Raw genomic sequence first — 180507 nt, forward strand, 5'->3', positions numbered from 1 at the left:
GCGCGGCGCGTCAGGACGGTTGCCGCGTTTCACCGCCGTCACCGTGGCATGTTCATCAATCACTACCTCCTCCAGCCCCAGAGCGCGTAGTTCGTCCGCCAGCAGGGCGGCCATAGCATGCTGACTCGGCGTGCTGGGAAGCGTGGTGGATTTGGCATCGCTCTGACTGCTGACAGCGAGGTAACGGAAAAAACGTTCGGTGAGTTGCGACTCAAGTTTGTCTGTCATCACTATTCCTTATTAGTCAGCCACCGGCGGGGTTCGCTATGGTGCCGATTCGTGCTATCAATGAAGCATCTGAATGATTCATTTAGATATTGTGATCACCGGAAGTCAATACCAAGCGAGGACGATAATGAAAATCAAGATAGCCACCTTAGCGCTTGTTACGGCTGGGATAGCGCTGGCCGGCAGCGTTAACGCCAAAACCCTGGTCTACTGTTCGGAAGGATCACCGGAGAACTTTAACCCGCAGCTTTATACCTCCGGGACCAGCGTTGACGCCAGTGCGGTGCCGGTGTTTAACCGGCTGGTGGACTTTACGCCCGGCACCACTAACCTGGTGCCCAGCCTCGCGGAAAGCTGGGAGATCAGCCCGGATGGCGCGGTTTACACTTTCCATCTGCGGCAAAATGTGAAATTTCAGAGCAACAAAGCGTTCAAACCCAGCCGCGACTTCAATGCCGATGATGTAATTTTCTCATTTATGCGCCAGATGGACCCCAAAAATCCCTATCACCACGTTTCTGGCGGCACCTATTCCAACTTTGAAAGCCTTGAGCTTTCCACGCTGATTAAAAGCATTGATCGGGTGGATGACCATACCGTGCGCTTTACGCTCGGCCATCCGGAAGCACCGTTCCTTGCCGATCTTGCGTGGTATTTTGCCTCAATCCATTCGGCTGAATATGCTGACGCCATGCTGAAAGCGGGAACGCCGGAGAAGGTCGATATGAACCCGATTGGCACCGGCCCGTTTGAGCTGGTGCAGTACCAGAAAGATTCCCGCATCCTCTATAAAGCGTTCCCGCACTACTGGCAGGGCAAAGCGAAGCTCGATCGCCTGGTATTCAGCATCACGCCAGATGCCTCCGTGCGCTATGCCAAACTGGAGAAGAACGAGTGTCAGGTGATGCCATTCCCCAATCCCGCCGATCTGGAAAAGATGCGCGCCAACCCGGATATCACACTGGAACAGAAGGCGGGTCTGAACACCGGTTTCCTGGCGTTTAATACCACCAAAGCGCCCACCGACAACGTCAAAGTGCGACAGGCGCTGGCGATGGCAATCAACAAACCGGCGATCATCGAGGCGATTTTTAAAGGCACCGGCACGGTCGCAAAAAATATCCTGCCGCCTGGCGTCTGGAGTGCGGACAAAGATCTGAAAGATTACGACTACGACCCGGAGCAGGCCAAAGCGTTGCTGCAACAGGCGGGCGTGAAACCCGGCACCGAAATTGCGCTCTGGGCAATGCCGGTTCAGCGGCCTTACAACCCGAATGCGCGCCGCATGGCGGAGATGATTCAGTCGGACTGGGCCAAAGTCGGCATCAAAGCCAGTATCGTCAGCTATGAGTGGGGCGAATATCTGAAACGGGTACGCAGCGGTGAACATCAGGCGGCGCTGATGGGCTGGACGACTGCTACTGGCGATCCGGATAACTTCTTTGGCCCGCTCTACAGTTGTACGTCTGCACAGGGCGGTTCGAACGCCTCAAAATGGTGTTATCAGCCGTTCGAGAAGTTAATCACCGAAGCCCGCGCCGAGCCGGATCAGGGCAAACGCACTGCGCTCTATCTGCAGGCGCAGCAGATAATGCATGACCAGATGCCTGCAGTAATGATTGCGCACTCCACCCTCTTTGAGCCAGTACGAAAATCGGTCAGCGGTTATCAGGTCGATCCCTTTGGCAAGCACATCTTCTATCAGGTTGATATTAAGCAGTAAGCGGTTGCTGCGAGTCCCAAAGGCCCAGACTTCAGTGAGCCTGGATGATTGCTGCCCAGCTGAAAGGGGTTTGATTCTTGCCGCAACGGATAAGCTTAACGCAATGGGAATCCGGTCTGAAGAGGAACGCGTCCCGCGCCAGGGATAAAAACGCCGGAAGCGGGTTTAAACTGATGCTGCAGCACGATCGCCGCCCAGCTACTTTTAAGCCCGCGGGTGAGCACTACGCGCAGCATCACTTTAAGCGATAGCTTGAACAATTGCCTGGCGCATTGAAAGCCCGTTTCTGTCAGGCAGGGAGAACTGAAATGAGCAATAAAACAACTGTTGGCATTGATGTCTCAACGTATGCTTCAGATGTTTGCATCGATACCAGGGAGCAACTGATACATCAGGAGAGTTCCGCTTCCGGCATCATTCAGTTGCTCAAGGAACTCAAAGAACTGACGCGCAGGCAGATTCCGGCACGGGTTGACGTGTGCACGTAGGACAGAGACAGCGGGCAACTTCGCGGTAAGAGGGCTATCTGGGACGGCAGGTCAGGTCTGCGCGCAATACGGCCTGCACCAGAAAGTTTATTACGATAGTTAATGCTATGTTCCGTGATCAAAAGGAGTGGGTATACAGCTAACCAGTTGATTCAGGACTCTGGATGAAACACATGGCAGGCCTCCGGATTAAATCTGAACGAGGTAATGGTCCACTTCGTGCCAGAAGCGGACGTTGAAACCTAATCATCAGCTAAGAAACTCAAGGTAACACTATTATCTGAACATTAACCCCATTCCGCTCTGAGTACATAGTAGTGTTAACAACCTGTTTTATATGAATTTGATGAAGTTGCTTATTATTTGTGTTAAATAAAAAATAATGTATAAAAATGGAATGAGAGCGATGAAAATTAATGAAATGCCGGCTTGTTTTTTGCAACATGAACTGTTTTATCTGACAGCCCCAGAACTGAGCCGCTCAGAAGAAATGCAAAGTAAACTAAACGAATTTAGTTCGTTTCATCATGAGTTCTTACTGTGGTCTCCTGGCTTTCATTCCCTTGCTTCTGTTCAGAAGAACATACTGGATTCGGCTGATAACTTTCTGAATGACACAGATGAATATAAATTTTTTATTATTGACCGCAAATCAGATGACCTCTTAGGCTGTATAAGCCTGTTCATCAGGAACCGCACTATTCCTTACATCGAGATCGGCTACTGGCTTGCCACAGATGCAATGGGCAAAGGCATAATGCCTGAAGCATGCAAGTTGGTTACAAAAATGGCCTCAGAATATTTTAACGCTAAAAGAATCGAAATTCGCACTGCTGGACGTAACGTGCGTAGTCAGTCTGTTGCATTGAAGTGTGGGTTCAGACTCGAAGCCAAATTAGCTTATGAGCGACTGGACAGTGCGGGAATGATTGACGATACCTTTATTTATAGATACAGCAGCTAATTTTCCGGCCTGACCGCGTTTGGCACGGCGGCACAACATGAAGGTATTGTTGAGCAGGCTGAAGAAATATTCAGCCAACTCAGGAAAATTGTCAGCCTGGAAGAGATTGATTTTTCAGCACTAATCAAAGTCACTATATTCATCACTTGTTTTGAGGAGCTGAACGCGCTACGCGAAGTACTTTACCGAAATTACGGTGATCACTTGCCAGCCAGCTCGCTCATAGAAGTCAGCCGCCTTTTCTCACCTGACCTCTCGATAGAAATCGAGGCCATATTCGGCCTTTGATTCATTGCTCATAGCCGGATAGCGACAACTGTTCGGCTCTAACGCCATTTTATCAAACCCTCTCTGACACCTAACATTCTCTTCTCGCGCATAACAGACATCTCCCGTATACAACAACTGCACTTCTATTGACCCGCCTTCTTAGTGGACTTCAAACACAACTGCTCACCTGTTGATCCATCTCCGTCAGCCGCAGCTGCAAAAACTGCAGGAACAGCGTCAGTGCCACGTTGCGCTGGCGGCCCGATACCGTCTGAAGCTGCAGGGTGCGCTGACTCAGCTGATCTACCCCCATCGAGCGCAACACCAGATTTTGCGTAGCGCGTTCGAACAGAAGGGTAAATGCGCTGCAAATGGTCATTGCCTGCGGGGTATGCAGCAAAAAGTGGTAGAGCGTGGCGAAATAGTCGCAGGTCAGCACAGGCTCGACCATACAATTGTTCATCTGGCAGGAGAGGTCGAACAGCTGCCGCACGGTAGTGTGCTGACCCGGCAGCGCCAGCGGCCAGGGATGCAGATCGCCCAGAGTCACCTTACGTGACGCCAGCGGATGCGATTGATGCATTGCCAGTAAAACTGGCGCCGGCCATGAACCGAGCACTTCAACACTGCGCTCCGGTTGCAGACTGAACTGCAGCGCCACATCGCATTCGCCAGCCCGAACACACGCCGCCACGCCCTGTGAGTGCGTCACGTTAAGCGCAAACAGTACACCGGGATTGGCCCGGCGAAATTCCGCCAGCAGGCCGGGCAGCAGACTGAACGCCATTCCGTCGGTGCAGGCGATACGGATCAGGCTACGCCGCACCGCGTTAAGTCCCTTGATCTCTGCCAGCGCATACTCCATATCGAGCTGACTCTTGCGCACGTGATGCGCAAATATCTCACCCGCCTCGTTCAATACCATGCCACGCGCATGCCGCTCAAACAGTGGCACGCCAACCTGCGTCTCCAGTCGCTGAATCTGGCGACTGATTGCCGAGACGGCGACAAAAAGTTGTTCACTGGCGGCGCTCAGCGATCCGCACTCGACTACCGCCAGGAAATAACGGACTTCGCTGCTTAACATGGAGACTCCGGCAAAACGCATCATAAAAGGGCAGTCACGCCTTGCCTTAAAAGCAAAGGTCACTCGATAAATTGATAATTGTGGCAAAGAGAGAAGTTTGTCAAAGATAAAGCACGATAAAAATAACAGACAGGCCAAACATGACAGAGCAACAGGCAGTTGACCAGGCGATGCACTATTTCGATAGCGGTGAGTTTCAGCAGCTGCTCGCAAGACGAATTGCCTGCGTGACCGAAAGCCAGCACGCCAGCAGGCAGGCGGAGCTGGACCACTATCTGCAGCGGGAGATTGGCCCGCAGTTGGTGGCAATGGGGTTTACGCTGCACCCCTTTGAGAATCCACAGCCCGGTAGCCCGCCGTTTCTGATCGCCATTCGCATTGAGGATCTTTCGAAACCGACGCTGCTCTGCTACGGCCATGGCGATGTGGTATTCGGTGACGATGAAAACTGGCGCGAAGGTTTGTCTCCGTGGCAACTGAAGGCAGAGGGCGATTGCCTGTATGGTCGCGGCAGCGCAGACAACAAAGGCCAGCACTGCATCAATCTCGCGGCACTGGAGCAGGTGTGGCAGGCACGGGGTGGATCGTTGGGTTTTAACTGCAAAATCCTGTTTGAAATGGGCGAAGAGATCAGTTCACCGGGGTTAGCGGAGATCTGTCAGCAGCAGCAGGCGCTGTTACAGGCCGATCTCTTTATCGCCTCCGATGGCCCACGCCTGAACGCGCTGCGGCCGACACTGTTCCTGGGTTCGCGTGGCGCGGCGAATTTTCGTCTGACCATCAGGGCGCGCGACAACGCTTATCACTCCGGCAACTGGGGCGGACTGCTGAGCAATCCTGGCACCCAGCTGGCTAGTGCGATCGCCTGCCTGGTAAATGCACAGGGCGTTTTGCAGGTCGCCGCGCTGAAACCGGACTCCCTGACTGACACCGTGCGCGCCATCCTCAGTGATATCGAGGTAGGGGGGATGCCGGGCGATCCGGTGCTGGCCGACGGCTGGGGCGAGCCTGGCCTGACGGCTGCAGAGCGTCTCTACGGCTGGAACACGCTGGAAGTGCTGGCTTTTGAAACCGGTAATCCGGCACGACCAATGAACGCCATTCCAGGCAGAGCCACGGCGGTATGCCAGCTGCGTTTTGTGGTCGGCACCGACTGGGAAAATCTGGTGCGGCATGTGGAACATCATCTGCATCAACACGGCTTCGATAACGTCAGCGTGGAGTTTCTGCGCGGTTCACCCGCGACGCGGCTCGATCCCCAGGATCCATTGGTCGCCTGGGCGCTGGCTACGCTGGCACGCAGCAGCGGTAAAAAACCAGCACTGTTGCCAAATCTCGGCGGGTCACTGCCTAACGAGGTGTTTGCCGACATCCTTGGCCTGCCGACACTGTGGGTGCCCCATTCCTATCCCGCCTGCGGCCAGCATGGTGTTAACGAACATATGCTCATCTCCCTTGCACGCGAAGGGCTGGCGATCATGACCCGGCTTTTCTGGCAATTGGGAGAAGAGGGTGAACAGCTGATGACGCGCCACCATCAGTGGCGGAGGGGTGAACAATGAGCAGCATCGTGCAAAGTCCCCCGCAGGTGAAACCAGGCCTGCACAAAACGCTGTTCGCCACCTGCATCGGTAACGCACTGGAGTGGTTCGACATTGCGGTCTATGGCTTTTTCGCCAGTTATATCGCGCACGTCTTCTTTCCGGTCAGCGATCCGTCGGTGTCGCTGCTGCTGACCTTTGGCAGCTTCGGCATCTCTTTCCTGATCCGGCCGCTGGGCGCCATTGTGCTGGGCAATTATGCCGATCGTCATGGGCGTAAAAAGGCACTGCTGCTGTCGATTAATCTGATGATGCTGGGCGGAGCGATCATAACTTTTATGCCGGGATACGCCACCATGGGACTGGCGGCACCGCTGCTGATTATCCTGGCGCGTCTGATTCAGGGTTTCTCGGCCGGGGGCGAGTTTGGCAGTTCGACCGCCTTTCTGGTGGAGCACTTTCCCGAGCGCAAAGCCTTTATTGCCAGCTGGCAGTTCGCGACCCAGGGCGCCAGTACCCTGATGGCTTCGGCATTCGGGCTGGGTCTGACCCACTGGCTGAGCGAAAGTGACATTCAGGCGTGGGGCTGGCGTATCCCGTTTGCCTTTGGCCTGCTTATCGGGCCACTGGGGATCTACATTCGCCGTCATGTGCAGGAACCCGCCAGCTTTGCTTCGCAGGAGAAGGAAGCCGCACCGCTAAAAACTCTGTTCGGACGACAGAAAGCCCTGATCACTCTGGCAGTGGGAGTGATGGTGATCTCGACCGCAGTAAACTACATGCTCAACTACATACCCACCTACGCCACCAAAACGCTGCACCTGCCGGGATCGGTCGCCTTCACCGCCACGCTGATAGCGGGGATAATTCTGACAGTGGTGACGCCCATCATGGGATTGTGGGCGGAGCGAATCGGCCGGTTGCCGCTGATGTGGGGATCGCTGTTACTATTGATGGCGACTATCTATCCCGCTTTCAAAGGGATGGTCGATCACACCACACCCACCACGCTGATCCTGCTGGTGGCCTGGATGGCGTTGCTGAAGTCAGTCTATTTCTCCACGGTGCCGTCGGTGATGGCCGATCTTTTCCCGGCGACCACGCGTGCCAGCGGCATGGCGATCAGTTACAACGTGGCCGTGACGGTATTTGGCGGATTTGCACCGCTGATTTGCAGCATGCTGATTGCCGCCACAGGCAGCAGTCTGGCACCAGGCTACTACCTGATGGCAGTGGCGGTGCTGAGTGGCCTGGCGCTGCTGTGCTGCAGTAAGCGGGTGGCATAACATACTGGACTGGAGCGTTAGCCCTTTCAGACTACTGAGATATTTAAATCAGGATCCTGAAACAACGAACAAGCTCATCGCGCACAAAACGGGGTGAGAGGCGGATAGTGTCCCGCACCATGGGCCAAAAACGGCGCGAGCGTTTTAAACAACGCAAAGCGTTGGCCCGGTTACGGGCGCACCTCCGGATGAGGTGCGTAATCGCGCGGGCCGAGCATTTCAGAGATGACGGCTTTTGCGTCTTTCCGATCTGACCCCGTTCCCTGCGCAGGTTCCGATCTCACCGCGAAACGAAACAGAACGCGTCATGAATCACAGCGGGCCGGTAAACCGACCCGTATTTTCAACTGAACTGCAGGTAGGCGACATGCGTCTGCAGATACTCTTCCAGACCATGTTTACCATCAGCACCCCCAACCCCCGATTTACGCCACCCGGCATGAAAGCCCTGCATCGCCTCGAAGTTTTCACGGTTAACATAGGTTTCGCCGAACTTCAGCTTACGCAGCGCGGTCATAGTGGTGTTGAGGTTCCGGGTATAAATTGAGGAGGTCAACCCATACTCGCAGTCGTTGGCCAGGGTAATCGCTTCATCCAGTGTTTTAAATGTCATCACCGGCAGCACTGGACCAAAAATCTCCTCCTGCATGATGGCCATCTCCTGACGCACATCCGTTAGCAGCGTGGGTTCAAAGAAGAAGCCTTTCTGTCCGGCGCGCTTACCGCCCAGCAACACTTTTGCCCCTGCAGCGACGGCATCTGCCACTTTCTGCTCGACCCGATCCCGTGCGGCGGCATTAATCAGCGGCCCCATATCAATATCGCTTTGTTCGGCCGGATCGCCAAAGGTCACCTGCTGAAAGGCGGCGGTCAGCGCATGGATAAAACGCGCGTAAATACCCTCCTGCACATAGACCCGTTCCACGCAGTTACAGACCTGACCACTGTTGATCATCCGTGAACCGATAATTGCTCGCACCGTCAGTTCGAGATCGGCATCATCCATCACAATGGCGGGGGCTTTGCCGCCCAGTTCCAGCGACACTTTGGTGACATTTCCAGCGGCGGCCTGCATGGTGGCGATACCTGCGCCGACGCTGCCGGTCAGGCTTACCATCCCGACTTTTGGGTTGGCCGCCAGCTCCTGTCCCACTTCAGGCCCCAGGCCATAGACAATGTTGATGACGCCAGCAGGCAGACTCAGCTGTTGAAGGATGTCGGCAAAAATTGCTGCATTGTTTGGCGTCAGCTCACTGGGTTTGATCACGATGGTGTTACCGGTGATCAGGGCAGGTGCCGCTTTGCGGGCAATCAGGAAGAAGGGGAAATTCCACGGCAAAATTCCGGTGGTGACGCCAATCGCCTTTTTAAACAAGAAGATATTTTCGTTGGGGCGGTCACTGTTGATGATCTCACCTTCATAACGCCGCGCCCACTCGGCCATGTAATCGAGGTAGTCGGCGGTGAACAGCACTTCGGTCTTAGCCAGCTTCTGGGTTTTTCCGCCCTCTGCCACAATGGTTGTCGTCAGATCCGGTTCGCGTTGGCGAATGGCACTGGCGATTTTGTGTAGCCAGACGCCACGCTCGACCGCAGGCAGCGCTTCCCATTCCGGCTGAGCCGCTTCTGCGGCGCTGATGGCAACGCTGGCATCCTGACGACTGCCTTGGGGAATACGTGACAGCAATGCCTCAGTGGCCGGATTGATCACTTCAATCCACTTGTCACCCCGATGGGCGACAAACTCCCCATTAATATAATGTTGATGATGTGTTGTCATTCACTTAACTCTCCGCTATCGATACGTTGCAGTAATGTGATGGAAGGGTGAAACAGATCGCGCAGGGCTACCTTTCGCTGATTGCCAGCCCGCGAGTCCTGCTGGCAGCCAATCACAAATATCGGTGAGCTTTGCGGCAAAAACGTCAATCTGTTGTAAATTTAAAGAAGTGAGGTTGAGAAAAAGGGGGTAAATCATGGCAAACGGATGGGCGTCAGAAGGCGCAGTACAGGAACAGATTGATAGCACCGTTAACGACGGAATTGAGCGGGTAAGACAATCGATTGGACAGGGCGAAAGCGCCACCGAATGTGAACTCTGTGGCGAACCGATTCCGGAAGCGCGTCGTCAGGCGCTAAAAGGAGTGCATTACTGCGTGTCGTGTCAGGAAAAAATCGATAAACAGCAGCAGACCAGCAGCTTATATAATCGTCGGGGCAGTAAAGACAGTCAGCTGCGCTGACCCTCAGGAGCCTGGCATCGCCAGGCCGCTGCCAATAAACCATGCCAGAAAGCCCACGCCCGCCACGATGATGGCGATCGGAAACAGAATTCCAATTCTCATATTCTACCTGCTGCAAACAGCGATTCGGGCCGCGATCTTATCATGAGATTTGGAGGACTGCGCGGTGGGTTTTCAGCAGGGTAAAAAGCTGAAACTGCGTTGCATCATTCTCCTCGCGCAACACCTCGCCTTTCTTATAGAGAATATGATGCACATGGCCGAGCTGACGCCAGACCACAATCGCTGAGGCGATCAGGGCGCAATGCTGCTCCGCCTGCACACACTCAATGGTGGCATAGTGCGTTTCATCCAGGCCATTCACAAACACTTTTATCGCATCTGCGGGTAAGATCGCCCGGATATCATCCAGCATCACCCGGCTGACTGACCGCGAAAGAAACAGCGTTAACCACTTCGTTGTCATTCTAATCCCTGATCCGTTCAATTTTCCCCAGTTTATACGGCCTTGCCCTCAGTAATAAAAGGCTTCTTTGCAGATTTGCCACCCTATCCGCGTTAATGACTGTCAGCTCAAAATTCTGCTGCGCCACACAGCAGAACGGTAAAAAACACCCAATAATAAGATACTTAACTTGTTTATTGTCCAGTTTATGACAACTGCGAAAGTGTGATCCCTGACGGGAATAACGGGTAAATATTGCCACTCCACTGCGGCTTCCGGCATTTATCCGAAGGCCGAGGATTTCCTGCAAAACGTAGACTGCCTGCTGAGCGGAAACAGACAGGTTTCCGACAGGCCTCAACCTAACCGGGGAATAACAATGAACAGTGCCATTATTGCGGGTATCTTCTGGCATTTTGTCGGCGCTGCCAGCGCCGCATGTTTCTACGCGCCTTTTAAACAGGTCAAAAGATGGTCATGGGAAACCATGTGGTCAATTGGTGGCCTGATGTCATGGCTGATCCTGCCGTGGGCGGTAAGTGCCATTTTACTGCCAGACTTTACGGCCTATTACAGCAGCTTCACGCTGTCGCAGCTGACACCGGTCTTTCTGTTTGGCGCGATGTGGGGCATAGGCAATATCAACTACGGCCTGACCATGCGTTATCTCGGCATGTCGATGGGAATCGGTATCGCGATTGGCATTACCCTGGTGGTTGGCACGCTGATGACGCCGCTTTTGCAGGGGCGTTTTAGTGAGCTGTTCGCCTCGGCGGGTGGCCGGTTAACTCTGCTGGGCGTGCTGGTGGCGCTGATTGGCGTTGGGATTGTCTCCCGTGCCGGGCTGTTAAAAGAGCGGGCGCTGGGGATTAACGCAGAAGAGTTCAATCTCAGGAAAGGACTGGTGCTGGCGGTGATGTGCGGCATCTTCTCGGCCGGTATGTCCTTCGCTATGGATGCGGCTAAACCGATGCATCAGGCCGCAGCCGATCTCGGAATCGATCCACTCTATGTGGCTTTGCCCAGCTACGTCATTATTATGGGCGGCGGGGCGCTGGTCAATCTGGCTTTCTGTTTCTATCGGCTGGCCACCCGACCAGAGCTGTCGTTGCGTAAAGACTTCTCCGTCGCGAAGCCGTTGCTGATTGCCAATACTGCCTTTGCGGTGCTCGGCGGCACGATGTGGTATCTCCAGTTCTTTTTCTATGCCTGGGGACATGCCAGAATCCCGGCGCAGTATGATTATGTCAGCTGGATGCTGCACATGAGTCTTTACGTCTTATGTGGTGGTCTGGTGGGTCTGCTGATGAAAGAATGGAAGTCAGCAGGGCGTCGCCCGGTCAGCGTGTTATCGATCGGCTGTGTGGTGATTATTATTGCCGCCAATATTGTGGGTCTTGGCATGGCGGCTTGATCTCGCCTACCACACATCATCTCTAAGTTTAACGGGCCTGCTATGCAGGCCCGTTTTATCAGGACTCAGCACTTTTCAACGCCTGTCGTGGAGAGATAAATCGCTGGCGCCAGGCGCTGGGCGTTAAACCGGTGTCACGGGTGAAGACTACCGAAAAATAGTTGCTGTCATCAAAGCCGCAGCGGGCAGCGACCTCACTAATCAGACAATCCTGGGTGCGCAGCAGATATTTTGCCTGACAGAGCTGTAGCTGTCGCAGGTAATGACTGATAGTCATCCCGGTCTGCTGACGGAAAAGCTGCCGCAGCGCCCGTTCGCTGAGCTGGTTATGCTGACAAAACGCTGCAAGATCAAAGGGGCGGGCAATCGCCCCCTGCAATGCCGACATCAGCAGATCGAGCTGTTCGCCCTCCGGCAACGCCCATGGGCGATCGGCAGCGTAGCCGTGTCGGCGCAGAATCAGCGCCAGTTGTAAAAACAGCGCCTCTGAGAGCTGAACTGACAGCGGATCGCTTTTGCGGCTTTCACGCTCCAGCTGGCTGATCACGCCCCGGGCCAGTGCCATCCCTCGCGTGGTCAGCCGCCAGTAGCCGGGGGCATCCAGGCCCTGTTGCGGCAGCAGCTGATTCCAGTCAAGGGCAAGACCAAAGCGGTCACGACAATAAAGGATGTTATCCAGCACCAGATCGTTGACGCTGTCGTAGCTATGGCAGTCACTGTCGCGGATATAAAAAACGTCGCCGCAGGTGACAAGCCAGGGGCGATCATTGAGGACGTGCAGGCCGTTACCGCGCCAGACAATCACGATTTCACTGAACTCGTGTCGGTGCGGCGGGAAAGAGGGTTGAGGCATCCTTTCGGCAACCGCCACGGGGAGATTAGTGGCGGGAAAATAGTCATCCCGACTGAGTATCAACGTCATGATTGACTCCTTTACATCATCTGCTGGCGCTCCGCACGTGGTGCGCAGCCAAATTCGCGCCTGAACAGGGTAGAGAAATGATTGCTGTCACCAAATCCACACTGGAAAGCGATATCAGTAATTCGCATATCACTGTGACGCAGCAGATGACGGGCCTGCAACAGCCGCAAACGGTTCAGATAGCGCTGCGGCGTGCTGCCAGTTTGCTGCTTCATTTGCCGATGCAGGGTACGCAGCGACAGGGAGAAGCGATCAGCCAGCTCATCCCAGACAATCTCATCACTGTAATGTTCCCCCAGCCAGTCGAGCAGGCGATGCAGCCGCGCCTCCTGATCCTGACTCTGTCCGTCAATGCACGCTTCACGCAACAGCACCAGTAATTGTAAGAACATCTGTTCCTGATGCGCCTGCTTCTCCAGCGACCAGGCATCATCATGCTGCATCTGCGATGCCACACTCAGCGCCTGAGCCATCACTTTGTGATTGATGCGCCAGTGGGAGGTATATTGCCCATCCTGACCACAGGGCAGTAAAGCCTGTAGCCCGGAGAGAAAGCGAAATGCGCCGGGGCTGCGATAGAGCACATTAGTCAGGCAGAGGTTGTCGGTCTGCTCATAGAGATGACGGTCATGATCGCGCACAAAGCAGACGCAACCGGCGCACAGCGTTTGGGGCTGGCCATTGAACACATGAATGCCGGAACCTTGCTCAACCAGCACAATCTCATGAAAATCATGATGATGTTCAGGAAAGGCTGCCTGCGGTATGCGGGGTTCAATGGCTATCGTGTAATCGCCTTCAGGAAAGAAATCCGCACTGTACAATATGGTCATCGTCATCTCTCGCTGCTTAACAAAACCGTAACGCAGTCTAATCAGCACGCCCTAACCTTACCTTGAATTTTCAGCCTGACTCAGCAGGAATCATGCTGATTTTTCAAGAAATCCCCAGCAGTTAACAGATTTGCGGCAGGGGTCACATCCTCCTCCCTGTCGCCTCTGTGATCTCTCTCACGAAGTTCTTTGCAAGTCTGCCAGGACTCATCCGCCGCTGGCACTCCGGGAAAGGTCTTTAATCGGCAGGATTTTTACTCTGTGACCACTCAATCACAGGGAAATATCGCCATGACCAGGAGAAATATTGTTGCTATCGATCTCGGCGCATCCAGCGGACGGGTCATGCTTGCCCGCTGGGATGCCGCGCAGCGTCAGCTCGCGCTGCGTGAGGTCCGGCGCTTTGAAAATAAGCGCCAGCGTCGTGGCGGTTATGACTGTTGGGATCTTGCGACGCTGGAGCGGGAAATACGCAGCGGGCTGGCTCAGCTAGATGAAGAGGGGATCGTGCCTGACAGTATCGGTATCGACACCTGGGGCGTTGATATGGTGCTGCTGGATGCTCAGGGCAAGCAGGTAGGTGAGGCGGTCAGCTACCGCGATGCGCGCACCCACGGCCTGATGGAACAGGCGCAGCATGAACTGAGCCGCAGTGCTATCTACGCCCGAACCGGTATTCAGTTTCTTCCGTTCAATACGCTCTATCAACTGCGTGCCCTGCAGCAGCAGCCTGACTGGCAGGCCCGTGTGGCGCATGCGCTGATGATTCCCGACTACCTGCATTACCGCCTGACTGGCAACCTCAATTGGGAATACACCAACGCAACCACCACACAAATGCTCAATATTCACAGCGGCGAGTGGGATCGTGATTTGCTTACCTGGGCGGGCGCTAATGTGCAGTGGTTTGGTCAGCCGAAGCCGCCAGGCAATACCGTCGGCCACTGGGTTAATGGCGCGGGCATTCCGGTTCCAGTGATCGCCGTCGCCACCCACGACACCGCCAGCGCGGTTCTGGCGACGCCATTGATGCAGAGCGATGCCGCCTATCTCAGCTCCGGAACCTGGTCGCTGATGGGCTTTGAAAGTCTGAAGCCCTATGCCTGCGACGCCGCGCTGCGCGCCAACATCACCAATGAGGGCGGCGCAGAAGGCTACCGCGTATTAAAAAACATCATGGGCTTATGGCTGCTGCAGCGCATTTGCGGCGAACTGCAGATAGACGATCTCAGCGCATTGATTGATCAGACGGCCCGCCAGCCCGCCTGTGTTTCACTGATCAGCCCCAATGATGCGCGCTTCATCAATCCCGACAGTATGGTGAACGAGATTCAGAACGCCTGCGCAGAGCAGGGAATGCCGGTGCCACAATCTGCTGCCGCGCTGGCTCGCTGCATATTTGACAGCCTGGCACTGCTCTACCGTGAAGTGATCCATGAGCTGGCAGAACTGCGAGGCAAGCCATTCAGCCAGTTGCACGTGGTGGGGGGAGGCAGTCAGAACCGTTTTCTTAACCAACTCTGTGCCGATGCCTGCCAGATACCGGTGCTGGCCGGTCCGGTTGAAGCCTCTACGCTGGGTAACGTCGGTTGTCAGCTTATTGCGCTCGGCGAACTGACCGATGTGGCTGATTTCCGCTGCTGCGTCATCAACAACTTCCCTCTGGAAAAATTCGAACCGCAAACTCACCGCGTCTTCAGTGTCAGTCAGGCACGCTTCGCGATGCTGAGTCAACCCGCTAAGGAACCCGCTTATGACTAAGCAGATTGAACAGGCTTTTGAACTGGCTAAACAACGTTACGCTGACAATGGGGTTGATGTTGAACAGGCCATCCGCCAGCTGGATAGTATCCCGGTCTCGATGCACTGCTGGCAGGGGGATGATGTCCGGGGATTTGAGAACCCGCAGGGCGCATTGACTGGCGGCATTCAGGCGACCGGGAACTATCCGGGGCGGGCACGGAATGCCCGTGAATTACGCAGTGATATCGATAAGGCGATGTCTATGATCCCCGGCGCAAAACGTCTGAACCTGCACGCAATCTATCTGGAAAGCGACCAGCCGGTGGAGCGGGATGCCATTGAACCTGCTCATTTTGCCAACTGGGTGGCATGGGCCAAAGAACAGAATGTAGGACTGGATTTTAATCCTAGCTGCTTCTCGCATCCAATGAGCGCCGACGGTTTTACACTGGCGCACAGTGATAAAACCGTACGACAGTTCTGGATCGATCACTGCAAAGCGAGTCGCCGCATCTCCGCCTCGTTTGGTGAGCAGCTTGGTACGCCGTCAGTGATGAACATCTGGGTGCCGGACGGCATGAAAGATATTACCGTTGATCGGCTGGCTCCGCGTCAGCGTCTGCTGAGCGCGCTGGATGAGATCATTTCAGAAAAGCTCAACCCGCAGCATCATATTGATGCGGTAGAGAGCAAGCTGTTTGGTATCGGTGCAGAGAGTTACACCGTTGGCTCTAATGAGTTTTATCTCGGGTATGCTGCCAGCCGCCAGACGGCACTGACCCTGGATGCAGGCCATTTCCATCCCACCGAAGTGATCTCCGACAAAATTTCTGCCGCAATGCTCTACGTGCCGCGCCTGCTGCTGCACGTCAGCCGTCCGGTACGCTGGGACAGCGACCACGTGGTGCTGCTGGATGATGAAACCCAGGCGATCGCCAGTGAGATCGTTCGCCATCAGTTGTTCGATAAAGTGCATATCGGGCTCGACTTCTTCGACGCTTCTATCAACCGGGTTGCCGCCTGGGTAATCGGCACCCGGAACACTAAAAAAGCGCTGCTGCGTGCCTTGCTGGAGCCAACCGACCGTTTGCGGCAAGTCGAGAACGACGGTGATTACACCGCGCGGCTTACTCTGCTTGAAGAGCAAAAATCACTGCCGTGGCAAGCGGTATGGGAAGCCTGGTGCCTGCGTCATGACGTCCCGGCTGACGCAAGCTGGTTAGGCGATGTCCGTCATTATGAAAAACAGATTTTGAGCCAACGTTAAGGATTTGATTATGCAAAACATTCTTTCTTCCGGGTTTGTTAAGGGAATGGTCAAAGCGACCAGCGACATGTGGCTGAAAGGCTGGGACGAACGTAACGGCGGAAATGTCAGCCTGCGTCTGCTGGAGGAGGAGGTAAAACCCTTTATTGCCGATTTCTACAGGGAGCCGCGCTGTATTGAGCTGACCCAATCTGCTCCGGCACTGGCGAACGACTGGTTTCTGGTGACCGGGTCAGGGAAATTCATGCGTAACGTCCAGCTTGATCCGGCGGACTGTCTGGCACTGCTTCAGGTCGATGACAAAGGTCTTTCTTATAAAATTCACTGGGGACTGTCGAATGGCGGTTTGCCCACCTCTGAGCTGGCATCACACTTTCAGTCTCACGCGGTGCGTAAAGCGGTCAGTAAAGGTGCAGACCGGGTGATCATGCACTGTCACGCCACCAACTTTATGGCCTTAAGCTATGTGGTTGAGATGGATTCCGCCCGCTTTACTCGCCTGCTGTGGGAAGGCAGCACTGAATGTCTGGTGGTGTTCCCGGAGGGTGTGGGTGTGTTGCCCTGGATGGTACCCGGCACTGATGAAATAGGCACCGCGACAGCCAGACAGATGCAGTCACACACCCTGGTAATGTGGCCATTCCACGGCGTCTTCGGTACGGGGCCGACGCTTGATGAGACTTTTGGTCTGATAGACACGGCAGAGAAATCGTCAGAAGTGATTGTCAAAGTGCTGTCAATGGGGGGTATTCGCCAGAGTATCACCACAGAACAGCTGGTCGCACTGGGTAAGCGCTTCGGCGTCAGGCCATGGCAGCCCGCTCTGGATGCAGGTCCCGCGTATGTTGCGTAAAGCCTTTGTGATGCAGGTCAATCCTTATTGCCATGCGGAGTATGAGCGTCGCCACTCACCGATCTGGCCTGAACTGGCAGAAACCCTGAAAGCGCACGGCGCGCACAACTATGCTATCTGGCTGGACACCGAGCGGCATCTGCTGTTCGCCAGCGTTGAGATTGAATCTGAAGAGCGCTGGAACGCAGTAGCGGAAACGGAAGTGTGTCAGCGCTGGTGGGCCTTAATGAAAGATCTGATGCCGTCGAATGCGGATAACAGTCCCATCAGTCAGCCGTTAAAACCGGTGTTCTTTTTGAGTTAGGGTAAACAGGGCGGCAGTGCCGCCCTGATGTTTTTAACATTTGACCTGACACAAGCCGGTCAGGGTCGGCCACATCCCCATCAGCGTATCAATAATGCTGTCCAGATCGTCACGCTCAACGCCTTCGCGCGCGCGCACTGACATGCCCTGCAGCATACAGCCGAGATAACGAGACAGCGCGGCAATGTTCACTGACGCACTCAGTTCACCACGAAGCTGACGCGCCAGCAGAAAATCCCTCAACACATGCTCCTGCGACTGATGCTGCTGTTGCAGCATGGTGGCAATTTCTGATGATGCCGCCGACAGGGCGGTTGAGGTGCAGATAAAGAAACAGCCGCCGGGAGAGTCGCGTTCGGTAAAGCAGGCTGCGGTCGCGCGGAAATAGCCTTCAATAGACTGATCCACCGGTAACTGGTCATCGCTCAATGCCGCTTCACGCCATGCGCTGAACGTCTCCACATAGCGCTCCATCGCCGCGCGAAACAACCCCTCTTTGTTAACAAACTCTGCGTAAAGAGTTGGCGCTTTTGCACCCGTTGCGGCCACCAGATCCGCCAGAGAAGTGCCCTCGTAGCCGTGTGTCCAGAACAGGTTCAGTGCCTTATCTAACGCGGCTTCGCGGTCGAACATTTTAGGTCGGCCGCGGCATTTCTTTACATCGCACTTCTGAACCTGACTCATACATCCTCACTGACAGTAAAACATTCCATTAAATTACCGATCATTATAATAATGTGCAAGATTCGCTATGGATATCCCCGTATGGGGTTGCCATTTTGTGCGCCAGCGCATTGTTACAGCCCTTAGGGTTAAGTCAGATAAAGGGATGAAGTCGATAATCACGCCACTTCGAGAATAAGATATCGATCATTAAATAAATATTGGCGACGCGTCACATCAGGGTCTATATTTTTTTAGTGATCGATAATCAAATAGCAAAAACCTATTCCAGACCCACCGATTTTCATTACGGAATATAGAGAGAATCTTATGAAAAACATCAAAATCACCCTGGCCGCAGTGGCACTGACTACCCTGGCGTTTGGTGTATCTGCGGCTGACCTGGTGACCAGCGAGCCGGTCGATCAGCAACCCGTTGGCACCCTCTCTGTACTGGGCGGCACCAATCTGACTTCCGTTGAAGCACGCTTAAGTGCCAAAGCCGATGAAGCTGGGGCGAAATCGTTTCGAATCACCTCAACCAGCGGGCAAAACAAACTGCATGGCACGGCTGTCATTTATCAGTAATGGCTATTTTTCAGCAGAAACATGAGAAGGGGTTCGTTATGAAAAGTATTAATCTGATGGCGGCGGCGGCTGTGCTAAGCGGCCTCTCATTCGCCAGCGCAGCAGCCCAGCAGGTCAGCAGCACACCGCTGGATCAGCAAAAAATCGGCGTCATCAACGCAACGGGCAGTACGAGTCTGATTTCGCTGGAGCAGCAACTGTCGGAAAAGGCCAGTGATATAGGGGCAAAGTCTTTCCGCATCACTTCGACCTCTGGCAGCAACAACCTGCATGGCACGACCATTCTCTATAAATAACCCTAAAAAGGCTCCAGATAGACCCGCTCATCTGAAGCTTTTTTTTATTCATTACTGCCTAACTTTTCTATCCATTACTGCGTAACTGGGGATAACGACGGAAGATATAAACACACCAGAGCAACGCGACCAGACCAATCATCCCGCCGACATTCCCGACTTCCGCCATGCTCAGATGCAGACTGACCTGATTACCCAGCAGCGCACCCGCGCCGATACCGATATTATAAATTCCCGACATCAGAGACATCGCCACATCAGTGGCATCGGGTGCCAGTGACAGCACCCGCACCTGCATACCCAGCCCGATCATCATCATTGCCATTCCCCAGACAACGCACAGCGTTGAAATAGCTGCAGGGCGAACGGCAGCAAAAATGAGGAGTCCCATACAAAGCGTAACCAGCGCAATGGCGGCAATCAGCAGCCCCGAGGGGAATCTATTGCCAAGGGTACTGAACAATACGCTGCCCACAATGCCCGCGGTGCCAAACAGCAAAAGTAGCAGAGTCGTGAAATTGCCACTGGAATGCGCCACGCTCTGCATAAAAGGCTCGATATAGCTGTAGGCGGTGTAATGTGCCGTAACTACCAGCGTTACCAATAGATACATGCTGACCAGCGCTGGACGGCGAAACAGCATCGGCACACTGCTCAGTGAGCCTGTATGTTCACTCGGCAGACGTGGCAGGATCCGCACCAGCATAATCATCAGCACCAGTGCCGAAAGGCCAATCGCGCCGAAGGTAGTGCGCCAGCCAAGATACTGACCGACCACACGGCCAATCGGCACGCCCAGTACCATCGCCAGCGCGGTACCTGTCGCCAGCATGCTCAGCGCCTGTGTTTTCTTGCCAGCCGGAGCAACACGAATAGCCAGCGAGGCGGTGATCGACCAGAACACCGCGTGAGACAGGGCGATGCCAACGCGTGACACCATCAGAGACTGGAAATCCCAGGCGACAGTTGAAAGTCCGTGGCTGACGATAAAGATCAGGAACAGCACACCCAGCAGCAGTCGTCGCTCAATATTGCGGGTCAGCAACATCAGCGGCAGTGAGAGCAGCGCGACCACCCAGGCGTAGATGGTCAGCATGATCCCGACATCAGCCGTCTGCATTGAAAAGTCAGCAGCGATATCGGATAACAAGCCAACCGGCACAAATTCGGTGGTATTAAAGACAAAGGCGGCGATGGCCAGCAATACTACGCGTAGCCAGGCAGTTTTACGTGAAACAGTCGTTGGTTGCATGAGGAGTCAAGTCAGTCAGGACAGCGAATTCGGATGTGGCAGAAACATCCAGCGAAAGTGACTTGCGTCACAAATTACTGACCATTGTAGTGAATAAAGCGAGAAGAGAAACCTTATAAACACCTTTTAATGCTGAATTTTTTTTATCGCCCTGTCACAGGGCGATAGCCAGAGGTTATTAACCGCGACGTCGTGCGGGCATCATTCGCAACAGAGTATTGTCTTTTAGCAGATAGTGATGGAACAGGGCAGCAGCAGCATGCAGTCCGATCAGCCAGTAACCCAGTGGTGCCAGGGTTTCATGCCAGCCAATCAGCCTGTCCGCCAGATCAAAGTTGGGTTCAGACGCGACCGGCATGCTGATGCCAAACAACCACCATTCCCGACCTTTAAGGTAGCGCGATGTCAGACCGAGGATCGGCAGGATGATAAACAGGGCATAGAGCAGGGTATGAGTCAGATGCGCCAGACCGGTTTGCCAGCGCGGCGCAGCAGGGATAATCGGCGGTGTGCGATGCCGTGTGCGTAAAAACAGGCGGGCGAGCATCAAAACCAGAATGGTCGAGCCGGCGCTGAAGTGGGTAATAATCATGGCATAACCTTGCCAGGATCCGCGCTGCGCAAAGCCGCGCAGTTCAATGGTGGCGTAGGCCGTCGCCACCATTAAAAGGGTAAGCCAGTGGAGGGTTATCTGTGAGCGCGCAAACTTTTCCCGCATCATGTATTCCATCAAGAAGAATCAGGAAGGTCAACATAACGCAAAACAGCGTAAATACTTAACAAATTAGCGCAGCGGGAAAAGTTTTCATCCATCGCCGTACCGACCGGATTAACGCGAGGCGGGGGTATGCTTCAGGGCCACGCTAAGCTGATAGGGTTGCTGATCGGCTTTATTAAGTGGACAGCAGTTCTCACAGCCGATTGCACCTGTATAATATTTTTTTGCCTGCAGAATGGCGGCATTTACGTGGTAAAAACTGCCCAAAAAGAGCCTGTTATCCATGTCGGGAAGATGGGTGCAGCCTGCAGCATGAACCACATGATTATTGTTGTATCCTGATTGTTTATTGACGTAGTAATAGACCGCCACAGGTGTTCCTTGTTGCCGTGTTAAAAGGCAAAGCGAATGAATTATTCCAATAAAAACGATTATAGCGTTAAACGCGCATTCTGTTTGCTGTGGATCTGAAGGGAATGTTCAGTGTGATAAGCCGCCATGCCTGGCAGAGAAGTCCAGGCATGGCAAAAGAGACGGTTGTCAGAGCTTTTTGCAGTGCAGATGCCAGGCAACCAGCAACGCTATTATCAGTAAGGCGCTGATAAACAACGTAATCCCACTCCAGCCAAAATTGTGCCAGAACAAACCACCCAGCGTACCCGCTACGCTGGAACCCACGTAGTAGCTGAATAGATAGAGGGAAGAGGCCTGACCGCGCGCCCGGCGTGCCCGGGGGCCTATCCAGCCGCTGGCTACTGCATGGGCGGCAAAAAAACCGGCAGTGAACAGCATCATCCCAGGCAGAATAAGCCAAAGAGAGTTGAAGGCGGTGACCAGTAAACCCAGCAGCATGATGGCGGTTGCGCCCAGCATCACCGGTCCACGACCCAAACGGCTGGTCAGCGCACCCGCTTTGGGAGAGCTCCAGGAGCCCGTGAGGTAGACCACCGATAACAGCCCGACTACGGCCTGACTGAGATGCCAGGGCGCATCCAGTAGTCGGTAGCCAATGTAATTAAACAGGGTGACAAAGGCCCCCATCAGCAGAAATCCTTCGGCAAACAGCCAGGGCAGGCCCGGATCTCGCCAGTGCAGCTTGAAGTTAATCAGCAGATTACGTGGACGCAGCGTAAGGGGCCGGAAATGACGCGATTCAGGCAGAATCCTCCAGAACAATAGCGCCGAAGCCAGTGAAAAACAGCCGATCACCGCCACGGCGATACGCCATGAAAAAAGGTCAGTCAGTACGCCGCTCAGCAGACGACCGCTCATCCCGCCAATTGAGTTACCGCTGATATACAGCCCCATTGAAAAGGCGACGACCCTTACATCCATCTCCTCGCTGAGATAGGTCATGCCGACTGCCGCAACGCCGCTGAGGGACAGTCCCATCAGCGCCCGCATAATCAGAATGCCGTGCCAACTGGTCATGGTGGCCGAGATCAGCGTGCAGATGGCGGCAAGCATCAGGGCTGTCACCATCACCGATTTACGCCCGATGGCATCAGATAGCGGCCCGGTTACCAGCAGGCCCAGCGCCATCAGGCCGGTAGAAATGGAGAGCGACAGGCTGCTGGTCGCCGGAGAAACATCAAACTGTTGGGACAACACCGGTAGAATAGGCTGGACGCAATAGAGCAGGGCAAACGTCGCCAGCCCGGCTGAGAAAAGCGCCAGCGTCACACGCATAAACTGTGGCGTTCCCCGCCTTATAAAGCCTGAAGCAGCAACTGACCCTGGCGGCGCAGATACCGCTTTTTCATCCACAGTTGCTTGTATTGAGCGACTCACACTTCTTCCTCAAGTTCAGAAAATCCGTGGTCAGCTTAGGAGAACAGCATTATGATGTCTAATATATTAATAATCTCAAATGAGATGTTTAAGATATGAATATCGAGCTGCGTCACCTGCGCTACTTCGTTGCGGTGGCAGAAGAATTACATTTTGGGCGAGCGGCCCAGCGTCTGAACATTTCCCAGCCGCCGCTCAGCCAGCAGATTATGCAACTGGAAGCGGAAACCGGGGCAAAGCTATTCAATCGCACTAATCGCAGCGTGCAGCTTACCGCTGCCGGACAGCAACTGCTGTGTGATGCCCGTGCAATTCTGTTGCAGGTTGAGCAGGCAGCCGATCGTGCAGCCCGGCTGCATCGCGGCGAAGAGGGAGAGTTGCGAATCGGCTTTACCTCATCGGCTCCGTTTACCGCTGTGGTCTCTGATGCACTGTTCCGGTTTCGTCAGCGCTGGCCGCAGGTGCATATTCAGATGCAGGAGATTAATACCCGCCAGCAATTGGCACCCTTACACGATGGACGGCTTGATCTCGGTGTGATGCGCAACACGCCGCTGCCCACCCATCTGCGTCATCAGCTGCTGCTGAGTGAGCCGCTTTACGCCGTAGTGCATAAGGCGCATCCACTGGCTCACGCCGAGAAAATCTCTGTGACTGCCCTGGCGGCTGAACCCTTTGTCTTTTTCGATCCTCAGTGCGGAACCGCGCTCTATAGCGATATTCTGGCACTGCTGCATCGTTACCACATCAAACCCTATATCACCCAGGAAGTCGGTGAAGCGATGACCATACTGGGGCTGGTGGCAACCGGCTTGGGTGTCTCAATTCTACCCGCCTCATTTCGCCAGGCGCGGCTGGCAAATCTGGTGTGGCTGCCGTTAACGGAAAAAGATGCCATTTCAGAGCTATGGCTGGTCTGGTCAGCCGGACGTGAAATGAATGCGCAGATGGAGAATATGATGGCGTTGCTGCGGAATAACCGGCCCTGAGCTGCGCACATCACTGCAGCAATATGTGCGATAAATCACACTTTTAATCAAATATTTGACGCTATCGACTAATCTGCCTCACCATGGCGCATGTTTATTTAGAAGCGCGAAAATAAGCGGGAGCAGGGTTGTGAATCCGGACAGTCAACCTGGCCACATTGACCAGATCAAGCAAACCAATGCAGGTGTCGTTTATCGGCTAATTGACCGTTACGGTCCCATTTCGCGTATCGAACTTTCCCGCCGTGCCCAGCTTGCCCCGGCCAGCATTACCAAAATCGTGCGTGAAATGCTGGACGCGCATCTGGTGCAGGAGACTGAGTTTCAGGATCCCGGCAGCCGTGGCCGCCCGGCCATCGGCCTGATACTGGATACCGACGCCTGGCACTATCTGGCTATTCGCCTGCATCGCGGCGCCATGACTTTTACACTGCGCGATCTCAGCAGCCGGGAGCTGGTGGAAGAGAGTCTGCCGCTACCTGATGAGTCTGTTCAGCCGTTACTCACTGCGCTCATTGAACAGGTTGATGCCTTCTTTATTCGTCATCAGAACAAGCTGGAACGTCTCACCGCTATCGCCATTACTTTGCCTGGGCTGATCAACGCCGCTTCGGGTGTAGTGCATCGGCTGCCGGGTTATCAGGTACGCGATATGCCGCTCGGCGATGCGCTGGCGACGCGAACTGGCTTACCGGTGTTTGTGCAGCACGACATTTCAGCCTGGACGCTGGCCGAGTCGCTGTTTGGTGCCTCGCGTGGGGCACAGGATGTGATTCAGATTGTGATTGATGAAACCGTGGGTGCTGGAGTCATTAGTGGTGGTCAGCTTCTGCACAAAAGTGGCCGAGCGTTGGTCGAGATTGGCCATACCCAGATCGACCCTTATGGCCAGCAGTGCTACTGCGGTAATCATGGCTGTCTTGAAACCGTGGCCAGCATTGGCAGTCTGCTGGCGCTGGCGGCTCAGCGTCTGCCTGCTCAACCTGACAGCCTGCTTAATAACCAACCGCTGACACTGGAGTCGTTGTGCGCGGCCGCACAGTCAGGCGACCGTCTGGCGCGCGACACCATTGCAAGCGTCGGTCATCACGTTGGACGCATTCTGGCAATGATGGTCAATATCTTCAATCCACAACATATTCTTATAGGTTCCCCCCTTAATGCTGCGGCTGATGTGCTGTTTCCGGCGGTGAGCAACACCATTTTGCAGCAATCATTACCCGCCTACAGCGCGACTATTCAGCTGGCACCCGCTGAATTTAGTGAGCCGGGAACGCTGGCCGGCGCAGCGCTGATTAAAGACGCTCTCTATAACGGAGATCTGTTAGTGAAGTTGTTGCAAGGTTAAGCAGGCTTAATCTTGCGCTAACGCAATCCGTTCTCATCCTCCATTCCTTAAAATGCCGTTTCGCAGCAAGGTTAATCATCGATTAACCGCAATGGTTCGAGAGGAGAAGTTGAGTGAACAGACTATTTGTTACCGGCACCGACACCGCAGTGGGCAAAACGGTGGTATCACGCGCCCTGTTACAAAGTTTTATCCAGACCCGCCTCAGTGCCGTCGGGTACAAGCCCGTCGCGCGCTGCGCGATCAAAACCGCTGACGGCCTGCGTAACAAAGATGCACAGGTTCTGCAAAGCGCTTCATCCATCGATTTACCCTATCAGGCGATCAATCCTCTGGTCTTTCAGGAAGAAGAGATCTGCACTCATCCGAGCCAGATCATCGATTATGCGTTACTGACCCAAGGCTTAAACAGCCTGACGCAGCAGGCCGATCGCGTGGTCGTAGAAGGAACCGGCGGCTGGCGAAGCCTGATGAACGATGGACGTCCGCTCTCCTGCTGGGTCGTTGAGCAGCAACTGCCGGTGGTACTGGTGGTCGGCATACAGTCGGGCTGCATCAGTCACGCCCTATTGACGGCAGAAGCGATAGCGCTGGATGGACTGCCGCTGGTCGGCTGGGTAGCTAACCGCATCAATCCGGGCCTGGCGCAATACAGCGACATTATTGAGATCCTGCGCGAAAAGATTGGTGCGCCGCTGCTGGGTGAATTGCCTTATCTGCCGCGCGCCGAACAGCGCGATCTCACGCCCTGGATCGATATTTCCTTGCTGGAGCAGAACAATCTGCACGCTGTGAGTGCAAAGATCGCCTGATTATGGAACAAACCAAATCATATGAGTCGGTGGTGAGCCTAAAGTTTCAGGCTTATTGCCGGCTGTGTGCAACTTTTTTCGTTGAGAATTGAGTGACCTGACGTGGATTAAGCAAAATCGTGTCGTCATGGCGCAGAAAATGCATTTACTCCGCTTATTACACAGAGCTGGAGCACCCACCATGTCGCACTCGCAAGAAAAAGGTCTGTTATATGGGCTTGAAGCCCGCATTGGCCCCGTCCCAGCGTTTTTCGCCGCGCTGCAACATCTGTTGGCCAGCGTGGTGGGGATTATCACGCCACCGCTGATTATTGGTTCAGTGCTGGGATTGCAGGCCTATATTCCTTATCTGATCAGCATGTCGTTGTTCGTCTCCGGCTTAGGCACTTTTATGCAGGCCAGACGCTTGTATGGCGTTGGTGCGGGCATGATCTGCCTGCAGGGTACCAGCTTCGCGTTTCTGGGTGTAATTCTCTCAGGCGGCCTGATGGTGAAAGGGCGCGGTGGCTCCCCGGAAGAGATCATGGCGATGCTGTTTGGCTGTAATGTGGTGGCGGCACTGATTCCGATTTTGATTAGCCGCTGCGTTGGCTCGCTGCGCAACGTGTTGACGCCGGTGGTGACCGGCACAGTGATTACCCTGATTGGCCTCAGTTTGATCAAAGTCAGCATCACTGACTGGGCTGGCGGACATAACGCCACGGATTTTGGGTCGCCGGGGAATCTGGCGTTGGGCGCGCTGACACTGCTGGTGATCGTGGCACTAAACCGTTCGCGCAACCGCTGGGCGCGGCTGGTGGCGGTGGTGGCCGGCATAGCAGTGGGATGCGTTGCGGCGGCCTTAACCGGTCATCTGCAACTTAACATCGCGCCGGAGAGCAGCAGGCTCGTGCTGCCTGCTTTCTTCCGGTTTGGTTTTGCTTTCGACTGGACCATTTTTCTGCCCATCGCATTGGTGTCAGTGATCGCGGTGATTGAAGCGGTCGGTGATCTCACAGCCAACTGCCTGATTTCACAGCAGCCGATCACCGGCAAGTCGTTTCAGCAGCGTCTGCAGGGCGGCATTGTTGCGGATGGCCTGAGTTGCGTGCTGGCCGCGGTCTGCTCCGCCTTTCCCAACACCACGTTTGCGCAGAACAATGGCGTTATCCAGATGACCGGGGTCGCCAGCCGGTATGTCGGTATGTTGCTGGGAATGATGCTGGCGCTGCTGGGGCTATTTCCCTTTATTGGCGCCCTCCTGCAGCAGATCCCGCCGCCGGTACTGGGCGGGGCGACAGTCGTGATGTTCGGCAGCGTGGTGGCCGCAGGCATCAGGGTGATGACTCAGACGCCGCTGGGCCGCCGTGAGATGCTGATTGTGGCCATCGCCTTTGGTATTGGTTTGGGTGTGGAAGCGGTGCCGGATGTGCTGAAGCAGTTCCCCCCGCTGATTAACAGTATATTTGGTCATGCGGTGACGACGGGTGGCATTCTGGCGATTGTGCTGAACCTGGTGCTGCCAGATGAGGCGCCTGCGGTGGAAGAGGTTAAGGCAGAGACGCTGACTGAGAGCTAAAAGCAGAAAATCGCAAAAGGGTCGATGCAGCTCAGACCGACGGCTCAGAAATTAAAAGCGATGGCAGCATACGCCTGTTGCACAGCATTGGTCAGGGATGCCCTGCGCTGAACACGTCATGCGTGGCGTCTTTAACGTCTTTGCGGAGGGCGTATGCTCCCTGAGCCACAACGTTCTTTACAGACAAAAGGGCCATGGCGGCCCTTTTGTCTGACGAGATTACGGATTAAGACGACGACGGGTACGACCCGAGCTGAGGTAATCCGCGATATAATCCTGCGAAATTTCCCCGCTGTAGCGACCCTCTTCATCCACAATCGGCATCCAGACCGTGTTGTGTTCATAAAGTTTTGATAATACCACCCGCAGGTTCTCCTCCGCTTTACCGGTGACCTTAAAGGTGTGCAGTCGCTCTTCACAGCGGCCACTGACGTTACGTGCCTCGCGACGTTTGACGAAGCCCAGCGGTTTGCCATCCTCATCGACCACCGTAATCGACCGCATATCGTTTTCATCCATGGTGCCAAAGGCTTCCTCCAGCGGAGTGGAACGACGCACGGTGATGGTCGGCTGCTGATCGGTCACGTCACCCGCCTGCACCAGCAACAGGCGCTTCAGCGTGCGGTCCTGACCGACAAAGGAGCCGACAAACTCATTGGCAGGGGTTGCCAGCAGTTCATCCGGGCTGGCGCACTGCACGATTTTACCCTGACCAAACACCGCGATGCGGTCGCCGAGCTTCAGCGCTTCATCGATGTCGTGGCTTACCAGCATCACGGTTTTCTTCAGCTGACGCTGCATGTCGAGAAACTCGTTCTGGATCACTTCACGGTTAATCGGGTCGACGGCACCAAATGGCTCATCCATCAGCAGCACCGGGGGATCAGCCGCCAGCGCACGAATCACCCCGATACGCTGCTGCTGACCGCCAGACATCTCTCGCGGATAGCGATGCAGGAATTTAGTGGGATCCAGCGCGACCATGCTCATCAGTTCAGTGGCCCGCTCGTGGCACTGCTTTTTATTCCAGCCCAGCATGCGCGGCACTACAGTAATGTTCTCTTCAATGGTCATGTTGGGAAACAGACCAATCTGCTGGATAACATAGCCAATGTTGCGGCGCAGGGTGGTGGTGTCCTGCGTACTGGTATCTTCACCATTAATCAGGATCCGGCCACTGGTAGCGGGGATCAGACGGTTGATCATTTTCAGCGTAGTGGTTTTTCCGCAGCCCGATGGCCCCAGCAGCACGCACATCTCACCGGCTGGCACATGCAGGCTGACATTATCGACGGCTTTATTGGTCGTGCCGTTTTTCTGGGTAAAGGTTTTCGTCAGGTTTTCCAGCGTAATCATTATCGAATTCCCTTTGGAGTCAGCGCCTGCTGCAAACGGTGCAGCAGCCAGTCAAGAAAAATAGCCAGCAGACAGATCATCAATGCCCCGGCAATCAACATACGAATATCACTGCCGCTGATACCTTCCAGCAGCAACTGGCCCAGACCGCCCGCGCCAATCACGGCCGCAATCGCCATCACGCCAACGTTCATCACCACGGCAGTACGGATGCCGCCGAAAATAACCGGGAGCGCCATCGGAATTTCCACCCAGCGAAGACGCTGCCAGAAGGTCATGCCGATACCACGACCCGCTTCCCGCAGACCGTCCGGCAGATTCTCCAGCGCAGTGTGGGTGTTGCGTACAATCGGCAGCAGCGAATAGAGGAACACGGCGGTAATCGCTGGCAGCGCGCCAATGCCCTGGCCGATCAGTGAAAACAGCGGGATCATCAGACCAAACAGCGCAATAGTCGGAATGGTCAGCACCACAGTCGCGATACCGAGAATAGGCGCTGCCAGCCATCTTACGCGCACAATAAGAATGCCAAGCGGCACGCCAATGACAATTGCAAGGCCGACCGCGACCAGCACCAGCCAGCTGTGCTGCCAGCTCAGGGTCAGCAGTGAGCTCCAGTTATCCATGATGTAGTGAAGAGTATCCACAGTGCCTCCTTACAGCATGTTTTTGGATTGAAGGAAATCATGCGCCACTTTTTCCGGTGACTGATGATCGATATCGACCCGCTTGTTCAGCTCGGTAATCGCCTCATCGGTGATCTGTGCCGAAAGCTGATTCAGCGCGCTATCCAGTCCCGGATGGCTCGCCAGCACATCCTGACGCACAACCGGCGTCACGTTGTAGCTCGGGAAGAAGTGCTTATCATCCTCCAATACTTTCAGGTCGAAGCCCTTAACCCGGCCATCGGTGGTGTAGATCAGACCGGTATCCACGAATCCGTCGCGAATCGCGTTATAGACCAGACCCGGGTCCATCTGACGAATCTGCGGACGATCCAGCGCCAGGTTGTAGGCTTTCTGCAACGGCTTCATACCATCGGAACGGCCGGAGAACTCCAGATCCAGACCCAATCGCCAGTTATGATCCGGGTCGGTTTTGCGCACCTGCTCAATCTTCGCAACCAGCTGCGACATCGTGCTGATGCCCTCTTTTTCAGCCCGTTCACGGGTCATAGCAAAGGCGTAGGTGTTGTTCATTGGTGCCGGGTTAAGCCAGACCAGCCCCAGTTTTGCATCCAGCTTTTTCACCGTGTCATACGCCTGCTGTGAAGACATCGGCTGGCTGACATGGTTAAAGATGATTAATGAGGTGCCGGTATATTCCCAGACCATATCAATCTGCTTATTCAGTAGCGCATTACGGCCAATAGTAGTGGCGATATTGCGTTTAGGAACCACTTCAAAGCCTTTCTTTTGCAGCCAGAGCACCGTCATGGCTGACAGGATATGCTGCTCGGTAAAACTCTTGGTCGCCATCACCAGTGGGGCAGCCGCCTGTGCCGTCTGGCTTAGCAGCAGCGTCGCGGTTAGCGCGACAACGCTTTTCTTAATCCAGTGCGTTAGCATTGCAAAGCTCCTTGTTGTCAGGCCGCAGCGTGCGGACTCAGAATGCGGCCCAGCGCGGCCAGCATCATATCCAGTACCAACGCCACCAGTGCGGTAGCAACAGCGCCGAGGATCAGCGTAGGGAAGTCATTCAGATAGATACCTGGGAAAATCAGCTCGCCAAAGCTGCTGGCACCAATCAGGAAGGCCAGTGGGGCGGTACCGACATTGATCGCGGTAGCAATGCGCACGCCAGCGAGGATTACCGGCATGGCGTTGGGCAGTTCAACCTGACGCAGACGTTGCCATTTGGTCATGCCGATGCCATTAGCGGCCTCAAGCAGGGACGGAGGAACAGCACTCAGGCCGGAGAAAGTATTGCGGACGATCGGCAGCAGCGATGCCAGAAACAGCGCAATCAGAGCCGGACGGTCACCAATCCCAATAATAACCATCGCCAGGGCCAACACCGCCAGCGGTGGCAGGGTGTTACCGACATTGAAAATCTGCATCACGTACTCGGCCCAGCGACGTGCAAACGGGCGACTGAGGAGGATGCCGCTGGGAATACCCACCAGCATCGCGAACAGCATTGACCAGAAGACTAAGAAGAGGTGTTGTTGCCCGAGCCAGAGCAGATCGACTTTACGTGCGACCAGCTGATCCCAGCCAAGGCCCCCGATCAGCACCGCGATCACCACGACCACTGCAAGCAGTGCCAGACTGGCGCGTCGGGCCAGTGAAGCATTTTGCATAGGAGAATCTCCCTGATAACGATTTCAATTGTTATAACAACCCTAAACAGCTCGACAGATACGGCAAAAGTTGCCACCGCGCCCAAAACCGAAACTGCAATAAAATGTAGATAAAATGACCGTTTATCCACTCTTTTTCGGTGAATACCGAATAAGATAGTGTAATGCTATAACAGCCCTCTACCTGACATGCCAGCTTTTGAGCCGTAAATCAGGCAGATAGAAACAGGTTAAAAGGGTGTTAAAGCCGCGTAGCCGCTGGGCTAATGCGATAATAAAAAAAATTCATCGACTTTTGGTGACGCTGTCACATATGGCGCAGGAAATGCGCACGCCCGGGAAACTGCTTTGGCTGTTTTTCAGCTAGCCTTGCAAATAAAAAAAGGAACCCTATGACTGAAAGCGCACAACTCCAGACCGGGCATCGCCACTGGATCTTAATTGCCTGCATGCTGGCGATGTTTATGGCGGCCATTGAAGTCACTATTGTGGCTACTGCGATGCCCACCATCATTGCTGACCTTGGCGGTTTTTCGCAGTTTGGCTGGGTTTTCTCCATCTACCTGCTGACCCAGGCGGTTAGCGTGCCGCTCTATGGGCGGCTGGCGGATATCGTTGGTCGCAAAACGATGTTTTTTGTCGGCACCTCCATTTTCCTGATGGGATCGGTGCTGTGTGGTTTTGCACATACCATGACGTGGCTGATTCTGTTTCGGGCGTTTCAGGGCCTGGGGGCGGGTGCGATTATGCCGCTGAGCGCTACTATCGTGGCGGATATCTATTCGCCGCGCGAACGCGCCAGCGTGCAGGGCTGGCTCTCCAGTGTCTGGGGCGTAGCGGCGATAGTGGGACCCCTCACCGGGGCCTGGCTGGTGCAGCACTTTAGCTGGTCGGTGATTTTCTGGGTCAATCTGCCGATAGGCCTGATCAGCATGCTGATGCTGGCGCGCTGGTTACCGGCGCACCAACAACAGGAGACATCGCAGCCGCTAAACCTGGCGGGCAGCGGCTGGTTGATGTTATGCGTGGCGGCTTTGCTGATTGCGCTGTTGCAGGCGGAGCAATTGGGCGTCTGGCTGGTGCCATTTGTGCTCTTCTCATTGTTCGCCGGCTGGCAGCTCAAACGCCATGAGCAGCATGCCGCGGCACCGCTGTTTCCGCTGGTAATCTGGCGCAGCCGGCTTATCGTGGCGGGCAATGCAGGTAACCTGATTATCGGGGCGGCCATGATGGGCATTAGCGCGTTTTTGCCCACCTGGATTCAGGGGATCAGCGGCGGTTCGCCGTTACAGGCGGGTAGTGTGCTGGCGATGATGTCGATTGGCTGGCCGCTGGCCAGCACCCTGAGCGGCAGACTGATGCTGCACACCTCGTACCGCTTCACTGCCCAGCTTGGGGCGCTGCTGCTGGTAACCGGCAGCGCTTGGCTGCTGCTGTTACAGCCCGCAAGCTCACTCTATCAGGCGGGCTTCACGGCGTTTCTAATCGGTACCGGCATGGGGATGACCAGCACGACCTTCCTGGTCTCAGTGCAAAATCAGGCGGACTACCAGATTCGCGGCATCTGTACTGCCTCAATCATGTTCAGCCGGATGATCGGTTCAGCGGTGGGGACAGCGATCATGGGTGCGGTGTTGAATCTTAATCTCCAGTGGCGCCTGCCACAGGTCCAGGATCCGGTACAGCAAATTATGTCCGAACCCAGTCGCCAGCAGTTGCAGCCGGGCATCCTGCAGCAGCTGACAGAGGCGATTGCCGCATCACTGCACTGGGTGTTCGTGGTATCACTGGTTATTGCGCTGTTTGCGCTGGGTGTGGCATGGATGATGCCGCGTCAACGGCCGGAACAGGCGGAATAGCAGGCAGGGCGACAGAGTGTCGCCCTGATTTGAAAAGCACTACTGTGCAGGCGCATCCTGCGAACTGCCGGCACTGGCGGGGACGCTGGCTTCATCGTCACGACCTGTGCGCTTATAGACAATCTTTTGCGTGTCGTTCTCACAATGTCCGACGACCTGACCGCCTGCCTGATCAACCTGATCGTTGGCGACGATATCGAGACTAAAACCCGATTCGGGCACACCATTCTGAATAATTTTCTGGCTGATCTCGGTTTTTACCGATTCACAGGATGCCTGTGCCATCAACGGCAGAGTCATTAACGCCGCAGTTAACAAAACCCTCTGTAGCTTCATCACGTCTTCCTTATGTTAGTCGTCCGTCATTACTATAGCTCAAATTTACGGCGCTACCGGGCGACCTGAACGGCGATCCAGGCAACGCAGGGTGTTGGGTTCCCAGTAGGCATTGAGATTGAGGCTCTGCTCGCACTTATCGCGGGTATCAAAGGCGCGGTCGGTTTTATCAAACTCTTTTTCAACGCGGCTGTTCACTTTGTTGCGCAGCATCCGCGTGTCGTTCCATTGTTCTTTATCCTGGCGCGCCGCTTCGTTGCCCAGTGCGGTGCTGCCATCTTCAATGATCAGTCGATTCGTATTCGCAGTGACAGTGAATGCCGCAGTCGAAAGCAGAACGATCAGCACAGCAGGGATTAATTTTTTCATAACAATATCCTTTAGTTAACGCAAACATCGCCATCCGGGACGGCTGGTGCAGCGGGTTTGCTTAGCGCCTATCCCATCAGGTGTAAGGGTTGCAGGCAGTCTGGACTCTGACAGCGCGGAACAACCGGCACGTACACGTCGTTCGTGCGGCTTATGAGCACTGCCCAGGTCAGACTGACAAATAAAATAGCCTAATGGTAAAGGGTCTTAGTATATCATCGCCGTTTCTTTGCTCACCAGCCGTGAGTCGTTTGTTTACGTTCAGGAGAGATAAGGGTGCTGATTAAAACCGCCTTGCTGTTTTTTATTACCGCGCTGGCGGAGATCACCGGCTGCTTTCTGCCGTGGTTGTGGCTGAAAAAAGGCGGCTCAGCCTGGCTGTTACTGCCTGCAGCGGCGAGTCTGGCGCTGTTTGTCTGGCTCCTGACTCTGCATCCGGCTGCCAGCGGACGGGTCTATGCCGCCTACGGTGGCGTCTATGTGCTCACCGCGTTGCTCTGGTTACGGGTGGTGGATGGCGTGAAGTTAAGCGCGTGGGACTGGAGCGGGGCACTGATTGCTTTCAGCGGCATGCTGATCATTGTACTGGGCTGGGGTCGCGGATAACGCCAGCCAGGGGCTGGCGCTGCAGCGGTTTAAGGTTTATGCACTTTCAGGCCCGCCAGCGTCTGGCTGACCGGCATCATCTCCAGGCTATTGATGTTGACATGCTTAGGCAGAGTGGCGACCCAGTAGACCGCTTCTGTAACATCTTCCGGCGTTAAGGCGGTTGCGCCTTCATAGACCTGACCCGCTTTGTCATCATCACCTTTAAAACGCACATTGGAAAACTCGGTGCCACCGACCAGACCGGGTTCAATGTCGGTCACGCGCAGCGCGGTGCCGTGCAGGTCGGTACGCAGATTAAGGCTGAACTGGCGAACAAAGGCTTTGGTGGCACCATATACGTTACCACCGGCATAAGGCCAGCTACCGGCAATTGAGCCGATATTGATGATATGACCCACATCACGTTCCACCATCTGTGGCAGCAGGGCGCGGGTCATATAGACCAGGCCTTTAGTATTGGTGTCGATCATATTTTCCCAGTCTTCAACATTGGCCTTGTGCGCAGGCTCTACACCCAGCGCCAGACCCGCGTTGTTAACCAGCACATCGATATTGCGCCACTCCGCCGGTAACTTCGCCACCGCCTCTTCAATCGTGGCGCGGTTACGCACATCAAGCTGCACCGTATACAGGTTCTCACCCAGCTCTTCTTTCAGCGCTTTTAAACGTTCGGCACGGCGTCCGCTGGCAATGACTTTGTGACCATTCTCAATAAAGCGGCGGGTAATGCTTTGACCAAAACCCGCCGTCGCGCCGGTAACAAAAATAATCATCTCACTGTTCCTTATGCCATTTTAAAGTCGATGGCTTCACCATAGCATTTCATTTCCGCTTCTGCGCGTGGAAAAGTCGTCAGGGCTGTAAACGGATTTTACCGGGCACACTGTGCCGTTTCAGGGCAGGTTGCACCTTAAAAGGGCAGTTTTGCAGCCGACAGGCGATACTCAAGACATTCCGCCCGCGCGATATCGTATAGCAACCGTTTGCATCTATTCCGCAAACGGTTGCTACGTCATTTGTAGCCCTATTTGTTGCGCAACTCCCGACTTTAACCCTATTTGATTGATATTAAATGAATTTTGTCTATTTCAGTTCTGGCACGCAGGTTGCAGGGTTATTAAAGAGAGAACCCTCTGCAGACACTGAATCGCGCTTTCAGAAAGGACATTATCATGCTATCAGCAACCGACACGGCGATACGCGCCAGCTTCTTTGACTTTACTGGCGTAGTGGATCATCCCGATGACCTGACCGGGCAGGCCCGCTATTTGCAGGACGGCGTGTTGCGGCTGCGTGAGGGACGCGTCGTGGGGCTGGATAGCTGGGAGAACAGCGAGGCGATGCTGGCGGGTCAGCCTGTTACTGATTTACGCGGCAAAGTGATCGTGCCTGGCTTTGTCGATACGCACATTCACTATCCGCAGACAGAGATGATTGGCGCATTTGGCGAACAGTTGCTGGAGTGGCTTAATCACTACACTTTCCCGGTTGAAGCGCAATATCACTGCCCCGATCATGCTGCACGCATGTCTGCTTTTTTCCTGCATCAGCTGCTCTCCAACGGCACCACCAGTGCGCTGGTGTTCGGTACCGTCCATCCTCAATCGGTCGACGCACTGTTCTGCGCCGCCGAAGCCCTGAACATGCGGCTGATTGTCGGGAAAGTGATGATGGACCGCAATGCGCCGGATAACCTCACCGAAACCCCGGAACAGAGCTACCAGCAGACGCGGGCGCTGATTGAGCGCTGGCATAAGCGTGGACGGTTAAACTACGCCCTGACGCCGCGCTTTGCACCGACCTCAACCCCACAGTTGCTGGAAAAGGTGCAGCAGCTGCGTCAGGAATTCCCGGATGCCTGGCTGCACACTCATCTCAGCGAAAACCCGCAGGAGGTCGCCTGGGTCAAAGAACTGTTCCCGGAGCGTGATGGCTATCTGGACGTGTATCACCATTACCACCTGACCGGCCGTCGCAGCGTTTTTGCTCACTGCCTGCATCTTGAAGAGAGCGAATGGCAATGTTTGCACGATACTGATTCATCCATTGCCTTCTGTCCCACCTCAAACCTGTTTCTCGGCAGCGGTCTGTTTAATCTGAAACGCAGCTGGCAGCAGGGTGTGAAAGTGGGGATCGGCACCGATGTCGGTGCAGGCACGACCTTTAATATGCTGCAGACCCTGGGCGAAGCTTACAAGGTGGGCCAGTTGCAGCACTACCGGCTCAGTGCTGCCGAAGCTTTTTATCACGCCACGCTGGGCGGGGCGCGTGCGCTGGATCTCGATCATGCCATCGGTAATTTCAACGTCGGTAAAGAGGCGGATTTTGTGGTGCTCGACCCGGCTGTGTCTGCCCTGCAGCAGTTACGCATCGGCAACAGCAAAGATATCTGGGAAAAACTGTTTGTATTAATGACGCTGGGCGACGACCGCAATATTGCCCAGACCTGGGTAGCCGGTCGTCCGGTCTGGCAGCGCGACACACAGGAGCAAGCCGCATGATCCAGTTTCTGTTAAACAACCAGCTGGTCAGCGAAACGGCGCTCGACCCCAATCTCACCGTGCTCAACTACCTGCGCACCCGGCAGCAGCGCCCTGGCACCAAAGAAGGCTGTGCCTCAGGTGACTGCGGTGCCTGCAGCGTCACTCTGGGCAAAGCCGTCGAAGGAAAGATGCAGTATGAGACGATCAACAGTTGCCTGACACTGGTCTCTTCTTTACAGGGCAAACAGCTGATTACGGTTGAGGATTTGCGTCATGGCCGCGCGCTGCATCCGGCGCAGCAGGCGATGGTCGACTGCCACGGTTCGCAATGCGGATTCTGCACGCCAGGCTTTGTGATGTCGCTGTTCAGCCTGCGAAAAAATGCCGCGTGCTGGGATCGCCATCAGGCCGAAGCCGCACTGGCGGGCAACCTTTGCCGCTGTACGGGCTACCGGCCAATTATGGCTGCCGCCGAACAGCTCCTCTCACAGCCGGTGACAGACCAGTTTGATCACAGCGCCGCGGTCATCGTGCAGCGGCTTGAAGCGCTGTCAGATCCTGAGATGCAGGCATTAAGCGGGGAGAATCGCCGCTGTTTTCTGCCGAAAACCCCGTCCCAACTGGCGGAGATCTACCTGGCGTATCCCGATGCGATGCTGATTGCCGGTGGCACCGATCTCAGCCTGCAGATTACCCAGCAGCATAAAAGGATACCGCTATTGATTGCCCTGGAGCAGGTTGCCGCGCTCAAAGTTTGTAGCGAATTCGATGATCACTACCTGCTGGGAGCAGGTGCATCGCTGCAGCAGGTCAGCGAGTTTCTTGCCAGCCGCATTCCCGGCGTCAGTGAGATGCTGCAGCGCTTTGCCTCACTGCAAATCCGTCTGCAGGGCACCCTGGGCGGCAATATTGCCAATGCGTCGCCGATTGGGGATGCCTCGCCGATGCTTTTGGCCCTTGATGCCAGCCTGTTGCTGCAGCGCGGTGAGCAGCTGCGCAGTCTGCCACTCGACCACTTTTTTACCGGCTACCGGCAAACCCGGCTGGAAAAAGGGGAGTTTATTCGCGCCATCCGCATTGATAAGGTGACGGTGTCACCCGATTTCGTCGCCTGGAAGGTCTCTAAACGACTGGATGATGATATCTCAGCGGTGTTCGCGGCCTTTAACCTCAGCATTGACCAGGGCGTGATCAGCGTCGCCCGCATCGCATTTGGCGGTATGGCTGCCACACCGCAGCGCGCCAGTCACGCTGAGCAGGCGCTCATCGGCCAGCCACTGAATGCCGTGACGGTGTCACGTGCAGCGGCGGCACTGGCTGCAGATTTCCAGCCGCTGTCCGATTTCCGCGCCAGCAGTGACTACCGTCTGCAGGTGGCGCAAAACCTGTTGCGTCGTTTCTGGCATCGCCACAACGGCGAAATAACCTGTATCGAGGTGGCCCGTTATGTCTCATAACCGTCCTGAACTTAATGATGAAGTGATCAAGGCACAGTATGCCGCTGAATTACAGAGCGGCGTAAGCCGCAGTAACCGCCATGAGAGCGCTGAAAAACATGTCTCCGGAGAAGCGCGTTTCATCGACGATAAGCCGGCGCTGCCGGGTCTGCTTCATCTCTGTCCGCATCTGAGCGAGCACGCTCATGCGCGCATCCTGCGTATTGATGTCCAGCCGTGCTACGCAGTGCCCGGCGTAGTCAGTGTCTTAACCTGGCAGGATGTGCCGGGCATCAATGATGTCGGGCCGCTTGAGCCGGGCGATCCGCTGCTGGCCCAAGATAAGGTGGAATATCTGGGACAGATCATCATCGCGGTGGCGGCGGATTCACCCGATGCCGCGCGTCTTGGCGCTGCCGCCGCGGTGATTGACTATGAGGTGCTGGAACCGCTGCTGGATGTAGAACAGGCGCTGGCGCAGGGCAGCTTTGTTCAGGACCCTCATATTCATCAGCGTGGTGATGTGGACGCGGCACTGGCGCGTGCGCCGCATCGGGTCAGCGGATCATTTCATATCGGTGGTCAGGAGCATTTCTATCTGGAAACGCAGACGGCAATGGTCATTCCTGGCGAAGACCAGCAACTACAGGTCTTCTCCTCAACCCAGAACCCCACTGAAGTGCAGAAGCTGGTGGCTGAAGTAATGGGTATCAGCCTGAATCAGGTGACGATTGATATGCGCCGGATGGGCGGTGGCTTTGGTGGCAAAGAGACGCAGGCGGCCGGTGTCGCCTGTCTCTGCGCCATTGTGGCGCGTCAGACCGGTCGGGCGGCGAAGATGCGGCTTTCACGCCGCGACGATATGCGCGTCACCGGCAAGCGTCATCCATTCTTTGTGCGCTATGACGCGGGCGTTGAAGAGGATGGGCGTCTGTGCGGCATCAAAATCGATCTGGCCGGTAACTGCGGTTACTCGCTGGATCTCAGCGGATCGATTGTCGATCGTGCCATGTTCCACGCGGATAACGCCTATTACCTTGGGGATGCACGGGTGACCGGCTATCGCTGCCGCACCAACACCGCCTCGAACACCGCCTATCGGGGTTTTGGCGGGCCGCAGGGCATGGTGGCGATTGAACAGATCATGGATCACATCGCGCGCGACCGTGGACTGGATCCGCTGACGTTGCGCAAGCGTAATTACTATGGCAAGCAGGAGCGCAACATCACCCATTACCACCAGCAGGTGGAGGATAATCTGCTGGATGAGATCACTGAGCAACTGGAACAGAGCAGCAACTATCAGGTGCGCCGCGCAGAGATTAAGGCGTTTAACACCCGCAGTCCGTTACTGAAACGCGGTCTGGCGCTGACGCCGGTGAAATTTGGCATCTCCTTTACCTCCAGCTTTCTCAATCAGGCGGGGGCGCTGATCCTGATCTACACCGACGGCACGGTACAGCTTAACCACGGCGGCACCGAGATGGGCCAGGGACTGAACACCAAGGTGATTCAGATTGTTGCCGAGGTGCTGCAGATTGAGGTTGATAAGATTCAGGTCACCGCTACCGACACCGGCAAAGTGCCCAACACCTCGCCAACGGCAGCCTCCAGCGGGGCTGATCTCAACGGCAAAGCGGCGCAGAATGCCGCTGAAATCCTGCGCGACAGAATGACCGCCATGCTCTGCGAGTTGCACCAGTGCGACGCGGCGGCGGTGAGCTTTCGCAACGGGGTGGTGCGCGCCGGGGATAAACATTACACCTTCGCCGAGGTGGCGAAGCTGGCGTGGCTGAATCAGGTGCCGCTCTCGGCCACCGGCTACTACCGCGTGCCCGGCATTCATTACGACCGCCTGGCGGGCCGTGGCAAGCCGTTCTACTACTTTGCCTATGGGGCTGCCTGCTGCGAAGTGGTGATTGATACCCTAACCGGCGAATCCCGCCTGCTGCGCGCTGACATCCTGCATGACGTCGGAGCGTCGCTGAATCCGGCCATCGATATCGGCCAGGTTGAAGGGGGCTTTGTACAGGGCGTCGGCTGGCTCACCTGTGAAGAGCTGGTGTGGAGTGATAAAGGCCAGCTGCTGACCGATGGTCCGGCGAGTTATAAAATTCCTGCCATCAGCGACGTCCCGGCGGACCTGCGGGTCACGCTGGTGGAGAACCGCAAAAACCCTAAAGACACGGTGTTTCACTCCAAGGCCGTTGGCGAACCGCCGTTTATGCTGGGCATCGCCGCCTGGTGTGCGCTTCAGGATGCGGTCGCCAGCGTCGCCGATTACCGGCAGCACCCGCTGCTGGATGCGCCCGCCACGCCGGAGCGCATCTTCTGGGGCGTTCAGCGCCTGACGGGAGCCGATGATGATTTATCATGACTGGATCGGCGTACTGTATCAGCTGCGAGAAAAACGTCAGAGTTGCGTTTTAATCACCGTGCTTAATGAGCATGGTTCGGTGCCGCGTGACAGCGGCAGCAAAATGGTGGTGACGCAGCAGGAAAGTTATCTCACCATCGGTGGCGGTCATCTGGAGTTTCAGTGTATCGCCCAGGCCAGGGCGATGCTGCAGAGTGGGGCGACTGCGCCACACACCGAGGATTTCAGCCTTGGCGCGCGGCTTGGGCAGTGCTGTGGCGGCAAAACCACGCTGCTGTTTGAGCTGCTGCTACAGGCACAGCCTGAAATCTACCTGTTTGGTGCGGGCCATGTCGGACAGGCGCTGGTTAACCTGCTGGCGACGTTACCCTGTCACATAAACTGGATCGATAGCCGACCGGCGCAGTTCAGCCATGTTCCCGCTGGCGTGGTGACACTGCAGCCGGAAGACCCTATTGATTGCGTGGCGCAGGCACCCGCGGGCAGCTACTTCATTATTATGACTCATCATCATCCGCTCGACTTCGCACTATGCGAGGCGGTGCTGAAACGCGGTGATTTTCGCTATGCCGGGGTGATTGGCTCAGAGACTAAAAATCAGCGCTTCCGCTACCGGCTGGCGGGCAAGGGCGTGGCGAGCGAACCGCTGGCGCGGCTGCGCTGTCCGATTGGTCTGCCGGACGTCAAAGGCAAGTTGCCAGCCGAGATTGCGGTGGCGATTGCCGGTGAAATTATCAGCGTTTATCAGCAGCATGTCGCCTGAGTTGCGCTTTCGTGACAACCTGTCAGGATAAGACTTTGCGATGCCCATCAGGAGCGAACCATGAACGCCCGACAGAATCCCTTCTTTAGCGTCAGCACACTGCCTTACCAGACACCTCCTTTTGACCAGATTGAGGAGCAGGATTTCCTGCCCGCGCTGCAGGCGGGCATTGAGGAGAAGCGCCAGGAAATCGAGGCGATCGCCCTGAACAGCGAAGCACCCACCTTTCTCAACACTTATGAAGCGCTGGAGAAAAGCGGACAGCTGCTCAACCGGGTGAATCTGGTCTTCAGCGCCATGACCTCGGCACATACCAGCCCCTATCTGCAGCAGGTGGAGGAGGAGGTCGCCCCTCAGCTTACCGCGCTCAACGATGACATCATGCTTAACCGCCCGCTGTTTTCACGGCTCGATGCCGTCTACCTGCAGCGCACGAAACTGGATGCCGAATCAAAACGACTGGTTGAGGTGATCTGGCAGCGTTTCCAGCTGGCGGGCGCCAATCTGCCGGAGGCGCAGAAACAGCAGCTTAAAGCACTGAATCAGGAAGCGGCGCGCCTCAGTACCCGTTTTACCAACAGACTGCTGGCCGCCACTAAAGCGGGCGGGCTGGTGGTCGATGATCTGCAGAAGCTGGCGGGACTGTCACCGGCCGACCTGGCGGTGGCGCAGGCGGAAGCGCGTGCGCGCGGTCTGGAAAAGCGCTGGCTGCTGGCGCTGCAGAACACCACGCAGCAACCGGCGCTGCAAAGCCTCGCCGATCGCGGAACCCGAGAAGCGCTGTTTCAGGCGGGTATCACCCGAACTGAAAAAGGCGATGAGAACGACACCCGCGAGGGGGTATTACGGCTGGCGCAGGTCAGGGCGGAGCAGGCGCGGTTGCTGGGTTTTGCCAGCTATGCCGAGTGGAAACTGCAGGATCAGATGGCAAAAACGCCCGGTGCGGCGCTGGCGTTTATGCGTAACATCGTCCCTGCCGCGCGCACCCGTGCCGAACGTGAAGCAGCGGCCATCCAGCAGACCATCGATCAGCAGCAGGGCGATTTTACCCTGCAGGCCTGGGACTGGCGTTTTTATGCTGAACAGGTGCGGCGCGCCCGTTACGATCTGGATGAGAGCCAGATTAAGCCCTACTTTGAACTTAATTCGGTCTTGCAGAATGGGGTGTTCTGGGCGGCGGCGCAGCTCTATGGCATCCGTTTTACCCCGCGACAGGACCTGCCGGTTTACCATCCCGACGTCCAGGTCTTTGAGATTTTCGATGCCGATGAGACCCCGCTGGCGCTGTTTTACACTGACTTCTTTAAGCGTGACAGCAAGGGCGGCGGTGCATGGATGAGTAACTTCGTCAACCAGTCAACACTGCTCGACAGCAAACCGGTGATCTACAACGTCTGTAACTACCCAAAACCGCCGGCGGGTGAACCGGCATTGCTGAGCTGGGACGATGTCATCACAATGTTTCACGAGTTCGGGCACACGCTGCACGGCCTGTTTGCCAGCCAGCGTTATCCGAGCCTGTCGGGAACAGAAACCCCGCGCGATTTTGTCGAGTTTCCCTCACAGATCAATGAGCACTGGGCCAGTGAACCGGCGGTGTTCCGCAACTATGCCCGTCATTATCAGACTCAGGAGCCAATGCCCGCAGATCTGCATGAAAAGATCGTACAAGCCGCGACATTCAACAAAGGCTATGAGATGAGCGAGCTGCTGGCTGCCGCGCTGCTGGATCTGCACTGGCACAGCCTTAACAGTGATTCCGCCCCGCAAAGCGTGGAAGGATTCGAGCAGCAGGCGCTGCAGAGCGACAATCTGGCCCTGACGGCGGTGCCGCCGCGCTATCGCTCCAGCTATTTTCAGCACATATGGGGGGGTGGCTACGCCGCGGGTTATTACGCCTATATCTGGACACAGATGCTCGCCGACGATGGCTATCAGTGGTTTGTGGAGCAAGGCGGACTGACGCGTGAGAATGGCGACATCTTCCGGCAGCACATCCTGTCGCGTGGCAACAGCAGCGATCTTAAAACGCTGTATGAAAGCTGGCGGGGCGCACCCCCTCAGCTGGAGCCAATGCTGAAAAATCGCGGTCTGGCGGATTCATAACACCACGGGCTGTCAAGCGGTAGCGCGCTGATAGCCCGGCCTTATTCGTTTTAACCCAACGGGCCGCCTTCAATGGTTTCGCACATACCGGCCAGCACCCGTTCACCGGTTTCGTTTTTCAGGGAGTGATACCATTCTGCTGTAATCGCCGGATCGCGCGCATGGGTGACGTCACAGCGTTTGCGCGCTTTCAGCACCAGATCTTTTACCCGTTCAACCCGTCGTGCCTGATAGCGTAACAGCGCATCTTCAATGCCCAGCGAATGGGAAGCCAGCGTTGAGGCCAGTACCACAGCATCTTCCATCGCCGCACAGCCGCCCTGACCGATGTCTGGCGTGGTGCTGTGGGCCGCATCGCCAAGCAAGGCAACGCGACCTTTGACAAATCGGCTGAAAGGTTCGATGTCGTGGATCTCAACCCGATTGGTGCTATCGGGATTAATTGCTGCGATCAGCTGCTGCACCGGCTCCGCCCAGCCCTGGAAATAGCCAACTAAGTCCGCTTTCACTGTGCTGCGATCCTGCGGCAGTCCCTTTGGCAGCGGCACATCAAAGAAGAAGTAAAACCGATTGCCGCTGACCGGCATCAGCGACACCCGTTTGCCGTCACCGACAAAAGTGGTCCACTGATTGGCGGGCGCAATACGCTCATCAATGGTAACCAGACCATTCCAGTTAACGTAACCGGCGTAGCGTCGCTCCAGCTTCTGCTCCAGCACATATTCGCGGATCACCGAATGCGTACCATCAGCGGCAATCAGGAAATCCCCGGTGGCCTGACTGTTGTCGGAGAAGGTAGCAATAACGCCGTTCCCGGTCTGTTCGACCTGGATTACCCGCTTACCAAACTGCACTCGTTCACGCCCAAAAGTATCAATCAGCATCGCCTGCAGTTCAGCCCGCGCCACCGGACAGGGATATTCGCCAACCTGCTGCACCAGCGGTGCCATGCTGAAGCGGGTCAGGGGCGCACCGGTTGCGCCGTCGTGATAGGCCATATACGCCATATTACCGCCCAGCTTACGCAGTGCGGTCTTCATTCCCAGTGCATTGAGGCATTTCACACCGTTGGGCCAGATGGAAATCGCCGCGCCAACCGGTTTCATCGCGTGTACCGCTTCAAAGACATCAACCTCAATTCCGGCTTTTTCCAGCGCAATGGCGCTGGTCATTCCGCCAATACCGCCACCAATCACGATTGCTTTCATAATACTCTCCTCTCTGCATGCCTTTTTAACTGCAACTTTTGTACCAGAGAGAGAGTTACCCGCGGAATTATTATAATAGTACTCAAATTCAGTGGGTTAATATATCCGTAAGGACGCCTTGTCTGCGTCTTCCTCACAGTCGGATGCACTTAAATGTGGCAAACCAGGGGACCAAAAGCGTGCGCGTATGCGCGGGCTGTATCATTTGTTTCATCACCAGGGAAGCAGGGACAATTATCCGCAAGTGGGACGCATGGACCAGGTTCCCGCGCTGCCAGCATTATTACATTAAAAATTATAAACTATATTACCGCTCCGCTTTAATGGCGCTCCTGATAAATAATTAAACATTTACATAACAATTGGTGTATCTATTGCTGTTAAATAACCCCTGAATTCAGTAGTGAGTTGCCCTGACACAGTTCAACATAGTTGTTAATAAATAATGCATATTCATATTCCGAAACAAATGTGACGGTTTTTGCAGCGTGAGAAATCATTAGTAAAACCGGAAAATTCGTGTCCGGACGGGCTTTTAGGATATTGCTCAAATATATTGATAGCGAACACGTGATATAGATCTCTCCAGATACAAGGACTCTGGAAGGTAAACATGAAAATAGGAATCACGAATAACCATTATCCGGAGCAACGTAATATCTTAGTTAATCCGGATAATGAATATATCAATCTGAAAAAGAGCAATCTGTTCTATTTTATTAACCCGTTACGAACCCGATTGCTCAAAAAAAATAAAACCTTTGTCTTTCAGCCTGTGCCTTTTTCAGGGGCATCGCGGGCTGACATTCTGCATCTGTTCAATGAAGTCGCGATTACCCCTCAGAAGTGGATCGCGTCATTTGAAACTGAGCTGCCGCGTGTGTTGCCGGTTGCTGGCGTTGCCAAGCAGGATAACCCCGAACTAAAGCGCTTAATTCCCCATCTGCTAAAAGAGAACTGCCTGGGGCTAATTGCTATCTCGGACGCCACACTGAATATTCAGATGAAGCTGTTCAAGCCGGATGTCGCTCAGCAAATCCGCCGCAAAACCCTGGTGCTGCATCCGCCACAAAAGCTGTTTGTTCAGCATAAAACGCCGCGTCAGCCCGGTATTCTGAAACTGATATTTGCCGGGAACGAATTTTATCGCAAAGGCGGGGCTGAAGTGGTGCTGGCGATCAGCGAGCTGATTGAAGAGCGCAGGCTGGAGGAATCGCAGCTGGATGTGCAGTTGATTGGCGATCTCACCAAGCGTCACAATGTTGCTCACCGCCAGTTCCAGGATGATGAAGCTTTCTGGGGCGGCATTGAGAACCGCATCAAACGCTATCGCTGCTTTACGCATCATTCGCGGATGGACAATGGCGCACTGATGCAGCTGTTTCGCCAGAGTGATGCCGGATTGTTACCGACCTGGCAGGAGACTTATGGTTTCTCGGTGCTGGAGATGCAGGCTAACGGCTGTCCGGTCATCACCAGCAACGTTCGCGCCTTGCCGGAGATTAATCCCGCCAGCGCGGGCTGGGTGATTGCGAGTCCGCTGAACGCCGATCGTGAATACAGCGTTAACTCGCCAGAGCAGAAGGCGCAGCTGCGTCAGTCGCTGGTGGCGGGGCTAAAATCGACGCTGCTCGCCATCATCGACCATCCTGAAATGCTGCAGGAGAAAGGTGAGGCGGCGATTCTGCGCATCAAAGATCAGCATGATACTCAGCGTTACATTGCCCGGCTCAATGATATCTACAGCCGTGGCGTGGCTAATGCCACTCAACATCCCCCTGTTGTCTCAATTTGACTAAATTTCTCTGACGGGGTGCGCCAGACTAGCCATACTAAGGGCTGCGTACCACTGGAGAACTCTTATGAAAATTATCCTCACGCTGCTGCTGTCCGGATTACTGGGCAGCAGCGCCTTCGCTCAGCCCGCACCGCTTTTCCCGGCCCGCGCCCCCCTGGCACAGCTGACGCCCGTCGCGGCCCGCTGTGATCTCTCCGCCTGTCAGACGAACTGCTACGTTGAACGCTCCCATTGCAACACCCGGGACAGCGGAGCCTGCAGTTCAGAGGCTCAAATATGCGTTCAGGCCTGTGCCAGCCAATGTAAATAACCCGACTCAGTGAAGAAACCCATAGTTACCAATGAAAAAGTCTTTGTTTTACCTTGCATTATTGTCTCTTTCTGCCCGTTGTGTTGCCGCCGATCTCTCCTCACAGCAGGTCACCTCTCTGGTTCAGGCCGCGATTGAACCGCTGATGGCGCAGCAGGCGATCCCGGGCATGTCGGTGGCGGTACTTTACAAAGGCCGGACGCAGTTTGTGAACTTCGGCGAGGCCGATCTTGAGTCACGCCGCCGGGTCACGGAAAACACGCTGTTTGAGCTGGGTTCGGTGAGTAAAATCTTTACCGGCACTCTGGCCGGGATCATGGTCCGCAATGGCGAAATACGGCTGAACGATCCGGTGCAGAAGTACTGGCCGGAGCTGAAAGGTGAGCAGTGGCGTCCGGTGCGGATGCTGCATCTGGCGACCTATACCGCGGGCGGGCTGCCGCTGCAACTGCCGGAAGAGGTTACCGATCAGGTTTCGCTGCTGAAATTTTATCAGGCGTGGCAGCCACAGGCTGCGCCAGGCACGCTGCGCCAGTACTCTAACGCCAGTATCGGCCTGTTTGGATCGCTGATGGTGAAGGGCGATTATGAGCAGGCGATGGAGCGAAATGTGTTTCAGCCATTGCGCCTGACGCGCACCTATCTCACCGTGCCGCCGTCAATGATGCTGAATTACGCCTGGGGCTATAAAAATGGCCAGCCGATCCGGGTCTCACCCGGCATGCTGGATGCAGAAGCCTATGGTATCAAATCAACCGCACGCGATATGCTTACCTTTATGCAGGCGAATGTGGATCCTAACCGTTTATCCTCGGGCAATGCTGTACTGCGGAATGCCATCCGCACCGCACAGTCGCGCTACTTCAAAGTCGGTAGCCTGTTTCAGGGGCTGGGCTGGGAGATCTACGACTGGCCCGTCACAGCCGACACGCTGATCGGCGACAATGACAATGGTGTTGCGCTGCAACCGCGTCCGGCGTCTCAGTTGAACCCTGCCGGGCCGTCGCAGAGCGCGAGCTGGGTGCATAAAACCGGTGCCACTAACGGATTTGGTGCCTATATCGCCTTTATTCCTCAAAAGAACAGCGGCATCGTGATGCTCGCCAACAAGAATTACCCCAATCCACTGCGTATAAAGGCAGCGTGGCAGATTCTGCAGGCTTTACAGCAGGGGCAACTTTGAGTAACACACGTTGCTCTGTTGCTGCGCACCAGGGGAAGGCTGGCACCTTCTGTTCATCTGCGCTAAAATTGAAATCAAATGAACAGGAGGGCTGTTATGTCCATCGCCATTTATACACCCGCTCAGCATCGTCGCAACACTACGCTGCTGCATGCCCTTAATCTGCCGGAAACCCTGCCCGATGCGCACCAGCGTATCGCGGTGGGTTTCAGCAGCGGCGTGCTGAAACGCACCGCATCGCTCTCCACCTTTGACGAGGGCTGGTTGTGCCGTCTGGCGGGCATCGATCGCACTACCTACAATCGCAAAGTTAAAGACCCTCAGCAGACTTTTTCACCCGATCAGAGCGGCCGGATCTATATGCTAATCCGCGTCCTTTCTGCCGCCAGTAAACTGTTTCGCGACGACAGGCCGCGTCTGGTTCAGTGGCTGGAAACCCCCGCCAAAGCGCTGGGCGGTAAGAAACCGGCGGAGATGACCACCACGGTGGCGGGTGCGGAGGCGGTGATCAACCTGATTGGCCAGCTTGAGCATGGCGTGATCACCTGATGGCGATCCCTTTCTTTCGTCTGGTGAAAAGTGAGTATGCGATGACCGCCTTTGATGGTTTTGGTGCCCGCACTTACGGCGGGCGCTGGAACTCAGTGGGAATGGTCTGTGTCTATATGGGATCGAGCCGGGCGCTCTGTGTACTGGAGGCGCTGGTTCATCTTACCGTTCAGGATGTGTCACACGACTACGCCATGCTGTCGATTAGCGTGCCGGAATCGCTGATTACCGAACTCTCGCTGGAGGCGTTACCCGGCGACTGGCAGGCCGATCCTGCGCCCTCTTCGACGCGGCAGATCGGTGATGACTGGCTGGCCAGCCCGGACAACGGGCTGGTGCTGAAAGTGCCGAGCACGCTGACCGGTGAATGGAATGCGCTGTTAAATCCCCGTCATCCGGCGGCGGCTGGCATCATCAGTGAAGTGGTGGTGGAGCCGTTTTTTTTCGATCCGCGCTTTCGATTACAGTAGGGTGATCATTCGCCACTTTCCCCACCGCATCTCATCACGCCGACGCCGACGCCTGCGATGTAGATATCGCCTGCGCCGCGCAGATCAGCGCCAGATGGCTCAGTCCCTGCGGCATATTGCCACGCCAGCTCTGACTACGGACATCATACATCTCATTGAAAATATCGACGTTACCCTGACCGTCCAGTGTAGCCAGAATCTCCTGCATCGCTTGTTCAGCCTGGTCTGGCTCACCCATTTCCGCCCAGGCTTCCACCAGCCAGAAGGCACAGGCAAGGAAGGTACTCTCTTCATTTCTGACTCCGCTGTAGCGGTAGAGCATGGCGCTGCCGTCACCCAGTTTTTGACGGATTGCGCGACAGGTCGAGAGCATCCGCTGAGGATTGACCGCTTTACCGTATCTGTGAACCAGCGCCAGCGACGCGTCAAGGCGATCGTCACTGCCGGCGTAAAAAAGATACGCCTGCTGTTCTTCCGACCAGCAGTGCGACTCAATCCAGTCCCGGATACGATCTCGTTCCCGCTGCCAGCGCCCCAGCCAGGTGGGTTCGATATGCTGGCTTTCTGCCAGCGCCACAGCCCGATCCAGCGCCATCCAGCAGGCCATTTTGGATTGGGTATAGTGCTGCAGCTCCGGCAGTTCCCAGATGCCACAATCTTTCTGCCGCCAGTGATCGGCGCAGCAGTTCGCCAGTTCGCCCAGCATGCGCGAAGTGGTGATATCCAGCACATGTCCCGCCTCAATAAACCGCTGCGCTGTTACCAGCATGTCGCCATACATACTGAGCTGCAACTGGTCGCGGGCATTATTGCCGACTCGCACCGGCTGAGAGTTCATATAGCCGCTCAGTGACGGATAACGCTCTGCGGGTACGTCATCGCCATTGAGGGCATAGCAGGCGCGCAGCCTGACGCCGTGGCGCATGATTGTCTGTGACAGCCAGGAAAAGGCCGCTTTGCAATCTTCCAGCGCCCCGATATAGACGAACGCTTTAATAATCAGGCAGGCGTCGCGCACCCAGGCGTAGCGGTAGTCATAATTTTTCTCGCCGCCAATCCCCTCCGGCAAGGAGGTGGTCGCAGCAGCAGCCAGCGCGCCAGTCGGGGAGTACCAGAGAAACTTCAGCGACAGGGCAGAACGCTTCACCAGCGCCGGATAGCGACCGGCATAACTCAGGGTTTCTACCCAACGGGTCCAGCCGGTGTGGCTGGTTTCAATCCGCTGATCGATAGCCTCCAGCGGCGGCACCGCCAGCGGTTCTTTTTCGGTAACCAGCAGTGCGCAGAGTGAACGGGAACCGGCAGCGGTGCGTAGCGTGGCACAAACCTGCTCGTCATCCCGCAGTGTGATCTCAATATCTTCGCTGGTGCGGAACATCGCCATGATGTCGGCGATATGAAATACCTTGCCTTTCTCATTGTCGGCTACCCACGGTGAACGGGTTTCGGCTGCGGTACCGAAGCGCAGGGTAATCGCTAATTCTACTTCACCGCTGACGCCCTCAATGCGGCGCGCCAGTTCGCACCAGGGGAGACGGCCCGCCAGCGTACTGTTTATTGATTCGGTCAGTAGTACGGCACCGCTGTCGGTGTCGAAGCGGGTTTCCAGCACGTTGCTGTTGTCACGGTAGCGGCGCGAGACCTGATAAGGTGCGCGCGGGGCGATCTGAAAGTAGCCACCGAGTCCGGCGTCAAGCAGGCGATCAAACAACGGTTTCGCGTCGAGATTGGGCGCGCACCACCAGTCAATAGAACCATCCGGCGCAATCAGCGCCACTGAGCGGCCTTCACCGATGGCGGCATAATCGCCAGGACCGGCAAAGCCATCTTCTCTGACCGGCGAATGAAAGACCTTGTTTTTCATGATCTGCTTCCTTGTTTCACGGTTACGATCGTTGCCTGAGAGGACAAATGCGGGACAAAAAAATGGCCGCGTTATGCGGCCACCAAAGGAAGATTACAGCGTGCCGGTGCCGCCATCGGAGCACCAGACCTGACCGGAGGAGTAGCTGCTCTCAGTTGAGGCCAGGGTAACGTAGAGCGGGGCGATCTCAACCGGCTGACCCGGACGGCCCAATGGTGAGTCGGCACCAAATTGCTTCACTTTCTCCATCGGCTGTCCGCCGCTGGACTGCAGCACGGTCCAGTAAGGGCCGGGTGCGACTGCATTGACCCGGATACCGTCGCCACCCAACTGCTTAGCCAGAGACTTGGTAAAGGCGACAATAGCCGCTTTGGTCTGCGCATAATCAAGCAGAATGTCGCTGGGTTTAAACGCCTGTACGGACGAAGTATTAATAATAGAAGCACCGCGTGGCAGATATTCCAGCGCCGCTTTGGTGATCCAGAACATTGCATAAACGTTGGTTTTAAACGTCGCGTCAAAATCTTCAGTACTCAATGTACGGATGGACTCATTAAACTGCTGACGACCGGCGTTATTAACCAGAATATCCAGTCCGCCTAATTTTTCGGCTGCTTCTTTAACCAGCTGCTGACAGAATTCTTCAGAACGAATGTCACCAGGAATAGCAAAAACTTTGCGGCCTTCCGCTTCAATGACTTTAATCACTTCATCGGCGTCGGGCTGTTCTTCGGGCAGGTAGTTGATCACCACATCTGCGCCTTCACGAGCATAAGCGATAGCCACCGCGCGGCCAATACCGGAGTCACCGCCAGTGATCAGCGCCTTGCGACCGGTCAGTCGGCCTGTGCCGCGGTAGCTGGTTTCACCGTGATCGGGAACCGGGATCATTTTGCTGGCCAGGCCCGGCGCCTGTTGTGGCTGGTCCTCAAAAGGAGGCTTAGGAAATTGATCCAGATCGAGCGTCTTGTTAGTGGGTGTAGCCATTGTATGCTCCTTGAACAGAGTTTTCTGAGACATTAAGCCTGGCACAAATGTGATATTTGTCACATCTGACTGCTGATTCATTGAGCAGGCAAAACCAGAGTGAATTAATAATGCAGATAAAGCGTAGACAGGAAATCGGCATTATGTGCCGTAGCGTCCGAATATTTTTCGGGGCAAGGAGCGGCTAATAAAAGCGAAGCGTAAAATCTGTTGTGAATTATTTCAGCACATAAATCATGTCGGCAGAAAATATAAAAGGGCGGTTAACCGCCGTAAATCACACCCTGCCAGATACCTCTACCGGATATAGCGTGGGTGCATTGATGCTGGCCTGAGTCGCCGCAGGTCGGGTCGTGGGGTACGACGAATCCTATCTGCACGCCTGGAATTGGCTGGCGGGTTACTGCCTGGTGAAAGAGACGGGCGGCTGGTACCACCCGTTTAACACCGAAGGCGCTCGCATCACCAGAGGTGCGCTGGTCCTGGCCGTGGCAATCGGAGCCGAAGCGGATCTGCGCCGCATTGCCGGGTTACAACGACCCTGTATCCGTGACCCTGTCACGCTGACTGCACTGCGGTCAGCGTGATTCCTTTGGCCTTAGCGTTTTGGTCAGATAATGACGTTGCATACCGGTTTGCGGAAAATCGGGCAGGGACATCTGCGGCTGATAACCCAGCTTCTGATAAAACGGCAGAGCCTGAAAGCTGAAGGTATCCACCAGCGCATAGAAACATCCCATCTTTCCCGCCTCCTGCTCTGCGGCTTCCAGCAGTGCGCTGCCCAGACCACTGGCACGTAATGTTTCGTCTACCCAGAGATAATCGATACAGAGCCAGTTTCCTTTGCGTGCGGCGATCAGTCCCCCGCGCAACGTTCCCTGTTCGTCTCTGTGAGAAACCGACAGCGGTCCCCAATTATCGCGGCTGATAAATTGCCGGTTGTAAGCTCCCAGTCCTGTCAGCAGTTCATCCCGATCGTCGTCGTTGACCTGATGGGTAAGGGTAAATGTGCTCATCCTCGTCCTCTTGAAAGCGTGGTTCCTGATTATCCCCCGCAGAGGATAATTGCATGGATATCCTTTATAGGGTATAAATTAATTATTATCCCCTTTGGGGGATAAACGTCAATTTATACCCTATCGGGGATAAATCGTCTGCGCTATGCTTACAGCCTGTGATGCAGAAGGAGTCACCCCATGATATATAGCCCGCTTCAGCTGGCAAACCGGCTAAAGCTTATCCGCCAGCGCAATGGCTGGACCCAAAGCGAGCTGGCGAAAAAGGTGGGCCTGAAACAGGCCACCATCTCTCACTTTGAAAATGCCCCTGACAGCACCTCGCTGGCAACGCTGTTTAAGCTGTTACAGTCGCTGGAACTGAGTCTGGAAGTCCTGGAGAAAGAGGAGGCCAGTGCGCCTCAGTTGCATGATGAGGATGCGTGGTAATGCAAAGGCTGATTGCGTGGATGAACGGCGAGCGGGTGGGCGTGCTCACCCGGCAGCGAAACGGCGCTCATGAGTTTCAGTATGATACCGGCTGGCTGAGTAATCCGCTCTCCAGGCCGCTGTCACTCTCTATGCCATTGCAGGTAAAGGCGATCACCTCACACGCTGTGATTAATTTCTTCGATAATCTGTTGCCAGATAGCCCGTTGATTCGTGACAGAATTGTGGCGCGTTACCAGATTAAATCCCGTCAGCCGTTTGATCTGTTGCAGGAAGTGGGACGTGACAGCGTCGGCGCGACTATGCTGTTGCCACCCGATATGCCGCTGCCCGCACTACAGGCCCGCTATGAGGTGCTGGATGAACCCCGGCTCGAAAGCGTGCTGTCGGCCTATCAGTCAGATATCCCGCTGGGGATGCTGCGGGAAGAGACCGATTTCCGTATCTCGGTCGCGGGGGCGCAGGAGAAAACCGCGCTGCTGCTGACCGAATCGGGCTGGAGTATTCCCGCCGGAGCAACGCCCACCTCACATATCATTAAGCTGCCGATTGGCGAGATTAAACAGCCGGCCGCGACGCTGGATATGCGAGAAAGCGTGGAGAATGAGTATCTCTGTCTGGCGCTGGCCCGCGCATTGGGTATCGACGTGCCGCAGGCAACGATTATCCGTGCCGGACAGATGCGCGCCCTGGCCGTAGAACGTTTTGACCGCCGCTGGTCACGCGATAAAACCCGGCTGATTCGCCTGCCGCAGGAGGATTTCTGTCAGGTGCTGGGGCTGCCCTCGTCAACCAAATATGAGTCGGATGGCGGGCCGGGCATTGCGGAGATCATGCAGATACTGATGGGATCGAGCAACGCCATCGAAGATCGCTACCGCTTTATGATGTTCCAGGTGTTTCAGTGGCTGATTGGCGCAACCGACGGTCACGCCAAGAACTTCTCACTGTTTATTGAGCGCGGCGGCAGTTATCGACTGACTCCCTTTTATGATGTGATCTCCGCTTACCCGGTACTGGGCGGCACCGGTCTGAACAAACGCGCGTTGAAACTGGCGATGGGGCTGCGCGCCACTAAGGGGAAGAAGACCGAGATCGACAAAATCTTCCCGCGCCACTTTATCGCCACGGCAAAAAGCGTCAATTTTGATCCTGACAGCCTGCAGCAGATCTTCGACGTCTTTATCCGGGCGTTTCCTCAGGCTGTGGTCTCGGTGCGCGATGCGCTACCGGCCGACTTTCCGCAGCACATCGCCGACGCCATTTTCAGCCATTCACTGATTATGCTGGAGCGGTTGCGCCATAAAGAGTAAGGGCGGTGATGAGCGGGCAATATCCTGAAAACGACACAATAGGCGTGACTCCACTGTATAGCTAAAACCTCGTCAGCTATGCTTATTTGACAGGCTTAACAAGGGAGTAAGGGTATGAAGTGTCCGGGATGTGAAGGAGAGGCGTTTGTTTATGCCACGCGAGACGTCAGTCTTAATACGGGAAATCCGGATGACGTGGTGGCAGATGTGAAGGGCGATCACTGTATCCGCTGTGGTGCGGTGATCATGAATGCCGGAACGGCGGCGTTGTATCCTGAAAAGGCTGAAGCGCTGGAGAATGCAGGCGTGCCCATCAAATGACATAGTGAGCCCGCACATCGCGGGCTTTTCTTTTTACACTCACGTTTATTCACTCACCGTTTTATTAAGTCTTTAAAACGGGCCTGATTATCCTCCAGCCAGGAAGTTAGGCGCACAACTCAATGCAGAAGGGCAGCCAAACACGGTGGTGACGATTGCCGCGACGGGTGAACGTTTTGCCCACGCCCGGCTCTATCCTTCTGATAAACGGATTGCGATGGGCGACAAGCTCTCTCTTACCACCGGCTATAAAGGAGGGCTGACCAGCCGATCCGCTTACGTAGTCAGAGAAGCTTCTGAGTTACAGTGTAACGTTGTGGATTGGCTGACCCGTCTGGCGATCCCCTATTATCACGCGGTAGTAAGCTGGCTGGAGCAATTGCGGATCGGGATCACCGGCGGCGAACTCTATTCACTTATCGAAACGGTACTGCCCAAAACGCAATATGGCTGGCATCTTAATCCAGGGCATCTGGTCGCAGACGAAGAGTGGCTAAGCTCGCCTATCTATCCCGATTCAGCGGTGAGTCTGAAAAGCGGTATGCTGCTGCAGATCGATATCATCCCGTCATTGCCAGGTTATGGTGGCTGCAGTATCGAGGATACGGTCGGGCTAGCCGACGCAGCATTGCGTGATGAACTGGCGCGTTGTTTTCCTGATGTCTGGCAGCGTATGACTCAACGCAAAGCGTACCTGACAGAGGTGCTGAAGATCCGATTACCAGAAGAGGTGATTCTGCTCTCAAACACGGTAGGGTATTTGCGCCCTTTCTTACTGGATAAGCGCCGTGCGCTGGTGCGCCAGTAGGGTCTTAACCGGCCGCATCAGGCCGGTAATAATTTGTAAAATTTAACTGAGAGTAAAAGGCAGACGCATCTGTCAGGATACGCGCCTCAGAAAGTTCCTGGTTGCTATCATTTGATGAAATGGTTTACCAAAAACGCGGTTTTGTTTGCCTGCAAAACTTCCCTTGCCGCGTTTATCGCACTCTCTGTGGCGCTCATTCTTAACTTTGAGAAACCGGCCTGGGCGCTGACCACCGTGTTCGTTACCTCACAACTCTATGCTGCATCGACTGTCTCGAAATCGCTATTTCGTCTGGTAGGCACGCTGCTGGGTGGCATCTTTATTCTGCTGATCTACCCTGAAACGGTGCAGTCACCCGTGCTGTTCAGCCTGTGCGTGTCGCTGTGGGTGACGGTTTGCCTCTGGCTCTCTCTGCATGACCGCACGCCAAAGAGCTATATCTTTATGCTGGCCGGTTACAGTGCGGCGATTATGGGCTTCCCCGACGTGGAGTCACCGTCGGCGATTATTAACACGGTGATTTCGCGTATTGAAGAGATCACACTGGGCATCCTCTGCAGCACACTGGTTCACCGACTGGTGTTTCCGGTGCCGATGCACCATCTGCTGGAGCAGAGCGTTAATCTCTGGTTTCAGAACGCGCGCAAATTATGTGATGAACTGATCAGCGGTATGGCAAAGAACAAATCGCTGGAGCGGGAAGATATCCTGATTCAGATGGCAGGTTATCCACTGAATGTTGAAACGCTGTTAACTCACTGCGTCTATGAAGGCGAGGCAGCGCGAAATGTCATCCGTCTGGTCAGCGTGCAGTATCAGCATCTGAGCTATCTGCTGCCGACTCTGACCGCGATTGAGTCACGGCTTGGGGTACTGGCCGAGCTGAATATTCGTTTTCCGCCGTGCGTCACCGACGTGTTTCAGCAGTTTCTGTTGTGGCTGCATCATGATCGAATTAAGGATATTGCCGGGCTGCGTGAAGCGATTGCTGCCAGTCAGACCACCCTGGAACGTGAGTGGCAGTCAGGGTTGCTGGCAACCGAAGAGAGCCTGCTATTGATTGGCCTGATGGAGCGGCTGGCTAACGTTGTGCGCATTGCGGATGCCTATGAGAATGTCAGTGCGCGCGCAGGGGATCTCTATAGCCACGGCGATGGGGCGGCAATCCGCAATATCCGGGAACATCGGCATATCGACAAAGGTCTGCTAAGGTTGTCTGCGCTGACGGCTTTTCTGGCGACGTTTCTCTCCAGCCTGTTCTGGATTGGTAGCGGCTGGGCTGATGGAGCAAATGCGCCTTTAATGGCGGCGATCATTAGCTCATTTTTTGCCGGTGTCGATTCCCCGGTGACGCCGATGAAACTGTTCGTGAAAGGGGTGATGGTTGCGCTGGTCGTCAGCCTGTTTTATATCGCTTTCCTAATCCCACAGGCTAATACCTTACAGGCGCTGATGATCTGTCTGCTACCGGGTCTGATGCTGCTGAGTCTGGTGATTGCCAATCCGGCGACCAATATGGTGGGACTCAGTGTAGCCATTCAAATCCCCGGTTTTATCGGCTTAAGCCATCACTATGTCCCGAATCTGATTGTTACACTGAATGCGGCAATCTCCTCGATGGTGGGGATTATGTTTGCGGTGGTGCTGACGGCGCTGATCCGCAATAAACGACCGTCATGGATTGCCCGAAGAGCGGTGCAACGGGGGCTGCGCGATCTATTAGGATTTATCAAAATGGTGGAGCGCAATTCCGCCACGCTGCTGTCACGCCAGCAATTTATTGCGCGGATGCTCGACAGGGTGAATATCATTCTGCCGCGTAAACGGCTCGATCCGGTGCCGGATATCGTGGTGGGCGGGTATCTGATTACGGAAACCTGGCTGGGTGCCAACTGTTATGACTTTTACGCGCGTTATCATGAGGTGCTGGAGAGTCATCAGATCGATAGCGGTCAGATGTTTCACGAGCTTGCGCTCTATCTGAAGCGCAAGATGAAGTCGCTGCAGTCAGTGCCACATCAGGACTTGCTGGATGAGTTGGACTTGTTACTGCTGGGGCTGGAGCCACTTGCCCGACAGGAGAGTGCAGTGGTCGCGCCCTTAATCCATCTGTTTAATATTCGGGTGTCACTGTTTCCGCATCAGCGCTGGCCGGAGTAAAGCGGCGGGTGGCTTAAAGAAAAAGATCGCCCATAAGAGGAGATAAAACGTGATTTAGTTACATCATACATTTTATTTTCAATTAATTAATGGTCAGGCACCGTGCCTGTATATCAATTCTGATAAGAAAAAAGATAACTGCACGGAAAAGGCCGGACAGGTGCAGAACAGAGATGACATAAAGGACATAGTGCCGATTTAAAATCAGAGTGATGGATACATATTTGTTGCCCGCCATGCTCAGGTGAAATCGTTTATAGATGCAGGTCATACGCCGCACCTGAAGCCAGCAAGAAGAGCAGGGGACGCATATCTCAGTGCAGGCAGAGAGGAGGGTTCAGCTTTTTGCCGGCGACTGAAGCTGATAAATCCACGCACCGAGCTGCTGATTATCTTCAGTAAAAACCTGAACCTCGACGCGATCATAGCCATCTTCAAACGCATCCAGCATCGGCCAGTGGGCATCCAGCTGGTCTGAAACAAACAGATAACCCGGCACATTGGGACCTTGCTCATCCAGAACGATGCCTGGAAAATCGGTCGCTGCGCCCCAGCCACGCTCATAGAAGGTGCCGTTCACCGAACCGGCCAGCCATTCTCCGCCAATGTTTTCCAGAATATGGGCATTCTCGCGGCCCGGACAGAGCGTGCCATATACAAATAAGCGTTTCATTTTCTCTCATCCAGAAAACTGTCGAAGCCAGCAACTTTAACGTGCCTGAAACGCCTTGTCTTGCAGAACTGCGACGTTATCGATGGCTTCAGCCAGCTTACGGGTCAAATTCTGTGGAAAGTGGCCACACCTATTGCGCAGCACATTCACGTAGGGACGCCTGAAGACTGGCGTAAAAGGGCGCTTTAGTGTGATCTGCACCTGTTCGTTTGCGCTTTACGGTCAGATTACTGAAAGGTGGTGGTGTAATTAACCGGAATGCCCTGGTCATTGATCACCGCATAATTCACAGAATCTCCGGATTTCAGCGTGGTGCGACTCTCAATCTGCAGATCAGAGTATGGGGCGAGAATAATATCTTTTATCGATTGCTGACCTTTGGGATTCACCGTCATGCTCATGAACCAGGGAGTAGGGTTGGTTAGCGTGATTTTATCTCCCCTGGCTGCGAAACGGAGCTTTTCCGGATCCGTAGTCTGCGGGGCGTTAAGTCCCGCAGGCCGGATAAAGATTTTCATCCGGATCCTCAGTGGTAACACTACCTTACGCGCAGCCGCGTTTAGCTCTTTTTTCAGCGCCGGTATCTGGTAAATATTTAACCAGTAAAGGCTCTCTTTGTCCGCGGGCAGCGCCTGCCGTGAGGTAAGCATCAGACGCAGTGAACGCATTTCACCCGGATACATTTTGACAACCGGCGGTATGACAATAACGGGCGTGATACTGGCATCGGGAGAAAGGGTCAGGTCACCATCGTCTGTCCAAAGTTGCAAAAAAGTTTCGTTTTGGCCGCTATTAATAACATTAATCGACTGGGTCAGATCTGACTGATTAAAAACAACCCGCGTTTTATCCACATTCACCACCGCCCACACGCTGAATGAGAGCAGGACGCCAGATAACACGAAGATGTTACTGAAAACTGACCACAACCTGTAACTGCGCATTGACTGTTCCTGCTGTAATAGTTTGCCCGCTGAGCGCTTCAAGAGAAGCAGTGAAATCGCCACTGTAAATATCAGCGCCTCCTGAGGAGATTTGCGACGTTAAATCTTTGTAGGCATACCAGCCACGGCTGTTGCCCGTGCCTGTCGATGTTCTGTCAGGGAGTAAATTGAGCGCCATATTATGGCTGTCATAAATCTTTATACCGACGCCGGAGGCGGCAGGGCTGCTGCCATAGTGGGTATCCAGCAGCCAGGTTAACCCGCCGCCAGCGGTGGTTAGCCCAAGATTCCTTGCCTGCGTCACCGCATTTGACTGATTAACCAGAAAGCCCATGGCAACATTTGCTGACGTGGTTGTAGAGGTAGTGGTGCTGGAGATTGCGCCGGCCTCACACTGGATAGTGATATTAAAAGGAGCCTGACTTTTCCCACCCTCGGCAAGGGTATTGACGCTGACGGTGGGCAACAGCACCACCGAAGGGTAATCCTGGACTTCGCACAGCGCGCCACGCACATAGGTGACATTGGAATAAGTGCTCCAGGCCGCGGGCCAGTTACGGTAAAAACCATACCAGTTAGAGAGGCTGTCCTGGCCCACCTTGAGATTATTGGTATCCAGCCCTGGCCCTTTAAAAGCAAGATATCCGCGAGGTTGTGTCCAGATATCTACATAGCGATTGCTGTTGCTAGCGTAATAGCGGGTAGAGTCTATTTTAAACATTTCATATAACACATTGCTAAATGCACTGGCCGGAATATAGATATAAGTGCCATCGGAATACCAGTCATTGGCCGTGAGTTGTCGGGCTTTCCAGTATCGGCTGTAATATTCGCCAGTTGTCAGATTGGTCAACCTTACGGCGACATTGGCGGCCACATCGTAATAAGCGCCATCTACTTCAGACGTAATATATTGCCCGGCATAGGGACTGTCGCCATTGGTAGCGTACATTTCATACAAACTGTCTGCATCTGCCACGGCGCAGCGGTAAAGAATCTGGTTAGCCGAGTAGGAAACATTGCTTGCGGATGTCAGAAAGCTACCCACAGAACTGGCCAGCAGGGTGCCGGAGGGCTGAAAGGTCTTCCCGGTATTGATACTGATTACTGAAGGCAGGCCCACATTACCTGAGCAGGTATCACAGGCACCCGTCCAGTTGGCGGCGGTATAACCTGCCGCAATCGCGCTCTGAGAAAGAGAGGAGGTGGCGGTGACGACGCTGCAATTGGCCCAGGCGGTTGTATTAAGCAGCAATAAAAAAAAAGACAGCCGTAATTTTTTGATTCTCACACTATTAACCCTTGCGGCAGATGGCATCCAGGCGAACAATATTTTCATTCACCCGACCGGTTATTTGATAATTAACAAAGCAGGTTTTATTGCCTTTATATTGCCAGTTGACTTTTAAGGTACCAGAGTCATGCGGAACCCGTGCATATAACTGGCCACCCTGGCCGACAATGCCTATTACGGTATTATCAGCATCACGAACTTCAGTACCCATTGGCGGAATATTATCATCTTCATTCTTCAGCGCGATCAACACCGCCTTACCTTGTAAGGTGGCGAAATGAATACGCGTAACAGAGCCAGCATAGGGCACAACGCGCTGACTGCCGCCGCTTAATTCAGCATCAGCATTCATATAACGTGTATCCAGGCTGACGGTATTAGCCTGATAAGGGGTCAGTGAGGGCAGAATGGCATAGCCGGACGGATTAATAACGGCACCTTGTCCATTGCGCACACTGGCTCCCTGAGCGCCTTCTGCATGGACAAGTGCAAAGGTGTCGCTGGTATAAGGTCCGGCAGTGATGCCGCCAGGATGGATTAGCACCGTACCAGAAAGCCCTAATCCTGCCTGGCGATAATTATCACCCTGGCCATAATTAGCACGGACCCCGCCCATGCGCGTATTCTGCTGAACATTTCCGCCGAACGAGGCACGGTAACTGCCGCTATTTTGCGTCTGTTCGGCTCCCCCATACAGAGACCAGGAGAGCCGGTTATTTTCGCCCGACGAACCGGTCAGGGAGAGAGTAGAATTACGTGTTTCTTTAGACTGGTTGTAGTTATAGGCCACTGACGCCGCGTTATTACCCCAGTTCAGCGGAACCGAGACATTCAAAGCAACGGTATTTTCGGTGTACTTTTCCCGCCTGGTGTTATCACTGTCGTCCAGACTCACACCGAAACGATCATAATTCCAGGTTGTGCGCTGTCGGCCAACGTTGAGACTGTAACTGATGTTTTTCCAGCTATTGTTATAACCAAGCTGAAGCTGAGTAATACGTGACCGGTTATTGTAGAAATCCGCTGTGCTGGCGCTCAGGCTAATTAAGCCATAATCCTCCATCGACTGACTCAGGGTCACAGAAAAATTATTGCGCTGATGCAATGTATCCGAATAGTAATTGATGCCATTATCCTGCTGGCGCCGGACACCCAGCACATCCTGCAGGTCGCGATAACCGCTGGTTGAATAACGATAGGCAGCCAGCACAAGGTTGGTTCCGGTCGCAAAGGTTTTGCTATAGCTCAACTCGGCGCGCCATCCCCTGGCATTTCTGTTTTGATCGACCCTGGCATCGGAAAAGGTGGTGTTCAATCCTACCGCACCCGCCTGAGAGGTCCAGACACCGCCAAGCAGCCAGGCCTGATAGTCCTCTGCCAGCCGCGATCCCGCTGTAGCAGTCACTCGGTTACTAATACCACGCTGCAAAAGCCCTTCGAAGAAAGTGTTATTAACGGAGTAATACTGCCGCACCCGACCTAACGCAACAGAGTAATGCCAGTTTCCCGGTCTGACCGAGTCAGGAACAGAAGCATAGGGAACGGTAAACGATGACGTTTTTCCATTCGCTTCAACGATCTCAACATCCAGATCGCCCTGGCTGCGGGTATTGTACAAATCATTAATAACATAGGGGCCAGGCGCGACATTCGTTTCATAAATAACGCGATTCAGCTGCCTGACAATAACCCTGGCACTCGATGAAGCGACGCCGCGAATTTCTGGCGCATACCCACGTCGGCTCTGCGGACGCATCCTTTCATCGGTGGTGAGTTTGATACCGTTATACGCGAGACTCCCAAACTGGGAGCTTTCCGTATAACTGTCGCCTAAGGTCAGCTGGCTATTCAGCGATTCAACAGGGCGCTGAAGCCAGGTTCTGACCGTCATATACCGAACGTCACTGCCGGTGACATTGTTGTCAATAAACCGCAAATTGCCCTGATGCCGCAGTTGCCATTTATCAATATTGGTACCAGCCGTCATACCACTCCAGAGATACTGGTATTGGTAACCGGATGCGGTATTCTTCGTCCAGTTGTAATTGGTGTTATGCCGGATGAAGAGAGCCATTATCCCCGGGTCCCATTCAGCAACGGGGATATTTCCGCGTGGCAAATGAATTAATTCTGCATCCGGAATAGTTAATTGCAGCCGCAGTGAAGCCTGATCGAATTGCCAGCGTGCCGATGACGACCAGTGACCTAAAGGCTGACAGCCATCGCTGGCTGTGGATTTTTTTAGCGACTTAAGATGCAATGATTCAGCCACCGCTGGGGAAAGACAGGGTTCTATCGGCCGACTTTTCTCTTCTGGCAAAAAGGTGAGGGTGACGCCACTTTTAACCAGCTTATTGTTGACATAGATATCGACATAATAGTTGCCGGGTGCGATATTTTGCTGATTAAACTGATCGATATTCTGACCAAAAGTGGAACCTTTAAACAGCGAAGGATCAAAATAGTACTCCTCCGCGAATCCATACGTTGAAAGAGTGAATGATGCACAGAGAGGTAAAAAAAAGAGGTGAATATTACCTGGCTGCAATCGGATAGTTTTCACTGACTTTTGCCCCCTGGTCATTCATCGCTGAAAGAGAAACTGTACTGTTAACGGATAAAGGTTGAATAGCGGCTTTGCATCTGACTGTTTTTATCGAAAAGGGCGCAATCATATCTGCATCACAGGCTATTTGTTTTCCTGCTGTTTTTATTGCAACGTCAGTAAGTGAGAGGTACCTGGGCTGAGTGTTGTTGATCTCAATTCCCTCTTTTTTCATCGTTATCTTTATCCCGTCGAAAATATTATCTGGCTGACTAATCCCTTTTGGCCGATAAAATATTTTCATCCGGTTACGCAACATTAAAACCATACTGTTACGGCCTGACTCATCCTGAATATTGGCAGGTGGAATTTGCAGAGAGTTAAACCAAAAAACTGTCTCACGATCCTGTGGTAATGCGGTCTCAGGCATGAACCTGATTCGTAAAACCTGGCCAGTGAGAGGCTGAATCCGAAACAGCGGTGGCGTGACAATAAAAGGCGCGTCGCTATCTTCGCCCGGTTGCGAATCCATATTGCCGTTATCAAACCAGGTCTGAATGACGTAGGGGATTTTATCGTTGTTTTTTAACTGGACATCGACGGAGACCGCGTTACCCGGATAAATTATACGGCTACCAAGAATAGTGACGCTCGCCTGGACTTTATCCGAAATAAGCATCATCAAAAAAATCATTATTACAAATTTTAATGGGAAAAACATAATGCGCGAAGTCATATCGGATATCTCAAGCGTGGCGTGCGTATCCGGATGGCCAGATACGCACGGAAAAGATTACTGGTAAGTCACGGCATATTGCAGTGATGCGGTTACCGTACCCGCAGTAGGTGTGCCTGCTGCGTAATAACGGGCAGAGTAGGTGGCAGAGCCTGAGGTTTCACCCGCCTGAAGGGTCATATCGCCGCTGCCGGTGTAACCACTGGTCAGATCGATGACCGCATCTTTCGGGTCGAGGATTTGTACTTCCACATTATTTGCTGTGCCGGTGTTCGATAAGTTACCGGCGGCACTGACGTTATTCCCCACAAATACCGTAGAGATTTTCGTGGTCTTAGTGCTGTCACCGGTACAGCCACTCACGCCCACGGTGAAGGTGGTATCACCCGCAGTCGCACCAGACGTTGCAAGGTCCGACGTACTCACCGTTGGCAACAGAACGACAGGAGAAGCATTATTACCGTTTACCGACACTGAACAGGTCTCAGAGGTCACTTCACCCTGAAAATTGATGGTGTTATCTGAGGCTGCAAATACGCTGCCTGACCCCAGCGCAAAACTGATTAAAACAGCAAGATTGAGCGATCGGGTTTTCATCTTCATTTAATACTCCTTTATCTTCTTTATGCGGAAAACAACTGATTGAGGCTGATGCCCATTTTCCGGCGAATAGCATCTTTGATGTTATAAACGCGCTTTTTTTCAACACCCATCTCTCTGGCTATAATTGTCAGTGAAAGCCCATTCATCGCCAGATCAAGGAACTGAACTTCATCCTGTTTGAGTGGATTAACTCTTTTACTGTTTTCAGCTTTCAGGCCAAAATAGCAGCCATTAATTTGTCTGCTTGTCTCTTCCAGAGACTGGTCTGCACAAATCACGGTTTGTATGCGGATATCCTCTTTTTGCCAGTACGTCGCAAGCGGTTCCATAAAGCGATCGCTGACGATAACCAGCATCAATCCAGTATTTTTTAAATATTCAATCCAGTTGCTGTTGGTAAAATACCTGACATTCCCCCGGGAGAAGTCAACGAAAATGCATCCTCTGCAAAAGATACTTTCATATTTTCCAGCCACCATACTAAGCAGGGATGAGGAGAAAAAATGATTCCCTCCAGGCCAGGTGGTGATTTTTTGCAATGGACATCGGTTATAAATGTCTGATGCGCGATGGGTGAGATCACAGCCATATTTGCAGGTGGCGCAGCGAATTTCCTCTCTGGTTATCTTTTTCATCATATTTAATGTCGTTGCGAGAGTTGTGGTTATTTTATCGATAAAAAACCGCGCATTTCAAGGCGATGAAAATTATCTGCTATTTACTGCATTCAGATTTTTCTTAAGTGGTGTCCTCCATGTCTGAGAGTAGGATTGGTTGAAAATTCGGGACACAAAAGGATGCCAATCCATCAGCGACGCTGAGAGACCAGGAGTTTTTTACGTCCGTTAGGAATATTTCGCAAATAAGGCTACTTTGATCAATAAAAATTCCGCACTCAAAGCTAAATATGCGTTAATTTTAATCAGTGCCCATTTTTGTATATTTCAACCTACGAACTGGTGTGGGTGAATAAATGCTAACTGCGTTTTTTTTGCGCTTACTCCTTATTTCATCACGATGAAATTACCATTAAATCTGAGAAATAAAAAAAGGGGGATATTTAAGGCTAACAATCTCTTTTGGTTAAGAAAAATCCTAGTAACAAATATGTTAATTGACGCGCATGTTATAAATATTGATCTAAATCAGTTATTTAGCGAACGGAAACATAACTGTTTTTTACTATGTCATTAAAGTAAAAGAGATCTATAGTTATTTTCTAAAGGGGGATCAATTATTCAGGTTTTGTATAAAAAAATGATTTTTACTGCGTGAAGATTTACGTTTCTATTTTCTGATACATCGAAATTAAACGTGAAAATCTTGATTAGGGGTCAGGGTTCCAGGCTTGAGCATTATTGCGCCACGGTAATAACGCGCAGTGCGAGTATCGAGCATGGATTGGGCTGACCAAACAGTGGAAAGTTGACACTGGTTTTCTTCATCATTGCGGGACTTACTGGACAGGTAACGGAGTGAACAAAAAGTAGTTAGCTGTGGGTGCGCTTACGGCGATAGTGTTGTTAGGGGTGCAGACATCAAAATAACAAGAGAAAGAGAGTATGCGGAGACGCTTCTGCAGCATTTCTATGACAGCCAAACCCTGGTGACGGCGGTAATTTTTGCGTAGCGGCGTCATTGTCTGAGTGCAAAATGCATTTGATTAGGTGAAATCGGTAAACGGTCAGAGTGCGCAAAGCCTCTTACCGGTTGCAGAAGGTTAAACCGTCGTCAGGCTGCAAATCTCTGGCAGCAAATTTGTTGGTGAAGATAGCGCGTGACATCGCTGAAGAACATCTCCAGCGGAGAAAGCCAGTCTGAAGAGCGCAGCATGACATTCAGTCGCGGGTTGGAATACGCGGCACGAAAAGGGTCAGGAAGATGTCGTGATCGCATTTGACAGAGTTTGCTGCAATGTGGGAAACCGGCATAATCAACAGCAAATGGAGAACCGACCTGATGATAGACCGTCAGAATCCCGGGCAGCACGAATATGCGCATAATGTATATTATGTTAAATTGAATGTCTGATTGGCCATTTCCTTCTTGCTCTCTTGTTCCCTGCCATGCTGTTAATCTTATTCATCCTGAATCGCTCTTGCTGCTGGCAGCGTGTTAAACCGTCTTCGTGTCTTGCCTCTTGCCTGCAAACCTCCGTTATCAATTTACAATTGATAGGCTTGAACGCATCCACTACATGATGATCCTCGCAGCCGATAAATAACCTCCCCGCGGCTGAATGTCGCGGAGGTTGTAAACTCAGGACGTCATCGCGTTTTTTCGAGTCCAGAACAACACCAGAACCCGCTGTGACGATTGCCGCGGCCATACTAAGAACGCGTCTCCACCCGCGTGCAGTGCATTCACTCTCTGCGCACTGATTTGCCTCTGGCTGTGGCGGATATCATGCATGACGTAGTGGGTAACGGGGTTACGCCATTACGCCATATCAAGGCGGTTAAGAGTCGTTACCGCTCTGCCAGCCCTTCACGACATGAGTGAGAGCCGGCCTGGCATGAAACCTTTATTTACTGACAAGCAATTGCGGCTCAGAAGCCAGGTTAATGTCTGCAGTGAAACTGCATGATGTAACTAAGTCCGCAGCATCTCTCTTCTCAGAAATTTCACATTTCCTGCGAGTCAATATCTCTTTGGCCTCAGGCCCTTTATTCTTTCTGCACTGTCACTCGACCCCAAACAGTCAATAAAGGAAACATTGATGAAAACTTCATATGCTTTGATAGCAACATTACTGATGACTGCAGGCACGTCAGCTTTCGCAGCCCAGTCTGCTGTTGTCAAAAACCCACTAAGCGTACACGTTCTTAACCTGCAAACTGGCCAGCCAACGGCAGGCATTGAAGTTGAACTGGATCAAAAGCAGCAGGATAACTGGGTGAAACTGGCGTCTGGCGTCACTGATAACAATGGTCGAATCAGCGCCCTGTTCCCGCAGGAGAAAGCGGCCAGCACCGGCAGCTACCGCGTGGTGTTCAAAACCGGTGACTTCTATAAAAAGGAAAACCAGAAAACCTTCTTCCCCGAGATCCCGGTTGAGTTCAACATGGACGCTAACGGTGAGCACTACCATATCCCATTGCTGCTGAGCCCGTTTGGTTACTCAACTTATCGCGGCAACTGATCTGGTCCGCCTGATCCGGCGCTTAGGTGCCGGATTTCCCCCTCTCCCGCAGCGTGCGCCGGAAAACATTCCACCAGCCCGTCAATAAGCATCCGTCACCGTTACGTCACATGTCGGTTTTGCGGATGGACCTGATGGGTACACGATCCCACTGCAGTCATTATCATTACCCATTCCCTGGATTCCCGGTTCAGCCCGAGGCGCGCAGCCACACTCCTCTGCCTTACTCCTTCGCGTATCATCCCCTGTTGCACAGCAGCCCGCCAGGTTGCTCTCTTCTGCGTCCGGCACGCCGTCATAAAATGTCACGTTGCATTCGCCCCGGTCTCGCCAATCCCCCGCTATAGTTATTGCCAGTCACATCAGTCATAAAACCATGGAGATAACATGAGCCAACTTTTTTCCACTGTCTCGCTGGGCGACCTTCCGCTGGATAACCGCATTGTGATTGCACCAATGTGCCAGTACTCCGCTGAAGCGGGCAATGCGACTGCCTGGCACCGGATTCATCTTGGCCAACTGGCCTTTTCCGGGGCAGGCCTGATGATTATTGAAGCCACTGCCGTAGAGGATATTGGCCGTATCTCTCCCGGCGATCTCGGCTTATGGAATGATGACAATGAAGCCGCGTTGAAAACGGTTCTGGAGGATGTGCGTCGCTATTCGTCTATTCCGATTGGTATTCAACTGGGACATGCGGGCCGCAAAGCATCGTGTGCCGTACCCTGGGAAGGCGGTCAGCAGATTGCGTCTGATGCCGGTGGCTGGCAAACCGTGGCCCCGTCGGCGCTAAGCTACACTGCGGATGAAGTTAAACCAGTTGCCATGAGCATTAACGATCTGGCGCGGGTGAAACAGGCCTTTGTGGAGAGCGCCCTGCGTGCGGCGCGACTGGGTATCGCGCTTATTGAAGTGCATGCCGCACACGGCTATCTGCTACATCAGTTCCTTTCACCGCTGTCGAATAAGCGCAATGATGAATATGGCGGTTCGCTGGAAAACCGTATGCGCTTCCCGCTGGACGTTTTTAAAGCCGTCCGCGAAGCCGTGCCCGCTTCGCTGCCGGTGGGTGTGCGCATTTCAGCCACTGACTGGGTCGAAGGCGGTTGGGAAATTAAGCAGTCAATCGCCTTCTCCCGGGAGCTGGAAGCGCTGAACTGCGCTTACATTCATGTCTCAAGTGGCGGCCTGTCGGAAGATCAGAAAATCAGCGTCGGCCCAAATTATCAGGTGCCCTTCGCCCGTGATATTCGTGAGCAGGTGTCAATTCCGGTGATCGCGGTCGGTTTGATCACGGAACCGCAACAGGCAGAAGATTTGCTGCTGCAGGGCGAAGCGGACCTGGTGGCCCTGGCGCGCGGCATTCTTTATGATCCGCGCTGGCCATGGCACGCAGCCGCCGCGCTGGATGGCAAAGTGCAGGTTCCGCCGCAGTATCTGCGCTCTGAACCGCACGACGTTAAAGGCATTCTGACGCAGGATCAGTAAGGCTTAACGGGCAGGCCGCATGCATGGCGGGCTGCCCTGTTAATGATAACGTCATTATAAAATGGTTTTCAGTCGTAGAGGCTGCAGCATCATGATGGTTGTGGCATCCACAATCTCACCCTGGTGAATCGCCTGTCACGCCTGATCAAAATCGATCTCCAGCCCCTCGATATTCTCGCCCTTTTCTGGCTATCCCGTCGGCCGATCATCTGCAGGTGGAGAGGAATGATTGGCGCTGAGCCAGCAGGCTATGACGATCATCTGCAATCGTAGCAGGCTTGCAGCGCAAGATGCGGGCCGGTCAGCGGTCGCTGCGTATCGGGAAATTGCTGTGCTACCGGGGTCATTGAACTTTGTGCCAGTGCCACCGCCACAGCTCCCTGCTGATAAGCCTGCTCAGCCGCCGCCACAATCAGCGCAAAATAGCGCGCCGCGTCACCCGCTTTGAACGCAGCCCATGCCCCTTCCACCAGCTCGACCTCCACCTGACTGCCGGGCTGACAAAAGAGTTCTCGCGTCGCCGCCAGTGTCGATTCTGCCGCACAGAGTGCTATCGCCGGACCCACCTGACGCTGCAGCGCCCTCGCCAGCATGCCGTCGGTACGCATGACCCGATCCTGCACACTGAAATCATCAGCAACCGGTGCCAGCGTCGAACAGGTGATTAATACGGCATCAAACTGTGGCAGTAGCACGCTAATCAATTGTGCGATACGACGGCGTAACTCAGCCGTCATTCCCCCGCTGCATTCCGCTTCAGTCAGCAGCGCAGGCATCACCAGGTGATTCAGTGGCGCATTGTCGCGCGCCAGTGTGGTGGCGGCCTCATCAAATATCGCGATATTACTGGCCGCAGTGTGGAAGCAAAGAATATTCAGGGTGAGCTCCGGTTTATCAAAAAGTATGGTCAGCATGTGGGTTGCCAAACGGCATGATGAATAACAACACGATAACCGTCGGTATCCGTAAATGTCACGCCCCGTTGATCCCCGTAAGGATTAAATGAAGGAACCCGCTGGAATCCTGCGTCATGCATAGAGGCACAACAGGCCTGGTCAGGCTGTTGGGGAATTCAGAGCACCAGCAAATCATCATGTGATGGCAATGGCCTGATGGGATGGATTTGACCGAGCGTGAATTCGAGATGCCAGCCCAGCTCTTCAGCGCCGGGCATCACGCCACTAAACCCCCGATGGTCAGTTAGCTCACCGAGTTTATGCAACCCCAGCCCGTGGCAATAGATCTGACTGCTTTGCGTGAGGTCAGTGACTGGCCGGGCGATACGCAGATGCTGCATATTCAGGGTTCTCTCCTCACAGTTCACTGATATCTATCACCGTTCCCTGTGTTTACCATGACGCTGGATGCGGAACAGATTTTCTGGCCACTTACACCGCCTGCCCGGTTTTTTGCAAGCGGATGTGACTATCAGTCAACCTGAACCCGTGCCGGCAAGCGCACGGCAACCGCTGTGCTACCGCAGTTAGCACGCTGTCCCCTGTTATCCGGGCAAACAGCTTACCGCTCACAGCGCTAAACGTCTTCCCGCCGCTGTCATCTACACTTTCCCGGTATTCATACGGCGATGCCCAGTGCATTGCCCGGCTATAAAAGGAAGACACTATGACTGAACAAGCAACCCAGAACCACGCCTGGTTACTGGCTTCTCGCCCACACGGTGAGCCGACCAAAGAGAATTTTCGCCATGTGGCGCAGCCCGTCCCGGAAATCAAAGAGGGTGAAGTGCTGCTGAAAACCCTCTACCTTTCGCTCGACCCCTACATGCGTGGCCGGATGGATGACGGTAAATCTTACGCCGCACCTGCAGAGCTGGACCAGCCAATGGTGGGCGGCACTGTCTGTCAGGTCGCCGCCTCAAAAAATAGCGATTTTAAGATTGGTGACTGGGTACTGGCGCAGAGCGGCTGGCAGGAATATGCGGTCTCCCAGGGCAAAGAAATTACGAAGCTGGGCAACGATCTGCCGCACCCATCATGGGCGCTGGGCATTCTCGGTATGCCAGGTTTTACCGCCTATATGGGTCTGATGGATATCGGTCAGCCGAAAGCGGGTGAAACCCTGGTGGTCGCCGCAGCAACCGGTCCGGTGGGCGCAACGGTCGGTCAGTTAGGTAAGCAAAAAGGCTGTCGCGTGGTTGCGGTCGCGGGCGGTGAAGAAAAATGCCAGTACGCGGTTGATACACTGGGCTTTGATGCCTGTCTTAATCACCACAGCGCCGATTTTGAAGAGCAGCTGAAAAACGCCTGCCCGGATGGCATCGATATTTATTTCGAGAACGTCGGAGGTAAAGTGTTTGATGCGGTATTCCCGCTGCTTAACACCGCCGCGCGCGTGCCGGTCTGTGGTCTGGTTTCGGCTTACAGCCAGCGTGAGCTGCCCGCTGGCCCGGACAGAACGTCACTGATGATGGCGGGTATTCTCAAACGCCGTATCCGCATGCAAGGCTTTATCATCTTCCAGGATTATGGCGACCGTTACCCTGAGTTCCTGGAGGCGATGCTTCCGCTGGTTGAGAGCAAAAAAATCCACTACCGCGAGCACATGATCGAAGGATTAGAAAATGCGCCCCAGGCGTTTATCGATATGCTGAATGGCAAAAACTTTGGTAAAACCGTGGTGAACGTCGGCGCCTGACGATGTAAGCGTGCCGCGTCGCTGACGTGGCACGCCTCTCATCAGTGCGGCTGCCGGGAGACGTGTTCGGCAGCCGCGCGGTTTGCGGCACTGACCGCCTCTCCCAACGTTGCCCCGATACTCAGGCGCTGACACAATACGCCGACAAAACAATCCCCTGCACCGTGGGTGCTGACCAGAGTCACCTTCTGCGCCGCCAGCGTGTGGGTCACTCCTGCCTCGCTGTAAGCCACACCATGTTCACCGGCGGTAACGACCACTCTGGCAAACCGGCTGGCCAGCGATTCTGCCGCTGCGCGCGCCGACGTCAGATCCTGCACGTTAACCCCGCACATATCGCGCGCTTCTATAGCGTTCACCACCAGCAGATCGATACAGCGTTCAAACACCCCCGATAACGGCCGGGCGGGCGCGGCATTGACGCAGACCACTATCCCTCGCTGCTGCGCCGCCTGAGCCGCACAGAGATTCACCGCTTCCGGGACTTCGTTTTGCAGCACCAGCAGCGACACATCCTGCCAGAAGCACGGCTGTTCAAAGATCTCCAGCGGGATCTGCTGATTGGCATTAGAAACCACCACCGCGCCGTAATCCCCTTCGGCATCGGTAATCGCTACGCTCATCCCGGAAGGAAGCGTACTGATCACGCTGACGGCACTGCATTCGACGCCGGCCTGTTGCAGATGATCCAGCAGAAATTGCCCCTGCTGATCGCGACCTACTGAACCGGCAAAGCGCACCGCTGCGCCGGCGCGGGCCGCAGCGACCGCCTGATTACCGCCCTTGCCACCGAACTTATAGTGACAGGCGCTGCCCATCACCGTTTCGCCTTTTTCTGGACGATGGGGAGCGTCCAGCATAATGTCGTAGTGAAGACTGCCGGTGACTGCAATTTTGCTCATAGCTAGAATTCCCGCAAATCCTGAACCGCATGCTGGGTTTTCATCAGGTTTTTCTCCGCCCGCTTCAGATCTTTCTTGGCGATAGCGACAAACAACGCATCCAGAATATTGAGCTGGGCGATGCGTGACGCGGCGTTTTCACCCAACAGATGCGATCCCTGAGAGGTTGAATTGAGGACCACATGCGCACTCTGCGCGATCGGTGATTCTGCGTAGTTGGTAATGGCGATAACCTTCGCGCCATTCCTTCCCGCCAGTTTCACCGGATCGTTCACGGCACGCGTAGCACCCGAATGGCTGATGACGATAACCACATCGTCATCAGATAACACGGCGGCTGACATCAGCATGATGTGGGCGTCGTCATAGGCGGTCGACTTGATGCCAATCTTCAGCATCTTATGTGACAGGTCCCGCGCCACGGCAGCAGAACCGCCCACGGCGTAGAGATCGATATGACGCGCTTTAAAGATGATGTCCGCCGCACGATTGAATTCAGAGACATCCAGAATCGATAAGGTCTCTTCGATCGCCTGGATAGAAGTTCTGAATACTTTCGCCAGCAACTGCTCCGACGAATCATCCGGCTCAATTTCCGCATGCAGCCCCGCCACTTCAGACTGGTTGTAATAGATCAGACCACTTCTGAAATGCCTGAAGCCGGTGAAGTTAAGTTTTTTGGTAATCTTAACGATCATCGCTTCAGAGACGTTGTTCTCCCGCGCAATCTCCTTTAATGATGACTGCTGGGTCATGTCGGTTCGGGCAATTATCGCCTCAGCCACCCGACGTTCCAACGGCGTCAGCTGGGGCAAACGCATACGAATCTGAGCACCAATGGCTCGTGGATCTTGCTTCATTACTTGCCTCGGGTCGCCCGGTCAATCAACATCGCTATGATAATAATAAGGCCGGTAGCGAGCAATTGGTAAAAGGCCTGAATGTTCAGTAAGGTCAAGCCATTACGTAAGGCCCCGAGAATAACCACGCCAATCAGCGTCCCGAATATGCTGCCCTTACCGCCCATTAACGATGCACCGCCGATGGCCGCTGCCGCGATAGCATCCAGCTCCCACAGGTTGCCGATAGTCGGTTCAGCAGCACCCAGACGACCAATCAGAATCAGCGAGGCCAGGGAGGCCAGTAAGCCTGAAAAGATGTAGACCGTGACTTTGGTGCGCTTCACCGGCACGCCCGCGACCCGCGCCGCCTCTTCGTTGCCGCCAATCGCCAGGATATATTCACCCAGCGGGGTCTTGTTCATCACGGTCCACAGCAGCAGCGCAATCACGGCCACAATCACAATCGGTGTCGGGATACCAAAAAGCGTACTGTTAATCAGGCTGCGAAACGTCAGTGGAATACCGAAGATGGGATTGCCGCCGGTGTAGATCAGCGCGATTGCCCGGAACAGCGACAGGCCGCCCAGCGTGACAATAAACGGCTGCAGTCCGGCATAGGCAATTAGCGTACCGCTGAACAGCCCGCATATCGCGCCGACACCCAGCGTCGCAAGGATCGCCAGCGGCACCGGCACGCCCGACGCCATCAGGGTTGCACCTAATACCGCAGAGAGCGCCGCCGTGGGTCCGACCGAAAGGTCAATCCCGCCGGAAATAATCACCAGCGTCATGCCCAGTGCTATCAGGGCATTAATTGAGGACTGCTGCAGAATATTCAACAGATTAGGCAGGGTGAAAAAAACCGGCGACAGAAACGAAAATGTCACCACGATAATCAGTAAGCCAATCAGGGTACCGGCATCACGCAGATTAAATTTCAGTCGCAGCGCGGGTCGGGTACCCGGCCCGGTGGATGTCTGAGTCGTCATAGTTATAACCTTAAATAGTGTCAGGTAAGCGTTCAGGCGGTCTGGTCGATATCTTTAATGGCATAACGGGCAATGTTCTCTTCGGTGATCGCGCTGCCGGATAACTCTTTGGTTATTCGTCCCTCGCGCATCACCAGCACCCGGTCAGAGATACGCATAATCTCGGTCATCTCTGACGACACCACGACAATGGCTTTACCCGCCTGAGCCAGTTTTTCAATCAGGTGATAGATTTCAGACTTGGCGCCAATGTCGATGCCGCGCGTCGGTTCATCAAACAGAAACACATTGGCATCCGCCGCAACCCAGCGGCCAATAATGACTTTTTGCTGATTGCCGCCGCTCAGCGTACCGATGGTTTTCTCAATGTCGAGTGGGCGCAGTTTCAGGTCGCCCATGACCTTCAGCGCCTCGCGGTCCAGCCGGGCCTGGTTCATCAGCCCCGCCGACGTGAAGCGGTGCATCGACGGCAGCGCCATATTCATCTTCACCGCCCGCTCTTTGATAATGCCCTCTTTTTTGCGGTCTTCCGGCACCAGGCCAATACCCGCTTTGATCGCCGCGCGCACGTTGTGGTTCTTTACCGCTGTGCCGTTGACGCTCACCGTGCCACGGGTGCGCCTGTCGATCCCGGCAATCAGCTTCAGCAGTTCAGTGCGTCCTGCGCCGACCAGCCCGGCAATCCCCAACACCTCGCCAGCCCGTACGCTAAAGCTGGCGGCCACGACCTCATTGCCACGCGTCAAATCATCCACCCGTAGCACTTCGCGATCGCTGACAAACGCCTGGTGGTCAAGCTTGTCGATCTTCCGTCCGACCATTTTGGCGACGATGCTCTCCTCATCCTCATCACAGATGTTGACCACCCCAACCTGCTTTCCGTCACGCATAATGGTGGCGCGGTCACAGACCCGGAAAATCTCGTTCATCTTGTGAGACACGTAGATCAGCGAGACACCCGTCGATTTCAGATCGCTAATCAGCTCTGCCAACCGGTCAAATTCGCGTGGCGTCAGGCTGGAGGTGGGCTCATCCATAGCGATGATTTTGGCGTCGTCCAGCAGCGCCCGGGCAATTTCCACAATCTGCTGCTGCGACACCTTGAGGTTTCTGATCGGTGTGCTGGGATCGATACTGGGATCCAGCGTTTTCAGGATCAGGGTAGCCCGCGCCAGCTGGGCTTTTTTATCCACCCAGTAGCCCCCAGCGCGGGTCATCGGGCGACCCAAAAACATGTTCTGCGCCACGGAAAGCTCAGGAACGTGCTGCAACTCCTGGTGGATCATCGCGATCCCGGCCTGACGAGCGCTGAGCGGACTGCGGATTTGCACCCGACTTCCGTTGACGTTAATCTCCCCGCTGTCAGGACTGCGAACGCCTGAGAGGATATTCAGCAGCGTCGACTTACCCGCACCGTTTTCCCCAATCAACGCGTGGACCTCGCCGGGCCGCACCGAAAAATCGACATCCTGCAGCGCGGCGGCGTTACCGTAACTTTTGCTGATGCCACGCATCATTAAGCGAAACTGTTCCATACCCGCTCCGACTGACTTATTGCTGAGCCAGCAGCTGACGCAACCGGTTGTTGTCTTTGGTTGAGAACGCGTCGACATTCTCTTTGATGATCAGCGCCTGTGGCGTCGAGACAACGCGCGACAGCTTCTGTCCGTTGATCAGACGGATCATGACGTCCATCGCCACTTCTCCGGTCAGTACCGGGAAGCTGTCAACCGTGCCGGTAAGCTCACCGCGCTTAATTGAGGCATAGGCATCAGATATGCCGTCGGTGCCAAAGATTGCCACCTGTGACGCTTTGTTCTGTGCCCGCACCGCTTCTACTACGCCCAGCGCCATGGTGTCGTTGTTGGCGTAAAAGCCGATCAGATCGGGATGCTGCTGCAGAATAGTCGACGCGGCGTTAAAGGCCTGCTCACGACTCCAGTTAGCGGGCACGCTGGCCACGATGGTAAACTTACCGGCGCTGTCCAGCGTCTCTTTAAAGCCACGGGTACGCTGGCCGGCGGCATAAACGCCTGGCTGCCCTTCAATCACCGCCACTTTACCGCCCTGCGGATGGTGCTGAATAAACCACTTAGCCACCCGCACGCCATTATCTTTCTGGACGTTACCGACGTAGTAGCGCGCATTCGGCATTACCGCATCGTTGACGTTCACCACCGGGATATTTTTACTGCTGGCACTCTCCAGCGCAGGCTCCAGGTTGATGTCGGTCTGCGGCGAGACCAGCAGACCGTTAAAGCCCTGCGAGATAAGGGTTTCCGCAATCGACAGCTGACCAAGCTGGTCGTCTTCATTGGCCGCCGCCTGATAAGCGACAGTGAAGCCATATTTTTTCGCCGTGTTCTGGTAGCCCTGGCCGAGTGAGCGCCAGTATTCGTTGGTCAGGGTTTTCGATACCCCGCCAATCTTCAGCGCCTTATCGACTTTTGGCAGTGCGCCATATTTGCTGTCGAGCTGGGTCCAGTCAGTGCGATCTGGTTCAGTGTCTGACTGCAGCGGGGGCAGTTCTGCCGCATAGAGGGTGCTGCAGAGCAGGGAGGAAGCGATAACGGCGAGCAGGTGTTTTTTCATTTTTTATTCTCAGCGTGTTAGGTAGCGTTTTTTTGTTATGTAGGGTGTCGCGGTTATTACGCCAGCATGATGTCATTGATGATCTGCTGGGAGGCAACCGCATCCTGACGCTCGATGGCCGCCAGTAATGCCGCGTTGTCGTGCAACTGCTCGCACAGCTTCAGCAGCCGGGTCACGGTCGCGATATTGCTTTCTGCTTCACGGATCGGGTCAAGACCACTGGCATCCGGGAAGGTATCGAAGTAGTAGGCACCGCTGTAGCCATCACGCTGCATCTGCCAGAGGAACTCCAGCGTGGCGCGCGGGTTAACCGAGCCGACCATCAGGCCGTCATCACGCTTGCCCCAGCCGTCATTCAGGTCCAGCCCCAGCAGCCGTGAGCGACGCGCCACCATTGCGGCGGCATAGGCCGGAATCTCATTGGCAAACAGGACATGAGCAAAATCCAGGGTAATCCCCAGGTTGGCGCAGCCTGCCTCTTCTACGGCCAGCAGACAGGTGGTGGCGTTAGGAAAGATGCTGTAGGCGCGTGGCTCATTGGGTTTATATTCGATGCTGACATCGACATCCGGGGCATACTCCGCCACTTCACGCACGGCGCTGACCGCATCCTCCCAGATCTTCTTATAGTCCGCCTGGAAGCAGTAATCGAAACCGTCCTGCCCCATCCACAGCGTCATCAGCCGCGAACCAAATTCCCGACCCGCGTCGATACCCCGTTTGGTCAGATCAATCGCTTCGCGACGCACTTTCGCGTCGGGATGGGTGAACGCGCCGATTTTGAATTGCGGTGCGTCCCAGCGCATCTGCATGCCGTTGACGGCCAGACCCGCATCGTTGATCGCCTGGCGCAGTGTGGGGATATCGCTGGTGAGATGCTGCGGAAAGTTGAGATCGAGATGCGTTAAGCCTTTTACCTTGCCTGCACGGGCAATCATCTGTAGCACAGAGGGCTTGCCCTGCTGATCGGGCCAGTAGAGGTGCGCCCCCGAGGCGAAAGAGTTAAGACGGGTAGCAAATTTCAGTTCCGACATGTGCATCATTCCTTCAGAGTGCGTGTTGTGAAGTACTTTTCATATTCACAGTTAATTGTGAAGTTATATATTAATCTACGCCTCGCGGCTTAATGCGCAAGTCAGTCAGGCAGGTAAATGATTAAACTGGGAGAGCTGTCACGAAATAGTTTCAGGGGGATATCAGAAGGCATGCGAGTAAAGACGGAAAAATTGATAATAAAAACAAAAGGCTGCATCACAAAATCGGGAGTGAAGTCTGGCAGGCTAAAAGGTGAAAAAAGCTGAGCACCGGGGAGACGCTCAGCGGGTCAGGATAACGTCAGACGGAAAGCAACCACGCTGTCACCCGCCGTGGTGCCGAGCAAGCCGTGACTACCCGCCGCAATCACGACGTATTGCTTACCCTCTTTACCCAGAAACGTGGAGGGCGGGGCCTGCCCGCGCTCAGTTCAGTCTGCCACACTCGGTTCCTTTTCCCGTTTACGTTTATCAATGCATACTGCTGAGTGAACAAACCCCGTAGGCAGATGCGACGTATCATCAGCAAAGTTTGCAATGCGCTGGCGCAATGCCACAGATTGAGATGGCTAAGGTGGAAGCGGTAACGGAATCCGTGGTCATCCCGCTGCCCTACATCAGTACGCCCCATCATAATGCCGCCTGAGACTCACCTTCGGCAGGCAGCAACTGCACTGTATTGATGCGCAGGCGAATAATTAGCGGGTTAATTTAACCCGGCTTCGGTGGCTCAGCGGCCCGCACTCTTTTCCGGCCCACGGTTTGCCGGAAGAACGCCCTTTCCGGCATCAATTTTGCTTCTGCTCTCCTGAGACACTTAATCAGGAGACGTGAGATGACACCCAGCCGTTACCGTTACACTATTTTTTCACTGCTGTTCCTGACAGCCCTGATCAACTACATCGATCGCGGCGCCCTGTCGTTTGCGGCCAACGCCATTGCGACGGAGTACCACTTCAGCAACGTCCAGCTCGGTGCAGTACTGGGTTACTTTGGCTTTGGCTATCTGTTTGGTTCGCTGTGTGGCGGCTTTCTAGCCGATCGTATCGGCACGAAAAAAGTCTGGCTACTGGCAGGTGTGCTCTGGTCGCTGCTGGAGATCGCCACCGCCTGGGCGGGAGAGTTAGGCATGGCGCTGTTTGGCGGCTCCGCCATTATGGGCTTTGCGGCACTGCGAATACTGTTTGGCTTTTCTGAAGGCCCGGCCTATGCGCTGATGAATAAAGCGATTGCGCACTGGGCACCCGACAACGAGCGTGGCTTTGCGCTGGGTATCGGCCTGCTGTCTACTCAGGTTGGTGCGCTGCTGACCGCCCCGATTGCGGTTGGCCTGCTGCTGCTGACGAATGACTGGCGCATGATGTTTATCCTGCTCGGTGTGTTCTCCCTGCTGGCGATGGCACTGTTTGCCCGCACCTTCAGCGACAGCCCTGAAAAGAGTCCCCACACCAGCGCGGCTGAAAGCGCACTGATCCAGAGCGGTCAGCGCCGCAGCGCAGGCGACAGCCTCCCCCTGCCCTGGTGGCGCTTCTTTACCAGCCGCACGCTGGTCTGCAACGCGCTGGGCTACTTCTCCTTTCTCTACATCACCTTTACTCTGGTCACCTGGATGCCGAAATATCTGCAGGATAATTTCCATTACGACCTGCATTCGCTATGGTATGTCGCGATGATCCCCTGGAGCGGTGCCTGTATCACGGTGCTGCTCGGCGGCCGTATTGCCGATGCCCTGCTGGCCCGCTTTGGCAACCTGCGGCTGGGGCGCAATCTGTTTGCGGCGGTCACGCTGTGCGGCACCGCCTGCTGCTTTATGGCGATCCCCTGCGTGCAGTCGGCCGCCGGGATTATTGCGCTGATGACCCTGGGCAATGCGCTGAATGCGCTGGTGAATAATGTTTACTGGTCGGTAGTGATTGATGTCACCCCCAAAGCGTCAGTCGGCACCTACAGCGGCATGACGCTGGCGATTGCGAATCTGGCGGCGATTATCTCGCCAATGCTCTGCGGCTGGCTGGCGGAATATTACGGTTATAATGCGATGTTTACCGTCACCGCACTGATCGCCTTCGGCAGTATGCTGGCGATGACGCTGCTGCAGCCGGAGAAGCCGCTGGTGGCAGAGAGGCAGTCCGGCGCAGCGGACGTTTCTGCTGCCTGATAAGGGTCAGCCGCCTCTGCATGTCACAACCTATGCTGCGATCGGGTGGGTCCGCAGATCGGGTGGGTCCGCAGATAGTCAGGCTCCGGTTCACCCTGCCCGCGCATAAACGCCGCCCTTAAGGCGGCTTTATCTGTCATTCAGACGGGCAAATTATCTGTTCAGGTTTGCCACGGCGGTCCCACCGGCTGGCGACAAGCCATAACATTGCCGTCACAACCCAGCCAATGACCCATGAGACATCATTACCGGCAAAAATCCAGGTCAGCGAGCCATGGTGCAACGGGTTGTCGATAAAAGGCAGTTGCACCATTATCCCCAGAAAATAGACCGCCATTCCTGCAAGGTTCCAGCGGCCATAGCGTCCGTCTGGCTGCGAAAGTGCGGGGATATCAACTCTGCCTTTCGTGATCAGATAGAAATCGGTAAGGCTAATGGCGCTCCAGGGCACAAAGAACGCCAGCAGAAACAGCAGGAAGTGGGTAAAGGATTTCAGAAAGGCTGGTTCACTGAGCAGAGCAATGACGCAGGACAGCGTCACCATCAGTACGACAAACAAAATTCGCCCGCGCCGACTCAGCGCGGTTTGCTGACGGAAGCCAGAAACGAGGATTGTCAGTGACATAAAACTGCCGTAAGCATTCAGCGTGGTAAACGTAATTTTCCCAAAGCAGATAGCAAAATAAATCACCATAGCCATGGTCGTCGTGCTGCCGAGACCGACAATGTAACCGACCTCATTGCCTGCAAACGCCTTTCCGGCAATGGCAGCGACAATCACCCCCAGCGTCATGGACGCCTGCGTGCCAAGCACGGTGCCGAAAAAGACCGAACTGAACAGTTTCTTCGCAGAGACATCTGCCGGCAGATAGCGCGAATAGTCCGAGACATACGGACAGAAGGCAATTTGCCATGACGAAGAAAGCGAGACAGCCAACAGAAAATTTGCGGGTGTAAAATGCTGATTCTGCCATACCGCAGATAAATCCTGCGTGGAGAACAGCGTAATGAACAGATAGGCAAAGGCTAAAATACCTATAACGCTCGCCAGCTTCCCCAACTGATGGATCACGCGATAGCCCAGCACTGCAATAACCACAATGAGGGCGCTGAACATAATCATCCCGGCGGCAGTGCTGACAGGGATAAGTTTAGCCAGCGCTTGCCCCGCTAATACCGTACCGCTGGCTGAAAATCCCACATACATCATGCACACCAGCACCAGCGGAATGACGGCACCAAACACGCCAAACTGCATACGACTGGTGATCATTTGCGGTAATCCGAGTCGCGGGCCCTGGATAGCATGCAGAGACATGATCCCTGCTCCTGATATCTGCCCCACCAGTAAACCGATAAGCGACCACACCACATCGCCACCCAGTACCACGGCCAGTGCACCCGTGACAATCGCCGTAATTTGCAGATTGCCCCCAAACCAGAGCGTAAACTGACTAAAGGGATGACCATGACGTTCGCGCAATGGGATGTAATCAATAGAACGGGTTTCTACCAGGCGCTGTTTCTCTGCGCCTGGATACGCTGGAACGGATGACTTAACCGACATAGAGTCCTCGCTGAAACAGTGAGAGAGGCATTAAACAAAAATAGGGTTTGTCAATGCCACGGTTGAGAGTACATGTCTATACATTTAGTCATGGTGTCACGCACCTCAGGAAGTTACAAGACAACCTGTCATTGGAAAATGTGATGACATGGACAGGCCTGTAATGACAAGTGACAACACATGATCGGGCTGTATGAAAGCCTGTTTTCAGGGAATGATGGCGGACTGTTTGACGGGTTGCGTTGTAAAAGGCATTTATTTTGTACAATCGTCGCCAAATCTGACAACAGCGATGACCGGGGATGACGGATGGATTGTTCGATGTCGCCATGCTGAAAATTGGGCAGATTTGCCAGCAGTTTCTCCCGCGCCAGCTCCACCAGGCAATGCGCTGCAGGCGGGCGGCGATAGCGGGCGTAAACCGCACCCGCAGTGGCCGGGCCGGGACACCGTACATCACGCTGTAGGGCGCGACGTTTTTCGTCACCACCGCGCCCGCTGCCAGCACCGCACCATCACCATCACCATCACCAAGGGTGACGGAGGGCAGCACAATCACGCCGTGACCGATCCAGACATCATTTCCTCTCACCACCCGATCGGCGCGGCGGGCAGCCAGGAAGTCCTGTTCGCGCCGCGCCTTGCGATGGTATTACTCCGGGCAGGCGGTAAAGCGATGCTGTGAAGCGCGGTCTATAGGATGATGAGGCGCACCGATACGCACCGGATTGGCGATGGCGCAGAAACGCCCTATCCGGGTGTCGGCCAGGCAGCAGTGCTCGCCGACACAGGAGAAGTCACCCAACTCGCTGTATTCCAGCGTGCTGTGCGCCAGAATCTCACACTGCTGACCCACGATGGTCTCCCGCACCTTCACACTCTCATCAATCCAGGTGTGCGCTAAACGGGCGGGCATAACGGCGGCAATGAACATAAAACACCCGGTCCGGATAAGCAATGCCCCGGCGGCGTGCTTTGGCCGCCCCATCTTACCCGCCTTTAATGACAGAGAATTGACACAGAAAAAAGGCGGAGTGGTTAGCTCCGCCTTGTTTCAAGTTCCGGTTAACCTGCGTGACCGGTCAGTTGCATAAGGGCAACGATGATCTGCAAGATGACCCGGATAAGATCCAGAATCAGCTTAGTCAGTTCCATCACTTTCCTTCTCCTTTTACAGGAGCGCGCTGTTCGGCAACCAGGGCTTTGACTCTACCCGCCGGGCGCCTAAGCACATCTTTGTGGAGAGGGCTGAGCGGCACTCACGGTTAAAGCCACAGGCCAGCACCACCTGATACCTGCCGGGATTTTAAAACCGTGCCCCTGGGAGCGGCCAGTCGACCATGAGGCGATACCCAACACTCAACACCTGTATAAACATACAGCATTTTGCCGAAACTTGAAATCCTTAGCCGCACATTTTACAATCCCGTTTGTGGAGAGTGCTGAGCACCTCGTTCGCAGTGCGGTTACCAGCCGGGCGACGAACAAAAAATAAAGGATTTGGCGAGATGCCAAATCCTTTTTTTATGCCTGCTTTTCTGCTGTACGTTTTCCTGCATTAATCCGCGCAGAACTTATCGGGCCGTACTAATACGCCAGATGGTATTGCCCGCATCGTCAGCAATCAGCACGCCGCCCTGCTTGTCGCTGGCCAGACCCACCGGCAAACCACGCACCTGCTTTTCGTCGTTCGTCAGGAAGCCCGAAACCACCGTCTGCGGCTGACCCACCGGCTTGCCGTTTTCGAATTTCACCCACACAACTTTATAGCCATTCAGCGGCGTACGGTTCCAGCTGCCATGTTCGCTGATAAACGCACCGCCGCGGTATTGCGGCATGTTGTCGGCACCGTAAAACAGCAGGCCCAGCGGGGCGACATGCGAACTCAGGGCATAATCAGGTTTGATCGCCTTCTCCACCAGGTCGGGACGCTGCGGTTCGGCGCGGGTATCAACATGCTGACCAAAGTAGCTGTAGGGCCAGCCATAGAAGCCTTTGTCCTGCACCGAGGTCATGTAGTCAGGCACCAGATCGGAGCCGATTTCATCACGCTCATTGACGACGGCCCACAGCTTGCCGCTCTGCGGTTCCCACTGTAAGCCAGTCGGATTGCGCAGTCCGCTGGCGTAGATACGGCTGGCACCACTGGCCGCGTCCACTTCCAGCACCGCGGCACGGCGATACTCTGCGCCAATGCCGTTCTCGGTGACGTTACTGTTTGAGCCAACACCCACATAGAGCTTACTGCCATCGGGGCTGGCTAGCAGCGATTTGGTCCAGTGGTGGTTAATCGGCCCGCCCGGCAGTTCCGTCACCTCCTCAGGCGCGGTGCGAATCTCCGTCTCCCCTTCGCGGTACGGGAATTTTACCAGGCTGTCAGCATTCGCCACGTAGAGCGTGTTTCCGATCAGCTGCATGCCAAACGGCGAATGCAGATTCTCAATAAAGCGGTGCTGCTCCCATTTGCCATTGACGTTGCGCAGCAGCGTTATCCGGTTGCCACCTGCGCCGCCCTTGCCTGAGGCTTTCTGCACAATGCCCATAATCAGCTGTTTTGGCCGGGTGGTGGGTTTAGGAGGGCCGTTGGATTCAGCCACCAGCACATCGTTATTCGGCAGCACGTAAACCTGGCGTGGATGCTGAAGATTGTCGGCGATCTTTTCAATCTTCAGCCCGTCAGCCACTTTTGGCATTTCGCCCGCTTTCCAGGGCGTACCTTCCGGCACCTGCATCGGCGGCATAAAGAAGTTCTTCGCCTGTGGCAGTTCGGGATTGGGCCCAATCTGCTTTTGCGGGTCAACCAGCGCGCCATCATCACAGCCTGCCAGCAGAGCTGTCAGGGTAAGCGCGATCAGCGTTTTATGCAGTATCTTCATGGTGGCTCCTCCTTAAGCGCTACGCTGACGTAACGCAAGTTGCACATTCGCCAGCAGCAGCAGCGCTACGACCAGCGTCGAAAGCGTCACGCCCAGCGGGATCACTGCGGCGGCATCACGACTGTGAATAAACGCATTGACGATAGCGATCACAATAGCCACCAGCCAGAGCCAGAAATGGCCCTTTTCCGCGCTGTCACTGCCGCGAAACAGATAAACCAGCGCGATGAGTCGCGGCACAATGGCCAGGATCAGTCCCAGGGCAATCAGCCAGCCTGCGGCATCAGTCCAGAACAGCACAAAGGTCTGGCTATAGAGAATATCGAACAGCCAGGCCGCGACAAAAAAGCCCAGCGGCACCGGCTCCAGCAGAGCGTACAGCGTCACGGCAAACGCCGATCTTCCCAGAGTATTGCGCATGTTTCTCTCCATTTTTAATGTGAATGCGGAACCGGTCAGACGTCGAGTTGCTAAGTGCAACCGACCCCGCGCCTGTAAATATTAGTAAATCTGAAGAGAACGAGAGGGTTTATTCAGGAGGAATTGCAAATCAGGCGGATGACGTCCCTGTCATCGCCGGTCAGTCAGGGTTTCTCAGCGGGTAACGTGACCCAGTACCCTGGCTGGTAAGGCAGCGGCAGGAACTTCTGGTGGAACGCGCGGAAGGTGGCATCCGGATCAAGATCGGCAAACAGATCGGGATGCAACCATTTCGCCAGCGCCTGAATCGCCACAAACTGATACGGGCTGTCGTAGAACTGATGCCAGATGGCGTGGACGTTGCCGTTGTGCGCCACCGGCAGGGTTTTAAAAGCATCGCGCCTCATCAGCGCCTTAAGACGCGCCGTCGCTTCGGTGACATTCGCACCCGGACCGACGCCGACCCATTTGCCCACAGTGTTGTAGTTCTTCCAGTTTGCGCCCGTCACCACGACCACATCCGGCTGGCTGGCGATGATCTGCTCCGGGTTAACGGTGCCGAAGGTGCCAGGAATCAGATCTCGGGCAATATTGCGCCCGCCCGAGATCTCCACCATCTGACCAAAGTTCTCATTGCCGAACGACATGCAGCATTCGTCACTGTAACCGCCTGCGCGGTCGATCATCACTTTCGGACGGTAGCCGGTGAAGTTCTTCAGGCGTGAGGTGACAAGGTCAATCTGTTGCTGGCGGAAGGTGACAATCTCCTGAGCACGCGCTGGTTTGTTCACCAGTTCGCCCATGATCCGGATACTTTTCTCCGCGTTCACCATCGGGGCTTCGCGGAAATCGATAAACACCACCGGCACACCCACAGCCTGCAGCTTTTCAATCAGCTTGCCTTCATCGGTGGCGGCTTTGGATTCCAGATTCATCAGCACCAGATCGGGCTTCAGGGTTAACGCCTGCTCGACGTTGAAGGTGCCATCTTTCGCGCCGCCGAAGGTCGGTAATTTTTTAATTTCCGGATAGCGCTTCTCATAAGCCTGATAACCGTCCCAGTCCGCTTTCGGAAAGTCATCACGCCAGCCAATCACCCGGCTGAACGGGGCGTCGGTATCAAATGCCGCCAGCAGATAGATCTGACGGCCTTCACCCAGAATGATGCGCTTTGCCTCCTGCGGCACCTCGACCTGACGCCCTGCGACATCGGTAATCATTTTGGCCGAAGCCGTCCCGGCCAGCGTGAGCAGCCCCAGTGCTAAAAACCAAATTTTCATTGTTTAAACCCACACAAATGATAATGAGAACTATTAATGTAAAGCGGCGTTACTATCACCTAAAACAGCAGTCAGGGGAAGTTACCGGTTAAAAGTTTCTTAAAGCGGCGTTCAACAGGCTCAGTGGGATTAAAGATAACGCCAGCTTAGAGAAAAATCGCAGCGTGTCGCTGCTCACAAAACGGTCAGCTTTCGTGAGTATGCTCACAACAGCCTGGGCAGTTGCACACATATTAGCCGTTAATCGTATCGCTTTGGCTAATGCGTTAATGAATTGTGAACGCTAAATTTAAAATGAAACAGCGTTTTAATAATCCATCAGTACAGCCTGCCACAGGAGCCTAACCGTGAAGATCAGCGCCATTGATGTCATCCTTTTTACCTATCCCACCCAGCGGTGCGCCGACAGTGCCGGCCACGGCCATCCCGGCCCGGAAACTGATGCGCAGATGGCGCTACTGACTCTGACCAGCGAGGATGGCGACTGCGGTTACGCCTTTGCTCCGCCCGAAGTGGTGCGCTCCCACGTGGTTAACGCCTTTTTCCGCAAGGTGCTGATCGGTCAGAACGCCTTTGACCGGGAACGTCTGTGGCAAGACCTGGCGCACTGGCAGCGCGGCAGTGCCCACCAGCTCACCGAGCGGGCGCTCTCCGCTATAGAGCAGGCGCTGTGGGATCTGATTGGTCGCAAGCTTAAACAGCCAGTGCACAAACTGCTGGGCGGTTATCGCGAGAAGATCCCGGCTTACGGCAGCACCATGTGTGGCGACGAGCTGAGCGGTGGATTATCAACGCCGGATGAGTATGCACAGTTCGCGGAAAAGCTGGTGGCGCGGGGGTATCAGGCGATCAAGCTGCACACCTGGATGCCGCCGGTCTCCTTTGCGCCCAGCCCGGCCATGGATATCAAAGCCTGTGCTGCAGTGCGCGAGGCGGTTGGCCCGGATATCGCGCTGATGCTGGATGGCTATCACTGGTACAGCCGCAGTGACGCGCTGACCATCGGTAAAGCGCTGGAAAAGCTTAATTTCACCTGGTTCGAGGAGCCAATGGAGGAAGAGAGCATGGCCTCTTATGCCTGGCTGGCGGACAACCTCGCTATCGACGTGCTTGGCCCGGAGAGCCTGGGTGGCAAACATCACAGTCGCGCCGACTGGGTCCGTGCCGGAGCCTGCGACATTCTGCGTGCCGGAGCCAATGGCGTGGGCGGCATCTCCGCCACCCTCAAAGTGGCCAATCTGGCTGAGGCCTTTGGCATGGATTGCGAAGTTCACGGCAACGGCGCGGCCAGCCTGGCGGTAGTCGGGGCGATTCGTCACTGCCGCTGGTATGAGCGCGGCCTGCTGCATCCCTTCCTGGATTATGAGACGCCGCCCGCTTACCTTAACAGCCTGGTTGACCCGATGGACGATCAGGGCTTCGTCACCCTGCCCACCCGAAGCGGACTGGGTGAGGATATCAACTTCAGTTGGATTGAGACCCACACGCTGAACCGCTGGTAAATAAGTACGGCTAACAATAATAACCCCGTTACCGCGAAGCCCAGACGGAGCGGTAAACGGGAAAAACCTCTGACCTGCTGGACTTTACCTATGACCCTGACACAACGATGTGGCGCCTGGCTGATCACGCTGCTGGTGCTGACGGGCAGCACGTCAATCCAGGCGCAGACCCCGGATGACCAGCTAATCGTCGGCATGAATATGAACAACCTGCTCACCCTGGATCCGGCCGCCATGACCGGCAACGAGGTGGTCGGCATTGTGGTAAATCTCTATGACGGCCTGGTCGAGCTGAACCCGCAGCAGCTTACCGAGGTGCGCCCGGCACTGGCGGAACGCTGGTCAGTCAGTCAGGACAACCGCACCCTGACCTTCTACCTGCGTGACAACGTCAGGTTTCACTCAGGAAATCCGCTCACCAGCGTCGATGCGGTCTGGTCAATGCGCCGCGTGCTGCATCTGAACCTGGCGCAGGCGTCGGTGTGGAAATCTTATGGCTTCAGCCGTGACAACGTTGACCAGATGATCACCGCCCCCGACGACCGCACGCTGGTCATCACCCTGCCCAAGCCTAACGATCCACAACTGGTGATCTACTCGCTGGCCGCGCTGGGCTGCATGGTGGTACTGGACCGCAAAACGGTGCAACAGCATGAGGTCGATGGCGACTGGGGCAACCGCTGGCTCACCACCCATGAAGCGGGGTCCGGCCCGTTCCGGCTGGATGTCTGGCAGGCGAAAGAGGTGCTGCGCATGAATCGTGCAGCAGATTACTGGCGCGGCGCGGCAAAGATGTCACGGGTGGTGTTCCGCCATCTGCAGGAGTCTCAGACCCTGCGGCTGATGATGGAGAAAGGCGATCTGGATATCGCCAGTAACATGGCGATCCCCGACGAGCGCGCCCTGCGTCACGATCCCGACCTCACCCTCGACGCGGTGAGAAAAGGGACGATCTACTACCTGGCGATGAGCATGAAAGATCCGCATTTCGACAATATCAACGTGCGTGAGGCCGTCCGCTACCTGGTCGATTATCAGGGCATCAATAACAGTCTGATGATCGGCTACGGCGAACTGCATCAGCGCCCGATTCAGGCTGGCATGCCCGCCACGCTGCCCGATCCCGGTTACCGGCTCGATGTGCCGCGTGCCCGTGCCTTGCTGGCTGCAGCGGGTTACCCGGATGGCTTTGACACCACACTGCGGGTGCTGGCCGATCAGCCGTTTCTGAATATCGCCATCGCGGTGCAGTCGACGCTGCTTCAGGGCGGGATCCGCGCAAAGATCATTACCGGCACCGGCAATCAGATTTATGGTGCAATGCGCGATCGCCAGTTCAGTCTGCTGGTCGGACGCGGCGGCAGTGGCGTGGAGCCGCATCCCCACTCCAGCCTGCGGGCGCTGGTTTACAACCCGAACAATGCGGACAGCGCCCGGCTGACCAACTTCCAGGGCTGGCGCACCGGTTTCTACGACGCACAGCTCAACAGCATGATCGACCAGGCGCTGGTGCAGCGTGACAAAACCCGCCAGCAGCAGGCTTATTTCGCCATCCAGCAACGCTATGACCAGTTGGTTCCTGCGCTGATGCCGCTGTCACAAATGCTCGATTCCGTGGTGGTCAATAACCGGGTACAGGCTTATCAGCCGCATCCCTCAGCGACCACCTTCCTGCGCGATGTCTGGAAGATCCCTCAAGCCCAGGCGGGAGGCACACCATGACGCTTACCCTGACCCGAAATCAGTGCCGCCGCATCAGCCATCGCGCTGTGCAGGTGTTGATTACCCTATTCGGCCTGTTGTTGCTGACCTTTTTTATTGGCCGGGTGATGCCGCTGGATCCGGTTTTGGCAATTGTGGGCCCTGACGCCGATCAGGCCACCTATCAGCACGTTTACCACCAGCTCGGCTTTGATAAACCGCTGTGGATGCAGTTTGGCCTCTACCTGAATGCGCTGCTGCAGGGTGATCTCGGCCATGCGCTGCTCACCGGTCAGCCGGTAGTGCATGACATTCTGCGCGTCTTCCCGGCCACCGTCGAACTGGCTACGCTGGCGATTGTGATTGGCGCGGGTCTGGGCGTCCCGCTGGGTGTGCTGGCAGCGGCGCGTCGCAACAGTGTCATCGACTATCTGCTGCGGATGCTCAGCCTGGCCGGTTACTCCACGCCCATCTTCTGGGTCGGCATGATGGGCCTGCTGCTGTTTTATGCCCATCTCGGCTGGGTCGGCGGCGCAGGCCGGCTGGACTTCAGTCTGGATGGCCTCGTACCGCGTCGCACCGGTTTTATGCTGATTGACGCCCTGCTGGCGGCCAATAGCCAGGTGTTCTGGAATGCGCTGAATCATCTGGTGCTGCCCGCGTCATTGCTCGGCGTTCACTCCATGGCGTATATCAGCCGCATGACACGCAGCTTTATGCTCGCGCAGCTGTCGCAGGAGTTCATTCTGACCGCGCGGGTCAAGGGCCTGACCGAATGGCAGGTGATCTGGCAGCACGCCTTCCGCAATATTTTGGTGCAGCTGCTGACCGTGGTAGCGCTGGCCTATGGCTCACTGCTGGAGGGCGCTGTGCTGATTGAGACTGTCTTCTCCTGGCCAGGCTTTGGTTCCTACCTCACCGGCAGCCTGATGCTGGGGGATGTGAATGCGGTGATGGGCTGTGTGCTGGTGGTGGGTCTGATTTTTGTGCTGCTTAACCTGATCTCCGACCTGCTCTATCAGGTATTCGATCCGAGGACCAAAGTATGACTCTCTCCTTTGACACTGCCTCTGTCAGTCATTCCCGCGAGCGACTGGCTCGCTGTCAGCGGTTTGCTGCCCGCTGCGGCTATTTCCTCTGGCGCATGGCCTGTCATCCCCTGACCGCGACTGGCGGCGGCATTGTGCTGCTGCTCTGCATCGTGGCGCTGTTTGCGCCCTGGATCGCACCTTATCACCCGCTGATTCAGGATCTCGACAACGCCTTAACACCACCCGGCGCGGCCCACTGGTTTGGCACCGACGAGTTTGGCCGGGATATCTTCAGCCGTCTGATCTGGGGGGCGCGCATCACGCTCTACATTGTGCTGCTGGTATCGGTCACCGTCGGGCCACTCGGCCTGCTGCTGGGCATTACCGCTGGCTATTTCGGCGGCAAAGTCGACGGCGTGCTGATGCGCGTCACCGATATCTTTATCTCTTTTCCCAGTCTGGTGCTGGCGCTGGCCTTTGTTGCCGCGCTGGGACCAGGTCTGGAGCATGTCGTGATCGCGATTACCCTCACCGCCTGGCCGCCCATTGCCCGGCTGGCGCGCGCCGAAACGCTGTCGCTGCGTCAGGCGGACTTTATCTCCGCGGTGCGCTTACAGGGCGCATCACCGCTGCGGGTACTCTGGAAGCACATTATTCCGCTCTGCCTGCCGTCGGTGATTATCCGCATCACCATGAACATGGCGGGCATTATTCTCACCGCCGCCGGGCTGGGCTTTCTTGGGCTGGGCGCACAGCCGCCCGATCCGGAATGGGGCGCGATGATCGCCAGCGGCCGCACTTACATGCTGGAGTGCTGGTGGGTGGTCACCGTGCCCGGTCTGGCGATCCTGATTAACAGTCTGGCATTTAACTTCTTAGGAGATGGCCTACGTGACCTGCTCGATCCCCGCAGTGAGTAACGCCTTGCCGTTGCTCGACGTGCGCGATTTGCACGTGAACTTTGTTAACGGACGCCAGATTACCCCGGCGGTGCGCGGCGTCTCCTTTCAGCTCGGTCAGGAGAAGCTGGCGATTGTCGGTGAGTCCGGTTCCGGTAAATCGACCGTAGGCCGCGCCCTGCTGCAACTGCATCCGGCTAAGGCGCGTATCGAGGCGAGCCGGATGCAGTTTAGCGATATCGACCTGCTGCACGCCAGCCCGGCTCAGATGCGGACGATTCGTGGCAAACGCATCTCAATGATTATGCAGGACCCGAAATATTCACTGAACCCGGTGATCCGGGTTGGCGAGCAGATCGCCGAAGCCTGGCGCAGCCACCATCGCGGCCAGAAATCGGTGGCGCGTCAGCGGGCGCTGGCAATGCTGGAGGTGGTGCAGATCCGCGACCCTGAACGGGTCTATCAACGCTATCCCCATGAGATCTCCGGCGGTCAGGGGCAGCGCGTGATGATCGCCATGATGCTGATCACCGAACCGGAACTGGTGATTGCCGATGAGCCGACCTCTGCACTGGATGTCTCGGTTCGCCTGCACGTGCTGGCGCTGCTGGATGATCTGGTAAAAGCGCAGGGGCTGGGACTGATTTTTATCAGTCACGATATCCATCTGGTGCGCAGTTTCTGTGACCGGGTGCTGGTGATGTATGCCGGGCGCGTGGTGGAGTCGCTGGCTGCCAGTGAACTTGACCGCGCACAGCATCCCTACACCCAGGGACTGCTGGCAGCACTGCCCGACCTTGATCGGCGGCGCACGCGCCTGCCGGTGTTACAACGTCACGCCAGCTGGCTAACTGACTAAGGAGTTACGATGATTGAGGTGAAAAATCTCAACCTGAGTTTTGGTGAAGAGGGTCGCGGTAAACAGGTGCTGTTCGACGTCAGTCTGCAGGTTAAACAGGGAGAGATTTTCGGGCTGGTCGGTGAGTCGGGATCGGGCAAAACCACGGTACTGAAGTGTCTGGCAGGCCTGATTAATCACTGGCAGGGCGAGCTGATGATTGTTGGCCAGCCACTGGCGCACCGCATCGATCGGGCGCGCTGTCGGCAGGTGCAGATGGTGTTTCAGGATCCCTATGGCTCACTCCACCCGCGCCACACACTGGGCGATATCCTTGAAGAGCCATTACAGATTCAGGGTATCGGGCAGCGACAGCAGCGCGTCGTGGCGATGCTGGATAAAGTCGGCTTGAATCGCGCCTGGCAGATGCGTTATCCCCACCAGCTTTCCGGAGGGCAGCGTCAGCGCGTGGCAATTGCCCGGGCGCTAATTCTGGAACCGCGCGTGCTGCTGCTGGATGAGCCCACCTCCGCGCTGGATGTGTCGGTGCAGGCGGAAATCCTGAATCTGCTCAGCGATCTGCAACAGCAGGATAACCTCACCTATCTGCTGGTGACGCACGATCTCGGCGTGGTGGCGCACCTCTGCCATCGCGTGGCAGTCATGCAACAGGGCAAGGTGCTGGAGACGCTGGATGTACCGACGCTGGTGGCTGACCACGCCGCGATGTCTTATACACGGATGCTGGTGGAGGCGAGTCGCTACTACAATCCGGCGCGGGTGCAGCAGGGCTGACTATCAGCTGAAGCCGGGAGAGAATAAGAAAGGCCGGCAAGACCGGCCCTGAAATCGCAGCGCTTAGTGGGTCAGTTGCCGCACAAAGGCGACGATCGCCTGATTTTTGCCATGCTCAAACAGGCACTGCTGGAAACGTGGGCCGCTGACGGCGGTTCGCACCAGTTCAGGATCGATGGCGCGCAGGGTGTCGAGGTAGTTCTCTTTGATCACCGCGGCTTTGACCTGATTCAGCAGGCCGGCGTTACGCACCTGCGGCTCTTTACGCTCTGGCGGATAGCCGTTGCCTTTCTCGCCGGTGAACGCTTTTTCAAAGATGAAGCGCAGGTTGAGTTCTGCACCCCAGCCAAAGCCTTTGGCAAATGGCAGGGATAAGGCATTCCCGTTATTGATTTGCGCGAACAGGTAGGCATCTGCCGGATCGATACAGTAACCACAGACCACGCCCGGATGGATGTTCAGCGACATCAGTGCGCCCTGCCCGGTGCCACAACCCGCGACCACGAAATCTACCGCCTGGCTGTTGAGTAGCACGCTCGCCTGGATGCCGAGGTGAATGTAGGTCAGATGGTGATCCTGCTCATCGCTCATCCCGACATTGAAGACCTGATGGCCCAGCGGCTGCGCGACGCCTTCCAGTTCTTTCAGCACGGTAACGTTTTTAGCGGCCTGGCTGTTTTCCATCATTAACGCGATTTTCATGATCAACCCTCATAAAATTATTGAAACACTGTTTCATTTTAATGGAAAACCACTAAAGTGCATGGACTAATTCACCCGCGTGCTGTGAGAGACATCACAAAACAGCCATCGCAGCACCCACTACAGCGTGAGGATAAGATGTTTATCTACCATAAAGAGCGACCACTTGACGATCTGGGAAACGGCGTAACTCGCCGCGTGCTGGCCTATAGCGGCACACTGATGGCGGTGGAAGTGAGTTTTGAGAAAGATGCGATTGGTCCGCTGCATCACCATCCTCATGAGCAGCTGACTTATGTGCTGAGCGGACGCTTTGCCTTCACCATCAATGGTGAAACGCGTGAAGTAGGCGCAGGCGATACCCTCTACAAAGCGCCCGATGTGGTGCATGGCTGTGTCTGTCTTGAGGCAGGCAGGCTACTGGATACCTTTACACCCCAGCGCGAAGATTTTCTGGCCGCTAAATAAGGCAGGCGGCCGTGGGCCGCCTGCTAAACGCACGCCGGAATGACATTTTTTGCTGTTGCCCGCATTTGACTTAACGCCCCAACAATTTTTCTAAAATCCTTTCTCCGGCTAACTGAATGATTAGCCAGCGTTTACTCCGCAACCGCGCTACGCTTAGCTTCGGCTTAAAAATCAATCCGTCAGATTTCTGTACAAAATAAGGATCATTGTATAAGTTTAATAGCAACACCAGTGCGTTTTTTAACCTGAAACAGGACAATAATATGCCAATGCAAAACACCCTTACGCTGCCGGTGAATCATACTCTCCCGGTCAAAAATGAGTTCACCTCCTCTTTTGCTGCGTCAGAACAGGACAAACTTTCCTTTCTGATTGAAGAGTTACTTGAGGCGGGCAAGGAAAAAAGCTGTATGGAACTGCTGCGCCACCTGGCATCCGCAGACAGTGCAGAAGAAGAGGCATGCTGCCGCGAACTGCTGACGTTGCTGATGGCACAAAAATGAAGTCAGTTGCCAGCTGTTCAGCGCCGATTCACCCTTTTCTGAAAGCGTATCTGATATCGCACTCAACGCCTGACCGCACTTCCCCGTTCAGGCGTTGAGTGCCCAGCGAAAGCCGCGGTTTTGCTGAATGCAGTAACGTCCGCAGCAGCGAAGGCTGCTACGCGCGGTAAATTCGGGTTTAACTCACCAGCAACTTTATGCCTCTCATTGCTTATCTCTCCCCTGTTTTGCTAGCCTGAATCCCGCTTCGGCGAGACCTGCTTTACTTTCCCTTCGCGTAATGCGCGCGGTTCACTATCAGGCTGACACAGGAGTGATATGACCATGACCTTTGCCCCCGCCACGCTGCATCTGCTGTGTGGAAAAATTGCCTCCGGGAAATCGACGCTGGCGGCTGAGCTGAGCGCCGCCCCCGGTTGCGTGGTGATCAGCGAGGATCAGTGGCTCGCCGCGCTCTATAAGGACGAGATGCAGTCGGTGGCCGATTACGTGCGCCATGCAGCAAAACTCAGAAATGCGATGACGCCTCATCTGGTGGCGCTGCTTAACGCAGGCGTGTCGGTGGTGCTCGATTTTCCTGCCAACACCCGGGCGAATCGCGACGGGATGATGTCGGTGATTAAGGCATCCTCTGCCGACCATCGCCTGCATTATCTGGACGTACCGGATGCGCTGTGTAAATCGCGTCTGCACGCCCGAAATCAGGGCGGCGAACACGCCTTTGCCGCAACGGACGAGCAGTTCGCGCTGATTACCCGCTATTTCGAAGCGCCGCAGGAGGAAGAAGGCTTTAACCTGGTGCGCCACGGTTAATGCCTTCTGGCGCGGGATCTTAAGAGAGGTCGAGTGCCGCGAGCACGTCAGCAATCTGCTGGCAGTGCGCATCGGAGAGCGGTAACAGCGGGCGCGGCAGGCAGTCGCGTTCGGTCAGTCCCAGCAGCCCCGCCGCGGCGCTGATCACCCGGGAAATGCCGTCATGCTGGCGGAACAGCGCCCACAACGGCTGCAGGCGATCGGACTGCGCCCTGACGCTCTGATGGTCGCCTGCGGCCGCCGCGTCGGTCATCGCTTTTGCAACGCGCGGAAACAGCCCGCCGCACACCGAATACCCGCCATCACAGCCCGCAATCAACCCGTTGGCGGCAAAGGCATCACCGCTACTGATGCATAACAGGAGGTTGATCTCTTGATCGCTTTCAACGCCTGGCCGATGAGGAAAAAAACGCTTTCGCTCACCTGGGGCCTGGCAAGGCGACGACAGCCGCTGTCTGGCGGTATTTACCCGTCGGGCGTGACGGACTGTTCAACCGGATGCAGAAAACGTCCGGGATAATCGGGTTTGATTGCGTGCGGGCTGCTGTAGCGGCCAAACAGCGTGTAGCGGTTTAATGCGATGCGGTCATAAGCAAAGTTACTGATAGCGTCCGGGAAGTGGCGCAGCACCGTCAGCCCGCGCCAGGGAACTGGCAGGTGCTGCATCACGCGGAACACCGCCTGCGCCCGCAGCCAGTGCTGACTGTCAGCAATATAGACGATAGTGCTGATGTTCTCTTCCGGCATTCCGGCCCAGCGCAGCAGCGCTTTGCCCTGCTCGCTCTGCACCGAGGCAAAACGGACCTGCCGCGCCAGTTGGTGGCGCAGCAGGAACTGAACCCAGCCGTTACACAGCTTACAGACGCCGTCATAGAGCACCGCGCTTTCACCGGTTTGCAGATAAGGGGGCAACGACATCCTGCAACTCCTCACTCTTCTGATGATGAGCTGAAGTGTAGCGGGTTCTGGTGAGTTGCTGTTGCAGCCAGTGGATAACGGCGGCGTGATCCTGAGCGCAGGCATCAACGTCAAACACCGGCCCCAGCGCCATTGGCCTGGCCTGCTGCGCCAGCTGGCGCAGTTCCGGCAGATACTCCGCCCCTGGATGGCCCGGCAACCGCTGGGCCAGGCGCGCCTGATAGCGCGCCACCGCTACCTCCGGTTCAATCGTCAGCCACAGCTCCAGTGCCTCTTCGACGCCCGCCTGCTTCAGTCCCTGCTCCAGCAGCGTGCGCGGCTGGAACCCAAACCAGGCGTCGATCAGCCAGATCTGACTGACAGGTGCCTGCCCGACGATATTCCAGATCGCCTGATAAGCCGCGCAGCCCAGTTGTCGGTTACGCTGGCGATCGACCGGCGCAAAACAGCGCATAAAAGGTTCTTTCAGGCTATCGAGCGTCAGCACCGGCCAGCCAAAGTGTTGTGACAGCGCGTGCGTCAGCGTGCTTTTACCTGACGCCGGAATGCCGTTAACCAGCACCACGCGTTTTAACGGTGTTTTTAGCGTCATAAAATATCGATGACCTCCGCGACACTGCTGGCCTGACGTAATCTGACCAGCGTCTCCTCATCTTCCAGCAGCGACACAATCGCGCGAATCCCCTCTTCGATATGTGCGTTGCTGTCACGTGCGCCAAACATAATGACAATGTCTGCTTTATCACTGCCCGCAAACGAGATTGGCTCATTCAGCAGGATCATACTGAAACAGTCGCGGATCACCCCCGCTTCCGGTCGCGCATGGGGAATGGCGATGCCTTCCTCAAACACATAGTAAGCCCCATGGGCCAGCGTATTGGCGATGACCGCTTCAGGATAGGCGGCATCGAGATAGCCGCCGCTGACCAGCGGCGCGGCGGCCAGTGCGATAACCTGACGCCAGTCCGTGGCGTCGATGCCAATCTGAATGGCGTTTGCCTCCTGTAATAACTGCTTAATCGTCATCAGTTCTCCTTAAATCGACTGGCGAACCACATTGCGTAATTCATCGATTTTGACAAACAGCGAATCAATTTCAGTGCGGTAGCGACGGCTTTTCGCAAATATGCTTAATGCCCGGTTATATTCCAGCATTAATTGTTTTTGCGTTTCGCCATCACGCGGATTACTCGCCAGCTGCTGTTCCAGTTGCGTTATTTTCTCGCGACTTAATTCCGCCAGCTGATCCTGCTGCTGCTCGCTGGGTTGTTCCACAGCCGGAGACTTTTTTAAGAATCCAAACATAGGCTCTCCTGCCCCGTATCGTGTCGGGGTGGCTTAGATTAATAGTGATGATAAAACGTTTAACGCAATAACCCGGTGATGGCAACGCGGGCGATTACCGGAATAACTGCATCTTCTCAACCAGCACACGGGTTACCGCATCATTGGCCGGCACCAGGAAATTACGCACGCTGTCATTAACCTTGCCTTTCTCAAAGGTCGATTTACACTGCGCCACCCACTGAACATTCATTTCGGTGCCGACATTGACCTTCTCGATACCGCTGCTGACCGCCAGCCGCATGTCTTCATCGCTGACGCCAGTACCACCATGCAGCACCAGCGGCGTATGGGTTGCCGTAGTAATATCCGCCAGTCGCTGATGCTGAATATGTGCTTTTCCGGTGTAAAGCCCATGCACGGTGCCGATGGAGATCGCCAGCATGTCGACGCCGGTCTCTTCGACGAAGCGGCGTGCATCCTCCACCGGCGTAAACGCGATTGCCTCCATCTCCACACATTTTCCATCTTCCGAGCCGCCAATCGCGCCGAGTTCCGCTTCAACCGAGACATTATGTGGCCGTGCCATATCAATCACCCGGCGGGTATTTGCAATATTCTCTTCAATCGACAGATGTGACCCGTCATACATCACGGAACTGAATCCGGCATCAATTGCCGTCTGAATCGCGGCTAAATCAGAACAGTGATCAAGATGCAGACAGGTCGGCACATTCATACTCTCTGACAGCGATTTAATCGCATCGACCAACAGCTTATGGCCGAGATATTTCGCGGTGCCGGTGGAGATTTGAATCATTAACGGGCTGTTGGTTTTCTCTGCCGCTTTAAAATAGGCGGGCAGCATCTCCAGGCAGTGAAGATTAAAAGAACCCACCGCTTTAAAGTCACGCTGTTTAGCGAGCTGTAACAGAGCGGCGAAGTTATAAAGTTTCATGGATTTTTTCCTCTTGAGGTTTGGTGGATTTGCCGTTAACAAACCAGGCAAGTGCGGTAATAAAGAAAATAAACAGGGCAACGAACAGCCAGTTATTCTGGAAAGCGTGGCCAAGCACCAGGCCAGTACTGATGACATCTGAGTCACTGAAGGTCACACCGGTAAAGCCGTAGCTCTCCAGCATCGGCACCAGGATGGCGGGCAGAACGGTGATAAAGAGTCCGTGAACAAAACCGCCGATCATCGCGCCGCGCCGACCGCCCATAGCATTACCAAAGACTCCGGCGGTGCCACCGGCAAAGAAGTTGGTCAGCAGACCAGGCAGGATCATCGCCAGACCAAACATCGGGAAGACCAGCATGCCGACGATTGAGCCGAGCGTGGTAGCGAGGAAGCCGACGATGACGGCATTCGGGGCGTAAGGAAACATCACCGGGCAGTCCAGCGCCGGTTTCGCATCCGGCACCACGCGCATGGCGATACCCCGGAAGGCAGGCACCAGTTCGTTAAGCAGCAGGCGGACGCCGCTGTAGAGCACAAAGACGCCGGCCACGAACTGAATCGACTGCATAAAGGCATACATCAGGTAGTTCATGCCGTTGCTGTATTGGGCAATAAACGCTGGCCCGGCGGCCACGGCGGGGATCAGGTACATCGGCACCATCACCAGCGCCATCGACAGATAAGTATCCTGCAGAAACTTAAAGTTATCAGGCAGCTTCAGGTCTTCGGTAGAGCGCGATCCTTTACCGACCACTTTGGCGACCGCCGCCGTGACCAGATAACCAATAGTGCAGAAGTGACCCAGGGCGACATCGTCCGAATCGGTGATGCGCCGCACCACCGGCTGCGCCAGTGCAGGCATCACCACGGCCATGATCCCGCCAAAAATACCGCCGGTCAGGATCAGCGGCAGGCCGGTGAGTCCCGCTTTATAGCCAATCACCGCGCCAATCGTCGCCATCCACAGCAGGGCCTGTCCGGTCAGGAAGATGTACTTAAAGGGTGTCAGTCGCGCGATGATGATATTAACGATAAAGATCACCAGCAGCGTCAGCGCCACTTCTGAGCCCAGCTCACGGTTAGCCAGCCCGGCAATGGCGGCCACATCGGTGATATAACCGCGCATACCAAAGCCGTGGGTAAAAATGGTATTGAGGAACGTCAACGTGCCAACAATAATATTGATACCCGCCATCATAATTAAAAAGCCGAGCAGCGTTTTAAAGGTGCCTTCCACCACTTTACCAGCCGATTTTTTTTGCAGCAGCAGACCAATCAAGGCAATAAAAGCGATCAGAATGGATGCCTGCCCCAGCAGATCTTTTACCAGAAAGTCGATCACACTATTCATGGGCGGCGACCTTTACGTTGCGTTCTTTTAAAAATGCCAGGATCTTCTGCTCTATTTCTGCTTTATCAGTCAGCCGGTTAAGAATAATGACCCGTTTAATCTGTTCCGGGCTGGCGTCGGCATTTAATACATCAGCAAAGGCTTTTTGCGTCAGAATCATATCTGACTTAAACGCATTCGCTTCTGAAATGGTGGTGTGATCGATATCGGCCTCAATTTCCAGTTTTTTTAATACCGCTTTTGCGCTCATCTCAATCGCAAAACTGGAGCCTAATCCACAACCACAGACACATAATATTTTCAGCATGGTTTTTTCCTCACACTATATTGAGTTGTTTAGCGAGTTTGTAATGGTGCCCGTCAATATCGACCAGGCGTTTTTGCATGCTTATTAAATCAATCGGGATCGGTTTATTGCTGCCGTTAATAATGACCGCTTTATTCCGCATGCCTGACTGAATACATCGCACCACTTCACTGGCCATAATGGTGCCCTGATAGATCTCTTCGCAGGTGGGCTCTCCATTACGCAATCCGTAACCAAGAAGGGTTTTACGGATGCGCACGCCAATAAGCGGTTCAAGCTGTTTGATTAAGGTGTCGATTGCCCCCTGAAAACCGGGCGAATATTCGCGGGTGTAGCCTTCTGAACAGAGGATCACCACGCTGTTCTGCTGCGCCAGTCGCTGGGTGATACGCTGCGCCAGTTGGGGTAACGGGATCTGGCACTCCGGAATTAAGGCAATATCTGCGTTTGATTTAATGGCCGACTGCAGGGTTAATTCGCCGCAATAGCCGCCGAGTAATTCCAGCATAAATACCCGGCCAGGTAAGGCACGCCCGGTATTTCTCAGCTTCGAGACCTCTTTTAATACCTGCTCACAGGCAGTGGAAAAACCCAGGGTATAATCACTGCCGAAGACATCATTATCGATGGTCATGCCGACACCGAAACAATTAACGCCGGACGCCGACAGGGTGTGGAGGAATTGCAGCGACCCGTCACCGCCCGCCATAATTAACACGTCAATGCGGGCGCTTTTAAGCTGACGCGCAATACTTTCATATTCGTTGCGCACCAGTTTCTTTTGCGTCCGGCCCGATTGCATAACCGGAATTGAGGCGATGGAAAAGTCGAGCAGATCACGCTGGCTGATTTCACGATGAATATTTCCCAGCAGGCCCGGAATGCCGCCGTCAAATATCACCATTTCCGCCTGCGCCAGACGCCCAATCTGAAAGACAAAATTATTAATGCCGGTCACATCCCCGCCACTGATCACCATTCCAATTCGCATCACCCTCACCTCACTGGCTTAATCCGCTGAGGGTTATTCTTCCGGGAAGCGGGGTAGCTATTTGCAGAAGAGATCACAGTTATGAGCGGTTTTTTTCGGGCAGGCGTCTTGACAGCAGTATATTACCGCCCATTTTTGTGATGGGAGTCACACTATTTAAGAGCAAACTGCGTCCGGCGAAATGATATAAATCAGTGAGTTAGTACCGCACGCATCTGAATGTTATGACGCCAGACAATGGCACTGATTTCGTTATTCTTTGGTGTTGCAAATTTGTGACATTCGCCTCATTTTTAATGGTATTAACCCGAATAACGCGTAAAGGAAATATTTGATTAGGTTGTATCAGGATTATTTTATGGCAGAGAAACAGGTGGGAAGATTAGCGTGCAGGGGGGATAAAACGTATTTGAGGCGCAGCAGTGAGCGGCTGCGCCCCGACAGATTACTTCGCGTAGGCTTCCGTTGACAGGGTCAGCGTGACCTCGTCGCTCACCGCTGGCACATATTTATCCAGCTTAAAGTCTGAACGCTTGATGGTGCCGGTGGCATCAAAACCAATCGCCTGCTTTTTCACCATCGGATGCTCACCCTGCTTGTTCAGCGTGGCGTGCAGCGTAACCGGTTTGGTTATCCCTTTCAGGGTCAGATTACCTTCAACGTCAAATTTGTTGTCGCCCTTCGCCACCACCTTGGTGCTGTGGAAGGTTGCGGTCGGGTATTTTGCGGTGTCGAAGTACTCAGCGCCTTTGAATTCTTTGGTCAGCGCCGCAACGTGGCTGTCGATTTTGCTGACTGGCAGGGTCACGTCAACGCGTGAGGACTCGGGATGATCTTTATCAAACACCAGGTTACCGGTTGCATCCGGGATATCCGCGGTAGGGTTCGAGAAGCCAAAATGGTTCCAGGCAACGATTACCGACGTATGCTCAGGGTTCAGCTGATAATGCATCGCCTCAGCCTGCGATAACGGGGCGTAGAGGGTGGCAGCGGCTAACAGGGGCAGTGCAATACGTTTGACGTTCTTCACGATCAATTCCTTATGCGGACTAAAGTAAACTGAGTGTGGTCCAGTTTGCCCGGAATAGACAGTGAAGAGATTTGTCGGTAATTTTCAAATAAATTCAGCAATTTTGTAACAGGCGCTACACATTCTCGCCGCCGGTGAAAAGCACCCGCCAGCGGCGGCGATCCTGAATCAGGGTGCGGTGCAGCTGTTGCAGGTCAGCAAGGGTCAGCGCTGCTATCTGCGCCGCGTCCGGTTCTGCCAGGCCGTTGTCACCGCGTAACCGCGCCAGAGGCTGATCCACGTCCTGGCTCAGCAGACGCGATTTCAGGGATACCAGATCACAGCCCGCCAGCGTCTCGTTCAGTGAACGCAGAAAATTACGGCAGTAGCGCAATAGCGACAGCGCGCTGTAATCGGGCGACTGCAGCGCAAACATCACCCCGTCTTCATCGGCACAGCGCATATAACGGCTGCTGACCACATAACCGATTGGCTGATCAACGCGGTAACGCTGGAAAAAGCGCGGCGCGTAGATCAGCGCCAGCGCGCGCAGCGCAGCCAGCTGTTCAGGACGGTGCAGCGGGATAAACAGCAGCAGAGCATTGTCCGCGCTGGTGTGCAGCAGGCGCGTCATGCCGGTTTGCGTGGCCATGCGCGTTGGCGGCAAGGCAGGATTAACCGGCAGCGACAACGCGCTCAGCCGCCGGGCAATCCGCCAATGCAGTGCCGCATTGCCCCCTTTCAGCGCCGCCCGCCAGCATCCAGGCGTAAAGGTGGCCGCCAGCTGATAGGGCAACTGTCGCAGCAGCGCACGAATCGCGATGCTTTCCAGCGCCGCCGGTGGCGCATCCGCCTCAACCGGTGCTGTCAGGGCGAAGACGATCTGACTCAGCGCCCGATCGGTCACAGACTCATCCGGCGTCAGCTGAAGCGTCAGTTGCCATACGCCCTCCACTTCCTGCCAGCAGCCGTTACCACCGTGATGACGCAGATCGGCAAACAGCGGACGAAAACGCCGTCCCAGGGCTTCGCCGACCCCGGCAGTAAACGTCGACCAGAATTCTGGCCGCAGGATCAGCGTAGCCTGCGGGTCGTCAGGCTGATGATGTGGCAATTCAACCGCCTGTTCGGGCAGCGGCTCAGGTGTTGAGACGGAGTCGAGCGGATAGAAAGTGAAATCCGCAGAGGGCAGCACTTCAGGCGCAGAAGGCTGCCAGGCAGTCAGCGCGAGGCTAAAGCCCTGAGTAAGGCGGTTTTCCACTGCCGGTTGTGGCGTGCAAAACAGCAGTGTACCCGGGGCGTCGGTGAGCTTCTCAAGTAACGGCAACAACGCGGGCAGGGTTTCATCCGGTGCAAAGCCGATAGCGCGCTGACGTAACCGTTCCATTGGTGACAACGTCACAAATCGTTGTTGCGCCAGTTGATGATAGTGCCGATGTTGCCGTTCACCGGTCTGGCGCAGCGCGGCCAGATAGCTGTCGAGCAGCGTGTTTACGGTCTCAGGCTGATGCGTTTCTACACCCAGCGCCAGCCAGTGTGCACCGCCCGCCTGATAGATCCACTTCAGCTCCAGCGACTCCGCCAGCCCCTGCTCACGCAGGGTAGCCAGCAGCGATCCCGGCGCTTCATCCAGCAGGAACTCGCGCCATAACGTGACGCCGTCACTACTATTCAGCATCCAGCTACGCCATAACGCCGCCGAGGGGATCTCCGCCAGCTGCCAGCAGGTATCAGATGTCAGTTGCGGTGGCGGCAGATCCTGCCGCCACTGACCAACAGGCAGCGCAGCGGCAAACTGACGCGCCATCTGCTCCAGCTCGTCCAGGGAGTGCGGCCCTTCCAGCCAGAGCTGCATATTGCTGGCAAAATAGTAGCGCTGGTGGAACTGACGCAGCGCCCGTTGCAATGCAGGCAGCTCAGCGCCAAAGCTTGCCCGGCTGCCAATCCGAAAACGGTGAAATTCAACGGGTAATACAGCAGCATGCAGCAGTGCCGCTTCGATGCGGGACGGCTGATGGTGCTGCAACAACTGATATTCTGCCTCAATCACCGCCACTTCCTGCGCGATCGCCTGGTTATCGAGCAGTGGAGAGACGATCATATCCTGCAACCGCGCCAGCCCATCACCCAGCAGCGACGGCGTCACCTCAAAAAAGAAGGCGCTTCGCCGGGCCAGTGTGGTGGCGTTCACTTTGCCACCCTGCGTCTGAATCCAGCTCATCAGCCGGCCGTCATCGGGCCAGCCAGTGCTGCCCGTGAACAGCAGATGTTCCAGCAGATGAGCCAGTCCGGGCCAGCGGTCTGGCTCATCGTGACTCCCTGCCCCCACCTGAATCAGAGCGGCGGCCTGGCTGGCATCTGATTGATGCACCAGTTCAATCGTCAGACCGTTTATCTCCAGCCCGCGCGTGTTCATCAGAGGTTCCGTGTTTTATAGATCAGTTGTGAGTTGCTGCGGTTACGGAACTGCAGTTGACCAATTTTAATGTCGCTGCAATCCGCCTCACGCCGGGCTTCAAGGATTTTGCCGTGATGGGGGGATTTGCCGCAGACCGGATCGGTGTTGTCGGCATTGCCGGTCAGCATGAAAGCCTGACAGCGACAGCCGCCAAAATCTTTTTCTTTCTCATCACAGGAGCGGCACGGTTCAGGCATCCAGTCAAAACCGCGATAACGGTTGAAGCCGAAGGAGTTATACCAGATATCATCCAGACTTTGCGTCAGCACTGAGGGAAATTCCACCGGCAGCTGGCGCGCACTGTGACATGGCAGCGCGGTGCCCTCCGGCGTGACGCTAAGGAAGATGGCGCCCCAGCCGCCCATGCAGGGTTTGGGACGTTCTTCGTAGTAGTCTGGCGTCACAAACAGCAGATTGGTCAGATTGCCGCTGCCGCTCATCCGCTCACGATAGCGGCTGACGACCGCTTCTGCCTGGGCGATCTGCTCTCGCGTGGGCAGCAGACCTTTACGATTGAGCTGCGCCCAGCCGTAGAACTGACAGGTCGCCAGTTCTACGTCATCCGCTTCCAGCTCAATACAGAGGTCGATGATCTTGTCGATCTGGTCGATGTTATGGCGATGCAGCACGAAGTTCAGCACCATCGGATAGCCGTGTGCCTTCACCGCTTTCGCCATCTCCAGCTTCTGCTGAAACGCTTTTTTCGAACCCGCCAGCGCCGCATTCAAGGTTTCGTCACTGGCCTGGAAGCTGATCTGGATATGATCGAGGCCCGCCTCGCTGAACGCATCCAGCTTCTTCTCCGTGAGGCCAATACCTGAGGTGATCAGGTTGGTGTAGAAGCCAAGATCGCGCGCCGCTTTAATCAGCTCAGGCAGATCTTTACGGGTCAGCGGTTCGCCGCCAGAAAAACCGAGCTGGACGCTGCCCATGGCGCGCGCCTGGCGAAAGACCTCAATCCATTGCTCAGTGGTCAGCTCCTGCTCCTGCTGCGCGAAGTCGAGCGGATTAGAGCAATAAGGACACTGTAGCGGACAGCGATAGGTAAGCTCGGCCAGCAGCCAGAGCGGCGGATTCACGCCAGGTTTATGCGGGGTCAAGGAACTGTATCCACTTCTGTTCATAGGCTGACTGCAGGAACTCTAAAACGTCTGCACCTACGCCGCCCGCTTCCGGGAAACGGCTATCCAGCGTTGCGATAATCGCGGCAATATCCTGTTTGCCATCCACCAGCTCGAGAATGGCGGCCGCCGTTTCGTTCAGCTTCGCCATGCCTTCAGGATAGAGCACCACATGGGTATCCTGGGCGGCTTCCCACTGCATGCGGTAGCCGCGACGAAACGCGGCAATCGAGTGTTCATTCATTTTTTATACCAGTCGCGTGGTGTGCCACGCCGCCTTGTCAGTGACGGTGTGATAAGGCGGACGTTTCAGCTCGTAAGCCATGGTCATGGCGTCCAGTATGCTCCATAAAATATCGAGCTTAAACTGCAAAATCTCCAGCATGCGGTTCTGCGTCTCCGCGGTGGTGAAATATTCCAGCGCCAGTGCCAGGCCATGTTCCACATCACGGTTCGCCTGACCCAGGCGACTGCGGAAATAGAAATAGCCCTCTTCTTTGATCCACGGATAGTGCTGCGGCCAACTGTCGAGCCGTGACTGATGGATCTGGGGGGCGAACAGCTCAGTCAGTGAACTGCAGGCCGCCTCCTGCCAGTTAGCACGGCGGGCAAAGTTAATATACGCATCCACCGCAAAACGCACGCCTGGCAGCACATGCTGCTCCGACAGCAGCGCTTCACGCGTCAGCCCGACCGCCTCGCCCAGCCGCAGCCAGGCCTCAATGCCGCCCTCTTCGCCGTTGCTGCCGTCGTGGTCGAGAATGCGCTGCACCCATTTGCGTCGGGTGGCTGGATCGGGGCAGTTGGCCATGATCGCCGCATCTTTCAGCGGAATGGTGGTCTGGTAATAGAAACGGTTCGCCACCCAGCCCTGAATCTGCTCGCGCGTTGCCTGCCCGTTATGCATCGCGATGTGATACGGGTGATGGATATGATAGAAAGCGCCTTTGTCGCGCAGGGCTTGTTCAAAAGCCTGCGGTGACAGCGTGTCAGTGATCTGCATGATTTAGCCCTGAAGGTGGATCGCCATTCCGTCCCAGCTCACCTCTATTCCCTGCTCCGTCAGGAACTGACGCTGCGGTGACTGCGCGTTAAGGATCGGATTGGTGTTGTTAATGTGGATCAGAATTTTGCGTTTTGCCGGCAGCGACGCCAGCAGCGCCATCAGCCCCTGCTCTTCCGCCAGCGCCAGATGGCCCATCGCCTTACCGGTGTTGTGACCTACGCCGGTGGTCAGCAGCTCATCATCCTGCCAGACTGTGCCATCAATCAGCAGGCAATCCGCTTTTTGCAACCACGGCAGGATCACCTCATCAGGCTCACCCAGGCCTGGCGCGTAGAGCAGCGTCTGGCCATTCACCCGGTTCTCAATAAACAGCGCCACGTTGTGGCCCGGCAGCGGCCGGTCGCGATATGGCGAGTAAGGCGGTGCATTACTGATAATCGGAATCGCGGTGAACTGGAGATCACCACAGACATCGACACTGAACGGCGTCAGTGGCGCAATGGGCCGATGCTGTAAGCCGCCGTTCCAGTGGCTAAGCATCGGAAAGATCGGGAAACCGCTGTTGAGGTCGGCATGTACTTCCGGCGTACACCAAACCTGATGCGGACAGCCCTCTCGCAGGCTCAACAGTCCGGTGGTGTGGTCGATCTGGCTATCGGTAAGAATAATCCCGCCGATCGCCGTGCCGCGCAGTACCCCTTTACGGGTCAGTTCTGGGGTATGCAGGATCTGCTGGCTGATGTCGGGTGAGGCATTGCATAACACCCAATCTTCGCCGTTATCGCTGAGGATAATCGACGATTGCGTGCGTGCCTGGGCCTGGATCGTGCCATTACGCACGCCGTGGCAGTTGGCGCAGTTGCAGTTCCACTGCGGAAACCCACCCCCCGCGGCTGAACCGAGGATTTTGATAAACATAGAGGAAAACCAGAAGTTGAAAAAAAATGCCCGCTCAGAGGGCGGGCAGAACGATTAACGGTTGGAGATGTAAAGAGTCACTTCCAGACCGAGACGCATGTCAACAAACGTTGGTTTTTTCCACATGAGTTATTTCCTCTTAATTAACAGTAAATTAGCTGTCTGAAATCAGCGCGACGGACGTTAAATGAGACCGCCGTCACAATTTCCAGGCAGATGGTGCGCCAATGGCGCGTTGGGATCAAGCCCGGAACGTAAGGAAATTGTTATCACAGCCCGGTCAGATATAAAACGCGCTGCCAGTTTCCCCACGCCAGTTTTTCTGTCAGTGTCTGATCATAGCCTGCTTCCTGAAAAGCGGCGAGCAATCGCGGCATTCCGCTGACATCACCCAGCGCAGCCGGTGGGGTAATCCCGTCGAAATCAGAGCCAAAGCCCACATGGTCGCAGCCCATTATCTTCAACAAGTGATCACAATGCTTAACAATTTCTGTTAATGGTGTGTCGGCGTCGCGTTTACCGTCAGCGCGCAGAAAGGCATTGCCGAAATTAATACCGACCAGACCGCCGCTGTCGCGGATCGCCAGCAGCTGGTCATCCGTCAGATTGCGTGGCTGCGGACAGAGAGCATGCGCGTTAGAGTGGCTGGCGACCAACGGCGCAGCAGCGAGTCGGGCGGTGTCCCAAAATGCCTTTTCGTTCATATGCGACACGTCGATCATCATCTTCAGGCCACTCGCCTGCTGAATCAGCTTTTCTCCGGCGGCGGTCAGGCCCGGTCCGGTGTCGGGCGAACCGGGAAAAGTGCCGCTGACGCCTTCACCAAAACGGTTTGGCAGATTCCAGAATGGCCCGATGCTGCGCACACCTGCCTGCCAGAAGGCGTGCAACTGCTCGCCCTCTTCATCCAGTGCATCGGCACCTTCGATATGTGCCACCATCGCCAGCACACCTTCGGTCCGGCAGACGGCAATTTCTTCACTGCTGCGGCAGAGGCGCGCCCGTCCGCCTGATCCCTCGGCCAGCTGATGAAGGATCTGAAGCTGTTGCCACATGATCTGCAGCGGATGATACGGCTCGTTGGCGCGTGCCGGAACGGTGCGGGCAATGTACTCCTGCGGCGGCACAAAAATCGCAAACAGCCCGCCGCTCAGTCCGCCCTGCTGAATGCGCGGATAGTCGAGGTGGCCCCGTTCAATACCCTGATAAAACGCCTGCGCAGGCGCATCACGATGATGCAGCCAGAGGTTAAGCAACAGATCGTTGTGACCGTCAAAAATCAGCATAAGTGTCCACCCGGATAAACAGGTGACCATGCTAACCCTGCCCGGTGGATTCATCAAACCAGAGCGCACGCAGAGTGTTGTCTGGTAAGTCACAGGTTGCGGTGCAGCAAGCCTCTCTCACCGCCAGGATTGCCGTCAGTGTCAAAAGCAGGCGCGTGGTGGCAATGTGTTACGAACAGCGCCACAAGAAGTCTTCACCTCTCGGGATGCTTGCTGGAACCTGCTATCCTGGAACAGCTATCGCTGTACTGACTTTATCGATTAACCAGTGAAATCTGAACGGGTCTCTCTGTAACGTTATTCGCCCACCCTGTGGGCTTGCTTATCTAAACGCTACGGTTGATCTCCAGTCCTGCGTCCGGCATCCACATTTTGAAACTAACAACTGAAGGGGGTGCCAGGGTTCGCTGGCACCGTGCAGGTACTCCTGCGCCAGCGGCGCCAGACCAGCGGACGCGTACTGAGGTCAAAATGCTGCTGACTCATTGCGCCTTGAGGTAGCGGTAGATGACAGCCAGATCGTCTTCACCGTATCCAGCCTCTACCGCCTGCTGCCAGAGCTGCGCGATATTTTCCAGCGCAGGGAGCGGCGTCTCTGCAGCATCCAGCGCCAGACGGGCATCTTTCAGTGCCCAGACCAGATGCATCTGCGGCGTGAAGTCGTCGCTGGCGATCATCCCGAGCTTCATTTTCGCATAAGGCGCAGCCAGCGGACCGCCCTCCAGCACCTGCCAGAGATCGTCGGTGGAAAAGCCGAACTGCTCTGCCAGCCGGGTGCTCTCCGCCAGGCTTTGCATCATGCCGATCAGCCAGCTGTTAATCACCAGTTTCATCCGGGTACTTTTTCCCGCCTCACCCAGCCACTTCGTCCCTTTACTGATGGCGGCAAACACCGCTTCTGCCGCCTGGGCGCGGGGCTGATCGCCGCTGGCCAGCACCAGAATCTGCGCATTTTCTGCGGGCGCTTTAGTCCCGGAGACGGGCGCATCGATCAACAGCAGATCGGGGCGGGCGTCGGCGAAAAAGGCGATCAGCGCGTCGGTTTTTTCTACGCCGATGGTGCCCATCTGGCACAGCGTCGCGCCCTGCTTAAATGCCTGTTTGACCTGGTGCAGCACCTGCTCCGTGGTGTCGCCATCGGAGAGCATGGCGATCACCACATCCGCTTCACGCACCGCCTCGTCCGGGGAGTCAGCCAGCAGTAAACCGGCCTCCAGCAGATCTTCGCCCCGAGCGCGGGTGCGGTTCCAGCCATGCACGCGAAAGCCTTTTTTCAGCAGGTTGGCGGCAAATGCGTGCCCCATTGCGCCTAATCCCAGAACTGCCACTTCAGGTTGTTTCATGCTGACTCCCTTACGTTATTTGCCTGCATCCGACTGCAGCGGATGCCTTATCACTGGAAAAGATGGATTTCAGCCTGCCGGTAAACAGGGAAAAAATCCAGCCCGAAACGGTATACCCTTGCGCATTAAACCCTTACCCTACGCGACCCGCGTTCCCTCCGGTTCATGACCTCTCTTTTTTTCAGGCTCCACAAAATGAAATAATCGCTCTGCGTCAGTGGACACGGTTGATGTTACCGGCATTTTTACCGCTGCCGCTGCTGGCGGACAATGACAATACCCTGCTCGTCACGGCTGCCCCGCCGTAACCTGGCCTAAGCGGGCGGGACCCGGCTACCTGCCGGAACAAGGCTTTTATGCAGGCAGTGAGGTGCGTTGTCTGAGTCAGATCGCCACTGAGGATCAGAATGCGGTGAATACTCCGTCCTGTACCGTAGCACCCGTCAACAGTGGCTTTAAATGACGGGTTGAGAACCGGACGCTGGATCTAGCTGGCCGGGTCGGTGACCTGTTTGACCGGTACTGTGTGGGTACTGTGTGGGTTCAGTCATTGTGAATGAGAGTAATGGCCGCGACTTCGGATCTGCGCCGGGCCGCAACACTAGCGCTGGCTTAACGGTGGGTTACGCTTTCCGCTAAAACCATTGGGCCACCGTCATAGTGGCCCGGATCTTACCTTTACACGCGAATCAGGCGCGGGATTTTAGCTGCGCTAAAATGTCTTCACAGCTGCCGGTTTCACCCAGGCGCGGGAAGATCAACTGCACACTGTTATTGTGCGTATCCATATTGAGATCGGTCATCGCATCGGTCGCCAGCGTGACGTTGTAACCTAACGCATACGCCTGGCGCGCAGTAGACTCCACGCCGATGCTGGTAGCAATCCCGCAAATCACCACCTGGGTAATGCCGCGCTTTTGCAGTTCATCATGCAACGCAGTGGCATGAAACGCACCCCAGGTTTTCTTGGTAATCGTGAGGTCATTCTGCTGTGGCGTCATTGCCGGAACCAGCGTGGCCCAGTCGGCCGGTAATTCGCCGCTGTGGCGGCCCTGCTCATTGCGCCCTGGTGCCCCACCGGCCACGTTGACCAGCACTACCGGCAGATCGTGCGCGCGAAATACCTCCGTCAGTCCGGCACAGCGTTCGATCACCGGCTGCGGCTCATGGACCAGCGGCAGCGCCACAATGCCATGTTGCAGGTCGATAACAATCAGCGCAGTTTTTGCATCAAGTGTGGTTACAGCCATGTTGAATCCTCAGATTTAATAGTCAGTGAGTCGTTGCAACAGAGGGAGAACGTCGGTCAGCTGCTGCTGTTCTGCCGGGCTAAGTCGTGCTTCCAGCGTCCGGACCAGCCAGTCATCGCGCATGGCGCGACTCGACGTAATCACCGCCAGGCTTGTGACCGTGGGAAGATAGCGGGTTTTACGGCCATCATGGGGATCTGGCTCGCCCGTTACCAGTTCTGCCGCCAGTAACCCGGCGACGGTCACGCCCATCGACTGGGTGCGTACCCCCTCCGCGGCAGCCAGTTGCGTGACCGTCATCGCCCCATCCCGCACCAGATGACCCAGCACCGCGACCTGCGACCAGGTTAATTCACCAGGCGGGGCCGACTCACGCAACCGGCGGCCCAGCTTACCCACCAGCATGCGCAGTATTGCAGCGGATTCAGTCAGATTGCGCATTACCTCTCTCCATCGATATGCAAAAGTATAAAGATACGAAGGTAAACTGTGTAGTTTGCTCAGGTATCAATTTGTAACGTTCGGGCGGTGCAGATAGTGAATCAGACTGTGGAAGCGCAACGGCGTGCTGAGCGGGTTCCGGTAGCTGTGCGGTACGTCGGCTCTGAACTGAAACGCCTCGCCTTTTAGCAGACGCCGCCAGCGATCGTTGACGCCCAGCAATAGTTCGCCCTCGATAACCACCACCTGTTCCACGCAGCCCGCTTCATGTGGCGACGAATGACTCTGCGCGCCCGCGGCCAGCTCCACCGCCAGCAGATCAAATCGCAGTTGCGGATCGTAAGGCAGCACAGAGCGTACCGACATGTCAGCATTGGGCTGACTGAATCCAGGCGTGGCGCCGGAAGGCAGCACGCTGCCGTCGATAAAAAAGGAAAAGGGAACGTTGAACCCGGTGGCAATCTTCCACAGCGTCGCCACGGTAGGACTGGATTCACCGCGCTCAATCTGCCCCAGCATCGCTTTACTGACGCCGGTTCGTTCCGCCGTCAGCGTCAGGCTCCAGCCATTGGCCTGCCGCAACTGTCTGAGCGCGCTGCTCAGGTGTTGCTGAAAATCCGCCATTTTTTCTCCTGCTGCTCACAAGCCCGGTGAGTGACATTATGGCGACAGTGTAGCACTTGTGCGTTATAGCGCATCATGCGACCATGTGCGCTATAACGCACAACCCCATAAAGAGTCTGACCATGACGAGATCGGAACATCCCTCTTTTACCCTGCCGATGCTGGTCTCCGGCGTTGTAGCTGTACTGGTCGGCTACAGCAGCAGCGGCGCGATTATCTATCAGATGTTTCAGGCGGCGGGAGCCACGTCCGCGCAGATTGGCGGCTGGCTGTCGGTGTTGGGCCTGGCGCAGGGGATCGCCTCGCTGGGGCTGTCACTGCGCTACCGCATGCCGGTGCTGGCTGCCTGGTCAACGCCTGGTGCCGCGCTGCTGGCGACCAGTTTTCACGGTATTTCGCTGAATGAGGCGGTGGGGGTTTTCGTTTTCGCTAACCTGCTGATCGTATTATGCGGCGTGACGGGCCTGTTTGCCCGGCTGATGAACTACATTCCTGCCTCACTGGCCGCGGCGATGCTGGCGGGTATTTTACTGCGCTTCGGGCTTCAGACCTTTGCCGATTTGCAGAGTAACTTTGTGCTGTGCGGTAGCATGTGCCTGGCATGGCTACTGTCCCGCCGCTGGCTGGCGCGCTTCGCGATTCTGGTCACGCTGCTGGTGGGAATTGCCGTCGCGCTGGCTCAGCACGCTATCCACTTTCCGCCGCAGTCGATTATGCTGGCGATACCGGAGGCGGTGATGCCCCACTTTACCCTGACCACGCTGCTGGGGATCGGCGTGCCCTATTTCCTGGTGACAATGGCGTCGCAGAATGCCCCCGGCATCGCCACGTTACAGGCGCACGGCTACCGCCCGCCGGTCTCTTCACTGATGAGCTGGACCGGATTCACTGCGGTGCTGCTGTCGCCGTGGGGTGGCTTTTCGGTTTGTGTGGCGGCGATTACGGCGGCCATCTGCATGAGCGATGAGGTCGATTCTGATCCAGAGCAACGCTGGCGTGCGGCGGCGCTGGCGGGGGTGTTTTATCTGCTGGCGGGCGCGTCCGGTGCGCTGATCGCCGTGCTGTTCAGTGCCCTGCCTGCGGTGCTGATTGAGGCACTGGCGGGCCTGGCACTGCTTGGCACACTGGGCGGCAGCCTGCAGCGCGCACTGGATCAACCTGCTGAACGCGACAGCGCGCTGATAACCTTTCTGATCACCGCGTCGGGCGTTTCTCTACTGGGTATTGGTCCGGCCTTCTGGGGACTGGTGGGCGGCGTTATCGCTCACCTGCTGCTGGTGCGTAAAACCGCCTGATTGCATGATACCTGCTGAAATATCGGTTATTTTTCAACCCGCCAGTGAAAAAAACACTGGATTTAACTCCTTTTCTGCCGTTTGATTTGTCATTGCCCCGCGTAAAATCAACCTAATCGTCGATAACACGCGATTTTCTGCCTCAGACAACGACCGATAAGGGCCCAACAGGTGGCAAAAACTATTCTGCGCAGCGGTAATTTAGATGCAGTACTGGCGTTAGGTGAAAATGGCCAGCCGGTCTACGCCTCAGCATTGCAAATTCGTGAAACCCTGCGCCTGCGCCGTCAGGGCGCACTGGCAGATTGCCTGGCCATTCCTCAGGCCAACGAACGGGGCGATCGCCTCGACTGGTATGCCCCTTTTAGCGGCCGGGTGAAATCCTGGCTGGGCGCCAGCGATCATGAACGGCGTGCGGCGCTGCAACAGCTCACCGCCTGTCAGCAGGATATGCAGGAACTCAGTACGCGCGCGCGCGCGGCAGAGAACCCATCGATGCGCCTGTTTGGTGCCCTGCTGAGCAAAACCCTGCAATTTCCTGACCAGCAGTATGTCTATCTGGTGGATGGCAAACCGGTTATCACCTTCTGGGGCTTTGTTGATGCCCAGGCGCGCAGTCGCGATGACGCGCTGGCCTGCCTGCGTGACACTCTGGAAGAGAACCTGCCGGCTACGCTGGTTGAACCGCTGCCTGAGCTGCCTGCCGCACCGGTCACCGCTGAGCCTGTCGTTATCGCTGAACCTGAACCTGAACCTGAACCTGAACCCGACGCGGTTGCAGAACCCCTGCCGGTCGCGGCACCCGTTGAACCTCAGCCGGTCACGCCCGTGGCGGCTCGCCGACGTTTCCGCGTCTGGTATCTGTTGCCGCCGGTGGCGATTGCGGCCGCCGTGACGGTGGCCGTGTTGCTGCATCGTTCAGAGCCAGTAAAAACACCGGTTGCCACTGCGAAGCCAGCGTCAGCTCTTGCGACGGTATCCACTCCGGCCCCTGCTGCGACTCCGGCACTGGTTGCGGCGACACCGTCTGTCACGCCACCTGCAGAGCAGGCAGCACCGGAAAAACGCCCCGAATCGCAGCCGCAGAAACCGGCTACCACTACCGAGGCCGCACCGACAGACGCATCTGCTACCCTTGCCACAACGGTGACTGCGCCGGTTCCGGCCAAACCCGATGACCTGATTGTGACGCCGGATGCGGTGCGCGATGGCCAGGTACGGGTGATTGATGGCCGCTGGCGTGTCACTATTGACCAGATGCCGACGCCAACCGGTAAGCCTCCGGTAATGCGCTTCCAGTTTAAAAACGGCAAAGGCAGCGTGCAGATCGCCCAGGGCAATACTACCTGTAAAGCGGATGTCAGCGCGGCCATGACCAGCGCCGGTAACCTGGTGATTGAGAGCCGCTACACGGCCAGGTGCCAGAACAATTCGCGCTACCGTATGCCACTGCTGGTCTGCCACGCGAGTATCGGCGCCGCAGTGTGTGAAGCGCAGTATGCTGATGACCGGGTCTTCCCGATGACGATTAAGCGTGAGAATAAATAACGATGCTGGCTCCCCTGATCGATGACAAACAAAAAATTTCGCTGATTGAAAACAGCGGCGTGCAGTTTCTGGATTTCGGCCTGCAACTCTCAGATACCCCGGCGCGCCGCCAGTTTGTGCGCCAGACCGCCAACGGCCCGCTGCTGCGCCTGAACGTCGATGGCAACAGCGGTAAGTTCCTGCTCTATCCGGAAGATGGGGGCGCTGCGGAAGTGGTGCGCCCGGAATCTGACATCGCACTGGCCGACTCGCTGTCCCTGCTGTCAGCCTGCTGGCTACCGTTGCCGATGCTGCGCTGTGCCAGCGGACGTCGTTTTATCGGCGGCCCCGAAAACTGGGCGCGGATGCGTCTGGTTGCTCTGCCCGCGCCCGATGCAGCGGGCAATACCCATCGCGTCACCCTGGCCTTTGATACCCGCTGTGTGGCGGAGCAGGATGGCGGCGAACAGCTCGGCCTTAGCGCCGCTGATGCCCAGAATGGCGTGACCTTTACGCTCGCCTGGCACAACTACGAACTGGGTGATTTTCTCGATCTGACCTGGGTTGACGGCTGGCTGCGCGAATCCTTTACCGACCGCGTGTCCGATCGCCGCGAACAGGCGATTAATCAGGCGCTACGCGAGTTTGAGTATCAGGCGCATTACCTCAATCTGCTTGAGCTACTGGGCGAACAGCTTGACCTCAGCGACATCCACATTCAGGCCGCCACCCTGCAGACGCCGGCGGTCAACGTCGACATCATTCTTGATGTCGGAAACTCACATACCTGCGGCATTCTGGTGGAAGACCATCCCGAAGAGAGCAACGGCCTGAAGCAGACTTATGAGCTTCAACTGCGCGATCTCTCGCAGCCGCATCAGGTTTACAACGAGCTGTTTGACAGCCGTCTGGAATTTGCCGAAACCCGTTTTGGCAAAGCCAACTTCTCACTGGAGAGCGGGCGTGAACAGGCCTTTATGTGGCCTTCTCTGACGCGTGTTGGCCGTGAAGCAAGCCGTCTGGCCCTGCAGCGTGTGGGACTGGAAGGCAGCACCGGTCTCTCCAGCCCGCGCCGTTATCTGTGGGATGAAGCGCGCTATCAGCCAGGCTGGCGTTTTAATACGCCCGGCGAGCAGGCTGAACCACTGGCCTACGCGGCCCCCTTTACCACCCTGCTGAATGACGAAGGCCAGCCGCTCTCTACGCTGTCACCTGACGATCGTCTGCCGGTCTTTTCACCGCACTACAGCCGCAGTTCGCTGATGACCTTTATGCTGTGTGAGCTGCTGGCTCAGGCGCTGATGCAGATGAACAGCGCAGCACAGCGTCAGCGTATGCCGCAGAGCCATGCGCCGCGTCAGCTGCGCCACGTAATCCTCACGCTGCCGTCAGCGATGCCAAAGCCGGAGCGTGAAATTTTCCGCCGCCGGATGCAGGAAGCGCTGGCGCTGGTCTGGAAAGCCGAAGGCTGGCTGGCGGACGAAGATGATCTTTCACCTTCTCTGCGACGTCAGCATCCGAAACCGCTGCCAGATGTGCAGATGGAGTGGGATGAAGCGACCTGTGGTCAGATGGTCTGGCTGTTCAATGAAACCCAGGTCAACTTTGCCGGTCGCGCCGAAGATTTTTTCAGCAGCATGGTACGTCCGGATCGCCCGCGCGAAGCCGACGAACTGCCAGGCAAAAGCCTGCGTATCGCCTCGATTGATATCGGCGGCGGCACCACCGATCTCGCCATCACCCAGTATCGTCTGGATGATGGTCAGGGCAACAACGTCAAAATTACGCCGCGTTTGCTGTTTCGCGAAGGCTTTAAAGTGGCGGGCGATGACATCCTGCTGGATGTGATTCAGCTGTGGATTTTACCGGCGCTGCAGCAGCATCTGCAGAAAGCGGGCCTGACCCTGGCAGAACCGCTGATGAACAAGCTGTTTGGTCATGACAGCCGCATGGACGGTCAGGCCACGCTGCGTCAGCAGGTCACCTTACAGCTGTTTATTCCCCTGGCGCAGGCGGTGCTGGAGCGCTACGAAAACTGGGATCCGCTGGAGAACCACGCGGAGATCAACGCGCTGTTTGGCGAGCTGGTTGATCAGCCGCCGGGCGATGCGGTCCTGGCATTTGTCAACGGCGAGATTCAGCGCGAGCTGGGCGGTAACAGTCGCTTTGACCTGCTGCAGGTGCCGCTGGTGGTCAGCTTGTCACAGCTGCACGGCGAATTTATGCAGCATCGAATGGCGATTATTCCGGCGTTGCGCTCAATGTGTGAAGTGGTGTCGCTCTATCAGTGTGATGTGCTGCTGCTCACCGGTCGTCCGTCGCGCTTCCCGGGTATTCAGGCGCTGGTACGGCATCTGCAACCGCTGCCGGGCAGCCGTATTCTGTCGCTGGAAGGCTATCACACCAGCGACTGGTATCCGTTTAACAAACATGGTCGCATCGACAACCCAAAATCGACTGCGGCTGTCGGCGCAATGCTCTGCCTGCTGGCGCTGGATCTGCGCCTTAGCAGCTTCTGGTTCCGTGCAGGCGATTTTGAACCCTACTCGACGATTCGTTATCTTGGCATGCTCGATGAAAACCAGGCACTGACGGACGAAAATCTCTGCTACAGCGAAATTGATCTGGACGATCCTGGCTATGCGCTGGATAAAAAGAGCAGTTTCCGTATTCGCGGCAACGTCTGTCTTGGCTTCCGCCAGCTTGATAACGATCGTTGGCCCGCCTCGCCGCTCTATAGCCTGACGCTGAACGACCCAGCACTGGCGCGCAAAGTCGCCGGTGAGAGCGTGCTGCGCATCCGTCTGGCGGTGAAAGCTGGCCCCGATGCCCCTGGCCCGGAAAGCCTGGTGCTGAGCGATGCACGTCTGGATGATGGCACTCGCGTGCCGCTGGAGCAGTTAAGTCTGAAGCTGAATACCCTGTCGGCGACCGGTAATGCCAATGCGCAATACTGGATTGACAGCGGGAGTGTGTGTAAACGATGAAAGCCCTGAAACCCCGTCAGCCACAAACGCTGGCAAAACGTCTTGCCCTGTTGCAGGACGCCCTGAATAACAGCCTGACGTGGATAGAGGCCACCCGTGAGCAGTCGCCGCGTCTGGCGCTGGAAGCTGAAACTCTGACGCTGCAACTGCGCCAGGCGCGCGTGCAGACCCAGGCGCTGGCGCAGCAGGTGGCGCGTCCGGTGACGCTGGCACTGTTTGGTCAGTCGCAGGCGGGTAAAGCCTGGTTGCTGAACGAAATGGTGGCCGATGCCCAGGGCCAGTTAGTGACCCGCATGGGGGATAAACTGCTGAGCTGGTTCCAGCATATCAATCCTGGCAACCTCGATTTTGCTACCGCCACCCGTTTCAGCCATCAGCGCGAGCCACTGTCAGGCGAGTGGCCGGTTGAACTGACGCTGCTGAGCGAAGCGGAACTGGTGCGGCTGATGGTCGCCTGTGCCGGAGAGACAATGTCCGACACCGCGCAGATCGACAGCGCACTACAGCGCCTGCAGCGTCATCGTCTCACCACGCCGCTGGCCGGTCTGGAAGGCGATGCGCTGGTGACGCTCTGGTCCTGGTGCCGTCGCCGTCCGCACCACGATGCCCGGCTTGATCGCCACTTCTGGCCACAGGCGGTTGAGCTGGCCCCCTGGCTCAGCGTTGACGATCGGGTGCAACTCTTTTCACTGCTATGGCCGGCTCAACCAGCACTGAATGAGATGCTGCGCACCCTGCTGCATCTGCGTCATCAGCTGCGTAACAGCAGCCGGGTGCTCACTCCCCTGAGCCTGCTGACCGACGCGTCATTGTTGCCGGCCGAGCAACTGATTGTGCCAGCCAGTGAGCAGGATCAGCAGCAACTGGTGGAAGTCTGTCCGCTGAATGGTAATCGCATCGGCAAGGCGCAGAACGTGCCGCTGGGCTTACTGGCGCTGCTGACGCTCGAAGTACTGGTGCCGCTGAGTTCCACCCCGCGAACCGCGCTCTATGATGATGCCGACATGCTGGAACTGCCCGCGCCTGGCCAGTCGGGTGACGCGGCCATCGAGGAAGATCGTCAGCGCCTGCAGCAGCAGGATCCGTTGCGTGCACAGTTGCTGGAACAGAAACGCGCCCTGCTGCCCGGCTTCTATGCCGCGCGTCAGGCCATTGATCTGCTGCTGGTCTGCACTGCAGCCAGCCAGCGTCAGGATGCTGACCTCGTCAGCGAAACATTGCGCGAATGGCAGCGTCAGCAGCCCGCCCAGCAATCCGCAGAGAAACCGCGACTGATCTGGGCGATTACGCCTTACGATGCCCGCCATCAGCAGGTCAATGTGGATGAAGCGGTACAGCGCCAGATGGGACAGCCCGGTCAGCACTGGGGATCGATGCTGGCGCTGGATCGCGCAGGCGTTGACCGCATGGCGAGCTGGTTACAGGAAGAGATGCAGCCGGAAGCCCGCCGCGACATGCTGCTGGCTCAGCTGGCGCAGATTCAGCATACCGTGGTGGAGCGGCGTTTATTGCCCTGGACTGAAGCCGGTGCCAGCCCGGAACAGGCGGCACGAAAACAGAATATCGCCGATACGCTGCTGAAGTGTCTACAGCATCGCACCGGTCTGCATGGCGAGCTACTGGAACGCCTGCAGCCGCCGCGTGAAGCGCTGCGTCAGCTATGGCTCAATCAGTCGGCATTGCCTGGCAGCAAACCGGCCAATCTTCAGGCACCGGAAAATCAGTTCGGTATCGGGTTTGAATTTGATCTGTTCAGTGAGAGTCCGGCTGAAGCGCCGGTTCAGCCGCGTCAGAGTGTGCAGAGCACCCAGCAGTACCCGCGTCAGGTGCTGCTGCTGTGGCTGGATCATCTGCGTCAGCTACCGGAGAACCGCAGCCTGCTGGCGTTGCTGAACGTGGACAAAGCGACGATGGAGTGGCTGGTTGAAGAGCTGATCACGGCCGGTTTCCGCATCGATATCGCACAAAAGCTGCAACAGGCGTTGCATGAGCCGGATACGCAGAGCGTCAGCCATGAATCACGCGCCGATCGTCAGGTGACGCGGGCGATGACAGTGCTGGGGGATTTTGTTGCCTGGCTCGGCTTTTTGCAGCGGCCTGAAACTGAACGTCCTGCCAGCCGCGTTAACCGGGGTCAGGTGATTTTCTCTCGTCCTCCGGCACCCAGCGTCAGCTTCAGTGCCGGTCAACGTCTGACCAGACTCTCTGCTGCCCCGGCCAACCACACCGCCTGGTATATCTACGACTGGCTGGTGGGGCTGAATCAGGTGATCATTGAGAACAATGGTTACACCGGCGGCGGCGATCTGCCGCTGGCGGCTCGCGAAGCGCTGGTTGCGCTGCTTAAACCGCTGCGCGCTTAATCAATGATCAGGCGCAGTTCGCCCTCCAGCGACTGCGCCGCCTCTTCCAGCAGGGCCAGCACAGGCGCTAAATCGGCCTGATGCGCAGCATAATGCTGCAACCACAAGGTTGCAGGCAGCGCCATCCCCCCTGTCAGCCAATCCCACAGCGCATCCAGATTATGTCCAAACGTCTGCGGACAGCCGCTCTGCTCAACCAACTGCTGATAAAACGCCGCACGCGTGGTGAGCCGACGCAGGTCAAAGGTCAGATTTAGCATGATCAGGGCACCTGTCTGAAGCTGCGGTAGTGATCGGTGGAGAGAAACACCAGCCCGTCAGAGGAGTATACCAGGCGATCGGCGTCGCGATGACCACAGCGATAATTCACATCCGCTTCATACCACAGACGGCCCGCACGTGCTGGCAGACGCTTTTCACGGTTTGTAAAACGATCGCCACCAATGGCTTTGCCAGGCAATACCTCGCACAGATTGCCTTTGGCCGGATTCCAGCCACGCTTACGCGCATCGCTTTTGGTCAGGTAGTAGTCCGGCAATTGCTGATGCTGAAGCACCCAGCGCGCCACCGTATGGGCATCGGTCAGGGTGGCGATATCGGCCTGAGCAGGGGCTGAAACCGAGTTCAGATAAGGTTTAAGGCCGTAAAAACAGGCCGCGAGGACCAGAAAAAGTCCAATCCAGAGTTTTTTTGACATGATGGCATCCGTGACGACAGGATGCAGATGATACCAGTTTTGCGCGCGGAGAAAAGCGCGGGCCAGACAAGCTGGCCCTGGCGAAGTTAGGCAGCGTGTGAATGCCCGCTGTGACGACGCCATGCACCCGGTGCCACGCCAAACTGACGTTTGAAGCTGCGGTTAAAAGATTGTTGAGAGTCGAAACCTAATGAGATCGCTACATTGAGAATCGGTTCATCGGTGCTGGTCAGGCGATCGGCTGACTTTTTCAGCTTCTTAACCCGAATATATTCACCCAGTGGATAGCCCGTGTGCTCTTTAAACATGCGCTGCAGGTGCCACTTAGAGTAACCGGCGCGTTCTGAAACCGTGTCCAGGTCAAGGCGTGCTTCGATGTTGTTATCAATCCAGTCGATTAAATCGTGAATAAAGGCGTCACTCATCATTCCAGTCTCTCCTGTCGCTGTAGCGAAAAGTATTAGTATCAATTGCAGTTACACTAAAGGGTGGCTGACTATGCCATTTAGTGCAAGTTTTATTAGTACATTAAATGCCGCACTTTTTATGGGGTTTTCGCTGAGCAGTACAGGATTTCATCGACCCGCCCTAAACCGCACATAAAGTGTATCTGTTATTCTTGCATTTTTAAGAGGCGCAAGCCTACACTCCCTGCAATTAATTGCAATATTAAAAGTTGCAAATATTGGCCTGCAGGCCGTCTCTTAATCTCTATCGCGGAATAACAACAATGATTATGAACCGGGTTCGTCATGGGTTGACCCTCTCAGGGATGGTCGTGTTTATCACTCTGCTCAGTGGCTGCGATAAGGGTGTGGCGCAAAATACCCCGCCGCCACCGCCTGAAGTCAGCGCCGCCCCGGTGCTGATCAAGCCAGTCAGCCAGTGGGACAATTTCAATGGCCGGGTTGAAGCGGTGCAGAGCGTGCAACTGCGTCCGCGCGTCTCGGGCTATATCGACTCCGTTAACTATCGCGAAGGCGATGAGGTCAGAAAAGGTCAGGTGCTGTTTACCATTGACGACCGCAGTTATCGTGCGGCGCTGGAGCAGGCCAAAGCGGAACTGGCCCGCGCGCGCAGTCAGGCGAGCCTGGCCCGCAGCGAATCGGGCCGCAGCGAGAAGTTGATCGGCAGCCAGGCCATTTCCCGCGAAGCATGGGAACAGCGTCGATCTGCCGCCAGTCAGGCACAGGCAGATATGCTGGCCGCAGAAGCCGCGGTCGATATGGCACAGCTGAACCTCGATTTCACCCGCGTCACCGCGCCGATTGATGGCCGCGCCAGCCGGGCGATGATCACCGGCGGTAACCTGGTGACCGCCGGTGACAGCGCCAGTGTGCTGACCACGCTGGTGTCGCAACAGCAGATGTATGTCTATTTCGATGTCGATGAGAACACCTTCCTGAACTATCAGGCGATGGCGCGTCAGGGCCAGCAGCGCCATGCTCTGCCGGTTGAGATTGCGCTGGTCGGCGAACAGGGTTTTCCGCATCAGGGCAAAATCGACTTCCTGGATAACCAGCTAACCGCCAGCACCGGCACCATTCGCATGCGTGCCCTGCTCGACAATCACCAGCGTCAATTCACGCCGGGCCTGTTTGCCCGCGTGCGCCTGCCCGGCAGCGCGCAGTTCGAGGCGGTGCTGATCGATGATAAAGCGGTATTAACCGATCAGGATCGCAAATATGTCTACGTGGTGGATGGGCAAGGTAAAGCACAGCGGCGCGATATCCAGCCCGGCGCAATGGTGGATGGCCTGCGTATCGTTAAATCGGGTCTGCAATCCGGTGACAACGTGATCGTCGCCGGTCTGCAAAAAGTATTCATGCCCGGCATGCCGGTCACTGCTCAGCCGGTCGCCATGCGTGCGGCAACCGCTCAATAATTCGAGGCCGCTATGGACTTTTCCCGCTTTTTTATCGACCGGCCCATTTTTGCTGCGGTGCTGTCGATCCTGATTTTTGTGACCGGGGTGATTGCGATCCCGCTGCTGCCGATCAGTGAATATCCTGACGTCGTCCCGCCCAGCGTGCAGGTGCGCGCGGAATATCCTGGCGCTAACCCGAAAGTGATTGCGGACTCCGTGGCGACGCCGCTGGAAGAGGCAATCAACGGCGTCGAAAATATGATGTACATGAAGTCAGTGGCCGGTTCTGATGGCGTGCTGGTGACCACCGTCACCTTTCGTCCAGGTACCAATCCTGATCAGGCGCAAGTGCAGGTGCAAAACCGGGTGGCGCAGGCGGAAGCCCGTCTGCCGGAAGATGTGCGCCGGCTGGGGATCACCACCCAAAAGATGTCGCCGACCCTGACGCTGGTCGTCCACATGTTCTCACCGAACAAGACCTACGATTCCCTCTACCTGCGTAACTACGCCACGCTCAAGGTGAAAGATGAGCTGGCCCGCCTGCCGGGTGTCGGTCAGATCCAGATTTTCGGCGCAGGCGAGTATGCGATGCGCGTCTGGCTTGATCCCAACAAAGTGGCGGCGCGTGGCCTGACAGCCTCTGACGTGGTGACGGCGATGCAGGAACAGAACGTGCAGGTCTCTGCCGGTCAGCTGGGTGCCGAGCCGTTGAAAAAGCAGAGCGACTTTCTGCTGTCGATCAACACTCAGGGACGACTGGAGAGCGAGCAGCAGTTTGGCGATATCATCCTCAAGACCTCAGAAGATGGTTCGCTGGTACGGCTGCGTGATGTGGCGCGGATCGAGATGGGCTCAGGCAGCTATGCCCTGCGTTCGCAGCTGAACAATAAAGATGCGGTCGGTATCGGCATCTTCCAGGCACCTGGGGCCAACGCCATCGACCTCTCCAATGCAGTGCGCGACAAAATGGATGCGCTGGCGACCCGCTTCCCCAACGACGTGAAATGGGCCGCGCCTTACGATCCGACGGTGTTTGTTCGCGACTCGATTAAAGCCGTGGTGCAGACCCTGCTGGAAGCAGTGATCCTTGTGGTACTGGTGGTGATTCTGTTCTTGCAGACCTGGCGCGCCTCCATCATTCCCCTGCTGGCAGTGCCGGTTTCGGTGGTGGGTACCTTTAGCGTGCTCTATCTGCTCGGCTTCTCGCTGAACACTCTGAGTCTCTTTGGGCTGGTGCTGGCGATCGGGATCGTAGTGGATGACGCCATTGTGGTGGTGGAGAACGTCGAACGTAATATTGAGATGGGACTGTCGCCGCGCGCCGCTGCCCATCAGGCAATGCGTGAAGTCTCCGGCCCGATCATCGCCATTGCGCTGGTTCTGTGTGCTGTGTTTGTGCCGATGGCGTTTCTGTCTGGCGTCACCGGGCAGTTCTACAAACAGTTCGCGACCACCATCGCGATCTCCACAGTGATCTCCGCCATTAACTCGCTGACGCTTTCGCCCGCGCTGGCAGCGATGCTGCTGAAAGATCATCACGCACCGAAAGATCGGCTGACGCGAATTATTGATGCGCTGTTTGGCTGGCTGTTCCGGCCGTTTAACCGCGTCTTTCAGCGCAGCGCGCATGGCTATGAATCGCTGGTTGGCCGCATGCTGCGTCGCCGTGGCGCGGTGTTTGGCGTCTATATTCTGCTGCTGGCCGGTGCCGGATTGATGTTCCATACCGTGCCGGGTGGATTTATCCCGACGCAGGATAAACTCTATCTGATTGGCGGCGTGAAGATGCCGGAAGGCTCCTCACTGGCGCGTACCGACGAAGTGATTCGTAAGATGAGCGAAATCGGGATGCAGACCGAAGGCGTCGCCTACGCGGTGGCGTTCCCCGGCCTGAATGCGCTGCAGTTTACCAATACCCCGAACAGTGGCACGGTGTTCTTCGGTCTGAAGCCATTTAATGCGCGTAAGCATACGGCGGCGGAGATTAATGCAGAGATCAATGCGAAGATTGCTCAAATCCAGCAGGGCTTTGGCTTCTCCATTATGCCACCGCCAATTCTGGGGCTGGGACAGGGCTCGGGCTATTCGCTTTATGTACAGGATCGGGCGGGTCTCGGCTATGGTGCGCTGCAGACCGCGATTAACACCCTGTCGGGTAGCATCATGCAGACGCCAGGGATGCATTTCCCCATCTCCTCTTATCAGGCCAATGTTCCTCAGCTTGATGTGCAGGTTGACCGGGATAAAGCTAAAGCGCAGGGGGTCTCGCTGACCGCACTGTTCAGCACACTGCAAACCTATCTTGGCTCGTCGTATGTTAATGACTTTAACCGCTTTGGCCGCACCTGGCGGGTGATGGCGCAGGCCGATGGGGATTTCCGCGACAGCGTTGAAGATATTGCTAACCTGCGCACCCGTAACGATCGCGGTGAGATGGTGCCGATTGGCAGCATGGTCAACATTACCACGACTTACGGCCCCGACCCGGTGATCCGCTATAACGGCTATCCGGCAGCGGACCTGATTGGCGATGCCGACCCACGCGTGCTCTCCTCGGCGCAGGCGATGAGCCAGCTCGAAGCGATGTCCGATCAGCTATTGCCGAACGGCATGAACATTGAGTGGACCGATCTGAGTTATCAGCAGTCAACGCAGGGCAATACCGCGTTGATTGTCTTTCCAATGGCTGTCCTGCTGGCGTTCCTGGTGCTGGCGGCGCTGTATGAAAGCTGGACGCTGCCGCTGGCGGTGATCCTGATTGTGCCGATGACCCTGCTCTCTGCGTTGTTTGGCGTCTGGCTGACCGGCGGTGACAACAACGTCTTTGTGCAGGTCGGACTGGTGGTGCTAATGGGGCTGGCCTGCAAGAACGCGATTCTGATCGTCGAGTTTGCGCGCGAACTGGAGATTCAGGGTAAAGGGATTGTGGAAGCGGCGCTGGAAGCGTGTCGCCTGCGTCTGCGTCCAATTGTAATGACCTCCATCGCCTTTATCGCCGGCACAATACCGCTGATTATGGGTGAAGGCGCAGGCGCAGAGGTGCGCGGCGTGACTGGCATTACGGTCTTTTCCGGCATGCTCGGCGTGACGCTGTTTGGCCTGTTCCTGACACCCGTGTTTTACGTCGCCCTGCGCAAGCTGGTGACGCGCCGGTCAGGTAATGCGTCCTCAGTGACGGCGTAAACCGCAAACGTTATAAGGGGCGATCATATAATCGCCCCTTTTTTGCACCTGTAATTCCCCGATTGCCAGCAGACACTGCCTTGCCGTATTAGCGCTGATTTAACGTTTCATCAGGCATTTCAATGATAAACGCATTCAACAAGGTTTCATTTCGCGCGGTGGCCTGCGAGAGTCGCTCTCTCTTTAATTCAGGATATTGCAGCGTAAAAGTCTTAATTTTTTCCTGCTCCGCATAGGGATGAATGCCGGAGTCTGCACAATTTTTGAGGCATTCGCGCAGCGAAATCTCACCCTCTTTGTGCAGGCCCTGCACGCTGTCAGAAACCAAATCGTAATAGCCGGACAGGCCAGTAAAGCGCTCGCGGAACCTGTTTATCTCACGAACAGAGGGGGTCACTGCAGGTTGCCCGGCGACGTTAGCCAAAGTTGAATCGTTATTCATCTTTGACCTCCTACACCCTGTGCGGTGCAAAACAATTCTGACAACATACGCATCCAGACCGGTTGTCCTCCCCTGCCTAAACCATAACCAACGCCCGTTCGGGCCTGCCAGGTTGATTCAGGGTTGCTTTAGCTGTTAGCCCCGGCCTGGTCGATTATCTTTCCGCCGTTGGCTTTCAAGCCGGCGCTGATGAATCGCTCTGCTTGTGCCATTACTGGTGTAATAGAGGCTGAATGTTCAACTGCTCCAACCGCTTCGGCATAATGACCTGAGTCAGGCGGTGGGGTTATTAGCGTATGGCGGTTTTGAGGCAGGTCGTTATTGTTCAGCAGGCATAAAAAAAGCCGCTGTTAGCGGCTTTAATATTTTAACTTAAGCTATTGTTATATAAAGTATTTTATAACTATCACATCTGCATATTGACCACATAGTAAAATTAAGCCCCGCAATGCGGGGCGATAACGCCAATGCTGTCTACAAGACAAAAATGCATCACTCTGATCTGGCGGCGGCAGATGGCAGGTTTTCTAATCCCAACTTTTCGGCCAGCCTATGTAATGCTGTAATTGAAATTAGCTCCTCTGCTCCTGATGCAAAATCCTGCCAGTGCCCTCCAATAAACCAGGCAATGACCTCACGTTCCTCGTTTGTGAATTCCATGATATTCCCCTATCAAATACAGGGCTATAGTTGGATAGTTTGATAGTGAGTTCAAATAGGTATTGCGAATTAATGATTACTTTTTGATAAAAAAAAAGATGAACGCATATTTTCAGCCGCCAACATCCTAAAAAACCCGCCATGCGGGTTTTTTCTATAACGTCAAACTTAGCTGATCCCGACCATAATTCGACGCCGGAAATCATCCTGCGGATTAAATCTAGCCGCTACAGGCATAAAAAAAGCCGCTGTTAGCGGCTCTTTTTGCAAAGGTCATCACTCTCTTCGGGTTCCGGCACGGCGGTGCAATTGCTGGTATCGCGTTTCTTCAGCTCATTCAGTGCGTCTGCCACGGTACGTTTTGCCAGCACATCCAGCGACGCCTGTTCAGCTTCATCGGCTATCGACTTGAAGTACCAGCAGAGGTTGGCACTGACCAGACAGCGAGGCGCAACGTCAGGACGCGCTGCCCAGATTTTTTTGTCTTCGATCACTGAGACATAAATATCCCGTAGGGTAATTTCCGCAGCCGGACGGCCCAGATGAATCGAACCGGTACGGCCCAGCGTGGAGACGATAATGCCGTCACGAGTCAGCGGGACCATTAATTTTCGTATGAAACTGGGATTCGCTTCCAGCCCGTAGGCCAGAATCGCGCTGGTAGAGCGTTTACCCATTTGCTCCGCCATCGCTACGCTCAGAACCATTTGCAAAGCTGTCGGGAAGCGGTAATCAAGCATTTCTTTATCCTGAGTTGCGGGGGATCTTATTGTTTTATTGCCGCATAAGTGAACAATCAATGAGCAATAAATATAACAAACACTGTTGCTTTTTTGAAGCAAACCGGCCATGACAAGGCACGTATTCACCAAAGGCTGAGGCCCGATAGCACAAGGTGCTTACGCTGCTAACTGCCCTCTTCTTGTGGAACAAGAAGAAGAGTGGCTCTACGCGGTGGTGAGCGATGCTGCCGATAATCGCTGTCTGAGCGCCATCACCAGTACCACGTTAAAGATTGCTAAGGCGCAAAGCAACCACAGCGTCGCCGACGCCCCCAGCCTTTCAAAGACATATCCGCCCATTAATGGCGTCATTGCCTGCCCCATCAACGCCGGGCGGGCCATTTTACCCACCACAATCGCATAGGACTCTGGTTTGACCATCGCCAGCGGTAAAGTTCCGCGCACAATGGCACGTAAGCCATTACCTGCGCCATACAGCACCATGCTCAGCAGCGCCATTTGTGGAAAAAGAGCCAGCAACAGCAAGCCCAGCGCCACCAGCCCGACGGAGAAAAAGGTGGTGCGGATAGGATGGCTGCGTTTAAAGGCGATATCAACGAGTCGGGCACCCACCTGACACGGACCAAGTACCGCGCTAATCGCCAGCGCCGAGGTCAGCGTATGGCCGCTCGCCTGCAACAGAGTAATAAGCTGTACCGAAATAGCGGTCATGATCACTGAGGCCAGGGTAAAAATGCCACACAGCAGCCAGAATAGCGCAGGCGCGAGCTCCGCCGTAGCAGGCTGCACAGTCGGCCGTTTTACAGACCGTGGGGAGTGACTTGCAGGTAAGGCAAACAGATAGGCAGGCAGCACGCATACGACCATCATGGCTGAAATAATTAGTGATGCCTCCCGCCAGCCAAATCCGTGGATTAACCACGCCGTTCCCGGCCAGACCAGTGTGGTGCAGAAGCCAGAAATCAGCGTGATACCGGTAATCGCTGAGCGCGCCTGACCGCCATAGCAGGTGCCGAGCGTGGCAAACAGTGCGTCATAAAGGCCCATCGCCATGCCGATGCCGATAATCACCCAGGCAAACAGAAACAGCGGCAGAGCGTCGCTATAAGCCATTATTACCAGCCCCACAGCCATGACCACGCCGCTCAGCGCCAGCAGCAGGCGGCCACCAGTACGGGCAATAATCCTGCCCGCCAGTGGTGACAACAGGCCCGACACCAGAATCCCGGTTGACAACGCGCCATAAATCCACTGCTGTGACCAGCCCGTCTCCGCTGCGATCGGATTCGTCATTACCGCCATCAGGTAGAACGACCCACCCCATGAGAGTATCTGCACCCAGCCCAGGGTAATAATGGCGGCGATACCGGGTTTATTGTTCTGATTCACAGGCGATCTCTTCGTTAGCAGGCAAACCGTTTTATAACATGTTCTGCCCTATGCCAAAATATGTGATGCCTTTTGACTTGATGGCACTGCAGGCCGCACGTTTTTGGTCTCTCTTTAAAGTATGTTGTAACTATATAACTATTGCATCCTCACCAGGCTTCTGCCACATTGAGAACGTTGTAACTAGGGAGGCACAACATGACGCGTTACGATTTAGTGGCTGATATGCATCAATGTGTAAACGACCTTGAACTGGCGCTGGCAGAGCTGCGACAACAGATTGAAGCGCAGCCCCTGCTGATCGCTCGCGTCTTTAGCCTGCCGCCAGTGGTAAAAGGCCGCGAACATGACGCGATTACCCGGATTGCCGTTGAGCAGCATCTTGGAGAGAGTGCGTTAAAGATGGCGCTTGATCACTACTGCCGCCTGTTTATGCAGCATCAGTCAGAACAGCTGAGCACCAAGGCTGCCGTGCGCTTGCCTGGCGCACTGTGCATTGAATGCGATGCGCAGCGGGAAGCGGAAATCGGCACGCTGGTCGATATCATCAACCAGCTTAAAGCGCGGCTTGAACAGCTAATTACGGTCGATTCTGGCCTGCCGAGTGAAGCGCGTTTTGAGTTTGTCCACCAGCATTTGCGCGGGTTGATTACCCTGAATGCCTATCGCACTATCACCCTGCTTAGCGCACCAGACAGCCTGCGTTTCGGCTGGGCCAACAAGCACATTATCAAAAATCTCAAGCGCGAAGAGGTGATCGCCCAGCTGGAGAAAAGCCTGAAGGCGGGACGCTCACAGGCGCCATGGTCACGCGAACAGTGGACGGAAAAAGTGCAGGAGGAACTGGCAAGGGTACGCGCCCTGCCCGCGTCGGCACGGCTGAAAATCAAGCGCCCGGTGAAAGTACAGCCAGTGGCACGCGTCTGGCGTGCGGATGAACAAAAACAGACCCAGCTGGCCTGCCCCTCACCGATTCTGGTTATCTGTCGCGATCGCAGCCAGGTTCCGGTGCTCGGCGAGTTGCTTAACTACGACGCCGATAACATTACGTATCGTCATAAACCTGCCGCTGAGCCGCTGAATCTGCTAATACCCCGATTGCATCTGTGGGTCGATTGCCCGATCTGAATAAAAAAAGGCCAGCATCCGCTGGCCTCTGGTTCATCTCAAACCTTACGACTTCATGCTGCCGACCATCTCTTCCGGACGGACCCAGGCATCAAACTCCTCTTCGGTGAGATAGCCCAGCTTCAGCGCGGAACCTTTCAGCGTCAGTCCCTCTTTGTGCGCTTTCTTGGCAATTTCAGCGGCTTTGTCATAACCAATATGCGTATTCAGCGCCGTTACCAGCATCAGCGATTCGTTGAGCAGTTGATCGATGCGCTCACGCACCGGCTCAATGCCGACGGCACAGTGGTGATTAAAGCTGTCCATGCCATCCGCCAGCAGGCGAATCGATTGCAGGAAGTTATGGATCACCATCGGACGGAACACATTAAGCTCAAAGTTACCGGCGGCGCCGCCCATGTTAATCGCCACATCATTACCCATCACCTGACAGCAGAGCATGGTCATCGCTTCACACTGTGTCGGGTTGACTTTGCCCGGCATGATGGAGCTACCCGGTTCATTTTCCGGAATCGCGATTTCACCGATGCCGCAGCGCGGGCCGGAAGAGAGCCAGCGTACGTCATTAGCGATTTTCATTAGCGAGGCGGCCAGCCCTTTCAGCGCCCCATGTGCATGTACCAGCGCATCACAGGTTGCCAGCGCCTCGAACTTGTTTGGCGCAGTGACAAACGGTTGCTGTGTGAGATCGGCCAGCGCCTTCGCCACACGCACCGCATATTCCGGGTGGGTGTTCAGGCCGGTGCCGACTGCGGTTCCACCCAGCGCCAGCTCCGCCACGTGCGGAATGCTCTGCTCTACATGTTTCAGGTTATGCTCCAGCATCGCCACCCAGCCAGAGATCTCCTGACCCAGCGTGAGCGGCGTCGCATCCTGCAGGTGAGTACGACCAATCTTGACGATATCTTTAAAGGCGTCGGACTTCTGGCTCAGGGTATTTTTCAATACCTGAATCTGTGGGATCAGCTGTTCGCGCAGGGCGATGACGGCGGCAACATGCATTGCAGTCGGGAAAACATCGTTGGAACTCTGGCTCTTGTTCACATCGTCGTTGGGATGAACCAGCCGCGACATTCCGCGCTCTCCGCCGAGGATTTCACTGGCGCGGTTCGCCAGCACTTCGTTCATGTTCATATTGGTCTGGGTGCCGGAACCGGTCTGCCAGATTGCCAGGGGGAATTCATTCGCATGCTTGTCAGCCAGCACTTCATCCGCCGCGCTGACGATTGCATCAGCGCGGTCAGCGGGCAGCAGTCCCAAATCGCGGTTAACGCTGGCTGCGGCGCGCTTGGTCAGTGCCAGCGCATGCACCAGCGCGGTCGGCATTTTTTCGGTTGAGATGCGGAAGTGTTCCAGTGAGCGCTGCGTCTGCGCGCCCCACAGTTTGTCTGCCGGTACGTCGATGGGGCCCATTGAATCTTTCTCAATGCGATTGGCTGCCATGAATACATCTCCTTCAGCTGTTTTTTAAAAGAATGACCGGCCGGTTCGTCATCACAATCGACAGCCGGGCGATCAGGATAGTCATGCACAATAATTTAACATTATCAGAGCGTAGTGTCCTTTTGCGCTGTATATGTATTTTTACCGGCAGTTTCTGCTTTAATACCGGCAATAATTTCCCGTGATAAAGGGGTGTACGATGCAAAAAATGAACAATTCGCTGCAAAATTACGCGTGGGGCAGTAAAACTGCGTTGACTGAGCTATACGGTATTGCGAATCCTCAGAGCCTGCCGATGGCGGAACTCTGGATGGGCGCGCATCCGAAAAGCCCTTCCACCGTGATGGATCAGGGCACCGCGCGTTCGCTGCGCGACGTAATTGATGCCGCGCCCGCCGCCATGCTGGGCGAAGCGGTCGCCCAGCGTTTTGGTGAACTGCCCTTCCTGTTCAAAGTGTTGTGTGCCGATCAGCCGCTGTCGATTCAGGTCCATCCTAGCAAACGCGCGGCCGAAGTGGGCTTTGCCCGTGAGAATGCGGCAGGTATTCCACTGACCGCCGCTGAGCGTAATTACAAAGATGCCAACCACAAGCCCGAACTGGTTTACGCGTTAACGCCCTTCCAGGCGATGAATGGCTTTCGCACATTAACCGGGATGGTCTCACTGCTGGAGCCGGTAGCCGGCGCACATCCACAGATTGCCCATTTTCTGCAGCATCCCGATCAGGATACGCTGGCCGCGCTGTTCTCGACGCTGTTGTCACTGGAAGGCGAGGCGAAATCGCTGGCGCTGGGCGTACTGAAATCAGCGCTGAATGCACAACAGGGCGAGCCGTGGCAGACCATCCGCATGATTTCAGCCGGGTATCCTGACGACAGCGGCCTGTTTTCACCGCTGCTGCTGAATGTCATTACCCTGCAACCAGGCGAGGCAATGTTCCTCTACGCTGAAACCCCGCACGCTTATCTTAAAGGGGTGGCGCTTGAGGTGATGGCAAACTCAGATAACGTGTTACGGGCCGGTTTAACCCCGAAGTATATCGATATTGCCGAACTGATGGCTAACCTGAAATTTGAGGAGAAGCCAGCCAGCACGCTGCTGACCAAGCCAGAACAACAGGGCAACGCGCTGCGCTTCCCGATTCCGGTCGAGGATTTTGCCTTTGCTATTCATGCCCTGAACACAGAACCGCAATCGCTGGAGCAGCAGAGCGCCGCATTACTGTTCTGTATCGAAGGTCAGGCGGTGATCGCTAAAGGCGAGCAGCAAGTAACGCTGAAACCGGGCGAATCCTGCTTCATTACTGCCAGCGAATCACCGGTGACCGTCGCCGGAACGGGCCGACTGGCGCGGGTATTTAACGACTTAGGGTGAAGCGGCTGACGGAACCCCTGTTAACTGCTATTATTTCAACCTATTAGCTTTTAAACGCCTGCAGGCGTTTTTCTTCGGTCGTCGGGGTAATCCTGCGGCATAAGCGGACTCAAGGATAAGGACGAATCAGCAATGAAAAAGACCAATGTTGCCGTAGGTGTCATCATCGCACTGGGCGTGATCTGGACTGGCGCGGCATGGTTCACCGGCAAGCAAATTGAAAGCCACAGGGATCAGCTGGTGCAAAACGCCAATAACCAGCTGAATGCTTATGCCCCAAACAGCCGACTGAAGATTAGCTATCAGGACTATCAGCGCGGCGTGTTCAGCAGCAAAGTAAATCTGGTGATTCAGGCTAACTCCCAGACGGAAGATAATCCTCTGCTGAAGCCTGGCCAGAGCATCATCCTGAATGAAACCATCGATCATGGCCCTTTTCCATTTGCTCAGCTGAAGCATTTTAATTTGATCCCGAGCATGGCCTCGGTTCATACCGAACTGGCTAATACCGATGCGGTTAAAAAACTGTTTGAGCTGACCGGCAACACGTCGCTAATCAACGCAGATACCCGCATCGGCTATAGCGGTGCCACCGACACTGCGCTGCACGTCCTGCCTGTCGATTATCAGAATGCACAGACCGGCGAACGTCTGGCCACCAATGGCGGCACCCTGAACGTCAGCGCTGACAATAAAGGCGATAAAGTGTCGCTGGACAGTGACGTTGATAGCCTCGCGCTGACCAGTAAAAATGAGATGGGCCAGCCGGTGCTGTTTACCCTCAATGGTCTGAAGCTGAGCGGTAACACGCACCTTAGCCCGGAAGGCGTGCGTATTGGTGACCAGTCGGTCGATATTGAGAAGGTCAATGCCAGCATTAATGGACAGGACGCCCTGACGCTGCACAAAATGAAAGGCACCTCTTCTTTCGATAACAGCGCCGGGAAGATTGGCGGCGATATCGACTACAAGGTTGAAGGCATTCAGCTGCAGAAGCAGGATTTTGGTCAGGCAGCGCTGAAGATGAAACTGTCACAGTTTGATGCGCAGGCGGTAAAGGCGTTCTCCGATCGTTACAACGCGCAGATGCAGGAACTGCTGAACCAGCCTGGCGTCGCGGAAAACCCCATCCGCTATCAGGCGGGCGTGCATCAGATTCTTATGAATAATCTGCCGATGTTGCTGAAAGGCTCGCCATCAATCAGCATCGCACCGCTGAGCTGGAAAAATGACAAAGGCGAAAGCACCTTTAATCTGACGGCCAGTTTCAACGATCCCGCGGTGGTGACGGGTGAAGCACAAAGCCTGAGCAGCATGGTTGATCGCGTCCTGAAAACCCTGGACAGCAAGCTGACCATCAACATGCCGATGGCGACCGAAATCATGCATAAAGTGGGTCTGGCTGAGGGGTATCAGGCCGATGATGCACAAAAACTGGCAGATCAGCAGGTGAAAGGTCTGGCGGCGATGGGCCAGATGTTCCGCCTGACCCAGCAGCAGGATAACAATATCGTTACCAGCCTGCAGTACGCCAACGGTCAGGTGAATATGAACGGCGACAAGATGACGCTGGAGCAATTTCTGTCCCGCTATATGCTGGGCATGCCGACCAGCGAAGGCATGCCGCAGTAATTTCCAATGACATGCAGAGAGGCGACCTTTGGGTCGCCTTTTTTATGCCCATCCGCGAATAACCCGCCGGGCGGCCTTATCACATTCTGCCGGACGACATCGGGAGGCGCCATAGGGCTATGAACACGGCTAAACAGCCCCCTGTTCCGTGGGGGCTTTTTACCTCAACGTCGAAAAGCGTCAACGTGCCGGGCCTGACCGGAACCTGGGAGATCATCCATAGTGCGGCTGACAGAGCGGCCTGGTTTCTGGCGCTGATTCGGGAAGGGGCCGCGATGATACCCGGCTCGACCGGCGGCGATGCCGGCAGAGGGTTTATGCGTTTTAATGTTGGCTGTCCGTGCAGCAAACCAGAAGATGGCCTTTCGCGCCTGATTGCGGCAATCCATCAGTTGCAGGGCTGACATCAACCGGCGAAGCGATCCTCGCCCGCCCATTATGTGTAATTAAGCAGCATCCAGCGCGGCTGTTGCGCAAATAGCTGGCGCTGTTGCGCAAGATATTTTTATAATGCTCTGCACTTCACCGACAACTGAGCGAGTGCGCCATGATCGATTCTAAAATTCCGCTGACTGATATTCACCGCCACCTTGATGGCAACATTCGTGCACAAACCATTCTCGATTTAGGTCGCCAGTTTAATCTTGCCCTGCCCGCCTCAACCCTGGAGACGCTGCGTCCGCATGTGCAGGTCGGCCAGAATGAACCTGACCTGGTGAGCTTCCTGCAGAAGCTCGACTGGGGTGTGAAAGTGCTGGGTGATCTTGATGCCTGCCGCCGGATCGCGCAGGAGAATGTCGAAGATGCGGCCCGCGCTGGCATTCACTACGCTGAACTGCGTTTTTCCCCTGGTTATATGGCGATGACCCACAACCTGCCGATTGCCGGAGTGGTTGAAGCAGTCATTGAGGGCGTGCGCGCTGGTCGCCAGCAGGACAATATTGACGTGCGTCTGATTGGTATTATGAGCCGCACCTTTGGCGAAGATGCCTGCCTCGCCGAACTGGAAGGTCTGCTTGCCCATCGTGATCACATCACTGCAGTCGATCTGGCGGGTGATGAGCTTGGCTTCCCAGGCAGCGAATTCCTGAGCCACTTTACCCAGGCGCGCGATGCCGGTTTCCGCGTGACCGTGCATGCGGGCGAAGCAGCCGGACCAGAGAGTATCTGGCAGGCGATTCGTGAACTGGGTGCCGAACGTATCGGCCACGGCGTGAAAGCGATTGAAGATCGCGCGCTGATGGATTTCCTGGCGGAGCACCATATTGGTATTGAATCCTGCCTGACCTCCAATATCCAGACCAGCACCGTGTCCTCACTGGCGCAACATCCGCTGAAGACGTTCCTTGAGCATGGCATTCTGGCGACCATCAACACGGATGATCCGGCGGTTCAGGGTATTGAACTGGCGCATGAGTATCATCACGCCGCACCGGCTGCGGGTCTGAGCGCCGCGCAGATCCGTCAGGCGCAGGAGAATGGTCTGACTATCGCCTTCCTTAGCGAGGCAGAGAAAGCGGCAATTCGCGCCCGCGTGCAGTAATCCGGGCGGCAGCGATAAACAACGGGCCGGTTAAGCTTAATGACTGACTCCGGGCCAGTTCGCTGTGGGAGTCTGCCTGCGCAGAGAAGACGTTCACATCGGAAAGACGCCATACCCGGAATGATCATAGCGCAGTAGATAACATAATTCGCTGGTTCAGACTCCGGCACTGGTGGTCCGCAGGCTGTTCACCGGGTGATGGAAGCAACCGGCATTTATCACGAGTGGCTGGCCACTGACGTCCACGACGCGAGCGTCTGTCTGCCACTGGCTACCCATACCGCAGGCAATTTGTCTGCGGTATGGGAATGATGACCAAACGGACGAAGCGGATGCGTAGAGGCTGGCTTGTCACCCTCCCCTGAAAAATCCTTACCGCTGGGAGTCGCCTCCACCCGAAATCAGACATCTTAGTGCGATCTTACGGCGTCGGAACGTACTGCCAGGGGATATCGTGCGTGAGAAAAACCGGCTGGAGAAAGGCCAGTGTGCCGACACGTCTGCAGATATCATCTTTGCCTGCATGCGCATCACACAACTGCTCCGTGAGGAGGTAGACAGGTTTGCGCAGCCAATCAACGCACACCTTCAGGTTAGTGCTGCTCTTAAGCGGGATGACTGCCTGCATAGCTTTTAGCACAATGCCTGAACCCTCTTTTATCAGTGCAGCGCTCGCTACACTGATAGATCCCCTGGCTTATAAGCGGTCATGATCTGATTACCGCCGCCTGCCTTAGCGTAGTTTTTCCAGCAACTGCTCTGCGCCTTTATCCACACCTGTCTCTGCTGCGCTCATTGAGCCAAACGTTGCACCTACGTTCATCGCGTTAGGATATTGCTCTGCCACGTAAGCCAGCAGAAGTTCGCCGGAAGCGGCATCCTGTATTTCAACGGCGTAGTTGACGTACCCGCTCATCAGACCGCGCCCACCCCGCACGGACTGAACAATGTTATACGGACCGCCAGCCAGGTCGAATTTGGTAAAGGTTCCCACAACCTGTGGCGTTGTGTCCGCGCCGGTCAGCGTCAGCTTAAGCCGGAGAGAAGGTGCGTTCCCGGCGCTGGTGTTGACAGTAAATTTCTCTGACAGCACGTTGGCAAACGTCTTCTTCATGTAGTCTGCCAGATTACGCCGGTCTTCCTGAGACAGGTCATTAAACTGCGCATCGCTGCCGCTATAGATTTCGACAGGGTCGATGGTGATGCTGCGGTATTGACTCCAGTTTACGGGCGCGGCGTAGCGGAAAGGGATCCGATCGCTGTCCTCCGCCGTATTAGGTGTCATCCGGGATGTGGACTCAATGCCGGAGTATTTAACAGGTGATGTGGACGAACATCCCGCAACGGCAATGGCGGCGGTCAGGATAAGCGTTCGGGACAGCTGTTTTGTCAGGCAAACCATAAATTATTCTCCGGTTAATTTTAATATAATGAACTGTACGGTCTAGTTAATATGGTTTATGCTGACTCTGTCAAGAAAATGTTTCAGTTCGTGTCTGTGACCTTCACATGAGGAGTTCGAAATGCTTCACCTAAACCCGGAATTTTCGTCATCAGGCATCACGTACTGGACCTGTTCCCGGCAGGTTACCGCGCCAGCACGCAGGAAGGATATGCCGGAGACCCTGCAGGAAGAGAGTGCTGGACACGCCGGTTTTATCCGGGGCCTGCCGCTCCGCTATTCAGCCCTGCCGGTGCGGCGCAGACTGATAAGAATGATGCTGACATTGCAGAAATACGGCGAAGCCAGCGGCAGTCTTGACATCCGGGGACAGGACGCCTTTACGCCAGCAGCGGATTATGCGCGGAGCATTATTGATACAGCGATGCTGCGCGGAGAGTTGCGCTGCCGGCCCTCTGGCGAAATGGCTCACGCTTATCTGAGGCAGATGGAGGAGCTGCGGAGCCAAATGGCTGGCCTTCAACAGGACAAGGCGTTGTTCCGTAAAGAAGTGAGGCGCAGAACAGCTAATTTTCTGCAGCGGTATGCCGCGGGTGCAGGAGCATGACGGTGCTGCTTATCCGGGCTGCTCTGGCGCTTGTTTTTGTTGCTGGCGGCATCCTCACCGCATTTGACGTCCAGGTCAGCTGATGAATCTCTGGCTGATCGCTGACGCGCTGGAAAATACGCCGCCGCAGCAAGGGTTTGTGTATGCAGCGATGCTGATAACCGTAACGTACGCCCTGCTGAGAACCGCCGGCAACCTCAGTGAAATGCGCCGTCTGCGCCGGTTTGGGCAGCGCCGGACCGAATACTATTCAGTGAGGGTGTGGGGGGCCTCATCAGGGGTGGTGCGACTATTTCTGGTGGCGGAATGCCTCACGGTGGATGTGCTATCTGTGCTGGTCGTGCGGGTGCTCAGCGACGTCACCCTCTGATAAAAACACCCGATGCCTCAGGTTCGATTCACAGGGGCACATGTTTTCAGGACCTCATAAGCAAGCACGACACAGGAAGACAAATTCAATGATGGAGCAGCTGTCAGGGATTAACGGGGGGCCTGGATGGACCGGAGCATGATAAGCATCCTGATTTATTTGGCATTGTCGTGCTGGCCGTCGTGATTATGTGGTGGCACTTTGTCAGCGTGGTGACGCACCCGATATAAATACCTCTACGGCGCTTTTCACCATGGCAACAATATCTTCGCGCGTATAAACCGGCATCGTGTGCCGGAGAAAGAGCTCGTCAGCTTCGGCCTTAACCAGCGCAGAAAACTGCCTCGCCCTCAGGTCAGGGCGGGCGGGCAGCAGGTCGCCGGTTTTAATATACTGCGCCATCAGCGTCGCCAGAGCGTCCATGCTTTCCCGGACACCGGACTCATAAAAAATTTCGCCGATGCTGGAATGACCTGCCTCGCCGATAACCATGCGATATAGCTGAAGCCCCTTCCAGTCCGACGTCATGGCATACAGCATGCCCTCGCCAAAGCGCTGCAGCCTGTCAGGCAGGGGCAGATTACGGCTGTCCTGACTGTAAATATCCTCCGCTGCGCGCGTCAGAAAATTAGTGCCATAGGCCCTGACGACGGCGTCAAGAAGGCTTTCCTTGGAGGAAAAATAGTTGTAGAGCGTAGCTTTAGAGCACTCCGCCATTCTGGCTACCCCCTCCATGGAAGCGCGTTCGTACCCCTGCTCGAGAAAGACTGTCGTAGCGGCATTCAGGATGTCATTTCGTTTCTTTTCAGTCAGCGTTCGCATGTGATTTCTCCCTGTAGAATCGCATATATTAACAGAACCACCTGGTTCATTAAAGGCGTGCAATTTTTCGTTTCACTCTTCAGATTGTGGACTTGCCTCTTCAGGAAAATGAGCACGCCACACCGCCTATCAGTCTGATCCGGGCGTATTTATGGTCAGCTTAGGCATTAATCACACGCGTCAAAACAGATTTTCATGGCCCCCCGCTCAGCCAGTACAAAGTGACCACTGATTTGCAGATAGCATCAGTGACCCGCCCCCTGATTAATGCAGTGCAGGATGTTATATCTTCTCTCTCTCAAACCGACGGATGCCGCCCTCCTGTTCGTCAATACCACCGTTTATCGCTTTCGCCTGGGGAAAGAGAGGAGATATCCAGCGCGCGGGTTGAAATACGCAGTAGCAGAGAAATAGCGAATAAAGTATCGGGTGTCCCTTCGACTATTCATCGTGAGTCCCCACTCATCGTGAGATCCAACGACACGGAGGAGCAACGAATTACCGTGCGACATAAGCGGATAAAACCGCAACGGATCATGTCCTGATGCCCAGGCTTTGCACGTTAATTGTAAGCCTTGCATTGTGTAAAATAATTGCCGCGACAGGCTGGAACTTAACACGGTAGCTGATACGCTTGACCCGCGTCATCCATGGCGCGGGAGGCTTGTCTCTTCTCACCATCTTCCCTGCGCACTGAGCGAGTATACGCTGTCAGATTCTCGCTGCTTTGGAGTTGCCAGCAGTCTGGCGGGACGGATAAACAGCCCATATTGCACGCTCTGATTAAACGCGCTTCAGCGACATCGTCTGGCGTTTCTCGGCAGATTGCAGACCCAGTTCAATCAGTTCCATCACCTGAATTGCCTCTTCTGCCGTCACCGGGTTATTACCGCGTCCGGCTATCGCATCGCGGATGCCTGCGTAGTAAGCGGGATAGTTGCCCGGCTGGGTCAGCTGACTGGTTTCCGTCAGTGAATCGCCGTCAACCAGCGTCAGGGTACCATCGCGCATGTCATAACCCCAGTCAGCCTGCGGCGGGAAATCCCCCGATTTCAGGCGATCTTCCTGCGGATCCAGACCATATTTGACGTAACTGCCTCGCGTGCCGTGGACGGTATAACGGGCCGACTCCGCCGCCACCAGCATGCTGGCGTGCAGCACCACACGACGCTGCGGATAGATCAGCGTGGCATGAAAGTAGTCGGTGGCCTGCGCGCCTGGACGCATCTCGGCCAGATCGACCGTGATAGCAACCGGCGGGCCAAACAACTGCAGCGCCTGGTCCAGCAGATGCGGCCCCAGGTCATACCAGATCCCGCTGCCTGCGCCTTTCATCTCGCGCCAGCGATGACGCACTTCCAGACGGAAGCGGTCAAAGTGTGATTCGACGTAGCGCACGTCACCCAACGTGCCAGCCTCAATCAAAGATTTCAGCGTCAGGAAGTCGCTGTCCCAGCGGCGGTTATGGAACACCGAGAGCAGCAGCCCTTTGGCTTGCGCCAGCGCATCGAGTTCGCGCGCCTGTGACAACGTCACGGTAAACGGTTTGTCGACCACCACATGTTTACCGGCATTCAGGGCCGCTTTGGCCAGCGGGAAGTGCGTGTCATTGGGGGTAGGAATAACAATTAATTGCAGAGTCGGGTCGTCCAGCAGCTTCTGAGGATCGGCCACCACCTGAACGGCAGGCCAGTCGGCGTGGACTTTTCTGGCGTCGCTACTGGAAATCGCGGCCAGCTCGACGTCCGGCGTCCCCGCAATCAGCGGGGCATGAAACGTTTTACTGGCGAAACCGTAGCCGATAAGACCAACACGTAATTTATCGCTCATTTTGATTCCTCTTTGTCGCTAACCTGATTGATTTAAGACCATTAACCAGGCGAGAACAAGGCGGAATTCCCCGAAAAAACTAAGAGATAGGACTTCGCGCCGGGGGCCAGGCGGTCTGAGCGGCCAGACTGTCGTGCGCATCCTGATTACGACGGCGGAAGTCGCTAGGACTGACGCCGACCCGCTTACGAAACACCCGCGAGAAATAGAGCTGGTCGTCATAGCCCACTTCCCGTCCCACGGAGGCGATTGGCTCCTGAGTGGTTTGCAGCAGCAATTTAGCGCGGATTACCCGCTGATCTTCACGCCAGCGCAGCAGGTTCACGCTCATCTGCTCACGGAACAGATGCGCCAGCCGTGACGGTGACAGACAGACGTGACGCGCCACCTCTTCTATTTTGACCTCGCTGGCGAGATGGTTGGTGACATACTGGCAGGCTTCAATTACGCGCGGATCGCGGATTAACTGATGGCTGCGCGGATCTTCTTCAACGGCGCGCAGCAGCAGGCGTTCCAGCAGGTTCATCGCCAGCTCTTCAGCATAGCGGCGGCCCGAGTTGTGGGTCTGTTCGATACTGGCAAACAGGCGGTCAAACTCGCCGCGCAGCGATTCCGGCAGCAGCAGTCGCCCCACGCCCTCCTGCTCATCCTGCCAGCGCAGCCAGTCGTGCCAATAGGCGCGCGGACGGAAATAGACCCAGCGATGGAACCACTGTGGGCTGTCCGGCGCGCGACCATAATAGTGGGCGGTTTTCGGCTGAAACAGCAGCATTTCGCCAGGTTCGCAGTCAAACGCCCGTTCGCCGTCGAAGACCCGCCCTTTACCTTTGATGGTGAGATTCAGAATGTAACCTTTCATGCCGTGCGGACGATCGATAAAGAAATCGAGCGCACCCTCTGCGGTGATAGGCGTCAGCCCCGCCACCAGCCAGGCGTTGAATGAGTAGCCCGGCAACAAGGGGTTTTGCTGCTCGGCCGGTAATTCACGGTGATACATAACATCCTCACTCCGTCTGTTATTGTTCGGATAGCCCGCAAAGGCTTCTGACTCTGCGGGCCAACGACTCGCTCACTCAGGCTTTTTTCTGTTTATAACGGTCAAAAATCACCGCGGCTAACAGTATCAAACCGCGCACCACATACTGTGAGAATGGCGAGATATTCAATAAATTCATCGCATTCTCTACAGTGCCGAGGATTAATACCCCTGCCACTACGTAGGAAATCTTGCCGATCCCCCCTTTCAGCGAAACGCCACCCAGCACGCAGGCAGAAATCACTACCAGTTCATAGCCGATTGACGTCATTGGCTGACCGCTGGTCATACGTGAGGCCAGAATGATGCCCGCCGCCGCTGAAACCAGACCGGAGAGGATAAAGATGATGATGCGGGTACGCACCACTGGCACACCCGCCAGTCGCGCCGCCTCTTCATTGCCGCCAATAGCCAGGGTATTGCGGCCAAAGGTGGTTTTGTTGAGCAGGAAGCCGAAAATCAGCATGGTGGCGAGCGTCAGCCAGATAGGGGCCGGCACGCCAAACCAGTTGGCAAAGCCCAGTTCAAAGAAGCGCTCATCTTCGATACCGACCGCTTTACCGTCAGAGAAGATATAGGCCAGGCCGCGCACAATCTGCATGGTCGCCAGGGTGGTTATCAGCGCGTTGATCTTAAGTCGGGCAATCACAAAGCCATTGATAAATCCCGTGATCATACCGAGCACCAGACCGGCACCCACACCAATCCACAGGCTTTCGGTCATGTTGATCACCACGGCAGTAACCACGCCAGCACAGGCGATGACTGAAGCGACCGACAGGTCAAAATCACCGGATGCCAGACAGAACAGCATGCCGCAAGCGACCATGCCGGACATCGACATCGCCAATCCTAAGCCTTTCATATTGATAAACGAGCCGAAGTTCGGCACAAAGATCGCACAGACAATAAACAGCAGTGCAAATACCACCAGCATGCCGAAGTTGTCCCAGATGCGACCTAACTGCAGGCCGCCGCGTGATGCTGGCTGCGGCGTATTTGAGGTCGTGGATGAAGCCATGTTGCTCTCCTGTCAGGCCACGGCGGCCGCTTGAGGGGTTATGGGCATCGCCAGGCTCAGCGTCTGCTGCTCCGTGGCGTCGTCATGCAGCAGCTCACCGGCAATGGCACCTTCACGCATCACGACGATGCGATCGGCCAGACCCATCACTTCCGGTAAATCGCTGGAGGCAAACAGCACCGCAATACCCCGATTTGCCAGCTGATAAATCAGGTTATAGATTTCATGTTTGGCACCGATATCGATGCCGCGCGTTGGCTCATCCAGCAGGATCACTTTCATCTCCTCGGAGAGCCAGCGCCCCAGAATCGCCTTCTGCTGGTTACCCCCGGAGAGGTTCATAATTAACTGACCGGCGCTGGGCGTTTTGATGTTCAGCGAGCGAATATGGCGGGTGGCATTTTCGTTTTCCCAGCCATTTTTAATCAGGCAGCCGGCGGTGAGGTTGTGACGACGGGCGCTGATGTTGATGTTATCGCGCACAGAGTGCACCGGAATAATGCCCTCGGCTTTGCGGTCTTCCGGGCAGAGCATGATGCCCGCACGGATGGCGTCGATTGGCTCACGTAACAGTAATGGTTTGCCATCGAGGATGACCTGACCGCCGCGCAGCCGCGTGCCGCCAAACAGCCCTTTCAGCAGTTCACTGCGTCCGGCACCGACCAGACCAAACAGCCCGACGATTTCACCGGCATGCACTTTCAGCGAAATGGGGGTCCGCACGCCCTTCGCGTCGACTTTGTCCAGTTCCAGCCGTACCGCGCCTTTGGCACGGGGTGAATAGCCATAGATATCACCGAGGTTCCGTCCCACCATCGCCTGCACCAGGTCGTCATGATGGGTAGTAGCCATGTCAGTAAACGTCCGCACGTAGCGGCCATCTTTAAAGACGGTGATGGCGTCACTGAGGGCGAAGATTTCTTCCATGCGGTGTGAAACGTAGAGCACCACCCGACCCTCCTGACGGAGCTGACGGATGACGCGGAACAGGTTCTCGATTTCACGCGCCGACAGGGAGCTGGTTGGCTCATCAAAAGCGATAATGCGCGCGTTACGTGCCAGCGCTTTGGCAATCTCCACCATCTGCCACTGTCCCAGCGACAGGTATTTCAGCGGCATATCGGGATCGATATCCATGCCGAGATTTTTCAGTTGCAGGCCCGCCTCAAAACGCAATAGCTTATGATTAACCAGCCCATGTTTGTGTGGAATCTGACCGAGATAGATGTTCTCCGCCACGCTCATTTCCGGCACCAGATGCAGCTCCTGGTAAATAATGGCGACGCCCGCGTCCAGCGCATCGGTGGTGCGCTGAAAGCTCATTGGCTGGCCTTTGATACGAATCTCGCCGCCGCTCGGCTGATAACTGCCGCTGAGTATTTTTAACAGCGTCGATTTGCCTGCGCCGTTCTCGCCCATCAGCGCATGGACTTCACCGCCACGGCAGTCGAAGGAGATATCCTGCAACGCTTTCACGCCAGGGAAGGTTTTACTGATGCCATGAAACGACAGAAATGCTGAATCAGTGTTCATGTTTATCCTCACTCTTTCGCGCCGCCCGCCTGTTGTGGCGGGCGGCGCGAAATGGGCTATTAAGGATGCCAGGCTACGACCAGCCTGGCAGGCTCAGGGTTACATCAGTCCTTTTTTCGCCAGTTCCGTTTTGAAGTTGTCACGGGTGATCAGTACGACATCGGTCACTTCGGTGAATTTCGGTGGCTCTTCATCTTTGCTCACCCAGTTGTAGAGCATCTGGCTGCTTTTGTAGCCGTGGATATCCGGGCTTGGCAGCAGCGAACCGTAGAAGCCGGTCGCCTTCTCTTTCGACAATTCACTGATGGCATCCACGCCGTTGATGCCGATGCCGATAACGTCAGCCGCTTTAAAACCCTGACCTTCGGTAGCCCGTACACCGCCCAGCACGGTGTTGTCGTTCATGCCGACAATCAGCCAGTGCTTAACATCAGGATGCTGAACCAGCAGGGAGTTACCAGCGTCAAACGCGCCGGGGATATCGTTGGATTTGGTTGGCACCTGATAGATCTGGGCTGCCGGGAAGCCTGCGGCTTTGATGGCGTCCATTGAGCCGCCAGTACGACGACGCGCGGTGTCGAGTTCGTTAGCGGTAATTGCCATTACGCCAGTGGTTTTCACATCCCAGCCGCGTTTTTGCATCTCTTTATAGAGTTCCTGACCCTGGCGCTCACCAATTTTGGTGGCGGCCATCATCACCAGCGGCACGGTTTCCATTGGTTTCCCTTTGGCGGTAACGAACTGGTCATCCACCGCGATAACCTTCAGACCGTAGCCACGCGCTTTTGCCATGATGGCAGAGCCGAGTTTCGGATCGGGCGTACAGATAACAAAACCTTTCGCACCGTTCGCCGCCAGGCTGTCGATGGCATTGAGGGTTTTTTCACCATCCGGTACGGCAATTTTGATGACCTCAAAGCCGTTATCTTTGCCCGCTTTGTCGGCGAATTTCCATTCAGTCTGGAACCAGGGTTCTTCTGGTTGCTTGACTAAAAAACCCAGCTTCATGGTCTCGGCGATAGCGGATTGTGACATAACCGCTGCCAGGCCAATAGCCGCGAACGCTTTAGTGAATTTATGCATGATGCTCTCCGGTACCAGGTTATTTTTCGCTGCTAATAACGAATCGGTGTAAACGCTACCAGTAAGATTTGTTTTGTGGGTACAGCCATAAATCAGTGCGTTAGGTTGCTATGTGCTGTCAACCTGTCCAGACGCTGGGCTAGTTTTAACGGTATTAGCGAAGAAAAATGTAGAGCGGTATCACATCTTAAAATCACGGCAAAATGATCCATATATTCAGCAAATTTAACCGGATCTTAACTTTTGCAATGGATCACAAAATCACTGCCGATGACAGAAAAGTACATATTGTCAGCCAGCGATGACTAACTGATTTGGCGCGTCGAACCCAGGATACATGAGTTAACTAACTACAGGAGATTCCGATGCGTACTGGAGCCATCACCCTTGGGCTGGACTTTGGTAGTGATTCGGTGCGTGCGCTGGCCGTGGATTGTCATAGCGGCAAAGAGCTGCAGAGTGCGGTGTTCAGCTATCCGCGCTGGCAACAAGGCTTGTACAGCGATCCGCACACTAACCGTTTTCGTCACCATCCACAGGATTACATCGACGCCATGGAGCAGGCGCTGCTCGGCGTACTGAATGCACTGAGCGAAGATCAGCGCCACGCCGTGGTCGGCATCGGGGTTGACAGCACCGGCTCCACCCCGGCACCCATCGACCGCGACGGCAATGTGCTGGCGCTGCGACCGGAGTTCGCCGACAACCCCAACGCGATGTTTGTGTTGTGGAAAGACCATACCGCTATAGAAGAAGCGGAAGAGATCAATCAGCTGTGCCACAGCGGCCGCTTCCAGGATTACAGCCGCTATATCGGCGGTATTTACTCCTCGGAGTGGTTCTGGGCGAAGATTCTGCACGTGTCGCGTGAAGATGCGGCGGTGCGTGAGGCCGCTGTCTCCTGGGTCGAGCTGTGCGACTGGGTGCCGGCCCTGTTAAGCGGCACTACCGCGCCTGACAAGCTGCGCCGGGGCCGCTGTTCGGCCGGTCATAAAGCGTTGTGGCACGGCGACTGGAACGGCCTGCCCGCTGTCGATTTCCTTAATGCACTGGACCCGCTGTTAACGCAGCAGCTGGACTCTCCCCTGTTTACTGACACCTGGACCGCTGATCTGCCGGTCGGCACGCTGTGCCCGGCATGGGCCCAGCGTCTTGGCCTGAAACAAACTGTGACGCTGTCGGGTGGCGCATTTGACTGCCATATGGGCGCGGTCGGTGGCGGTGCCAAACCTTATACGCTGGTGAAAGTGATCGGCACCTCAACCTGCGACATCCTGATTGCTGATGCGGAAAAGGTCGGCGATCGCGACATCAAGGGCATCTGTGGTCAGGTCGATGGCAGCGTTGTGCCCGGTGCTATCGGGCTGGAGGCGGGTCAGTCTGCCTTTGGTGATATCTACGCCTGGTTCAGCCGTTTACTGGGTTGGCCGCTGCAACTGGCGGCACAGCACCACCCAGAGCTGAAGCCTCAACTGGCTGAGAGACAAAAGAATCTGATTAAGGATCTGACCCAGGCCTGGGCGGCTAATCCGCAACTCGACCATCTGCCGGTGGTGCTGGACTGGTTTAACGGTCGCCGCACGCCAAATGCTAATCAGCGGCTGAAAGGGGTAATTACCGATCTGAATCTGGGCACCGATGCCCCCGCGATGTTTGGCGGTTTGATCGCTGCCACAGCGTTTGGCGCACGCGCCATCATGGAGTGTTTCGAACAGCAGCAGATCCCGGTCGAGAACATTCTGACACTGGGCGGCATCGCGCGGAAATCCCCGGCGATTATGCAAGTCTGCTGCGATGTGATGAATCGGTCACTGGATATCGTCGCCTCTGATGAGTGCTGTGCGCTGGGTGCGGCCATTTTCGCCGCCGTTGCCGCCGGTGTTCACGCCAGCGTTCCCGACGCCCAGCAGGTGATGGCCAGCCCGATTGCCGTCACGCTCCAGCCCGATCCGGCGCGCGTCGCCCGCTATCAACAACTTTATCAACGCTATCAACAGTGGTGCGTGACGGCTGAACCCCACTACGCCGCCCGCCCCGCTTCCGCTAAGTAAAGGAGTGATTTTATGGAACAGTCAAACAGTTACAGCGTGTGGTTTGTCATCGGCACGCAGCACCTCTACGGGGCGGAGACGTTACGCCAGGTTGAACAGCATGCACGTCAGGTGGTCGAAGGTTTAAATCAGGCCGGTTTACCGCTGCGTCTGGAGCTGAAACCGCTGGTGAAGTCACCGGATGAAGTGCTGGCCCTGTGTCGCGACGCCAATTACGACAAGCAGTGCATCGGTATCATGACCTGGCTGCACACCTTCTCCCCGGCCAGGATGTGGATCGGTGGGCTGAGCGTGCTGAATAAGCCGCTGCTGCAATTCCATACCCAGTTCAATGCGGAGATCCCGTGGGACAGTATGGACATGGACTTTATGAACCTGAACCAGACGGCGCATGGCGGTCGCGAGTTCGGTTTTATCGGTGCACGCATGGGCCTGCAACATAGCGTGGTGACCGGTCACTGGCAGGATAGCGCCAGCCAGCAGCGTCTGGGTAACTGGATGCGCGCGGCACTGGCTAAACAGGCCAGTCAACAGCTGAAAGTCGCGCGTTTCGGCGACAACATGCGTGAAGTGGCTGTGACCGAAGGTGATAAAGTCGCTGCACAGATTCAGTTCGGTTATTCGGTGAATGGCTGGGGCGTCGGCGATCTGGTTGAGGTCATTAATGACGTCAGCGATGGCGACGTGAATTCGCTGATCGACGAGTACGAGAGCCTTTACCGCTTTACCGATGCCGCCGCCGCTGGCGGTGAAAAACGTCGGAACGTGCTGGATGCGGCGCGCATCGAACTCGGTCTGAAACGTTTTCTGGAAGCGGAAGGCTGCCATGCCTTTACCACTAACTTCCAGACGCTGCACGGCATGACGCAGCTACCTGGGCTGGCGGTTCAGCGTCTGATGGGTCAGGGATATGGCTTTGCAGGCGAAGGTGACTGGAAAACTGCTGCCCTGCTGCACATTTTTAAAGTGCTGGCAGGCGACCGCAAAGGTGGCACATCATTTATGGAGGATTACACCTATCACTTCTCACCTGGCAACGATCTGGTGCTCGGATCTCACATGCTGGAAGTCTGCCCGTCGATTGCCATTGAAGAGAAGCCCTTGATCGATGTGCAGTTCCTGGGCATTGGCGATAAAGCGGATCCGGCACGGATGATCTTCTCAACGCCCGCGGGTCGTGCAATTAACGCCAGCGTGATCGATATGGGTGATCGTTTCCGTCTGCTGGTTAACGTGGTGGATGCTATCGAACAACCGAAACCGCTGCCAAAGTTGCCCGTTGCCCGTGCACTGTGGAAAGCCCTGCCGTCACTGGCGACGGCCTCCGAAGCGTGGATTCTGGGTGGCGGCGCGCACCATACGGTCTTCAGTCAGGCGCTGACACTGGACGACATGTATCTGTACGGTGAGATGAACGATATCGAAGTGCTGGTGATTGATGAGCACACACGTTTACCTGCGTTTAAAGACGCGCTGCGCTGGAACGAAGCATATTACCGTTTGAAACGTTAATGACGAAGGTGTAGTGGCGCTGCTCATTTTAGCGATTAGCCGCGCTCTAAAGTAAGTAAATGCAATGGCCGATGCAGAATTATACGGCATCGGTTTTTGATAAATATTGTGCGATTCCGTCGGGAATGACGGGCGTTCCGCAAAGTCGCCGTAAATACATCCCTGTAGGTTCGTCCGCCGCATCTATGCGGCGGACATCTTTCTTCACTGCTCGTTATCTCCCTTTTATTAATACTTTCTCGCATATTTTAAACGTCATGATCTGGCCCAACCGGGAGGAAAAGATGTACCTGAAGAGCAAAGCGTCCGCGCCAGGGATGGCGCGGACGATCCGCATGGATGCGGCAATACTGTGCGATCAGGCATACCTTTCCTGACCCTGCACCTTCATCTAAAGCGATTGTTTTCAACACATCATTAAAAAAGTCCACTGTTCTGCTTATTAAAGCAATGCATCAGCCCAACCGGGAAGGAAAGGTATGCCTGAAGAGCAAAGCGTCCGCTCCAGGGATGGCGCGGCCGACCCGTATGGATGCGGGAATCCTGTGCGATCAGGCATACCTTTCCTGACCCTGCACCTTCATCTAAAGCAATTGTTTTCAACACATCATTAAAAAAGTCCACTGTTCTGCTTATTAAAGCAATGCATCAGCCCAACCGGAAAGGAAATATTCCGGCTACACCGAACAAACCGCCCCCCTGCTGCACGCTGAATGGTCACATCTTCCTGTTTGGCCTCACCCCTCCACCATCCCTGAGCGTTTAAAACAGCGCAACCCGATACCCTAGGCAGAATTTACTCTGCTTGCGATGTCGGATGGCGAAACGGTGAGCGCGACCTGTAGCGTCATTCGTTATGAACTGGATGATATTCCGGCACGAAAATACTGGATGGGAGTGGCGGCGACGGACAAGGCATGCCGGGGTCAGGGCGTGGCAAAAGCGTTGATTCCGCAGGCGATGGTGAAAGCAACCAGATAACAAATCCGTGAACTGTGGCTCTATACACCCGATCAACAGGCATATTATCCGCGTTCAGGATGGCAGGCGGTGGAACAGCGACAAATAGCCGGTGCAGAGATCACGGTGATGGTGGTGCGTCTGGCGCAGTAAATGGTGGCTCCCGCGAGCCGCCATTTACCAGGACAATCAGGAACTCAATCGCTTGACTGGTGCATTCTGCTGACGATCCCAGATCACTGTCAGTAACCGCTGCAGGGCGATAAACGCAAACAGCAGGATACCGATGGCAATCTTAGTCCACCACGAACTCAGCGTACCGTCGAAATTAATCCAGGTCTGAATCAATCCCTGAATCAACACCCCAAATAGCGTCCCTAACACCGTACCAACACCGCCCGACAGCAGCGTGCCGCCAATCACCACCGACGCAATCGCATCCAGCTCCACACCCAGTCCTGCCAGCGCATAACCTGCCGAGGTATAGATAGAGAACACGATGCCAGCCAGCGTCGCCAGCGTGGTGGAGAGCATATAAATCTTAACGGTGGTCGCACGGGTCGACACGCCCATCAGCTGAGCGGAGGTCAGATTGCCGCCGATAGCATACACCCGGTTACCAAAACGTGTGCGGTGCGCCAGAATAATCCCGCCAGACACCACCACCAGCATTATCACTGCCAGCAAGCTGAGACGCCCACCGCCCGGCACTTTCCACGCCAGACTGGACAGCGCGGTGTAGAACGGATGATCGATAGGAATTGAGTTTTCCGACACCAGATAACTGCAGCCGCGCAGGAAAAACATCCCCGCCAGCGTAATGATAAATGCCGGGATCTTCAGTGCATCAATCAGCCAGCCCATCATCGCCCCGAACAGCGCGCCCAGTGACAGAATCAGCGCAAATGCCAGCAACGGATCGACATGGAAATCGCCAATTGCCCGCGCCAGAAACACACCGGTAAAGGCGATCACCGCACCAACCGACAGATCAATGCCGCCCGATAAAATCACGAAAGTCATGCCAACGGCGATAATCCCAAGAAAAGCGTTATCGGTCAGGATATTGCAAATAACCCGGGTGGAGGCAAAACCTGGAAACTGACTCAGACAAAACAGGTAACCCGCCACAAACACCAGCAAGGTGATCATCAGCGGAAGATGACGTTTGATCATGTCGGGCGTCTCCGTTTCAACAACGCAATAAACCGTGGTGACTGCAGCAACAGCACACACATCACCACCACCGCTTTCACCACCTGATTCAGCTCTGGCGGAAAGCCTGAGAGCAAAATACCGGTATTCATCGACTGAATAATCAGTGCGCCAATCAGCGATAACACCAGATTAAAGCGGCCGCCCATCAGTGATGCACCGCCAATCACCACGGCAAGAATCGCATCAAGCTCCAGCCATAAACCGGCGTTATTGGCATCCGCACCGCGAATATCCGCCGCGACGATCAGGCCCGCAACGGCGGCACAGACGCCACTGATCGCATAGGTTGACATCACCACCAGCCAGCCGTTAACCCCCGCGTTACGGGCCGCGCGCAGGTTAATCCCCACCGCTTCAATAAACAGACCCAGCGCGGTTTTGCGCGTCAGCAGCCACACCGTCAGCGCCACCACCAGCGTGATCCAGACCGGTACCGGCACCATCCACAGCGAGCCGTTGCCAAACCAGCCGAGACTGTCGCTGTCGAATGTCACAATCTGCCCCTGAGTAATTAGCTGGGCGATACCGCGCCCGGCGACCATCAGAATCAGCGTGGCGACAAACGGCTGAATACGCAGCAGCGCGACCAGCACCCCATTCCATATGCCACAGGCTAAACCGGTCCCCAGTGTGGCAAGAATAATAAACGGCACACCGTGTCCGGCGACGGTCAATGTGGCGGCCGTCGCGCCCGCTATCGCCATCACCGCACCCACGGAAAGATCGATGCCACCGGTGGCGATCACCAGCGTCATACCTATTGCCAGCAAGGCAACCGGTGCCGCACGGTTTAGAATATCGATCGGGCTGCCGAACAGACGCCCATCCTGCAAATGCACAGCAAAAAAGTTATTGGCTACCAGACTGTCAATTAACAGCACCAAAAGCAGCGCGGCGATTTGCGGCATCCCTGGCGGGAGTTTCAGCTTACGACGTGGCGTTTTTTCAGATGTCATAGGGGACTCAAGCATGTTTTACGCCTCCGTCCGCGATAGCATTGACAATCGACGCCACCGAAAGCTGCTCCAGCGGAATTTCTGCCACCTGCTTCAGATCGCGCATGATCAACACCCGATCGGCGTAACCGACCAGCTCTTCAAGTTCAGAGGAGATCACCAGCAGCGCCAGGCCATCAGCGCACAGGGATTCTATTAAACGGATAATCTCGGCATGCGCGCCCACATCAATGCCGCGCGTCGGTTCATCAAGGATTAAAAACTGCGGTCTGGTCACCAGCCAGCGCGACAGCAGTACCTTCTGCTGGTTGCCGCCCGATAATAGCTCCACCGGTTGCTCCGCGTGCGGCGTGCGAATGCCCAGACGCTTGATAAAACGATCGGCAATCGCCTGCTGCTCACGCTTTTTAATCGGCCGTAACCAGCCACGTTGCGCCTGCAACGCCAGAATAATATTTTCCCGAACCGAAGCCGCGCCGATAATCCCGTCAGTCTTACGATCTTCCGGGCAAAACCCCATCCCCAGCTGTGAGGCTTTTGCCGGGTTAGTAATGCGCTGCACTTTGCCTTTGATCTTCGCTGTCCCACGATCGGCACGCCGAATACCAAACAACACCTCTGCGGTTTCAGTGCGGCCCGAACCCAGCAGTCCCGCCAGGCCCACCACTTCGCCGGGACGAACCGTCAGGTTAAAGGGTTCGATGGTGCCTTTCCTGCCGTAATCCTCAAACGATACCACCGGCTGATTGCTGCGCAGCGTGCTGCCCTGACGCTGCAATGCCGTCTCCAGCAGTTCGCGACCCAGCATCAGTTTAATCAGCTCAATCTGCGGCAGCGTGGCGGTATCGCGGGTGGCGATAAACTGCCCGTTACGCAGCACGGTAATCCGGTCAGTAATACGGTAAACCTGGTCGAGAAAGTGCGTCACAAAAATCAGGCTCATCCCTTTGGCTTTTAACTGCGCCATCAGGGTAAACAGCATCTCAACTTCGCTGGCATCCAGGCTGGCCGTCGGCTCATCAAGGATCAAAACCTGGGCCGAAAGATCGACCGCGCGGCAGATGGCAATAATCTGCTGCATCGCGACCGAGTAGTGGCCCAGCGGACGTGTCACATCGAGGGAAAAACCATAATTTCGCATCAGCGCATCGGCATCCCGCCCCATCCGGCGACGGTCGATCATGCCAAAGCGGCGCGGCTCACGGCCAATATAGAGGTTATCCGCCACCGACATGTTCGGCAGCATATTCACTTCCTGATAAACGGTGCCGATGCCCATCTCCTGCGCCTGCGCCGTATTATGCGGCGTAATCGGTTCACCTTTCAGGGTAACTGTGCCTGCATCACGGCTGTAAACTCCCGTCAGCACTTTAATCAGGGTGGATTTGCCGGCACCGTTTTCACCCAACAGCGCCATGATTTCCCCTTTGCGGATATCAAAGGAAACATTGTTCAGCGCTTTGACGCCGGGAAAACCTTTACTGACGCCGCTGATGGATAACAGCGGTGTTTCATTTTGCGTGGTCATTCTGCTCACTCCGCCTCACGTCATGAAAAACCGCCCCGCAGGGCGGTCTGCGGCTGGTCTGTGAATCAATAACCCATGCCTTTTTTAGTCTCCAGCTGTGTCTGCGCGTCGGCCGGCAGGAACAGCTTCGACGCGGTCTTGATCACTTTTGGCGGCAGCGTGCCATCCTTCTTGAATTTTTCCAGCGCATCAAACGCCGGGCCAGCCATGTCAGGCGTGAGCTCTACGTTGGCGTTAGCTTCACCCGCCAGCATCGCTTTGTAGATATCCGGTACACCATCAATCGAGCCGGTCAGGATATCTTTGCCCGGTTTCAGGCCCGCTTCTTTAATCGCCTGAATGGCACCGATTGCCATATCATCGTTATGCGCGTAAACCATGCAGATGTTTTTGCCGTTGTTCTCCGCCTTGATAAAACTTTCCATCACCTCTTTACCTTTACTGCGGGTAAAGTCACCCGACTGCGAACGGATCACTTTAATGTTGGGATGGTTGCTGATCGCTTCGGCAAAGCCTTTCTTACGGTCGATCGCCACGCTGGCCCCCACCGTGCCCTGCAGCTCCACCACCTTACACTGCTTGTCACCTACGGTTTTCACCAGCCAGTCGCCAATCAGTTTGCCTTCCAGCACGTTGTCAGCCGTGACCACCGCCTGGTAGAGCGATTTATCTTTCACCACGATGGCGCGGTCCAGCAGGTAAACCGGGATTTTGGCATCTTTGGCTTCTTCCAGAACCGGCTCCCAGCCAGTCTGCACCACCGGTGCAATGAAGATGGCATCAACACCCTGGGCGATAAACGAACGTACGGCCTTGATCTGATTCTCTTGTTTCTGTTGGCCGTCGGCGATTTTCAGGGTGATGCCACGTTTTTTGGCTTCGCTTTTCGCCACGTTGGTTTCCGCCGAACGCCAGCCAGATTCGGAACCTACCTGCGAGAAGCCGACCGTCATATCGGCAGCGAGCACCGGGCCGGTTAACGCGGCGCTGATCAGCGTGGTCAAAAGTAAACGTTTCCACATAGTTTTTACTCCTCTGAAAGGCGTTTGCTGTTTAGGGAAGAGAGCCTGCTTAGACTGGACTAAAAAAGCGTGCATAATGGCGACATGCTTCACAAAATAGAGCAATTTAAAGGAGTTACGCGCAGTCTTACCGTTTCAAGCGTACCGGGATTATGGATAAAACGGTTGCATACGAAAACCACAGCCGTTAAATAATTGTAATAAACAGAATCGCTTATGTTTCGCGTCGCTGGAAACGATTACAGACAGGCGTACAAAACGGGTCATCCGGCCTGGCATGAACAAAAAACAGGATTTGTGATTGTCCGCACAGTGGTTCACGGCGCCCAATGAGGCGCGAAACGTTTCTACGGCAGTGATTGCAGAAGGGTTAAGTCTCCTGCGCCAAAAATAGAAGAAAGTAGGCCCTGGTCCGCTATCAAGCCTGAATGAAATTAAAAGGGTCTTTAGATGTCATCTGAACAAGCTTTTTTACACGCTTTACTGAATGCGTTAACGAGGCATAAAAGATAAAGGCGCTGAGTGACCGGCTTCACCGACCTTAAATAGCCAGAAATGGCGTTTTAGTGGCTATTGAGGAGCTTTTGTCTGATTTTCGCCTTTTTTCTTCTGCATGATCTGGACAGCACAAGCTGGCCCCCTATACTGAACACTCCTTTGTTACTACTCTCTGTTATGGCAATGATGACTGCGCACGATTACCTGCTTAAATTCCGCAAAGTAAATAATTCAGACAGTCTGGAAAAGCTTTTCGATCACCTTAATTATTCCCTGACGAATGATATGGAAATCATCAATATGTACCGGGCTGCCGATCATCGACGTGCTGAACTGGTCTCTGGCGGACGGTTATATGATTTGGGCTGTGTCCCTAAAACGGTGTGGCGCTACGTGGTCTGACTTCTGGCTAATTTCTTGCTGTTTTTATCTCTGACCTTGTCCGGATGGGCGTGCCCCTCTGGACATGTTATTCTGCTGCGCTTCGACTCTCCGAGACAGGAATAACCACGATGAATGAACAGGTTGCTGCGCCGCGTATTGGTGGCTGGCTTTTGCTGCCGCTGGCCTGGCTGATAATGACCCTGTTAACCACCGTTCTGGTGCTGGCGATGTATCTGACACCACTGTTTAATGCGGAATGGCGTGTGGCGCTATTTTCTCACGGCAGCACCCTCTTCTCTTACTGGGCGATTTCCCTGCTCACCGCTGTGGCGGTCTGGGCCTACAGCCTCTGGATCAGCTGGCTGTTCTTTAAACGTTCCCGCCGCCTGCCGCGTCACTATCTGCTCTGGCTGCTGATAACCGTGCTGCTGGCGCTGAAAACCTTTGCCTTTACGCCGGTTGCCGACAATCGTGCTCTTCAGACACTACTGCTGTCGCTGCTGGCCGCTGCGGTGTTTGTGCCCTATTTCAAACGTTCCAGACGAGTAAAAACGACTTTTATCATGCCGTAACGTTGTGAGTTATGTCAGGAATTTAATTCTGAGTGCGGTCTGCCGCTCTGCAGATGGCGTGGGTGTTGAGATACGCTGCGCTATCAATGATAATATGCCGCTTTCTGGCTCCCAGGCGAAAAAATGACCGATTATCTGCTTCTCTTTGTTGGCACCGTGCTGGTGAATAACTTCGTATTGGTGAAGTTTCTCGGCCTCTGTCCTTTTATGGGTGTTTCCAAAAAACTGGAAACGGCGATTGGCATGGGCCTCGCGACGACATTCGTCATTACCCTGGCCTCAATCTGCGCCTGGCTGGTCAACCATCTGATCCTGCTGCCGCTGGATCTGGTCTATCTGCGTACCATGGCCTATATCCTGGTGATCGCTGTTGTCGTGCAGTTCACAGAGATGGTGGTGCGTAAAACCAGCCCGTCGCTCTATCGCCTGCTGGGTATCTTTCTGCCGCTGATTACCACCAACTGTGCGGTGCTGGGCGTGCCTCTGCTAAGCGTCAATCTCAACCATACCTTTATGCAGGCCGCGCTGTATGGATTCAGCGCCTCAATCGGCTTCTCGCTGGTAATGGTGCTGTTCGCCGGAATGCGTGAGCGTCTGGTGCTGGCCAACGTTCCTGCCCCGTTCAAAGGTAACTCCATCGCCCTGATAACCGCCGGCCTGATGGCGCTGGCATTTATGGGTTTCAGCGGTTTGGTGAAATTCTGATGACCGCGATCTGGATTGCTATTGCCGTATTAAGTGCGCTGAGCCTGGTGTTCGGCGCGCTGCTGGGTTATGCCTCGCGCCGCTTTGAGGTCGAAGAAGATCCTATCGTTGAGCAGATTGATGCCGTTCTGCCACAGAGCCAGTGTGGCCAGTGCGGCTACCCTGGCTGTCGTCCCTATGCTGATGCAGTCGGTAACAACGGTGAAGCCATCAATAAATGCGCGCCGGGCGGTGAGCAGACCATGCTCAAGCTGGCCGCGCTGCTTAACGTTGAACCGCAGCCGATTGATGGTGATGAAACGGCGAAAGAGCCGGTGCGCACCGTGGCGTTTATTGATGAAGCCAATTGCATTGGCTGCACTAAATGTATCCAGGCCTGTCCGGTAGATGCCATTGTCGGGGCAACCCGCGCCATGCACACCGTGCTGAGCGATGTCTGCACGGGCTGCGATCTCTGTGTCGCGCCCTGCCCGACTGACTGTATTGAAATGCGTCCGGTTGCCACCACGCCAGCTAACTGGAAGTGGGATTTGAATACCATTCCTGTACGCGTGATCCCGGTAGAAACTCATGCTTAATCTGTTTAACTTTCTGAAAAAAGAGAAGGTCTGGGATTTTCAGGGCGGTATTCATCCGCCGGAAATGAAGACCCAGTCCAACGGCACGCCGCTTAGTGAACTGCCGTTGCCGCACCGTTTTATTATCCCGCTGAAACAGCATATCGGACACGAAGGTGAGATCTGCGTTGCGCCTGGCGACAAGGTGCTGCGCGGTCAGCCCCTGACCTTTGGCACTGGCCGTATGTTGCCGGTCCACGCGCCCACCTCCGGCGTGATTGAGACGATCGGTCAGCATATGACCGCGCATCCTTCGGGTCTGTCAGAGCTTTGCATCTTCCTGACGCCAGATGGTGACGATCGCTGGATGCCGCTGGATCCCCTGTCTGACTACCGCCAGCATCCGCGCGCCGATATTGTGCAGCGAATTCATGACGCAGGCATCGCTGGCCTGGGCGGTGCGGGCTTCCCCACCGCCACCAAACTGAAAGGCGGCCTGCGCGGGGTTAAGACCCTGATTATCAATGCAGCGGAGTGCGAGCCTTATATCACTGCTGACGATCGCCTGATGCAGGATTACGCCGCCGAGGTGCTGGAAGGCAGCCGCATTCTCTCCTGGGTGTTGCAGGCTGAGCAGGTAATGATTGGCATTGAAGATAACAAACCTGAAGCGATTGCTGCGCTGAAACAGGCGCTGGGTAGTGAGCGCGATCTGCAAATCCGGGTAATCCCGACCAAGTATCCTTCCGGCGGTGCCAAGCAGCTGACCCGCATTCTGACCGGTCTGGAAGTGCCGCATGGCGGACGTTCAACCGATATCGGCGTTTTGATGCAGAATGTCGGTACTGCCTGGGCGGTTAAGCGGGCCATAGTCAATGGTGAACCGATCACTGAACGTGTGGTGACGCTGACTGGCGAGGCGATTACCCAACCGCGTAACGTCTGGAGTCGTCTCGGCACGCCAATCAGCCATCTGTTGCACCAGGTCGGATTCACGCCAGCGCCGCGTCAGATGGTAATCATGGGCGGTCCACTGATGGGCTTTACTCTGCCATCACTCGATGTGCCAGTGGTGAAGATCACTAACTGTATTCTGGCCCCGTCTGCCCGTGAGATGGGGAATAACGACGAAGAGCAATCCTGTATTCGTTGTTCAGCCTGTGCTGATGCCTGTCCGGCCAAATTGCTGCCGCAGCAGCTTTACTGGTACAGCCAGGGCGGCGATCATGACAAAGCGCGCGCTCATCACATTGATGACTGCATCGAATGTGGTGCCTGCGCCTATGTCTGCCCGAGTAATATCCCGCTGGTGCAATATTACCGCCAGGAAAAAGCGGAACTGCGCGCCATCGATCTGGAAGCGAAACGTACGCTGGAAGCCAAAGCACGCTTTGAAGCGCGTCAGGCGCGACTGGAACGCGAAAAACTGGCACGTGAAGCGCGCCATGAAGAGGCGAAACAACGTGTGGCTCGTACGGACACCAACGAACTGGCCGCCGCCAAAGCGCGAGTAAAAGCGCGTCAGGCTGCCGGGACGGATGAGGCGACCGTCGAAGCCCAGCGTGAAGCCCGTCATGCGCAGGCACGTTTGCGTCAGGCCGAGGCTCAGGCTGAAACCCAGCCGGTGACCCGTCAGACCAGCGATCCGCGTAAAGCCGCGGTTGAAGCAGCCATCGCCCGCGCTAAAGCGAAGAAAGCCGCGCAGGTGGAAAGCGCTGACGCACCACAGGCTGCAACGGGCAGCACTGCAGAAGCCGCATCAGATGTTGCCGCTGAAACCGATCCGCGTAAAGCCGCGGTCCAGGCTGCCATCGCCCGCGCCAAAGCGAAGAAAGCTGCGCAGGTGGAAAGCGCTGACGCAGCACAGGCTGCAACGGGCAGCACTGCAGAAGCCGCATCAGATGTTGCCGCTGAAACCGATCCGCGTAAAGCCGCGGTTGAAGCAGCCATCGCCCGCGCCAAAGCGAAGAAAGCTGCGCAGGTGGAAAGCGCTGACGCAGCACAGGCTGCAACGGACAGCACTGCAGAAGCCGCATCAGATGTTGCCGCTGAAACCGATCCGCGTAAAGCCGCGGTTCAGGCCGCCATCGCCCGCGCCAAAGCGAAGAAAGCTGCGCAGGTGGAAAGCGCTGACGCACCACAGGCTGCAACGGGCAGCACTGCAGAAGCCGCATCAGATGTTGCCGCTGAAACCGATCCGCGTAAAGCCGCGGTTCAGGCCGCCATCGCCCGCGCCAAAGCGAAGAAAGCCGCGCAGGCGGAAAGCGAGGCTGATGCCGCGTCACGCGACGCTGCAGCCTTGGCCACCGCTGCGCATTTTTCGGTGGAGAAAGCGGAGCAGGCGCAGGCGCAGGCAAACAACGCCAATGCTGAACCTGAACAGGCACCTGAACTGATTCAACCCGATGATGCGCGCAAGGCCGCTATTGCTGCCGCCATCGCCCGTGCCAAAGCGCGTAAAGCGCAGTCGTCTACGACGCTTGAGGATTAAATGGCTTTTCGTATCGCAAGTTCTCCTTATACCCATAACCGCCGCAGCACCGGCAACATCATGCTACTGGTGGTGCTGGCGGCGGTGCCAGGTTTTGCTGCACAGTGTTATTTCTTTGGCTACGGCACCGTTTTACAGGTCTTACTGGCGACGCTGACCGCCTGGCTGACCGAGGCGGCGATTCTGCGGCTGCGCAAAGCACCGGTAGCCAGCACGCTGGCGGATAATTCGGCGCTGCTGACTGCCATACTGATCGGTATCAGCCTGCCGCCGCTGGCGCCGTGGTGGCTGGTGGTGATCGGTACGCTGTTTGCGGTGGTGATTGCTAAACAGCTCTATGGCGGACTCGGCCAGAACCCGTTTAACCCGGCGATGGTTGGCTATGTGGTGCTGCTGATCTCCTTCCCGGTGCAGATGACCAGCTGGCTGCCGCCTGACACCCTTCAGGCGATCAAGCCCGGCCTGATGGACAGTCTGAGCATGGTGTTCCAGGGCCACACGCTGGCGGGCGAAACCATGCAGCAGTTGCAGATTGGCGTTGATGGCATCAGTCAGGCGACGCCGCTGGATACCTTTAAAACCGGTTTACGCGCTGGTCACAGTGCCGAACATCTGCTGGCGCAGCCGATTTACAGCGGCGTGCTGGCGGGTCTCGGCTGGCAGTGGGTTAACGTTGGTTATCTGGCAGGCGGCCTGTTCCTGCTGTGGAAGAGTGCGATTCGCTGGCATATCCCTGCCGCCATGCTGCTGTCACTGACGTTCTGCGCGACGCTGGGCTGGTTCTTCTCACCGGCATCGCTGAACAGCCCGCTGATTCACCTTTTCTCTGGTGCCACCATGCTGGGCGCGTTTTTTATTGCTACCGATCCGGTGACCGCCTCCACCACTAACCGTGGCCGACTGGTGTATGGTGCACTGATTGGGCTGCTGGTCTGGCTAATCCGCAGTTTTGGCGGTTATCCCGATGGTGTGGCGTTTGCTGTGCTGCTGGCGAACATCTGCGTCCCGCTCATTGACTACTACACCCAGCCGCGCGTTTACGGCCATCTGAAGGATTAAGCGATGCTGGAGACGATTCGCAAAAATGGTGTGACGCTGGCAATTTTCGCCGCGATTACCACGGCCGCTACCGCTGTGATTAATACAGTCACTAAGCCAACGGTAGAACATCAGACCCAGTTACAGCAGAAAAATCTGCTGGACCAGGTGGTACCCATCGAGCTTTATGACAACAACATCCAGCAGGATTGTTACGTTGTCACGGATGCGGCACTGGGTAACAGTGCCCCGCATCATCTCTTTCTGGCACGTAAAGGTGGCCAGCCGGTCGCAGCGGCACTGGAGACAACCGCGCCTGACGGCTATTCTGGTGCGATACAGATGCTGGTCGGTGCTGATTTCCAGGGTAAAGTATTGGGCGTGCGGGTGATTGAACACCATGAAACGCCTGGCCTGGGCGATAAGATCGAACTGCGCATCTCCGACTGGATCAACAGCTTTAATGGCAAAGTGGTTCACGGTCCGTCTGATAAAGCGTTTGCGGTTAAAAAAGATGGCGGCGACTTTGATCAGTTTACCGGTGCCACCATTACCCCACGCGCGGTGGTCAATGCGACGAAACGCACCGCGCTGTTGATGAAAACGCTTCCGGAGAGACTCTCTTCGTTACCGGCATGTGGAGACACAAATGAGTGAAGCTAAAAGTCTGCTGGTTGGTGGATTATGGAAGAATAACTCGGCGCTGGTGCAGTTGCTGGGCCTCTGCCCGCTGCTGGCGGTAACAGCCACTGCCACCAATGCGCTGGGTTTGGGTCTGGCGACCACCCTGGTGCTAACCCTGACCAACAGTTTTATTTCCGCCTCGCGCCGCTGGGTGCCGTCGGAAATCCGTATCCCGATTTATGTGATGATCATCGCCTCGGTGGTGAGCTGCGTGCAGATGCTGATTAACGCCTATGCCTACGGTCTCTATCAGTCGCTGGGGATTTTTATCCCGCTGATCGTGACCAACTGCATCGTGGTGGGCCGTGCTGAAGCCGTTGCCTCTAAAAGCAGCATCCCGCTCTCGGCGCTGGATGGCTTTGCCATCGGCATGGGCGCAACCTGTGCCATGGTGGTGCTGGGTTCGCTGCGCGAAATTATCGGCAGCGGCACGCTGTTTAACGGTGCCGATCAGCTGCTTGGCCCGTGGGCAAAATCGCTGCGTATCGAAGTGGTTCATTTCGACTCGCCGATGCTGCTGGCGATGCTGCCGCCTGGCGCGTTTATCGGCCTGGGCATGATGCTGGCGTGCAAATACCTGATCGATCAGAAGATGAAGCAACGTGCAGCGCTGCGTGCTCAGGCTGCTGAAACCGCTGCGCCTCAGAATGCCGTCGGGAAGCCGGTGTGAATCAGACCAAACGCACCGAAATTCTCCACCGGCTGCAGCAGAATAATCCGCACCCGACCACCGAGCTGAACTTTAGCTCGCCGTTTGAGCTGCTGATTGCGGTGTTGCTCTCGGCGCAGGCGACCGATGTCAGCGTGAACAAAGCCACCGCGAAGCTCTATCCGGTAGCTAATACGCCCGCCGCGATGCTGGCACTGGGCGTGGATGGCGTAAAAGAATATATCAAAACCATCGGCCTGTTTAACAGCAAAGCGGAAAATGTAATCAAGACCTGCCGCATTCTGCTTGAGCAGCACAACGGTGAAGTGCCGGAAGATCGTGCGGCGCTGGAAGCCCTGCCCGGCGTTGGCCGTAAAACCGCTAACGTGGTGCTGAACACTGCCTTTGGCTGGCCGACGATCGCCGTCGATACCCATATTTTTCGCGTCAGCAACCGGACGAAATTTGCGCCAGGTAAGAATGTTGAAGAAGTCGAACAGAAGCTGCTCAAGGTGGTTCCGGCTGCGTATAAAGTTGACTGTCACCACTGGCTGATTCTGCACGGCCGCTACACCTGCGTGGCGCGTAAACCGCGCTGCGGCTCCTGCCTGATTGAAGATCTTTGCGAGTATCCTGATAAAGTCGAGTGATTCGCCTGACTAACCCGCTGCGGCGGGTTTTTTATTATCCGGCGATGACCTTTGCTACACCGTCTTCTGCACGATCCCCCTTTTTACCACGCTGCCTGGCGCGCCTGAATACCACCACAGTTTGTCGGGTTGTGACACGGATGTTGATGATGGAAATCGCCGCCCCTGACGATAAGAAAATGTTATGACACGGTGAGTAAAGTAATGAGTAAAAGCCCTTCGGCAGGGAGGCATTCTCTGCGCCTTTTCCTTGCGCGACTCTGGCCGCATCCGCTGGCCCCCGAAGACCTTAAACCGGCGCCAGTAGCGATGCCGGTCCCACTGACGCGCGCCGATCTCCATCAGGCGCTACAGGGCGGTGAACTGCTGGATATCGACAAGGATGATCTGCATGCCCTGCTGCGGCGTGCTGAAAAGATTGCTCAGCGCCGTCAGTTTAGTGGCTGAAGGCTGTCTGCCAGCACCGGCGCATCCTTTACTGTCGGCGCTCCACTTGCTCCCCCCTTTATCCTGGCCTCACGAAGTTGATCGCCGCCACACTTTTGCTTAGCCGCTGCGCCTCGCTTTTACAGTAACATCTTGATAACACAACCGCCCAGGCCGGACGCCCATCTGGTCCTGGGCGGATGCCCATAGAGCCTGCCTTTTCACCGTCCTACACTTTGCTCTTCTTTACGTTTCTCACGAGGAAGACCGATGGAAAGCGCCTTATCTCCGCAGCACGATGAGCGGATCGCCTCCGCCATCAAAAAGTTCTTCACCCATATCATCCCGATGCTGGTTGTCATGCTGATCATCAACCAGATCGACCGCGCCAATATTGGCTTTATCAAAGCGGAGTTACGCACCGATGCCGGGATCGGCGCGGCGGCCTTTGGTCTGGGTGCGGGCCTCTTTTTTATCGGCTATGCGCTGTTTGAGGTGCCGAGCAACCTGATGATGAAGCGCTTCGGTGCGCGTGTCTGGCTGACACGCATCATGATTACCTGGGGAGGGGTGGTCGTCCTGACGGGTTTCGTCACCTCGCCCATCCAGTTTTACCTGCTGCGTTTTTTACTGGGTGTGGCTGAAGCGGGCTTCTTTCCTGGTGTACTGTTCTATTTCCGTCAGTGGGTGCCAAATGCCTGGCGCGGTCGTGCCACTGCGATGGTGCTGAGCGCTACCGCTGGCGCCTTTCTCTTCTCCGGCCCCATCACCGGGGCGATTTTGATGATGCACAATTTTTTAGGCATCGCAGGCTGGAAATGGGTGTTGTTTCTCGAAGGCGGAGCGTCGGTGCTGGTGGGCATCCTTGCCGCCTGGGTGCTGGTGTCGCGACCTGCTGATGCGCGCTGGCTGAGTGACGCGGAGAAACAGGCGCTGGTGCAGCAATTGGATAGTGAAGAAGCACAGCGTGACGCGCTTAACCGCGCACCAGGCAAAATGTCGCTGTTACGCAATCGCAGCCTGCTGTTCTTCTGCGCAATCTTTTTCACCATGACCATGACTGGCTATACGCTGGTGTTCTGGCTGCCACAGATTATTCAGCGCATTCAGGGCTTCAGCAGTTTTGGCATCGGGATTCTCACCGCCGTGCCCTGGCTATGCGCCATTATCGCCATCAACCTGCTGAGCCGCTTTTCAGACCGCCACCGCGACAGACTCGATAAAGCGCTGGGCGTCGCCATGCTGGTCGCGGCCTGCGGCACCTTCATGGCGACGCTGGGCTCCCCATGGTTTGGCTTCCTGGCGATGATCGTGGCCTGTATCGGCTCGAAAGTCAGCGCCACCTTTTTCTGGCCGATGCCACAGGGCGAGCTGCCCGCCTCAATTGTCGCGCCAGGCATTGCGCTGGTGAATTCTGTTGGCAACCTTGGCGGCTTCTTCGCGCCAACGGTGTTTGGCTATCTGGAGATGAAGACCGGCTCCACTACCGGCGGCCTCTATGCCCTGACCAGCGTCTCGCTGCTGACCGGGCTATGGTTGCTGCTGCGCCGCACGCCCTCCCCGCCTTCCCCGCCTTCCCTTGATCCTATGGAGAATCAACATGTCAGACAGTCCACGCATTAAAACAATGCGGGTGGTGCCGGTCGCCGGATATGACAGCATGCTGCTGAACATTGGCGGCGCGCACAATTGCTACTTTACCCGTATCCTGGTGATCCTGACCGACTCTGCAGGCCGTACCGGGGTCGGCGAAAGTCCCTGTCACGCTTCGACGCTGGCGCTGCTTGAGCGCTTTCGTCCGCAGATTGAGCAGAGCGAACTGCTGCGGCTGAATGCCACTCTCGCCACGCTATTTGCCAGCGACGCACGCCATCAGCAGACCGCCCACACTGACGATATCCATATTCCGCAGATGAACCCGGAAAAGTTCTACAATGCAACCGCGGCGATTGAAGCCGCGCTGCTTGATCTGCTGGGTCAGCACCTGAATCTGCCGGTTGCCGAGTTACTTGCCAGTGGCAAGCAGCGTGATCGGGTGCCAGTACTCGGCTATCTGTTCTATATCGCCGACCGGAACCTGACCAGCCTGAACTATCAGGCCGGCCACGCTGGCAAGGATCCGTGGTTACAGCTGCGTCACGAAAAAGCGATGGACACTGAAAGTGTGGTCCGGCTGGCGGAAGCGGCTGCGGATCGCTATGGCTTTCGTGATTTCAAACTCAAGGGCGGCGTACATCACGGCGAAGTGGAAGTCGAGACGGTTAACGCCCTGCTGGCACGCTTCCCACAGGCGCGGGTAACCGTTGATCCCAATGCCAGCTGGTCGCTGGATGAGGCCATTTATTATGGCAAGCAGCTCGCGGGTCGCATTCCCTATCTGGAAGACCCGTGCGGCGCGGAACAGGGTTATTCTGGCCGGGAAACACTGGCAGAGTTCAGGCGGGCGACCGGCATTCCTGTCGCCACGAATATGATCGCCAATGACTGGCGACAGTTGCAGCATGCTTTACAGCTCAACGCCATTGACATTCCTCTGGCCGATCCGCACTTCTGGACGCTGCGTAATGCGCATACCGTGGCGCAGCTGTGTCATGAGTGGGGCCTGACCACCGGCTGCCACTCCAACAACCACTTTGACGTGTCACTGGCGATGGTAGCGCATCTGGGGGCCGCCGCACCAGGCGATCGCCTTACCGCCTTCGACACGCACTGGATCTGGCAGGATGGCCAGCAACTGACGCAGCTTGCGCCGCAGATTCGGGATGGACATCTGGAATTGCCTGAGGGCCCAGGGCTGGGTATTACCCTGAACATGGCGCGGGTAGAAGCGGCACACGCACTCTATAACTCGCTACCGGATAAAAACCGTAACGACGCACTGGGCATGCAGTTTCTGATTAATAACTGGTCGTTTAACGCAAAACGTCCGGCCCTGCTGCGCTGATGGCGGCCAGCCTGTGACAACGTCACAGGCTGATTGCAGTTAGCGTTGCGCCAGCGCAGCCTGCATCCAGGCAATCACCAGTGGAGAATCTTTTTCCTGCAGTGCAGCGCGCTCTGACTGGAACAGCGTTGCGACAAAGAAAGGGTGATCCGGTAGCTCTACGCCACGTACGTCCCCCGCCTCATCCCAGGCGGTAATACGCAGCGTATTATTACTCAGCGCGTCACTGAATTCCGGGTTAACGCCGAAATTACAGTGATAACCCTCATCGCTGTCGAGCGTACCGTAGGCGTTTGCAATGCGTGAACCCGGTTCAAACTTCACCGCGCCGCGCTGCTCCACCAGCGAACAGCTCAGCGGGGCAATCACCCTTCGTCCGCCAGTGTCGGTTTCGGCATGACAGGCATCCTGCCAGCCCAGGACATTGCGTGCATATTCGATCACCGCATACTGGAATCCACCACAGGAGCCAAGAAAAGGCTTCCCGCTTTCCCGTGCCCAGCGAAGGGTTGCAAACACGCCTTCATCATTGCGATAGGGACTGCCAGGCACGACCCAGACAGCGTCATAACGCTGCAGGTCAGTCTCGCCGAGTTGTTCGGTGGCGATCCATTCCGCTTCAACGATAATATTCAGCCAGCGGGCAGCACGTTGAATGGCAAAGGGTATGGCCTGATGGGCAACCGCATCGGCGCGGTAGTCACCAACCAGAGATAAACGCAGGGGGGACGACATAAAAAGTTCCTTCTCGGGGAAATTAAGAGGTTACAGTAATGTTAATTTACTGTCCAGGGAGAGAGTGAGCGTGGTCATATCCATAAGATTTCTAACACTCTGCTGTGATATTTCACTGGTATGCCGGGCCGGTTTGTATCTCTTCTCGGGCTACGGGCGCCATTATCTCGCTTGCCAGACCCGACAATGCAACCGGTTTCTTTTTTTTCTTTCTGAAATAAATCATCTGCTTATGCACCCGATGGTCATTTGGCGGTTTTCCGGTCATGCCCGGCGTAAAATGTCCGATAATTTGGCAAATTGACTGTCTATTACACTTAAACCTGCCATTAATTCTGTATTTTTACTATTATTCAAACTTTTTATCTAATTAACCTCCAGCCAGCAGTTAATACCAATACTCTCCAGCACCTGCCGCGTATCCAGACTTTTCATACTGATATTTTTCTTATTTGTGACATTAAAACCTAATTAACAGTTTTCTATAAGTTTTTTAACCCAACATTATCGTGCTATCTGGTTGTCAGAAAATTCTTGCCCTGCCGCCCGTAATCAGCCAAATTAGTCGCCGCTTTTCCCTTCTAATAACAATCTCGCGCATGGAAAACTCACATGACGCGGACTTAATTCCTGTCCCGAAACAGGGTATGAAAAAACTGAGGTACATGTGTCAACTGCAAACAAACACACTGATGAGGCTGTCAGTCTCAATGCGTTTAAACAGCCGAAGGCGTTCTACTTAATCTTCTCGATTGAGTTATGGGAACGTTTTGGCTTTTATGGCCTGCAGGCCATTATGGCGGTTTACCTGGTGAAGCAACTGGGATTGTCTGAATCAGACTCCATTACCCTGTTCTCTTCATTCAGTGCGCTGGTTTATGGACTGGTCGCGATTGGCGGCTGGCTCGGTGATAAGGTGCTGGGCACCAAACGTGTCATCGTGCTGGGCGTACTGGTGCTGGCGCTGGGCTATGCGCTGGTCGCGTTCTCCGGTCATAACGTCAGCATTGTCTACATCGGTATGGCGACCATCGCTGTGGGTAGTGGTCTGTTTAAGGCCAACCCCTCTTCGCTGCTCTCAACCTGCTATGACAAAGATGATCCGCGTCTCGACGGTGCTTTCACCATGTTCTATATGTCGATCAACATCGGTTCACTGTTTTCGATGATGCTGACACCGTGGTTAGCGGCTAAATATGGCTACAGCGTCGCCTTCTCGCTGTGCGTTATTGGTCTGATCATCACGCTGTTTAACTTCCTGTTCTGCAAACGCATGGTGAAGGATTACGGTTCTAAGCCGGACTTCGCACCGTTGCATTTCGGAAAACTGCTGATGACGCTGGCTGGCGTGCTGGTGCTGATCGCGCTGGCCAACTGGATGCTGCATCATCAGGTTATCGCACGACTGGTGCTGGCGGTCATTGCGCTGGGCATCGTGCTGGTGTTTGCCAAAGAGGCCTTTGCGCTAAAGGGCGCGGCGCGTCGTAAGATGATTGTTGCCTTCCTGCTGATGGTCGAAGCGATTCTGTTCTTCGTGCTCTATATGCAGATGCCAACGTCACTCAACTTCTTCGCTATCCGCAATGTTGAGCACACCATTCTCGGCATTACCTTCGCGCCAGAGCAGTTCCAGGCGCTTAACCCGTTCTGGATCATGCTGGCCAGTCCGCTGCTGGCGGCGCTCTATAACAAGCTGGGCGACAAACTGCCTATGCCGCACAAGTTTGCCTTCGGTATGGTGCTCTGCTCCGCTGCATTCCTGGTGCTGCCGATGGGCGCGAAGTTCGCCAGCGATGCCGGTATCGTTTCCGTAAACTGGCTGATCCTGAGCTATGCGCTACAGAGTATCGGTGAACTGATGATTTCCGGCCTGGGCCTGGCGATGGTGGCGCAGCTGGTGCCTCAGCGTCTGATGGGCTTCATCATGGGTTCCTGGTTCCTGACCACCGCGGGCGCAGCAGTGATTGCCGGTAAAGTGGCCAACCTGATGGCGGTGCCTGAAAACGTGACCGATCCGCTGATTTCGCTGGCGACCTACAGCCGCGTATTCCAGCAGATTGGTATCGTGACAGCGGTAATCGCTCTGCTGATGCTGATGACGGCTCCGTTGCTGAACCGAATGACGCAGGATACCGATGCAAAACTGAAAGACGTGCAGGCGTAATCGCTGCCATGTTACGAATCAGCCGGGCTCTGCCCGGCTTTTTTATCGCGGACCTTTCCTCTGAGCAGATCCCTGATCCTTATCACTGGTAATTCCACCCTGAGCCTTTACTATGCTGTGATCCCATTGCAACATGGAGTACAAGGTCATGAAACTGTTTTGCAAAGCAGGAGCCTGCTCTCTCTCTCCCCACATTGTCATGCGCGAATGCGGGCTGGATTTCACTCAGGTGAGTGTTGATCTGGCCACGAAACTCACCGAACGGGGCGATGACTACCGCCAGATTAATCCCAAAGGCCAGGTGCCTGCGCTGCAACTCAGCGACGGTACCGTGTTGACGGAAGGCGTCGCGATTGTGCAGTATCTGGCGGATCTCAAACCCGATCGCCATCTGCTGGCACCGGTTGGCAGCCTGACCCGTTATCACACCGTGGAGTGGCTCAGCTACATCGGTAGTGAGCTGCATAAAAGCTTTGGCCTGCTGTTCCGGCCAGGTTACGCCGATGAGGTCAAGGCGCAGACCCGCAGTCAGCTGGAGGCTAAATTTCGCTATGTTGATGAGTCACTGCGCGACAAACAGTGGCTGATGGGGCTGCATTTCAGCGTGGCGGATGCTTATCTGTTTGTCGTGACGCGCTGGGCAAAAGCGCTGGGACTCGATTTGTACGGCTTTACGGCGCTGGGCGCGTGGTTTGATCGGGTAGCGCAACGTCCTGCGGTGCAGGCGGCGCTTAAAGCGGAAGGCTTAGCCTGAGTGAACAGGGCCGGTTATCCGGCCCTGTTCACTGAATCTGACCGAGTTCATAGCGCAGGGAACACGTTCAGAGGAGGAAAGCGTCCCGCGCCATGGACAAAAACGCCGGGAGCGTTTTTGAACAACGCAAAGCGTTGGCCCGGCTACGGGCGCACCTCCGCGATGAGGTGCGTAATCGCGCGTGACGAGCGCGTCAGGGATGATGGATTTTACGTCTTTCCGATCTGACCGTGCTCCCTTTGCAAGCTCACACTAAACAGCCCTGATGCGTTACAACGTCTCTGCTGCGAAGTGCTGCGTCGGACTGGCGATGGCATCCTGTGCCGCCACCAGCTGCAATTCATACTCGCCCATCTGATGAGTTTTCAGCATCACCTCATACACTGCCGCGGTGACGTGCTCCAGCGCATCCTGCAATGACTTGCCATGGAGCAGATTAACCAGCAACAGACCGCTGGTGAGATCGCCCACGCCGACCGGCTGACGCACACCGAAATCGACCAGCGGACGGCTAATATGCCAGGCGTCTTCAGCCGTCACCAGCAGCATTTCAAAGCGATCGCTGCGGCGACCTGCACGCGCCAGATGCTTCACCAGTACCACACGTGGCCCCTGAGCAATCAGTGCCCGTGCAGCATCCACCGCTGCGTCGACGTCCGTGACGGTACGTTCGCTCAGCATCTCCAGTTCAAGCAGGTTCGGGGCGATAATGTCGCTGGCAGGCATCGCCATTTTGCAGTGAAACTCCGCCACACCCGGTGCCACAATGCAGCCTTTCTCTGGGTGACCCATCACCGGATCGCAAAAGTACCAGGCATTCGGGTTGGCCGCTTTGACCTGACGAACAATCTGCAGAATCTGCTCACCCTGCTCCGCCGAACCCAGATAACCGCTCAGCACCGCGTCACAGGTCTTCAGGCGGTCGATATCCGCAATGCCTTTAACAATGTCGGTTAAATGCGTTGCAGGCATCACCGTGCCGGTCCAGTGGCCATATTGCGTATGGTTGGAAAACTGTACGGTATTCAGCGGCCAGACGTTTGCGCCCATACGGCGCATCGGAAACTCAGCTGCCGCGTTACCGGCGTGACCAAAAACAACGTGCGACTGAATCGCTAAAATATTTTTCACTTGTTTGCCCTGTCCTGCCTTGCCATAAAAAAAGGGCCGGAAACCGGCCCTGAAATCTTACTGCCAGTTAATCAGGCAGTAATGTTTCTTGCCGCGACGCAACAGCGTATAGCGGTTAAACAATTTGTCGCTGTCGCTGAAGCGGTATTCCGCATCGGACTGCTTTTCACCGTTCAGAGAAACGGCATTGGAGCCGATCATGGTGCGCGCCTGACCACGGGACGGCACCAGCTCTGCTTTCACCAGCGCCTGCTGCAGGTCATCGTCAGCGCTCAGCACAATAGTTGGCATACCATCCTGCGCCAGCTGTTCAAAATCGGCTTCGGTCATTTCGCTCACGGAGCCGGAGAAGAGGCTGGCCGTAATGCGTTTTGCCGCCGACAGACCGGCTTCGCCATGCACCAGACGCGTCACCTGCTCAGCCAGCACATACTGCGCACGAGGCGCGGTGCCGCTGTTTTTGTCCTCTTCTTCCAGCGCCTTGATCTCTTCAATACTCAGGAAGGTGAAGAACTTCAGGAAGCGATAGACGTCAGCATCCGCAGTATTAATCCAGAACTGATAAAACTTATACGGGCTGGTTTTCTTCGCATCCAGCCAGACGGCGCCGCCTTCGGTTTTACCAAATTTGGTGCCGTCAGACTTGGTAATCAGCGGCACGGTCAGGCCAAAGACCTGGTTCTGATGCAGACGACGTGTCAGATCAATGCCGGAGGTGATGTTGCCCCACTGATCAGAGCCGCCAATCTGCAGCGACACGCCGTGACGCTCATTCAGGCAGGCGAAGTCATAGCCCTGCAGCAGATTGTAGGAGAACTCAGTAAAGGAGATGCCCTGATCATCACGGTTCAGACGCTGTTTCACCGCTTCTTTGTTGATCATCTGATTAACGGAGAAGTGCTTGCCGATATCACGCAGGAAGGTCAGCACGTTCATGCTGCCAAACCAGTCGTAGTTGTTGGCGGCGATGGCACTGTTGCTGCCGCAATCAAAGTCGAGGAAGGGTGCCACCTGCTGACGGATCTTCTCAACCCATTCATTAACGGTTTCGCTGGTATTAAGTTTACGCTCTGCGGCTTTGAAGCTTGGGTCGCCAATCAGGCCGGTTGCCCCCCCGACCAGCGCCACCGGCTGGTGGCCGGCATCCTGAAAACGCTTCAGGCAGAGCAGCGGTACCAGATGGCCCAAATGCAAGCTGTCAGCAGTGGGGTCAAAGCCGCAATAGAGCGAAATTGGCCCCTGCGCCAGTTTCTCTGTTAACGCGTCTTCATCCGTCACCTGGGCGATAAGGCCCCTCTCCTGCAATTGTTGTATCAGGTTACTGCTGGTCATTACTGACTCCAAATTGATCAGACTGCACCTATGCTGGTACACAGCTTTCCGCTGAGTTGCGGAATCAAAAAAATGAGGGCTATAGCATAAAGCGCCGACGCTTTCTGTGCCAGCGCTGATAGGGAGGAATCAGGCAGATTCAGGGGGCCAGACGGTCGATTTTCCAGCCATCGCCATCGCGCTGGTAGATGAAACGATCATGCAGGCGATGTTCGCCCCCTTGCCAGAACTCCAGCGTATGAAATTTAACCCGGTAGCCACCCCAAAAGCTGGGCAGCGGCACCTCGCCCTGCTGGAACTTCTGTTTGAGTTCAAGGAACTTCCCTTCCAGAATGCCGCGTGCCGAAATACGGCTCGACTGCTTCGACACCCAGGCACCAATCTGACTATCGCGCGGACGGCTATGGAAATATTTCAGCACCTCCAGTGGCGACAGTTTTTCCACTTCGCCCAGCACCATCACCTGACGTTCCAGATAGTGCCACGGGAAGTGCAGACAAATGCGCGGATTGTGCGCCAGGTGCAATGCCTTACGGCTCCCGAGATTGGTGTAAAACACCATGCCCTGCGCATCATAGTGTTTCAGCAGCACAATACGCTGCCAGGGCTGGCCCTGCTCATCCACGGTGGCCACAGTCATGGCGGTGGGATCGGGCATTTTTGCCTCACAGGCCTGGCTTAGCCACCGTTCAAACAGCACGACAGGATCGTCCGGCAGATCCTTCCGACGCAATCCGCCGCGGGTATATTCACGCCGCAGATGGGCAATGGTGTGTAGCGTTTCTCTCTCGCTCATAATGCTCGCCTATTCAGATAAAGAGTCAGCTGGCAGGTTGCAGCTCACAATCATTCACGACAATTTTATCGTTACGTTCGATAAAGGCGCCGTTTCCTTTGGACCAGAAAACATAGGTGTTATCGCTGTAGCGTGCGCCAGAAGCAGATACCGTCTGCTTCAGCGTCAGAGGCTGCCCATCCATGATGAAACTCACCTGCTGTTGCGCTTCGTCCAGCGTCACGGTCAGGGGTAAGGTTCCACAGCGATAATGCAGGGTCTGCAGCGACGGCGGCTGTTTCTGCATCAGGCTACAACCCGACAGCAGCAGCACCGCGGCCACGGTTATTCCTTTCAACATAAGCGGGTCTCCTTCACGAGTGAAGGGGGCATTATAAGAAGGATTTAGCGCGAAGTAAGTGGGAATCCGCGCCAATCTGGTGGATGCTGCCAGCCCGGCTGAATTATTGCGCCTTTTCAGGCGGTTGTCTGAATGCACAGGCTGCATTCTCAGGCTACGCTCTATAGATCTTAAGCGAGGAAAACAAACATGAAATTTGATAACGAAGATGCATTTAAGCTGGCAGTGGCGTTCATGAACCACAAAGAGAATGCCACCATCGCCAGCAGCTATTTTAAAACTTTTATCGACACCTACCAGAAATTTGACCGTTGGCTGAGCGCATCAGACCCGGTCAGTGCCATGAAAGCGGAAAAAGCGGCCGCCAAAGCAGGTGAAGACTCTATCCTCTGATCCGCTTCCCTACTGGTCCGATAGCCATCAGCGCATCGGGCCAGTGAATCTGACCCGCCATTGACATTGGGGCTAAGTATTACCGCATGGTTATTCTGGTTTAACAGAAATATCTGTACAAACGACCGTGTTTATTTCCCGCATCTTTCTCGCATCGTCATCTCTTTTATTCTGATTCAGTGACGCACCTGCTAAAACGGCATGAGCGGTCGTGCAAAGTTGCAATAAATGCTATTTCCCGGCGTCATTCCCGCCAATCACCACCCCACCCGCTATTTTTGCTTAAAAAACCGGCAGCGAGACGCTACCGGGTCAGCAAACTTTATAAAGCCGTCTAAGCTGTAAACGTCTGGTTATACTTCATGGAGTGGAAAAAAATGAAAATGAAATCCCTGTCAGCCATCGCGTTGCTGGCCCTTTCTTTAGGTACGCTGGCAGGCTGCGCTTCGAATCAGTCGATTAAGACCACTGATGGCCGCACCATTGTCACTGATGGCAAACCCCAGATCGATTCAGATACGGGTCTGGTTTCTTACCGCGATGCTCAGACAGGAAAAACTGAGCAGATTAATCGTAATGAGATCAGTAATATGAGTGAACTCGACAACTAATATAAGGTGAATAAGATGAAAAAAGCGCTGATTTTACCTCTCGCCGCATTGATTGGTATGACCGTATTAACCGGCTGCACCCGTACCAGTTATGCGATTCAGACTAACGATGGACGCACCATTATTAGTGATGGCAAGCCTTCTGAATCGGATGCCGGCCTGCTGGCTTATACCGATGCCAATGGCGTGAAGCAACAGATTAATAAAGCGGATGTAAAAGCGGTTTCTGAAGTACCAAAGAAATAAACTGACCGCTGTTACCCAATTAATAAAGCCGCCCGTGGGCGGCTTTATTATTGCCTGCGCTTAGGGAAGTCTGGCGCAGACCCGGATTCACGATGCCTTTTAACTCAGAAATATCCGGCGCGGTGTGGCAATAATATTGCAGTTTTTTTGCCCGTGACCGTGTAAGCAGCAGTGCAAAACAGGTGACGCGCAAAACTTAACTTATCTGAATTTCAGGCAATCCCTCTCTTGTTTAACCAGCATAATAGCTCAATCCTTTCCTGACGGAAAATTACCGCCATTTTTTATGCTTTATTATTAGTGGTTTACCGCCCCGCTTAAAGGTTCCGTTTATTTTCGCAAAATTTCATATCGTCTCCACCTGTGGTCTGCGGCCTTTTAGTTCAGAGCACCTTTAACTAGAATCGTTATATCGCTATTTAATCAGGAGGGTGCAGATGGTTTATCATGAAAAAATAACTGGCCATATGATTCTTGGCGAAGCGGCAATTAATCTGGCGTTTGAACAGCAGGAAATTACCCTGGTATCATTAATTCGCCAGCTGAGCGAAATGGCCGAAAAGGAGCACAGCGATAAGCGGGTAGCGCAGATTGCTGATGCGCGGAACTGGCTCAAAGGTTTCATTAAAGCGTCTACGCGCGACCGCGCCGAATTAAACTGGCTGGTAGAGACCGGACAGGCACCGGTTTTCCTTAAAGACTATCGTTAGTTATGTGCAGTCGTTGCTGTTCGTTTTATGGTGCCAGGCGTCCGTCTGGCACCCGTCAGCATGGCGCTGCTCTCCAGCGTTGAGAAGGGTCTGGTGTAGTTGAGGCGGCTTCTGTGCTGAAGAAACAAGCTTACGATTACGGCTGACATAGCTATACAACTTAACGATATTTGTATCACTTCGTCACTATCCGACCGTTTACACCACCCGCCAGGAAATTACCCCTGAACCCAAACCAGAGACCGCCGCGAACGGCAGATGATATGCCCTGTTATTTTACTGCGGCAAACCTGCCCTCGCAGCAAGAGACGCTGGGACCGGTCGTGGGGGAAACCCTGTATGCTGGCCAGAATGTGAACCGTAAATCGATCCGCGCCAAATTTCTGCGTCAGCGTGAAACGGCTTCCACACAGTAAGCGGAGCGTCATTACCCTGCGCTCATCAGCCGGCTTTACGGTTGTTAATCAACAACCGGCGGTTGAGGTACCCACCTGCCACGTCGTTTAACGTGTCAGCGGCTCCCCGCTTTCTGCTATCTGCGGCGCCAGTGGATGTTTCGCTGTGTGGGTTTCAAACCTACCACGGGCGGCAAAAACAGAGCAACCAATAGCAGCCACGAGAATCAGCAAGATTGAGCTTTTCACGAAACGGGCCTTGCTTTTCTTCGCGACAGAATAAAGCGTGAAAGCCTGGCACATCATCAGATGAGGGGGAAACACCCTACAGAATTTCTGTGTCCGAAAAGCACAGTGCCAGGCGGCGACGGTTTACGGATTGCGTTGGTTGAATGTCAGCCAAAATAATTATCCCAGCACCTTTAATGCCAGCGCCAGCATCTGCTGTTCATGGGTCACATCGCTGACCTTGCCTGTCACCCGCAACCCAAAGGCAATACAGAGGATTAAACCGGCTGCCGCTTCACTGTCCAGCGTGTTATCGATAGATCCATCCTGTTGCCCCAGCTCCAGCAGTGAGACCAGAAAGCGCTGATTATGCTGAATCACTTCATCGATACGCTGCGCCAGCGTCTCATCCATCGTCTGCAACGCAATCGCGCTGGCGACGACCAGACAGCCACGTCGTCCCTCTGTCGCACGAGCCGAATCCAGGTAGAAATGCAGTAGCTCGGTTATTTTTTCTCGCCCGCTGACACAGGGAGCCAGACGACGACGCAGATCGGCATTACGCAGCAACAGGTAGCGTTCGAACACCAGCAGGAACAGCGTGCGTTTATCTTTAAACGCCTTATAGATGCTGCCTGCGGAGAGGTGCATCGCCTCACCCAGATCGTTTATTGAGGCCGCGTGATACCCTTTTTGCCGGAAAACGATTATGGCCTGATCCAGAGCCTGTTCAATATCGAACTCTCTGGGGCGTCCCCGCTCTTTGTCTTTGTGCGCTGTGGCTGTCGTGATCATGGTTACCGGCCTGGAGATGTGCGTTCCTGTCAGAGTCAAGGGAGATTCTATCCCAGGCGCGGGTAACAAGATAGGCCGCAGGCAGGGCCGTCAGTCGCCTGTCACGAGCAGACAACCCGTTATCTCCCTGAAGCGTGACTATTATTCGCCGCTCTTTGATCTGCCCCACTCCGGCCTGCAGTGCAGACCGGCCGCACGTCATTCAGATCATAACATTGCCTCCGTGTGGCGCTCTGCCCGTTGCAATCTGCACCTTTATTTTTATCCGCCATAACGTAAATTGCTGAACAAGCAGGCTGGCGTGGTTTTCATTGTCAGCAAAACATAAAAAGAGTCTGGTTTTTATATTGCTGTTATCGTTGATCGCCTGAATCTCATAGTCGTCGTGGTGGCGGAATTTTACGATCGCTGTGAAATGTCTCGCGGTCCAGAGTATTACTGTGGCTTCAGACTGCCTGACATTCGTTATATTTACCGGGTCTTTTGGTGAAAAGACCCCATGAAAAACGACTGATTACACCAGGTGAGGCATAACTTCCTGCCCCGCTAATCGCGAGATAAAAAAGCGTTTGGCAGACGCCACGGCAGCAGTAAATCAGGTCAGCATTCACTTAAGCGCAACCACAGGCAGATCGGTTATCCGGGTGGTATAGGCAGGTGACAGCATATCGCGCTTCATCGACCAGGCTTTGTTTATCCCCTGCCCGGCAAACCACAGCTTCCCGCTGCCGAGCGTGTTAATCTCATCGATCAACTGCATCAACGGTTCGCTATTGCGGCGTGGCGGATGTTCGTCAAACAGGTCAGGCTGGGCGACGCCCTGACTGAAAAAATCCCCCAGCACGATGCCCGCTTTCATGTAGCGATGTCCCTCAATCCAGATGTTATCCAGACACGCCATCGCGACACCGATAATGTCGCGAGTGTCGCGAGTCGGGATCAGCAGCTGACCGGTGGACTGATTGCCATAAAAAGGTTCGTCAGCAGCATGCGGGCTGGTACGCACAAATACGCCCACCTGACGGCAATATTGATTCTCACGGCGTAGCTTTTCTGCCGCACGCTCAGCATAAGCGCAGACGGCTTCGCGCATCTGATCGTAGTCGGAGATACGGCTTCCAAATGAGCGCGAACACATAATTTGCTGCTTATCCGGTGTCACCGACTCCAGCGCCAGGCAGGATTCGCCACGCAGCTCTCTGACGGTGCGCTCCATCACCACGCTGAACTGTTTGCGAATGGCCTCGGTGCTTTGATCGGCCAGATCTTTCGCCGTCATGACGCCCATGGCGTTGAGCCGTTTGCCGATCCGGTGCCCCACCCCCCATACTTCAGCCACATCAATCAGCGCCAGCAGCTTTTTTTGTCGTTCGGGGTCCGAGAGATCGACAATGCCGCCGGTTTTGCTCCACTTTTTGGCCGCAAAATTCGCCAGCTTGGCCAGCGTCTTAGTCTGCGCAATGCCAACGCCGACGGTCAGATGAGTCTCTTTGCGTACCCGTTTTCTGACCTGATGACCAAACGTCTCCAGCGCCATGCAGTTCTGCACGCCGGTGAGATCCATAAAGGCCTCGTCGATCGAGTAGATCTCTACCGACGGCGCCATCTCTTCCAGTATGGTCATGACCCGATGACTCATGTCGGCGTTTATGTGGAATGCAATTTAAACAAAAAAATAAGTTACCATTCCTCTGAAGTTTATTTTCTGAACAGGAATTATTCAGCCTTGAACCACTTCGGTATGCTTACTGGCAGG

At 55.5% G+C, this 180507-nt stretch carries 170 protein-coding genes and 8 pseudogenes (1 of these 178 cut by a window edge); 87 read left to right on the forward strand and 91 right to left on the reverse strand.

Annotation, left to right across the window (positions count from 1 at the left end; translation table 11 throughout):
- A protein-coding gene (pepT, locus tag WFO64_RS17265) for a peptidase T (protein ID WP_337013291.1) crosses the window boundary here: on the reverse strand, positions 1-228 show its 5' portion. 999 nt of this gene lie to the left of the window's left edge; 228 of the gene's 1227 nt are visible here — the first part of the coding sequence; the start codon lies at positions 226-228; its stop codon lies off the left edge, out of view.
- A gap of 127 nt (positions 229-355) precedes the next feature.
- Between pepT and WFO64_RS17270 the strand changes: the two genes are divergently transcribed.
- The 4 genes and pseudogenes from WFO64_RS17270 to WFO64_RS17285 form a co-directional block, all read left to right on the forward strand.
- The gene (locus WFO64_RS17270) at positions 356-1951 is read left to right on the forward strand and encodes an ABC transporter substrate-binding protein (RefSeq protein ID WP_337013292.1); all 1596 of its coding nucleotides are present in this window, start codon (positions 356-358) and stop codon (positions 1949-1951) included.
- Between the two features lie 308 nt (positions 1952-2259).
- Complete coding sequence (locus WFO64_RS17275; RefSeq protein WP_337013293.1) at positions 2260-2439, forward strand: hypothetical protein; 180 nt, start codon at positions 2260-2262, stop codon at positions 2437-2439.
- A 406-nt stretch (positions 2440-2845) separates the two neighbouring features.
- A complete protein-coding gene (locus tag WFO64_RS17280) occupies positions 2846-3403 on the forward strand; it encodes a GNAT family N-acetyltransferase (protein ID WP_337013294.1) in 558 nt (185 codons plus the stop codon).
- 3 nt (positions 3404-3406) lie between these two features.
- Positions 3407-3691 (forward strand): annotated as a pseudogene (locus tag WFO64_RS17285) (RidA family protein); the annotation flags it as partial.
- A gap of 151 nt (positions 3692-3842) precedes the next feature.
- Here WFO64_RS17285 and WFO64_RS17290 read toward each other — a convergent pair.
- On the reverse strand, positions 3843-4760 hold the full coding sequence (locus WFO64_RS17290) for a LysR family transcriptional regulator (RefSeq protein ID WP_337013295.1): 918 nt from the start codon (positions 4758-4760) through the stop codon (positions 3843-3845).
- Positions 4761-4900: 140 nt separating this feature from the next.
- On the opposite strand from WFO64_RS17290, the gene WFO64_RS17295 reads away from it, so the two are divergent.
- Positions 4901-6322: a M20 family metallopeptidase gene (locus WFO64_RS17295; protein ID WP_337013296.1), complete on the forward strand. Its 1422-nt coding sequence runs from the start codon at positions 4901-4903 to the stop codon at positions 6320-6322.
- On the forward strand, positions 6319-7587 hold the full coding sequence (locus tag WFO64_RS17300) for an MFS transporter (RefSeq protein WP_337013297.1): 1269 nt from the start codon (positions 6319-6321) through the stop codon (positions 7585-7587). The genes WFO64_RS17295 and WFO64_RS17300 overlap by 4 nt, the downstream gene beginning before the upstream one ends.
- 343 nt (positions 7588-7930) lie before the next feature.
- On the opposite strand, the gene aldA is transcribed toward WFO64_RS17300, so the two are convergent.
- A complete protein-coding gene (gene aldA / locus WFO64_RS17305) occupies positions 7931-9367 on the reverse strand; it encodes an aldehyde dehydrogenase (protein WP_337013298.1) in 1437 nt (478 codons plus the stop codon).
- Positions 9368-9563: 196 nt separating this feature from the next.
- Here aldA and WFO64_RS17310 point away from each other — a divergent pair, with 196 nt between their 5' ends.
- Positions 9564-9830 carry a DksA/TraR family C4-type zinc finger protein gene (locus WFO64_RS17310; RefSeq protein WP_337013299.1) on the forward strand — a complete coding sequence of 89 codons (267 nt, stop codon included), beginning with the start codon at positions 9564-9566 and terminating at the stop codon, positions 9828-9830.
- Positions 9831-9833: 3 nt separating this feature from the next.
- Here the strand turns inward: WFO64_RS17310 and WFO64_RS17315 are convergent, their stop codons facing one another.
- On the reverse strand, positions 9834-9932 hold the full coding sequence (locus WFO64_RS17315; RefSeq protein WP_008925225.1) for a YoaK family small membrane protein: 99 nt from the start codon (positions 9930-9932) through the stop codon (positions 9834-9836).
- A gap of 40 nt (positions 9933-9972) precedes the next feature.
- The gene (locus WFO64_RS17320; protein ID WP_337013300.1) at positions 9973-10296 is read right to left on the reverse strand and encodes a hypothetical protein; all 324 of its coding nucleotides are present in this window, start codon (positions 10294-10296) and stop codon (positions 9973-9975) included.
- A 358-nt stretch (positions 10297-10654) separates the two neighbouring features.
- Here WFO64_RS17320 and rhaT point away from each other — a divergent pair, with 358 nt between their 5' ends.
- Positions 10655-11689, forward strand: coding sequence for an L-rhamnose/proton symporter RhaT (gene rhaT / locus WFO64_RS17325; RefSeq protein ID WP_337013301.1), 1035 nt, complete (start codon positions 10655-10657; stop codon positions 11687-11689).
- Between the two features lie 58 nt (positions 11690-11747).
- Here the strand turns inward: rhaT and rhaR are convergent, their stop codons facing one another.
- Positions 11748-12611: an HTH-type transcriptional activator RhaR gene (rhaR, locus tag WFO64_RS17330; protein WP_337013302.1), complete on the reverse strand. Its 864-nt coding sequence runs from the start codon at positions 12609-12611 to the stop codon at positions 11748-11750.
- Between the two features lie 11 nt (positions 12612-12622).
- Entirely contained in the window at positions 12623-13444 is an 822-nt protein-coding gene (rhaS, locus tag WFO64_RS17335; protein WP_337013446.1) for an HTH-type transcriptional activator RhaS, read from the reverse strand.
- Positions 13445-13735: 291 nt separating this feature from the next.
- On the opposite strand from rhaS, the gene rhaB reads away from it, so the two are divergent.
- From rhaB to rhaM, 4 genes are read left to right on the forward strand one after another with little or no spacing between them, the layout of a single operon-like run.
- A complete protein-coding gene (gene rhaB / locus WFO64_RS17340; RefSeq protein ID WP_337013447.1) occupies positions 13736-15205 on the forward strand; it encodes a rhamnulokinase in 1470 nt (489 codons plus the stop codon).
- A complete protein-coding gene (locus WFO64_RS17345; protein WP_337013303.1) occupies positions 15198-16454 on the forward strand; it encodes an L-rhamnose isomerase in 1257 nt (418 codons plus the stop codon). Before rhaB ends, WFO64_RS17345 begins: the two co-directional genes overlap by 8 nt.
- A 10-nt stretch (positions 16455-16464) precedes the next feature.
- A complete protein-coding gene (gene rhaD / locus WFO64_RS17350) occupies positions 16465-17307 on the forward strand; it encodes a rhamnulose-1-phosphate aldolase (RefSeq protein WP_337013304.1) in 843 nt (280 codons plus the stop codon).
- Positions 17297-17611 carry an L-rhamnose mutarotase gene (gene rhaM, locus WFO64_RS17355; protein WP_337013305.1) on the forward strand — a complete coding sequence of 105 codons (315 nt, stop codon included), beginning with the start codon at positions 17297-17299 and terminating at the stop codon, positions 17609-17611. The genes rhaD and rhaM overlap by 11 nt, the downstream gene beginning before the upstream one ends.
- Positions 17612-17644: 33 nt before the next feature.
- Here the strand turns inward: rhaM and WFO64_RS17360 are convergent, their stop codons facing one another.
- Positions 17645-18295, reverse strand: coding sequence for a TetR/AcrR family transcriptional regulator (locus WFO64_RS17360; protein ID WP_337013306.1), 651 nt, complete (start codon positions 18293-18295; stop codon positions 17645-17647).
- 309 nt (positions 18296-18604) lie between these two features.
- Between WFO64_RS17360 and bhsA (WFO64_RS17365) the strand changes: the two genes are divergently transcribed.
- A complete protein-coding gene (bhsA, locus tag WFO64_RS17365) occupies positions 18605-18862 on the forward strand; it encodes a multiple stress resistance protein BhsA (RefSeq protein ID WP_337013307.1) in 258 nt (85 codons plus the stop codon).
- Positions 18863-18900: 38 nt separating this feature from the next.
- On the forward strand, positions 18901-19158 hold the full coding sequence (gene bhsA / locus WFO64_RS17370; RefSeq protein WP_337013308.1) for a multiple stress resistance protein BhsA: 258 nt from the start codon (positions 18901-18903) through the stop codon (positions 19156-19158).
- Between the two features lie 67 nt (positions 19159-19225).
- Here the strand turns inward: bhsA (WFO64_RS17370) and WFO64_RS17375 are convergent, their stop codons facing one another.
- The 4 genes from WFO64_RS17375 to WFO64_RS17390 all read right to left on the reverse strand — a co-directional run bounded on the left by WFO64_RS17375 (position 19226) and on the right by WFO64_RS17390 (position 22919).
- A complete protein-coding gene (locus tag WFO64_RS17375) occupies positions 19226-20410 on the reverse strand; it encodes a sugar transporter (protein ID WP_337013309.1) in 1185 nt (394 codons plus the stop codon).
- Between the two features lie 178 nt (positions 20411-20588).
- The gene (gene cybB / locus WFO64_RS17380) at positions 20589-21128 is read right to left on the reverse strand and encodes a cytochrome b561 (RefSeq protein ID WP_337013310.1); all 540 of its coding nucleotides are present in this window, start codon (positions 21126-21128) and stop codon (positions 20589-20591) included.
- Positions 21129-21239: 111 nt separating this feature from the next.
- Entirely contained in the window at positions 21240-21500 is a 261-nt protein-coding gene (locus tag WFO64_RS17385) for a hypothetical protein (RefSeq protein WP_337013311.1), read from the reverse strand.
- 168 nt (positions 21501-21668) lie between these two features.
- A complete protein-coding gene (locus WFO64_RS17390; protein ID WP_337013312.1) occupies positions 21669-22919 on the reverse strand; it encodes an MFS transporter in 1251 nt (416 codons plus the stop codon).
- Positions 22920-23014: 95 nt separating this feature from the next.
- Here WFO64_RS17390 and WFO64_RS17395 point away from each other — a divergent pair, with 95 nt between their 5' ends.
- From WFO64_RS17395 to WFO64_RS17410, 4 genes are all read left to right on the forward strand, one after another.
- A complete protein-coding gene (locus tag WFO64_RS17395; protein WP_337013313.1) occupies positions 23015-23908 on the forward strand; it encodes a LysR family transcriptional regulator in 894 nt (297 codons plus the stop codon).
- 130 nt (positions 23909-24038) lie between these two features.
- On the forward strand, positions 24039-25256 hold the full coding sequence (gene mlc, locus WFO64_RS17400) for a sugar metabolism global transcriptional regulator Mlc (RefSeq protein ID WP_337013314.1): 1218 nt from the start codon (positions 24039-24041) through the stop codon (positions 25254-25256).
- 113 nt (positions 25257-25369) lie between these two features.
- A complete protein-coding gene (gene bioD, locus WFO64_RS17405; protein WP_337013315.1) occupies positions 25370-26068 on the forward strand; it encodes a dethiobiotin synthase in 699 nt (232 codons plus the stop codon).
- Positions 26069-26249: 181 nt separating this feature from the next.
- Complete coding sequence (locus WFO64_RS17410; protein ID WP_337013316.1) at positions 26250-27626, forward strand: uracil-xanthine permease family protein; 1377 nt, start codon at positions 26250-26252, stop codon at positions 27624-27626.
- Between the two features lie 219 nt (positions 27627-27845).
- Here WFO64_RS17410 and osmV read toward each other — a convergent pair whose 3' ends face one another.
- The 4 genes from osmV to WFO64_RS17430 are packed head-to-tail and all read right to left on the reverse strand — an operon-like array spanning position 27846 to position 31284.
- Positions 27846-28982 carry an osmoprotectant ABC transporter ATP-binding protein OsmV gene (osmV, locus tag WFO64_RS17415; RefSeq protein ID WP_010244799.1) on the reverse strand — a complete coding sequence of 379 codons (1137 nt, stop codon included), beginning with the start codon at positions 28980-28982 and terminating at the stop codon, positions 27846-27848.
- Complete coding sequence (gene osmW / locus WFO64_RS17420; protein WP_337013317.1) at positions 28982-29629, reverse strand: osmoprotectant ABC transporter permease OsmW; 648 nt, start codon at positions 29627-29629, stop codon at positions 28982-28984. The genes osmV and osmW overlap by 1 nt, the downstream gene beginning before the upstream one ends.
- A gap of 9 nt (positions 29630-29638) precedes the next feature.
- Positions 29639-30550, reverse strand: a complete 912-nt coding sequence (locus tag WFO64_RS17425) for a glycine betaine ABC transporter substrate-binding protein (protein WP_337013318.1) — start codon at positions 30548-30550, stop codon at positions 29639-29641.
- Between the two features lie 17 nt (positions 30551-30567).
- A complete protein-coding gene (locus tag WFO64_RS17430; protein WP_337013319.1) occupies positions 30568-31284 on the reverse strand; it encodes an ABC transporter permease in 717 nt (238 codons plus the stop codon).
- A 392-nt stretch (positions 31285-31676) separates the two neighbouring features.
- Here WFO64_RS17430 and WFO64_RS17435 point away from each other — a divergent pair, with 392 nt between their 5' ends.
- A complete protein-coding gene (locus WFO64_RS17435) occupies positions 31677-33143 on the forward strand; it encodes an MDR family MFS transporter (RefSeq protein WP_337013320.1) in 1467 nt (488 codons plus the stop codon).
- Between the two features lie 39 nt (positions 33144-33182).
- Here the strand turns inward: WFO64_RS17435 and WFO64_RS17440 are convergent, their stop codons facing one another.
- Both WFO64_RS17440 and WFO64_RS17445 read right to left on the reverse strand, forming a co-directional pair.
- On the reverse strand, positions 33183-33479 hold the full coding sequence (locus tag WFO64_RS17440) for a DUF1161 domain-containing protein (protein ID WP_337013321.1): 297 nt from the start codon (positions 33477-33479) through the stop codon (positions 33183-33185).
- A 45-nt stretch (positions 33480-33524) separates the two neighbouring features.
- Positions 33525-33848, reverse strand: a complete 324-nt coding sequence (locus tag WFO64_RS17445) for a DUF1283 family protein (RefSeq protein ID WP_337013322.1) — start codon at positions 33846-33848, stop codon at positions 33525-33527.
- 279 nt (positions 33849-34127) lie between these two features.
- Between WFO64_RS17445 and WFO64_RS17450 the strand changes: the two genes are divergently transcribed.
- Entirely contained in the window at positions 34128-34454 is a 327-nt protein-coding gene (locus WFO64_RS17450) for a YnfA family protein (RefSeq protein WP_041457218.1), read from the forward strand.
- A 29-nt stretch (positions 34455-34483) separates the two neighbouring features.
- Here the strand turns inward: WFO64_RS17450 and ydfG are convergent, their stop codons facing one another.
- Positions 34484-35230 carry a bifunctional NADP-dependent 3-hydroxy acid dehydrogenase/3-hydroxypropionate dehydrogenase YdfG gene (gene ydfG, locus WFO64_RS17455; RefSeq protein ID WP_337013323.1) on the reverse strand — a complete coding sequence of 249 codons (747 nt, stop codon included), beginning with the start codon at positions 35228-35230 and terminating at the stop codon, positions 34484-34486.
- A gap of 399 nt (positions 35231-35629) precedes the next feature.
- On the opposite strand from ydfG, the gene guaD reads away from it, so the two are divergent.
- The 5 genes from guaD to dcp are packed head-to-tail and all read left to right on the forward strand — an operon-like array spanning position 35630 to position 43622.
- Positions 35630-36958, forward strand: a complete 1329-nt coding sequence (gene guaD, locus WFO64_RS17460) for a guanine deaminase (RefSeq protein WP_337013324.1) — start codon at positions 35630-35632, stop codon at positions 36956-36958.
- Complete coding sequence (gene xdhA / locus WFO64_RS17465; RefSeq protein ID WP_337013325.1) at positions 36955-38397, forward strand: xanthine dehydrogenase small subunit; 1443 nt, start codon at positions 36955-36957, stop codon at positions 38395-38397. The genes guaD and xdhA overlap by 4 nt, the downstream gene beginning before the upstream one ends.
- Positions 38387-40753 carry a xanthine dehydrogenase molybdopterin binding subunit gene (gene xdhB, locus WFO64_RS17470; RefSeq protein WP_337013326.1) on the forward strand — a complete coding sequence of 789 codons (2367 nt, stop codon included), beginning with the start codon at positions 38387-38389 and terminating at the stop codon, positions 40751-40753. The genes xdhA and xdhB overlap by 11 nt, the downstream gene beginning before the upstream one ends.
- The gene (gene xdhC, locus WFO64_RS17475; RefSeq protein ID WP_337013448.1) at positions 40740-41516 is read left to right on the forward strand and encodes a xanthine dehydrogenase accessory protein XdhC; all 777 of its coding nucleotides are present in this window, start codon (positions 40740-40742) and stop codon (positions 41514-41516) included. The genes xdhB and xdhC overlap by 14 nt, the downstream gene beginning before the upstream one ends.
- 60 nt (positions 41517-41576) lie before the next feature.
- A complete protein-coding gene (gene dcp / locus WFO64_RS17480) occupies positions 41577-43622 on the forward strand; it encodes a peptidyl-dipeptidase Dcp (RefSeq protein ID WP_337013327.1) in 2046 nt (681 codons plus the stop codon).
- Between the two features lie 50 nt (positions 43623-43672).
- Here the strand turns inward: dcp and hpxO are convergent, their stop codons facing one another.
- Positions 43673-44830 (reverse strand): FAD-dependent urate hydroxylase HpxO, encoded by a 1158-nt coding sequence (hpxO, locus tag WFO64_RS17485; protein WP_337013328.1) that lies wholly within the window; start codon positions 44828-44830, stop codon positions 43673-43675.
- Positions 44831-45443: 613 nt separating this feature from the next.
- On the opposite strand from hpxO, the gene WFO64_RS17490 reads away from it, so the two are divergent.
- The 5 genes from WFO64_RS17490 (at position 45444) to WFO64_RS17510 (ending at position 49140) form a co-directional block, all read left to right on the forward strand.
- On the forward strand, positions 45444-46625 hold the full coding sequence (locus WFO64_RS17490) for a glycosyltransferase family 4 protein (protein WP_337013329.1): 1182 nt from the start codon (positions 45444-45446) through the stop codon (positions 46623-46625).
- Between the two features lie 67 nt (positions 46626-46692).
- Positions 46693-46938 carry a hypothetical protein gene (locus WFO64_RS17495; protein ID WP_337013330.1) on the forward strand — a complete coding sequence of 82 codons (246 nt, stop codon included), beginning with the start codon at positions 46693-46695 and terminating at the stop codon, positions 46936-46938.
- Between the two features lie 31 nt (positions 46939-46969).
- Complete coding sequence (ampC, locus tag WFO64_RS17500) at positions 46970-48121, forward strand: class C beta-lactamase (RefSeq protein ID WP_337013331.1); 1152 nt, start codon at positions 46970-46972, stop codon at positions 48119-48121.
- Positions 48122-48217: 96 nt separating this feature from the next.
- Positions 48218-48670 carry a type II RES/Xre toxin-antitoxin system antitoxin gene (gene parS, locus WFO64_RS17505; RefSeq protein WP_337013332.1) on the forward strand — a complete coding sequence of 151 codons (453 nt, stop codon included), beginning with the start codon at positions 48218-48220 and terminating at the stop codon, positions 48668-48670.
- Positions 48670-49140 (forward strand): RES family NAD+ phosphorylase, encoded by a 471-nt coding sequence (locus WFO64_RS17510; RefSeq protein WP_337013333.1) that lies wholly within the window; start codon positions 48670-48672, stop codon positions 49138-49140. The genes parS and WFO64_RS17510 overlap by 1 nt, the downstream gene beginning before the upstream one ends.
- Positions 49141-49174: 34 nt before the next feature.
- Here WFO64_RS17510 and WFO64_RS17515 read toward each other — a convergent pair whose 3' ends face one another.
- Both WFO64_RS17515 and WFO64_RS17520 read right to left on the reverse strand, forming a co-directional pair.
- Positions 49175-51004, reverse strand: coding sequence for a glycoside hydrolase family 15 protein (locus WFO64_RS17515; RefSeq protein ID WP_337013334.1), 1830 nt, complete (start codon positions 51002-51004; stop codon positions 49175-49177).
- Between the two features lie 93 nt (positions 51005-51097).
- Positions 51098-51991 (reverse strand): SDR family oxidoreductase, encoded by an 894-nt coding sequence (locus WFO64_RS17520; RefSeq protein WP_337013335.1) that lies wholly within the window; start codon positions 51989-51991, stop codon positions 51098-51100.
- A gap of 314 nt (positions 51992-52305) precedes the next feature.
- Here WFO64_RS17520 and WFO64_RS17525 point away from each other — a divergent pair.
- Positions 52306-52578 (forward strand): annotated as a pseudogene (locus WFO64_RS17525) (hypothetical protein); the annotation flags it as partial.
- On the opposite strand, the gene WFO64_RS17530 reads toward WFO64_RS17525, so the two are convergent.
- A complete protein-coding gene (locus WFO64_RS17530) occupies positions 52570-53007 on the reverse strand; it encodes a GNAT family N-acetyltransferase (RefSeq protein ID WP_337013336.1) in 438 nt (145 codons plus the stop codon). The pseudogene WFO64_RS17525 and the gene WFO64_RS17530 overlap by 9 nt on opposite strands.
- A 180-nt stretch (positions 53008-53187) precedes the next feature.
- On the opposite strand from WFO64_RS17530, the gene hipB reads away from it, so the two are divergent.
- The 5 genes and pseudogenes from hipB (at position 53188) to WFO64_RS17555 (ending at position 58038) form a co-directional block, all read left to right on the forward strand.
- On the forward strand, positions 53188-53436 hold the full coding sequence (gene hipB, locus WFO64_RS17535; RefSeq protein WP_337013337.1) for a type II toxin-antitoxin system antitoxin HipB: 249 nt from the start codon (positions 53188-53190) through the stop codon (positions 53434-53436).
- Positions 53436-54749 (forward strand): type II toxin-antitoxin system HipA family toxin, encoded by a 1314-nt coding sequence (locus WFO64_RS17540; protein ID WP_337013338.1) that lies wholly within the window; start codon positions 53436-53438, stop codon positions 54747-54749. Before hipB ends, WFO64_RS17540 begins: the two co-directional genes overlap by 1 nt.
- Before the next feature lie 114 nt (positions 54750-54863).
- Positions 54864-55070, forward strand: coding sequence for a type II toxin-antitoxin system MqsA family antitoxin (locus tag WFO64_RS17545; RefSeq protein WP_337013339.1), 207 nt, complete (start codon positions 54864-54866; stop codon positions 55068-55070).
- Positions 55071-55170: 100 nt separating this feature from the next.
- Positions 55171-55878: pseudogene (locus WFO64_RS17550) on the forward strand (M24 family metallopeptidase); the annotation flags it as partial.
- A 114-nt stretch (positions 55879-55992) separates the two neighbouring features.
- On the forward strand, positions 55993-58038 hold the full coding sequence (locus tag WFO64_RS17555) for an FUSC family protein (RefSeq protein ID WP_337013340.1): 2046 nt from the start codon (positions 55993-55995) through the stop codon (positions 58036-58038).
- A 337-nt stretch (positions 58039-58375) separates the two neighbouring features.
- Here the strand turns inward: WFO64_RS17555 and WFO64_RS17560 are convergent, their stop codons facing one another.
- The 7 genes from WFO64_RS17560 to WFO64_RS17590 form a co-directional block, all read right to left on the reverse strand.
- A complete protein-coding gene (locus tag WFO64_RS17560) occupies positions 58376-58711 on the reverse strand; it encodes a gamma-glutamylcyclotransferase family protein (RefSeq protein WP_337013341.1) in 336 nt (111 codons plus the stop codon).
- Positions 58712-58938: 227 nt separating this feature from the next.
- Positions 58939-59655: a fimbrial assembly chaperone gene (locus WFO64_RS17565; protein ID WP_337013342.1), complete on the reverse strand. Its 717-nt coding sequence runs from the start codon at positions 59653-59655 to the stop codon at positions 58939-58941.
- On the reverse strand, positions 59621-60946 hold the full coding sequence (gene stbD / locus WFO64_RS17570) for a fimbrial usher protein StbD (RefSeq protein ID WP_337013343.1): 1326 nt from the start codon (positions 60944-60946) through the stop codon (positions 59621-59623). The genes WFO64_RS17565 and stbD overlap by 35 nt, the downstream gene beginning before the upstream one ends.
- 4 nt (positions 60947-60950) lie before the next feature.
- Positions 60951-63533 carry a fimbrial outer membrane usher protein gene (locus WFO64_RS17575; RefSeq protein ID WP_442956160.1) on the reverse strand — a complete coding sequence of 861 codons (2583 nt, stop codon included), beginning with the start codon at positions 63531-63533 and terminating at the stop codon, positions 60951-60953.
- Positions 63484-64230 carry a fimbria/pilus periplasmic chaperone gene (locus tag WFO64_RS17580; protein WP_337013345.1) on the reverse strand — a complete coding sequence of 249 codons (747 nt, stop codon included), beginning with the start codon at positions 64228-64230 and terminating at the stop codon, positions 63484-63486. Before WFO64_RS17580 ends, WFO64_RS17575 begins: the two co-directional genes overlap by 50 nt.
- 57 nt (positions 64231-64287) lie before the next feature.
- Positions 64288-64833 carry a fimbrial protein gene (locus WFO64_RS17585; protein WP_337013346.1) on the reverse strand — a complete coding sequence of 182 codons (546 nt, stop codon included), beginning with the start codon at positions 64831-64833 and terminating at the stop codon, positions 64288-64290.
- 20 nt (positions 64834-64853) lie between these two features.
- Positions 64854-65471 (reverse strand): LuxR family transcriptional regulator, encoded by a 618-nt coding sequence (locus tag WFO64_RS17590; RefSeq protein WP_337013347.1) that lies wholly within the window; start codon positions 65469-65471, stop codon positions 64854-64856.
- Positions 65472-67552: 2081 nt separating this feature from the next.
- On the opposite strand from WFO64_RS17590, the gene uraH reads away from it, so the two are divergent.
- Both uraH and WFO64_RS17600 read left to right on the forward strand, forming a co-directional pair.
- The gene (uraH, locus tag WFO64_RS17595) at positions 67553-67975 is read left to right on the forward strand and encodes a hydroxyisourate hydrolase (RefSeq protein WP_337013348.1); all 423 of its coding nucleotides are present in this window, start codon (positions 67553-67555) and stop codon (positions 67973-67975) included.
- Positions 67976-68362: 387 nt separating this feature from the next.
- On the forward strand, positions 68363-69463 hold the full coding sequence (locus tag WFO64_RS17600; protein WP_337013349.1) for an NADH:flavin oxidoreductase/NADH oxidase: 1101 nt from the start codon (positions 68363-68365) through the stop codon (positions 69461-69463).
- Between the two features lie 257 nt (positions 69464-69720).
- Here the strand turns inward: WFO64_RS17600 and WFO64_RS17605 are convergent, their stop codons facing one another.
- Entirely contained in the window at positions 69721-70377 is a 657-nt protein-coding gene (locus WFO64_RS17605; protein WP_337013350.1) for a glutamate racemase, read from the reverse strand.
- Positions 70371-70760, reverse strand: a pseudogene (locus WFO64_RS17610) (VOC family protein). The gene WFO64_RS17605 and the pseudogene WFO64_RS17610 overlap by 7 nt, the downstream one beginning before the upstream one ends.
- A gap of 326 nt (positions 70761-71086) precedes the next feature.
- Between WFO64_RS17610 and WFO64_RS17615 the strand changes: the two are divergent.
- Complete coding sequence (locus tag WFO64_RS17615) at positions 71087-72118, forward strand: NADP-dependent oxidoreductase (protein WP_337013351.1); 1032 nt, start codon at positions 71087-71089, stop codon at positions 72116-72118.
- Positions 72119-72159: 41 nt separating this feature from the next.
- Here the strand turns inward: WFO64_RS17615 and WFO64_RS17620 are convergent, their stop codons facing one another.
- The 6 genes from WFO64_RS17620 to WFO64_RS17645 are packed head-to-tail and all read right to left on the reverse strand — an operon-like array spanning position 72160 to position 78477.
- Positions 72160-73020: a PfkB family carbohydrate kinase gene (locus WFO64_RS17620; protein ID WP_337013352.1), complete on the reverse strand. Its 861-nt coding sequence runs from the start codon at positions 73018-73020 to the stop codon at positions 72160-72162.
- Positions 73021-73022: 2 nt separating this feature from the next.
- Positions 73023-73880 carry a MurR/RpiR family transcriptional regulator gene (locus WFO64_RS17625; protein ID WP_337013353.1) on the reverse strand — a complete coding sequence of 286 codons (858 nt, stop codon included), beginning with the start codon at positions 73878-73880 and terminating at the stop codon, positions 73023-73025.
- Entirely contained in the window at positions 73880-74851 is a 972-nt protein-coding gene (locus WFO64_RS17630; protein ID WP_337013354.1) for an ABC transporter permease, read from the reverse strand. Before WFO64_RS17630 ends, WFO64_RS17625 begins: the two co-directional genes overlap by 1 nt.
- Positions 74852-74883: 32 nt before the next feature.
- Entirely contained in the window at positions 74884-76386 is a 1503-nt protein-coding gene (locus WFO64_RS17635; protein WP_337013355.1) for a sugar ABC transporter ATP-binding protein, read from the reverse strand.
- 16 nt (positions 76387-76402) lie between these two features.
- On the reverse strand, positions 76403-77443 hold the full coding sequence (locus WFO64_RS17640) for a sugar ABC transporter substrate-binding protein (RefSeq protein WP_337013356.1): 1041 nt from the start codon (positions 77441-77443) through the stop codon (positions 76403-76405).
- Positions 77444-77499: 56 nt separating this feature from the next.
- The gene (locus tag WFO64_RS17645; RefSeq protein ID WP_337013357.1) at positions 77500-78477 is read right to left on the reverse strand and encodes a TIM barrel protein; all 978 of its coding nucleotides are present in this window, start codon (positions 78475-78477) and stop codon (positions 77500-77502) included.
- An 835-nt stretch (positions 78478-79312) separates the two neighbouring features.
- Here WFO64_RS17645 and WFO64_RS17650 point away from each other — a divergent pair.
- Positions 79313-80635, forward strand: a complete 1323-nt coding sequence (locus WFO64_RS17650; protein ID WP_337013358.1) for an MFS transporter — start codon at positions 79313-79315, stop codon at positions 80633-80635.
- Between the two features lie 136 nt (positions 80636-80771).
- On the opposite strand, the gene WFO64_RS17655 is transcribed toward WFO64_RS17650, so the two are convergent.
- The 5 genes and pseudogenes from WFO64_RS17655 to WFO64_RS17675 form a co-directional block, all read right to left on the reverse strand.
- Positions 80772-82202, reverse strand: coding sequence for a purine-cytosine permease family protein (locus tag WFO64_RS17655; protein ID WP_337013359.1), 1431 nt, complete (start codon positions 82200-82202; stop codon positions 80772-80774).
- 317 nt (positions 82203-82519) lie between these two features.
- Positions 82520-83136 (reverse strand): annotated as a pseudogene (locus tag WFO64_RS17660) (acetyltransferase); the annotation flags it as partial.
- A 640-nt stretch (positions 83137-83776) separates the two neighbouring features.
- On the reverse strand, positions 83777-85078 hold the full coding sequence (locus tag WFO64_RS17665; RefSeq protein ID WP_337013360.1) for a PQQ-dependent sugar dehydrogenase: 1302 nt from the start codon (positions 85076-85078) through the stop codon (positions 83777-83779).
- Positions 85079-85090: 12 nt separating this feature from the next.
- Positions 85091-85498, reverse strand: coding sequence for a hypothetical protein (locus tag WFO64_RS17670; RefSeq protein ID WP_337013361.1), 408 nt, complete (start codon positions 85496-85498; stop codon positions 85091-85093).
- Between the two features lie 164 nt (positions 85499-85662).
- Positions 85663-86778, reverse strand: a complete 1116-nt coding sequence (locus WFO64_RS17675) for an ABC transporter substrate-binding protein (RefSeq protein ID WP_337013362.1) — start codon at positions 86776-86778, stop codon at positions 85663-85665.
- Positions 86779-87125: 347 nt separating this feature from the next.
- Between WFO64_RS17675 and WFO64_RS17680 the strand changes: the two genes are divergently transcribed.
- From WFO64_RS17680 to WFO64_RS17705, 6 genes are all read left to right on the forward strand, one after another.
- The gene (locus WFO64_RS17680; RefSeq protein ID WP_337013363.1) at positions 87126-88280 is read left to right on the forward strand and encodes a mandelate racemase family protein; all 1155 of its coding nucleotides are present in this window, start codon (positions 87126-87128) and stop codon (positions 88278-88280) included.
- A 195-nt stretch (positions 88281-88475) separates the two neighbouring features.
- Positions 88476-90002 (forward strand): ABC transporter substrate-binding protein, encoded by a 1527-nt coding sequence (locus WFO64_RS17685; RefSeq protein ID WP_337013449.1) that lies wholly within the window; start codon positions 88476-88478, stop codon positions 90000-90002.
- Positions 89999-91030 (forward strand): ABC transporter permease, encoded by a 1032-nt coding sequence (locus tag WFO64_RS17690; protein WP_337013364.1) that lies wholly within the window; start codon positions 89999-90001, stop codon positions 91028-91030. The genes WFO64_RS17685 and WFO64_RS17690 overlap by 4 nt, the downstream gene beginning before the upstream one ends.
- Positions 91027-91932: an ABC transporter permease gene (locus WFO64_RS17695; RefSeq protein WP_337013365.1), complete on the forward strand. Its 906-nt coding sequence runs from the start codon at positions 91027-91029 to the stop codon at positions 91930-91932. Before WFO64_RS17690 ends, WFO64_RS17695 begins: the two co-directional genes overlap by 4 nt.
- Positions 91904-92770: an ABC transporter ATP-binding protein gene (locus WFO64_RS17700; protein WP_337013366.1), complete on the forward strand. Its 867-nt coding sequence runs from the start codon at positions 91904-91906 to the stop codon at positions 92768-92770. The genes WFO64_RS17695 and WFO64_RS17700 overlap by 29 nt, the downstream gene beginning before the upstream one ends.
- A gap of 9 nt (positions 92771-92779) precedes the next feature.
- Positions 92780-93544 (forward strand): ABC transporter ATP-binding protein, encoded by a 765-nt coding sequence (locus tag WFO64_RS17705; protein WP_337013367.1) that lies wholly within the window; start codon positions 92780-92782, stop codon positions 93542-93544.
- 63 nt (positions 93545-93607) lie between these two features.
- Here the strand turns inward: WFO64_RS17705 and WFO64_RS17710 are convergent, their stop codons facing one another.
- Positions 93608-94246: an RpiB/LacA/LacB family sugar-phosphate isomerase gene (locus WFO64_RS17710; RefSeq protein ID WP_337013368.1), complete on the reverse strand. Its 639-nt coding sequence runs from the start codon at positions 94244-94246 to the stop codon at positions 93608-93610.
- Positions 94247-94384: 138 nt separating this feature from the next.
- On the opposite strand from WFO64_RS17710, the gene WFO64_RS17715 reads away from it, so the two are divergent.
- The 3 genes from WFO64_RS17715 (at position 94385) to WFO64_RS17725 (ending at position 96030) form a co-directional block, all read left to right on the forward strand.
- The gene (locus WFO64_RS17715) at positions 94385-94714 is read left to right on the forward strand and encodes a cupin domain-containing protein (RefSeq protein ID WP_337013369.1); all 330 of its coding nucleotides are present in this window, start codon (positions 94385-94387) and stop codon (positions 94712-94714) included.
- Between the two features lie 263 nt (positions 94715-94977).
- A complete protein-coding gene (locus WFO64_RS17720) occupies positions 94978-95217 on the forward strand; it encodes a hypothetical protein (protein WP_337013370.1) in 240 nt (79 codons plus the stop codon).
- 318 nt (positions 95218-95535) lie between these two features.
- The gene (locus tag WFO64_RS17725) at positions 95536-96030 is read left to right on the forward strand and encodes an AAA family ATPase (protein ID WP_337013371.1); all 495 of its coding nucleotides are present in this window, start codon (positions 95536-95538) and stop codon (positions 96028-96030) included.
- 19 nt (positions 96031-96049) lie between these two features.
- Here the strand turns inward: WFO64_RS17725 and WFO64_RS17730 are convergent.
- The 18 genes and pseudogenes from WFO64_RS17730 to WFO64_RS17815 form a co-directional block, all read right to left on the reverse strand.
- Positions 96050-96376 (reverse strand): annotated as a pseudogene (locus WFO64_RS17730) (dihydrodipicolinate synthase family protein); the annotation flags it as partial.
- A 119-nt stretch (positions 96377-96495) separates the two neighbouring features.
- Positions 96496-96948: a thiol-disulfide oxidoreductase DCC family protein gene (locus WFO64_RS17735; protein ID WP_337013372.1), complete on the reverse strand. Its 453-nt coding sequence runs from the start codon at positions 96946-96948 to the stop codon at positions 96496-96498.
- The gene (locus WFO64_RS17740) at positions 96917-97540 is read right to left on the reverse strand and encodes an AAA family ATPase (protein ID WP_337013373.1); all 624 of its coding nucleotides are present in this window, start codon (positions 97538-97540) and stop codon (positions 96917-96919) included. Before WFO64_RS17740 ends, WFO64_RS17735 begins: the two co-directional genes overlap by 32 nt.
- Positions 97537-97974 carry a PTS sugar transporter subunit IIA gene (locus tag WFO64_RS17745; protein WP_337013374.1) on the reverse strand — a complete coding sequence of 146 codons (438 nt, stop codon included), beginning with the start codon at positions 97972-97974 and terminating at the stop codon, positions 97537-97539. Before WFO64_RS17745 ends, WFO64_RS17740 begins: the two co-directional genes overlap by 4 nt.
- Before the next feature lie 9 nt (positions 97975-97983).
- Entirely contained in the window at positions 97984-98253 is a 270-nt protein-coding gene (locus WFO64_RS17750) for a hypothetical protein (RefSeq protein WP_337013375.1), read from the reverse strand.
- 94 nt (positions 98254-98347) lie between these two features.
- A complete protein-coding gene (locus WFO64_RS17755) occupies positions 98348-99190 on the reverse strand; it encodes a class II fructose-bisphosphate aldolase (RefSeq protein ID WP_337013376.1) in 843 nt (280 codons plus the stop codon).
- Entirely contained in the window at positions 99177-100544 is a 1368-nt protein-coding gene (locus WFO64_RS17760) for a PTS sugar transporter subunit IIC (protein WP_337013377.1), read from the reverse strand. Before WFO64_RS17760 ends, WFO64_RS17755 begins: the two co-directional genes overlap by 14 nt.
- Positions 100537-100851: a PTS sugar transporter subunit IIB gene (locus WFO64_RS17765; protein ID WP_010245062.1), complete on the reverse strand. Its 315-nt coding sequence runs from the start codon at positions 100849-100851 to the stop codon at positions 100537-100539. Before WFO64_RS17765 ends, WFO64_RS17760 begins: the two co-directional genes overlap by 8 nt.
- Positions 100852-100861: 10 nt before the next feature.
- A complete protein-coding gene (locus WFO64_RS17770) occupies positions 100862-101842 on the reverse strand; it encodes a 6-phosphofructokinase (RefSeq protein WP_337013378.1) in 981 nt (326 codons plus the stop codon).
- A 445-nt stretch (positions 101843-102287) separates the two neighbouring features.
- Complete coding sequence (locus tag WFO64_RS17775; protein WP_337013379.1) at positions 102288-102872, reverse strand: YceI family protein; 585 nt, start codon at positions 102870-102872, stop codon at positions 102288-102290.
- A 115-nt stretch (positions 102873-102987) separates the two neighbouring features.
- Positions 102988-105267 (reverse strand): pyrroloquinoline quinone biosynthesis protein PqqF, encoded by a 2280-nt coding sequence (gene pqqF / locus WFO64_RS17780; protein ID WP_337013380.1) that lies wholly within the window; start codon positions 105265-105267, stop codon positions 102988-102990.
- Positions 105267-106433, reverse strand: coding sequence for a pyrroloquinoline quinone biosynthesis protein PqqE (pqqE, locus tag WFO64_RS17785; RefSeq protein WP_442956161.1), 1167 nt, complete (start codon positions 106431-106433; stop codon positions 105267-105269). The genes pqqF and pqqE overlap by 1 nt, the downstream gene beginning before the upstream one ends.
- A complete protein-coding gene (pqqD, locus tag WFO64_RS17790; protein WP_337013382.1) occupies positions 106396-106674 on the reverse strand; it encodes a pyrroloquinoline quinone biosynthesis peptide chaperone PqqD in 279 nt (92 codons plus the stop codon). Before pqqD ends, pqqE begins: the two co-directional genes overlap by 38 nt.
- A 3-nt stretch (positions 106675-106677) precedes the next feature.
- The gene (pqqC, locus tag WFO64_RS17795; RefSeq protein WP_337013383.1) at positions 106678-107433 is read right to left on the reverse strand and encodes a pyrroloquinoline-quinone synthase PqqC; all 756 of its coding nucleotides are present in this window, start codon (positions 107431-107433) and stop codon (positions 106678-106680) included.
- Positions 107434-107436: 3 nt separating this feature from the next.
- Positions 107437-108354 (reverse strand): pyrroloquinoline quinone biosynthesis protein PqqB, encoded by a 918-nt coding sequence (pqqB, locus tag WFO64_RS17800; protein ID WP_337013384.1) that lies wholly within the window; start codon positions 108352-108354, stop codon positions 107437-107439.
- 54 nt (positions 108355-108408) lie between these two features.
- Positions 108409-108480, reverse strand: a complete 72-nt coding sequence (gene pqqA / locus WFO64_RS17805) for a pyrroloquinoline quinone precursor peptide PqqA (RefSeq protein WP_010245082.1) — start codon at positions 108478-108480, stop codon at positions 108409-108411.
- 143 nt (positions 108481-108623) lie between these two features.
- A complete protein-coding gene (locus WFO64_RS17810; RefSeq protein ID WP_337013385.1) occupies positions 108624-109640 on the reverse strand; it encodes a dipeptidase in 1017 nt (338 codons plus the stop codon).
- A 482-nt stretch (positions 109641-110122) separates the two neighbouring features.
- Complete coding sequence (locus WFO64_RS17815; protein ID WP_337013386.1) at positions 110123-110983, reverse strand: NAD(P)-dependent oxidoreductase; 861 nt, start codon at positions 110981-110983, stop codon at positions 110123-110125.
- Between the two features lie 62 nt (positions 110984-111045).
- Between WFO64_RS17815 and WFO64_RS17820 the strand changes: the two genes are divergently transcribed.
- Both WFO64_RS17820 and WFO64_RS17825 read left to right on the forward strand, forming a co-directional pair.
- The gene (locus WFO64_RS17820; RefSeq protein ID WP_337013387.1) at positions 111046-111291 is read left to right on the forward strand and encodes a hypothetical protein; all 246 of its coding nucleotides are present in this window, start codon (positions 111046-111048) and stop codon (positions 111289-111291) included.
- Between the two features lie 14 nt (positions 111292-111305).
- Positions 111306-111622 (forward strand): annotated as a pseudogene (locus WFO64_RS17825) (TonB-dependent siderophore receptor); the annotation flags it as partial.
- 50 nt (positions 111623-111672) lie between these two features.
- On the opposite strand, the gene WFO64_RS17830 reads toward WFO64_RS17825, so the two are convergent.
- The 3 genes from WFO64_RS17830 to WFO64_RS17840 form a co-directional block, all read right to left on the reverse strand.
- Positions 111673-112233 carry an isochorismatase family protein gene (locus WFO64_RS17830; RefSeq protein ID WP_337013388.1) on the reverse strand — a complete coding sequence of 187 codons (561 nt, stop codon included), beginning with the start codon at positions 112231-112233 and terminating at the stop codon, positions 111673-111675.
- A gap of 15 nt (positions 112234-112248) precedes the next feature.
- The gene (locus tag WFO64_RS17835; protein ID WP_337013389.1) at positions 112249-112674 is read right to left on the reverse strand and encodes a MarR family winged helix-turn-helix transcriptional regulator; all 426 of its coding nucleotides are present in this window, start codon (positions 112672-112674) and stop codon (positions 112249-112251) included.
- Between the two features lie 66 nt (positions 112675-112740).
- Positions 112741-113298: a helix-turn-helix domain-containing protein gene (locus tag WFO64_RS17840; protein ID WP_337013390.1), complete on the reverse strand. Its 558-nt coding sequence runs from the start codon at positions 113296-113298 to the stop codon at positions 112741-112743.
- Positions 113299-113420: 122 nt separating this feature from the next.
- On the opposite strand from WFO64_RS17840, the gene WFO64_RS17845 reads away from it, so the two are divergent.
- The 4 genes from WFO64_RS17845 (at position 113421) to WFO64_RS17860 (ending at position 121470) form a co-directional block, all read left to right on the forward strand.
- The gene (locus WFO64_RS17845) at positions 113421-114593 is read left to right on the forward strand and encodes a benzoate/H(+) symporter BenE family transporter (RefSeq protein WP_337013391.1); all 1173 of its coding nucleotides are present in this window, start codon (positions 113421-113423) and stop codon (positions 114591-114593) included.
- Positions 114594-114764: 171 nt separating this feature from the next.
- A complete protein-coding gene (locus WFO64_RS17850; RefSeq protein ID WP_337013392.1) occupies positions 114765-116141 on the forward strand; it encodes an SrfA family protein in 1377 nt (458 codons plus the stop codon).
- Positions 116142-116143: 2 nt separating this feature from the next.
- Complete coding sequence (locus tag WFO64_RS17855; RefSeq protein ID WP_337013393.1) at positions 116144-119107, forward strand: virulence factor SrfB; 2964 nt, start codon at positions 116144-116146, stop codon at positions 119105-119107.
- Positions 119104-121470: a virulence factor SrfC family protein gene (locus WFO64_RS17860; protein ID WP_337013394.1), complete on the forward strand. Its 2367-nt coding sequence runs from the start codon at positions 119104-119106 to the stop codon at positions 121468-121470. Before WFO64_RS17855 ends, WFO64_RS17860 begins: the two co-directional genes overlap by 4 nt.
- Here the strand turns inward: WFO64_RS17860 and WFO64_RS17865 are convergent.
- The 3 genes from WFO64_RS17865 to WFO64_RS17875 form a co-directional block, all read right to left on the reverse strand.
- Positions 121467-121730, reverse strand: coding sequence for a barstar family protein (locus WFO64_RS17865; protein ID WP_337013395.1), 264 nt, complete (start codon positions 121728-121730; stop codon positions 121467-121469). The genes WFO64_RS17860 and WFO64_RS17865 overlap by 4 nt on opposite strands.
- Before the next feature lie 2 nt (positions 121731-121732).
- A complete protein-coding gene (locus tag WFO64_RS17870) occupies positions 121733-122167 on the reverse strand; it encodes a ribonuclease domain-containing protein (RefSeq protein WP_337013396.1) in 435 nt (144 codons plus the stop codon).
- A gap of 86 nt (positions 122168-122253) precedes the next feature.
- Positions 122254-122595: a helix-turn-helix domain-containing protein gene (locus WFO64_RS17875; protein WP_337013397.1), complete on the reverse strand. Its 342-nt coding sequence runs from the start codon at positions 122593-122595 to the stop codon at positions 122254-122256.
- A gap of 302 nt (positions 122596-122897) precedes the next feature.
- Here WFO64_RS17875 and WFO64_RS17880 point away from each other — a divergent pair, with 302 nt between their 5' ends.
- Complete coding sequence (locus tag WFO64_RS17880) at positions 122898-124052, forward strand: efflux RND transporter periplasmic adaptor subunit (protein WP_337013398.1); 1155 nt, start codon at positions 122898-122900, stop codon at positions 124050-124052.
- Between the two features lie 12 nt (positions 124053-124064).
- Complete coding sequence (gene oqxB / locus WFO64_RS17885; RefSeq protein ID WP_337013399.1) at positions 124065-127217, forward strand: multidrug efflux RND transporter permease subunit OqxB; 3153 nt, start codon at positions 124065-124067, stop codon at positions 127215-127217.
- An 88-nt stretch (positions 127218-127305) separates the two neighbouring features.
- Here oqxB and WFO64_RS17890 read toward each other — a convergent pair whose 3' ends face one another.
- From WFO64_RS17890 to WFO64_RS17905, 4 genes are all read right to left on the reverse strand, one after another.
- A complete protein-coding gene (locus tag WFO64_RS17890; protein ID WP_337013400.1) occupies positions 127306-127659 on the reverse strand; it encodes a type II toxin-antitoxin system HicB family antitoxin in 354 nt (117 codons plus the stop codon).
- A 492-nt stretch (positions 127660-128151) separates the two neighbouring features.
- Entirely contained in the window at positions 128152-128319 is a 168-nt protein-coding gene (locus WFO64_RS17895; RefSeq protein WP_337013401.1) for a hypothetical protein, read from the reverse strand.
- Positions 128320-128570: 251 nt separating this feature from the next.
- Complete coding sequence (locus WFO64_RS17900; RefSeq protein ID WP_337013402.1) at positions 128571-129059, reverse strand: RrF2 family transcriptional regulator; 489 nt, start codon at positions 129057-129059, stop codon at positions 128571-128573.
- Between the two features lie 207 nt (positions 129060-129266).
- A complete protein-coding gene (locus WFO64_RS17905; RefSeq protein WP_337013403.1) occupies positions 129267-130451 on the reverse strand; it encodes an MFS transporter in 1185 nt (394 codons plus the stop codon).
- A 198-nt stretch (positions 130452-130649) separates the two neighbouring features.
- On the opposite strand from WFO64_RS17905, the gene tus reads away from it, so the two are divergent.
- Positions 130650-131579 carry a DNA replication terminus site-binding protein gene (tus, locus tag WFO64_RS17910; RefSeq protein WP_337013404.1) on the forward strand — a complete coding sequence of 310 codons (930 nt, stop codon included), beginning with the start codon at positions 130650-130652 and terminating at the stop codon, positions 131577-131579.
- 45 nt (positions 131580-131624) lie between these two features.
- Here tus and fumC read toward each other — a convergent pair whose 3' ends face one another.
- Positions 131625-133022 carry a class II fumarate hydratase gene (fumC, locus tag WFO64_RS17915; protein ID WP_337013405.1) on the reverse strand — a complete coding sequence of 466 codons (1398 nt, stop codon included), beginning with the start codon at positions 133020-133022 and terminating at the stop codon, positions 131625-131627.
- A 199-nt stretch (positions 133023-133221) separates the two neighbouring features.
- Here fumC and manA point away from each other — a divergent pair, with 199 nt between their 5' ends.
- The 4 genes from manA to add all read left to right on the forward strand — a co-directional run bounded on the left by manA (position 133222) and on the right by add (position 137572).
- On the forward strand, positions 133222-134397 hold the full coding sequence (gene manA / locus WFO64_RS17920) for a mannose-6-phosphate isomerase (protein WP_337013406.1): 1176 nt from the start codon (positions 133222-133224) through the stop codon (positions 134395-134397).
- Between the two features lie 132 nt (positions 134398-134529).
- On the forward strand, positions 134530-136029 hold the full coding sequence (locus WFO64_RS17925; RefSeq protein ID WP_337013407.1) for a YdgA family protein: 1500 nt from the start codon (positions 134530-134532) through the stop codon (positions 136027-136029).
- Between the two features lie 119 nt (positions 136030-136148).
- Positions 136149-136433: a hypothetical protein gene (locus tag WFO64_RS17930; protein ID WP_337013408.1), complete on the forward strand. Its 285-nt coding sequence runs from the start codon at positions 136149-136151 to the stop codon at positions 136431-136433.
- A gap of 143 nt (positions 136434-136576) precedes the next feature.
- Positions 136577-137572, forward strand: coding sequence for an adenosine deaminase (gene add / locus WFO64_RS17935; RefSeq protein WP_337013409.1), 996 nt, complete (start codon positions 136577-136579; stop codon positions 137570-137572).
- 733 nt (positions 137573-138305) lie between these two features.
- Here add and WFO64_RS17940 read toward each other — a convergent pair.
- Entirely contained in the window at positions 138306-138974 is a 669-nt protein-coding gene (locus WFO64_RS17940) for a DUF3313 domain-containing protein (RefSeq protein ID WP_337013410.1), read from the reverse strand.
- A 211-nt stretch (positions 138975-139185) separates the two neighbouring features.
- On the opposite strand from WFO64_RS17940, the gene WFO64_RS17945 reads away from it, so the two are divergent.
- Together WFO64_RS17945 and WFO64_RS17950 are read left to right on the forward strand one after the other, a co-directional pair.
- A complete protein-coding gene (locus WFO64_RS17945; protein WP_337013411.1) occupies positions 139186-139581 on the forward strand; it encodes a hypothetical protein in 396 nt (131 codons plus the stop codon).
- Between the two features lie 82 nt (positions 139582-139663).
- Positions 139664-139951, forward strand: a complete 288-nt coding sequence (locus WFO64_RS17950; protein WP_337013412.1) for a hypothetical protein — start codon at positions 139664-139666, stop codon at positions 139949-139951.
- A 204-nt stretch (positions 139952-140155) separates the two neighbouring features.
- On the opposite strand, the gene WFO64_RS17955 is transcribed toward WFO64_RS17950, so the two are convergent.
- From WFO64_RS17955 to WFO64_RS17980, 6 genes are all read right to left on the reverse strand, one after another.
- Positions 140156-140773 carry a TetR/AcrR family transcriptional regulator gene (locus tag WFO64_RS17955; protein WP_337013413.1) on the reverse strand — a complete coding sequence of 206 codons (618 nt, stop codon included), beginning with the start codon at positions 140771-140773 and terminating at the stop codon, positions 140156-140158.
- A 783-nt stretch (positions 140774-141556) separates the two neighbouring features.
- Positions 141557-142603, reverse strand: a complete 1047-nt coding sequence (locus WFO64_RS17960) for an oxidoreductase (RefSeq protein ID WP_337013414.1) — start codon at positions 142601-142603, stop codon at positions 141557-141559.
- A 79-nt stretch (positions 142604-142682) separates the two neighbouring features.
- Positions 142683-143600, reverse strand: coding sequence for an arabinose operon transcriptional regulator AraC (gene araC, locus WFO64_RS17965; RefSeq protein ID WP_337013415.1), 918 nt, complete (start codon positions 143598-143600; stop codon positions 142683-142685).
- A 76-nt stretch (positions 143601-143676) separates the two neighbouring features.
- Positions 143677-144660: an L-arabinose ABC transporter permease AraH gene (gene araH, locus WFO64_RS17970; protein WP_337013416.1), complete on the reverse strand. Its 984-nt coding sequence runs from the start codon at positions 144658-144660 to the stop codon at positions 143677-143679.
- A gap of 12 nt (positions 144661-144672) precedes the next feature.
- A complete protein-coding gene (araG, locus tag WFO64_RS17975) occupies positions 144673-146193 on the reverse strand; it encodes an L-arabinose ABC transporter ATP-binding protein AraG (RefSeq protein WP_337013417.1) in 1521 nt (506 codons plus the stop codon).
- A gap of 99 nt (positions 146194-146292) precedes the next feature.
- Complete coding sequence (locus WFO64_RS17980; RefSeq protein WP_337013418.1) at positions 146293-147276, reverse strand: arabinose ABC transporter substrate-binding protein; 984 nt, start codon at positions 147274-147276, stop codon at positions 146293-146295.
- Between the two features lie 365 nt (positions 147277-147641).
- Between WFO64_RS17980 and WFO64_RS17985 the strand changes: the two genes are divergently transcribed.
- From WFO64_RS17985 to WFO64_RS18000, 4 genes are all read left to right on the forward strand, one after another.
- Positions 147642-149327 carry a ribulokinase gene (locus WFO64_RS17985; RefSeq protein WP_337013419.1) on the forward strand — a complete coding sequence of 562 codons (1686 nt, stop codon included), beginning with the start codon at positions 147642-147644 and terminating at the stop codon, positions 149325-149327.
- Between the two features lie 12 nt (positions 149328-149339).
- Positions 149340-150839, forward strand: coding sequence for an L-arabinose isomerase (araA, locus tag WFO64_RS17990; protein WP_337013420.1), 1500 nt, complete (start codon positions 149340-149342; stop codon positions 150837-150839).
- 71 nt (positions 150840-150910) lie between these two features.
- Complete coding sequence (locus WFO64_RS17995) at positions 150911-151216, forward strand: hypothetical protein (protein ID WP_337013421.1); 306 nt, start codon at positions 150911-150913, stop codon at positions 151214-151216.
- 433 nt (positions 151217-151649) lie between these two features.
- Complete coding sequence (locus WFO64_RS18000; protein WP_337013422.1) at positions 151650-151820, forward strand: hypothetical protein; 171 nt, start codon at positions 151650-151652, stop codon at positions 151818-151820.
- Positions 151821-151988: 168 nt separating this feature from the next.
- On the opposite strand, the gene yjfF is transcribed toward WFO64_RS18000, so the two are convergent.
- The 4 genes from yjfF to ytfQ form a co-directional block, all read right to left on the reverse strand.
- Complete coding sequence (gene yjfF / locus WFO64_RS18005) at positions 151989-152975, reverse strand: galactofuranose ABC transporter, permease protein YjfF (RefSeq protein ID WP_337013423.1); 987 nt, start codon at positions 152973-152975, stop codon at positions 151989-151991.
- Complete coding sequence (ytfT, locus tag WFO64_RS18010) at positions 152972-153988, reverse strand: galactofuranose ABC transporter, ATP-binding protein YtfT (RefSeq protein WP_337013424.1); 1017 nt, start codon at positions 153986-153988, stop codon at positions 152972-152974. The genes yjfF and ytfT overlap by 4 nt, the downstream gene beginning before the upstream one ends.
- Positions 153981-155501: a sugar ABC transporter ATP-binding protein gene (locus tag WFO64_RS18015; RefSeq protein WP_337013425.1), complete on the reverse strand. Its 1521-nt coding sequence runs from the start codon at positions 155499-155501 to the stop codon at positions 153981-153983. The genes ytfT and WFO64_RS18015 overlap by 8 nt, the downstream gene beginning before the upstream one ends.
- Before the next feature lie 65 nt (positions 155502-155566).
- Positions 155567-156523 carry a galactofuranose ABC transporter, galactofuranose-binding protein YtfQ gene (ytfQ, locus tag WFO64_RS18020; protein ID WP_337013426.1) on the reverse strand — a complete coding sequence of 319 codons (957 nt, stop codon included), beginning with the start codon at positions 156521-156523 and terminating at the stop codon, positions 155567-155569.
- Between the two features lie 684 nt (positions 156524-157207).
- Here ytfQ and ydgT point away from each other — a divergent pair.
- The 12 genes from ydgT (at position 157208) to WFO64_RS18080 (ending at position 168121) form a co-directional block, all read left to right on the forward strand.
- Positions 157208-157423, forward strand: a complete 216-nt coding sequence (gene ydgT, locus WFO64_RS18025) for a transcription modulator YdgT (RefSeq protein ID WP_033782999.1) — start codon at positions 157208-157210, stop codon at positions 157421-157423.
- Positions 157424-157533: 110 nt separating this feature from the next.
- The gene (locus tag WFO64_RS18030; RefSeq protein ID WP_337013427.1) at positions 157534-157977 is read left to right on the forward strand and encodes a DUF2569 domain-containing protein; all 444 of its coding nucleotides are present in this window, start codon (positions 157534-157536) and stop codon (positions 157975-157977) included.
- 123 nt (positions 157978-158100) lie between these two features.
- Positions 158101-158682 carry an electron transport complex subunit RsxA gene (gene rsxA / locus WFO64_RS18035; protein WP_003853423.1) on the forward strand — a complete coding sequence of 194 codons (582 nt, stop codon included), beginning with the start codon at positions 158101-158103 and terminating at the stop codon, positions 158680-158682.
- Positions 158682-159260: an electron transport complex subunit RsxB gene (gene rsxB, locus WFO64_RS18040; protein WP_337013428.1), complete on the forward strand. Its 579-nt coding sequence runs from the start codon at positions 158682-158684 to the stop codon at positions 159258-159260. Before rsxA ends, rsxB begins: the two co-directional genes overlap by 1 nt.
- Positions 159253-161730, forward strand: a complete 2478-nt coding sequence (rsxC, locus tag WFO64_RS18045) for an electron transport complex subunit RsxC (protein ID WP_337013429.1) — start codon at positions 159253-159255, stop codon at positions 161728-161730. The genes rsxB and rsxC overlap by 8 nt, the downstream gene beginning before the upstream one ends.
- The gene (gene rsxD / locus WFO64_RS18050) at positions 161731-162789 is read left to right on the forward strand and encodes an electron transport complex subunit RsxD (protein WP_337013430.1); all 1059 of its coding nucleotides are present in this window, start codon (positions 161731-161733) and stop codon (positions 162787-162789) included. It begins immediately after the preceding gene.
- A 3-nt stretch (positions 162790-162792) separates the two neighbouring features.
- The gene (gene rsxG, locus WFO64_RS18055) at positions 162793-163425 is read left to right on the forward strand and encodes an electron transport complex subunit RsxG (protein ID WP_337013431.1); all 633 of its coding nucleotides are present in this window, start codon (positions 162793-162795) and stop codon (positions 163423-163425) included.
- The gene (locus WFO64_RS18060) at positions 163418-164122 is read left to right on the forward strand and encodes an electron transport complex subunit E (RefSeq protein WP_033782996.1); all 705 of its coding nucleotides are present in this window, start codon (positions 163418-163420) and stop codon (positions 164120-164122) included. The genes rsxG and WFO64_RS18060 overlap by 8 nt, the downstream gene beginning before the upstream one ends.
- Entirely contained in the window at positions 164119-164751 is a 633-nt protein-coding gene (gene nth, locus WFO64_RS18065) for an endonuclease III (RefSeq protein ID WP_003849001.1), read from the forward strand. The genes WFO64_RS18060 and nth overlap by 4 nt, the downstream gene beginning before the upstream one ends.
- Positions 164752-164955: 204 nt before the next feature.
- Positions 164956-165198, forward strand: a complete 243-nt coding sequence (locus WFO64_RS18070; RefSeq protein WP_337013432.1) for a hypothetical protein — start codon at positions 164956-164958, stop codon at positions 165196-165198.
- Positions 165199-165447: 249 nt separating this feature from the next.
- Positions 165448-166800: an MFS transporter gene (locus WFO64_RS18075; RefSeq protein ID WP_337013433.1), complete on the forward strand. Its 1353-nt coding sequence runs from the start codon at positions 165448-165450 to the stop codon at positions 166798-166800.
- Positions 166778-168121 (forward strand): enolase C-terminal domain-like protein, encoded by a 1344-nt coding sequence (locus tag WFO64_RS18080; RefSeq protein WP_337013434.1) that lies wholly within the window; start codon positions 166778-166780, stop codon positions 168119-168121. The genes WFO64_RS18075 and WFO64_RS18080 overlap by 23 nt, the downstream gene beginning before the upstream one ends.
- Positions 168122-168160: 39 nt before the next feature.
- Here WFO64_RS18080 and WFO64_RS18085 read toward each other — a convergent pair whose 3' ends face one another.
- On the reverse strand, positions 168161-168856 hold the full coding sequence (locus tag WFO64_RS18085; protein ID WP_337013435.1) for a CTP synthase C-terminal region-related (seleno)protein: 696 nt from the start codon (positions 168854-168856) through the stop codon (positions 168161-168163).
- A gap of 667 nt (positions 168857-169523) precedes the next feature.
- Between WFO64_RS18085 and dtpA the strand changes: the two genes are divergently transcribed.
- Positions 169524-171020 (forward strand): dipeptide/tripeptide permease DtpA, encoded by a 1497-nt coding sequence (gene dtpA, locus WFO64_RS18090; protein WP_337013436.1) that lies wholly within the window; start codon positions 169524-169526, stop codon positions 171018-171020.
- A gap of 148 nt (positions 171021-171168) precedes the next feature.
- Entirely contained in the window at positions 171169-171774 is a 606-nt protein-coding gene (gstA, locus tag WFO64_RS18095; RefSeq protein ID WP_337013437.1) for a glutathione transferase GstA, read from the forward strand.
- A gap of 270 nt (positions 171775-172044) precedes the next feature.
- Here the strand turns inward: gstA and pdxY are convergent, their stop codons facing one another.
- From pdxY to WFO64_RS18115, 4 genes are all read right to left on the reverse strand, one after another.
- On the reverse strand, positions 172045-172905 hold the full coding sequence (gene pdxY / locus WFO64_RS18100) for a pyridoxal kinase PdxY (RefSeq protein WP_337013438.1): 861 nt from the start codon (positions 172903-172905) through the stop codon (positions 172045-172047).
- Positions 172906-172962: 57 nt separating this feature from the next.
- Positions 172963-174237, reverse strand: a complete 1275-nt coding sequence (tyrS, locus tag WFO64_RS18105; RefSeq protein WP_337013439.1) for a tyrosine--tRNA ligase — start codon at positions 174235-174237, stop codon at positions 172963-172965.
- Between the two features lie 139 nt (positions 174238-174376).
- On the reverse strand, positions 174377-175033 hold the full coding sequence (pdxH, locus tag WFO64_RS18110) for a pyridoxamine 5'-phosphate oxidase (RefSeq protein ID WP_337013440.1): 657 nt from the start codon (positions 175031-175033) through the stop codon (positions 174377-174379).
- A 25-nt stretch (positions 175034-175058) separates the two neighbouring features.
- On the reverse strand, positions 175059-175373 hold the full coding sequence (locus tag WFO64_RS18115) for an MliC family protein (protein ID WP_337013441.1): 315 nt from the start codon (positions 175371-175373) through the stop codon (positions 175059-175061).
- Between the two features lie 189 nt (positions 175374-175562).
- Between WFO64_RS18115 and WFO64_RS18120 the strand changes: the two genes are divergently transcribed.
- The 5 genes from WFO64_RS18120 to WFO64_RS18140 all read left to right on the forward strand — a co-directional run bounded on the left by WFO64_RS18120 (position 175563) and on the right by WFO64_RS18140 (position 177749).
- Positions 175563-175766 (forward strand): hypothetical protein, encoded by a 204-nt coding sequence (locus WFO64_RS18120; RefSeq protein ID WP_003848989.1) that lies wholly within the window; start codon positions 175563-175565, stop codon positions 175764-175766.
- A gap of 377 nt (positions 175767-176143) precedes the next feature.
- The gene (locus WFO64_RS18125) at positions 176144-176377 is read left to right on the forward strand and encodes a YgdI/YgdR family lipoprotein (protein ID WP_010245442.1); all 234 of its coding nucleotides are present in this window, start codon (positions 176144-176146) and stop codon (positions 176375-176377) included.
- A 15-nt stretch (positions 176378-176392) separates the two neighbouring features.
- Complete coding sequence (locus WFO64_RS18130; RefSeq protein ID WP_010245445.1) at positions 176393-176623, forward strand: YgdI/YgdR family lipoprotein; 231 nt, start codon at positions 176393-176395, stop codon at positions 176621-176623.
- Between the two features lie 437 nt (positions 176624-177060).
- On the forward strand, positions 177061-177333 hold the full coding sequence (locus WFO64_RS18135) for a hypothetical protein (RefSeq protein WP_337013442.1): 273 nt from the start codon (positions 177061-177063) through the stop codon (positions 177331-177333).
- Positions 177334-177596: 263 nt separating this feature from the next.
- Complete coding sequence (locus WFO64_RS18140; protein WP_337013443.1) at positions 177597-177749, forward strand: hypothetical protein; 153 nt, start codon at positions 177597-177599, stop codon at positions 177747-177749.
- 387 nt (positions 177750-178136) lie between these two features.
- On the opposite strand, the gene WFO64_RS18145 is transcribed toward WFO64_RS18140, so the two are convergent.
- Positions 178137-178751 carry a TetR/AcrR family transcriptional regulator gene (locus WFO64_RS18145; protein WP_337013444.1) on the reverse strand — a complete coding sequence of 205 codons (615 nt, stop codon included), beginning with the start codon at positions 178749-178751 and terminating at the stop codon, positions 178137-178139.
- Positions 178752-179358: 607 nt separating this feature from the next.
- Positions 179359-180408, reverse strand: a pseudogene (gene umuC, locus WFO64_RS18150) (translesion error-prone DNA polymerase V subunit UmuC); the annotation flags it as partial.
- Positions 180409-180507 lie beyond the last annotated feature (99 nt).

The sequence above is a fragment of the Pantoea sp. AS142 genome (assembly GCF_037152305.1).
Taxonomy (GTDB): Bacteria; Pseudomonadota; Gammaproteobacteria; order Enterobacterales; family Enterobacteriaceae; genus Pantoea.

Excerpts from the sequence above, each read along its gene's own strand:
- WFO64_RS17270 (WP_337013292.1), top strand. The coding sequence starts at position 356 with ATGAAAATCAAGATAGCCACCTTAGCGCTTGTTACGGCTGGGATAGCG.
- WFO64_RS17275 (WP_337013293.1), top strand. The coding sequence starts at position 2,260 with ATGAGCAATAAAACAACTGTTGGCATTGATGTCTCAACGTATGCTTCA.
- WFO64_RS17280 (WP_337013294.1), top strand. The coding sequence starts at position 2,846 with ATGAAAATTAATGAAATGCCGGCTTGTTTTTTGCAACATGAACTGTTT.
- WFO64_RS17290 (WP_337013295.1), bottom strand. The coding sequence starts at position 4,760 with ATGTTAAGCAGCGAAGTCCGTTATTTCCTGGCGGTAGTCGAGTGCGGA.
- WFO64_RS17295 (WP_337013296.1), top strand. The coding sequence starts at position 4,901 with ATGACAGAGCAACAGGCAGTTGACCAGGCGATGCACTATTTCGATAGC.
- WFO64_RS17300 (WP_337013297.1), top strand. The coding sequence starts at position 6,319 with ATGAGCAGCATCGTGCAAAGTCCCCCGCAGGTGAAACCAGGCCTGCAC.
- aldA (WP_337013298.1), bottom strand. The coding sequence starts at position 9,367 with ATGACAACACATCATCAACATTATATTAATGGGGAGTTTGTCGCCCAT.
- WFO64_RS17310 (WP_337013299.1), top strand. The coding sequence starts at position 9,564 with ATGGCAAACGGATGGGCGTCAGAAGGCGCAGTACAGGAACAGATTGAT.
- WFO64_RS17315 (WP_008925225.1), bottom strand. The coding sequence starts at position 9,932 with ATGAGAATTGGAATTCTGTTTCCGATCGCCATCATCGTGGCGGGCGTG.
- WFO64_RS17320 (WP_337013300.1), bottom strand. The coding sequence starts at position 10,296 with ATGACAACGAAGTGGTTAACGCTGTTTCTTTCGCGGTCAGTCAGCCGG.
- rhaT (WP_337013301.1), top strand. The coding sequence starts at position 10,655 with ATGAACAGTGCCATTATTGCGGGTATCTTCTGGCATTTTGTCGGCGCT.
- rhaR (WP_337013302.1), bottom strand. The coding sequence starts at position 12,611 with ATGACGTTGATACTCAGTCGGGATGACTATTTTCCCGCCACTAATCTC.
- rhaS (WP_337013446.1), bottom strand. The coding sequence starts at position 13,444 with ATGACCATATTGTACAGTGCGGATTTCTTTCCTGAAGGCGATTACACG.
- rhaB (WP_337013447.1), top strand. The coding sequence starts at position 13,736 with ATGACCAGGAGAAATATTGTTGCTATCGATCTCGGCGCATCCAGCGGA.
- WFO64_RS17345 (WP_337013303.1), top strand. The coding sequence starts at position 15,198 with ATGACTAAGCAGATTGAACAGGCTTTTGAACTGGCTAAACAACGTTAC.
- rhaD (WP_337013304.1), top strand. The coding sequence starts at position 16,465 with ATGCAAAACATTCTTTCTTCCGGGTTTGTTAAGGGAATGGTCAAAGCG.
- rhaM (WP_337013305.1), top strand. The coding sequence starts at position 17,297 with ATGTTGCGTAAAGCCTTTGTGATGCAGGTCAATCCTTATTGCCATGCG.
- WFO64_RS17360 (WP_337013306.1), bottom strand. The coding sequence starts at position 18,295 with ATGAGTCAGGTTCAGAAGTGCGATGTAAAGAAATGCCGCGGCCGACCT.
- bhsA (WP_337013307.1), top strand. The coding sequence starts at position 18,605 with ATGAAAAACATCAAAATCACCCTGGCCGCAGTGGCACTGACTACCCTG.
- bhsA (WP_337013308.1), top strand. The coding sequence starts at position 18,901 with ATGAAAAGTATTAATCTGATGGCGGCGGCGGCTGTGCTAAGCGGCCTC.
- WFO64_RS17375 (WP_337013309.1), bottom strand. The coding sequence starts at position 20,410 with ATGCAACCAACGACTGTTTCACGTAAAACTGCCTGGCTACGCGTAGTA.
- cybB (WP_337013310.1), bottom strand. The coding sequence starts at position 21,128 with ATGCGGGAAAAGTTTGCGCGCTCACAGATAACCCTCCACTGGCTTACC.
- WFO64_RS17395 (WP_337013313.1), top strand. The coding sequence starts at position 23,015 with ATGAATATCGAGCTGCGTCACCTGCGCTACTTCGTTGCGGTGGCAGAA.
- WFO64_RS17410 (WP_337013316.1), top strand. The coding sequence starts at position 26,250 with ATGTCGCACTCGCAAGAAAAAGGTCTGTTATATGGGCTTGAAGCCCGC.
- osmV (WP_010244799.1), bottom strand. The coding sequence starts at position 28,982 with ATGATTACGCTGGAAAACCTGACGAAAACCTTTACCCAGAAAAACGGC.
- WFO64_RS17425 (WP_337013318.1), bottom strand. The coding sequence starts at position 30,550 with ATGCTAACGCACTGGATTAAGAAAAGCGTTGTCGCGCTAACCGCGACG.
- WFO64_RS17430 (WP_337013319.1), bottom strand. The coding sequence starts at position 31,284 with ATGCAAAATGCTTCACTGGCCCGACGCGCCAGTCTGGCACTGCTTGCA.
- WFO64_RS17435 (WP_337013320.1), top strand. The coding sequence starts at position 31,677 with ATGACTGAAAGCGCACAACTCCAGACCGGGCATCGCCACTGGATCTTA.
- WFO64_RS17440 (WP_337013321.1), bottom strand. The coding sequence starts at position 33,479 with ATGAAGCTACAGAGGGTTTTGTTAACTGCGGCGTTAATGACTCTGCCG.
- WFO64_RS17445 (WP_337013322.1), bottom strand. The coding sequence starts at position 33,848 with ATGAAAAAATTAATCCCTGCTGTGCTGATCGTTCTGCTTTCGACTGCG.
- ydfG (WP_337013323.1), bottom strand. The coding sequence starts at position 35,230 with ATGATTATTTTTGTTACCGGCGCGACGGCGGGTTTTGGTCAAAGCATT.
- guaD (WP_337013324.1), top strand. The coding sequence starts at position 35,630 with ATGCTATCAGCAACCGACACGGCGATACGCGCCAGCTTCTTTGACTTT.
- xdhA (WP_337013325.1), top strand. The coding sequence starts at position 36,955 with ATGATCCAGTTTCTGTTAAACAACCAGCTGGTCAGCGAAACGGCGCTC.
- xdhB (WP_337013326.1), top strand. The coding sequence starts at position 38,387 with ATGTCTCATAACCGTCCTGAACTTAATGATGAAGTGATCAAGGCACAG.
- xdhC (WP_337013448.1), top strand. The coding sequence starts at position 40,740 with ATGATTTATCATGACTGGATCGGCGTACTGTATCAGCTGCGAGAAAAA.
- dcp (WP_337013327.1), top strand. The coding sequence starts at position 41,577 with ATGAACGCCCGACAGAATCCCTTCTTTAGCGTCAGCACACTGCCTTAC.
- hpxO (WP_337013328.1), bottom strand. The coding sequence starts at position 44,830 with ATGAAAGCAATCGTGATTGGTGGCGGTATTGGCGGAATGACCAGCGCC.
- WFO64_RS17490 (WP_337013329.1), top strand. The coding sequence starts at position 45,444 with ATGAAAATAGGAATCACGAATAACCATTATCCGGAGCAACGTAATATC.
- WFO64_RS17495 (WP_337013330.1), top strand. The coding sequence starts at position 46,693 with ATGAAAATTATCCTCACGCTGCTGCTGTCCGGATTACTGGGCAGCAGC.
- ampC (WP_337013331.1), top strand. The coding sequence starts at position 46,970 with ATGAAAAAGTCTTTGTTTTACCTTGCATTATTGTCTCTTTCTGCCCGT.
- parS (WP_337013332.1), top strand. The coding sequence starts at position 48,218 with ATGTCCATCGCCATTTATACACCCGCTCAGCATCGTCGCAACACTACG.
- WFO64_RS17510 (WP_337013333.1), top strand. The coding sequence starts at position 48,670 with ATGGCGATCCCTTTCTTTCGTCTGGTGAAAAGTGAGTATGCGATGACC.
- WFO64_RS17515 (WP_337013334.1), bottom strand. The coding sequence starts at position 51,004 with ATGAAAAACAAGGTCTTTCATTCGCCGGTCAGAGAAGATGGCTTTGCC.
- WFO64_RS17520 (WP_337013335.1), bottom strand. The coding sequence starts at position 51,991 with ATGGCTACACCCACTAACAAGACGCTCGATCTGGATCAATTTCCTAAG.
- WFO64_RS17530 (WP_337013336.1), bottom strand. The coding sequence starts at position 53,007 with ATGAGCACATTTACCCTTACCCATCAGGTCAACGACGACGATCGGGAT.
- hipB (WP_337013337.1), top strand. The coding sequence starts at position 53,188 with ATGATATATAGCCCGCTTCAGCTGGCAAACCGGCTAAAGCTTATCCGC.
- WFO64_RS17540 (WP_337013338.1), top strand. The coding sequence starts at position 53,436 with ATGCAAAGGCTGATTGCGTGGATGAACGGCGAGCGGGTGGGCGTGCTC.
- WFO64_RS17545 (WP_337013339.1), top strand. The coding sequence starts at position 54,864 with ATGAAGTGTCCGGGATGTGAAGGAGAGGCGTTTGTTTATGCCACGCGA.
- WFO64_RS17555 (WP_337013340.1), top strand. The coding sequence starts at position 55,993 with ATGAAATGGTTTACCAAAAACGCGGTTTTGTTTGCCTGCAAAACTTCC.
- WFO64_RS17560 (WP_337013341.1), bottom strand. The coding sequence starts at position 58,711 with ATGAAACGCTTATTTGTATATGGCACGCTCTGTCCGGGCCGCGAGAAT.
- WFO64_RS17565 (WP_337013342.1), bottom strand. The coding sequence starts at position 59,655 with ATGCGCAGTTACAGGTTGTGGTCAGTTTTCAGTAACATCTTCGTGTTA.
- WFO64_RS17575 (WP_442956160.1), bottom strand. The coding sequence starts at position 63,533 with ATGACCAGGGGGCAAAAGTCAGTGAAAACTATCCGATTGCAGCCAGGT.
- WFO64_RS17580 (WP_337013345.1), bottom strand. The coding sequence starts at position 64,230 with ATGACTTCGCGCATTATGTTTTTCCCATTAAAATTTGTAATAATGATT.
- WFO64_RS17585 (WP_337013346.1), bottom strand. The coding sequence starts at position 64,833 with ATGAAGATGAAAACCCGATCGCTCAATCTTGCTGTTTTAATCAGTTTT.
- WFO64_RS17590 (WP_337013347.1), bottom strand. The coding sequence starts at position 65,471 with ATGATGAAAAAGATAACCAGAGAGGAAATTCGCTGCGCCACCTGCAAA.
- uraH (WP_337013348.1), top strand. The coding sequence starts at position 67,553 with ATGAAAACTTCATATGCTTTGATAGCAACATTACTGATGACTGCAGGC.
- WFO64_RS17600 (WP_337013349.1), top strand. The coding sequence starts at position 68,363 with ATGAGCCAACTTTTTTCCACTGTCTCGCTGGGCGACCTTCCGCTGGAT.
- WFO64_RS17605 (WP_337013350.1), bottom strand. The coding sequence starts at position 70,377 with ATGCTGACCATACTTTTTGATAAACCGGAGCTCACCCTGAATATTCTT.
- WFO64_RS17615 (WP_337013351.1), top strand. The coding sequence starts at position 71,087 with ATGACTGAACAAGCAACCCAGAACCACGCCTGGTTACTGGCTTCTCGC.
- WFO64_RS17620 (WP_337013352.1), bottom strand. The coding sequence starts at position 73,020 with ATGAGCAAAATTGCAGTCACCGGCAGTCTTCACTACGACATTATGCTG.
- WFO64_RS17625 (WP_337013353.1), bottom strand. The coding sequence starts at position 73,880 with ATGAAGCAAGATCCACGAGCCATTGGTGCTCAGATTCGTATGCGTTTG.
- WFO64_RS17630 (WP_337013354.1), bottom strand. The coding sequence starts at position 74,851 with ATGACGACTCAGACATCCACCGGGCCGGGTACCCGACCCGCGCTGCGA.
- WFO64_RS17635 (WP_337013355.1), bottom strand. The coding sequence starts at position 76,386 with ATGGAACAGTTTCGCTTAATGATGCGTGGCATCAGCAAAAGTTACGGT.
- WFO64_RS17640 (WP_337013356.1), bottom strand. The coding sequence starts at position 77,443 with ATGAAAAAACACCTGCTCGCCGTTATCGCTTCCTCCCTGCTCTGCAGC.
- WFO64_RS17645 (WP_337013357.1), bottom strand. The coding sequence starts at position 78,477 with ATGTCGGAACTGAAATTTGCTACCCGTCTTAACTCTTTCGCCTCGGGG.
- WFO64_RS17650 (WP_337013358.1), top strand. The coding sequence starts at position 79,313 with ATGACACCCAGCCGTTACCGTTACACTATTTTTTCACTGCTGTTCCTG.
- WFO64_RS17655 (WP_337013359.1), bottom strand. The coding sequence starts at position 82,202 with ATGTCGGTTAAGTCATCCGTTCCAGCGTATCCAGGCGCAGAGAAACAG.
- WFO64_RS17665 (WP_337013360.1), bottom strand. The coding sequence starts at position 85,078 with ATGAAGATACTGCATAAAACGCTGATCGCGCTTACCCTGACAGCTCTG.
- WFO64_RS17670 (WP_337013361.1), bottom strand. The coding sequence starts at position 85,498 with ATGCGCAATACTCTGGGAAGATCGGCGTTTGCCGTGACGCTGTACGCT.
- WFO64_RS17675 (WP_337013362.1), bottom strand. The coding sequence starts at position 86,778 with ATGAAAATTTGGTTTTTAGCACTGGGGCTGCTCACGCTGGCCGGGACG.
- WFO64_RS17685 (WP_337013449.1), top strand. The coding sequence starts at position 88,476 with ATGAATATGAACAACCTGCTCACCCTGGATCCGGCCGCCATGACCGGC.
- WFO64_RS17690 (WP_337013364.1), top strand. The coding sequence starts at position 89,999 with ATGACGCTTACCCTGACCCGAAATCAGTGCCGCCGCATCAGCCATCGC.
- WFO64_RS17695 (WP_337013365.1), top strand. The coding sequence starts at position 91,027 with ATGACTCTCTCCTTTGACACTGCCTCTGTCAGTCATTCCCGCGAGCGA.
- WFO64_RS17705 (WP_337013367.1), top strand. The coding sequence starts at position 92,780 with ATGATTGAGGTGAAAAATCTCAACCTGAGTTTTGGTGAAGAGGGTCGC.
- WFO64_RS17710 (WP_337013368.1), bottom strand. The coding sequence starts at position 94,246 with ATGAAAATCGCGTTAATGATGGAAAACAGCCAGGCCGCTAAAAACGTT.
- WFO64_RS17715 (WP_337013369.1), top strand. The coding sequence starts at position 94,385 with ATGTTTATCTACCATAAAGAGCGACCACTTGACGATCTGGGAAACGGC.
- WFO64_RS17720 (WP_337013370.1), top strand. The coding sequence starts at position 94,978 with ATGCCAATGCAAAACACCCTTACGCTGCCGGTGAATCATACTCTCCCG.
- WFO64_RS17725 (WP_337013371.1), top strand. The coding sequence starts at position 95,536 with ATGACCATGACCTTTGCCCCCGCCACGCTGCATCTGCTGTGTGGAAAA.
- WFO64_RS17735 (WP_337013372.1), bottom strand. The coding sequence starts at position 96,948 with ATGTCGTTGCCCCCTTATCTGCAAACCGGTGAAAGCGCGGTGCTCTAT.
- WFO64_RS17740 (WP_337013373.1), bottom strand. The coding sequence starts at position 97,540 with ATGACGCTAAAAACACCGTTAAAACGCGTGGTGCTGGTTAACGGCATT.
- WFO64_RS17745 (WP_337013374.1), bottom strand. The coding sequence starts at position 97,974 with ATGACGATTAAGCAGTTATTACAGGAGGCAAACGCCATTCAGATTGGC.
- WFO64_RS17750 (WP_337013375.1), bottom strand. The coding sequence starts at position 98,253 with ATGTTTGGATTCTTAAAAAAGTCTCCGGCTGTGGAACAACCCAGCGAG.
- WFO64_RS17755 (WP_337013376.1), bottom strand. The coding sequence starts at position 99,190 with ATGAAACTTTATAACTTCGCCGCTCTGTTACAGCTCGCTAAACAGCGT.
- WFO64_RS17760 (WP_337013377.1), bottom strand. The coding sequence starts at position 100,544 with ATGAATAGTGTGATCGACTTTCTGGTAAAAGATCTGCTGGGGCAGGCA.
- WFO64_RS17765 (WP_010245062.1), bottom strand. The coding sequence starts at position 100,851 with ATGCTGAAAATATTATGTGTCTGTGGTTGTGGATTAGGCTCCAGTTTT.
- WFO64_RS17770 (WP_337013378.1), bottom strand. The coding sequence starts at position 101,842 with ATGCGAATTGGAATGGTGATCAGTGGCGGGGATGTGACCGGCATTAAT.
- pqqF (WP_337013380.1), bottom strand. The coding sequence starts at position 105,267 with ATGAACACGCGCGGGCTGGAGATAAACGGTCTGACGATTGAACTGGTG.
- pqqE (WP_442956161.1), bottom strand. The coding sequence starts at position 106,433 with ATGAACAGAAGTGGATACAGTTCCTTGACCCCGCATAAACCTGGCGTG.
- pqqD (WP_337013382.1), bottom strand. The coding sequence starts at position 106,674 with ATGAATGAACACTCGATTGCCGCGTTTCGTCGCGGCTACCGCATGCAG.
- pqqC (WP_337013383.1), bottom strand. The coding sequence starts at position 107,433 with ATGCAGATCACTGACACGCTGTCACCGCAGGCTTTTGAACAAGCCCTG.
- pqqB (WP_337013384.1), bottom strand. The coding sequence starts at position 108,354 with ATGTTTATCAAAATCCTCGGTTCAGCCGCGGGGGGTGGGTTTCCGCAG.
- WFO64_RS17810 (WP_337013385.1), bottom strand. The coding sequence starts at position 109,640 with ATGCTGATTTTTGACGGTCACAACGATCTGTTGCTTAACCTCTGGCTG.
- WFO64_RS17815 (WP_337013386.1), bottom strand. The coding sequence starts at position 110,983 with ATGAAACAACCTGAAGTGGCAGTTCTGGGATTAGGCGCAATGGGGCAC.
- WFO64_RS17820 (WP_337013387.1), top strand. The coding sequence starts at position 111,046 with ATGGATTTCAGCCTGCCGGTAAACAGGGAAAAAATCCAGCCCGAAACG.
- WFO64_RS17830 (WP_337013388.1), bottom strand. The coding sequence starts at position 112,233 with ATGGCTGTAACCACACTTGATGCAAAAACTGCGCTGATTGTTATCGAC.
- WFO64_RS17835 (WP_337013389.1), bottom strand. The coding sequence starts at position 112,674 with ATGCGCAATCTGACTGAATCCGCTGCAATACTGCGCATGCTGGTGGGT.
- WFO64_RS17840 (WP_337013390.1), bottom strand. The coding sequence starts at position 113,298 with ATGGCGGATTTTCAGCAACACCTGAGCAGCGCGCTCAGACAGTTGCGG.
- WFO64_RS17845 (WP_337013391.1), top strand. The coding sequence starts at position 113,421 with ATGACGAGATCGGAACATCCCTCTTTTACCCTGCCGATGCTGGTCTCC.
- WFO64_RS17855 (WP_337013393.1), top strand. The coding sequence starts at position 116,144 with ATGCTGGCTCCCCTGATCGATGACAAACAAAAAATTTCGCTGATTGAA.
- WFO64_RS17860 (WP_337013394.1), top strand. The coding sequence starts at position 119,104 with ATGAAAGCCCTGAAACCCCGTCAGCCACAAACGCTGGCAAAACGTCTT.
- WFO64_RS17865 (WP_337013395.1), bottom strand. The coding sequence starts at position 121,730 with ATGCTAAATCTGACCTTTGACCTGCGTCGGCTCACCACGCGTGCGGCG.
- WFO64_RS17870 (WP_337013396.1), bottom strand. The coding sequence starts at position 122,167 with ATGTCAAAAAAACTCTGGATTGGACTTTTTCTGGTCCTCGCGGCCTGT.
- WFO64_RS17875 (WP_337013397.1), bottom strand. The coding sequence starts at position 122,595 with ATGATGAGTGACGCCTTTATTCACGATTTAATCGACTGGATTGATAAC.
- WFO64_RS17880 (WP_337013398.1), top strand. The coding sequence starts at position 122,898 with ATGATTATGAACCGGGTTCGTCATGGGTTGACCCTCTCAGGGATGGTC.
- oqxB (WP_337013399.1), top strand. The coding sequence starts at position 124,065 with ATGGACTTTTCCCGCTTTTTTATCGACCGGCCCATTTTTGCTGCGGTG.
- WFO64_RS17890 (WP_337013400.1), bottom strand. The coding sequence starts at position 127,659 with ATGAATAACGATTCAACTTTGGCTAACGTCGCCGGGCAACCTGCAGTG.
- WFO64_RS17895 (WP_337013401.1), bottom strand. The coding sequence starts at position 128,319 with ATGGAATTCACAAACGAGGAACGTGAGGTCATTGCCTGGTTTATTGGA.
- WFO64_RS17900 (WP_337013402.1), bottom strand. The coding sequence starts at position 129,059 with ATGCTTGATTACCGCTTCCCGACAGCTTTGCAAATGGTTCTGAGCGTA.
- tus (WP_337013404.1), top strand. The coding sequence starts at position 130,650 with ATGACGCGTTACGATTTAGTGGCTGATATGCATCAATGTGTAAACGAC.
- fumC (WP_337013405.1), bottom strand. The coding sequence starts at position 133,022 with ATGGCAGCCAATCGCATTGAGAAAGATTCAATGGGCCCCATCGACGTA.
- manA (WP_337013406.1), top strand. The coding sequence starts at position 133,222 with ATGCAAAAAATGAACAATTCGCTGCAAAATTACGCGTGGGGCAGTAAA.
- WFO64_RS17925 (WP_337013407.1), top strand. The coding sequence starts at position 134,530 with ATGAAAAAGACCAATGTTGCCGTAGGTGTCATCATCGCACTGGGCGTG.
- WFO64_RS17930 (WP_337013408.1), top strand. The coding sequence starts at position 136,149 with ATGAACACGGCTAAACAGCCCCCTGTTCCGTGGGGGCTTTTTACCTCA.
- add (WP_337013409.1), top strand. The coding sequence starts at position 136,577 with ATGATCGATTCTAAAATTCCGCTGACTGATATTCACCGCCACCTTGAT.
- WFO64_RS17940 (WP_337013410.1), bottom strand. The coding sequence starts at position 138,974 with ATGGTTTGCCTGACAAAACAGCTGTCCCGAACGCTTATCCTGACCGCC.
- WFO64_RS17945 (WP_337013411.1), top strand. The coding sequence starts at position 139,186 with ATGCCGGAGACCCTGCAGGAAGAGAGTGCTGGACACGCCGGTTTTATC.
- WFO64_RS17950 (WP_337013412.1), top strand. The coding sequence starts at position 139,664 with ATGAATCTCTGGCTGATCGCTGACGCGCTGGAAAATACGCCGCCGCAG.
- WFO64_RS17955 (WP_337013413.1), bottom strand. The coding sequence starts at position 140,773 with ATGCGAACGCTGACTGAAAAGAAACGAAATGACATCCTGAATGCCGCT.
- WFO64_RS17960 (WP_337013414.1), bottom strand. The coding sequence starts at position 142,603 with ATGAGCGATAAATTACGTGTTGGTCTTATCGGCTACGGTTTCGCCAGT.
- araC (WP_337013415.1), bottom strand. The coding sequence starts at position 143,600 with ATGTATCACCGTGAATTACCGGCCGAGCAGCAAAACCCCTTGTTGCCG.
- araH (WP_337013416.1), bottom strand. The coding sequence starts at position 144,660 with ATGGCTTCATCCACGACCTCAAATACGCCGCAGCCAGCATCACGCGGC.
- araG (WP_337013417.1), bottom strand. The coding sequence starts at position 146,193 with ATGAACACTGATTCAGCATTTCTGTCGTTTCATGGCATCAGTAAAACC.
- WFO64_RS17980 (WP_337013418.1), bottom strand. The coding sequence starts at position 147,276 with ATGCATAAATTCACTAAAGCGTTCGCGGCTATTGGCCTGGCAGCGGTT.
- WFO64_RS17985 (WP_337013419.1), top strand. The coding sequence starts at position 147,642 with ATGCGTACTGGAGCCATCACCCTTGGGCTGGACTTTGGTAGTGATTCG.
- araA (WP_337013420.1), top strand. The coding sequence starts at position 149,340 with ATGGAACAGTCAAACAGTTACAGCGTGTGGTTTGTCATCGGCACGCAG.
- WFO64_RS17995 (WP_337013421.1), top strand. The coding sequence starts at position 150,911 with ATGCAGAATTATACGGCATCGGTTTTTGATAAATATTGTGCGATTCCG.
- WFO64_RS18000 (WP_337013422.1), top strand. The coding sequence starts at position 151,650 with ATGTCGGATGGCGAAACGGTGAGCGCGACCTGTAGCGTCATTCGTTAT.
- yjfF (WP_337013423.1), bottom strand. The coding sequence starts at position 152,975 with ATGATCAAACGTCATCTTCCGCTGATGATCACCTTGCTGGTGTTTGTG.
- ytfT (WP_337013424.1), bottom strand. The coding sequence starts at position 153,988 with ATGCTTGAGTCCCCTATGACATCTGAAAAAACGCCACGTCGTAAGCTG.
- WFO64_RS18015 (WP_337013425.1), bottom strand. The coding sequence starts at position 155,501 with ATGACCACGCAAAATGAAACACCGCTGTTATCCATCAGCGGCGTCAGT.
- ytfQ (WP_337013426.1), bottom strand. The coding sequence starts at position 156,523 with ATGTGGAAACGTTTACTTTTGACCACGCTGATCAGCGCCGCGTTAACC.
- ydgT (WP_033782999.1), top strand. The coding sequence starts at position 157,208 with ATGACTGCGCACGATTACCTGCTTAAATTCCGCAAAGTAAATAATTCA.
- WFO64_RS18030 (WP_337013427.1), top strand. The coding sequence starts at position 157,534 with ATGAATGAACAGGTTGCTGCGCCGCGTATTGGTGGCTGGCTTTTGCTG.
- rsxA (WP_003853423.1), top strand. The coding sequence starts at position 158,101 with ATGACCGATTATCTGCTTCTCTTTGTTGGCACCGTGCTGGTGAATAAC.
- rsxB (WP_337013428.1), top strand. The coding sequence starts at position 158,682 with ATGACCGCGATCTGGATTGCTATTGCCGTATTAAGTGCGCTGAGCCTG.
- rsxC (WP_337013429.1), top strand. The coding sequence starts at position 159,253 with ATGCTTAATCTGTTTAACTTTCTGAAAAAAGAGAAGGTCTGGGATTTT.
- rsxD (WP_337013430.1), top strand. The coding sequence starts at position 161,731 with ATGGCTTTTCGTATCGCAAGTTCTCCTTATACCCATAACCGCCGCAGC.
- rsxG (WP_337013431.1), top strand. The coding sequence starts at position 162,793 with ATGCTGGAGACGATTCGCAAAAATGGTGTGACGCTGGCAATTTTCGCC.
- WFO64_RS18060 (WP_033782996.1), top strand. The coding sequence starts at position 163,418 with ATGAGTGAAGCTAAAAGTCTGCTGGTTGGTGGATTATGGAAGAATAAC.
- WFO64_RS18070 (WP_337013432.1), top strand. The coding sequence starts at position 164,956 with ATGAGTAAAAGCCCTTCGGCAGGGAGGCATTCTCTGCGCCTTTTCCTT.
- WFO64_RS18075 (WP_337013433.1), top strand. The coding sequence starts at position 165,448 with ATGGAAAGCGCCTTATCTCCGCAGCACGATGAGCGGATCGCCTCCGCC.
- WFO64_RS18080 (WP_337013434.1), top strand. The coding sequence starts at position 166,778 with ATGTCAGACAGTCCACGCATTAAAACAATGCGGGTGGTGCCGGTCGCC.
- WFO64_RS18085 (WP_337013435.1), bottom strand. The coding sequence starts at position 168,856 with ATGTCGTCCCCCCTGCGTTTATCTCTGGTTGGTGACTACCGCGCCGAT.
- gstA (WP_337013437.1), top strand. The coding sequence starts at position 171,169 with ATGAAACTGTTTTGCAAAGCAGGAGCCTGCTCTCTCTCTCCCCACATT.
- tyrS (WP_337013439.1), bottom strand. The coding sequence starts at position 174,237 with ATGACCAGCAGTAACCTGATACAACAATTGCAGGAGAGGGGCCTTATC.
- pdxH (WP_337013440.1), bottom strand. The coding sequence starts at position 175,033 with ATGAGCGAGAGAGAAACGCTACACACCATTGCCCATCTGCGGCGTGAA.
- WFO64_RS18115 (WP_337013441.1), bottom strand. The coding sequence starts at position 175,373 with ATGTTGAAAGGAATAACCGTGGCCGCGGTGCTGCTGCTGTCGGGTTGT.
- WFO64_RS18120 (WP_003848989.1), top strand. The coding sequence starts at position 175,563 with ATGAAATTTGATAACGAAGATGCATTTAAGCTGGCAGTGGCGTTCATG.
- WFO64_RS18125 (WP_010245442.1), top strand. The coding sequence starts at position 176,144 with ATGAAAATGAAATCCCTGTCAGCCATCGCGTTGCTGGCCCTTTCTTTA.
- WFO64_RS18130 (WP_010245445.1), top strand. The coding sequence starts at position 176,393 with ATGAAAAAAGCGCTGATTTTACCTCTCGCCGCATTGATTGGTATGACC.
- WFO64_RS18135 (WP_337013442.1), top strand. The coding sequence starts at position 177,061 with ATGGTTTATCATGAAAAAATAACTGGCCATATGATTCTTGGCGAAGCG.
- WFO64_RS18140 (WP_337013443.1), top strand. The coding sequence starts at position 177,597 with ATGCCCTGTTATTTTACTGCGGCAAACCTGCCCTCGCAGCAAGAGACG.
- WFO64_RS18145 (WP_337013444.1), bottom strand. The coding sequence starts at position 178,751 with ATGATCACGACAGCCACAGCGCACAAAGACAAAGAGCGGGGACGCCCC.